The organism is Actinoplanes sp. SE50/110 (assembly GCF_900119315.1).
Lineage (GTDB): Bacteria > Actinomycetota > Actinomycetes > Mycobacteriales > Micromonosporaceae > Actinoplanes.
In genome coordinates this window covers 7,284,193-7,513,675 of the sequence record NZ_LT827010.1, presented here as the reverse complement: position 1 = coordinate 7,513,675, position 229,483 = coordinate 7,284,193, and the positions used below count along the sequence as shown (strand labels likewise).

The 229,483-nt window shown below is 71.3% G+C and carries 199 protein-coding genes, 1 tRNA gene, 3 rRNA genes and 2 pseudogenes (2 of these 205 running past the window's edge); 110 read left to right on the top strand and 95 right to left on the bottom strand.

Annotated elements, in window-relative coordinates; all coding sequences use genetic code 11:
- A protein-coding gene (locus tag ACSP50_RS33600; protein WP_014693773.1) for a methyltransferase domain-containing protein crosses the window boundary here: on the top strand, positions 1–901 show its 3' portion. Its footprint begins 23 nt before the window's first position; the window shows 901 of its 924 coding nt (coding positions 24–924); its start codon lies off the left edge, out of view; it ends in the stop codon at positions 899–901.
- On the opposite strand, the gene ACSP50_RS33595 is transcribed toward ACSP50_RS33600, so the two are convergent.
- From ACSP50_RS33595 to ACSP50_RS33580, 4 genes are all read right to left on the bottom strand, one after another.
- The gene (locus tag ACSP50_RS33595; protein WP_014693772.1) at positions 840–2,327 is read right to left on the bottom strand and encodes a glycoside hydrolase family 130 protein; all 1,488 of its coding nucleotides are present in this window, start codon (positions 2,325–2,327) and stop codon (positions 840–842) included. The two genes, ACSP50_RS33600 and ACSP50_RS33595, sit on opposite strands and share 62 nt — an antisense overlap.
- On the bottom strand, positions 2,324–3,406 hold the full coding sequence (locus tag ACSP50_RS33590) for a hypothetical protein (protein WP_014693771.1): 1,083 nt from the start codon (positions 3,404–3,406) through the stop codon (positions 2,324–2,326). Before ACSP50_RS33590 ends, ACSP50_RS33595 begins: the two co-directional genes overlap by 4 nt.
- On the bottom strand, positions 3,403–4,569 hold the full coding sequence (locus tag ACSP50_RS33585; protein WP_014693770.1) for a glycosyltransferase: 1,167 nt from the start codon (positions 4,567–4,569) through the stop codon (positions 3,403–3,405). Before ACSP50_RS33585 ends, ACSP50_RS33590 begins: the two co-directional genes overlap by 4 nt.
- A 158-nt stretch (positions 4,570–4,727) precedes the next feature.
- Entirely contained in the window at positions 4,728–5,729 is a 1,002-nt protein-coding gene (locus ACSP50_RS33580; protein ID WP_014693769.1) for a glycosyltransferase family 4 protein, read from the bottom strand.
- Positions 5,730–5,819: 90 nt separating this feature from the next.
- Between ACSP50_RS33580 and ACSP50_RS33575 the strand changes: the two genes are divergently transcribed.
- Entirely contained in the window at positions 5,820–7,520 is a 1,701-nt protein-coding gene (locus ACSP50_RS33575) for an alpha-glucosidase (protein WP_014693768.1), read from the top strand.
- Here the strand turns inward: ACSP50_RS33575 and ACSP50_RS44720 are convergent.
- Positions 7,502–7,624 (bottom strand): hypothetical protein, encoded by a 123-nt coding sequence (locus tag ACSP50_RS44720; protein WP_255344714.1) that lies wholly within the window; start codon positions 7,622–7,624, stop codon positions 7,502–7,504. The genes ACSP50_RS33575 and ACSP50_RS44720 overlap by 19 nt on opposite strands.
- Positions 7,625–7,734: 110 nt before the next feature.
- Between ACSP50_RS44720 and ACSP50_RS33570 the strand changes: the two genes are divergently transcribed.
- Positions 7,735–8,193: a TetR/AcrR family transcriptional regulator C-terminal domain-containing protein gene (locus ACSP50_RS33570; RefSeq protein ID WP_052311796.1), complete on the top strand. Its 459-nt coding sequence runs from the start codon at positions 7,735–7,737 to the stop codon at positions 8,191–8,193.
- Between the two features lie 114 nt (positions 8,194–8,307).
- On the top strand, positions 8,308–10,362 hold the full coding sequence (locus ACSP50_RS33565; protein ID WP_014693766.1) for an N-acetylmuramoyl-L-alanine amidase: 2,055 nt from the start codon (positions 8,308–8,310) through the stop codon (positions 10,360–10,362).
- On the opposite strand, the gene ACSP50_RS33560 is transcribed toward ACSP50_RS33565, so the two are convergent.
- Positions 10,350–11,555 (bottom strand): FAD-dependent monooxygenase, encoded by a 1,206-nt coding sequence (locus ACSP50_RS33560; protein ID WP_014693765.1) that lies wholly within the window; start codon positions 11,553–11,555, stop codon positions 10,350–10,352. The genes ACSP50_RS33565 and ACSP50_RS33560 overlap by 13 nt on opposite strands.
- A 129-nt stretch (positions 11,556–11,684) precedes the next feature.
- Here ACSP50_RS33560 and ACSP50_RS33555 point away from each other — a divergent pair, with 129 nt between their 5' ends.
- From ACSP50_RS33555 to ACSP50_RS33535, 5 genes are all read left to right on the top strand, one after another.
- Entirely contained in the window at positions 11,685–12,542 is an 858-nt protein-coding gene (locus ACSP50_RS33555) for a TetR/AcrR family transcriptional regulator C-terminal domain-containing protein (RefSeq protein ID WP_231956772.1), read from the top strand.
- Positions 12,543–12,589: 47 nt separating this feature from the next.
- Positions 12,590–13,174, top strand: coding sequence for a hypothetical protein (locus ACSP50_RS33550; protein WP_231957066.1), 585 nt, complete (start codon positions 12,590–12,592; stop codon positions 13,172–13,174).
- A gap of 131 nt (positions 13,175–13,305) precedes the next feature.
- Positions 13,306–13,947, top strand: a complete 642-nt coding sequence (locus tag ACSP50_RS33545) for a bifunctional 4-hydroxy-2-oxoglutarate aldolase/2-dehydro-3-deoxy-phosphogluconate aldolase (RefSeq protein WP_014693762.1) — start codon at positions 13,306–13,308, stop codon at positions 13,945–13,947.
- Complete coding sequence (locus ACSP50_RS33540) at positions 13,944–15,047, top strand: sugar kinase (protein WP_255407270.1); 1,104 nt, start codon at positions 13,944–13,946, stop codon at positions 15,045–15,047. The genes ACSP50_RS33545 and ACSP50_RS33540 overlap by 4 nt, the downstream gene beginning before the upstream one ends.
- A gap of 424 nt (positions 15,048–15,471) precedes the next feature.
- Positions 15,472–15,888 carry a PRC-barrel domain-containing protein gene (locus ACSP50_RS33535; protein ID WP_014693760.1) on the top strand — a complete coding sequence of 139 codons (417 nt, stop codon included), beginning with the start codon at positions 15,472–15,474 and terminating at the stop codon, positions 15,886–15,888.
- Here ACSP50_RS33535 and ACSP50_RS33530 read toward each other — a convergent pair.
- A complete protein-coding gene (locus ACSP50_RS33530; RefSeq protein ID WP_014693759.1) occupies positions 15,876–16,607 on the bottom strand; it encodes a MerR family transcriptional regulator in 732 nt (243 codons plus the stop codon). The genes ACSP50_RS33535 and ACSP50_RS33530 overlap by 13 nt on opposite strands.
- Before the next feature lie 61 nt (positions 16,608–16,668).
- Here ACSP50_RS33530 and ACSP50_RS33525 point away from each other — a divergent pair, with 61 nt between their 5' ends.
- From ACSP50_RS33525 to ACSP50_RS33515, 3 genes are all read left to right on the top strand, one after another.
- Positions 16,669–17,094: a DUF6194 family protein gene (locus ACSP50_RS33525; RefSeq protein ID WP_014693758.1), complete on the top strand. Its 426-nt coding sequence runs from the start codon at positions 16,669–16,671 to the stop codon at positions 17,092–17,094.
- Between the two features lie 68 nt (positions 17,095–17,162).
- Positions 17,163–17,729, top strand: coding sequence for a cysteine hydrolase family protein (locus ACSP50_RS33520; RefSeq protein WP_014693757.1), 567 nt, complete (start codon positions 17,163–17,165; stop codon positions 17,727–17,729).
- A 7-nt stretch (positions 17,730–17,736) separates the two neighbouring features.
- Positions 17,737–18,618 (top strand): GlxA family transcriptional regulator, encoded by an 882-nt coding sequence (locus ACSP50_RS33515; protein ID WP_014693756.1) that lies wholly within the window; start codon positions 17,737–17,739, stop codon positions 18,616–18,618.
- 266 nt (positions 18,619–18,884) lie between these two features.
- On the opposite strand, the gene ACSP50_RS33510 is transcribed toward ACSP50_RS33515, so the two are convergent.
- Positions 18,885–20,261 carry a hypothetical protein gene (locus tag ACSP50_RS33510; RefSeq protein WP_014693755.1) on the bottom strand — a complete coding sequence of 459 codons (1,377 nt, stop codon included), beginning with the start codon at positions 20,259–20,261 and terminating at the stop codon, positions 18,885–18,887.
- A gap of 111 nt (positions 20,262–20,372) precedes the next feature.
- On the opposite strand from ACSP50_RS33510, the gene ACSP50_RS33505 reads away from it, so the two are divergent.
- The 7 genes from ACSP50_RS33505 (at position 20,373) to rrf (ending at position 29,581) form a co-directional block, all read left to right on the top strand.
- A complete protein-coding gene (locus tag ACSP50_RS33505) occupies positions 20,373–21,284 on the top strand; it encodes a hypothetical protein (RefSeq protein WP_014693754.1) in 912 nt (303 codons plus the stop codon).
- A complete protein-coding gene (locus ACSP50_RS33500) occupies positions 21,281–21,688 on the top strand; it encodes an ABA4-like family protein (RefSeq protein WP_014693753.1) in 408 nt (135 codons plus the stop codon). The genes ACSP50_RS33505 and ACSP50_RS33500 overlap by 4 nt, the downstream gene beginning before the upstream one ends.
- Positions 21,689–21,697: 9 nt before the next feature.
- A complete protein-coding gene (locus ACSP50_RS33495; RefSeq protein WP_014693752.1) occupies positions 21,698–22,840 on the top strand; it encodes a sensor histidine kinase in 1,143 nt (380 codons plus the stop codon).
- Positions 22,841–22,922: 82 nt separating this feature from the next.
- Positions 22,923–23,549, top strand: a complete 627-nt coding sequence (locus tag ACSP50_RS33490) for a response regulator transcription factor (RefSeq protein ID WP_014693751.1) — start codon at positions 22,923–22,925, stop codon at positions 23,547–23,549.
- A gap of 799 nt (positions 23,550–24,348) precedes the next feature.
- Positions 24,349–25,864 (top strand): 16S ribosomal RNA (locus ACSP50_RS33485).
- Positions 25,865–26,216: 352 nt separating this feature from the next.
- Positions 26,217–29,289: ribosomal RNA gene (locus ACSP50_RS33480) — 23S ribosomal RNA — on the top strand.
- Between the two features lie 175 nt (positions 29,290–29,464).
- Positions 29,465–29,581 (top strand): 5S ribosomal RNA (gene rrf / locus ACSP50_RS33475).
- Together the 16S, 23S and 5S rRNA genes form the textbook arrangement of a ribosomal RNA operon.
- Positions 29,582–29,664: 83 nt before the next feature.
- Here rrf and ACSP50_RS33470 read toward each other — a convergent pair.
- Entirely contained in the window at positions 29,665–31,953 is a 2,289-nt protein-coding gene (locus ACSP50_RS33470; protein ID WP_052311795.1) for a DUF4132 domain-containing protein, read from the bottom strand.
- 80 nt (positions 31,954–32,033) lie between these two features.
- Here ACSP50_RS33470 and ACSP50_RS33465 point away from each other — a divergent pair, with 80 nt between their 5' ends.
- Positions 32,034–32,426 carry a hypothetical protein gene (locus ACSP50_RS33465; protein ID WP_014693749.1) on the top strand — a complete coding sequence of 131 codons (393 nt, stop codon included), beginning with the start codon at positions 32,034–32,036 and terminating at the stop codon, positions 32,424–32,426.
- Positions 32,427–32,595: 169 nt separating this feature from the next.
- Complete coding sequence (locus ACSP50_RS33460; protein WP_043512692.1) at positions 32,596–34,263, top strand: S8 family peptidase; 1,668 nt, start codon at positions 32,596–32,598, stop codon at positions 34,261–34,263.
- A gap of 213 nt (positions 34,264–34,476) precedes the next feature.
- Here the strand turns inward: ACSP50_RS33460 and ACSP50_RS33455 are convergent, their stop codons facing one another.
- Complete coding sequence (locus ACSP50_RS33455; protein WP_014693747.1) at positions 34,477–34,956, bottom strand: NADPH-dependent FMN reductase; 480 nt, start codon at positions 34,954–34,956, stop codon at positions 34,477–34,479.
- Positions 34,957–35,199: 243 nt separating this feature from the next.
- Between ACSP50_RS33455 and ACSP50_RS33450 the strand changes: the two genes are divergently transcribed.
- The gene (locus tag ACSP50_RS33450; protein ID WP_014693746.1) at positions 35,200–35,718 is read left to right on the top strand and encodes a winged helix-turn-helix domain-containing protein; all 519 of its coding nucleotides are present in this window, start codon (positions 35,200–35,202) and stop codon (positions 35,716–35,718) included.
- Between the two features lie 161 nt (positions 35,719–35,879).
- Complete coding sequence (locus ACSP50_RS33445) at positions 35,880–36,920, top strand: S1 family peptidase (RefSeq protein ID WP_014693745.1); 1,041 nt, start codon at positions 35,880–35,882, stop codon at positions 36,918–36,920.
- A 531-nt stretch (positions 36,921–37,451) separates the two neighbouring features.
- Here ACSP50_RS33445 and ACSP50_RS33440 read toward each other — a convergent pair.
- Positions 37,452–38,471: a hypothetical protein gene (locus ACSP50_RS33440; protein WP_014693744.1), complete on the bottom strand. Its 1,020-nt coding sequence runs from the start codon at positions 38,469–38,471 to the stop codon at positions 37,452–37,454.
- A 145-nt stretch (positions 38,472–38,616) separates the two neighbouring features.
- On the opposite strand from ACSP50_RS33440, the gene ACSP50_RS33435 reads away from it, so the two are divergent.
- Positions 38,617–39,549, top strand: coding sequence for a serine hydrolase (locus tag ACSP50_RS33435; RefSeq protein ID WP_231956771.1), 933 nt, complete (start codon positions 38,617–38,619; stop codon positions 39,547–39,549).
- Here ACSP50_RS33435 and ACSP50_RS33430 read toward each other — a convergent pair.
- From ACSP50_RS33430 to ACSP50_RS33420, 3 genes are read right to left on the bottom strand one after another with little or no spacing between them, the layout of a single operon-like run.
- A complete protein-coding gene (locus ACSP50_RS33430) occupies positions 39,518–40,102 on the bottom strand; it encodes a DedA family protein (RefSeq protein WP_014693742.1) in 585 nt (194 codons plus the stop codon). The two genes, ACSP50_RS33435 and ACSP50_RS33430, sit on opposite strands and share 32 nt — an antisense overlap.
- The gene (locus tag ACSP50_RS33425) at positions 40,099–40,875 is read right to left on the bottom strand and encodes an MBL fold metallo-hydrolase (RefSeq protein ID WP_043512691.1); all 777 of its coding nucleotides are present in this window, start codon (positions 40,873–40,875) and stop codon (positions 40,099–40,101) included. The genes ACSP50_RS33430 and ACSP50_RS33425 overlap by 4 nt, the downstream gene beginning before the upstream one ends.
- Positions 40,872–41,102 carry a DUF1990 family protein gene (locus ACSP50_RS33420; RefSeq protein ID WP_080128115.1) on the bottom strand — a complete coding sequence of 77 codons (231 nt, stop codon included), beginning with the start codon at positions 41,100–41,102 and terminating at the stop codon, positions 40,872–40,874. The genes ACSP50_RS33425 and ACSP50_RS33420 overlap by 4 nt, the downstream gene beginning before the upstream one ends.
- A 76-nt stretch (positions 41,103–41,178) precedes the next feature.
- Between ACSP50_RS33420 and ACSP50_RS33415 the strand changes: the two genes are divergently transcribed.
- From ACSP50_RS33415 to ACSP50_RS33390, 6 genes are all read left to right on the top strand, one after another.
- Positions 41,179–42,126 carry a diacylglycerol kinase family protein gene (locus tag ACSP50_RS33415; RefSeq protein ID WP_099343924.1) on the top strand — a complete coding sequence of 316 codons (948 nt, stop codon included), beginning with the start codon at positions 41,179–41,181 and terminating at the stop codon, positions 42,124–42,126.
- Positions 42,123–43,124, top strand: a complete 1,002-nt coding sequence (locus ACSP50_RS33410) for a YihY/virulence factor BrkB family protein (RefSeq protein WP_043512689.1) — start codon at positions 42,123–42,125, stop codon at positions 43,122–43,124. Before ACSP50_RS33415 ends, ACSP50_RS33410 begins: the two co-directional genes overlap by 4 nt.
- Before the next feature lie 11 nt (positions 43,125–43,135).
- A complete protein-coding gene (locus ACSP50_RS44915) occupies positions 43,136–44,563 on the top strand; it encodes a phosphatase PAP2 family protein (RefSeq protein ID WP_014693738.1) in 1,428 nt (475 codons plus the stop codon).
- Positions 44,563–45,348 (top strand): endonuclease/exonuclease/phosphatase family protein, encoded by a 786-nt coding sequence (locus ACSP50_RS42745; RefSeq protein ID WP_014693737.1) that lies wholly within the window; start codon positions 44,563–44,565, stop codon positions 45,346–45,348. The genes ACSP50_RS44915 and ACSP50_RS42745 overlap by 1 nt, the downstream gene beginning before the upstream one ends.
- Before the next feature lie 20 nt (positions 45,349–45,368).
- Positions 45,369–45,791 carry a hypothetical protein gene (locus tag ACSP50_RS33395; protein ID WP_014693736.1) on the top strand — a complete coding sequence of 141 codons (423 nt, stop codon included), beginning with the start codon at positions 45,369–45,371 and terminating at the stop codon, positions 45,789–45,791.
- 68 nt (positions 45,792–45,859) lie between these two features.
- Complete coding sequence (locus ACSP50_RS33390) at positions 45,860–46,468, top strand: hypothetical protein (protein ID WP_014693735.1); 609 nt, start codon at positions 45,860–45,862, stop codon at positions 46,466–46,468.
- A 40-nt stretch (positions 46,469–46,508) separates the two neighbouring features.
- Here ACSP50_RS33390 and ACSP50_RS33385 read toward each other — a convergent pair whose 3' ends face one another.
- Positions 46,509–47,243: a transglutaminase domain-containing protein gene (locus ACSP50_RS33385; protein ID WP_043512686.1), complete on the bottom strand. Its 735-nt coding sequence runs from the start codon at positions 47,241–47,243 to the stop codon at positions 46,509–46,511.
- Positions 47,244–47,570: 327 nt separating this feature from the next.
- Positions 47,571–48,869: an ammonium transporter gene (locus ACSP50_RS33380; RefSeq protein ID WP_014693733.1), complete on the bottom strand. Its 1,299-nt coding sequence runs from the start codon at positions 48,867–48,869 to the stop codon at positions 47,571–47,573.
- A 166-nt stretch (positions 48,870–49,035) separates the two neighbouring features.
- Between ACSP50_RS33380 and ACSP50_RS33375 the strand changes: the two genes are divergently transcribed.
- Positions 49,036–49,545, top strand: coding sequence for a DUF664 domain-containing protein (locus ACSP50_RS33375; protein ID WP_014693732.1), 510 nt, complete (start codon positions 49,036–49,038; stop codon positions 49,543–49,545).
- An 8-nt stretch (positions 49,546–49,553) separates the two neighbouring features.
- Here ACSP50_RS33375 and ACSP50_RS33370 read toward each other — a convergent pair whose 3' ends face one another.
- A complete protein-coding gene (locus tag ACSP50_RS33370; protein ID WP_014693731.1) occupies positions 49,554–51,134 on the bottom strand; it encodes a GGDEF domain-containing protein in 1,581 nt (526 codons plus the stop codon).
- A gap of 94 nt (positions 51,135–51,228) precedes the next feature.
- Positions 51,229–52,731 carry a hypothetical protein gene (locus ACSP50_RS33365; RefSeq protein ID WP_014693730.1) on the bottom strand — a complete coding sequence of 501 codons (1,503 nt, stop codon included), beginning with the start codon at positions 52,729–52,731 and terminating at the stop codon, positions 51,229–51,231.
- Positions 52,732–52,808: 77 nt separating this feature from the next.
- On the opposite strand from ACSP50_RS33365, the gene ACSP50_RS33360 reads away from it, so the two are divergent.
- Positions 52,809–53,696: a hypothetical protein gene (locus ACSP50_RS33360; RefSeq protein ID WP_014693729.1), complete on the top strand. Its 888-nt coding sequence runs from the start codon at positions 52,809–52,811 to the stop codon at positions 53,694–53,696.
- A gap of 21 nt (positions 53,697–53,717) precedes the next feature.
- On the opposite strand, the gene ACSP50_RS33355 is transcribed toward ACSP50_RS33360, so the two are convergent.
- The 4 genes from ACSP50_RS33355 to ACSP50_RS33340 form a co-directional block, all read right to left on the bottom strand.
- Positions 53,718–53,891 carry a DUF4236 domain-containing protein gene (locus tag ACSP50_RS33355; protein ID WP_014693728.1) on the bottom strand — a complete coding sequence of 58 codons (174 nt, stop codon included), beginning with the start codon at positions 53,889–53,891 and terminating at the stop codon, positions 53,718–53,720.
- Positions 53,892–53,958: 67 nt separating this feature from the next.
- Positions 53,959–54,414 carry an Rrf2 family transcriptional regulator gene (locus ACSP50_RS33350; RefSeq protein WP_043512683.1) on the bottom strand — a complete coding sequence of 152 codons (456 nt, stop codon included), beginning with the start codon at positions 54,412–54,414 and terminating at the stop codon, positions 53,959–53,961.
- A gap of 87 nt (positions 54,415–54,501) precedes the next feature.
- Entirely contained in the window at positions 54,502–55,287 is a 786-nt protein-coding gene (locus tag ACSP50_RS33345) for a helix-turn-helix transcriptional regulator (RefSeq protein WP_231956770.1), read from the bottom strand.
- A gap of 348 nt (positions 55,288–55,635) precedes the next feature.
- Positions 55,636–56,067 (bottom strand): SsgA family sporulation/cell division regulator, encoded by a 432-nt coding sequence (locus ACSP50_RS33340; protein ID WP_014693725.1) that lies wholly within the window; start codon positions 56,065–56,067, stop codon positions 55,636–55,638.
- A gap of 309 nt (positions 56,068–56,376) precedes the next feature.
- On the opposite strand from ACSP50_RS33340, the gene ACSP50_RS33335 reads away from it, so the two are divergent.
- Positions 56,377–56,751, top strand: coding sequence for a TIGR02611 family protein (locus ACSP50_RS33335; RefSeq protein ID WP_043512680.1), 375 nt, complete (start codon positions 56,377–56,379; stop codon positions 56,749–56,751).
- A 55-nt stretch (positions 56,752–56,806) separates the two neighbouring features.
- Positions 56,807–56,878, top strand: a tRNA-Val gene (locus tag ACSP50_RS33330).
- Positions 56,879–57,045: 167 nt separating this feature from the next.
- On the opposite strand, the gene xerC is transcribed toward ACSP50_RS33330, so the two are convergent.
- On the bottom strand, positions 57,046–58,140 hold the full coding sequence (gene xerC / locus ACSP50_RS33325) for a tyrosine recombinase XerC (protein WP_014693723.1): 1,095 nt from the start codon (positions 58,138–58,140) through the stop codon (positions 57,046–57,048).
- Positions 58,141–58,973: 833 nt separating this feature from the next.
- Here xerC and ACSP50_RS33315 point away from each other — a divergent pair.
- The 4 genes from ACSP50_RS33315 to ACSP50_RS33300 all read left to right on the top strand — a co-directional run bounded on the left by ACSP50_RS33315 (position 58,974) and on the right by ACSP50_RS33300 (position 63,384).
- Positions 58,974–59,630 (top strand): hypothetical protein, encoded by a 657-nt coding sequence (locus ACSP50_RS33315; RefSeq protein ID WP_043512677.1) that lies wholly within the window; start codon positions 58,974–58,976, stop codon positions 59,628–59,630.
- A 345-nt stretch (positions 59,631–59,975) separates the two neighbouring features.
- On the top strand, positions 59,976–60,290 hold the full coding sequence (locus ACSP50_RS33310; RefSeq protein ID WP_231956769.1) for a WXG100 family type VII secretion target: 315 nt from the start codon (positions 59,976–59,978) through the stop codon (positions 60,288–60,290).
- Entirely contained in the window at positions 60,287–62,701 is a 2,415-nt protein-coding gene (locus tag ACSP50_RS33305) for a DUF6571 family protein (protein WP_014693721.1), read from the top strand. Before ACSP50_RS33310 ends, ACSP50_RS33305 begins: the two co-directional genes overlap by 4 nt.
- A gap of 185 nt (positions 62,702–62,886) precedes the next feature.
- Positions 62,887–63,384, top strand: coding sequence for a hypothetical protein (locus ACSP50_RS33300; RefSeq protein WP_014693720.1), 498 nt, complete (start codon positions 62,887–62,889; stop codon positions 63,382–63,384).
- Positions 63,385–63,423: 39 nt separating this feature from the next.
- Here ACSP50_RS33300 and ACSP50_RS33295 read toward each other — a convergent pair.
- A pseudogene (locus ACSP50_RS33295) lies at positions 63,424–63,792 on the bottom strand (transposase); the annotation flags it as partial.
- Between the two features lie 82 nt (positions 63,793–63,874).
- Positions 63,875–64,993: an IS630 family transposase gene (locus ACSP50_RS33290; protein ID WP_014693718.1), complete on the bottom strand. Its 1,119-nt coding sequence runs from the start codon at positions 64,991–64,993 to the stop codon at positions 63,875–63,877.
- 248 nt (positions 64,994–65,241) lie between these two features.
- On the opposite strand from ACSP50_RS33290, the gene ACSP50_RS33285 reads away from it, so the two are divergent.
- Positions 65,242–65,838 carry a hypothetical protein gene (locus tag ACSP50_RS33285; protein WP_014693717.1) on the top strand — a complete coding sequence of 199 codons (597 nt, stop codon included), beginning with the start codon at positions 65,242–65,244 and terminating at the stop codon, positions 65,836–65,838.
- Between the two features lie 180 nt (positions 65,839–66,018).
- Here ACSP50_RS33285 and ACSP50_RS33280 read toward each other — a convergent pair whose 3' ends face one another.
- The gene (locus tag ACSP50_RS33280; protein WP_014693716.1) at positions 66,019–66,321 is read right to left on the bottom strand and encodes a hypothetical protein; all 303 of its coding nucleotides are present in this window, start codon (positions 66,319–66,321) and stop codon (positions 66,019–66,021) included.
- Between the two features lie 348 nt (positions 66,322–66,669).
- On the opposite strand from ACSP50_RS33280, the gene ACSP50_RS42740 reads away from it, so the two are divergent.
- Together ACSP50_RS42740 and ACSP50_RS33275 are read left to right on the top strand one after the other, a co-directional pair.
- Positions 66,670–67,152 carry a hypothetical protein gene (locus tag ACSP50_RS42740; protein WP_155123704.1) on the top strand — a complete coding sequence of 161 codons (483 nt, stop codon included), beginning with the start codon at positions 66,670–66,672 and terminating at the stop codon, positions 67,150–67,152.
- Between the two features lie 35 nt (positions 67,153–67,187).
- Complete coding sequence (locus ACSP50_RS33275; protein ID WP_043512672.1) at positions 67,188–67,499, top strand: barstar family protein; 312 nt, start codon at positions 67,188–67,190, stop codon at positions 67,497–67,499.
- Positions 67,500–67,691: 192 nt separating this feature from the next.
- On the opposite strand, the gene ACSP50_RS33270 is transcribed toward ACSP50_RS33275, so the two are convergent.
- From ACSP50_RS33270 to ACSP50_RS33240, 8 genes are all read right to left on the bottom strand, one after another.
- Positions 67,692–68,993 (bottom strand): alpha/beta hydrolase family protein, encoded by a 1,302-nt coding sequence (locus ACSP50_RS33270; protein ID WP_014693715.1) that lies wholly within the window; start codon positions 68,991–68,993, stop codon positions 67,692–67,694.
- Complete coding sequence (locus ACSP50_RS33265; RefSeq protein WP_052311793.1) at positions 68,986–70,194, bottom strand: bifunctional lysylphosphatidylglycerol flippase/synthetase MprF; 1,209 nt, start codon at positions 70,192–70,194, stop codon at positions 68,986–68,988. Before ACSP50_RS33265 ends, ACSP50_RS33270 begins: the two co-directional genes overlap by 8 nt.
- Before the next feature lie 587 nt (positions 70,195–70,781).
- Positions 70,782–73,271, bottom strand: coding sequence for an FtsX-like permease family protein (locus ACSP50_RS33260; RefSeq protein WP_014693713.1), 2,490 nt, complete (start codon positions 73,269–73,271; stop codon positions 70,782–70,784).
- The gene (locus ACSP50_RS33255) at positions 73,268–74,095 is read right to left on the bottom strand and encodes an ABC transporter ATP-binding protein (protein WP_014693712.1); all 828 of its coding nucleotides are present in this window, start codon (positions 74,093–74,095) and stop codon (positions 73,268–73,270) included. Before ACSP50_RS33255 ends, ACSP50_RS33260 begins: the two co-directional genes overlap by 4 nt.
- 192 nt (positions 74,096–74,287) lie before the next feature.
- Positions 74,288–76,342, bottom strand: a complete 2,055-nt coding sequence (locus tag ACSP50_RS33250) for a hypothetical protein (RefSeq protein ID WP_063714029.1) — start codon at positions 76,340–76,342, stop codon at positions 74,288–74,290.
- A gap of 40 nt (positions 76,343–76,382) precedes the next feature.
- Positions 76,383–77,246: an SGNH/GDSL hydrolase family protein gene (locus tag ACSP50_RS33245; protein ID WP_014693710.1), complete on the bottom strand. Its 864-nt coding sequence runs from the start codon at positions 77,244–77,246 to the stop codon at positions 76,383–76,385.
- A gap of 150 nt (positions 77,247–77,396) precedes the next feature.
- Positions 77,397–77,585, bottom strand: a complete 189-nt coding sequence (locus ACSP50_RS44395) for a hypothetical protein (protein ID WP_157432814.1) — start codon at positions 77,583–77,585, stop codon at positions 77,397–77,399.
- 90 nt (positions 77,586–77,675) lie between these two features.
- A complete protein-coding gene (locus tag ACSP50_RS33240) occupies positions 77,676–78,995 on the bottom strand; it encodes a PHB depolymerase family esterase (protein ID WP_014693709.1) in 1,320 nt (439 codons plus the stop codon).
- 398 nt (positions 78,996–79,393) lie between these two features.
- Between ACSP50_RS33240 and ACSP50_RS33235 the strand changes: the two genes are divergently transcribed.
- Positions 79,394–80,278 carry a DUF4142 domain-containing protein gene (locus ACSP50_RS33235; protein WP_043512670.1) on the top strand — a complete coding sequence of 295 codons (885 nt, stop codon included), beginning with the start codon at positions 79,394–79,396 and terminating at the stop codon, positions 80,276–80,278.
- Between the two features lie 197 nt (positions 80,279–80,475).
- Here the strand turns inward: ACSP50_RS33235 and ACSP50_RS33230 are convergent, their stop codons facing one another.
- Positions 80,476–80,739 (bottom strand): hypothetical protein, encoded by a 264-nt coding sequence (locus ACSP50_RS33230; RefSeq protein ID WP_014693707.1) that lies wholly within the window; start codon positions 80,737–80,739, stop codon positions 80,476–80,478.
- 25 nt (positions 80,740–80,764) lie between these two features.
- Complete coding sequence (locus ACSP50_RS42735; RefSeq protein ID WP_014693706.1) at positions 80,765–80,917, bottom strand: hypothetical protein; 153 nt, start codon at positions 80,915–80,917, stop codon at positions 80,765–80,767.
- Positions 80,918–80,989: 72 nt separating this feature from the next.
- Here ACSP50_RS42735 and ACSP50_RS33225 point away from each other — a divergent pair, with 72 nt between their 5' ends.
- Positions 80,990–81,655 (top strand): TetR family transcriptional regulator, encoded by a 666-nt coding sequence (locus ACSP50_RS33225; protein WP_014693705.1) that lies wholly within the window; start codon positions 80,990–80,992, stop codon positions 81,653–81,655.
- Between the two features lie 100 nt (positions 81,656–81,755).
- A complete protein-coding gene (locus ACSP50_RS33220) occupies positions 81,756–82,928 on the top strand; it encodes a hypothetical protein (protein WP_155123703.1) in 1,173 nt (390 codons plus the stop codon).
- On the opposite strand, the gene ACSP50_RS44390 is transcribed toward ACSP50_RS33220, so the two are convergent.
- Positions 82,925–83,065, bottom strand: coding sequence for a hypothetical protein (locus ACSP50_RS44390; protein WP_155123702.1), 141 nt, complete (start codon positions 83,063–83,065; stop codon positions 82,925–82,927). The two genes, ACSP50_RS33220 and ACSP50_RS44390, sit on opposite strands and share 4 nt — an antisense overlap.
- A gap of 9 nt (positions 83,066–83,074) precedes the next feature.
- Between ACSP50_RS44390 and ACSP50_RS33215 the strand changes: the two genes are divergently transcribed.
- The 5 genes from ACSP50_RS33215 (at position 83,075) to ACSP50_RS33195 (ending at position 88,082) form a co-directional block, all read left to right on the top strand.
- Positions 83,075–83,509, top strand: a complete 435-nt coding sequence (locus ACSP50_RS33215) for an SRPBCC family protein (protein WP_014693703.1) — start codon at positions 83,075–83,077, stop codon at positions 83,507–83,509.
- Positions 83,506–83,916 (top strand): EVE domain-containing protein, encoded by a 411-nt coding sequence (locus tag ACSP50_RS33210; RefSeq protein ID WP_014693702.1) that lies wholly within the window; start codon positions 83,506–83,508, stop codon positions 83,914–83,916. Before ACSP50_RS33215 ends, ACSP50_RS33210 begins: the two co-directional genes overlap by 4 nt.
- Positions 83,913–84,353, top strand: a complete 441-nt coding sequence (locus tag ACSP50_RS33205; protein ID WP_014693701.1) for a MarR family winged helix-turn-helix transcriptional regulator — start codon at positions 83,913–83,915, stop codon at positions 84,351–84,353. Before ACSP50_RS33210 ends, ACSP50_RS33205 begins: the two co-directional genes overlap by 4 nt.
- A 244-nt stretch (positions 84,354–84,597) precedes the next feature.
- Positions 84,598–85,071: a hypothetical protein gene (locus tag ACSP50_RS33200; RefSeq protein WP_052311792.1), complete on the top strand. Its 474-nt coding sequence runs from the start codon at positions 84,598–84,600 to the stop codon at positions 85,069–85,071.
- Positions 85,072–85,283: 212 nt separating this feature from the next.
- Positions 85,284–88,082: a S8 family serine peptidase gene (locus tag ACSP50_RS33195; protein WP_014693699.1), complete on the top strand. Its 2,799-nt coding sequence runs from the start codon at positions 85,284–85,286 to the stop codon at positions 88,080–88,082.
- A 90-nt stretch (positions 88,083–88,172) separates the two neighbouring features.
- Here the strand turns inward: ACSP50_RS33195 and ACSP50_RS33190 are convergent, their stop codons facing one another.
- The 4 genes from ACSP50_RS33190 to ACSP50_RS33175 all read right to left on the bottom strand — a co-directional run bounded on the left by ACSP50_RS33190 (position 88,173) and on the right by ACSP50_RS33175 (position 95,295).
- Positions 88,173–88,526, bottom strand: a complete 354-nt coding sequence (locus tag ACSP50_RS33190) for a hypothetical protein (protein ID WP_014693698.1) — start codon at positions 88,524–88,526, stop codon at positions 88,173–88,175.
- Complete coding sequence (locus ACSP50_RS33185; protein ID WP_014693697.1) at positions 88,523–92,929, bottom strand: polymorphic toxin-type HINT domain-containing protein; 4,407 nt, start codon at positions 92,927–92,929, stop codon at positions 88,523–88,525. The genes ACSP50_RS33190 and ACSP50_RS33185 overlap by 4 nt, the downstream gene beginning before the upstream one ends.
- 167 nt (positions 92,930–93,096) lie before the next feature.
- On the bottom strand, positions 93,097–94,299 hold the full coding sequence (locus ACSP50_RS33180) for a pyridoxal phosphate-dependent aminotransferase (protein WP_014693696.1): 1,203 nt from the start codon (positions 94,297–94,299) through the stop codon (positions 93,097–93,099).
- 45 nt (positions 94,300–94,344) lie between these two features.
- Positions 94,345–95,295, bottom strand: coding sequence for a sigma-70 family RNA polymerase sigma factor (locus ACSP50_RS33175; RefSeq protein WP_052311972.1), 951 nt, complete (start codon positions 95,293–95,295; stop codon positions 94,345–94,347).
- A gap of 46 nt (positions 95,296–95,341) precedes the next feature.
- On the opposite strand from ACSP50_RS33175, the gene ACSP50_RS33170 reads away from it, so the two are divergent.
- Entirely contained in the window at positions 95,342–95,716 is a 375-nt protein-coding gene (locus ACSP50_RS33170; RefSeq protein WP_014693694.1) for an SgcJ/EcaC family oxidoreductase, read from the top strand.
- 10 nt (positions 95,717–95,726) lie between these two features.
- Here the strand turns inward: ACSP50_RS33170 and ACSP50_RS33165 are convergent, their stop codons facing one another.
- A complete protein-coding gene (locus ACSP50_RS33165) occupies positions 95,727–96,392 on the bottom strand; it encodes a TetR family transcriptional regulator (protein ID WP_043512660.1) in 666 nt (221 codons plus the stop codon).
- A 77-nt stretch (positions 96,393–96,469) separates the two neighbouring features.
- Here ACSP50_RS33165 and ACSP50_RS33160 point away from each other — a divergent pair, with 77 nt between their 5' ends.
- Complete coding sequence (locus ACSP50_RS33160) at positions 96,470–97,888, top strand: MFS transporter (RefSeq protein ID WP_014693692.1); 1,419 nt, start codon at positions 96,470–96,472, stop codon at positions 97,886–97,888.
- 44 nt (positions 97,889–97,932) lie between these two features.
- Positions 97,933–98,997: pseudogene (locus ACSP50_RS33155) on the top strand (benzoate/H(+) symporter BenE family transporter); the annotation flags it as partial.
- Between the two features lie 33 nt (positions 98,998–99,030).
- On the opposite strand, the gene ACSP50_RS44385 reads toward ACSP50_RS33155, so the two are convergent.
- Positions 99,031–99,747, bottom strand: a complete 717-nt coding sequence (locus ACSP50_RS44385) for a nicotinamide mononucleotide transporter family protein (RefSeq protein ID WP_014693690.1) — start codon at positions 99,745–99,747, stop codon at positions 99,031–99,033.
- Positions 99,748–99,789: 42 nt separating this feature from the next.
- On the opposite strand from ACSP50_RS44385, the gene ACSP50_RS33145 reads away from it, so the two are divergent.
- From ACSP50_RS33145 to ACSP50_RS33135, 3 genes are all read left to right on the top strand, one after another.
- Positions 99,790–100,788, top strand: coding sequence for a magnesium transporter CorA family protein (locus tag ACSP50_RS33145; protein ID WP_231956768.1), 999 nt, complete (start codon positions 99,790–99,792; stop codon positions 100,786–100,788).
- Between the two features lie 39 nt (positions 100,789–100,827).
- Complete coding sequence (locus ACSP50_RS33140) at positions 100,828–101,481, top strand: ABC transporter ATP-binding protein (protein WP_014693688.1); 654 nt, start codon at positions 100,828–100,830, stop codon at positions 101,479–101,481.
- 602 nt (positions 101,482–102,083) lie between these two features.
- Positions 102,084–102,887, top strand: coding sequence for a DUF4142 domain-containing protein (locus ACSP50_RS33135; protein WP_231956767.1), 804 nt, complete (start codon positions 102,084–102,086; stop codon positions 102,885–102,887).
- A gap of 12 nt (positions 102,888–102,899) precedes the next feature.
- Here ACSP50_RS33135 and ACSP50_RS33130 read toward each other — a convergent pair whose 3' ends face one another.
- Complete coding sequence (locus tag ACSP50_RS33130; RefSeq protein WP_014693686.1) at positions 102,900–103,742, bottom strand: ABC transporter ATP-binding protein; 843 nt, start codon at positions 103,740–103,742, stop codon at positions 102,900–102,902.
- A gap of 66 nt (positions 103,743–103,808) precedes the next feature.
- Between ACSP50_RS33130 and ACSP50_RS33125 the strand changes: the two genes are divergently transcribed.
- From ACSP50_RS33125 to ACSP50_RS33110, 4 genes are all read left to right on the top strand, one after another.
- On the top strand, positions 103,809–104,747 hold the full coding sequence (locus ACSP50_RS33125; protein WP_043516030.1) for a ribose-phosphate pyrophosphokinase: 939 nt from the start codon (positions 103,809–103,811) through the stop codon (positions 104,745–104,747).
- A 92-nt stretch (positions 104,748–104,839) separates the two neighbouring features.
- Positions 104,840–106,861 (top strand): response regulator, encoded by a 2,022-nt coding sequence (locus ACSP50_RS33120; RefSeq protein ID WP_014693684.1) that lies wholly within the window; start codon positions 104,840–104,842, stop codon positions 106,859–106,861.
- Positions 106,862–106,971: 110 nt separating this feature from the next.
- Positions 106,972–108,585, top strand: a complete 1,614-nt coding sequence (locus ACSP50_RS33115; protein ID WP_080128110.1) for a serine/threonine-protein kinase — start codon at positions 106,972–106,974, stop codon at positions 108,583–108,585.
- A gap of 46 nt (positions 108,586–108,631) precedes the next feature.
- Entirely contained in the window at positions 108,632–109,276 is a 645-nt protein-coding gene (locus ACSP50_RS33110; RefSeq protein WP_014693682.1) for a hypothetical protein, read from the top strand.
- Between the two features lie 108 nt (positions 109,277–109,384).
- Here ACSP50_RS33110 and ACSP50_RS33105 read toward each other — a convergent pair whose 3' ends face one another.
- The gene (locus ACSP50_RS33105) at positions 109,385–109,690 is read right to left on the bottom strand and encodes a PLD nuclease N-terminal domain-containing protein (protein ID WP_014693681.1); all 306 of its coding nucleotides are present in this window, start codon (positions 109,688–109,690) and stop codon (positions 109,385–109,387) included.
- Between the two features lie 99 nt (positions 109,691–109,789).
- The gene (locus tag ACSP50_RS33100) at positions 109,790–110,572 is read right to left on the bottom strand and encodes an SGNH/GDSL hydrolase family protein (RefSeq protein WP_014693680.1); all 783 of its coding nucleotides are present in this window, start codon (positions 110,570–110,572) and stop codon (positions 109,790–109,792) included.
- 242 nt (positions 110,573–110,814) lie between these two features.
- Here ACSP50_RS33100 and ACSP50_RS33095 point away from each other — a divergent pair, with 242 nt between their 5' ends.
- The 5 genes from ACSP50_RS33095 (at position 110,815) to ACSP50_RS33075 (ending at position 116,713) form a co-directional block, all read left to right on the top strand.
- Positions 110,815–111,189, top strand: coding sequence for a hypothetical protein (locus ACSP50_RS33095; protein ID WP_014693679.1), 375 nt, complete (start codon positions 110,815–110,817; stop codon positions 111,187–111,189).
- Between the two features lie 70 nt (positions 111,190–111,259).
- Positions 111,260–111,997: an ABC transporter ATP-binding protein gene (locus ACSP50_RS33090; protein ID WP_014693678.1), complete on the top strand. Its 738-nt coding sequence runs from the start codon at positions 111,260–111,262 to the stop codon at positions 111,995–111,997.
- Complete coding sequence (locus ACSP50_RS33085; RefSeq protein WP_014693677.1) at positions 111,994–114,663, top strand: ABC transporter permease; 2,670 nt, start codon at positions 111,994–111,996, stop codon at positions 114,661–114,663. Before ACSP50_RS33090 ends, ACSP50_RS33085 begins: the two co-directional genes overlap by 4 nt.
- A 10-nt stretch (positions 114,664–114,673) precedes the next feature.
- On the top strand, positions 114,674–115,903 hold the full coding sequence (locus ACSP50_RS33080; RefSeq protein WP_014693676.1) for a sensor histidine kinase: 1,230 nt from the start codon (positions 114,674–114,676) through the stop codon (positions 115,901–115,903).
- Between the two features lie 159 nt (positions 115,904–116,062).
- Complete coding sequence (locus tag ACSP50_RS33075) at positions 116,063–116,713, top strand: response regulator transcription factor (RefSeq protein WP_014693675.1); 651 nt, start codon at positions 116,063–116,065, stop codon at positions 116,711–116,713.
- A 247-nt stretch (positions 116,714–116,960) separates the two neighbouring features.
- Here ACSP50_RS33075 and ACSP50_RS33070 read toward each other — a convergent pair whose 3' ends face one another.
- Entirely contained in the window at positions 116,961–117,974 is a 1,014-nt protein-coding gene (locus ACSP50_RS33070; protein ID WP_014693674.1) for a LacI family DNA-binding transcriptional regulator, read from the bottom strand.
- A 497-nt stretch (positions 117,975–118,471) separates the two neighbouring features.
- On the opposite strand from ACSP50_RS33070, the gene ACSP50_RS33065 reads away from it, so the two are divergent.
- From ACSP50_RS33065 to ACSP50_RS33040, 6 genes are all read left to right on the top strand, one after another.
- Complete coding sequence (locus tag ACSP50_RS33065; RefSeq protein ID WP_014693673.1) at positions 118,472–120,418, top strand: beta-galactosidase; 1,947 nt, start codon at positions 118,472–118,474, stop codon at positions 120,416–120,418.
- Positions 120,415–121,275, top strand: a complete 861-nt coding sequence (locus ACSP50_RS33060; protein ID WP_014693672.1) for a carbohydrate ABC transporter permease — start codon at positions 120,415–120,417, stop codon at positions 121,273–121,275. The genes ACSP50_RS33065 and ACSP50_RS33060 overlap by 4 nt, the downstream gene beginning before the upstream one ends.
- Positions 121,272–122,099: a carbohydrate ABC transporter permease gene (locus tag ACSP50_RS33055; protein WP_014693671.1), complete on the top strand. Its 828-nt coding sequence runs from the start codon at positions 121,272–121,274 to the stop codon at positions 122,097–122,099. The genes ACSP50_RS33060 and ACSP50_RS33055 overlap by 4 nt, the downstream gene beginning before the upstream one ends.
- Before the next feature lie 28 nt (positions 122,100–122,127).
- Positions 122,128–123,450 (top strand): extracellular solute-binding protein, encoded by a 1,323-nt coding sequence (locus ACSP50_RS33050; protein ID WP_014693670.1) that lies wholly within the window; start codon positions 122,128–122,130, stop codon positions 123,448–123,450.
- Positions 123,447–125,489, top strand: a complete 2,043-nt coding sequence (locus tag ACSP50_RS33045; RefSeq protein WP_014693669.1) for an alpha-galactosidase — start codon at positions 123,447–123,449, stop codon at positions 125,487–125,489. Before ACSP50_RS33050 ends, ACSP50_RS33045 begins: the two co-directional genes overlap by 4 nt.
- A 92-nt stretch (positions 125,490–125,581) precedes the next feature.
- Positions 125,582–128,221, top strand: coding sequence for a S8 family serine peptidase (locus tag ACSP50_RS33040; protein ID WP_014693668.1), 2,640 nt, complete (start codon positions 125,582–125,584; stop codon positions 128,219–128,221).
- A 503-nt stretch (positions 128,222–128,724) separates the two neighbouring features.
- Here the strand turns inward: ACSP50_RS33040 and ACSP50_RS33035 are convergent.
- The 3 genes from ACSP50_RS33035 to ACSP50_RS33025 are packed head-to-tail and all read right to left on the bottom strand — an operon-like array spanning position 128,725 to position 131,701.
- The gene (locus ACSP50_RS33035; RefSeq protein ID WP_043512654.1) at positions 128,725–129,459 is read right to left on the bottom strand and encodes a ferredoxin reductase; all 735 of its coding nucleotides are present in this window, start codon (positions 129,457–129,459) and stop codon (positions 128,725–128,727) included.
- A complete protein-coding gene (locus ACSP50_RS33030) occupies positions 129,429–130,028 on the bottom strand; it encodes a sulfite oxidase-like oxidoreductase (protein ID WP_014693666.1) in 600 nt (199 codons plus the stop codon). The genes ACSP50_RS33035 and ACSP50_RS33030 overlap by 31 nt, the downstream gene beginning before the upstream one ends.
- A gap of 26 nt (positions 130,029–130,054) precedes the next feature.
- Entirely contained in the window at positions 130,055–131,701 is a 1,647-nt protein-coding gene (locus ACSP50_RS33025) for a S8 family serine peptidase (protein WP_014693665.1), read from the bottom strand.
- A gap of 112 nt (positions 131,702–131,813) precedes the next feature.
- On the opposite strand from ACSP50_RS33025, the gene ACSP50_RS33020 reads away from it, so the two are divergent.
- On the top strand, positions 131,814–132,233 hold the full coding sequence (locus ACSP50_RS33020; RefSeq protein ID WP_014693664.1) for a nitroreductase family deazaflavin-dependent oxidoreductase: 420 nt from the start codon (positions 131,814–131,816) through the stop codon (positions 132,231–132,233).
- Positions 132,234–132,301: 68 nt separating this feature from the next.
- Complete coding sequence (locus ACSP50_RS33015) at positions 132,302–133,453, top strand: DUF5925 domain-containing protein (protein ID WP_014693663.1); 1,152 nt, start codon at positions 132,302–132,304, stop codon at positions 133,451–133,453.
- A 70-nt stretch (positions 133,454–133,523) separates the two neighbouring features.
- On the opposite strand, the gene ACSP50_RS33010 is transcribed toward ACSP50_RS33015, so the two are convergent.
- The 7 genes from ACSP50_RS33010 to ACSP50_RS32980 all read right to left on the bottom strand — a co-directional run bounded on the left by ACSP50_RS33010 (position 133,524) and on the right by ACSP50_RS32980 (position 139,829).
- Positions 133,524–135,071: a multicopper oxidase family protein gene (locus tag ACSP50_RS33010; RefSeq protein ID WP_014693662.1), complete on the bottom strand. Its 1,548-nt coding sequence runs from the start codon at positions 135,069–135,071 to the stop codon at positions 133,524–133,526.
- Positions 135,071–135,493: a DUF6220 domain-containing protein gene (locus ACSP50_RS33005; protein WP_014693661.1), complete on the bottom strand. Its 423-nt coding sequence runs from the start codon at positions 135,491–135,493 to the stop codon at positions 135,071–135,073. Before ACSP50_RS33005 ends, ACSP50_RS33010 begins: the two co-directional genes overlap by 1 nt.
- Positions 135,494–135,548: 55 nt before the next feature.
- The gene (locus tag ACSP50_RS33000; RefSeq protein ID WP_014693660.1) at positions 135,549–136,775 is read right to left on the bottom strand and encodes an adenylosuccinate synthetase; all 1,227 of its coding nucleotides are present in this window, start codon (positions 136,773–136,775) and stop codon (positions 135,549–135,551) included.
- Complete coding sequence (locus ACSP50_RS32995; RefSeq protein WP_014693659.1) at positions 136,775–137,629, bottom strand: hypothetical protein; 855 nt, start codon at positions 137,627–137,629, stop codon at positions 136,775–136,777. Before ACSP50_RS32995 ends, ACSP50_RS33000 begins: the two co-directional genes overlap by 1 nt.
- 12 nt (positions 137,630–137,641) lie before the next feature.
- Positions 137,642–138,667, bottom strand: coding sequence for a hypothetical protein (locus ACSP50_RS32990; RefSeq protein ID WP_014693658.1), 1,026 nt, complete (start codon positions 138,665–138,667; stop codon positions 137,642–137,644).
- Positions 138,664–139,425: an NUDIX domain-containing protein gene (locus tag ACSP50_RS32985; protein WP_014693657.1), complete on the bottom strand. Its 762-nt coding sequence runs from the start codon at positions 139,423–139,425 to the stop codon at positions 138,664–138,666. The genes ACSP50_RS32990 and ACSP50_RS32985 overlap by 4 nt, the downstream gene beginning before the upstream one ends.
- Positions 139,426–139,541: 116 nt before the next feature.
- Positions 139,542–139,829, bottom strand: coding sequence for a DUF1540 domain-containing protein (locus ACSP50_RS32980; protein ID WP_014693656.1), 288 nt, complete (start codon positions 139,827–139,829; stop codon positions 139,542–139,544).
- Positions 139,830–140,131: 302 nt separating this feature from the next.
- Here ACSP50_RS32980 and ACSP50_RS32975 point away from each other — a divergent pair, with 302 nt between their 5' ends.
- Both ACSP50_RS32975 and ACSP50_RS32970 read left to right on the top strand, forming a co-directional pair.
- Positions 140,132–142,411, top strand: a complete 2,280-nt coding sequence (locus ACSP50_RS32975; RefSeq protein ID WP_014693655.1) for an IPT/TIG domain-containing protein — start codon at positions 140,132–140,134, stop codon at positions 142,409–142,411.
- A 251-nt stretch (positions 142,412–142,662) separates the two neighbouring features.
- Entirely contained in the window at positions 142,663–144,945 is a 2,283-nt protein-coding gene (locus ACSP50_RS32970) for an IPT/TIG domain-containing protein (protein WP_014693654.1), read from the top strand.
- A 122-nt stretch (positions 144,946–145,067) separates the two neighbouring features.
- Here ACSP50_RS32970 and ACSP50_RS32965 read toward each other — a convergent pair whose 3' ends face one another.
- Positions 145,068–145,757 carry a hypothetical protein gene (locus tag ACSP50_RS32965; RefSeq protein ID WP_014693653.1) on the bottom strand — a complete coding sequence of 230 codons (690 nt, stop codon included), beginning with the start codon at positions 145,755–145,757 and terminating at the stop codon, positions 145,068–145,070.
- A gap of 275 nt (positions 145,758–146,032) precedes the next feature.
- On the opposite strand from ACSP50_RS32965, the gene ACSP50_RS32960 reads away from it, so the two are divergent.
- The 3 genes from ACSP50_RS32960 to ACSP50_RS32950 all read left to right on the top strand — a co-directional run bounded on the left by ACSP50_RS32960 (position 146,033) and on the right by ACSP50_RS32950 (position 150,623).
- The gene (locus tag ACSP50_RS32960) at positions 146,033–147,301 is read left to right on the top strand and encodes an IPT/TIG domain-containing protein (RefSeq protein ID WP_014693652.1); all 1,269 of its coding nucleotides are present in this window, start codon (positions 146,033–146,035) and stop codon (positions 147,299–147,301) included.
- A 14-nt stretch (positions 147,302–147,315) separates the two neighbouring features.
- Positions 147,316–148,509, top strand: a complete 1,194-nt coding sequence (locus ACSP50_RS32955) for an IPT/TIG domain-containing protein (protein ID WP_014693651.1) — start codon at positions 147,316–147,318, stop codon at positions 148,507–148,509.
- A gap of 89 nt (positions 148,510–148,598) precedes the next feature.
- On the top strand, positions 148,599–150,623 hold the full coding sequence (locus ACSP50_RS32950; RefSeq protein WP_014693650.1) for a S8 family peptidase: 2,025 nt from the start codon (positions 148,599–148,601) through the stop codon (positions 150,621–150,623).
- A gap of 322 nt (positions 150,624–150,945) precedes the next feature.
- Here ACSP50_RS32950 and ACSP50_RS32945 read toward each other — a convergent pair whose 3' ends face one another.
- Positions 150,946–151,674, bottom strand: a complete 729-nt coding sequence (locus tag ACSP50_RS32945) for a hypothetical protein (protein ID WP_014693649.1) — start codon at positions 151,672–151,674, stop codon at positions 150,946–150,948.
- Positions 151,675–152,031: 357 nt separating this feature from the next.
- On the opposite strand from ACSP50_RS32945, the gene ACSP50_RS32940 reads away from it, so the two are divergent.
- Positions 152,032–152,253 (top strand): hypothetical protein, encoded by a 222-nt coding sequence (locus ACSP50_RS32940; RefSeq protein ID WP_014693648.1) that lies wholly within the window; start codon positions 152,032–152,034, stop codon positions 152,251–152,253.
- Between the two features lie 79 nt (positions 152,254–152,332).
- Entirely contained in the window at positions 152,333–152,881 is a 549-nt protein-coding gene (locus ACSP50_RS32935) for a DUF4142 domain-containing protein (RefSeq protein WP_014693647.1), read from the top strand.
- Between the two features lie 95 nt (positions 152,882–152,976).
- On the opposite strand, the gene ACSP50_RS32930 is transcribed toward ACSP50_RS32935, so the two are convergent.
- From ACSP50_RS32930 to ACSP50_RS32905, 6 genes are all read right to left on the bottom strand, one after another.
- Entirely contained in the window at positions 152,977–153,177 is a 201-nt protein-coding gene (locus tag ACSP50_RS32930) for a hypothetical protein (protein WP_014693646.1), read from the bottom strand.
- 314 nt (positions 153,178–153,491) lie between these two features.
- Positions 153,492–154,751, bottom strand: a complete 1,260-nt coding sequence (locus ACSP50_RS32925) for a VWA domain-containing protein (protein WP_014693645.1) — start codon at positions 154,749–154,751, stop codon at positions 153,492–153,494.
- A 684-nt stretch (positions 154,752–155,435) separates the two neighbouring features.
- Positions 155,436–157,730 (bottom strand): DUF5682 family protein, encoded by a 2,295-nt coding sequence (locus ACSP50_RS32920; RefSeq protein ID WP_014693643.1) that lies wholly within the window; start codon positions 157,728–157,730, stop codon positions 155,436–155,438.
- Entirely contained in the window at positions 157,723–158,784 is a 1,062-nt protein-coding gene (locus tag ACSP50_RS32915) for an AAA family ATPase (protein WP_014693642.1), read from the bottom strand. Before ACSP50_RS32915 ends, ACSP50_RS32920 begins: the two co-directional genes overlap by 8 nt.
- A 157-nt stretch (positions 158,785–158,941) precedes the next feature.
- Complete coding sequence (locus ACSP50_RS32910) at positions 158,942–161,755, bottom strand: SWIM zinc finger family protein (RefSeq protein ID WP_014693641.1); 2,814 nt, start codon at positions 161,753–161,755, stop codon at positions 158,942–158,944.
- Between the two features lie 139 nt (positions 161,756–161,894).
- Entirely contained in the window at positions 161,895–162,881 is a 987-nt protein-coding gene (locus tag ACSP50_RS32905) for an EamA family transporter (protein WP_014693640.1), read from the bottom strand.
- Between the two features lie 86 nt (positions 162,882–162,967).
- Between ACSP50_RS32905 and ACSP50_RS32900 the strand changes: the two genes are divergently transcribed.
- Positions 162,968–163,456, top strand: coding sequence for a MarR family winged helix-turn-helix transcriptional regulator (locus tag ACSP50_RS32900; protein WP_014693639.1), 489 nt, complete (start codon positions 162,968–162,970; stop codon positions 163,454–163,456).
- Between the two features lie 48 nt (positions 163,457–163,504).
- Here ACSP50_RS32900 and ACSP50_RS45255 read toward each other — a convergent pair whose 3' ends face one another.
- Positions 163,505–163,693 (bottom strand): hypothetical protein, encoded by a 189-nt coding sequence (locus ACSP50_RS45255; protein WP_080128109.1) that lies wholly within the window; start codon positions 163,691–163,693, stop codon positions 163,505–163,507.
- 65 nt (positions 163,694–163,758) lie between these two features.
- Between ACSP50_RS45255 and ACSP50_RS32890 the strand changes: the two genes are divergently transcribed.
- The 3 genes from ACSP50_RS32890 (at position 163,759) to ACSP50_RS44910 (ending at position 167,750) form a co-directional block, all read left to right on the top strand.
- Positions 163,759–164,964, top strand: coding sequence for an exonuclease domain-containing protein (locus ACSP50_RS32890; protein ID WP_014693638.1), 1,206 nt, complete (start codon positions 163,759–163,761; stop codon positions 164,962–164,964).
- Positions 164,965–165,528: 564 nt separating this feature from the next.
- Positions 165,529–166,221, top strand: a complete 693-nt coding sequence (locus ACSP50_RS32885; protein WP_014693637.1) for a response regulator transcription factor — start codon at positions 165,529–165,531, stop codon at positions 166,219–166,221.
- A 164-nt stretch (positions 166,222–166,385) separates the two neighbouring features.
- Entirely contained in the window at positions 166,386–167,750 is a 1,365-nt protein-coding gene (locus ACSP50_RS44910; protein ID WP_043516010.1) for a sensor histidine kinase KdpD, read from the top strand.
- Positions 167,751–167,961: 211 nt separating this feature from the next.
- Here the strand turns inward: ACSP50_RS44910 and ACSP50_RS32875 are convergent, their stop codons facing one another.
- Complete coding sequence (locus ACSP50_RS32875; RefSeq protein ID WP_014693635.1) at positions 167,962–168,732, bottom strand: DUF5995 family protein; 771 nt, start codon at positions 168,730–168,732, stop codon at positions 167,962–167,964.
- 171 nt (positions 168,733–168,903) lie between these two features.
- Entirely contained in the window at positions 168,904–171,714 is a 2,811-nt protein-coding gene (locus ACSP50_RS32870; protein ID WP_014693634.1) for a LuxR family transcriptional regulator, read from the bottom strand.
- A gap of 174 nt (positions 171,715–171,888) precedes the next feature.
- Here ACSP50_RS32870 and ACSP50_RS32865 point away from each other — a divergent pair, with 174 nt between their 5' ends.
- The 3 genes from ACSP50_RS32865 to ACSP50_RS32855 all read left to right on the top strand — a co-directional run bounded on the left by ACSP50_RS32865 (position 171,889) and on the right by ACSP50_RS32855 (position 177,246).
- Entirely contained in the window at positions 171,889–172,515 is a 627-nt protein-coding gene (locus tag ACSP50_RS32865) for an adenylate/guanylate cyclase domain-containing protein (protein WP_014693633.1), read from the top strand.
- Between the two features lie 134 nt (positions 172,516–172,649).
- On the top strand, positions 172,650–174,707 hold the full coding sequence (locus ACSP50_RS32860) for a type IIA DNA topoisomerase subunit B (RefSeq protein WP_014693632.1): 2,058 nt from the start codon (positions 172,650–172,652) through the stop codon (positions 174,705–174,707).
- 13 nt (positions 174,708–174,720) lie between these two features.
- Complete coding sequence (locus ACSP50_RS32855; protein WP_014693631.1) at positions 174,721–177,246, top strand: DNA topoisomerase (ATP-hydrolyzing) subunit A; 2,526 nt, start codon at positions 174,721–174,723, stop codon at positions 177,244–177,246.
- A gap of 117 nt (positions 177,247–177,363) precedes the next feature.
- Here the strand turns inward: ACSP50_RS32855 and ACSP50_RS42720 are convergent, their stop codons facing one another.
- Both ACSP50_RS42720 and ACSP50_RS44905 read right to left on the bottom strand, forming a co-directional pair.
- Positions 177,364–177,570, bottom strand: a complete 207-nt coding sequence (locus tag ACSP50_RS42720) for a hypothetical protein (RefSeq protein WP_155123701.1) — start codon at positions 177,568–177,570, stop codon at positions 177,364–177,366.
- 51 nt (positions 177,571–177,621) lie between these two features.
- Positions 177,622–178,065 carry a MarR family winged helix-turn-helix transcriptional regulator gene (locus tag ACSP50_RS44905; RefSeq protein WP_043512646.1) on the bottom strand — a complete coding sequence of 148 codons (444 nt, stop codon included), beginning with the start codon at positions 178,063–178,065 and terminating at the stop codon, positions 177,622–177,624.
- Between the two features lie 105 nt (positions 178,066–178,170).
- Between ACSP50_RS44905 and ACSP50_RS32845 the strand changes: the two genes are divergently transcribed.
- Entirely contained in the window at positions 178,171–178,518 is a 348-nt protein-coding gene (locus ACSP50_RS32845) for a cupin domain-containing protein (protein WP_197688103.1), read from the top strand.
- A gap of 162 nt (positions 178,519–178,680) precedes the next feature.
- On the opposite strand, the gene ACSP50_RS32840 is transcribed toward ACSP50_RS32845, so the two are convergent.
- The 11 genes from ACSP50_RS32840 to ACSP50_RS32790 form a co-directional block, all read right to left on the bottom strand.
- Entirely contained in the window at positions 178,681–179,625 is a 945-nt protein-coding gene (locus ACSP50_RS32840) for an aldo/keto reductase (RefSeq protein ID WP_014693628.1), read from the bottom strand.
- Positions 179,626–179,820: 195 nt separating this feature from the next.
- A complete protein-coding gene (locus ACSP50_RS32835; protein WP_014693627.1) occupies positions 179,821–180,021 on the bottom strand; it encodes a hypothetical protein in 201 nt (66 codons plus the stop codon).
- A 56-nt stretch (positions 180,022–180,077) separates the two neighbouring features.
- The gene (locus ACSP50_RS32830) at positions 180,078–180,902 is read right to left on the bottom strand and encodes a bifunctional 2-polyprenyl-6-hydroxyphenol methylase/3-demethylubiquinol 3-O-methyltransferase UbiG (RefSeq protein WP_014693626.1); all 825 of its coding nucleotides are present in this window, start codon (positions 180,900–180,902) and stop codon (positions 180,078–180,080) included.
- Positions 180,899–182,215, bottom strand: a complete 1,317-nt coding sequence (locus ACSP50_RS32825; RefSeq protein WP_014693625.1) for a GH1 family beta-glucosidase — start codon at positions 182,213–182,215, stop codon at positions 180,899–180,901. Before ACSP50_RS32825 ends, ACSP50_RS32830 begins: the two co-directional genes overlap by 4 nt.
- A gap of 69 nt (positions 182,216–182,284) precedes the next feature.
- The gene (locus ACSP50_RS32820) at positions 182,285–183,292 is read right to left on the bottom strand and encodes an ABC transporter ATP-binding protein (RefSeq protein ID WP_014693624.1); all 1,008 of its coding nucleotides are present in this window, start codon (positions 183,290–183,292) and stop codon (positions 182,285–182,287) included.
- Positions 183,289–184,347: an ABC transporter permease gene (locus ACSP50_RS32815; protein ID WP_014693623.1), complete on the bottom strand. Its 1,059-nt coding sequence runs from the start codon at positions 184,345–184,347 to the stop codon at positions 183,289–183,291. The genes ACSP50_RS32820 and ACSP50_RS32815 overlap by 4 nt, the downstream gene beginning before the upstream one ends.
- Positions 184,348–184,350: 3 nt before the next feature.
- Positions 184,351–185,331 (bottom strand): ABC transporter permease, encoded by a 981-nt coding sequence (locus ACSP50_RS32810; protein WP_014693622.1) that lies wholly within the window; start codon positions 185,329–185,331, stop codon positions 184,351–184,353.
- Positions 185,328–186,383, bottom strand: a complete 1,056-nt coding sequence (locus ACSP50_RS32805) for an ABC transporter ATP-binding protein (RefSeq protein WP_014693621.1) — start codon at positions 186,381–186,383, stop codon at positions 185,328–185,330. Before ACSP50_RS32805 ends, ACSP50_RS32810 begins: the two co-directional genes overlap by 4 nt.
- Before the next feature lie 75 nt (positions 186,384–186,458).
- The gene (locus tag ACSP50_RS32800) at positions 186,459–188,144 is read right to left on the bottom strand and encodes an ABC transporter substrate-binding protein (RefSeq protein ID WP_014693620.1); all 1,686 of its coding nucleotides are present in this window, start codon (positions 188,142–188,144) and stop codon (positions 186,459–186,461) included.
- 154 nt (positions 188,145–188,298) lie between these two features.
- Entirely contained in the window at positions 188,299–189,309 is a 1,011-nt protein-coding gene (locus ACSP50_RS32795; protein WP_014693619.1) for a LacI family DNA-binding transcriptional regulator, read from the bottom strand.
- A gap of 155 nt (positions 189,310–189,464) precedes the next feature.
- Positions 189,465–190,328, bottom strand: coding sequence for an NAD-dependent protein deacetylase (locus ACSP50_RS32790; RefSeq protein WP_014693618.1), 864 nt, complete (start codon positions 190,326–190,328; stop codon positions 189,465–189,467).
- A 96-nt stretch (positions 190,329–190,424) separates the two neighbouring features.
- On the opposite strand from ACSP50_RS32790, the gene ACSP50_RS32785 reads away from it, so the two are divergent.
- The 3 genes from ACSP50_RS32785 (at position 190,425) to ACSP50_RS32775 (ending at position 192,747) form a co-directional block, all read left to right on the top strand.
- Positions 190,425–190,802, top strand: a complete 378-nt coding sequence (locus tag ACSP50_RS32785) for a hypothetical protein (RefSeq protein WP_043512643.1) — start codon at positions 190,425–190,427, stop codon at positions 190,800–190,802.
- 51 nt (positions 190,803–190,853) lie between these two features.
- On the top strand, positions 190,854–191,558 hold the full coding sequence (locus ACSP50_RS32780; RefSeq protein WP_014693617.1) for a hypothetical protein: 705 nt from the start codon (positions 190,854–190,856) through the stop codon (positions 191,556–191,558).
- Positions 191,559–191,697: 139 nt separating this feature from the next.
- On the top strand, positions 191,698–192,747 hold the full coding sequence (locus ACSP50_RS32775) for an App1 family protein (RefSeq protein ID WP_014693616.1): 1,050 nt from the start codon (positions 191,698–191,700) through the stop codon (positions 192,745–192,747).
- A gap of 55 nt (positions 192,748–192,802) precedes the next feature.
- On the opposite strand, the gene ACSP50_RS43225 is transcribed toward ACSP50_RS32775, so the two are convergent.
- Positions 192,803–192,973 (bottom strand): hypothetical protein, encoded by a 171-nt coding sequence (locus ACSP50_RS43225; protein WP_014693615.1) that lies wholly within the window; start codon positions 192,971–192,973, stop codon positions 192,803–192,805.
- Between the two features lie 17 nt (positions 192,974–192,990).
- Here ACSP50_RS43225 and ACSP50_RS32770 point away from each other — a divergent pair, with 17 nt between their 5' ends.
- Positions 192,991–193,638 (top strand): hypothetical protein, encoded by a 648-nt coding sequence (locus ACSP50_RS32770; protein WP_014693614.1) that lies wholly within the window; start codon positions 192,991–192,993, stop codon positions 193,636–193,638.
- A 1,028-nt stretch (positions 193,639–194,666) separates the two neighbouring features.
- On the top strand, positions 194,667–194,996 hold the full coding sequence (locus ACSP50_RS32765) for a hypothetical protein (protein ID WP_155123700.1): 330 nt from the start codon (positions 194,667–194,669) through the stop codon (positions 194,994–194,996).
- 423 nt (positions 194,997–195,419) lie between these two features.
- Here ACSP50_RS32765 and ACSP50_RS32760 read toward each other — a convergent pair whose 3' ends face one another.
- Entirely contained in the window at positions 195,420–197,141 is a 1,722-nt protein-coding gene (locus tag ACSP50_RS32760) for a DEAD/DEAH box helicase (RefSeq protein ID WP_080128107.1), read from the bottom strand.
- Positions 197,142–197,301: 160 nt separating this feature from the next.
- On the opposite strand from ACSP50_RS32760, the gene ACSP50_RS32755 reads away from it, so the two are divergent.
- Positions 197,302–198,159: a sigma-70 family RNA polymerase sigma factor gene (locus ACSP50_RS32755; RefSeq protein WP_014693611.1), complete on the top strand. Its 858-nt coding sequence runs from the start codon at positions 197,302–197,304 to the stop codon at positions 198,157–198,159.
- Between the two features lie 53 nt (positions 198,160–198,212).
- Here the strand turns inward: ACSP50_RS32755 and ACSP50_RS32750 are convergent, their stop codons facing one another.
- Entirely contained in the window at positions 198,213–198,731 is a 519-nt protein-coding gene (locus tag ACSP50_RS32750; RefSeq protein WP_014693610.1) for a hypothetical protein, read from the bottom strand.
- A gap of 163 nt (positions 198,732–198,894) precedes the next feature.
- On the opposite strand from ACSP50_RS32750, the gene ACSP50_RS32745 reads away from it, so the two are divergent.
- Positions 198,895–201,195 carry an ATP-binding domain-containing protein gene (locus ACSP50_RS32745; protein WP_014693609.1) on the top strand — a complete coding sequence of 767 codons (2,301 nt, stop codon included), beginning with the start codon at positions 198,895–198,897 and terminating at the stop codon, positions 201,193–201,195.
- 22 nt (positions 201,196–201,217) lie between these two features.
- Here ACSP50_RS32745 and ACSP50_RS32740 read toward each other — a convergent pair whose 3' ends face one another.
- Positions 201,218–201,997, bottom strand: a complete 780-nt coding sequence (locus ACSP50_RS32740; RefSeq protein WP_014693608.1) for a bifunctional 2-polyprenyl-6-hydroxyphenol methylase/3-demethylubiquinol 3-O-methyltransferase UbiG — start codon at positions 201,995–201,997, stop codon at positions 201,218–201,220.
- A 396-nt stretch (positions 201,998–202,393) separates the two neighbouring features.
- Positions 202,394–203,314 carry a sigma-70 family RNA polymerase sigma factor gene (locus ACSP50_RS32735; protein ID WP_014693607.1) on the bottom strand — a complete coding sequence of 307 codons (921 nt, stop codon included), beginning with the start codon at positions 203,312–203,314 and terminating at the stop codon, positions 202,394–202,396.
- A gap of 207 nt (positions 203,315–203,521) precedes the next feature.
- Here ACSP50_RS32735 and ACSP50_RS32730 point away from each other — a divergent pair, with 207 nt between their 5' ends.
- Positions 203,522–204,028 carry a DUF456 family protein gene (locus tag ACSP50_RS32730; protein ID WP_014693606.1) on the top strand — a complete coding sequence of 169 codons (507 nt, stop codon included), beginning with the start codon at positions 203,522–203,524 and terminating at the stop codon, positions 204,026–204,028.
- A gap of 19 nt (positions 204,029–204,047) precedes the next feature.
- Here the strand turns inward: ACSP50_RS32730 and ACSP50_RS32725 are convergent, their stop codons facing one another.
- A complete protein-coding gene (locus tag ACSP50_RS32725) occupies positions 204,048–205,286 on the bottom strand; it encodes a D-alanyl-D-alanine carboxypeptidase family protein (protein WP_014693605.1) in 1,239 nt (412 codons plus the stop codon).
- Complete coding sequence (locus ACSP50_RS32720) at positions 205,283–205,714, bottom strand: hypothetical protein (protein ID WP_014693604.1); 432 nt, start codon at positions 205,712–205,714, stop codon at positions 205,283–205,285. The genes ACSP50_RS32725 and ACSP50_RS32720 overlap by 4 nt, the downstream gene beginning before the upstream one ends.
- A 198-nt stretch (positions 205,715–205,912) precedes the next feature.
- Here ACSP50_RS32720 and ACSP50_RS32715 point away from each other — a divergent pair, with 198 nt between their 5' ends.
- Complete coding sequence (locus ACSP50_RS32715; protein WP_014693603.1) at positions 205,913–206,260, top strand: Lsr2 family protein; 348 nt, start codon at positions 205,913–205,915, stop codon at positions 206,258–206,260.
- 277 nt (positions 206,261–206,537) lie between these two features.
- On the opposite strand, the gene ACSP50_RS32710 is transcribed toward ACSP50_RS32715, so the two are convergent.
- From ACSP50_RS32710 to ACSP50_RS32695, 4 genes are all read right to left on the bottom strand, one after another.
- Positions 206,538–207,419 (bottom strand): LLM class flavin-dependent oxidoreductase, encoded by an 882-nt coding sequence (locus ACSP50_RS32710; protein WP_014693602.1) that lies wholly within the window; start codon positions 207,417–207,419, stop codon positions 206,538–206,540.
- A 25-nt stretch (positions 207,420–207,444) separates the two neighbouring features.
- The gene (locus ACSP50_RS32705; protein ID WP_014693601.1) at positions 207,445–207,909 is read right to left on the bottom strand and encodes a MarR family winged helix-turn-helix transcriptional regulator; all 465 of its coding nucleotides are present in this window, start codon (positions 207,907–207,909) and stop codon (positions 207,445–207,447) included.
- A gap of 67 nt (positions 207,910–207,976) precedes the next feature.
- Entirely contained in the window at positions 207,977–209,119 is a 1,143-nt protein-coding gene (locus tag ACSP50_RS32700) for a PP2C family protein-serine/threonine phosphatase (RefSeq protein WP_014693600.1), read from the bottom strand.
- A gap of 87 nt (positions 209,120–209,206) precedes the next feature.
- Positions 209,207–209,599, bottom strand: coding sequence for an ATP-binding protein (locus ACSP50_RS32695; protein ID WP_014693599.1), 393 nt, complete (start codon positions 209,597–209,599; stop codon positions 209,207–209,209).
- Positions 209,600–209,720: 121 nt separating this feature from the next.
- Here ACSP50_RS32695 and ACSP50_RS32690 point away from each other — a divergent pair, with 121 nt between their 5' ends.
- The gene (locus ACSP50_RS32690; RefSeq protein WP_014693598.1) at positions 209,721–211,487 is read left to right on the top strand and encodes a sigma-70 family RNA polymerase sigma factor; all 1,767 of its coding nucleotides are present in this window, start codon (positions 209,721–209,723) and stop codon (positions 211,485–211,487) included.
- A 10-nt stretch (positions 211,488–211,497) separates the two neighbouring features.
- Positions 211,498–212,496, top strand: a complete 999-nt coding sequence (gene fgd / locus ACSP50_RS32685; protein ID WP_014693597.1) for a glucose-6-phosphate dehydrogenase (coenzyme-F420) — start codon at positions 211,498–211,500, stop codon at positions 212,494–212,496.
- A gap of 3 nt (positions 212,497–212,499) precedes the next feature.
- On the opposite strand, the gene ACSP50_RS32680 is transcribed toward fgd, so the two are convergent.
- A complete protein-coding gene (locus ACSP50_RS32680; protein ID WP_014693596.1) occupies positions 212,500–213,390 on the bottom strand; it encodes a glycosyltransferase in 891 nt (296 codons plus the stop codon).
- 157 nt (positions 213,391–213,547) lie between these two features.
- On the opposite strand from ACSP50_RS32680, the gene ACSP50_RS32675 reads away from it, so the two are divergent.
- Complete coding sequence (locus tag ACSP50_RS32675; RefSeq protein ID WP_014693595.1) at positions 213,548–214,417, top strand: LLM class F420-dependent oxidoreductase; 870 nt, start codon at positions 213,548–213,550, stop codon at positions 214,415–214,417.
- Entirely contained in the window at positions 214,414–215,067 is a 654-nt protein-coding gene (locus ACSP50_RS32670) for an HAD family phosphatase (RefSeq protein ID WP_014693594.1), read from the top strand. The genes ACSP50_RS32675 and ACSP50_RS32670 overlap by 4 nt, the downstream gene beginning before the upstream one ends.
- A gap of 28 nt (positions 215,068–215,095) precedes the next feature.
- Here the strand turns inward: ACSP50_RS32670 and ACSP50_RS32665 are convergent, their stop codons facing one another.
- A complete protein-coding gene (locus ACSP50_RS32665) occupies positions 215,096–216,262 on the bottom strand; it encodes an FAD-dependent monooxygenase (protein ID WP_014693593.1) in 1,167 nt (388 codons plus the stop codon).
- 77 nt (positions 216,263–216,339) lie between these two features.
- On the opposite strand from ACSP50_RS32665, the gene ACSP50_RS32660 reads away from it, so the two are divergent.
- The 8 genes from ACSP50_RS32660 to trmB all read left to right on the top strand — a co-directional run bounded on the left by ACSP50_RS32660 (position 216,340) and on the right by trmB (position 224,607).
- Entirely contained in the window at positions 216,340–216,984 is a 645-nt protein-coding gene (locus ACSP50_RS32660) for a TetR/AcrR family transcriptional regulator (RefSeq protein ID WP_014693592.1), read from the top strand.
- 39 nt (positions 216,985–217,023) lie between these two features.
- Positions 217,024–218,685: a sodium:solute symporter family protein gene (locus tag ACSP50_RS32655; RefSeq protein ID WP_043512632.1), complete on the top strand. Its 1,662-nt coding sequence runs from the start codon at positions 217,024–217,026 to the stop codon at positions 218,683–218,685.
- 9 nt (positions 218,686–218,694) lie between these two features.
- Positions 218,695–218,937 (top strand): hypothetical protein, encoded by a 243-nt coding sequence (locus ACSP50_RS32650; RefSeq protein WP_014693590.1) that lies wholly within the window; start codon positions 218,695–218,697, stop codon positions 218,935–218,937.
- An 89-nt stretch (positions 218,938–219,026) separates the two neighbouring features.
- Positions 219,027–219,278, top strand: a complete 252-nt coding sequence (locus ACSP50_RS32645; RefSeq protein ID WP_014693589.1) for a hypothetical protein — start codon at positions 219,027–219,029, stop codon at positions 219,276–219,278.
- Positions 219,279–219,466: 188 nt separating this feature from the next.
- The gene (locus ACSP50_RS32640) at positions 219,467–220,930 is read left to right on the top strand and encodes an alpha/beta hydrolase (RefSeq protein WP_014693588.1); all 1,464 of its coding nucleotides are present in this window, start codon (positions 219,467–219,469) and stop codon (positions 220,928–220,930) included.
- Positions 220,931–221,008: 78 nt separating this feature from the next.
- Positions 221,009–222,778, top strand: a complete 1,770-nt coding sequence (ggt, locus tag ACSP50_RS32635) for a gamma-glutamyltransferase (protein WP_014693587.1) — start codon at positions 221,009–221,011, stop codon at positions 222,776–222,778.
- Positions 222,779–222,953: 175 nt separating this feature from the next.
- Positions 222,954–223,871 carry a PD40 domain-containing protein gene (locus tag ACSP50_RS32630; RefSeq protein WP_014693586.1) on the top strand — a complete coding sequence of 306 codons (918 nt, stop codon included), beginning with the start codon at positions 222,954–222,956 and terminating at the stop codon, positions 223,869–223,871.
- 115 nt (positions 223,872–223,986) lie between these two features.
- Complete coding sequence (gene trmB / locus ACSP50_RS32625) at positions 223,987–224,607, top strand: tRNA (guanosine(46)-N7)-methyltransferase TrmB (protein ID WP_014693585.1); 621 nt, start codon at positions 223,987–223,989, stop codon at positions 224,605–224,607.
- A gap of 188 nt (positions 224,608–224,795) precedes the next feature.
- On the opposite strand, the gene ACSP50_RS32620 is transcribed toward trmB, so the two are convergent.
- On the bottom strand, positions 224,796–225,674 hold the full coding sequence (locus ACSP50_RS32620) for a hypothetical protein (protein WP_014693584.1): 879 nt from the start codon (positions 225,672–225,674) through the stop codon (positions 224,796–224,798).
- A gap of 756 nt (positions 225,675–226,430) precedes the next feature.
- Between ACSP50_RS32620 and ACSP50_RS32615 the strand changes: the two genes are divergently transcribed.
- Positions 226,431–228,728: an ATP-binding protein gene (locus ACSP50_RS32615; protein ID WP_014693583.1), complete on the top strand. Its 2,298-nt coding sequence runs from the start codon at positions 226,431–226,433 to the stop codon at positions 228,726–228,728.
- 74 nt (positions 228,729–228,802) lie between these two features.
- Positions 228,803–229,483, top strand: the 5' portion of a protein-coding gene (locus tag ACSP50_RS32610) for a selenium-binding protein SBP56-related protein (protein ID WP_014693582.1). It continues 726 nt past the right edge of the window; the window shows 681 of its 1,407 coding nt (coding positions 1–681); its start codon is at positions 228,803–228,805; the stop codon falls past the right edge of the window.

Genomic DNA, 229,483 nt, shown 5'->3' with positions numbered 1-229,483 from the left:
CACACCGTTCGCCGACATCGACGGTCTGACCGCACCGATGACGGACCTGGTGCTGACCGCGCTGACCGAGATGGGCCGGCATCCGGAGATCCGCCGGGTGCGCCGGGCCGGGTTCGACGCGTTGCGCCCGGCACCGGGGATGCGGCTGCTGGACGCGGGTTCCGGCAGTGGCGAGGTGGCCCGGTCGCTGGCCGCCGAGACCGGCCCGCGCGGCGAGGTGATCGCACTGGACTACTCGGCGGCGATCACCGCGGCCGCGATCGCCCGGCACGACGGCGGCAACGTGCGCTATGTCACCGGTGACGTCGGCGCCCTGGAGCTGCCGGACGACTGTGTCGACGGGGTGTGGTGCGAGCGGGTGCTGCAGCACGTGGCCGATCCGGACGCGGCGGTCGCCGAGCTGCGCCGGGTGACCCGGCCGGGCGGGCGGCTCGTGCTGATCGACACGGACTGGGACTCGCTGGCCTTCGACGGGATGCCGGCGCGGCTGTGGGCGGAGCTGTCCGCGTACGCCGCCCGGCATTTCACCCCGCCGCAGCGGGACATGGGGCGTACGTTGCGCCGCCGCCTGGTCGCGGCCGGCCTGTCCGGCCTGACCGCGACCCCGGTGACGTGTCTGTTCGGCAGTCCCGAGTCGGCGGCGGTGGTGCTGCCGATGGTCAATCCGCGGGTGCCGGCCGAGACCTGGCAGACCCCGCCCGGCCTGCGCGAGGAGTGGCTGTCCTGCGTCGAGGCGGCCGGCGCCCGCGGCGACTTCCTCGCCGTCCTGACCATCTGGGTGGTCACCGGCACCGTCCAGCGGTCGACCGCTGCCACCGGGCGGGCAGAGCCGTCGCCGACTATCGTTCCACGGGGACCATCCGGTGCAGGAGGCGGTCCAGCGGCATGCTGGCGAAGCTGATCCGGACGTCGCTGGAGGCGTACGGCAGCCAGAACCGCCCGTCGTGGACCAGCCCGCCGCAGGAGTAGAGCACGTTCGGCACGTACCCTTCCCGCTCGATCTCGTCCGGGTCGATCAGGCCCTGCGGCAGGTCGGCGATCACCTTGGCCGGGTCGTCCAGGTCGAGCAGCATGGCGCCGATCGCGTACCGCCGCATCGGCCCGACCCCGTGGGTGAGCACCAGCCAGCCGGCCTCGGTCTCGATCGGTGATCCGCAGTTGCCGACCTGGATCAGGTCCCAGCCGCGGTGCGGGACGAGCAGCGGCCCGGCCGGCTGCCAGCGGTGCTGGTCGTCGCGGACGGCCAGGCCGAGGGTTTCGCCGTCGGAGCGGCACAGGGCCATCTTCCGGCCCTTGATGTACCGCGGGAACAGCGCCATGCCCTTGTTGCGCGCGGCCGGCCCGTGCAGCGCGGTCACCTCGAAATGCCGCAGGTCACGGCTGTAGATGACGCGTCCGGAAATGTTGAATCCGTCGTACGCCGTATAGGTCGCCTGGTAGGCCGGGCGACCGTCCGGGTCGATCACCTGGACGAACCGCGCGTCCTCCATGCCCCGGCTCTCGCTCGGGGTGGCCGGCCAGAGGACCCGCTGGTGCAGCGGCATGGTGGCCGGGAAGGTCACCGCGTAGTCGTCCAGCACGATCCGCCGGATCAGGTCCATCGTCATCGGCGTGGTGGGCCGGGCCTGCAGTTCGGGCGGCAGGTGGCTGAGGATGTCCTCGAATTCCGCGTCGTCGTAGCGTTCAGGCAGCGAGTTGAGGATGTAGGCCGAGCACTCGTTGTCGATGTCCTCGTCGCCGAGCGCCGCGAACAGCTGGTGCTTCATGTGCTTGGCGCCGACCCGGGTGCCGATCGCGAGCGGACCGTCGCGGTCCTCCAGACGGATCGCCGCGCCCGGCCCGATGATCACGCTGCAGAACCCGATAGAGGAGATGTGCCCCTCGCCGATCTGCCGCAGGCTCAGCGCCCCGCGCAGCTCGCCGGGGGCCAGGTCGCTCTGGTCCGGGTGCGGCACCATCGACGGGTTGCACAGCGCCGCCGCCTCGACCGAGAACTCGTGGCTGAAGTACGCCCCGATCAGCGTCCGGGCCTGCGGCGACAGCTCGATCTCCGGCGGCACCCGGTGCTGGACCACCTCGTAGTGGTGCTGGAAGACCGACAGGATGTCGTGGTGCCGCCCGGAGAAGCGGTTCAGCACGTCCTCGAGCAGCGTGCCGATGTCGTTCTCGTCGAGCTGCAGCATCCGCTCGATCATGCAGGCGGTCCGGTTGTGCGTGGCGTGCGCGTCCTCGCCGGGCACGAACAGCTTGATCACCACGCGGCGCCCGTCGGGCTGCATGGTGATGTTGTGACGGGTGATGTCGGTGGTGTTCACAGTCGCTGTCACGCCAAACCGCCTTGCGGTCGGGTCGCGCTCCGGATCGCCAGCGTGCGGGCATGCTGCAGCGTGGAGACGAGCGCGAGAGTGGATTCGGCTCCTTGGTTCAGATTAGGACCATCAGCCGTCAATCCGTCATAACAACCATGAGTCTCGCTGTCGTACATCACCGTTCCGGTGTCGTTGTCGCCCAGGAACCACGCGATCGCCTGGAAGAGCGGGGCGTCCCAGCGCTCGTCGCCGGTCACCGCGGCGGCCGTGGCGCAGGCGTCCGCGGTGGCGGCCGCCTCGATCGGCTGCTGGTCGTGCCGGTGCCGGGCGGAGCCGGGCCGCCAGCCGCCGACCGGGACGGTGGACAGGTGGCCCCGGTGCTCCTGGGTCCGGCACAGCCAGGCGAGCATCCGCAGCCCGTCGGCGAGCAGCGCCTCGTCGCCGAGCAGGTCGCCGGCCGCGATCACCACCTCGGCCAGGGCCGGGTTGGCGTAGGTGAGCTCGCGTTCCGGCCAGCACCAGTCCGGGTCGGACCCGGGCAGGCCGATCACCGTGGCCGCGTCGCCGAGCAGGTCGGCGGCGAGCCGGTCGCGCGGGTCGGCGCGGAGCACCTCGGCCGCGCCCAGTCCGGCGAAGGCCATCGCCCGCGGCCAGGTGGAGCGGCGGGTGGCTCCGAGGTGGAAGGCGTACCGCGCCTCACGCCGGATCCAGCCGGCGGTGCTGCGCGCGGCCGCGGTGCCCAGCCCCCACAGGGCGCGGCCCCACCAGTCGCCCAGCGACGGCTCGTCCTGCCAGCGCCGGTCATAGCCCATCCGGTTGCGGAACGCGCCGTCGGCGTCCTGGGCGTGGGTCAGGAAGGCCAGGTAGCGTTCACCGGCCCGGAGCACCTCGGGGGCCGGCCGGGGCTCCCGGCTGACCACCAGCAGGCCCCGGGACACGTCGTCGACGCAGTAGCCGTGCTCGCGCCGGACGATCGCGGTGCGCGCGTGTTCCAGCAGCCCGGTGTCGTCGGAGAGCCGGAGCACGTGATCGAAGCGCGGCTCCGGTACGTCGGTGAGCCGGACCGGCGGCGGAATCAGCCGCAGCCCCTGGCTCATGCCGTGAGGGTCGCGGCCGGCAGCGGCACGCGGTCGGCGAGCAGGCGGGCGGCCAGCGACTGGTACCGGGCGGCGACCGCCGGCCAGCGCAGGGTCGGCCCGCCGGCGAGCCCGGCGAGGCGCCCGGGCAGTCCGGGCTCGGCCAGCACGTGCCGGATCGCGCAGGCCATCGCCTCCGGGTCCTGGTGCGGCACGAGCAGCCCGGGGCCGCTGGCCAGCAACTCGACGGCGTGCGGGAACTCGGTGGCGACCACCGGCACCCCGGCGCCCACCGCCTCGATCAGCACCCCGGAGGTGACCTGCTCGGTCGAGTCGTAGGGGAGCACCACCGCGTCCGCCGACCGGATCAGCCGGGACAGTTCACCGGCGTCCAGGTAGGCATCGAGCCAGCGGACCGATGCGGTCACGTCGAGGTCGTCGGCGAGCGACTTGAGCCCGTCCCGGTACACGTCGCCCTGCTGTTCGAGCACCTTCGGGTGGGTGCGGCCGGCGACGGTGTAGATCGGGGCCGGGCTCAGGTCGTCGAGCAGCGCGAGGGCCCGCAGCGCCCATTCGATGCCCTTGCCCGGGCCGAGCAGGCCCCAGGTGAGCAGGTGCGGCCGGTCGTGGTCCTCGCGGGGCACCCCGGCGTGGCTGCCGGCGCCGTGCGGGATCACCGTGATCTTGCGAGGGTTCACCGCGTAGTTCGTGGTCAGTCGCTGCCGGGCGGTGTCGGTCATGGTCACCACGGCATCGGCGACCTCGGCGATCTGCTCCAGCACCGCGCGCTGCAGGGTGTCGGGTTGGGTGAGGACGGTGTGCAGCACCACGATGGAGGGCACCTTGAGCGCGTGCAGCAGCGGCAGCACCTCGGCGCCGGCGTCACCCGGGTAGATGCCGTACTCGTGCTGGATCACCGCGACGTCGAACCGGTTGAGCGCGGCGGCGGCCCCCGCCCAGCCGCCGGGCAGATCGGTGTGCCAGGTGTGCACCACCCGGGGCGCGGCCCGGTCGAGTGCGATGCCGCCGCTGGTGTTGTCCCGGGCGAGCAGCCGCACCACCCCGGATCCGGCGGTTGCGCCGGGCGTTCCGGCGGCCAGATGCATGGCGAGTGCCGCATTGAACGTCGCCAAACCGCATTGTGTGGGCGGATAAGTACTCAAAAACCCGTATGTCGCGGGCATGACTGGCCTTTCTCTCCTCGGCCGGCTGCCTCCGGCGCAGCGCGGACACCGCGCGCGGGCATGACTACGGGCACCGCGCGTGAACGGCGTAGAGGCGTTTCGGGAAATGTCCCGTTTAACGCGCAATTCACATGGGGACCGTAACAAGATCAAGCTTTTCAGCAGACGATTTTTCGGTAAATCGCCAGGTACGCGTCGACCATCCGATCCGCGCCGAAGCGTTCCCGCGCCCGGGCCGAACAAACCCGGCGATCCAGGGCGGCGACCTCGTCGACCGCGGCCACCGCCTCGTCGACCGAGCCGACCAGGCGTCCGGTGACGCCCTCGTCCACCACCTCGGGCATGGAGCCCTTCCGGTACGCGATCACCGGCGTACCGCAGATCATCGATTCCACGACGGAGAGCCCGAACGGCTCGGCGAACCGGATCGGGTGCAGCAGCGCCGCCCCGGAGCCGAGGATCGCACCGCGCTCCTCGGGGCCGACCGAGCCGAGATAGACCACTCGGTCGCCGTCGATCAGCGGCTCGACCTTCTCCCGGAAGAATCGCCGGTCCTGGACGATCCCGCAGATCACCAGCCGCCGGCCGGCCCGTCGGGCGATCTCGACGGCCAGATCGGTGCCCTTGTCCGGGTGGATCCGGCCGAACAGGATCAGATCGTCGCCGCCGGTGGTGTGCAGCGGCAGTCCGTCCAGGTCGACGCCGTGGTGCACGGTGGCCACGTAGTCCAGTTCCGGCGACCGGTCGCTGTCCGAGATCGAGACGAACCGGGACTTCGCTCTCCGGTACGCCGGGAGGATGTTCGCCCCGGAGAACCCGTGCACCGTGGTCAGCATCGGCGCGGCGCAGTGTGCGGAGAACGCCAGTGGTAGCCAGTCCAGGTGGTTGTGGATCAGGTCGAACTCGCCGGAGCGGGCCAGCGCGTGGCTGACGTGGATCGCCTCCCAGACCCGGCCGTCGAGGCTGTCGCTCTCCTCGTACCCGGTCGGCACGACGCCGTCCAGGGTGGCCTTGGTGACCGAGTCCAGGGTGGCGAACAGGGTGACGTCCACGCCGCGCGCGGTCAGCCCCTCGGCGAGCAGGCTGGTGATCAGTTCCCACGGGCCGTAGTGCACCGGGGGAGTGCGCCAGGCGATCGGCCCGAGCAGCGCGATCTTCACGACAAAACACACTTTTCGGTAATAAGCACGTGATCAGTATGCCTCTCCGTCACCGCGCGGAACCGCCCGTTCTCGTGTTAGAGAAGACCAATGACGGATTCGTGGTGGAAGAAGGCGGTCGTCTACCAGATCTATCCGCGGAGCTTCGCGGACTCGGACGGTGACGGCATGGGCGACCTGCGCGGGATCATCGGCCACCTCGACCATCTCGCCGAACTCGGCGTGGACGTGCTCTGGTTGTCGCCGGTCTATCCCTCGCCGCAGGACGACAACGGTTACGACATCAGCGACTATCAGAACATCGAGCCGATGTTCGGCACCCTGGAGATCTTCGACGAGCTGCTCGCCGGTGCGCACGCCCGGGGCATGAAAATCGTGATGGACCTGGTGGTCAACCACAGCTCGGACGAGCACCCGTGGTTCGCCGAGAGCCGGTCGTCGCGGGACACCCCGAAACGGGACTGGTACTGGTGGCGGCCGGCCCGCGAGGGCATGGAGCCGGGCACGCCGGGCGCCGAGCCGACCAACTGGGGTTCGGTGTTCGGCGGCCCGGCCTGGGAGTTCGACGAGAAGACCGGCGAGTACTACCTGCACCTGTTCTCCCGTAAGCAGCCCGACCTCAACTGGGAGAACCCGGAGGTGCGCCAGGCCGTCTACGCGATGATGCGGTGGTGGCTGGACCGGGGCGTGGACGGCTTCCGGATGGACGTGATCAACATGATCTCCAAGGTCACGCCGCTGCCGGACGGGCGGCTGTCGGCCGGCGCCGCATACGCGGACGGCTCGGCCGGCTTCGTCGGTGGCCCGCGCCTGCACGAGTTCCTCAAGGAGATGTACCGCGAGGTCTTCGACGGCCGCGGTGAGCTGCTCACCGTCGGCGAGATGCCCGGCGTCACGGTCGACGAGGCCCGGGTGCACACCGACCCGGCCGAGCACGAGATCGACATGGTGTTCCAGTTCGACCACGTCTGGGCCGACCGCGGTCCTGACCCGTGGCTGCTGCAGAAACTTCAGCTGACCAACCTCAAGGCGATCCTCGGCCGGTGGCAGGCCGGGCTCGCCGAGGTGGGCTGGAACAGCCTGTACTGGAACAACCACGACCAGCCGCGGATCGTCTCCCGCTACGGCGACGACTCACCGGAGCACCGGGTCGCCTCGGCCAAGATGCTCGGCACCGTGCTGCACCTGCACCGCGGCACGCCCTACGTCTACCAGGGCGAGGAGCTCGGGATGACGAACTACCCGTTCCGCGGCATCGAGGACTTCCGCGACATCGAGGCGCTCGGGCAGTACAAGCAGGCCCTGGAGTTGGAGGGGCGCAGCGCCGAGGCGGTGCTGACCGTGCTGCGCGCCCGCGGCCGGGACAACGCGCGCACCCCGATGCAGTGGGACGACTCGCCGCAGGCCGGGTTCACCACCGGCACGCCGTGGCTGGCGGTCAACCCGAACTATCCGCAGATCAACGCGGCGGCGCAGCGGGCCGACCCGGACTCGGTCTTCCACTACTACCGCAGACTGATCGAGCTGCGGCACACCGAGCCGGCCGTCGCCCTGGGCGACTTCACCATGCTGCTGCCGCACGACGAGCGGTTGTACGCCTTCACCCGCCGCCTGGACGCCACCGAGCTCCTGGTGATCGGCAACTTCACCGGCGAGACCGTCCAGGCGGAGATCGCGGACGCCGCGTCCTGGGCGCACGCCGACGTGCTGATCACCAACGTCCCCGGCGCCACCCCGCGGAACCTGACCCTGGCCCCCTGGCAGGCCGTCGTCTACAAACGCACGGTCTGATCCGCGCCGCCGACGGTCAGGTGCAGCGTGGAGCTGTGCCGGACCGTCGTGCGGGTGGGCACCAGCCGGGTGGCGGTGGCGGCCAGTCCGGCAGGTCGCGCCACTCGTCGACGCCGCCGACGTGGACCCGGACCCGCCGCTCCGGCGCGCCGCCCCGCAGCCGCCGCAACGCCTGCCCGAAGACCTCGGTCCATCCCGCGCTGAGCGTGCTGGTGTGGGTCCACGGCCCGATCAGCAGGTCGGTCTCCAGGCCGGCGTCCCGGCGTCGCCGATAGAGCGTGACTGGCGGGCCGACCTACTCGCGCTCTGCGTCATGCAGCGCGCGCTGATGCTGGCCCACCCGTGGCTGCCCGGCGTGCTGGCCGGGCGCCGGCTGATCGGGCGCAATCTGCTCGGCTTCCTGGAGCACGGGCTGCGCGCGCTGCAGCCGGCCGGGCTGCCCGGGGTCGCCGGGATGACCCTGCTCGGCCTGCTCACCGGCTTCGTGGCGTCCTACGTGACCAGCGAACTGGCCGACGCCTCGGACGCGGTGGCGCAGATCGGGGCGGCGGTGGCGACCGGGGACTTCCCGCTGCTGGCCCGGACGCTCGGCGAGGGCGGGACGCCGCTGGACTTCCCGCGCATCGCGGACTGGATGATCACCGGTCTGGTCGAGCGGGCGGAACACCGGTAATCGAGCTTTTTTCACAGAAATGGCCACAAGCCACTCCTGTCCCCGGCAAGGTGACACATGGTCGCCGGTACACACCCGATCTGACCCCTCCCGCCGGCGCCCGGGGAGTAACGCATGCGCCGCAACCGGCTCGCCGCCCGTCTCGTCACCGCCCTGGTCGCCGTCACCCCGGCGATCGCCCTGGCCCTGGTCGGTCTCGGCCCGGCGCCGGCCGGCGGTGACCCGCTGCTGCAGACCTTCGCCCTCACCGGCGGCCTGCGGCTGGCCGCGGACGGCGCCGGCGCGGACGTCGAGCGGTCCCTCCCGGAACGCGACACCAAACCGTTCAGCCTGGTCGGGGTCACCTGGGACGACCCGCGCGCGGTGGCGGCCGGGACCATCCAGGTGCGCACCCGCCCGGCCGGCCGCCGCACCTGGACGCCGTGGCGCGAGCTGGAGACCGACGCGCCCGACGAGTCCGGCGGCCAGGCCGTCCGGGGCGCCAGCGACCCGCTCTGGGTGGGCCCGTCGGACGGTGTGCAGGCCCGGGTGATCGCCGCCGGCGCGGCCCGGGCGCTGCCGGCCGGGATGCGGGTCGACCTGATCAACCCGGACGCCCGGCCGGCGCCGGTGGCGGACGCGATGGCGCCGGCGGCGGCCGAGCGGCTCCGCCGGATCGCCGGGGTGGAGATCCCGGACCGGCCGGTGCCGCGGATGCTGACCCGGGCCGCCTGGGGCGCCGACGAGCGGATGGTGCGGGAGAAGCCCGCGTACACCGGTCCGGTCCAGGTGTTCTTCGTGCACCACACGGCGACCGGCAACGACTACAGCTGCGGGTCGTCGACCAGCGTGGTCCGCGGTATCCAGGCGTACCAGGTGAAGAGCAAGGGCTGGAACGACATCGGCTACAACTTCCTGGTCGACAAGTGCGGCACCATCTTCGAGGGGCGGCGCGGCGGGATCACCCGCAATGTGCTCGGCGCGCACACCCTGGGCTTCAACACCGACGCCAGCGCGGTCGCGGTGATCGGCGACTACCGCGGCACCGCGGCCGGTTCGGCCACCGAGGTCGCGGTGGCCCAGCTCGCCGCGTACAAGCTGGGCGCGGCCGGGAACGCGCCGGACGGCCGGGTGGTGGTCACCTCCGGTGGTGGACCGAAATACCGGCCCGGCACCCGGGTCCGGCTGTACCGGATCTCCGGCCACCGCGACGCCGGACTCACCGAATGCCCGGGGACCAGCCTGTATCGCCGGCTGCCGGCGATCCGGGCGCTCGCCGGTGGTGCTCCGGCCGGGCTGCGCTTCGCCAAACTGACCGGTTCGACCCGCTGGGGCGGCGCCTACTGGACCCGGGGGTCGCTCACCCCGCTGTGGTCGCTGAGCACCCCCGGGCAACTGCTCAACCGATTCGACGTGTACGTCGACGGCGACCTCGTCCTCTCCCGGGCGTCCACCGAACGTCTCGGTCAGCTTCAGCTGAGTCCCGGCCCGCACACCGTCACGGTCAAGGCCCTGCACCTGTCCGGGCGCAGCGCCACCGCCACCGTCAAGGTGATCGCCGACGTCGAGCCGCCCGCCTTCACCACGCTGCCGCAGGCCTCGCTGAGCTCCGGGACGATCGGGACCAGCACCCCGGTCCGACTGGACTGGTCGGCCGACGACCCGGCCGGGATCCGCGCCGCCGCGATCAGCGGGGCCAGCCGGGCCACCCTCGACGGGGCGATCCGCAGCCTCACCGGCACCGCACCGGTGGGCGCCGCGTCCAGCTGGACGGTGGCGGTCACCGACCATGCCGGCAACGAACGGACGGCGTCGATCAGTCGTACCCCGGCAATCGTCGCGGACAGCGACGCGACCCGGACCGGAAGCTGGCGGACGGTATCGGACAGCCATCATCTCGGTGGTGCGGCGTCCGCCGCCGCCAGCGACAGCGCGGCGTTGAGCTGGACCTTCACCGGCCGCTCCGCGGCCGTCGTGGCGGCCCGCAACCCGGCGGCGGGCCGGCTCAAGATCTATCTCGACGGCGATTTCCTGGGGTACGTCGATCTCCGCTCCGCCGCGCCGCAATACCGCCGCCTGGTCTGGACCCAGGCGTGGAGCACCGCGAACGAGCACACCGTGAAGGTCGTCCCGGAAGCCACCGCCGGGCGCCCGACGGTGACCGTGGACGGGCTCGCCTATCTGCGCTGAGCGCCCGCCGGGGTCAGCCCGTAGTCCTTCAGGACGATCGCGTCGGCCTTGGCGAACTGGCTCGCCATCAGGTCCCGGATCGGCCAGCGGGTCATCATGCCCATCGTCTTCGCCCGGGTCTTGATCCACAGGGCGGACTTCGGGGCCATCCCGGCCGCGCCACCCGGCGGCAGCTTCGTGCCGGTCGCCACGTACCCGGCCATCTCGCTCTGGTAGGCGGCGAACGCCCGCTCCGGATCCCCGTGCCGGCTCAGCTCACCGGCCAGCACGTACGCGCCCACCAGGCTCATGCTGGTGCCCAGCCCGACGATCGGCGACCCGCAGTAACCGGCGTCGCCGACCAGCCCGATCCGGCCCCGCCACCAGCGGTCCACGTGCACCTGATTGATCGAGTCGAAGAAGAAGTCGGGCGCGTCCGCCATCTGCGCGAGCAGGCTCGGCACCTTCCACCCGGCGCCGGCCATCCGCTCGGTGACCACCCGCTTCTCCTCGTCCCGGGAGAGCCGCTCGTAGCGCATCCGCGGCTCGCGGAACCCCAGGTGCGCCTTCGCCGTGCCGCCCCGCTCCGGGCGCAGGCCGGCGACCAGGCCGCCCGGCTCGTTGTACATCAGGTACCAGTTGTCCATGTCGCCCGGATCGGCCACCGTGAAATACGCCGAGTAGAGGCCCAGATACCGGACGTACTCCTGGTCCGGGCCGAACGCCAGCGAGCGCACCCCCGAATGCACACCGTCGGCCCCGAGCACCAGGTCGTAGCGTTCCCGCAGGCCGCTGGCGAAGGTGACGTCCACCCCGGCGGCGTCCTGAGCCAGGGCGGTGATCCGGTCGCCGTACCGGTAGTCGGTGAAGCCCGCGGTGACGTCCCGCAGGATCTGCGCCAGATCACCCCGGGCGATCTCGATCTCCGCGACGATCCCCTCGCCGCCGAACGCCTCGGCCGGCATCCGGCCCATCGACCGGTTGTGCCTATCCACCAGCTTCAAGCCGCGCTCGTCGACCTGCCGGGCCCGGATCGCCTCGCGGATGCCCATCCACTCGATCACCTGCCGGGCCACGCCCCGGACGTCCACCGCGTGCCCGCCCGGGCGCGGGCCCCGCGACTTCTCCACCACGGTCACCTCGGCGCCCGCCCGGTGCAGCCAGAATGCGCTGGCCGGCCCCGCCACACTGCTCCCGGAAATCAGAACCCGCATCTCCCCGCTCCTCTGCGTACGATGTACTCGATGTACTAGGAACGCTAGGGTGGGCTGAGGAAAAAGGCGAACCGCACTAGTACGGAAAGGCAGGTGTACTAGGTGGCCGAGGCGGCGTACACACGGATCGTGGCCGAACTCAGACGCCGGATCGACAGCGGTGAGCTGCGCCCCGGCGACCGGGTGCCGTCCGCGCGAGCGATCACCCGCGACTGGGGAGTCGCCATCGCGACCGCCACCCGGGCGCACGCTGTACTGCGCGACGCCGGCCTGACCGTCTCCCGGCCCGGGGTCGGCACCGTGGTGGCCGGGCCGGCCCCGCGCCGCGACCCCGACCTCAGCCGGGACCGGATCGTCGAGGTGGCGATCGCGGTCGCCGACCGGGACGGGATGGCCGAGGCGTCGATGCGCCGGATCGCCACCGAACTGGGCGTGGCCACCATGTCGCTCTACCGCCACGTGCCCGGGCGGGAGGAACTGGAACTCGCCATGATCGACGCGGCGCTGGGCGAGCTGCGGGTGCCGCCGCGATACTCCGGGGACTGGCGGGCCGACCTGGACGGCTGCGCCCGCGCCCTGTGGGAGCTGTTCCAGCGGCACCCGTGGCTCGGCCTGACCATGTCGCTGACCCGGCCGCAGGTCTCCCCGAACGCGATGCGGCTCGGCGAGTGGATCATGGGGACGCTGGGGCGGACCCGGCTCGTCGCCACCGACCGGATGATGGTCCAGGTGCTGCTGTTCAGCTTCATCCGCGGGGTGGCCAGCGCGCTGCAACCGGAAGCCGAGGCGATGCGCGACACCGGGCTCACCGGCGACGAGTGGATGGAGGCCCAGGAGAAGGAGTTCCAGCGCTTCGTCGAGGCGAACCCGATGCCGGCGTACGAGGAGCTGTTCCTGCGTACGCCCGACTTCGTCTTCGACCTCGACGTGTTGTTCGAGTTCGGCCTGGCCCGCTTCCTCGACGGGATCGCCGTCTGGATCGGGTGAGCGTGCCCCCGGCGGCGCCGGGTCGATACGGTAAGCGGGTGTCTCAGATGCCGTGGTGGGGACTGCCCCTCGTCGCCGCCGTGTTCGCGCTGGCCGGCGCCCTGGCCGTCCAGTTCGCCGCCGCCCGGAACAACAATCTGCTGAGCCGACGGCGGCGCACCCGCCGGTGGTACGAGGAACGGAAGACCGCCTATGTGCAGCTGCTGGCCGGCTTCGAACGCTCCTACGTGCGCCTGCGCGCCGGCTTCGACGCCGGTGAGAAACCGCCGGCCCTGCTGCAGTACGTCGACGAGATCGGCCCGGCGCTGATGCCGGTCCGGCTGCTCGCCTCCGGCCCGGTCCGCAGCGCCGCGCTCGCCGTCCACCTGCAGATGGAACGCCTGCACGGGCCGATGAACCCGGCCGGGGTCAGCGGGGTGCGGCCGGAGACCCACTTCCGGGAACTCCTCGCCCAGGTGCCGCTGATCATGCAGCAGTTCGAGGCGGCGGTCCGCGAGGAGCTCGGGATCGAGGCGAGTCCACCGAACCCGCCGGCCCACACCGCCAACGGCAAGGCCCGCCTGCCGAAACGGTGGGCGACCCTGCGGGCTGCGGACTCGGTGGCCACCCGGCCGGAGCGCGACACCCACTGACCCGGCCGGCGCCTCCGCCGGGCCCTTCGCCGGCTGACTCCCGACAGCCGCGGGAATGCGCTTTCCTGCAGCGCGGGAAACCTCCCGCCGGCTATGGCATCCGGCCCCTCGCCTCGGGCAGGATCGAAGGCGTGACCGATCACCGTGCCCCCCTCGACCCCGTCTCCGCGGCCATCGTCGACAGCGGCGTCGTCGCCGTCCTGCGCGCTCCCACCGCCGGCGCTTTCGCACCGGTCGCCGACGTCCTCGTCGCGGCCGGCATCACCGCCCTGGAGGTCACCCTCACCTCCCGGGGCGCCCTCGACGCCATCTCCGGCCTGCGCCGCCGCCTGCCGCAGGGCACGGTCATCGGCGCCGGCACCGTCCTCACCCCGGACGACGCCAAGGCCGCCATCGACGCCGGCGCCACCTTCCTGGTCTCCCCGGTCCTGGACACCCTCACCGACCAGCCGGTCCCGTGCTACCCGGGCGCCTACACCCCCACCGAGGTCTACACCGCCCACCGGGCCGGCGCCCCGATCGTCAAACTCTTCCCGGCCGGCGGCCTCAAACCCGGCTACCTGAAAGACCTCCGCGGCCCCCTGCCCAACGTCCGCATCATGCCGACCGGCGGCATCGACCTCGACGACATCGCCGACTGGCTCACCGCCGGCGCCGCCGCCGTCGGCCTCGGCGGCCCACTGATCGGCGACGCCGCCACCGGCGGCAGCCTCACCGCCCTGGCCGCCCGCGCCAAGCACGCCGTCGACGCCGTCACCTTCGCCCGGTCATGACCGCCGCCCCCACCCCGCTGCCCGCCCCCACCCCGCTGTCCGCCGTCGGCCCGCTGCCCGCCGCCACCCTGCTGTCCGCCGCCACCCTGCCGTCCGCCGCCGGCCCGCCGCCAGCCGCCACCCCGCCGCCAGCCGCCACCCCGCTGCCCGCCGCCGGCCCGCTGCCCGGTTCCAGCGGCGGATTGTTCACCTTCGGTGAGGCGATGGGCATCTTCGTCGCCGACGGGATCGGCGCCTTCGAGCACGCGCGGGCGTTCACCCTGGCGGTCGGCGGCGCGGAAACCAACGTCGCGGTCGGCGTCGCCCGCCTCGGCGGCGCCGCCACCTGGCTCGGCCGTCTCGGCCCGGACTCGACCGGGTCGCTGATCGAGGGCCGGTTGCGCTTCGCCGGCGTACGCGTCCTGGCCGTCCGCGATCCCGCCCCCACCGGCCTGATGGTCCGCTATCGGCGATCCGCCCAGTTCATCCACGCCGACTATCACCGCGCCGGCAGCGCGGGCTCCCGCCTGACCCCGGCCGACCTGCCGCTGACCGAGCTGCAGCAAGCCGGCATCCTGCACATCACCGGCATCACCCCGGCCCTCGGCGACACCGCCCGGGCCACCGTCTTCGCCGCCGTCGAGGCCGCCCGTGCCGCCGGTGTCCCGGTCTGTCTGGACGTCAACTACCGCGGCAAACTCTGGTCCCGGTTCGACGCCGCCCCGGTCCTGCGGGACCTGGTCTCCCGATCCGACATCGTCTTCGCCGGCCCCGACGAGGCGGCCATCTTCCTGAACACGGACGACCCCCTGGACGGTCTGACCAAGCTCGGCCCCACCGAGGTCATCGTCAAGGACGGGCCGCACGGCTGCACCGCACTGATCGACGGCGACCACTTCACCGTCCCCGCCCTCCCGGTCACCGCCGTCGACCCGGTCGGCGCCGGCGACGCGTTCGTGGCCGGCTATCTGGCCGACCGCCTGGCCGGCGCCACTCCGGCGCAGCGCCTCACCACCGCCATCACCGCCGGCGCCTTCGCGGTCACGGTCCCCGGCGACTGCGACAGCGCGCCCACCCGCGCCGACCTCACCGCCCTCTCCGGCGCCGACATCCACCGCTGAGCCGATCCCCCGTACCGCCGCAATCGCCTCTCAAGCCCCGCGGACCGCCCCCGGCGCCGCGACCCCAACCAGCACGGACGCCGCCTGGTGGGCGGTCCGGAGCGGTGCGTGTGGTGCGGGGCGGTTGTCACCGTGCTCAGCGCGGACGCCGCCTGGTGGGTGGTGCGGGTGGTGCGCGGCGGCTGTCACCGTGCCCGGCGCGGACACCGCCTGGCGAGCGGTCCGGAGTGGTGCGGGTAGTGCGGGGCGGTTGTCACCGTGCCCGGCGCGGACGCCGCCTGGCAAGCCGCCCCGGGGAGCCGCAAACCGGCGCGGAAACCGCCCACCCCCTGCTCATGGTGCCGATGTGCCACATGTGATTGACCGTATTCCGACCGGGTAGGCAATAGGCAGCGGCAATTTCATCGATTTCGAGGAGGCCGTCATGCAACCCACCCCGTTCACCCCGTGGTCGTTCCGGGATCCCGAGGCGCTGTCCGGTGGCTACCAGCCGACCGAGGCCGACGTCGTCGACGAGACCGGCCGGATCGGCGTGGACCTGGTCGGTTACCAGGTCGAGGCGACCGATGGGCACATCGGTTCGGTCGACCAGGCCAGTTACGACGTCGGCGGCGCCTTCCTGGTGGTGGACACCGGGCCGTGGATCTTCGGCCGGAAGGTGCTGCTGCCGGCGGGTACGGTGCAGAACGTCGACCAGGCGGACCGCAAGGTCTATGTGGACCGGACGAAGGATCAGATCAAGGCGTCCCCGGAGTACGACAAGGACACCTTCGAGACGTCCGCGTACCGGGACCAGGTCGGTGACTACTACACCGGCAGCTATCGCGATTATCCGCGCTGATCGCGGATGACGACCGCCGCCCGGCTCTCCACGGACAGCAGTTCGGCGAGCCGGGCGGCGGCCGTCAGCATCGCCCGGCCGCGATCGGTGAGCCGAGCCCGCCAGTCGCTGAGCGATGCCGCCAGGGACGCCGCCCCGCCCGCGTCGCGCACCTGGCGCAGGACGGTCGCGATGTGCGGCAGCCCGTATCCGCCGCGCCGCAGCAGGTGGGCCAGGTCGGCGTCGCGCACGTCGTCCGGCGAGTACGCCCGCTGCCCCCGGTCCCGGACCGGCACGAGAATCCCCGCCTCCTCCCATTTCCGCAGCGTCGCCGGGGTCACCCCGAGCCGGTGCGCGAGCGCGCCGACCGGCAGCGCCGCCCCGCGTCGGGTGGGCACCGTCAGCACCTCGGCGGTTGCCTCGACCGCCGTCAGCGTCTCCCGGTCCCGGGCGAGTTCGGCATGCCCGGCGTCGATCGTGGCGTACGCGGTCTCCAGGTCGCCGGCCAGCACCGCCCGCATGATCACCCCGGCGGGGCCGTGCCCGTACGCCTTGGCCAGTGCGAGGAACGCGGTCACCGCGAGCAGGTGCCGTTCCTCGTACGCCCGGTAGCCGCTCGCGGTCCGGCGGGCCGGCGGGATCACCCCGTCCTGCTCGTAGTTGCGGATCGCCTGAGCGGACAGCCCGTGTGGCCGCGCCAGGTCCACCGGTCGCAGTGCCCGCCTTTGAGACTTTGCCATGCAGCTCCTGCCACTCCGCGGAGAAATCCTCACAGGGTGTCTCAACGATACGGTAGAGGTCATGGAGCTTGACGAACTCGCCGCGCGCATCTGCCGGCTTCCCGAGGTGGTCCAGCTGATCGCCGGGCCCGGCACCGGCGCCCCGGAGCTGAGCTGGGGTGACCGGTTCTTCTTCGTAGGGGAGGACCGGATGCGCCCGTTCGCCACGATCGTCGTCCGGGACGTGCCCGGCTTCGACGAGTGTTCCGGCCTGGACCGGCCGGGCGTCTTCCGGCTGAACCTGGAGCTGGGCCGGTCCCGTTTCGGCGACCTGTTCGGTTTCGGCCCGGAGGAGTTCGCGGCGCGCCGGTCCGGGATCGACTTCGCCACCCCGGACCGCTGGTTCCCGCATCCGGTGTACGCGGTGCAGAGCTGGGCCTCGGTGGTCAACCCGGTGACCGTCGACGTGGACTCCCTGATCGGGCACGCCCGCGGCCGGCGGCGCTGACCGGATCGTTCCGCCTCCGGCCCGGATGGTGTCTGCCGCCGCGGCGTCGGTCCGGGTGGGATGGAGGCATGACCGAAGCCTTGATCGTCATCGACGTGCAGGAGTCGTTCCGGGCCCGCCCGCTCTGGGCGGCCGTCGACAACCCGGATCTGATCCCGAACGTGCAGCGCCTGGTCGACCGGGCCCGGGCCGCCGGGCACCTCGTCGTCTGGGTGCTGCACGCCGAGCCGGGCACCGGTGGCGTCTTCGACCCGGCGAGCGGTTTCGTCCGGCTGATGGCCGAGCTGACCCCGGCGGACGGCGAGCCGATCCTGGTCAAGACCGTGCACAACGCGTTCACCACGACGGACCTGCAGTTCCGGCTGACCAGCGCCGGCGTCCGCGCGGTGACGGTCTGCGGGCTGCGCACCGAGCAGTGTGTGGAGACGACCGCCCGGGTCGCCTCGGATCTGGGCTATCAGGTCACGTTCGTCACCGACGCCACCGCCACCTTCCCGATCCCGCACCGGGACGCCCCCGACGACCTGGACGACCCGCGTACGCTGTCCGCCGCGGATGTGGTGGCCCGCACCGAGTACGCGCTCGCCGGCCGGTTCGCCACGATCACGACCGTCGACGAGGTCGAGAAGGGGTGACCGGATTGTGAGCCTGGTGGTCTTCGTGCTCACCCCGCAGGTCCACCTGCTCGACCTGGCCGGCCCGGCCCAGGTGTTCTCCACCGCTCCGGACTACACGCTGCACTACGTCGCCGACGCCGACACCGTCCCCACCTGGCAGGGCGTCACCCTGCAGGCGTCCCGGGACTGGCCCGGCCTCACCCCGGACGATCTGGTCCTCGTTCCCGGCTGGCGCGACGGGTACGGCTACTTCCGACCGGAGACGCTGCGGCGGCTCCGTGAGCATCACGACCGGGGCGGCACGGTCGCCAGTGTCTGCGCCGGGGCGGAAGCGCTGGGCCGGGCCGGCCTGCTCGACGGCCGCCGCTGCACCACCCACCACGATCTGCAGGACACGCTGGCCCGCGGCTATCCTCGGGCCGGCGTGGTCCGTGACGTGCTGTACGTCTCCGACGACCGGGTGGTCACCTCGGCCGGCATCGCCAGCGGCATCGACCTGGCGCTGCACCTGGTGGCGCTCCGGCACGGCCCGGCGGTCGCCGCCCGGGTGGCCCGGGAGATGGTCGTGTACGCCCGGCGCAACGGGGACGAGTCGCAGGCCAGCGCGATGCTCCGGCATCGCGCGCACCTCAGCGACGTGGTGCACCGGGTGCAGGATCGGATCGACGCGGCGTTCGCCGAGCCACTGCGGCTGGCGCAGCTCGCCGCCGCGGCGGGGGTCAGTGAGCGTACGCTCAGCCGGCTCTTCTCGGCGGCGACGGGCCGCACGCCGCTGCGCTACCAGCAGTTGCTGCGGATGGAGCGCGCCGAATATCTGATCGGCCACGGCGCGACCGTGGAGGCCGCCGCCCGGGCGGTGGGTTTCGGCGACGCGCGGATGCTGCGCAGACTACGTGCCCGGAAATGACACCCGCCCGGTCCGGACCTGGCCGAAAGTCGGGGATGACCAGGGCTGAACCGGGCGGGCGGCGGGGGACGGTCAGCGATGGGCGGGCAGTATCGGCGGGGATGCCGACGATCGTGCACCTGTAACCGCTTTCTGTCAATGCCGGAAAACAATTAACAAAGCGTCCCGGAATACCATTCTTTTATTGCTGTCGTACGAGTCGGTGTCCGCCCGTCCCGACGAAGGTCGCCCGCCGCGCCCGGTCTTTTCCGCGGACCACCGAGCGGTCAGAGCAGACCGCGTACCGCCGCGATCGGAAGTGCCGTGCGGGCGTGATACGCCGAACGCCACAGCCCGCCGTGCGCCGCCGCCACCGTCTCGTCGCGCCAGGCCGCCGCGTCGGCGGCGCGCGGCCGGCGGATCTGATGGATCATCAGGATCGCCATCAGCTCGCTCGCCGTGGCCGCGTCGAAGACCTCGACACCGAACAGATGGGCGCCCGCGTACGCCGCCTTGAGCAGCCGGTTGCTCAGCACCGACCGGGTGCGCGCCGGCGGCGCCACCGCGAAGCTGACCACCCCGTCCCGTCGGCCCAGCGTCGCCCGCCACCGGTGGATCCGCTTGGCCAGCGCATAGTTCGGCCCCTGCTGCGGCACCAGACTGTCGTTGATCCCCGGCGTCGACGGCAGCGGATAGTTCGGCCGCAGCAGCCGCCCGCCGGACAGCGGCTCGACCGCCCGGGCCCGCACGCCCCGCCCGGCATACCGCTCCCGGGCCTGCTCGACCGCGCCGGCCGGCACCGCGTAGACATCGGTCGGGGTGGCGAGCACCGCGAACGCGGTGTCCGGCCGGCGCTGCCGCAGATGCACGGCGAGCGCGTCGGTCACGGCCGCCAGCTTCGGGTAGGCGCTGCCCGGCGCGTACCCGTAGTTACCCAGCACCAGCGGCCGGTCGAAACTCAGCAGCCACGCCGCGACCGCCCCCGGATCGGCGGTCAGGTCGGCGCCCGGCGTGCCGGCCCCGCGGACCGGGGCGAACAGCCGGCCCGCCGAACCCGCCGCCAGCCCGGCGATCCGCTCCCACAGATCCGGCCGGGGCAGGTCGACGGCGAGCACGGTGGCGCCCCGGTCCAGCAGCCACCGCAGCGGACCCATCTCGGCGCCCGCCCCGAGCAGCGCGAAAGTGAGATCGCTCAGATCCCGCCAGTCCGGGTCGGCGGCCACCTCGCGCACCGCGTCCGCGCACGACGGCTCGATCACCCCGGCGGCCCGCCAGGCATCGAGGCGGGGCAGCAGGCCGACGGTGCGGTCCGGCGCGGCCGAGCCGGTCACCTCGACCGTCCGGTACGGCTCGCCGCCGCCCGCCAGCAACGCCTGGGCCAGGGTGAACTCGCCGTCCGGTCGTACGTACCGGATCCGGGCGTGCAACGACAACAGGCCGGCCTCGGCGATCTCGTAACCGGCCGCGCCGTCCGCGCTCAACCCGGCCTCCACCAGTGCCCGGAAGTGCCGCGGATAGCCGCGCCGCCAGTCGGCCTCCCGCTCGGCGGCCCCGGCCGCGGCCGGGTCGACGACCCGCAGGGCGTCGGCGACCACCGCGCGGCCCAGCGCCGTGCCACTGCGGCGGCCGGTCTCGTCGGCCGGGAAATCAACATGGGGCTGCACCGCGCCAGTATGTCCTTCTCCTACCAGGGGTGGACGTCACCTCCGACGAATGGCCGCGGATCCGGCCGGCGGAGGGGCGCTTTCCCCCGCGGGCCAGCCGAGTCTGTCGATATGACAACCGTCGCAGTCGCCGCGCCGCCGCGCCGGCACCGTCCGCTGACCGTGCTCACCTGGGCGTCGCTGGCCCTCGCGGTGATCGCCGGGATCGGCCTGATCGCCGACGCCCGCATCCTGACCGGGGTGCCGATCTGGCTCAAGCCGTTCAAGTTCGCCGTCTCGTTCGCCCTGTACGCCTGGACGCTGGCCTGGCTGATCTCGGTGCTGCCCCGGCGCAGCCGCGTCGCCGAAGGGGCCGCCACGATCATCGGCGCCGCCTCGGTGATCGAGCTGGCCGTCATCACGGTGCAGGTGATCCGGGGCACGACCAGCCACTACAACCAGAGCACCCCGCTGAACTCGGCGCTCTGGTCGGCCATGGGGATGTCGATCATGGTGCTGTTCGTGGCGCACCTGACGATCGGGGTGGTGGCACTGCGCCAGCGGGTCGCGGACCGGGCCACCGCGTACGCCATCCGTCTCGGCCTGCTGATCTCCCTGATCGGCATGCTGGCGGCGTTCCCGATGACCACCCGGAAGACCGCGTCCGGGCTGGTCGGCGCGCACAGCGTCGGCGTGCCCGACGGCGGGCCCGGCCTGCCGCTCACCGGCTGGAGCACGGTCGGCGGGGATCTGCGGATCGGTCACTTCGTCGGCCTGCACGCGCTGCAGGTGCTGCCGTTGCTGGCGTACGCGCTGGGCCGCTGGGCGGGGGACCGGTTCGACGCGACGACCCGGGCGCGGCTGGTGCTGGTGGCGGGCACCGGATACGGCGTCCTGGGGCCGCTGCTCACCTGGCAGGCGATGCGCGCGGAACCGCTGCTGCGGCCCTCAGCGGTCACCCTCGCCGCGTTCCTCGTCGTGGCCGTCGCGACCGCGGCCGGCCTGACCGCCGTCGCGTCCTCCTCCGGCAGGATGCGCGCATGACCGGCGCCCTGTTCACCCTCACCTTCCTGCTCGCCGCCCCGTTCTGGGCGCTGATGATCCTGCTGCCCGGCTGGACCGGCACCCGGCGGATCATCGGGTCGCCGCTGATCGTGCTGCCGATCATCGGAATCTACGCCGTCCTGATCGTCCCGAACCTGGGCCACGTGCTGCCCGCGGTCGCCAACCCCACCCTCGGCGGCATCCGCGACCTGCTCGGCAGCGCGGACGGCGCGGCGGCCGGCTGGGCCCACATGATCGCCTTCGACCTGTTCGCCGGCCGGTGGATCTGGCTCGACGCCCGCGACCGCGGCATGCGCCACCTGATCCTGGCCCCGATCCTGCTGCTCACGATCCTGTTCGGACCGCTGGGTCTGGGCACCCATCTCGTCGTCCGCAAGTCCTAGGCTGTGGCCATGGCTCTCGACGCGCGGGACACCCTGACCCGCATGCTGCTGCTCGACTGCAGCGGCCTGGCCTACCTGCTCGTCATCGGCCGCACCGGCCACCCGCCCACCCCCCTGCAGTGGGCGCTGGCCGTGCCCGCCTTCCTGTCCGCCCTCCTGCTGCACCGCCACCCCCCGATCAACCTGCTCCTGCAGACCGCGCTGTTCGCCGCCGGGATGCTGCTGCTCGACGACTCCACCATCAACCAGGTCGGCACGGCCTGGGCGATCGGCGAGTTCGCCCTCTGGGCCGGCAACCGGTGGCTGCTGGCCGGCGGCATCGGCATGGTCGCCGCCACGTACCTGATCTGTGACCCGCCCGACGCCGTCCTGCCCTCGGTGATGGGCCTGGCCACCAGTCTCGGCCTGCCCACCCTGATCGGCCTGGTCGTGCGCACCACCCGCGAGCTCGGCGTGCAGGCCGAGCAACGCGCCGTCTCCGAGCAGCGGGCCGCCCGCGCCGACGAACGCGGCGCCATCGCCCGCGAACTGCACGACGTGGTGGCACACCACGTCGCGTCGATGGTGCTGCGCGTCGGCGTCGCCCAGCACGTGCTGCCCGGCGTCGACCCGAAAGTCGCCGAGGTCTTCGACGACGTCCACCGCACCGGCACGGCCGCGCTCGGTGACCTGCGCCGGCTGGTCGCCGTCCTGCGCGACCCCGACCGCGCGCAGGGCGACGCCGCACTGACCGCGATCGAGCCGTCGGCGCTGCCGGCCGCCCTCGACGGCGCGGTGGAGACAGCGCGGCGGGCCGGGGTCATCGTGGAAGCGGAGATCGACCCGCGGGTGGCCGGGCTCGACGCGGTCCGCGGGCTGGCACTGCTGCGGCTCACCCAGGAGGCGCTGACCAACGTGGCGAAACACGCCGGGCCGGCGGCGCGGGCCGTCCTGCGGGTCACGATGGGCGGCGACGACCTGCACTGGTCGGTCACCGACGACGGGGGAGCAGCGCCCGGGGCGGCGCGGGTTCCCGGGGGTGGGCACGGTCTGACCGGGATGCGGGAACGCGTGGAGATTCTCGGCGGGGCCCTGGCCGCCGGGCCGGAGGGCTCGGGTTGGCGGGTCTCGACCGTCCTTCCCGCGCCGCTCCCGGACGGGATCCCGGCATGATCGGTCGCGGTGTTCGTCCCGCGGGTCGTCGTTCAGCGGGCTTCCGCATGATCGGTCCGGTGCTCGTTCAGGGGGCTTCCACGTGATCCGCGTTCTGCTGGTCGATGATCAGCAACTCATCCGGGCCGGTCTGCGGATGCTCCTCGACGCCGAACCCGGCATGGAGGTGATCGGCGAAGCCGGCGACGGCCGCACCGCGATCGCCCTCGCCGCCCAGCTCGTCCCCGACGTGATCGTCATGGACCTGCGCATGCCCGGCGTCGACGGCATCACCGCCACCAGCCGCATCATGGCCGACCGCCCTGCCATCCGGATCCTCGTCCTCACCACCTTCGGCGACGACGACCACCTCTACCCGGCTTTGCAGGCGGGCGCCTGCGGTTTCCTGCTCAAGGACGCCCCGCCCACCGACCTGCTGAACGGAATCCGCCAGGCCGCCGCCGGTGAAAGCCCGTTCTCCCAGGAGGTCCTCCGCCGCCTGGTGCGCCGAGCCGTCCACGCCCGCCCCGAACCCCCGGCGCGCATCGACGGTCTCACCACGCGCGAGCAGGAGGTACTGGACCTGGTCGCGGAGGGCCTCACCAACACGGAGATCGCCGAACGCCTGCACATCGGGGTGACCACGGTCAAAACCCACATCACCGCGCTGATGACCAAAACCAGCAGCCCGAACCGGGTTCGCCTCGCGCTCGTCGCCCGCCGCCGCTGAATCCGCGGTCTGCCGAGGGCGGCTTGCTGTCGGCGCGGTCGGTCCATCCGGATCCGCTGGCCACTTTCGGTCGTCGCGCTTTCCGGTGAAAACATGGGGGTACGACCTGTGCGGAGCCCCGCCGAGCAGCGCGATGATCCGGCCCGCTCCGGACCGTCCGGCGCGTATCCCGGGTGTACGCGGGTGGTTGCGGTGGTCCGCCCCTTCGCTGTGGTCCAGCGCCGCCGCAACGTTCCGGGTTGCTGTCCTCCCTTGGCGTTCACCGACCGCTGCGATGATCCATCCGCTGGCGCCCGGTGACCGCCGCGTGTCGGTCGCGACGCCCGGGTTTCGCGGGGCTCGTCCTCCGACCGGGTGGTGTGATCGGGGTCGCGCCCACCCCGGTTTGGAGTTGCGGGGCAGGGCCTGTAATGTTTTCCGAGCCGCCAGGGAGACGGGCGAGCGAACGAGACCCGCGAGGGGCTCGGGCCGGCCGTCCTGACGGAAATCCTCCAACGATCTCGCGATCCAGTGTTGCGGGTTGCTGGATGGGTGCTGCTCACCATTTCTGGTGCGTTGAAATCCGGTTGCAAAACACGGATTTGACGAACTGAGAATGGCGGGTAAAGTAGAGCGAGTGCCCCGGAGGGCGGGCCGCGAAAGCGGAACGTGTGATGGTGTGCGGTTGTTCTTTGAGAACTCAACAGGGTGCTTTAAAAGCCAGTGCCAATTATGGCAATACCCCGGCTGATCGTTTCGGCGGTCAGTGGGAGATTCCTTTGGCAACATTTTTGTTGCCGGGACAGTTTTTCAACAGATTTTGTTGGAGAGTTTGATCCTGGCTCAGGACGAACGCTGGCGGCGTGCTTAACACATGCAAGTCGAGCGGAAAGGCCCTTCGGGGTACTCGAGCGGCGAACGGGTGAGTAACACGTGAGTAACCTGCCCCAGACTTTGGGATAACCCTCGGAAACGGGGGCTAATACCGAATATGACTTCTGATCGCATGGTCGGTGGTGGAAAGTTTTTCGGTTTGGGATGGACTCGCGGCCTATCAGCTTGTTGGTGGGGTAATGGCCTACCAAGGCGACGACGGGTAGCCGGCCTGAGAGGGCGACCGGCCACACTGGGACTGAGACACGGCCCAGACTCCTACGGGAGGCAGCAGTGGGGAATATTGCACAATGGGCGGAAGCCTGATGCAGCGACGCCGCGTGAGGGATGACGGCCTTCGGGTTGTAAACCTCTTTCAGCAGGGACGAAGCGCAAGTGACGGTACCTGCAGAAGAAGCGCCGGCCAACTACGTGCCAGCAGCCGCGGTAAGACGTAGGGCGCGAGCGTTGTCCGGATTTATTGGGCGTAAAGAGCTCGTAGGCGGCTTGTCGCGTCGAATGTGAAATCCCGAGGCTCAACTTCGGGCTTGCATTCGATACGGGCAGGCTAGAGTTCGGTAGGGGAGACTGGAATTCCTGGTGTAGCGGTGAAATGCGCAGATATCAGGAGGAACACCGGTGGCGAAGGCGGGTCTCTGGGCCGATACTGACGCTGAGGAGCGAAAGCGTGGGGAGCGAACAGGATTAGATACCCTGGTAGTCCACGCTGTAAACGTTGGGCGCTAGGTGTGGGGGGCCTCTCCGGTTTCCTGCGCCGCAGCTAACGCATTAAGCGCCCCGCCTGGGGAGTACGGCCGCAAGGCTAAAACTCAAAGGAATTGACGGGGGCCCGCACAAGCGGCGGAGCATGCGGATTAATTCGATGCAACGCGAAGAACCTTACCTGGGTTTGACATCGCCGGAAATCTCGCAGAGATGCGGGGTCCTTCGGGGCCGGTGACAGGTGGTGCATGGCTGTCGTCAGCTCGTGTCGTGAGATGTTGGGTTAAGTCCCGCAACGAGCGCAACCCTCGTTCGATGTTGCCAGCGCGTAATGGCGGGGACTCATCGGAGACTGCCGGGGTCAACTCGGAGGAAGGTGGGGATGACGTCAAGTCATCATGCCCCTTATGTCCAGGGCTTCACGCATGCTACAATGGCCGGTACAAAGGGCTGCGATACCGTAAGGTGGAGCGAATCCCAAAAAGCCGGTCTCAGTTCGGATCGGGGTCTGCAACTCGACCCCGTGAAGTCGGAGTCGCTAGTAATCGCAGATCAGCAACGCTGCGGTGAATACGTTCCCGGGCCTTGTACACACCGCCCGTCACGTCACGAAAGTCGGCAACACCCGAAGCCGGTGGCCTAACCCGTAAGGGAGGGAGCCGTCGAAGGTGGGGCTGGCGATTGGGACGAAGTCGTAACAAGGTAGCCGTACCGGAAGGTGCGGCTGGATCACCTCCTTTCTAAGGAGCAACTCTCACCGAAAGGTGAGCAGTAGCCCGCAACCTGCGAATGTCAGGTTGGGGTGCTCATAGGCGGAGACACTGGCTAGTTTTATCCGGCAACGGCCGGCTTCTTAGTACAGCCTTCGGGCGTGGAACAGGGCTGGTGCGGCTGGTGAAGGCGTTAAGCACCCTGTTGGGTATCTGAAAGAACAACCATTCCGGTTTGGCCGGATGCGTTGGTCTTCAATGCCAGGCATGACCTGGTCTTTCATACCGATCGCGGAAGCGGTGCTGGTGAGAGACGGTTCAGGGTTGTGGGTTGGTCGTTGGTTGAGAATTGCACAGTGGACGCGAGCATCTTGTTTTCTGTGGTTAAGTTGTCAAGGGCGAACGGTGGATGCCTTGGCACCAGGAGCCGATGAAGGACGTGGGAGGCCGCGATAGGCCTGGGGGAGCTGTCAACCTAGCTGTGATCCCAGGGTGTCCGAATGGGGAAACCTGGCACGAGTCATGTCGTGTCATCCGCACCTGAATTCATAGGGTGTGTGAGGGGAACGCGGGGAAGTGAAACATCTCAGTACCCGTAGGAAGAGAAAACAACCGTGATTCCGTGAGTAGTGGCGAGCGAAAGCGGATCTAGCCTAAACCGAGTTCGTGTGATACCTGTCAGGGGTTGCGTTCTCGGGGTCGTGGGACCCGCTTAAACGTACTGACATGCGTTTGAAGAGTTACAAAGTTACTCGTTAGTCGAACGACGTGGGAAAGTCGGCCGTAGACGGTGAGAGCCCGGTAGACGAAAGCGTGTGACCTCTTTGCGGTGTTCCCGAGTAGCAGCGGACTCCTAGAATCTGCTGTGAATTTGCCAGGACCACCTGGTAAGGCTGAATACTTCCTGGTGACCGATAGCGGACTAGTACCGTGAGGGAATGGTGAAAAGTACCCCGGGAGGGGAGTGAAATAGTACCTGAAACCGTTCGCCTACAATCCGTCGGAGCCTTTAGGGGTGACGGCGTGCCTTTTGAAGAATGAGCCTGCGAGTTAGTGGCATGTGGCGAGGTTAACCCGTGTGGGGTAGCCGTAGCGAAAGCGAGTCTGAATAGGGCGTTTTTAGTCGCATGTTCTAGACCCGAAGCGGGGTGATCTAGCCATGGGCAGGTTGAAGCGTGGGTAAGACTACGTGGAGGACCGAACCCACCAACGTTGAAAAGTTGGGGGATGACCTGTGGTTAGGGGTGAAAGGCCAATCAAACTCCGTGATAGCTGGTTCTCCCCGAAATGCATTTAGGTGCAGCGTCGCGTGTTTCTTGCCGGAGGTAGAGCACTGGATGGTCTAGGGGGCCCACAAGCTTACTGAAATCAGCCAAACTCCGAATGCCGGTAAGTGAGAGCGCGGCAGTGAGACTGCGGGGGATAAGCTTCGTAGTCGAGAGGGAAACAGCCCAGATCGCCAGCTAAGGCCCCTAAGCGTGTGCTAAGTGGAAAAGGATGTGGGATCGCATGGACAACCAGGAGGTTGGCTTAGAAGCAGCCACCCTTTAAAGAGTGCGTAATAGCTCACTGGTCAAGTGGTTCCGCGCCGACAATGTAGCGGGGCTCAAGCACACCGCCGAAGCTGTGGCATTCACACTTGTGTGGATGGGTAGGGGAGCGTCGTGCAGCGGGTGAAGCGCCGGAGTGATCCAGGTGTGGACGCTGTACGAGTGAGAATGCAGGCATGAGTAGCGAATGAAGGGTGAGAACCCCTTCCGCCGGATGACCAAGGGTTCCAGGGCCAGGCTAATCCGCCCTGGGTGAGTCGGGGCCTAAGGCGAGGCCGAGAGGCGTAGTCGATGGATAACGGGTTGATATTCCCGTACCCGCAAAGAAACGCCCAAGACGAACCCATCTGTACTAACTACTTGATCAATTCAATGGCTTCGGCCGGCGATGCGGGAGACTAGGACCTTGGGTGGTAGTAGTTTAGTGATGGGGTGACGCAGGAAGGTAGATGATCCCGGCCGGTGGTTGTGCCGGGGTAAGCGTGTAGGCCGTACCGTAGGCAAATCCGCGGTGCATGAGGCTGAGACGTGATGCCGAGCCGTTCTGGTGAAGTCATTGATCCTATGCTGCCGAGAAAAGCCTCTAGCGATGTTTCGAGCGGCCCGTACCCTAAACCGACACAGGTGGTCAGGTAGAGAATACCGAGGCGACGGGTGAACTGTGGTTAAGGAACTCGGCAAATTGCCCCCGTAACTTAGGGAGAAGGGGGGCCGGACGCGTGAAGCCACTTGCTGGTGGAGCGTGGTATGGCCGCAGAGAGCAGGGGGAAGCGACTGTTTACTAAAAACACAGGTCCATGCGAAGTCGTAAGACGATGTATATGGACTGACGCCTGCCCGGTGCTGGAACGTTAAGGGGACCTGTTAGCTCTTCGGGGCGAAGCGGAGAACTTAAGCGCCAGTAAACGGCGGTGGTAACTATAACCATCCTAAGGTAGCGAAATTCCTTGTCGGGTAAGTTCCGACCTGCACGAATGGCGTAACGACTTCCCCACTGTCTCAACCACAGGCCCGGCGAAATTGCAGTACGAGTAAAGATGCTCGTTACGCGCGGCAGGACGGAAAGACCCCGGGACCTTTACTATAGCTTGACATTGGTATCTGAATTCGATTGTGTAGGATAGGTGGGAGACTGTGAAGCTCGGACGCCAGTTCGGGTGGAGTCATTGTTGAAATACCACTCTGTTGGGTTTGGGTATCTAACTTGCGGCCCTGATCGGGTCGAGGGACAGTGTCTGGTGGGTAGTTTAACTGGGGCGGTTGCCTCCTAAAGGGTAACGGAGGCGCCCAAAGGTTCCCTCAGCCTGGTTGGCAATCAGGTGTTGAGTGTAAGTGCATAAGGGAGCTTGACTGTGAGACTGACGGGTCGAGCAGGGACGAAAGTCGGGACTAGTGATCCGGCACTTGCGTGTGGAAGCGGTGTCGCTCAACGGATAAAAGGTACCCCGGGGATAACAGGCTGATCTTCCCCAAGAGTCCATATCGACGGGATGGTTTGGCACCTCGATGTCGGCTCGTCGCATCCTGGGGCTGTAGCAGGTCCCAAGGGTTGGGCTGTTCGCCCATTAAAGCGGTACGCGAGCTGGGTTTAGAACGTCGTGAGACAGTTCGGTCCCTATCCGCCGTGCGCGTTGGATACTTGAGAAGGGCTGTCCCTAGTACGAGAGGACCGGGACGGACGAACCTCTGGTGTGCCAGTTGTTCTGCCAAGAGCACGGCTGGTTGGCTACGTTCGGAAGGGATAACCGCTGAAAGCATCTAAGCGGGAAGCTCGCTTCGAGATGAGGTATCCCACCACCTTGAGTGGGTAAGGCTCCCAGCTAGACTACTGGGTTGATAGGCCGGAGATGTAAGCACGGTAACGTGTTGAGTTGACCGGTACTAATAGGCCGAGGGCTTAACCACACCAAACTTTATGCTCGATATGCGTCCACTGTGTGATTCACAGCAAACGAACAACCACCCTGTATTCGGGGATTCCGGTTGGCCTGGGAAGAAGGCCGGCCGGTGTCCGCGGATCGATGCGAATCGGTCCGACCCGGGTGTCAGGTTGCTGGTTTGGTTCCGCGCTGACAAGTGTTTCGGTGGTCATAGCGGAGGGGAAACGCCCGGTTACATTCCGAACCCGGTAGCTAAGCCCTCCAGCGCCGATGGTACTGCACTCGGGAGGGTGTGGGAGAGTAGGACGCCGCCGGACTCAACTTCGAGAAACGCCCACCCGGGAACGGGTGGGCGTTTCTTTTTGTCTCGGTCAGCTCGGCCGGGCCGGCGTGACGGCGGTCAGCGGGGGAGCTGGTGCAGGATGCTGGGGTCGGTGATCCTGTCGTCGGCGGCGAGGAGGAAAGCCTTGGAGAGGATGACCGAGAGGCGTTCGTCGTCGTCGAAGGGCAGGGCGAGCCGGGGGTGGCGGCCGGTGGGAACGATGCAGAGGTAGGCGTCGTTCGGTTCCATCAGGATGTTGGCCGAACCCAGGTGGATTTTGTAGGTGGTCCGGGTGCCGTGGACCCGCAGGAAGCGGTCGTCGATGTCACACCGAGCGGCAATCGTGAGGCGGGGAAGCAGGCGGGCCAGGACGTCCCGGCGGACCTCGGCGCTGCCGCTCAGGGTGCCGAAGCCGATTTCCCGCCAGTAGGCGCGGAACGGGTGCTCGCCCCGGTCGGTCCAGCTGTCGTCGGTGGCGATCGACGTGACGCCGATGAACAGGTCCACGTCGCGCAGCGCCTCGCTCAAGACCCGGGGTGGGACCTCGTCGACGCGGGCGGGCTCCCAACGGTGCCCCTCCCGGCGGGCGAAGCGGACCTGGTCGGTGGAGCAGAACTCGACCTCGTCACGGTGGCCGAGCGGGCCGGCGGACTCGTGGGCGAAGGAGGCCTCCCACTCACCGGCCGCGAACTCCTTGGTCGCCGCACTGTCCGCACCGCTGGACCAGGTGCCCAGATAGGTGGCTGACCAGCCGCGGACCCGCATCAGCGCGTTCGCCTGGCGGTAGCGCAGGATGTGACCGGCGAACCGGTTCGAGTAGGTGCCGGTCTGCGTCTCCGCCGGGGTCAACCGGTACACCTCGCGGAAGGCCTGCTTGAACGGCTGCCGCAACTCGGCGGTGGTGATTCGGTCGCGCCAGGCGGTCACCTCGGCCGGATCGGCGAGGACCGGGTGCCACAGGCGCACCGAACACCCGGCGCCGGAGTGCCCGGCGAGCCGCCAGCCGCCGGCGCCGTCCGGCTCGGGCAGGGCCGCCGTCCAGGAGGTGCCGCCGGCGGTGGACACCTCCCAGATCAGGCGGCGGCCGAGGGTGCCGGTCACCGGGTGGCGGAGGTAGCGCTGCTCCCACGCCGGCCAGTCCCAGGTGCGGTCCTGGGCGAGCAGCGCCTCCACCCGGGCGCGCTCGGCGGCCAGCGTCTTGTTGACCTCCGCGGCCAGCGTTCGCGCCGGACCCGCCTGCAGGCGCAGCGCCGCCGGAACACCGCGCAGCGGCAGGCCGTCCTGCCAGGCGCGGACCGTCGCCTTCTCCCCGATGATCTCGACGCCGAGGGTGAAGTCGTCGCCGGCGGCATATCGGTGGGTGCTGTCCGGGGCCAGGTCGTGGTCGGCGACGGCGAGCTCCATGGCCTCGCCGGGCGCCCAGCCGCGGGCGGCCGCGATGCGCTCCAGAGCCGTCCACACCCGGTCGCGCAGGGGGCGGCTGCGGGTGTTCATCAGCCGGCCCAGCACGCCCGCCGGCGCCTGGCCGGGCCGGTCGGTAAGGATCTCGACCGTGGCGGCGGCGGTCATCGCGGCCGTCAACCGTGCGCCGCCCTGCCGCCAGGGTGTCGCCGCCGTTGCCGCGACGCGTCCCAGGAGCGTGGTCGACTCCTCGCCGGGATCCAGGGACAGCAGCCAGCTCAAGCCCCGCAGCAGGAGGTCATGGTCGTCGTGCACGGGCCGGCCCAGCTCGACGAAGGCGGCGAGCACGGTGCCGATCGACGCGGGAACCTCCGGGCCGGCGGCGCGCACCCGCTCCGCCTGCCGCAGCCAGCTCTTCGCCGGGACCGGCTTGGTGAGCGTGATCGCGAAGGCCAGCGCGTCCCTCGTCGCGGGGTCGGTCACCCGGGCGCCGAGCCGGTGGCGGGCCAGCGGGCCGAATCCGTCCTCTCCGAACAGCAGGTGGGCGGGGAGTCCGCCGGTGAGCCGGCCGATGGCGGTCCCGTACTGCGCGCTGATCGAGCGGCGGGCCTCGGTGGGCATGGTCCAGTCGGACAGCACCTCGTCGAGGACCGCGCCGAGCACCGGACCGTACGCCCGGAGCTGGTCGACCGGCAGCTGGTTGGCGATGACCGCGGGCAGGCGGTAGGCCTGGCCGTCGTAGGGGACCCGGGCCGTGCCGAGGACCCGCAGCGCCCAGGACAGGTCCTCGCGGCGCCAGGGCAGCGGCTCGGCGGTCAGCTCGTAGAGGTCGGCGCCGGTGCCGTAGTCGGGGCTGCCGCGTTCGGCCGCCGCGAGGTGCCACTGCAGGGCGAACGCCCACCGCCGCGAATCCGGCGCGGGCTCCGCGTCCACCGCCGCCGGAATCAACTCAAGCCACTTGTCCATGGCCGGGATCATGCCGGGCCGGTACGACAAGAATTTCTGTCGTACCTCGCGGCCATGATGGCGGGCGGAAGGGAGAAGCCATGGCCGAGGTGCTGATGCGGGACGAGACGATGACCGGGCGGGAGATCGGGTCCTGGATGCTGCCGGATCTGCCGGATCGGATCCCCGCGCGGGAGTTGCTGCGGTTACGGGTCCGTGAGGAGGTGGCCCGGTTCAACGCCGCCGGTGGTGAGCTGTATCGGGGCCTGGTGCGACCGGCCGCGGCGACCGAGACGCCGCACGGCTTCCGGATGCCGGCCGGCGGGCGGATCGACGAGACGGCCCAGGCCGACGCGGCATGTGCGGCGTTCGAGCGGAACGGGTTCGTGATGATCGCCGGGGAGCGGCAGGTGGAGAGTCTCGACCAGATCATCGACCTGCGCCGGGATGCCGAGGTGGCGTTCATCCGCTTGGTCGCGCTGGTGGGTGGCTAGAGCGCGGTGGTCCGGCTGGACGCCGGTTCCCGCGCAGTGCCCCCGAAGTGCGGCGGGGTGGCTCACGACGTACGGCCGAAAGGGTGTTGATGTTGATCGTCTCGGTGGCAGGTTGGTTCAGGGGGTGTGCGGGCTCAAGCGGGGGCGGTGGCGGCCGATCACGCGGGGCATGCGTAAGTGGACCCTCGGCGCCCTTCTCACCTCAGCGGTCGCCGCCTCGGCTGCCCTGCTCGGCCCTGCCCCGGCGCTGGCCGCAGGGACCGTGATCGGCGCGGAGCTGCCCGGTGCGCTGCCGGGGCGGTACATCGTGACCCTGAAGGATCGGGGGACCGGGCCGAGCGTGCACAGCATGGGCGCCGGGAGGCTGGTGCGCAGCTTCCGCTCGATTCCCGGGTTCGCGGCGGAGATGACCGCGGCGCAGGCGCGGCGGCTGGCGGCGGACCCGGCGGTGCGGTCGGTCGAGCAGGACCGCATGATCCACATCGCGACGCAGAACAGGCCGGGGTGGGGTCTGGACCGGATCGACCAGCGGAGCGCGACACTGTCGAAGACGTACACGGCGACCGATGACGGGTCGGCGGTGCACGCGTACGTGATCGACACCGGGATCCGGATCACACACAGCGAGTTCGGCGGCCGGGCGTCGTACGGCTACGACTTCGCCGACGGTGACCGCGTCGCGAGCGACTGCAACGGGCACGGTACGCATGTGGCCGGCACGATCGGCGGCGCCCGCTACGGGGTGGCGAAGAAGGTGCAGCTGGTGGCGGTGCGGGTACTCGGCTGCGACGGCGGCGGCAGCATCTCCGACGTGATCGACGGGGTGGACTGGGTGACCGAGCACGCGATCAAGCCGGCCGTGGCGAACATGAGCATGGGCGGCTCGGTCAGCCGGTCGCTGGACTACGCGGTGCAGGAGTCGATCGCGTCCGGGGTGACCTACGTGGTGGCGGCCGGCAACGAGGACGACGACGCCCGGTGGAGCAGCCCGGCGGACGTGCCGGCGGCGATCACCGTGGGAGCGACCGACAGCCGGGACCGGCGCGCGTCGTTCTCCAACTACGGCAGCGGGGTGGACCTCTTCGCGCCCGGCGTCGACATCAGGTCGTCGGTGGCGGACAGCAACACCGCGACCGACGTCTACAGTGGTACGTCGATGGCCGCCCCGCACGTCGCCGGCGCCGCCGCCCTGCTGCTGGACGCCAACCCGAGCCTGACCCCCGGGCAGGTGCGGGACCGCCTGGTGGCCAATGCCACCACCGGCCGGGTCGCCGACCGGATGGGCTCGCCGAACCGGCTGCTGTTCGTGACCGCGCCCCCGGCGAAACCGGTGATCGCGACGACCCGCACGGCCGCCGCGGTGGTCGGCACCGAGTTGTCCACCCGGCTGGCGCTCACCGCGAACCGGGTCGGATCGTGGACGCTGGCCGGTGGGACGCTGCCGCCGGGGCTGTCGCTGAACCGGTCCGGGGTGCTGTCCGGGACCCCGGCGCAGGCGGGCGACTACGTGGTGACCGTGCGGTTCACCGACTACGTGCCGCAGGTGGTCACCCGGCAGGTGACGATCCCGGTGGAGGCGAGCGTGCCGGTGATCGACCCGACGCTGCCCGACGGGCAGGCCGGTGTCTATTACGAGGGTCAGCTGACCACCGCGGACCAGCGGGACGGCGTCTGGGCGGTGACCGCCGGGGCGCTCCCGGCCGGCCTTACCCTGGACGAGGCGTCCGGCTTGATCAGTGGGGTGCCGTCGGCGACCGGCAGCTTCACCGTGCGGTTCACCGACCCGTGGGGTCAGACGGCGACCGCGGACTTCACGATCACGGTCGGCGCGGCGTGAGCATGCGGCGCTTGCGCTGAGTATGTGGCGCTGGCGCTGGCGCTGAGCGTGTGGCGCTGGCGGTGGAGCGTGTGGCGCTTCGTGGTGACCGTGTGGCGCTGGCGGTGAGCGTGTGGCGCTGGCGGTGGAGCGTGCGGCGCTTCGTGGTGAGCGTGTGGCGCTGGCGGTGAGCGATTGGCGGGCCCCGGTGAGCGGTCCCGGAGCCCGTCCGGCTCACCAGTCCGCGGCCGCCGCGTACTTCTGCGCGATGGCCGCCGTCTCCGGCAGGTCGGCCTCGACCACCGGCAGCCCGGCCCGGACATCCGCGCCCAGCTCGCCGAGCAGCTGGCGCAGCAGCGCCTCGGCCGCCGCGGCCTGCGGCGCGATCCCGGCGGTCACCACCGGCACCGCGTGTTTGCCGGCCAGCGCCTGGTTGGGCAGCTGGTCGAGGAGCACCTTGAGCACTCCGGTGTAGCTTCCCTTGTACGTCGGTGTCGCCACCACCAGCAGGTCAGCCCCGGTCAGGGCGGCGACCGCGGCGGCCGTGCCGGAGTCGCCCGGGGTGAGCAGTCCGGCGCCCAGCGTGCCGACCTCGATCACCGTGGGCGCGGGCGCGCCGTGCCGTGTGGCCAGCGCCTCACCCACCGCGATGGCCAGGGCCGATGTGCGGGAGCCGGCTCGCGGATTGCCGGAAACCACAACGATTGCCGTCATCGCCATTCCTCTTTCGACGCGTCCACTGGTTGAGAACCAGTCGTACGCTCCCACCCTTGTGGCCGGCCCGACATCGGTCAACCGTATCCCAAATCCTAGTAATACCGTGGGTCGGATGGGTTTTAGGACTGGTGTGATGTGGCGCTCGCGACTACCATCCGGTATGCCTATCTAACAGATAGGAATAGTATCCTTGCAGGGTGCCGCCGGATCCGGTGGCAGGAGCCGTTGAAGGAGTCGCACATGTCCGCGCTCGCCATCGCCCATCCGCGCGCCAGCCATATCCGCCCCGATCTGCGTCCGGTCCCGGACCTGCCGGAGCAGGCTCCGGTCACCGTCACCATCAGCATCGCCGGCGGCGTCGGCGGCCGTGACCGGGTGCTGGCCGCGCTCCGCGAACTGGTTGACGCCGCCGGGCCGGACGCCGCGATCGAGCTCGACGAGCCGGTCGAGTCGCCCGCCGACGGTGAGATCGTGCTGGACCCGCGGGCGCGCACCGCGCTGCGCGACGGCCGCCGCCTCGACCTGAGTCGCCTGGAGTACGACCTGTTGCTCTTCCTGGCCCAGCACCCGCGTCAGGTGTTCAGCCGCACCCAGCTGCTGACCCACGTCTGGGGTCATCGGCACACCACCAACCGCACGGTCGACGTGCACGTCAGCCGGCTGCGCACCAAGCTGGACGATCCGGAGCTGATCACCACTGTCTACGGCCTCGGATACCGGCTGGCCGACGACGCGCCGATTGCCGTGCTGGAGCACTGATACATCCCGAAAGGGTCATAACGCGGCAATATGGTGAGCTAATTTTCGCAGGTCAGCAATAACTTGATCACTATTGTGACAGATTGACCCAGCCTTGCAACAACATCGATAAATTTAAATACTGTGGAGCACCTACCTACCCAATCCCCCTGGGAGGAACCGTGCTCAACCCGAAGCTTCGCCGGCCGATCGTCGGCTTGGCGGCCGGCATCCTCATGGGCAGCGCCCTGGTCGCCGCGTCACCCGCCTCGGCAGCCCCGGCCCTGGCCGACCCGTCCTTCGCGCCGTCCGCCCTGGCCGGCCGGATCGACGCCCAGCTGGGCACCCGCGACGCCGGGTCCTACCTGGACGCCTCCGGCAAGCTGGTGGTCAACGTCACCGACGCGGCGACCGCGGCCGACGTCACCAAGGCCGGCGCCACCCCGCGCTACGTCGCCCGCAGCGGCGCCACCCTGGCCGCCGCCGACGCCAGCCTCAAGGTCAACCTCAAGACCCCGGGCACCGCGTTCGCCGTCGACCCGGTCAGCAACCAGGTCGTGGTCAGCGTCGACGAGAGCGTCACCGGCGCCAAACTGGCCGCCGTCAAGGCGACCGTCGCCAAACTGGGCGACGCCGCCCGGCTCGAAACCATCGCCGGCAGGACCAGCACCCGGATTTCCGGCGGCGACGCCATCTACACCAGCAGCGCCCGCTGCTCGCTCGGCTTCAACGTCCGCGACAGCGCCGGCACATACTACTTCCTCACCGCCGGCCACTGCACCAACATCGGCGCAACCTGGACGAACGGCTCCAGCACGCTCGGCACCCGGGCCGGCACCAGCTTCCCCGGCAACGACTTCGGCATCGTCCGCTACACCAACACGTCGGTCACCAAGAGTGGCGCCGTCGGCTCCCAGGACATCACCTCCGCCGGCACCCCCGCGGTCGGCGCCACCGTCTACCGCCGCGGCTCCACCACCGGCATCCACTCCGGCCGGGTCACCGCCCTCAACAGCACCGTCAACTACTCGGAAGGCACCGTCTCCGGCCTGATCCGCACCACCGTCTGCGCCGAACCCGGCGACAGCGGCGGCTCCCTGTACTCCGGCACCACGGCCCTCGGCCTCACCTCCGGCGGCAGCGGAAACTGCACCTCGGGCGGCGTCACCTACTTCCAGCCGGTCGTCGAGCCCCTCAGCGTCTACGGCGTCTCGGTCTACTGACCGACCCGCGGCCCCAGCCTCCGGGCTTCCGGGCCTCCGGGCCTCCGGGCCTCCGGGCCTCCGAGCCTCCGGGCCAAACGGTTTCACCTTCGAGATGCCGGCCTTCGCTCAGGAGGCCGGCCCCTCGCGGCCTTCGCGCGTCGCCCGGCGGGAAGTAAGACTGATCCCAAGTCCGACTCTCCGACGCAGGGCCGGGCGGCACGCAAGGTCCCGGCGGCGGGGTCGCGGTCAGCGATCCCGCCGCTGCCCTTTGCCGGCGTTCACCATCGGCGCTGCCCATCGCGAGCCCAGCCGAGGCGAGCCGGACTGAGGCCGGCCCAGCCGAGCTGGACCGAGCCGAATGAAGCCCGACCGAGCCCAGCCGAGCCCAGCTGGACCGAGTCGGATTGAGTCGGGCTGAACCGAACTGAGCCCCGCCGAGTCCAGTTGGACCGAGTCGGATTGAGTCGGGCTGAACCGAACTGAGCCCCGCCGAGTCCAGCTGGATCGAGCCGGATTGAGTCGGGCTGAACCGGGCTGGGTGCTGGTGGGTCAGGGTTTGACGTGGTGGTCCTCGGTGCGTTCCTCGCCGCGGCGGCGGAGGAGTTTCAGGCCGGGGAGGCCGGCGATGGCCAGGTGCAGGTCCTCGGTGACCTCGAGGAGTTTGTGCAGGTCGGGGCCGACCTGGTCGAGCTTGCTGAGCAGCGGCATGACGTCGTTGACCATGTGGTCGCGCAGGGCGGGGAGTTCGTCGACCATCCGGATGGCGGCGGTGACCTCCTCCGGGGTGAGCTCGTCGATGAAGCGGGCGGCGAGCGGTGCCGCTTTGCGCAGGGTGGGGGCGTAGTCGTCGAGGAGCTCGGTGGCGTCGGTGGCGGCCTGGCCGGCGCGGTCGACGACGGCGGCGGCGCGGGCCGCGACGGCTCCCGCGTCGCCGACGAGGCCCCGGGCGGCGGCGCTGACCGCGCCGGCCTCGGCGACGATCTCGGCGGCTGAGGTCGTCAAAGTGCCGGCTTCGATGATGATGGTGCCGGCGGCGTCGGCGGTGGCACCCGCCCGGTGGACGATGTCGCCGGCCGCCGAGGAGATCGCACCGACCTCGTCGAGGGCGAGGCTCGCCGCGGTGGTGATGGCCCGGACCTCGCCGACCGCGGTCTGCGCCGCCGTGGTGATCGCCTGGATCTCGCCGACCGCGGTGTGCGCCGTGGTGGTGATGGCCTGGATCTCGCCGACCGCGGTCTGCGCCGCCGCGGTGATCGCCTGGACCTCGGCGATGGCGGTGCGGGCGGCCGTGGTGATGTCGCGGACGTCGGCGACCGTGGTCTCGGCCGAGGTGGTCACCGTGGCGACGCGGTGCAGGAGGTCTTCGGTCCGGGCGACGGCCAGGCCGGCCCGGGTGACCAGGAGCTCTGCCTGGCCGAGGAGGCCGGCGGCGCGGACCGGGAGGCTGGCGACGGCGCCCGCGGTGGAGATGACCTGGCCGATCGCGGCCCGGGTGAGGTCGGCGGCGACCGCGGGGGCGCTGAGCGCGACGCGGGACAGGTGGACAGCTCGGGACAGCAGGGACGCCATGGGTCCATTCTGCGCCCGGCCGGCACCGCGCGCCGGTGACGGAACGTGGTGGTGCTGCGGCTCACCGTCGAAATTCGGATATCTGTGGACGATTCATAGTCGGCAGCACACCCATAATCGGTGTGGGCAGTGCATCATGGCTGGCGTGCGACGTACCCCCCATTGGATTCTGATCTTTGCCGCCGTGGTCGCCGTCGGAGGTGTGGCCGTGCTGGCCAAGGGTGTGATGGGCAGCGGGGACACCGGCGCGACGTATCTGACCGGGAGTAGCACCGGCACCGCCGCCGGGACCGGCGCCGGCAGCAGTGCGGGTGCGTCGCCGGCCGGGCCGAGCGCCGCCGAGCTGGCCAGGATCGCACGGGACAAGCAGGTCAAGGCGCTGGACGCGGCGCTGAGGAAGTATGCCGCGACCGTCCCGGAGTTCTCCGTCGCCGTGCTCGACAAGAAGACCGGTCAGCTGTACGCGTTCCGCGGCGACAAGAGCTACGAGACCGCCAGCGTCGTCAAGGTGCAGGTGCTCTCCTGCCTGCTGCTGACCGCGCAGGACGGCGGGCGGCAGCTGACCGCCTGGGAGGACTCCCGGGCGAAGAAGATGATCAGGCTCAGCGACAACAACTCCACCACCGACCTGTTCGGGCATCTCGGAAGGCAGGCCGGGGTGCAGCGGTGCGACAAGCGGATGGGGCTGACCCAGACCACCGTGAACTCCAGCTGGGGCCTGACCCGGACCACGGTGACGGATCAGGTGAAGCTGCTGTCCCAGCTGGTCGCCGACAAGAGTCCGCTGAGCGCGAAGTCCCGGGCGTACGCGCACACCCTGATGAGCACGGTGGACAAGGGCCAGCAGTGGGGAGTGCCGGCGGCAGCGCGCTCCGGTGAGCAGTTCACCGTGAAGAACGGCTGGCTGGACCGTTCCACCGAGCACGGACTGTGGATCGTCAACTCGGTGGGCCGGATCACCGGCGGGGACACCGACGTCTCGATCGCGATCCTGTCGCACGGGCACAGGACGCAGGCGGCCGGCGAGGTGGTGATCGAGAAGGCGATCAAGATGACCCGGACGTATTTGAAGTACTAGACGTCCGCCTGTTCCACCAGGTGATCGCCTGGTTGATGACGAGGATCAGGACGATCGCGGCGAGCACGCCCTGCCACGGCCGGGGGAACACCGAGCCGCCGGCCACGCCGATCGCGGCGTAGACGACCGACCACAGCGCGCAGGCCGGCAGGTTGGCGATCACGAAGGTGCGCCAGGACAGACCCGCGAAAGCGGCCGCGAGCAGCACCGGCACCCGGCCGCCCGGGATCAGCCGGGAGACCAGCAGGACCGGGACCTGGCGGTCCCGCAGCCGGTCCTTGACCGCGGCCAGATGCTCCTCGTCGCGCAGCCAGCGCAGCCGCCGGGCCAGTTGCTCGCCGCCGAACCGGCACATCGCGTACATGGCGAGGTCGCCGACGTAGGCCCCGGCGGCGCCGGCGGCCAGCACGAACACCATGGTGATCGGGTGGTGCTCGTGGAAGGCGAGGGTGGCGGCGCCGCTGACCGCGGCGCCGGTCGGCACGATCGGGATGATCGCACCGAAGCAGACCACAGCGAACAGCCAGCCGAGCGCCCCGAGAGTGGCGATCACGCGGCCGGTCCGACGGTGAGCGTCTCGCCGTGGGCCAGCACCCGCACCCGGGTGTCCGGGCAGGCGCGCGCCGCGAACTCGGCGAACCGGGTGCCGGGCTCGTCGAACATGTGCCGGCGGATCCGGCCCATCCCGATCGGCCACAGCGTGCCGTAGTGCACCGGCACCGCCCACGACGCCTTGACCCGGCGCAGCGCCTCGGCGCCGTCCCGGGCGTCCAGGTGGCCCTCCGCGCCCAGGCTGGGGCCCCAGCCGCCGACCGGGATCAGCGCCAGGTCGAGCGGGCCGAGGTCGTGCATCTGGTCGAACAGGCCGGTGTCGCCCGCGTACCACGACCGCGAAGCGCCCTCGACCACGAAGCCGACGGCCGCGGCCCGCTCCCGGGACCACGGGCCGCGCCCGCCGTCGTGCCGCGCCGCAACGGCGCGGACGCGGACCGCGCCGATCGTGACCTCGTCGCCGGGGGCCAGCTCCACGCAGCGCGCCGCGACGCCCGGGCCCAGCGTCCGTGCGGTGAACGCCGCCGCGCCGGCCGGCACCACCAGCAGCGGCTCACCGCCGACGGCCTTGAGCGAGGGCACGTGGAAGTGGTCGGCGTGCAGGTGGGAGAGCAGGATCGCGTCCGGCACGCCGGCCAGGACGGGCGCCGGGCCGGCCATCCGCCGCAGGTGGGCGAGCCGGCCGGTGAGCACCGGGTCGGTGAGCAGGGTGACCCCGGAGTCGGCGAGCCACACCGTGCTGTGCCCCCACCAGGTGACCGATGTCGTGCTCACCGGCCCACGGTACCCAGCCGCCGGGCCGCCCGTCCGCACCGGCGCGCGTCGGCCCGGACCCGCGCGCCGGTGGCCCGCGGCAGCCGACCGGTCGCCGCCGCCTCGCCGGCCGCGGCGGAGACCGCCGCGCCGGACCCGGGCCCGGCCCGATGGCGCGGCGGGCGGTGGCCGTCCGGCGGCGGGCCGTGGCGGGTCGGGCCGACCGGGGCGTACGTCAGTGGGCTCACCGGTGAAAGTGTGCCCTTCCCGGGACGGGATGAGTCCTGAGTCGCAGCTGTGACGTTGCTCCGGCAATATGGGGCCGTGACAGGACCCCGCTCGGCCGTTGTGGTGAACCCCGCCAAGGTGACCGATCTTGATCAACTGCGGCAGACGCTGCGCACCACCCTCGCCAAGGCCGGCTGGCCGGAGCCCGCGTGGTTCGAGACCACCCCCGAGGACCCCGGCCGCGGCCAGGCGAAGCGGGCCGTCGCCGAGGGCGCCGAGCTGGTCTTCGCGTGCGGCGGCGACGGCACGGTGACCGCCGTGGTGACCGCGCTGACCGGCACCGACGTGGCGCTCGCCGTGCTGCCGGCCGGCACCGGCAACCTGCTCGCCGCCAACCTGGGCCTGGGCACCGACCCGGCGACCGGGCTGCAGGTGGCGCTGGAGGGCGGCCGTCGCCGGATCGACGTCGGGGTGATCGGCGACCAGTGCTTCGTGGTGATGGCCGGGATGGGCTTCGACGCGATGATGCTGCAGGACACCTCGGAGAAGGCGAAGAAGCACATCGGCTGGCCGGCCTACCTGGTCGGGGCGGCCAAGCACCTGCTGGACCGGCCGATGCGGGTGCGGATCCGGCTGGACGGCGGCGCGCCGATGCCGCGCCGGCCGCGCACCGTGATCGTCGGCAACGTCGGTCGGCTCCAGGGCGGGGTGCGGCTGCTCAAGCGCGCGGCGCCGGACGACGGGCAGCTCGACGTCGCGATCATCAGCCCCAACAACCTGTTCCACTGGTTGCAGCTGGCCGCCGGCGTGGCCAGCCGGCGGGAGCGGGTGCCGCTGATGGAGACGTTCACCGCGAGCCGGGTGGAGATCTACAGCAACCGGGCCCAGCCCCGGCAGCTCGACGGGGATCTGATCGCCCCCGGCAAGGCCATGAAGATCTCCGTACGCCATCGGGCTCTGCTGCTCTGTGTGCCGCAACCCGACGCGGACCCGGACCTGGCCTATGACGCGGAGGCGACCGCGAAACGGGCGAAGTCGTTGTGAGCAGCACCGAGCCGGTTCCGGAGACCCGGACCATGGCCGGTGACGAGCTGTCGGCCGAGGACGCGTTCCTGGCCCTGCGCAACTACGGCGGCTGGCCGCTGCTGCGCGACGCGTTCATCCGGTTCCGGTACGGCGACGGCTTCAGTCACTCCCGCGCCTTCGCGCTGCAACTGTGCCTGGCCATCGTCCCGTTCCTGATCGCCCTCTCCGGCCTCGCCACCGACCTCGGCGCGAGGTCCGGCGGCCAGGTGGTCGCCGACACGGTGATCGCGCTGACCCCGGGTGCCAGCGAGCCGCTGGTGCGGGAGCTGCTGGCCGACGACAAGCGCACCGAGCACGCCGGCGAGCTGGCCCTGCTGCTGGGTCTGATCACCGGCCTGGTCGCGCTGACCACCGCGATGGCACAGGTGGAGCGGGGCGCCAACCGGATCTACGGGGTGGAGCGGGACCGGCCGGCCCTGCAGAAGTACACCCGGGCCACGGTGCTCGCGCTGGTCGCCGGCCTGCCCGCGCTCTTCGGCTTCCTGCTGCTGGTGGCCGGGCACGCGGCCGGCGAATCGGCCGAGCGACATTTCCATTTCGGCGGGTGGATCCACTTCGGCTGGGAGGTGGCGCGCTGGCCGGTGAGTCTGGCGCTGATCGTCTGCGCGGTCGGCGCGCTGTTCCGGCACTCGCCACGCCGCCAGCAGCCGGCCCTGTCCTGGCTGCTGTTCGGCGCGGTGGTGGCGACCGTCCTGTGGTGGGCGGCGAGCCTGTCCCTGGCCGGGTACATCCGGATCAGCGGCAGCTTCGGCGCCACCTACGGCCCGCTGACCGCGATGATGGCGCTGCTGCTCTGGGCCAACCTGACCGGCATCGCGTTCTTCGTCGGCCTGGCCTTCGCCGCCCAGCTCGAAGCCCGCCGGGTCGGGGCGAAACCGGCCCAGCCCGACCAGTGGGAGCCTGCCGGAGTTCCCGCCCAGCGCACCGACGGTGTACCGAGCGAGCCGACGGGGTAAGCACGCGTGCCGTGTCCGATGTGAAAGCGCGGCGCTTCGCCGAACGCAGTGTGCTGGGCCTGATCGCGGTGATCGTGGTCGGGCTCGGGTTCGCCTCGTTGCTGCTCCTGGTGCGGTTCCACTGGACCCCGCTGCAGAGCCTCGACCACGCGGTGGCGGACGGGCTCAACCACCAGGTGGCCGGCTCCGACGTCACGGTGAAAATCCTGCAGCAGATCTCCTCGTTCGGCGGCCGGGTCTTCATGATCTCGCTGGTCACCGTCGTGGTGGTGATGCTGCTGATCCGGCGCCAGCGGCGGCTCGCGCTGTACCTGGTGGTCACCGGGGCGGGCGCGCTGATCCTGGACCCGTCGCTGAAGACGCTGGTCGGGCGGGTGCGGCCGGTGGTGGAGTCGCCGGTGGCGCATGCGCCGGGCAACAGCTTCCCCAGTGGACACGCACTCGGCTCGATGGTCGTCTACGGGATGTTGGCGCTGGTGCTCCTGCCGGTCTTCAGGTCGTACGGCCGCTATGTCTTCCTGGGTCTGATGGGCCTGATCGTCGCGCTGATCGGTTTCAGCCGGATCGCCCTCGGGGTGCACTTCCTCTCCGACGTCCTGGCCGGCTGGATGCTCGGCATCGCCTGGATCGGCACCACCGCGTACGCGTTCCGGGTCTGGCGCCGGGAGAGCGGCCAGCGCACCGAGAACGTGCTGCAGGAGGGCCTGGAGCCGGAGGCCTCGCACAACCTGGAGATCGCCCCGGCCGAGGAGGCCGTGCTGCCGCACCCGTGGGCCAAGGGCGCCGAGATCCTCGTCGGCTGGGTGCTCACCTTCGGACTGCTGTACGGCGTGGGTTACACCGTGACGCACTGGAACCCGGGCTGGGACAACGCCTTCGACCGCTGGTTGCAGACCTTCCGCACCCCGGGCCTCGACAAGATCAGCTGGGGGTGGAGCAAGGCCGGCGACACCCACGCCATCCTGGCCGTCTCGCTGATCTTCTGCCCGATCGCGCTGGCCCTGTGGCGGCAGTGGCGGCCGGTGCTGTTCCTGGTCCTGGCCATGTTCGGCGAACTCAGCCTGTTCCTGACCAGCGCCGCCGCGGTCGGCCGGCCCCGGCCGGAGGCCGCCCAGCTGGACGGGCAGATGCCCACCTCGTCGTTCCCGTCCGGGCACATCGCGGCCACGCTCTGCCTGTGGACCGCGATCGCGATCATCGTGCTGGCCCGGGTCCGGCAGCCCTGGCGGTGGATCTTCGTGGTCCTCGCCGTGGTGATGCCGCTCGGCGTCGCCCTGTCCCGGATGTACCGCGGCGAACACCACCCGACCGACGTGTTCGGCGCGCTGCTGCTCGCCTCCGCCTGGATCAACGTGCTGTATTGGACGGTGCGGCCGAACGCCCACGCCGTGACGGCCACCGAGGCCGCCGTCGAGAACAAGCAACTGGTGGTCACCTGATGCGGATGATGACCTGGAACATCAAGACCGGTGGGGTGGACCGGGGGCACCGTTTCCGGCTGCCGGCCATCGCCGAGGTGATCGCCGCCGAGAAACCCGACATCCTCACCCTGCAGGAACTGCGCGACTTCCAGCGGGGCGGCGAACGGCGGATGCACGAACTCGCCTCGGCGGTCGGGATGACCCCGTACCTGGCGCGGTCCGGCTTCGGGATGCCGGTCGGGGTGCTCGTCCGCGACCCGCTGCGGATCACCCGCACCACCGGCGTCACCTGGCGGCTGCACCACGCCGCGGCGGTCGTCGTGGTGGCCACGCCGTCCGGCCCGCTCACCGTGATCAGCGCCCACCTCGACCCGTTCTCGCCGTACCGGCGGATGCGCGAGGCCCGCTGGCTGGCCGCCCGGCACGCCAGGTCGGCGCGGGTGCTGCTGGCCGGCGACCTCAACGGCCTCGACCCGGTCAGCGACCACACCGAGGCGCTGGCCAGCCAGCAGTCGATGTTCCGCAAACGCCACCTGTACCCGGACGGGACGGTCGACAGCCGGGCACTGGCCGCCTTCGGTGACGCCGGCCTGGTCGACCTGTGGAGCCGGGCCGGCAGCGGTGACGGGCGCACCGTGCCGACCACCGAGGGCGGCGGCCGCGAGTTCGGCGGGATGCGCCTCGACTACGTGCTCGCCACCCCCGCCGTGGCCGACGGGGCGCACGACATGCGGGTGGTCCGGGGCGGTGCCGCGGAGCACGCCTCCGACCATTATCCGGTACGCGTTGACCTCGACCTTTAGACGCGTCGATACTGTCGGGCGTGCGCTTGCCGCTGGTGCCGTCCGCCATCCTGACCGTGGTCTACCTGGTCGGGTACCTCACGCTGTCGATCGTCTACCACCGGCGGTGGGATGCCCGGCTGCGGGCCGCCCTCGGCCGGCGGCTCGGCGCCCCGGTCGGCTGGGAGTATCACGACCGGTGGCACGACCCGCTGAGCGACGCCACCTCCGCCGGATATCACGGCTGGGCGGCTCAGGGTGACGCGTCGCTGCGGCAGCGGTTCCTGGTGAACATCGCCCACCTCGCCGTGCTGGTCCTCGTCGGGGTCGGGCCGATCGCGGTGTACCTGTTGATCGCCTTCGCCGGCCTGATCCACCCGCTGGCGCTGTGGGCGGCGCTGTTCCTGTTCATCCCGATCTTCGCCCTGTTCTGGGCCGGCCGCTACCGCTGGAACCGCACCTGAGCGTAGGGGGCGAATGGCCGTGACATCGGATCCGCACGTCGTCCGGCAGTGCTGCTAGCTTGTCGATCATGATCGACCAGCTGACGGTGCCACCGCGCGTCGTCGTGACCAGCACCGTCTCCGGCCTGATGATGATGAGCTTCTTCACCCTGGCCTGGGTGTCCAACCTCTTCGCCGGGTGGGCCGCACCGGCCGCCTGGTCGGCCACGGCGATCGCCCTGGCCTGCGTGCTCTGCTTCGTCGGGCGGGCCGTCCAGCTGATCCGATCCCGCCACGCCTTCCCGGCCGAGTTGTCCGAGGAACAGCAGCGGCAACGGCGTACCAGCGGCCGGACTTTCGGGCTGCTGTTCGGCGCGGAGGCCGCGGCCATCTGGGTGGTGGTGCTCCTGCTCGGGGCCACCGGCAGGAGCGACTACGTCGTCCCGGCCATCGCCCTGATCGTCGGGCTGCACTTCTTCCCGATGGCGCGACTGTTCCGCCGCCGTGTCGATCTCTACATCGCCGCCTGGACCTGCCTGGTCGCCGTCGCCGGCCTGATCCTGACCGGCGTCACCGACCTGCCGGCGGCCCGGGTCGACGCCTGGGTGGCGGTCGGCGCCGCGGCGGCGACCGCGGCCTACGGCTGGTACATGACCGGGACGGCCGGCGACCTGCTGCGGCGGGCGGCGCGCGGATAGTCCGGACGATCCGCCACCGTCGGGGCCGGCGCACCGCCGGTCACCGGCCGGGCGCCCACCGGCTCAGGATCGGCCCGCCGAGGGTCCGGGCGCCCCAGCACATGGTCTGGCCATACCCGGCGAACACCTCATCGCGGGAATCGAAGCGACCGAGATCGGCGAGCACCGTCGCGGACAGGTCACACGACGAGCAGCCGCCCGGCGTGCTGGTCACCCCGTCCCAGTCCACGGCGGTCCGCGCCACCGCGTCGAAGAGGGTCTCCCCGCCACTGTTGGTGAAACCACCGCCGCCGGCACTCAGCTGCTCGACCGAACCGAACAACTCGGTGACCGGCACCCACCGGTCGTCGAGCCGGAACTCCGGCCAGGCCAGCAGCACCTCGGCGGGAACGAGACGGCGCAACCGGGGAAACCGCGGATACCAGAACCGCCCGTCCACCACCAGGGCCCGGCAACGGGTGGCGACACCCGACGCCCGCGCGACCGCCTCCAGCACCGCCAGCCGCTGACTGCACGATCCGCGGCCGCGGGTCAGCGTCACCGAAACCGGCTGCTGGTCGTCGACCGCGTAGACCGGGCGGACCCGGGCGGCGATCAGCGTGTGGGCGGACCGCAGCCGGTCCCACGGGTCGGTGACGGGGCCGAGGGCGGCCAGCAGTTCGGTCAGCGGCGGGCTCGGCCAGTCGAGGATCGGGGTGGCGGCGGTGCTGCCGGTGGACGGGGCGGCGGACGGGGTCCGCGTCCGCCACCAGGGAGTGAGCATCCGAGTGGTCACGCCGCATTGTCGCCGCCGCCGGCCCGGACCTGTCAACCGGAACGCCGGGATCGCCGCGACTCGGGGCCGGGCGGCGCTCAGGTGTCGGCGCCGCGGGCGTGGCGGTGCGGCGACGGTCGGGTGGCGTTCAGGTGTCGGCGCCGCGGGCGTGGCGGTGCGGCGACGGTCGGGTGGCGTTCAGGTGTCGGCGCCGCGGGCGTGGCGGTGCGGCGACGGTCGGGTGGCGTTCAGGTGTCGGCGCCGCGGGCGTGGCGGTGCGGCGACGGTCGGGTGGCGTTCAGGTGTCGGCGCCGCGGGCGTGGCGGTGCGGCGACGGTCGGGTGGCGTTCAGGCGTCGGCCGGGGCGTGGTGGTGCGACGACGGTCGGGCGGCGTGGGTGGTGTGGCCGCCCCCGACCCCCAGGTCGTAGGCGGTCTCACCGTGGATGGCCAGGTCGAGGCCGCCGTGTTCGTGGTCGGGGTCGACGCGGAAGCCGATGGTGCGGTGCAGGACGGTGGCGATCAGCCAGGTGGCGCCGAACGAGAACAGGGCGACGGTGACCGCGGCCGCGGCCTGCCGGCCGAACAGCGACAGGCCGCCGCCGAACAGCAGGCCGCGGGGGCCGCCGGTGGCCGTGGCGGTGGCCAGCAGGCCGATCAGGATGGTGCCGAGGAAGCCGCCGACGCCGTGCACGCCCGCGACGTCGAGCGAGTCGTCCAGTCCGAGGCGGTGCTTGAGGCCCACGACGTACCCGCAGAGCGCCCCGGCCGCGACGCCGATCAGCAGGGCGCAGAGCGGGTTGACCGAGCCGCAGGCCGGGGTGATCGCGACCAGGCCGGCGACCGCGCCCGAGGCCGCGCCCAGGGTGGTGGCATGGCCGTCGCGGAGGCGTTCGACGAGCAGCCAGCCGGCGATGCCGGCGGCGCCGGACGCCTGGGTGTTGAAGAAGGCCAGGCCGGCCGAGCCGTTGGCGGCGAGTGCCGAACCCGCGTTGAAGCCGAACCAGCCGAACCACAGCAGCCCGGCCCCCAGGACGACCAGCGGCATGCTGTGCGGGCGCATCGGATCGGAGCGGAAACCGAGCCGCTGACCGAGGACGATCGCCAGGGCCAGGCCCGACGCGCCGGAGTTGATCTCCACGACGGTGCCGCCGGCCAGGTCGAGGATGCGCAGGTGGGCGGCGATCCAGCCGTCCGGGGTGAAGACCCAGTGGGCGATCGGGGCGTACACCAGGGTCACCCAGACGGCCACGAACACCACCCAGGTGCTGAACTTGGCGCGGTCCGCGATGGCGCCGCTGAGCAGGGCCGCCGTGATGATCGCGAACATCATCTGGAAGGCCGCGAAGACCAGGGTGGGGGAGGAGCCACTGAGCGAGCCGGGACCGATGCCGGTCATGCCGGCCAGCGTCAGGCCACCGATCAGACCGTCGCCGGCGTCCGGCCCGAAGGCCAGCGAGTATCCGTACAGCACCCAGATGATGCTGACCACCGCCAGGCAGGCGAAGCTCATCATCAGCATGTTCAGGGTGCTCTTGATCCGCACCATGCCGCCGTAGAACAGCGCCAGGCCGGGAATCATGAGCAGCACCAGCGCGGCGCTGACCAGCAGCCAGGCGGTGTCCCCGGAGTCCAGGTGAGCGGGCATGCTTTCCTCCAGGGCGCGGCATCCTACGATCAGCGGGATACAGACTCGCCAGCCACGGTTTCGGGCCGGGACCTCATGCGTTTCCGCTGTGTTACGGACGTCATCCGGAGGAAAGTGAAGGCCTGTCGCGCGGCGTTGCGCCGTCCGGGAACGCATACTCGCTCCCATGACGATCGAGTTTCCGTCGCCGACCCGTCCGGCCGGCGGCACCGCCGAGGTCTTCACGGGCTACCTGGCGTACTTCCGCGAGACGCTCCTCGCCAAGGTCGCGGCGCTCCCCGAGGGGGAGCGCCGCGGCAGCCGGCTCCCTTCCGGTTGGTCGCCGGTCGAGCTCGTCAAACATCTGCGGTACGTCGAACTGCGGTGGATCGAGTGGGGATTCGAGGGCGTGGCCTTCGACGATCCGTGGGGTGACCGCAACGTCGACCGCTGGTACGTGTCGCCGGACGAGTCCTTCGCCGACCTGGCCGAGGCGCTGCGCGCGCAGGGCGCCCACACCGACGCGGTGATCGCGAAGACCGGCCTGTCCGCGGTCGGGCAGCCCGGCCCGCGCTGGGACGGCGCCGAGCCGCCGACCCTGGAGCGCATCCTGTTCCACCTGGTTCAGGAGTACGCCCGGCACGTCGGCCACCTGGACATCGTCGTCGAGCTCTCGGTGGGCGCCGTCGGCGAGTGACGGCGCGCTCAGGCGGTCAGATGCGCGACCACCCGGTCGCGGCCGCTGCGCTTGGCGGCGTACAGGTTGCGGTCCGCCTCGGACAGCAGCGTGGACAGCGTCCCGTGCCCGTCCGGCGAGGTGATCACGCCGATGCTGGTGGTGACGGGGAGGCTGCCGGTGATCGGTCCCCAGGCGTGCGCGCGGATCCGCAGGCGCAGGCGCTCGCAGCGGACCGCGGCCTCGTCCGCCCCGATGCCGGGGAAGACCAGCAGGAACTCCTCGCCACCCATCCGGGCGGCCAGGCCGGCGCCCGGGATGGCCTCCTCCAGCAGCTCGGCGACGTGCTGCAGGACGGTGTCGCCGGTGGCGTGCGACAGCGTGTCGTTGACCCGTTTGAAGTGGTCCAGGTCGAGGATCGCCAGCGACAGCGGGGTGTGCCGCTCGGCGGCCTCGGCGAGCAGGGCGGGAACCCGCTCGTTGACGTACCGGCGGTTGTAGAGCCCGGTGAGGGCGTCCCGCAGGGCCATCTCGCGGAAGTGCTCGCTGGCCCGGCGGGCCTCGTTCGCCTCGAAGACGGCCTGCAGGGCGCGGGCCCGGGCGTCCCGCTGCACCGACAGCAGCGCGGTCGTCTCCGCGTGGAACACCCGGTGCGCCTCGTATGCCTCGGCGAACCGGCCGGTGGCGGCGTACAGCGCGGCCTGCTCCTCGCGGATCCGGGCGCGGACCGCGGCCAGCCCGCGCTCCTCGCAGATGCGCAGGTTGTCGTCCAGGGCGGTCTGCGCCTCCGGGTAGCGGCCGGCCAGCCGGCGAGCCAGGGCCAGGGTGAGTCGGCACTCGGCGATCGCGTCACCCTCGTTGGCCGCGACCAGGTCGGCCAGGACCGGGGTGAGCAGCGCCTCCACCTCGTCGTAGTGGCCGCCCATCAGCTCGACCCGGGCCAGGGTGTCCAGCTCGCCGGCGCCGAACCGGTGGCCGGTGCGGGACTGGATGTCGTGCATCTGGGCGACCAGCGCGCGGGCGGTCGGCTCGTCGTCGTTCTCGTAGGCGCTGTAGACCATGTTGTTGAGCGCCATGATGGTCATCTCATGGTCGCCGGCGGCGATGGTCAGGGCCAGCGCCTCCCGGCAGCGGCGTTCGCCGTCGGCCCGGGAACCGGTCTCCTCCAGGGCCACCGACAGCGACATCAGGTGCTGGGCGCGGATCGTGGTGGGGAAGTCGTCGCGCAGGTGCGCGACGCACTGCACGGCGTGTTTGAGACCGTCGGCGGCGTCACCGACGAACCGGTAGAAGACCGACAGCTGCCGGTGGGCCCGGGCCAGCAGATACGGCGAATCGTGCTGTTCCGCCCAGACCCGGACGCGGTGCGCCGTCTGGCCACCCTCGCCGATCCGGCCCTCGCGCAGGTCCACCGAGGCGAGCAGCAGCTCAGCGCGGTGGTACAGCTCCTCGGCGCCGAGCTCCTCAGCCTGCCGGCGGATCACCCGGGCCGGTTCGATCACCGTCCGGAACTGCGAGTGCGGGCGGGTCTCGAGGTCCACCACGGCAGCCTCCAGGGCACCGAGTTGAGCCAACCCGGTGGGGACACAGTTCGCCGTCTCCGTCGTCACTGTCCCTACTTCCTGCTGTGGTCGCCGTGACGGTCAACACTCCGGGGCCCGGGTGGCAGGGTGGGTCCCGGACGGGTGCGATCCGGTTGCGGACTCATCGGGCCGTGCAGACCGGGGCGGAGGCGGCGAGCGCGCCACCGGCCGACTGCACGGCGACCGTGAAGCAGTAGTCGACGGCGCTGTCCAGGCTGTAGACCTCGTAGTCGACCGCGCCGGCCGGCAACCGCTGGAACTCGCCGGGCCGCTGCCCGGCCCGGCCGCCGGAGATCACCACCCGGCCCCGCGCCGAAGCCGGATAGACCCAGGTCAGCGATACGCTGTCGCCCCTGTCCCGCAGGGTCAGGTGCTCCGGCGCGCCGGGGGAGCCGGGACCGGCCGTGGTGACGGTCGGCCGGGCCGCGGCCGCCGGCCGCGCCGGCGCGGTGGTGGCGCCGTCCGCCCCCGGCAGGGTCAGGATCACCACGGCGGCGGCCGCCGCGACCCCGCCGGCCAGCACCGTCGCCAGCAGCGCGGGATGCCCGCCCCGACGGGGCCGGGCGGGGCGGGCGGTGCCGATCGGCACGGGGCGCCCGTCCGGGCCGTACTCCGGAGCCTTCCGCCCGGGCAGCGGGGGTGGCGTGTCGGCGCGGGCGTGCCGGCCGGCGGGATCACCCGGCAGGCTCAGGTCGCTCAGATAGAACGGCTGTTGATAGACCGTGCCGTTCGGGTCGGTCGCCAGGTTGTCCGGCGGCGGCTGACCGGCGTCGTCGAAGGTGTCGTCCGGGGCCGGCGGGAATCGCCGCGACCCGCTGCCGACCGCGTCCGGGTCGGGCACCGTGGGACGGCGCGGAAACGGCCGGAACCCGCCGGGGCGCAGCTCGGTGTCGTCGTCGCGCGACGGCCGGGTCATCCGTCCGCAGGTGTGCCGGCCGGAGCGTTCGCCGTCGGCCAGCGCGGCCGCCTGCAGCGCGAGCGGATGGTCCGCCGGCAGGTACTCGTGGCTGAGCCGCAGCGCGGTGGCCAGGTGGTCGCGGGAGGCGGCGTCCCGGCCGCACTCCCGCTCCATCGCGCCGAGCCGGGCCAGCATCTTGATCCCGGCCGGTGACTCCTCGCCGTACCGGCGCCGGTGGCGCCGCCAGGCGTCGGTGAGCCGGGCGCGGGCGGCGGCACAGTGCCCGGCCGCGTGCTCGGCGGTGGCCAGGTCGGCCTCGGCGGCCAGCACCCGCGGCGCGTCCGGGTCGTCGACGTGCGCCAGCTCGCCGACCAGGTCGTGATAGACCAGGGCGGCCCGGCCGTACTGCCCGATCCGGTGCAGGACGGCGGCGTGCAGGGCGGCCGCGGCGATCGTCCGCTCGTCCCGCGTGCCGTGCAACTGCTCCTCGGCGGCGTGCGCGAAGGCGGCCCAGAGCCGGGCCGACTGCGGGTCGCCGAGCGCGATCAGCACCCGGGCGAACAGCGCGGCGGCGGTGGCCAGCTCGGCGGTGGCACGGCGGGGATCGGCGTCGGCGGAGCGCAGCACCTCGGCCAGCACGGCCCGGGCGCCGGCGAGATCCCCGGCCGACGACAGGGACTGAGCCTGAGCGGTGAGTTCGGCGAGGGGAGGAGCCACGTACCTCATAGTGCTCGGATGAATACCCTAAGTACAAGTGGTGGGTCGCGGCGGCCGGTGCCGAGTGGACGGGGTAGAACAGCGACATGTCAGTCACGACGGTCAAGCGCGAGCTCCTCGTCCGGCACCTCGAAGCGTGGGCCGCGGCCGCGGTGCATCGCGGCCGTAGGGCCATCTACGTGCACGGATACGCCGACGTGGACGGCGGGGCAAGCGCCGAGGCGGCCGTGCGGGTGCTCGCCGACCTGCCGGACCTGGCCCGCGGGCGGGAACTGTCCATGGTGGCGGTGGGTGACGACATGACGACAATCACTCCCCGGCTGGGCGAGGTGCAGCAGCAGGCGGGTGCCGGGGCCGGACTGTCGGTGCTGCCGATCGCCGCCACGGTGGAGGTGGCGGTACGGGCGGCCGGGGCCAAGAACGTACCGACGCTGGGCTATCTGGACGCCGGGGCGGCGAGTGAACCGCCGGCGGTGCCCACCGTGGCGTGCCTTGCCGCCGGGAAACCGGCGGAGGTGCTGCTGGTGCTGCCGCCCGGAGCATCGGCGGATCCCTATCGGACGGCCGGTTTTCCGCTGCTCACCGCGGCCGAGCTGGCGACCGGGGAGGAACCCGGGCAGGTGGTGGTGTTCGCGACCGGGTCGGGGAAGAGCCTGGAACAGTTCAAGGAGGCGCTCTGGGCGGTCGACGAGTTCGCCGGCGTCCGGCTGCGCGACCCGGCCGACCCGGAACGCCACCTCATCGACATCTCGCTGCAGCCGCACCCCGGCCCGCTCCGCCGGGAGATCCTGGCGTACCTGGGCCGGGTGGGCGCGGCGACGGTGAGCGACCTGCGGACGTTCGCGCTGACCGGGACGGTCTACCGGGCGGCGGACGCGAATCGCGTGCTGCACCTGATGATCGACGCCGGGGTGGTCGCGCGCGAGCCGGCGCACGGCCGGCTCGGCGGGGACGTGCTGATCAGCCCGATCTAGCTCTTGTCCTGCTTCCGAGATCTAGCTCTTGTCCTGCTTCCAGGACAGCGGGCCGGGCAGGTCGACGCGGTGCGCGCGGGTGCGCGAGTTCCAGGACCAGCGGCCGATCTTGATACTCCAGGACGAGAAACCGTTCTCGGTGAAGTTCAGGATCAGCGGGCCGAACTTCTTACGGCTGCGGAACATGAGGCCCATCGGAAACGCTCCCATCGTGCTGCTTCGTGATGGGCGGACGGTTCCCGATCGCGTCGATCCACAAACGTCAGCGTGGCTGCCAGGCGTCCGGCCGGGTGGTCAGCTTGCGCACGTGCGCCGGCATCCGCCCGCTGACGAGCTCGGCCAGGCTCACCTCGTCGAGCACCTCACGGACCGCGGCCCGGACCGCGACCCACAGGTTCGGAAGATTTTCGGCGGCCCCCGTGTACTGCGTCTCCTCGGGACGCAGACCGCGCACCCCGGCGAGTGGGCCGTCGACCGCCCGGATGATCTGGCCGATCGTCACCTCCCGCGGTGGGTGGGACAGTGTGTACCCACCCTCGGCGCCGCGCTGAGCCCGCACCACCCCGGCACGGCGCAGGTCAGCGAGCACCGCCTCGAGGAACTTGCGGGGCATTTCCTGGTCCTGGGCGATGGCCTGGGCGGACATGAGTGACGGGTAGGCCTGAGCCAAGCTCAGGGCGGCCCGGACCGCGTAGTCGCCGCGCGCGGAGATCTGCACGCGACTATTCTGCCCCCTCCGCGCCGCCCCGGTGCACATACCCCAGGGCGATGTGGGAATTAACCCTCCGCCAGCGAGTGGTCATCCTCAGTCAGCGGGTGGTCGTTGCCCGGGTATCCCGGTCGGACGCTCGTGGAAGTCGCCGCGGAAATGGCCCGGACTCAGCCCGGTCTCGCGGTGGAAGAACCGCCCGAAGTTGGTCGGTTCCCCGAAGCCGAGGACCCGGCCGATCTCGGCGACCGACAGGTCGGTGGCGGCCAGCAGCCGCCGCGCCTGCAGGGCCACCCGGTCGTCCACCACCTGTTTCGCGGTCCGTCCGGTGATCGCCAGACTGGCCCGGGTCAGCGTGCGCACCGAGCAGCCCAGCTCGTCGGCGTAGTCCTCGACCCGCCGGCTCTGCTGATAACCGTCCTCCAGCCGGCGGCGGAACCGCTCGAAGGTGCGGCTCTCCACATTGCCGGAGTCGTGGCCGCCGCCGTCCAGCAGCCGCAGGCGCAACAGCAGTGCGGCGAGCTGGTGCCGGAGCAGAGCCCGGGCCACCTCGCCCCGGGCGGCGCCGGTCCCCTCGGCGTCGGCCGCCAGTTGCGTCATCGCGGCTTTCCAGGCGCCCGGGTCAGGGAGCACCACCGGAGCCGTGGCCGGACCGTCCGGATCGTCGGGATGCAGGCCGGGCAACTCGCCGGGCTGGAACAGGCCGGGCCGGAAGACGACCGTGGTCGTATCGCCCGTGGTCGTCTCCCCCGGTGGCGTCTTTCCCGGCGTCTTTCCTGGCGTCTTTCCCGGCGTCTGGAAGCGGATGGCCTGGCCGGGGCGCGCCCAGAGCAGCGTTCCCGGTCCGGCCAGATGGGACGTGAAATCTACGTCGGCATGCACTGGTCCCGTGGAGATCAGCACGAGCGCGTGACACTCGAGCAGGCCGATGGCGGATCCCGCCGCCACCGGCAGGGCACAGGCACCGACCCCCGCCCAGGCGGGCGGTATACAGGCTGGTACGCGCTCGGCGCGATGAATGAGTGCTGGCATCGACGCTGACGGTAACCGTCGATCGGCGTCGACGCATCCCTTACTGCACTTACCGGGGTATTTGTCTGTTTCGTGCCTCGGTATTCGCTATACGTCCGATTCCGATCCCTTTTCGGAGATCCCGACTTTTCCCGAAAAAAGGACGACCCGCACGGATCGGCAGTGTCCGTGCGGGCCCGGTGATCTAACGGACGTCTGTCACCGACCGGCGAGCAGGCGATTCACCGCCGCATCCACGTCCAGGTGTTCGGATTCCCGGCCACGCGGAACCACCACATAGGTGCGCCGCAGGAATCGGACCAGGACACTGCGCGGCACCTCGAACAGCGCGTTGCCGTCAGGCGACGACAACGCCAGAGCGACGAAGTCCCCTCGCGGCGTGGCCCACGGCCACACCCGGACATCGCCGATACCCGCGGGCTCGTCGAGCCCGGTAACCAGCAGTTCCCGCGCGAAGGACCAGCTCACGGCTTCCCCACCGGCTGATTCCGCGTGGAACAACACATGGACCGCATACGGATCCGACGGGTCGTAACGCAGACTGGCGCGCACCGGCAGTGCCGTCGCGTCTGGCGCTACGAGCCGCAGCGAGGTCTCGACCTCGACGGTCGTTGGACGAATGGTACTCATGGACGAACTCCCCCCGGCACCGCTGCGAGGCTGGTGAACCCCGCGTTTCCCATACTCAGGTGATCCCTGTCGTTACGCTCCGCCATACGCTGATCTCACCCAGTAGTGGGAAGACGGTTCCGAAAACCCCTCCGCCCAGGACGCAAAAAGATATCTTGTCCTGTTCTGCCCATGTACTCGGTTCCGCCCGGCGTCGGGTGGTCCAGCAGTTGACTTACTCCGGTAACGTCCATTCCTCCCGGGTAGTGACGGGGCGCCCGGACACTGGGGGATGAAATGGGTGTAAAACCGGACGACAGGGCTACGGACGTGCGTCTGCTCGACCGTATCCGTTCCACCCCCGGCGGGCGGCTCGCTCTGAAGATCGGCGTCGGAACCGTCGGCACCCTGGTCGTCGCCATCGGCATCGTTCTCATCCCGTTCCCGGGTCCCGGCTGGGCCATCGTCATCCTCGGCCTGGCGATCCTGTCCCTCGAATTCGCCTGGGCGAAAACAGTCCTCACCCTCACCCGCCGGCACGTCAAAACCTGGACCACCTGGGCCGCCCGCCAAACCCTCGCCGCCCGCGCCGCCCTCGGCGCGCTCGGCCTCGCCTTCGTGGCGGCGGTGGTCTACTACACGGTCCGCCTCAGCCTGCACATCGACCTGATCAGGGTCGGTCGCGACCTGCTGCCGAGCGAATGACAGGGACCCGGTTCGCGGGGGTGGGACGGGGTCCGGTAGAGTTCCATCTCGTTGAGGGCGATTAGCTCAGCGGGAGAGCGCTCCGTTCACACCGGAGAGGTCACTGGTTCGATCCCAGTATCGCCCACATAGTCTTCTAGCTGCAAAAATACCCGCTACAGAGATCATCTGTAGCGGGTGTTTTGTCATGATTTTGGGAGCGAACGGGGAGCAGCGGCACCGGTTGGATGGTGACCTCTCCCAAAACACGATTTGTCCGCTCCCTGCGTGAGCGCCACTATGTCGCCAAGGTGGTCACCGTTTCGCGGTGTCCTCCCAGCGCTTTTGCAGGCCGTCGACGAGTCGTTGTTCGACGGCGGGGCTGACATGGCTGTAGATGCCGCGGACTCCGGGTAGGCGGTGGCCGAGTCGTTTGGCTTGCGCGACCTCGGGGACGCCGTCTTCGATCATCCAGGTCTTGTGCGTGTGTCGTAGGTCGTGGAAATGCATGCCGGGGATGACGGGGACGATCAGCTTCTTCGGGTCACCGTCGGTGGCGGGTCGCCAGAAGCGTCGGGCGAAGTTCGAGCGGCGGTGGAGGCCGCCGTCGGCGCCGGCGAAGACGTGGACGTGGTCGCGGCTGTCCAGATGCTCACGAAGCCGGGTGACCAGGAACGGTGGTAGCGCGATGGTGCGGACGGCGGCGGGGGTCTTGGGTGGTCCGAGTTCAAGGGTGCCGGCGATCTCGTGGAGGGCCCCCACTTTCGGGTCGATGTGGATGCGGGCGTCCCGGAGGTCGCAGTTGTGTCGTTGCAGTCCGACCAGCTCGCCCCAGCGCATGCCGGTGTAGGCGGCGGTGATGACGAGGGTGGCCTCGGGCTGGTTGAGGTGGCTGGCGATGGCGAGAACCTGGGCGGGGGTGGCCCAGGGGCGTTCGGCTTTCGGGACGGCGGCGGGGCGTAGACGGCGGCAGGGGTTGATGGTGATGCGGCGTTCTTCGACGGCTTCGCCCAGGAGCATGGACAGCAGGGCGAGGATGTCGGTGACAGTGGCCGGTGCCCGGCGCTGGCTGAGCTCTTTGATCCAGGTCCGGACCATCATTCGGGTGATGTCGTTGTTCGGGGTGTCGCCGAAGCGGGGTAGGAGGTGGACCTTGAGGTAGGTCTGGTGTTTAGCGGCGGTGCTTTTGCTGACCTGGTGGGCGGCCAGCCACAGGTCGGCCCATTCGCGGAGGGTGATCTTGCCGCCGCTGGGGTCGACATAGGTGTCCTGCTGCTGTTCGGTCTCGACGGCTTTCACCCGGTCCTGGGCGGCTTTCTTGGTGGTGTGGCTGCTGTCGGTGCCGACCGTGCCGTCCGGGCGCCGGTAGCGGACCCGGTAGCCGTCGCCGCGGTTTTCGACCCATGCCATGGGTTCTCCTGATGTCCGTAGGTGTGGGTGGTGACCGTGGTAGTGGTCAGGCGTCCATGGACGTGCCTGACCGTGCCGGGATCAAGCCGGGTCGTCCGAGGTGCTGGAGCGTGCTCCGGCGGCGATGATCTCGGCTAGGTCTTCCGCGGTGAAGCGCAGGTAGCGGCCGATGAAGGTGCAGGGGATTCAGATGGCGGCCACCGGCAACGTGTTATCGAACATGAGCAGGTCTCGTATCGACGTGTTGCGTCCAGTCGGACGGGACGACTATGGGCAGGGAGAACGGACAGCCTTGAGGCATGCGACCACTGCGGACGGTGGGTGTGCACGGCGAGGCGCTCACGTGCGGACGCTCCGCTGAGTGCCATTCTGCGGTTGGTGGGAGCTCGGGAGATTGCAGTCCGACTTGGGGTGTCTCGGCAGAGGATCCAACAGCTGGCCGATCGTGACGACTTCCCAGCGCCGTTCCAGGAGTTGAAGATGGGGCGTGTCTGGTGGGAGCAAGAGGTTGAGGAATGGATCCGAAGGTGGCAGTCGGGGTAGTCACCGAGTGGAGTCGCTGATCACGGAAGCAAGAACGCTGCCCAGCAGTCGGCCGAACGGGTCGCTGACCATCTTGCCGAGCGGAGTCAGATCTTCCTCGAAGAGGATCAGATCGACGTACTCGCAACATTGCTATGCCTGTTCCTCGGCAATAACGGACAGACGGCAGGCTCAGAGAAGCCGTACCGCCCTGCCCAGTTGCACACCGATACTGCGGACGGCATCCGGTGAATGGGCGAGCGCGGACGTGGCGCTGGACACTTCACCGGGCGCCGGCTGCGCCCGAGGCCTTGAGCCTGCTACTTGACCAGGTGCGTGGCATCGGCCTGCGCAATCCCGCCCATGCCGCCGAGCATCTGCTGTCCCTGCTCGCTGCCGGACCGTATTTCGACCGTGGGATAGAGGCCGAGCTATGGATTTTGCTCGCCGAGTTACTTAACCAGCAGGACGACATCACTACCGGGCTTACCGCCGTACACCGAGCCGCCCAGCTTCTCGAAACCGATGCTCGCACGGACTGGTCTCGCCTGATCACCTTGCTCGGCGTCAGCGCGGACCTCAGCGTCCAAGCCGACGACTCCTCCGCGGTGGAAGTCTGCGACCACTACCTCAGTGTCATCACCAACACTCATGCTGCGGATCCCCAGCGTCTGATAACGGGACGCGCTCTGCGAGCAGCCGCCGCCTACCACCGCCGCTGCGACTACGGCCGCTCGCAACTCGACAGCCTCTGCCGTGTCGCTTCCCGCCATAGTCCTATGAAGCAGATGCTGGAAGCCGGCGTCGAGGCGATGCGTGATCGCTGCAGGGGAGTCCTGCCCCCGACCCCAACCCGGATACCCGCACTACCCGGTGGTTTGCTGAATCCGCACCTCTCCAGGGCCGACCCAGACTTCTTCGCATACCGGATCTGGCATGTACGGACACGCGGTCACCATTGTGATTGACAGGCGCATTGACGGATCTGCACCCGCCCAGGGTAGACCCGGACTTGATCAAAGCATGGCTGCCTGGTGTTCGATACTGCTGAACTTTTTGTTGGCGACGGGCGTGTACCAGTGCGATGGGTCAGACCGTCGTCTCGTCGTATCAGCAGTTCACCAGCCTGCAGACAGGTGACGTCCAGCCAGGTCCCGGAGCAGCACGTCTGCGTGCGGGTCTGCTCTCCTCAGCAGGGTTGCACACGTCGCGCTGTATCTCTCCGCGCCTGTCAGGCTACCTGCGATCTGCGGTCGCGTTTCGCGACTCTTGTAAGGTGTCGGGTTCGGTCTAGAACGGGGGAGTGGTTGAACGTGCAGCCTCTGGTTTTGCAGGTCGATGTCGAAGCGTTGCACGGTGCGGGTCAAGATGTGGCAGAGGCGGCCGCGACCCTGCAACAGACGCTGAAGTCGGCCGGCTCCGGTCTCGCGCCTGCACCCCAGACGGGTTCCACGGCGACAGCAGCCGCGCAGAAAGCGGAGACGGCGTGGCTCGCTGATCTGCAACGGCTCGCCAGCCACGTCGACGAATACGGCCGAACTCTGACAACGGCGTCGAAAAAGTATCGGTCCACTGATCAGGCGAGTGCCGATGCGTTGGAAGCCAACGGGCCGGAGGTGGGTCGATGAGTGGCCTGACGCTGCAAGACCTGCTCGAGTTCGACGCCGGGCCTTGGCACAGTGCAGCCGACGTCTGGCAGCAGGTTGCCCGCGGTCTCGATACCGCGACCGACCAGCTGATCGTGGGCACCCGTGATCTGGTTGCGGTGTGGCCGCACGGCGGTGGATCGGAAGCGGCTCGCCAGAAGGCTGCCATGCTGCGGGCCGAGTTGGAAAATACGTATCTGCCAGCGAAACGCCTGGCCGACGCGTTTGACCAGCACGCATACGCGATGAAGAGCCTGCGGAGCCAGGCGGAGGGAATCGTCGAGTCGGCGCGGCACGCTGGCTACACCGTCGACTCGGTGGCCGTCACGATCACCGCGCCCGCGTCGGCGTACATGGGCGGCGACCTCGACCGGACCGGGCGGGAAACCGGCACCCTGCTCAACGACCTGCGCCAAGTCGTGGAGTACGCACGCGCACAGGACGACGCGACGGCCGCCACGATCAACGGCAACGTGCCTTCGCCTCAGAACGGTTTCGGCGCCAGTCCGCCAGGCGCAGCTGCCCGGGCTGAGGAACTAGCGAAGAAGCTCCTGGACTCGAACTACCGGCCTACGCCGGCTGAACTCGACGAACTGCGGAACCTGATCACCCTGTACGGCCGAGACAAGGTCTTCGACTACGACTTTCTGACCGCGCTCGGACCCAAAGGCTTGCTGCAACTCAATGGCGTGCTGGCGACCTACCAGCCCGACGGCCCCGGCAAGGACGCCGACGGGTGGATGTTCAGCAACGAGACTGCTGACACGGTCCGTGACCTGCAGAACGGTCTCGGCTTGATGCTGGCGACCGCGACCGAGCACACCGGCACCCAGACCGGTCCGCGCGGGGATACCTACGTGCCCGGTGATCACGAGCTGTCCGGCCAGTGGGTTGGCGACCTGATGGCCGCCGGACGCAGCAAGATGACCGTCGTAGGCCCCTACGGCCCGCCTCAAGATGTCAACGTCTACGGGTATCAGCTACTAAGCCCGCTGCTCCACAATGGGTCATACGACGCTCGATTCCTGACTGCGGTCGGCGGGGACATGGTGGATTTCGAGATGTCACAGGGCAAGAACAGCGGACTGTGGACCGCTGAACGCGGTGACAACCTGCGCCTGGACTGGACCCATGGCCATGACGACAATACCGTGGCGGCCGGCTACGACCCTATGAACGGCCTGATGGACGCGCTGTCGCGCAATCCGGAGGCTACTCGAGACCTGCTCACCGGTGTCACCAGTTTCTCCGCGGACGGCCCGGTCGGCGGTCGGCTGGACCGGCTCGACTACCTGCTCACCGACCGGAACTGGAACGCGGACGTTCCCGGTGGCTCCGGCTGGTCGAACGAGGTGATGCAGCACGGCGGCGACTACAAGAGCACCGCGCTCGACGACTTCGGTACCGCTCTCGAATCTGCCACCACTGGTGAGCCCAGCCCGCAAGCCCGGCATATCGTCGAGTCGATCATCTACGAGACCGGCGTCGACGAGCAGGCTCAGGGCTACCACAACGGTGTTATCCCCGGTCACGGCAAGAGTGAGGACTTCGCCCACTCCGACCTCATCCAGCCGCAGCTGCGCCAGCACCTCGCAAAGATCACATCCGCCTATATCTTCGACGTGAACCTCAACATCGCGGACGGCCACAATGCGATCCCCGGCCAGACCCTCGATGTCGACCACAACCACCTGGTGCGATTCCTAGCCGACCTGGGCAAGGACCCGGGAGCACACGAGACGATCGCCAAGGCCGAGGCTGCGTACGCGGCAGGCAGCTACGACGAGATCCTGTCTGGCCGGCAGAACCCGCACAACGGCCTTGACCGCAACCTGAGCTCGATGGAGAACGTCTCGCACAACTACGGCAGTGTGATGGGTGCGCTCGACAAGGGAGCGAACGATGTTCACCACATCACCAGCGCCCAACTGGACGAGGCCTACAACAACAAGGTCGAGAGCCACTACAAGATCGCTGGCCGCTTGGTCGACGAGGTCATGGGTAAGGTCACCAGTAAGATCACGGTGCCGGTCGCCGGTGACCTGGCCAAAGAGTACGTCGACGGCCTGATGTCTCAAGCCGAGGAACAGGCCAAGGTCGACAACACCGGCCACGTCACGTACGAGGTCGGCCAGTCGCTTGGGGCCGCCAGAAACACCGCGGTCGGCCTCACCGAACAAGCCCTTTACGACAGCGGCAAACTTGAGGATCTGCCTGAGCGGCTCCTGGTGGACGGCCATCCCAAGCCGGTGAGCGCATGGGACGGCGACGATATCAAGGAATGGCAGCGGTGGAAGGCACACCTCGGCCAGAGTGTGCTGGGTAATGCCGCCAATAGCGCCGGGGACAACTATCAAAAGGGCTACGAGTGGGCGGGAGAGATTCTCAAGTGAGGAGCAGGACGAGCCGGTCCAAGCCGACGACTCTCGGCGTGCTGCTTGCCGCCGTGACGGTCGGTCTGACGACGGCAAGTTGCACGAGCGATGATCCGCCTGCGACCCCAACGGCTTCGCATGCGACACCCGTAAGCTCCGCTAGGCCCGTCCTGACCTACGACGAGGCGTACAGGAAGTTGCCGATGAACGGGACCAAGGATCTGCCGATCACCTGGGACCTGTCCAAGACACCGGACGTCGACGCGGTCCTCGGAGCACGTCGAGGTCTGGTGTACCGGTACTGGGATTTGAGTGCGACCGACTCGACCACGGTCAGCCCGATCGGGCGATTCGTTTACACCGAGCGGTACTACCAGCAGTTCCTGGCACCCTTCGCGACCTCGACGAGTGACAACCCGTCGATCGGCCCGATCTGGGTCAAGGTCATGGGCGTCGAGACGAACAGCGCGGATCGCATGACAGTCACGTTCTGCGCCGATCTCGGCTACTGGCACGAGGCCCAGCAGAAGAACCCCGGAGTCCGCAAGGGGCGAGCGAACCTTGAGTCTTACGTGATGCAGGACGTCCAGAGCAGTGACGGCGAACGTCATTGGCTCGCCGATGACCTCCTCGATAAGGATCCGGACCGTAAGGCGAAATACGGTACGGAGTGCACGGAATGGGCTCAACACCAGCCCTAAGAGGGCGTCTGATTCACGTAGTTTGTGTGTTATGCCGTTTTAGGTGTCTTGCCAGGTTGGGGTGGTTTCGTCGACGGCTCTCTTGGTGAGGTTGTCGATCATGGCGATGCGGATCATTGTGGCCGAGGTGGCCGGGAGAGTTTCGTAGTCACGCGCCAGGCGCCGGTGTTGCATGAGCCATCCGATGGTGCGTTCGACGACCCATCGCCGTTTGATCACTGAGAAGCCTTTGACCTGCGGGTCCGTGGTGACTATCTCGACGTCGACGCCGAGCGTGGCGCCATGTTCGACGACCTTGGTGCGGAAGCCGGCATCGCCCCAGGCCTTCGTGAGAGTGGGGTAGATGCGGGTGGCCCGGTCGAGTAGGTCGATGCCGATCGTGTTGTCGCTGACGGAGGCGGCGGTGACGATCATAAGATCATGCACGCGCGATGCCTGAGAAGATCGTCCGCTAGTGCGTTGACCACGAACGTTCACCGGGTCCGATCCGTCAGGCGGCCTTCGTTCGGGGTCGGCCCCAGCGTTGTTGACGTTCGCTGCGAACCCGGGCTCGTTCGCGGCGTTGCGCGGCCAGGACGTCGGGGTGGCGGGCGTTGGCGTTGCGCCAGCGCAAGTATTTCTGCAGCTTGCGAGCTAAGACGGTGTGGTTCGGGTGGTTCGAGTTCGCCATGGTGAACATGCGCAGCGGCCCGAACTGCGCCTCGATCGGGTTGGCCCAGGACGCGCTGGTCGGCGTCAGGCATAGCTCGACCTTGTTACGAGCGGCCCAGGCCCGGATGGTCGGCGTTTTGTTCGCCGACAGGTTGTCCATGATTACGTAGATCGGTGCGCCGTCCGGCCGCGCTTTCCGGATCGATTTGAGCGCGGACAGGGTGTGGTCTGCGCCTTTGCGTCGCCGGTTCACGCCCCAGAGCTGGTCGTCGCCGAGGCTGTAGCAGCCGTGGAAGTAGCGGATGCCGTGCGTGCGATGGTAGGTCGCCGGCAGCCGGTCCGGATGCGTTCGCGGGGCCCAGCCGCGGCCGTGGTTGGGGCGGATCGACAACGGCCGGAACTGGTCGGACGCAAAGCTGCGGGTCGGGAATTGGGTGGTGACTTCCTCGATCCGGTCGAGTTTGGCGTCGAAGTCCGGGTCCTTCGACTGCTTCCAGGTCCGGGTCCGCTGCCAGCTGACCTGGTTGCGGCGCAGGATCTGTCGCAGCCGTTCCCGGCCGATGATGACTTCGCGAGTGGCGTCGGTGGCCAGAAAATCGGCGAGTTTGCGCAGGCTCCAGCAGGTGAAGGGCCGCCCGAGCGTGCTCGGGCGGGCCGTGGCCGTCGCGACGATGAACGCTTCATCGTCGTCACTGATCCGGCGGGGACGGCCTCCCGCCCACTGAGGGTCCAGCGCACGTAAGCCGATCTCGTTGAACGAGTGGATCACGTCGCGGACGGTGTCCTCATGCCCGGCGATCAGGCTCGCGATTGCTGCGACGGGTGTCCCGGACGCGGACGCCATGATGATCAACGCCCGGCGCACCCGGACCGAATCGTGCTTGCCTCTGCGGACTAGTTGTTGCAGCTTGCGGCCTTCTTCTTGCGTCAACCGCCGTGCCCTGACCGGCTCGGCCAACCCGCTACCTCACTCTCCACGACGAATGTCATCGCCGTTGAGAGTGAGGTGTTCCCAGCAGTTACCGGTGGAAGTGATCCGGCGTGTCATCGACCCGGTGAACGTTCGTGGTCAACGCACTAGCGGCCGGTGACCCGCATGAGGCCGAGCGCTGGTTTCGAACCTCTTCGGACGCGGGACATTCGTTCGGTCGACGTCGCCTGCTCACCTTCCTGCTTGATCATGACCGCGGCGACGAGGCGTGGGAGGTGGCGCGGCTCGCCGCGGATCAGCGGCAGGCGGGATCCGTACGGGACGCGGTCGACCTGCTGGTCCGCCGCGACGGGCATGCCGGCGCCGCTGAGTGGCTGACGCCGCGGGCTCAGGACGACGACTGGGAATCCGTGGTACTGCTCATCGAACAGGTGGAGCTGAGCGGACAGGCGGATGCTGCCGCGGAGTGGCGCCTGCGGGCGGCGGAACGCGGTCACGGCGAGGTCGCCCGGCGTCTGGCGGAGAGCTACACGGCAGCGGGCGATCATGTGCGTGCCGCCGCCGTCCTATGGCCATCCGCCACCACGGACCGCAGATCGGCGGGGAAGCTGCTCGGGGTGCTGGCTGCCGCCGGTGACATTGATGGGCTCGAGAAGCTGCACCGCACGCGAGTTTTGCTTCGCTTGGCGTACGGGGTGGGAGAGCTGGCGGACTTCCTGGCCTCGCACGGCCGGGAGGCTGAGGCCGAGGATGTCGAGCAGTACGGCATCGAGCCGGACGGCTCCACGGCGCTGAAGTGGCAGATACCGGACGACGTACTGGAGACCTTCGCCGCGGCCGCGGTCGGTAAAGCCGTGGCTGAACAACGATGAGCGGCACGGCGGGTTCTTCGTCGGCGCACGCAACGGCCCTTCCTCGAGGAGTTCCGCGCGGTCCGTAATGTAATGAGGCCGCTCCATCTCGTGAAAACGGTAGCCGTCGAGGCGGGTGCGCCCGGTCAGCTGTCCTCGGGCGACGATGACGGATACCCCTTCGGATGGCACCCGGGAGAGCTACTCCGGCAGGGCGAGACAGGCGCTGGCGGCCTGATCCGCGTCAGCGCCCGCGAGCCGGCCGCCACCGGGGGGCGACGTGCCGGCGGGCGACGCACCCGCGGTGTAGTCCGGGGTCGCCGGCACCTGGCCGAGCCGGGACCAGACGCCGATGCCACCGGCGACGAGCACGACTGCGGTGCCCATGGCGATCATCGCCTGCCGCCGCCGTCGCGCGCCCTGCTTGGCGCGTAGCTGGGCCAGGACCGCCTCAGGGTCGGGGTCGTGGCGCGACAGGACGTCGCGCAGGTGGGCCGGATCCATCGGGTATCAGCCTCGTTCCGCAGTTGTCGCTGCCAGCCGCAGGGCCGTACGGGCATGGGACGGAACACCCCTCGTTGTGGAGGGTGTCGCGGGAAGATCCGGGATTGGTTACCACACGGGTCGGCCTCCGGCCGCGACGGTGCTGTCCCCGGAGGGAACGGTCCGTTGCTGCCTTCCATCAGGTGGAGTCGCTGCAATCGGGTGGTCTGTGGCCGGTCGCCACCGCCGACTATCGTGACCACGACCAAGTCGCCGTCGAGCGCATCTTTCAAGCCCTCGCGGCTCGGGGCTACCCGTCAGGTACGACGGGGACGCCGCAACTGTTCAACAGCGAGAAGGTGCGTGACCGTGGGCTACTGGGGATACATCGTGGCTATCCGCCGGCCTCAAGACCAGGAGCGCAGCGTTGCGCTCGACGCTTTCGGCGAACACCAGCAAGCAGTCGCTGACGACCACCATGGCTGGCTGGTCCGCCAGGTCTTCGGTGCCGAACCAGATCTTGCACGCGCGGTCGCAGCCGTTGCCACTCACACTCAGGCGCCGGTTGTCGGGGCTTACATCCTGGACAGCGACTGTGCCGTCGTAGAAGCGGCAGCACCGGGAGGCGCACGATGGTCCGCCGTGCTGAACCCGAACAGGGCAGCTGAATACGGCGCTCCGGCTGTGGCACCGGAAACCGCGGTGACGGCGGCGGCAACATGGGCTCGAGCGGCGCAGCTGCCGTATGACGGTGACCTGATCCGGCAGGTACTCGCCAGCGAGGAGACCTTCGCGGAAGACCAATTCCTGGCTTTGCTTTCCGCCATGCCGGCAACCGTCGTCGCCCGCTGAGACGTACGTCGTGACGGGGAAGGGGAGGAAGCGACGTGGCCATCGATCTGATCGTCGATCTCAGGAGTAGGAAAATCGAGACGCTCGACGACTTCTGGGATGCCGTGGCGAAGCCCTGCGGACTACCGGCATGGTTCGGGCGAAACATCGACGCCTGGCGCGACACGATCCAGGCGAGAGGGATCTCGGACCTCGTCGATCGCCACGATGCGGTCGTCGTCCACGTCGATCGGGCAGGTCTCTTCTCCCGGAAGGACCATGAGGCCAGAGCGTTGCGGCAGGCCTTCGCCGGCCGCCGTTCGCGACTCGTGGTTCATCAGCCACCACCTTCGGTAGGCCAAGATTGATCAACGATGGACGCCGTGGCTCCGGATTGCCCCGACTGTGAGACGCGATGGCATGGCCGAGGCGGTGCGCTCGGCGGCGAGGTGGGCGGACAGCCCACTCCCGGGCCGGGCCGCCCGGGTGGCGCGCCGCCCCGGCGATGGCATCGGCCGCTGAGGCGGTCCGCCCCGGCCGGGCGGACCCGTCGTCGCCACTCAGCTCTCGGCGAGCTGGCCGTTCGTGGAGATCCACGGAAGCGCCTGCCTGAAGGCCTCCCGCCAGAACGTGATGTTGTGTTTGCCCGGTATCTGCAACCATTCGACTTGCATTCCGGCGGCCTGGCAGGCGGCACGCACGTCCTGCTGCTGAGGTAGATATCTGTGGTCATCGTTGCCGGCGGCGAGGAACGCGGCGGTCGTCGGGAAACGGGTCCGTTTCATGATGTCCAAGGGGTTGATGCGGGTGAAGGCCGCGTTGTCGCCGCCGAAGACCCGCTGCACCGTGGTGACGTGGGCGCCGAGGGTGGGCTCACGCTGGCCGGAGATGTCCACGAATTTGCCGTAGAGGGAGGGCGCGCGTACGGCGAGTTGCAGCGCGCACGTGCCGCCGTGTGAGTAGCCACCCACGAACCACTGCTGTCGGTCGGAGGCGACCTGCAGGTGGGCCCGGATCCACGCCGGCACGTCCTGGGTGAGGTAGGTCTCGACATTGCCGAGCGGGGAGTCGACACACAGCGGGTTGGCCGTCGTGGCGCCGAGGTCGTCGACGACGACCACGACCGGTGCGAGGCCGCGGTGGGCCTGGGCGAACGCGTCGAGCGTGTCGGCGAGGCGGAGGTTGGTGAGCCATTGCTTGGGTTCCCCGGGCTGGCCGGCCATCAGCACCATCACGGGGAGGACCGGTCGCGGGAGGACCGCGTACGCCGGCGGGAGGTAGACGTAGCCTGGGCGGGCCGGGAACCGGGAGACGACCCCGGGAATACCGACCGGGTAGACGACGCCGTGCGCCGGGATCTGCTGGGTGGGCTTCCAGGAGTCGATCAGCATCGTTCCCGCGGCGGCCGTGACCAGCTCGCTCGGGGGCACGCCGCCGGGCAGCGGCCGGGCCCGGTCGCTGTGGGCGGCTTCCCGCAGGGCCTCCACGGTCGGGTACATGCCCCAGTAGACGTTGATCTGCACCGCCGAGGTGGTGACGACAGCGAGGGCTGCCACCACGGCAACCGGCCGTAACCGCCAGGAGAGCCGCCGCAGCCGGACGGCGGCCAGCGCGACCGCCGCCAAGCCCACCGCCCCCCAGACGAGGTCGTGGGTGGGGATCTCATCGGGGAACGGCCGCCACACCTTCTCGACGGCGATGTCGAACGCGACGACCGCGGCGACGGCCGACGCCAGGACGATCGGTACGACCCGGGTCCAGAATCTCCTGTCGCGGCGAGCCAACAATCCCACGAACGCGATCGCGCCGGTGATGGTGACCACCCACGGCAACCATCCCGTCAGTAGCGACCAGTCAGCCACCCTGTCTCCTCATCCTCGAGCGGGCACATCGGCACGCAGCCACCTCCGGCTGAGCGCGGTGCGTTACGGCGACGCTCGCTGAGCTGCCGCGCGATCGGGCGCGCCGCGATCCTCGCAGCACGGTCACGGCCAACCGCAGCGCCCGGCGCACCGTCAACCCCGGCAGGTAGGCGCGCATGACGGCTCGACCGATGCGGGGCAGGGACGTGACGTCGGGGTAGGCCAGGTAGAGCGGCAGGTACACCGGCTGGAACTTGGCCTTGAACGCCTGCAGCGCCCGCGACCCGTATACCGGTTCCAGCAGCCGACCGGAGTGCTCCAGCAGGCGCTGCAGTCGCGGCACGCGGCATTCGTGCTGGGCCGAGGTCAGCGGTGTGCCGGACAGGCTGAGGAATTCGGCACCCTCCTGCTTGAACTGCATCGCCGCCGTCGCGATGAGGAACTCCATGACGCCGTTCGTGGCTTCCGGCCGTCGACGCATCATATCCAGCGTCCACCCGACGGTTGCACCGGCGCGATAGACGGGAAGCCAACTGGTGACCGCCTGGACGCGGTGCTCGGCGTCGACCGCGATCAGGCATCGCACGCGGTCGTCCCGCAGCTCGTCGATGCCGCCGAGAGTGAAGGTCATCTCGGGCATCTCCTTCTGCGCCATCCACGCCGCGGAGATCTCCTCGATCTGCTCGGTGATCGCGGCCGCGGAGGCCGGGAAGGAGATCCAGTCGGCCACCAGGCCCTCGCGCCGCGCGCGATTCTGCGCGGTCCGGATGTCCTGCCAGCGGCGACCGGTGAACTGCAGGAGCTCCAGGGGAACCCGGGCGTCGTCGGCCACCCTCAACAACTGCCAGCCGTCGGTGGCCAGCAGCGTGCTGACCTCCTCACTGATGCTGTACAGGCAGGGCGTCCAGCCGTTGCTGCGACAGTGTGCGGTGAATTGCCGCACGGCACCGCGGATCAGGCTCCGCTCGCCGATCGGATCGCTGATCGTCAGCGCGACCGAGCCCACCAGCCGGTACGGCACCACCACCTGGCCGTCCGGAGTGGACCAGTGTCGCACGCCCCGCCACGTCGCCATGTAGGACAGCGAGGAGCCGCCGAAGCGCCGCAGCAGCGACAGCGCGTTGGGGCGACCGGGAGTGGGATCCCGGCGCTGGACCGGCGTACCGCGCATCGAGGGCGGCGCCTCCGCGACCGGAGCCACCGAGCGGTGGCGCTCGGCCCGTTTGAATCGTGTTCCCGAATTTCTCTGCGAGTGGCTCAAGAAGTATCCCCGTAGCTTTCGACATGAACGCGCACCGCGACCGGTGCAGGCGAAGGGTGAGGACCGCTGCGGCCAGCGGTCCAGCATCGAGGTACGTCATGCCTCCAAAGGCTTCTGTATGGACGGTCGCACACGACCGCTCGCCCACCGGACAGTCCGGAAAGGCGCCGGCCCGGATCCTGTCCGGCAGCTTCCCTCCGTGACGCACGGACATGTGCGGCGTTCACTATGGCAAGATCGTGCAACCAGGTTCTGAGCACGACATTTGCGCTTCCCCGCGTACTCACGCGCCCCCGTCGGCCATCGGCCGAAGGTCGTCGTCACCTCGGTGTTGAGCGTCAGGTTCGCGGGCACTGACCCGTCCGTGGTGGACTCATCGCGCATGGTGACGGCCGGTCTGGTGCGGATCGTGCGTCATCTGCGACAGGAGGGCGTGATCCGGACTGCGCACCGACAGCCACCATCGATGCTCGAGAAAGTCAGTCACCGTCCGCCGTCGCGGTGCGCCGACAAGGCAGGGTCGGCCGCTATTCCTTGATGCCGATGCTGTGGATCGGCGCGATCCTGAGCAGGCGCCCGACCGGCAGGATCGTGGTGGCCAGCGCGAGGAAGGTCGTACCGCCGAGCACGGCGATCCAGCCCAGCGCCGGCACGTACGGCATCAGGTTGCCGGTCAGGGTGCCGACGACGGTGGTCAGGGTGCCGGCCGCGATGCCGCCGCCGATGACCAGGGCGATGCCCAGCAGTCCGACCTGCTCGGCGTGGACCATGCGCTTGGCCTGGCGCGCGGTCACGCCGACCAGCCGCAGCAGCGACAGCTCCCGGCGCCGGGCCAGGGCCGCCATCACCATGGTGTTGGCGGCGGCGAGCGCCGCGTAGCCGACCATGACACCGATGAGCAGCTTGTTGAGCCAGGAACCGAGGGACAGATCGGCGGCGAGCCGGTCATTCAGGCCGACCGTGGTGGCGATCGCACTGCCCGGGTAGCGGGTGGCCAGGGTGGCGAGCGCCTCGGCGGTCGCCGCGCCCGGCTCGGTGCGGATCAGGATCCGCTCGTCGAGGGCGTTCCCGGTGTGCCCGGTGACCGTCTGCCGGGGCAGTGTCACGTCGCCGAAGCCGAGGCCGCGCTCGTAGACGGCGACGACCCGCGGCGTGACCGGGGTGCCGTCGCCCAGCCAGAAGGTCGCCCGGCCGCCGAGCGTCCAGCCGGCACTGTCCGCCTGCAGGCGGGAGACCGCGACGGTCTCGGGGCCCAGGTCGGACAGCCGGCCGGCGACGACCCGCAGGTCCAGTGCGGCGTCCGCGCCGTCCGGGTCGATCGCCTGCGCCTCGACCGGTGCCGCGGATTCGCTCGCCGTGAGCACCGAGGTGTGCTGGACGCCGACGGCGGCCCGGACGCCGGGGATGCGCCGCGCCTCGGCGGCCGCGGCGGCGGGCAGGCCTGCGGGCGACACGAGGGTGACGTCGGCCAGGGTGCCTTCGCGGTTCTGGCTGACCGTCGCCCGCTGCACGTTGTCCTGCAGGAACCACACCGAGCCGCCGAACCCGACGGACAGCACCAGCGAGGTCAGCACCGTGGTCATCCCCTTGGCGTTCGCCTTGAGGTTCTTGGCGGCCAGGTAGCCGCTGGGCCCCCAGAATGCCCGGAGCGCGGGGCCGAGCACGTGGGCGGCCACCCGGTTGATCCAGGGCGCGAGCAGCGCGACGGCGGTGACGAACAGGTAGAGCATGCCGATGGCGCTGTTCACCGCGGTCGATCCGGAGGTGGCGCCGGCGAACGTCGCCGCGGCGCCGGCCCCGCCCAGGGTCAGGACGCCGAAGACCAGCCGGACCCGGCCGCCGCCCAGGGGCTCGGCCGCCGCCTCGCCGAGCGCCTCGGCGGGCCGGATCCGGGTGACCCGGCGAGCCGCGATCAGACCGGACACCATGGACAGGACGAGGATGGCGCCCGCGGCGATCAGGACCGAGAAACCGCCGGTGACCATGGGGAAGCTCGCCGGAAGGAAACCCCGGTCGACGAACTGGTGGTGCGCCCAGCCGATGGCGAGCAGGCCCGCCGGGACACCGGCGGCCGCGCTGATCAGGCCGAGCAGCCCGGACTCCGCGACGATGATCCGGCGCACCTGGCCCGGGGTCGCGGCGATCGCCCGCAGCAGCGCCAGGTCGCGTCGGCGGTGCCGGACCGACAGCCCGAGCGTGCCGGCCACCACGAACATGACGAGCAGCGCCACGTATCCGCCGAAGGTGCCGCCGACCGCGATCAGCAACTCCTCGGGAGCCGCCGGGTCGTGCTCGGCCCTGCCGAGGTTCCGGCCGGAGTAGGCGTCGGCGCCGTCGGCGTCGGCCAGCGTGCCGATCCGGGCGGCGAGGTCGTGGACGTCGACGCCCGGCGCGGCCAGCACGCCGATCGCCGCCGCCCTGCCGGGTGCCGCGGAGAGCGCGGTGGCCCGGGCATCGGTGAAGAAGACGCTCGCCGGTCCCGTTCCCTCGGCGATGCCGGTGACCAGGTATTCCTGCGGGACGCCGGCAACGAGCAGGGTGGTGCGTCGCCCCGGTTCGGCGCCGCCCGCGACGCGGGCGTCCAACACCACATCTCCCGGCCCGGCCGGTGGGCTTCCGGCAATGATTTTGTACGGCGTGAGCACCGCACTGCTCCACCCATGACCGGTGGCGGGCCCCGCCACCACCACGGCGACCTGGTGGTCCGCGACGACCGTGGCCACGCCGGGAACGCGGCGGATCCGGTCCGCCAGTGCGTCCGGCACGGTGCCGCCGGCAGGCAGGTCGACGGTGACCGTCTCCTCGCCGCCGGTCTGTTCCGGCGTGAAGGCCATGGTGTGGCGGGCGACGACCACGTCGGCGCCGGCGTACTGGCCGGGTGGAGCCTGGTAGCGCAGTCCCGACTCCAGGAGCGCGCCCATGGCGGTGAGCAGCGCGACGCCCGCGGTGAGGGCGAGCAGCGTGGCGATCGCGCTGCCGATCCGGCGGCGCAGCATCGCGGCGGCGAGCCGGATCATCGCCGCATCCCCGAAACAGCCTGCTGACCGGCCGGGCTCTGCGGAACCGACGACCCCGCCGGGACCGGCCGGCCCAGCGTGCCGAGTTCCTCCGCGATGCGGGCGGCGCCCGGCTGCGGCATGTCCCGCACGATCCGGCCGTCGGCCAGGACCACGACCCGGTCCGCGTACGACGCGGCCACCGGGTCGTGCGTGACCATGATGACCGTCTGCCCCTGCTCGCTGACGACCGCCCGCAGCAGGGTGAGCACCTCCGCGGCGGTCTGCGTGTCCAGTGCGCCGGTCGGTTCGTCGCAGAAGATCACCTTCGGCCGGACGGCCAGGGCCCGGGCGATCGCGACCCGCTGCTGCTGACCACCGGAGAGCTCGGCCGGGCGGTGCCGGAGCCGCTGACCGAGGCCGACCCGCGCGATCACCTCGGTGGTCCACTGCCGGTCGGGCCGCCGCTTGGCGAGCCGCAGCGGCAGCAGGATGTTCTCCTCGACGGTGAGCGCCCCGATCAGGTTGAAGGCCTGAAACACAAAGCCGATTTCGGTACGACGCAGTTTGGTCAACGCCGTCTCGGAGAGCCCGGACAACTCGGTGTCGCCGATCCACACCCGTCCGGACGTCGGCCGGTCGAGCCCGGCCGCGGCCTGCAGCAGCGTGCTCTTGCCGGAGCCGGACGGCCCCATCACCGCGGTGAACGTGCCTCGCTCGAACGCGGCGTCGACCCCGTCGAGGGCGATGACCTGCTGCTCACCCGCGCCGTACACGCGCGAGACCTGTTCGACCCGGACGGCGATCGCACCGGGGTCCCCGGACTGCCGGAAGCGAGCGAGCATGAGTTTTCTCCTGACGAAGTGGACCAGTGGAACGCCCAGAACGCTATGCAGCGCCACGCCCAAGATCGATCCAGTCAGCCCGCCACCCGCCGGTAGTGCCAGCCCTACCTTCCCCCGCCGGGCGCGCCCGGTAGCCGGCCGCGCCCGGTAGCCGGCCGCGCCACTCACCGGCAACCCCTTCCGGCTGTGCCGTCACCCGGCCGCGGAGTCGATCGAGATCAGGACCTCGGTGAGCGTGCGTCGCAGGTCCTCGTCGGTGCCGATCCCCCCGAACTGCCCGCGGCGCTCGGGGCGGGCGAGTTCCGCCCGGATCTGCGGCGCGGCCGGGGCGGCGTGCCGGCCCATCCGGCGCAGGCATGCCGCGACGTGGTCGACGGTCCGGGGATCGTGGTGCCAGGCTTGCCGAAGCGTGTCCAGCACGGTGGTGGCCTCGGGCTCGCCGCCGATGTCCCAGAGGGCTGCGGCGGCGTGGACGCGGATCCCGTCGTGGTCGGCGGTGGACAGGGCCCGCAGGCGGGGTAGCGCCGCCGAGGCCGGTGGACCGATCCGGCCGAGCACGTCGGCCGCTCCGGCGGCGGCGTGGGTGTCGAGCAGTGCGAGAGCCGGCGACAGGATCTCGTCGTGGTCACCGCTGACCGCCTGGAGGGTGGTGATGGCCGCGACCCGGGTCCACGGGTCGTCGGCGCCGACCGCCGCCCTGATCGCCGGGAGTGCGCCGGCCGCTGCCGGACCGAGCGCGCCCAGCGCCGTCAGCGCGGCGCTCACCAGCGTCCGGTCCGGTCGCGCTGCCGCGGCGGTGAGTGTTTCGGTGAGCACCGGCAGCGAGGAGGGGGCGCCGAGGGTTGCCAGGGCGGCCAGCACGCCGCCCACGGGGGACGGCCACTCCCCGGACAGGTCGGCGCCGATCAGGCGGTCACACAGGCGTGGCGCCAGCTGGTGCGCGGCATCTGGCAGGGCGCCCGCCACCTGGACGGCGCGCCAGGTGTCCACGTCGTCGTCGAAGGCCACCAGGAGGCTGGGCAGCGCCCGCGGGTCGCCGAGGCGGGCCGATGCCATGGCCGCCCTCTGGTGGAGGCGGCGCAGATGCCGGCGCGGGGTGACCCAGCCGTCCGGCCCATGGGCGGCGAGGAGGCCGGCCAGGGCTTCCCGGGCGGGCTCGGCGATCGGGTGGTGCCGCTCCAGCAGCGTCGCCGCCTCGGCCGCGACCTCGAGGTTGCGCGCGCCGAGCTGGGCGGCGACGAGCCGGATCAATGCGGTGTGGTCGTGGCGGAAGTGCCACACGAGATCGTCGGCCATCCGGATCGCGTCCAGCCGGACGCCGGGATCGGGACTGCTCAACTGCTCGATCAGCAGGTCGGTGCGCTGCGCGACCCGGGCGCCCAGCAGCCGGTGCAGGGTCTGCAGCAGGTCCGTGGTCAGCGCGTGGCACCGGTTGTGGCGGTCCAGGTCCTCGAACGCGGCGGCGACGAACGGGGGCACGCCGTCGGCGGGCGGCTCGACCGGCGGTGGCTCCGGCCACGGCTGCTCCGGCGGCACGGCGGCGGCGATCTCGCGCAGCAGCGCGAGCACGGCCGGCACCGGGTCGTCGTCGATCGCCTCCGGGGTGCACCCGGTGTGGTGGATCAGGGCGGCGAGCCGGAACTCGGGCTCACCGGCCGGGTCGCTCGCCAGGGCGGCGAGCCATGCCGTCGCGGCGGGCTCGATCACCGGCAGCCGCCGGGCCAGGGTGGCCGTCGTCCGGGCCACCAGGATGCGTTCGATCAGGCAGGACGTCATGCCGCAGCGGTCCTGGAGCGCGGTGAGAGAGCGGTGTGCGTCGTCGACCAGCACGCCGAGGCCGGGGATGGCGGCCTGACGCACCCGGCAGCCGGCGTCCCCGGCGAAGTCGAGGAACGTCGCCGCGTGCGCCCGCAGGAACGCCACGGCCTCGATGTGGTCCTCGCCGGCGTAGCCCGCGTCGGCGACCTCGGCCGCGTTCGTGCCGATGTTGACCAGCAGGGCGACGATCGCGGCCCGGTCCGGGGTGGCCGGATCACGGGCCAGGGCGAGGAGGAAGGGCAGGCTCGCCGTCGTGCTGGAATAGACGGAGCCCTGGTGGAGCACCTTGTTGTAGTAGTCGGCGAGGGCCCGGCCGCGCCGGTCGGCGTCCGGGGAGCCGAGCGCCTGCAGTATCGCCGGCACCTCTTCGGCCGATCCGTAGGCGTGATCCATCGACGCCCAGTCGACATCCGCTGTTCCACTGACCATGCCCGGCACTATGCCGGGACCCACCGACATTTTCGTCGCGTCAGCCGGCCGGTCGGGTCGAGGCGACCGCCGACTCCACCGCGTCGGCGATCCGGCGGTGGCCGGCGGCGTTGGGGTGGTCGCCGTCGGCGGCCAGCAGGGACGTGTCGTCCTCGGCGCCCGAGTTGCCCTTGAACGGGGTGAACAGGTCGACGTACGTGCCGTTCTGGGCCCGCGCGGCCGCGGCGATCTGCGTGTTCTCCGTCCGGGTGAGGGAGATGCTGTTGCGGACGTAGTCGGCGCCGTGGGTGGCGCCCACGGCGCCGTCGAGGAAGACGTTCCAGTATCCGGTGATCAGCACCGTCGCCGAGCGGGTGGCGAGTGCCGTCCTGACCTGTTTCAACACGTCGGCGAGCTGGGACTGCTGTGCCTTGAGGGCGGGCTGGAAGCAGCTGAGCTCGGGTGCGGCGCAGGAGTCGTCGTCGACCGAGCCGGTGTCGAAGTCGTTGGCTCCGATGGTGATCAGGACCAGGTCGGCGGCGGCGATCTGACGGCGCACCGTGGCGTCGCCGAGCTGGGTGAGCAGGCCGGTGGTGGTCAGGCCGCCCTGGGCCAGGTTCGCCACGTCGGCTGTCCTGCTCCGCCGGGCGGCCTCGTCCTGGGCCACCAGCGACACGTACGACGTGCAGCCGCAGACGCTGCCGGCCGGAATTGAGTCGCCCAGCCCGACCACCCGGTACGGCCCGGACGGCGTCGTCGCCGGGGGCTCGGCGGCCGGCCCGGGGGACTGCCAGGAGGCGACGAGCGAGGCCGCGGACGAGACGATCGCCCGGGGTCCCGCGACGAGCACGAGCACGGCGACGGCCAGCGCGGTGGCCGCCAGGTAACCGGCGGCTCGGCCTGAGCGGGCGACATGACGGGGCACGCCGGCAACAGTGCCCAGATCTGCTGTGCGGTCACCAGTGTTTCGCTGTGAGCGCACTGTGCGTGTCGCAGGTTTACGGGCGTGGCGACCCATGGTCATGCGGCCCGGCGCCCCGGCCCTGTCACCGCGCGGCTCGTTCCTCGATATCGATCAATGCAGCTGATCTTCATACGGCAGGCCCTTCCGCGCGTCCCCATGATCTCCGCCATGATGGCAGTTGTGGACGTCGCCGGTGGGCTCGGTGTGTAAAACGTTCGTCAGAATGCGGCCCTTGCGCGGGGTCTCCTCGTATCCGGCGGCGCGATCCGATGGCTGACGCACCTCGGTGCGATCGCACATTCGATGAATCGTTCGGTAGCGGATTCCGGGGGCCGCTCCGGTCCCGACGGATGCCGTGCGAGCGCATCCGCCGGGATCGGGGTCGGCGGGTCAGCGGGCCGAGCAGGTGGCCGAGGTCGGGCCGCTGCCGGTGCCCTGGAAGCCGAACTGGGTCTTCTGGCCGGCGGCGACCGAGCCGTTGTAGCCGACATTGGTGAAGCTCACGGCGCCGGTGGTGCCGCTGCCGGTGGTGCTCCACGAGTTGGTGACGGCGGAGCCGGCCGGGAGGGTGGTGGCGACGGTCCAGCCGTTGATCGCCGACGAGCCCGCGGTGACCGTGACGGTGGCGACGTAGCCGCCGGTCCACGAGTTCAGCGCGATCGAGGCGGTGCAGCCGGACGGCAGCGGCGGCTGCGACGACGGGGGCGGGGAGGACGGCGGTGGCGACACCGGCGGCGAGGACGGCGGGACCGGGTTGTTGTCCAGGCCGAAGAAGGTGATCGCCATCCTGGCCTGACCGGACATCGGCAGGGAGTGGCCGACCCCGGCGATGCTGATCGCCTGGACCGGCGGCTGGGCCGAGGAGTTGCCGTAGTAGGTGCGCGTCCAGCCGGACTGCGGAGTGTCAGTGCGGACCGGGGTCTGGCTGACACCCAGCACGTTGGTCCACTGCTTGATCTCCTCGCCGAAGTTGTTGTAGTTCAGCGTGGTGTCGGCGGTGCCGTGCCACAACTGCATGCGCGGGCGCGTTCCGGTGTAGCCGGGGTACGAGTTGCGGACCGCGTCGCCCCACTGGGCCGGTGTCCTGGCGACCTGGCCGTTCGCGCAGGCGCTGTTCCAGCCGGCCTGCTGCGACGGGTCGGCCGGGTTGCCCGCGGTCGCCTGGAAACAGGTGTCCGGTACGCCCATGAAGGCCGCGCCGGCGGCGAACATGTCCGGGTAGTCGGCGAGCAGCACGTTGGTCATCATGCCGCCGGACGAGGCGCCGGTGACGAAGGTCCGGGCCGGATCCGTGGCGTACCGCTGCTGGACGTATTTGACCATCGAGCTGATGCCGACCGGGTCACTGGTGCCGTTGTGGGTCAGCGCGCCCGCCGAGGAGACGTCCCAGCAGTTGCCGGTGCGGACCGTGGAGGGGTAGATGACGATGAATCCGTACTGATCGGCCAGCGACTTGAACTCGGTGCCGGAATAGAACGCCGGGCCGGAGCCGGTGCAGTAGTGCACGGCGACCAGGACGGCCGGCTTGGCGGCCGGATGATCGGGCACGTACAGGTACATCCGGATGCCGGTGGGGTTCGTGCCGAATCCGGTGACCTCGGTCAATGCCGCCGCAGCCGCCGGCGATGCGGGGACGAGCGTGGTGGTGGCCACCAGGGCGGCGAGGACCGCGGCCACCGCGGTCAGCAGGTGGCGCCAGTGTCTTCTCATGGACGCATTCCTTAGCGGGGCGGGGAGGTGGGGACGGGAAGGGTGGTGATCCCTGATCGGAGCGAAACATTACAAGCGGGTTGCGACAATTACAACGCTCAATATTTGCTCTTCGCGCCACATGATCTCGGCCTATCCGTATTCACCTGCGACAATGTAGTGTCAATGGGAAGATCGAGTTCCGGAAGTTTCGGTGATGGGCTCCGAAAAAGCGGGGGTAGTTTCGGGCGGCGGGGATGCGCCTTTTGTCGTGGTTGCTGCCAAGAAAGTTCAGGGTTGCCTTAGAAATGGCCGGATCCGGCCGCTGATCTTCAGGGCCCGGTTAAGCTCCGAGCCGCTCCGAGCGGGCGGAAGGCGGAATCGGCATGGTCGGCAGCGGTAGGCGGGCACGGTGCGTCGTGGCCACGCTGCTCGGGATGCTCGTCCTGCCGGCCGCACCGGCCCGGGCCGTGACCACCCCGGCGACCGCTACCGATCGGGACTTCGTCCGGCGGGTGCACCTGACCGCCACCGCGGTGGGCGCGGCCAGCGCGCTGGCCCGGGGGATGAGCGGGAACACCTCGGTCAAGAGGTTGACGGCGCAGGTCACCCCGCAGTGCGAGCAGCTCGACGGGTTGAGCCGCAGCGTGGCCGGGACGCTGCGGGTGGCACTCACCGATCCGCTGGCCGCCGAGCAGCAGAGTGCACTCGCGACGCTGCAGCAGAGCGGCGGGGAGGCTTTCGACGCCGGATACGTCGACTATCTGTGGCGGGCCGACAGCGCGCTGCTGCCGATCGCCACGACGGTGAAGGGCACTACCCGCAACGCGGTCGTGCGACGGCTCGCCGAACGGGCCGAGGCGGTCACCGCGGAACAGTTGCCGATGCTGCAGGACAGCGGCCTGCTGAGAATGACGGTGCTGCCGACGCCCGCGACGCCCGCGACGCCCGCGACGGCCGCGTCGGCCAGCGCGGTCGGCCGGCTACCCGGCGGGGTGCCGATGGACCGGCGGCTGATGGCGGAAACGCGCTCGGGCACCGGGTATCTCGCACCGCCGATATGGCTCCGGCTCGCGGTGCTGATCATCGCGACCGCGGTGGCGGGGGTGCTGTCCCGGCGTCTGCTCACCCGGCGTCGAACCGGCCGGCCCCGCCGCCGCTGGGCGGCCCGGCGGAGTCGCGGCACCGGGCGCGGCAGTCCCGGGCGGCATTCCCGGGTGCGGAGGCCTCAGGAGCCGGCAGCGCCGGGCGCGATGGTCCGGTGGGCCGGCGGCGCGGGACATGGGCGGCGCCCGGCGCGGTGACCTCGGCGGGCCGGCGGCGCGGGACGCGGGCCGGCGGCGCGATGGTCCGGTGGGCCCGCGGCGCGGGACATGGGCGGCGCCCGGCGCGGTGACCTCGGCGGGCCGGCGGCGCGGGACGCGGGCCGGCGGCGCGGTGACCCCGGTGGGCGGCATCGTCGGGCGGCGGCCGCGGCCGCAACGGCCGGCGGGTGCGGGCCTCAGTGCCAGGTCACGCTGCCGTGGCGGAGCTGGGTGGCCATCAGGGCGGCCAGCACCACCAGGTCGGCGATGCCCAGCGCGACGCCGATCAGGCCGGCGTTGCGGCTCGGGCTGCCGGAGCCGTGCCGGCGGGCGGTGATCGCGCCGAGGGCGATGGCGGTCGGGCCGAAGACGATGTTGAAGAAGAACAGGCCGGCGACGCCCAGGACCAGCGAGCCGACGGCGCGGTCGTCGAGGCTCGCGACGCGTTTGACGAAGTTCATGTCGATCCCTTCGGGAGGTGGTGGGTCAGCGGCGGGTCAGGGCGGTGGCGCGACGGACGCCGAACAGGACGGCGGCGGCCAGGACCACGCCGACCGCGATCAGCACCGGCTGGCCGGTGAGCAGGGTCGGGCCGACGAGCAGGGCGATGAGTGCGAGGACGGTCATCAGCGCGGCCATCGTCGCCCCCTTTCAGTTGACAGTTGTGTACTGAAACACCATAGCTCGGGGAACAGGTGTTTACTGAGTGACATGAGCCACCACCATCCGCCGCCCGCCGACCGGCTCAGCCGGCCGGAGCAGAAGGCGCGCACCCGGCAGGCGCTTCTCGACGCGGCGCTCGCCCTGATGGAGCACCGCGGGCTGGGCAGCATCGGCCTGCGCGAGGTGACCCGCGCGGCGGGCGTCACCCCGACCGCGTTCTACCGGCATTTCCCGGACGTGGACAACCTCGGCGTGGCCCTCGTCGACGAGTGCCTGGGCAGCCTGCGCGGCACTATCCGGGCGGTCCGGGACGGGGTCAGCCCCAGCGACGAGGTGATCAACCGGTCGATCGGGGTCCTCGCCCGGCGGGTGCGGGAGAATCGGGAGCACTTCCGGTTCGTGGCCCGGGAACGCCACGGCGGGGTGCCGGCGGTCCGGGCCGCGATCGCCGAGCAGCTCGACCTGTTCGCCGCCGAGCTCGCCACCGACCTGGCCGGCGACAAGCTGGTGGGCGGCCCGCGCTTCGACCGGTGGATCGCCACCGACCTGCGCATGATCAGCAGCCTGATGGTGAACCACATGGTGTGGACCGCGGCGGCCCTGCTGGACGCCCCGCCCGATGCCCCCGGCGCCCAGGCCCGGGTGATCGACACGGCCGGCCGCCAGCTGCGGCTGATCCTGTTGGGGGCCCGCTGCTGGACCGACGGGGACTGACAGACCTTCGAGCGCTTCGCGCGATGGGTGGTACGGGTGTTCAGCTCGCGCCCCGCGTCCGCGCCCGGCCCAATTGGAGTGCCGGATCTAGGCTGCGGGCGTGGATGCGGGTGGCGCGACGTCGATGCTGGCACGGCTGGTGGACCGCTCGGTGGAGCGGATCGGGGAGATGTCTGCCGGCGGCCGGTGGTTCGACCGGCACGAGGCCGGGATGATCGCCGAGGCCTGGGCCGACCGGGCCCGGGACGTGTTCGGCATGCTCGGGGTGTGGCCCCGGGTGATGCGGGACCGCAAGGCCAGGACGATCCTGCGGCGGATGGCCGACAGCCGCGCCGGCCTGCGGGACTGGATGGTCGCGGCCGGTGGCCCCGGGATGGACCGGCTGCTCGGGCCGGCTGCCGCGGAGCCGCCGTTCTACCGCGACTTCCGGGGCAGGGTGCAGCCGGGCACGGTGTCGTCCGACCCGGCGGGGATCGCCGAGGACTACGACCTGGCCCGGGCGCGGGTGGCGTCGGTGTGGGCCGAGCGGGCCGGGGACGGCCTGCGGGGGAGTGTCCGGGTGCTGGTGCCGCGACGGTATGCCGACGGCGAGGCCCTGCTGACGTTCGGCGCCGACCGGGTGCGGGACCTGTGGTTCGACAGCGCGGACGGGGCCGGGCTGGTGGTGCGCCGGCACGGCGACGGGTTCGAGGTCCGGCTCGGCGCGGAGGGGGTCATGCGTACCGCCGCATTGTCGTGTTTCCCGGTGGATCAGCAGTGGCATCTGTCGGCGGCCGGCCGGACCGCCGACCGGGTGACCTCGCGGCGCAGGCCGCCGACGGCCGCGGACCTGTTCGAGGACTGGGCGGACGGCGCCCGGGGCGACGCGGGGGCGGCATTCCAAGCGGCGGTGCGCCGGCTCGGGAGACTGCGCGTTCCGGAGGAGATGGCCCGCATTCCGGTGGGCGAGCTGTGCGAGGCGCTGGTCGGCGCCGGAACCCGGGCGCTGGCCGCCGCCGACCTGCCGTCCGAGCAGCGGTTCGCCGCCTGGCGGGACCTCCTGGCCCGGTGGAGCCGGGTCGGCCCGGACGGCCCCGAGGCCGAGGGCGAACTGCCGGCGGGCGTCCGGCTGGCCCTCGTGACGTACGAGGCGGAACCCGCCGTGCTGACCGCGATCTTCACCGGCGCGGACGACGAGCGGCTGGCCGCCGCGAAACTCCCGTGGCCCCACCGTCTGCTGCTCAGCGGCCAGGCCGGCGAGCTGACCCTGCCCGACACCGCCCACGGCGCCTAGGGCAGCCGGCGAATCCGGCGTTCGGGCAGGCCCGGCAGCTGCCCGGCGGTGCGGCGCGCCTGGCCGCGGGCGGGTCGATCAGGTATCGGATCACTCCGGGCCCGCGCCGACTTGACGGCGAGATAGTAAGCGCGCATACTAAATGCATGAAGACGATCGCTACTGCTCAGATCACCTCCGATGTGCCGGCTCAGGCCTTCTTCGAGCGGTGGGCCGACATGGCCACCTGGCCGGAGTGGAACACCGACACCGAGTGGGTGCGGCTCGACGGGCCGTTCCGGACCGGGGCGACCGGGCAGCTGAAGCCGAAGGGTGGCCCGGTGACCCGGTTCGTGGTCAGCTCGCTGGTGCCGGGGCGCGAGTTCACCGACGTGTCGCTGCTGCTCGGGGCGCGGCTGACCTTCCAGCACCTGGTGTCCGTGGACGACGCCGGGGCGACCACGGTGACGGTCCGGGTCACCCTCGGCGGGCCGCTCGCCTTCTTCTGGAATGCGGTGCTCGGCAAGGGCATCGCCCAGGGCATCGACGCGGACCTGGCCCGGCTCGAGGCGGCGGCCCGGGCGGCGGGGGTGGCGGTGTGAAGCACTGGCTCGGGGTGGTCTGCCGGGATCATGTGCGGCGCGGGGTCGAGCGGGGGATCGCCCAGCTCGGGCACGGCAAGCGGGCGGGGCTGGCCCGGCTCGCCGCCGGTGACGGATTCGTCTACTACTCGCCGCGGACCAGTCTGCGCGACGGTGCGCCGCTGCGGGCGTTCACCGCGCTCGGGGTGGTCGCCGACGGCGAGATCTGGCAGGCCGACGAGGGGGACTTCCAGCCGTGGCGCCGCCGGATCGACTATCTTCCGGAGGTGTCCGAGACCCCGATCGCGTCGCTGGCGCTCGCGTTCACCGCGCAGCCGGGCTGGGGCATGCAGCTGCGTCGCGGCCTGGTGCAACTGTCCGAGGCGGACTTCGGGCGGATCCGTGCCGCCATGCTGGCGGTGGGATGAGCCTGAACACCCGGCACGACAGCGCCGACGACAGCCCCGGCCTGCTGCTGTGGCAGGTGACCAACCGGTGGCAGGCCGCGCAGCGGGCGGCGCTGAAACCGTTCGATCTCACGCACGTGCAGTTCGTGCTGCTGGCGACGCTCACCTACCTGCAGGCGGAGGGGCCGGTGACGCAGAAGGCGCTGGCCGGCCAGGCGGCCACCGACCCGATGATGACCTCCCAGGTGCTGCGGGCGCTGGAGGCCCGTGCCCTGGTGCATCGGCCGCCGCATCCGGATGACCGGCGGGCGCGGGCGGTGGCGGTCACCGATGCCGGACGTGAGCTGGTCAACCGGGCGGTGGTCGCGGTGGAGGAGTGCGATGCCGCGTTCTTCGGCGGCCTGGGTGACCGGCTGCCCGCCTTCACTCGCGGCCTGCTGGCGCTACGCGCGAACTGAACCCCACCGATGGCCGGCGCGGCGGAGAGCCGAGCCCCGTTGATGGCCGGCGCGGCGGGGAGCCGAGCCCCGTTGATGGCCGGCGCTGGGGGAGTCGAACCCCCGTCGATCGCCGGCGCCGTGAACAGCTGAACCCCGTTGATCTCCGGCGCTGGAGGAAGCCGGGCCGAACGGATCGCCGGCGGGCGGGCGAATTGACGCATGTGTCACTGCGAGGATTGCGTCCGTCGAGCATGATCGCCGGGTGAACATGCGACCCTCCGTTCTGATCCCGATCGCCGCCGCCCTGGCGCTGGCCGGCTGCTCCTCCTCGAACGAGCCGGATCCGGCCACCGCCCCGGTGTCGAGCGCCCCGGTGTCGAGCGCCCCGGTGTCGAGCGCCCCGGTCAAGAGCGCTCCGGTCCGGAGTGCCCCGACCAAGACGGCGGCCGCGGCGCGGGGGAACGGGTGTCCGGTCACCGCCGCCACGCTGAACGCCGTCCACGTCCCGGACGCCGGCGACGTCAAGGTCAAGGTGGTGTCGAAGAGCATCAAGTGTGCCGACGGTTACGCGCAGGCCGATCCGGGCGTCGAGGGCAGTGACGGCGTTTTCGTCTACCGCTATGACGCCAAGGCGAAGGCCTGGCGGTTCCTGACCGCCGGCAGCTCGATCGACTGCGGTGCGATCGCCATTCCGCGCCCGGCCGGCGACAAGCTCTCCGTCTGCTACTACCAGTGACCGGGCGGGGCCGCGGGCCCCTCACGGACCGCGGCCCCTCCGGACGCGATGACGACGGTACGTCATCGTGCCCACCCGCCCTGACGAAGAGTGATTGCCCGAATACGTTCTGTTGATCTTCAGTTGTGACTAACATCCACGAACATCGAATCGATGTGCATCAGTGGGGGGTCGCATTGAGCCCAGATCGGGTACGTGGACTACGACGCTGGATGACCGTGGGCGCGGTCGCGGCCGTGGTGGTGGGGATCGCGGCGCCCGGGGCGAACGCCCAGGGCCCGGATGACGTGACCAGCCGGGCGTTCGCTCAGATATCGGCGTTGCAGCAGCTCAAGAAGTCGATGACGGCGGCCGAGCGGAAGCTCGACAGCCGGCTCGCCGTGGAACTGCGCCAGCGGTCCGGGCGGGTCGCGACGAGCGAGCTGCCCAGAGTGGACACCCGGATCGCCGTCACCAAGGGCGGCACCACCGAGGTCGAGGTGCACGCCGACCGGGTGGACGCCGCACTGCTCGGCCGGCTCCGCGCGGCCGGGGCCGGGATCCGGTATCCCAGCGCCAAGGATCGGTCGGTGCTGGTCGAGGCGCCGCTCGGGGTGGTGACGACGATCGCCGGGTGGTCCGACGTGACCGCGGTGACCGCCGCGCGCGGACTGACCACCGGGCACGAGACCGACCCGCGCCGAACCGCGCCGGAACCCTCCAAAGAGGCTCGTGCAGCCGGCGTGGAGGCGGCTGTCAAGGCTGCGGAAAGCGTACGCCCGCTGGCCGTCGATCCTCGTGGTTCGGTGGTGTCCGAAGGGGATCGCACGCATGCCGCGGACACTGCGCGGACCCGCTTCAAGATCAGTGGGGTCGGGGTGAAGGTGTGCGCGCTCTCCGACGGCGTGGACTCGCTCGCGGCCTCCCAGGCGACCGGCGACCTGCCCGCCGACGTGGACGTGCTGACCGGCCAGGACGGTTCGGGCGATGAGGGCACCGCGATGCTGGAGATCATCCACGATCTGGTGCCGAACGCGCGGCTCGGCTTCGCGACCGCGTTCACCAGCGAGGTCAGCTTCGCCGACAACATCCGGGCGCTGCGGTTCACCGCCGGCTGCGACATCATCGTGGACGACGTCGTCTACTACCACGAGAGCCCGTTCCAGGACGGCGCGCCGGCCCGGGCGGTCAACGACGTGATCGCTGACGGGGCGTTCTACTTCAGCTCGGCCGGCAACGAGGGCAACAAGCTCGACGGCACCGCCGGAAACTGGGAGGGCGACTTCGCCGACTCCGGGCGCGGGATCGGGAAATTCGCCGGCCGGGCCCACGACTTCGACCCGGGTCCGGGCGTGCAGGTGTTCAACCCGCTCTCGCCGAACAGCACCCGATGCGTGACGACGCTGTGGTGGGCGGACCCGCTCGGCGGCTCGGCCAACGACTACGACCTGTACCTGCTCGACGCGGCCGGCAACGTCACCGACTTCTCCCAGGACGTCCAGGACGGCAACGACGACCCGTTCGAGGCGCTGGCCACCGGCACCGGGACCAACCAGCGGCTCGCCGTCGTCAAATTCTCCGGCGCCGACCGGTATCTGCAGCTCAGCGTGTTCCGCGGCCGGTTCGCCGACACGCCGTACGGCACCCTCAAGGGCTTCTCGACGCCGGGCGCGCTGCGCGGACACGCCGCCTCCGCCGGCGCCTTCGCGGTGGCGGCCGCGCCGGCCCACGACGCGCTGCCGTTCGACCTGGAGGACGGCGACCCGCCGAACCCGGCCGGACCGTACCCGAACGTGTTCACCAGGCAGACCGAACCGGAGCGGTTCACCTCCGACGGGCCGCGGCGGATCTTCTACAACCCGGACGGCACGGCGATCACCCCGGGCGACTTCAGCTCCACCGGCGGGCTGGTCCGGACCAAGCCGGAGATCACCGCGGCGGACGGGGTGCTGACCTCGATGTCCGGCTTCGCGCCGTTCTACGGCACCTCGGCGGCGGCACCGCACGCGGCGGCGATCGCGGCCCTGGCGCTGTCTGGCAACCCGGGGCTGAGCAACGCGGAGATCCGGGCGGCGCTCACCGGGACCGCCCTCGACCTGGCGCCGGCCGGGGTGGACAACCGCACCGGCTTCGGGGTGCTGCGGGCCGACCTGCTGCTGCGCGACACCGGAGCGACACCGCAACCGCTGGTCAAGACCGGGACGCCGACGGTCACGCCGATCACCGGGGACGGCGACGCCTACCTGGAACCCGGGGAACAGGCGACCGTCGCGGTGCCGGCGGTGAACGTGGGCGACGGGACGGCGACCGGGGTCAGCGTGGTCGTCGGCGCCGACGACCCGCGGGCGACGGTGACCCCGCACGCCGCGTCCTACGGAACGATCGCGGCGGGCGCGACGAAGGCGAAGAACTACAAACTGACGCTCGCGGCGGACTATCCGCTGGGGCGGCCGGTGACCCTGACCACGAAGGTCACCTTCGCCGGAACGCTGTCGCCGACCACCGGGAGACTCGTCGTGCCGACCGGGCAGCCGGGGACGAGCGTGCGGGACTTCGCCTACACCGGCGCGCCGGTGCCGATCCCGGACAACGATCCGACCGGGGTCACGGCCACCGTCGACGTCAGCGGCGTCGGCTACGCCTCCGCGCTGACCTTCTCGATCGACGGTACGGCGTGCAGCACCGACGCCGGATCGCCCACCGTCGGCCTCGACCACACCTTCGTGGGTGACCTGATCGGGACGCTGACCGCACCGGACGGGCGGGCCGCGACCCTGTTCTCCCGCAGCGGCGCGGGCGGCAACAACCTGTGCCAGGTCGTCTTCGACGACAGCGCGACGGTGGCGTTCACCGACGCCGAGTCGGCGAACGCCCCGTTCACCGGGACGTGGCGGCCGGACGGGTCGCTGTCGTCCCTGCGGTTGTCGCCGGTCGACGGCACCTGGAGCTTCCACGTGGCCGACCGGGCCGGCTCGGACACCGGGTCGGTGCGGGCCTTCTCGCTGCACCTGACCGGTTTCGCACCGGCCTGACCGGATCGTCGCCCGGGCGCCCATCGGCGTCCGGGCGACGCTCAGCGAGAAGAGCGCCACCCCGCCCGGGAACTCACCGGTCCGGCGGTCCTACAGGAAAAGCATCGACTGGAAGTACGAGGGGTCGCTGTACGACCCCTCGTCCTCGTGCCATGCCGGCGGTGCGGAGGCGACGAAGTTGGCCGCCGCCGGATCCAGGAGATAGAGCTCGCGGTCGCCCCAGTCGCCGCCGACCCGGCGCACGGCGGCGTCGCGTTCCTCGGCGGAGGCCAGCGCGACGGTGATCCCGTCGAAAGTCGGCTGCAGGAGCATCCGGCGCACCCCGCTGAAGATCAGGTCGATCCGGGTCGGCTGGGCGGCGGTCCTGGTGCTGCGCAGCAGCAGGGTCGCGTGGCTCACCGAGTATCGCCAGACCTGGAAGGTGCGCTCGGATTGGAAGATCACGACTTCATCAGCTCCAGCCAGTTCGGCTCCGGCATCTCGGCGGGGGTCAGGGCCCGGCCGTTGAGGTACCACTTGATGCTGCCCCATTCCCGATACCCCATGCGAATGTAGAAGCCGATCTGCCCCATCTCCCAGTCCGTCGCGCCGTAGTCGCCGCTCTTCGCCTTCTTGTAGGCGTTGATGAACGCCTCCAGCGGCGTCGCACCCTCCATGTCGTCGAGCGCGACGTGGATCACGGAGCCCGGGTTCTTCAGCGCGTCGTTGACCTTCTCCTGCCAGCCCGCCAGACCGCTCTCCGGGTTGATCCCCTTCAGGTTGTCGCCGTTGTAGGTGACGGCATCCGCGGTCTCTTCGAGCTTGCGGAGCTCCGCCGCCAGGCCCTCGGAGTGCCGGTTGATGCCCAGCACGACGTTTTTGTCGCAGTTGTGCACCAGGACCGGCGTCCTGCCGGCCAGCACGTAGTAGGTGTGCAGCTCGTCGACGGTCAGGTTGAACATCACCCGGTCGCCGGAGTAGGCGCGAACCGCCGCGACCCGCGGCGCCGTCACCGTGCTGCGCAGCCGGTCACCGGGCCGCAGGTCCGCCGCGGCGGTCCAGGACCGCGTGGTCGCGTCCCAGAACGGGTGTTCCTGAGTGGTCCGCAGCACCGCACCGGAGCCGATCGTGACGTCAGCCAGCGCGGTGTCCCGGTTGCGGAACAACCGGGTGACCGGCTCGCCCTTCGTCACCCCCTGCGCCGGGTCGGTGGCCAGCACCCGGTCGCCGATGGTGATCTCGGCGATCGGCTTGGTGCCGCCACCGGCCAGCAGCACGCGGGTGTCGGCGGTGAAGCTGTTGCGGGACAGGCAGGACTTGATCAGATCCTCGAGACCCTTGACGACCGGGATGTCGCGCAGGTTCCGGAAGGCCTGCTCGACGGCGTCGATCCCCTTGACCACGATGGACCGGGCCATCGCGGCGATCTCCTCCGGGCTCAGCGTCAGCTTGATCGCGAGGGACTCGGCGAGGTCGAGGATCCGGGCCGCGTTGAGCGCACCGAGCTTGGTGACCGCGTTCGACAGCAGCTCACCGCCGTATTTGGCGGCCCCGGAGATCAGATCCTTGAGACCCGCTTTGGCGATGTCCTTGGAGATGCCCTTCTCGATCGCCTTGAAGATCGAGCCGATGCCGTCGGTGCCGACCAGGGTGACCACGTCGACGATCGTCATGCCGAGCGCGCGCTGCCAGTTCTTGCCCCACTCGTCCCAGTGCAGCAGCTGCTTGGGATCGCTGAGCAGCTTGCCGAAGCCGTCCTGCAGCGTCTTGCAGGCCTTGTCCGGCTTGGGCCAGAAGGTGACGTCCGGAACCGTGTACTCGTCGGTCGCCGGGTCCAGGCCGATGAAGGTGCCGACCGTGCAGTCGCTGATGTACCAGAGGCCCTCGACCATCCCCAGCAGGTCGTCCTTGGCACCCTTGACGATGTCCGCGCCCCACGGCATCCAGTGGTCGATCGCCTGGTCGCTCTTCTCCTGCAACCACCGCATCCACGCGGTCTCGGCCGCCGCCTGCTCGACGTCGTACGCCTTCCAGGCGGTGTCCATCAGCGTCTTGGCCAGCCCGCTCATCCCGCGGGCCATGTCCCACACGCTGTTGGAGATGCTGGTGATCGTGCCGCTCATCTTCTCGGTGTCACCGGCCAGCAGGTCGGCGTTGTCCGAGGCCAGCTTCGCCTTGTCGGCGAAGCCGCGGGCGCCGTTGCGCGCCTGCCGGGCCACCCCGGCGTTCTGCCCGGCTGCCTGACCTTCCGCCTTGGCCGCCTGGGCGTACGCGCCGGCCTGCGCCTCGGCCCGGCGCGCGTCCTCGGCTGCGGCGACCGTTGCCGCCGCCTCCTGGCTGGCGTCCCGCGCCGCGGCCACCGCGACCTTGCTCGCCGCGACCGCCCGCTGGGCGGCCTCGGCCGCCTTCTGTGCCGCCAGGTAGGCCGGTTTCAGCTGCTCCTGCGCCTGGGCGGCCATCTGCGCGGCGTGCTCGGCGGCGGCGGCCGCGTCGGCCGCGTGCTGCTCGGCGGCCGCGCTCTGCGTCGCCCCGATCGCCAGGGCGTTGTTGGCCAGGTCGATCGCCATCGCGGCGTCGTTGTCGGTGTCCGCGTACACCGAGGCCACGTCGATCGCCTGGGCCGCCGGGTCGGCGATCGCCTCCGCCGACACCCGGGCGTCCAGCGCCGCGCGTCCGGCGATCCGGGTCTCGAACGCGGCGATCGCCGCCTGCCGCGCCGCGTCCTCGTACATCTGGCGGGTGAGGTCGGCGTCCGCGCCGGCCTGGGCGGCATGCTGCACCGCCGCGCGGGCGGCGTCGACCGCCGCGGTCGCGTCGTTGCCGGCCTTGGTGGCGTCGTCGATCGCCTTCGTCGCCGCCGCCGCGGCGGTCTCGGCGTCCTGACGCGCCTTGCGAGCCTCGTTCGCCGCGGCCCGGCCGGCGGCCGCCGCGGCGGCTGCCGCAGCCGCGGCCTGGCGGTAGTCGTCGGCCGCCGCGTCTGCCGCCGCCGACGAGGCGGTCGCGTCACCCTGCGCGGCCGTGGCCGCCGAGCGTGCCGCGGTGGCGTCCGCCCGCGCCCGGGTGGCATCGGCCGCGAGTTGCTGCATCTCGGCCGTGCCCGGGCACCCGGTGCCGCTCGGGTTGTTCGGGTATTTGCAGGCCATGTCGGCGGCCATCTTGCGGGCCTCGGCCGCCTCCGCCTCCAGCTCCTTGGAGTGCGCGCCGTCGGCCGACTTCTTCGCCCGGTCGATCAGGTCCTTGGTCTGCTTGCCGACCTGCTGGAAGTGCTTACCGGCGGCCACCGACCGGTCGTACGCCTGCTTCGCCTCGTCGTGCTTGCTCACCGCGATGTTCTGCTGGTCGATCGCCCGCGCCGCCGCGTCGTACGCCTGCTTCTCGTGGTTGATCGCGTCCGCGGCCGCCTGCTGGGCGATCTGGCGCTGACGCACCGCCGTCTCGTAGTAGGCCTGCGCCTTACTCACCCGGAGCCGGGCGTCCGCCGCCGCCGCCTCGGCCCGAAGCCGTTGGGCGTGCGCGTCCGCCGCGGCGGCCTTCGCGGCCGCGGCCAGCTTCTCGGCATGCACGGCCAGCTTCTCCGCCGCCGCCTGCTCCCGCTCGGCCGCCTGGCGGTACTTCACCGCGTTCGCCGCGTCGGCCGTCGCGTGGTGGTCGGCGTCGAGGGCCTTGGCCGCCGCCTCGGTGGCCTCGGCCGCGTGACACGCGGTCTCGGCCGCCTGCTTCGCCGCGGTGGCCGCGTCACCCTGCGCCTGCAGCACCTCGTTCCAGTCGACGCCGTGCGTCAGCCCGGTGTCGATCAGCGTCTGCGCCGCGGTGGCCGCCACCCCGGCCTGCGCGGTGACCTGGTCGGCGTTGCGTGCGGTGGTGGCGGATTCGGCGCATGCGTCGGATCGCAGCCTGGTCAGGTCGGCGGTGTGCGTCGCACCCCCGGCGGCCCGGACCGGCAGGTCGCTCGCGTAGGTCGCGTCGGCCTGCTTGGCGTACCGGTTCACCAGTCCCATCGAGTTCGCCGCCACGGTCAGCGATTGCGTCGCGCTGATGCTCGCCGCCACGATCTGCTGCTGCGCGGTGGCCGCCCGGGCCGCCTTCCCGGCCAGCGTGCTGAGGTTGCCGACCGCCGCGGAGCGGGCGGCCAGGGCGTCCTCGATCTCGTGCTGGGCGTCGGTGTCCTGCTGAGCGGCGATCGCGTAGCCGTGGTTGTAGAACTCGGCGATCACCTCCGGGTCCTCACTGTCCAGCGCCAGCTGCCCCTGCGACTGCACCTCGTAGCCGCCGTGCGCGACCATCTGCTCGACCCGGGACTGGATCAGCTGCGCCTGCTGCTGGGCGCTGAGCACGCCCTGCGCGTCGGCGGCGTCCGCGGCGGCCTTGCCGATCGCGATGAAATCGGCGATCTTCGCGGCGTCACCGGTGGCCAGCGCGGCCGCGGCCTTCTGCCGCAGGATCGGCGTCCCGGTGTCCGCCCAGTGCTGCACCAGGGCGCGGTCCTCGGTGGCCTTGATCTTCTGGATCTCGACCGCGGCCTTGCGGTAGACCGGCAGACCCTTGTCCAGGAAGTCCCGGATCCGCACCGGATCGTTCGTGTCCAGCGCCGCCTGCGCGGCCGCCCGGACCGCCGGGTCCGCGTCGTAGTCGGCCAGGTCCTGGCACAGCATCCGGTCCAGGTCGGCGTCGTCGACCGGCCCGTCGGCCAGCGGTGGCACCGCGGTGGCCGGCCCGGCCAGCCGCTCCAGCATCTGCGTCAGGGTCAACGGAGCCGCGGCGGCCGGCGGGACGCTCTTCGGCGGCGCCGCGAACGCGGCCTGCGGGACGGCGATCGCCACCGCCAGCGCTCCGGCGATCATCGGCAGTGCAGCAAGTCTCGAAGCCATGACACTCCCCCGTGAAGTGACTCCACAGGGCGTGCGGCCGGCTCCGGCCGATCACGTGACGGACCACTGTGGCCGATCAGTCATACCAGAGGTCGGGTGATCGACGCAGCCCGGTGAGACGGAACGTGTGTCGATGGTCCCGTCGGCATGTGCCGGCGCGGTGCCGCCTACTGGCGGTAGGCGGCGAGGAAGGTGGCGATCCGGGCGACGGCGTCGTCCAGCACCTCGGTGGGGGCCAGGAACACCAGGCGCAGGTGATCCGGAGTGTCCAGGTTGAAGCCGGTGCCCTGCGAGATGAGCAGGTGCTGCTGCTCCAGGAGATCGATGACCAGGCGCTCGTCGTCATGGATCTTGTGGACGGCGGGGTCCAGGCGGGCGAACAGGTAGAGGGCGCCGGCCGGCTTGACGCAGTCGACGCCGGGGATGGCGGTCAACGCCTCCCAGGCGTGGTTGCGTTGCTCGATCAGGCGGCCACCGGGCTGGATGAGCTCGTTGATGCTCTGGTAGCCACCCAGCGCGGTCTGGATGGCGTGCTGGGCCGGGACGTTGGGGCAGACCCGCATGTTGGCGAGCAGCTGCAGGCCGTCCAGATAGTCGGCGTCGGGGCCGAAGCCGCTGGTGGCCAGCCAGCCGGAGCGGAAACCGGCGGCGCGGTAGACCTTGGACAGGCCGCCCATGCTGACCACCGGGACGTCCGGCGCGAGCGCGGCGAGGGTGTGGTGCACGGCGCCGTCGTAGACGATCTTGTCGTAGATCTCGTCCGCGAAGATCATCAGGCCGTGGCGGCGGGCCAGCTCGATCATGGCGAGCAGGGTCTCCGGGGAGTAGACCGCACCCGTGGGGTTGTTCGGGTTGATCACGACCAGGGCCCGGGTGCGGTCGGTGATCCGGGCGGCCAGATGCTCCAGGTCGGGCTCCCAGCCCGCGGACTCGTCGCAGCGGTAGTGCACGGCCCGGCCGCCGCACAGGTTCACCGCGCCGGTCCAGAGCGGATAGTCGGGGCTGGGGACCAGCACCTCGTCACCCGAGTCCAGCAGCGCCTGCAGCACCATCACGATCAGTTCCGAGACGCCGTTGCCGAGCAGCACGTCGTCCGGCTGGACGCTGGGCACGCCCAGGGTCTGGTAGTGCTGGGCGACCGCGACCCGGGCCGAGTAGACGCCCCGGGCGTCGCTGTAACCCTGGGCGGCGGCCAGGTTCTGCACCACGTCGGCGACGATCGGCTCCGGGGTGGCCAGGCCCCACGGCGCCGGGTTGCCCAGGTTCAGCTTGAGGATCCGGTGCCCGGCCGCCTCCAGCTCCTGTGCCCGGCGCAGCACCGGGCCCCGGATGTCGTACCGGACACTCGCCAACCGCTGGGCCTGCCGCATCGCGCCTCCTCGGAAACTCGGCGTACCCGGGGAACGATGCCAGTCCTACGCCAGTTCCTCCACCAAACCACTCTGAGAGAAGAGCGTGACCTCGGAGAACACCGTGTTCCGGAGCACCTTTCCGTCCCGGATGGTGAGCACCTGCAGGGTGTGCGCCACGTAGCGGTCGCCCCGGCGGACGTACGCCGCGAGGGTCGGCTGCCCGTTCAGCGAGGTGGTCAGCGCCCGCCAGTCGGTGCCGCGCATCGCGAACACCCGCGCGCAGAACGCGGCATAGTCGGCCACCCCTCGATACCAGTTCTCGTAGGGCGGCATCTCCAGGATCGGGGTCTCGCCGAGCAGCCGGACCAGAGCCGGGATGTCCGCCGACTCGAACGCCGCGACGTACCGGTCGAGGACGGCGCGGTCGCCGGCCGACGGCTCCTCGGTCACGCGTACCGTCGCCATCCGGGCCCGGGCCCGCTGCAGTCCGGAGTTGACAGCGGCGACCGTCATGTCCAGGATCTCCGCCGTTTCGGCGGCGCTGAAGTCGAAGACCTCACGCAGGATCAGCACCGCCCGCTGGCGGGGCGCCAGGTGCTGCAGCGCGGCCAGGAACGCGATCCGCAACCGCCCGCGCCCGAGCAGTACGGCGGCCGGATCGCCGGCCAGCAACGCGTCCGGGAACGGCTCCAGCCAGGGCACCTCGCGGTGGGTGAGTGGCTGCTGCGGGTCGTCGCTGGGCGCCCCGAGCCCGGCGGGGAGCGCGCGCCGCCCCCGGCTCTCCAGCGCGGTCAGGCAGGTGTTGGTGGCGATCCGGTACAGCCAGGTGCGCATCGACGCACGGGACTCGTCGAACCGGTCGTAGGCGCGCCAGGCCCGCAGATACGTCTCCTGCACCTGATCCTCGGCGTCGTGCAGCGAGCCGAGCATCTGGTAGCAGTGCGCCAGCAGCTCGCCCCGGTAGCCGAGAGCGACTTGCTGAAATGCGTCGGTGGAGCGATGAGTCTGCGGCACCTCACCGGTATATACCGCGAACACACCCTGACGAAAGAGGCACACAATGTCACAAACCGTGCAGGAATTCTTCGACCTGTCGGAAGCCGCCTGGATCGCCGGCGACGCCGACGCCGTGGCCGAGCTCTATACCGCGGACGCCACCGTGGTGACCTCCGGCGCGGCGCTGCGCAGCCGGGCGGAGATCCGGCAGTTCTTCAAGACCGGCTTCGCCGGACCGCTGAAGGGCTCGGCGCCGCTGGACCGCCAGGAATCGATCCGGTACGCCGGCGCCGACGTCGCGATCGTGAGCAGCACCAGCGGGATCCGGATGGCGGGCGAGCCGGAGGTGCCGGCCGACCGGATCCGCCGGGCCACCTGGGTGCTGACCCGCGAAGGCGACCACTGGCTGGCCGCCGCGTACCACAACAGCCCGGCGTAGCCGCCCGAGGTCAGCGGCGCCCGGCGGCCATCGTCTCGACCGCCGCCATCAGCAGGTCGAGGCCGAACGCGTAATAGCGTTCGACGTCGGGCGCCCGCCGGTACGTCCGGGCGAACTCGATCATCATCGGGTACTCGTCGGCCGGCAGGCACTCCATCTGCACCCGTTTCTGCCGCCGCCACTCCTCCGCCCGCCCGGCCGGCACGTCGGCCGGGCGGTCCGGCTGCGCCCCGACCAGTCCGATAGCGCCGTTGAGCAGGTACATCGCGATCCAGTACCCCTCCTCGACGTCGAATCCGGCGTCGGCCAGCAGGGCCAGGGTGTCGTTGGTCGCCCGGGTGAAGCTCGCCGCCTGCGTCTTGTCCGCCGCGTGCAGCAGGTCGGGCAGGCACGGGTGGTCCCGCATGACGCCCACCACAGTCTCGACGATCGCGCGGAGCTGTCTCTGCCACGGGTCGCCGGCGCTGCGGTCGGCCCGCACGCCGCTGAGCACGTGGTCGACGACGCCGAGCAGCAGCTCGTCCTTGTTCTTGAAATGCCAGTACAGCGCCATCGGGGTGACGCCCAGCTCCTTGGCCAGGCGCCGGATGGTGACGGCGTCGAGGCCTTCCTCGTCGGCGAGGCGCAGGGCGCGCTCGGCGACGGCCGCCCGACTGAGTCGTTCTGCTGGGGTCACTTGACAACCATACAACGTACAGGTCTCATGTACGAGGTACATGTACATCGTACAAGTACTCCGTATAGGGGGAGACTGTGGAACAGAACCGTCGGTGGTGGGCGCTGGTCGCGGTGGCGCTCGGCACCTTCATGACGTACCTCGACAACAACGTGGTCAACGTCGCGCTGCCGTCCATCCAGCGGGAGCTCGGCCTGAGCATCTCCGGCCTGGAGTGGATCACCAGCGCGTACATCCTGGTCTTCGCCGGCCTGCTGCTCGCCGGTGGCCGCCTCGGCGATGTCCTCGGGCACCGGGTGGTGTTCCTGTCCGGCCTCGGCGTCTTCACCGTCGCCTCGGTCGCGGCCGGCCTCTCCGGCAGCCAGGAGCTGCTCATCGGGGCCCGGGCGGTGCAGGGCATCGGCGCGGCGCTGCTCTCCCCGGCCGCCCTCGCGCTGATCGGCGAGTTCTTCCCGGACCCGAAGGAGCGCGGCACCGCGATCGGCATCTGGGGCGCGGTCGGCGCGCTCGCCCTGGCCGTCGGCCCGCTCACCGGCGGCGTGCTCAGCCAGCACGTCTCCTGGGGCTGGATCTTCCTGATCAACCTGCCGATCGGCGTCGCGACCCTCGTGCTGTCCCTGGTCGCCATGCCGCGCGACGGCGCCCGGACCCGCTCCGGCGGCCTCGATCCGATCGCTCTGGGCACCTCGTCCGTCGCGCTCTTCGCCCTGACCTACGCGCTGATCGAGGGCGACGCCAAGGGCTGGACCTCGGCCGTGATCCTCGGATCGTTCGCGGTCGCCGCGCTCACCGGCATCGGCTTCGTGGTGCAGCAGGCCCGGGCCGCCGACCCGATGGTGAACCTGGCCTTCTTCCGCCAGCGGATGTTCACCGGTGGTCTGCTCGCGATGGGGCTGTGGGCTTTCGGGGTCTTCGGCATCTACTTCTACATGGCCATCTACCTGCAGAACGTGCTGGGCTTCTCGCCGACCGAGGCGGGCGCCGGCTTCGTGCCGCTGGCCCTGATCACCGCGGTCGGCGCGGTGCTGGCACCCCGCCTCGAGGCCCGGTTCGGCGTCGCCCGGGTGACCGCGTTCGGCCTCGCGGTGATGGGTGCGTCGATCGCCGGGATCGCCCGGTACGGCGAGGGCACCCACTACCTCGACCTGCTGCCCTGGTTCGCCCTGTACGGCGTCGGCGGCGGCCTGCTCATCCCGCTGAGCAACGTGGTGATCGGCGCGCTGCCGTCCGGGCGGGCCGGCATCGCCTCCGGCATGCTGAACGTCTCGCGTGAGGTGTTCGGCCTGCTCGGAGTCACCGTGCTGGGCGCGATCCTGAGCAACCGGGCCGGCGCCGCGACCGGCACCGAGCTGCACCGCTATCTGGTCGGCTACCAGTTCGCCCTGGTGGTGGCCGCGGCCCTGATCGTGGCCGGGGTGCCGCTGAGCCTGTGGATGCTGCGCACGGCGCGGCCGGCGCCGCAGATCACGCCGGTCCCTGTCCTCGAGACGGTCTGAGAATCGATTTGGCGACGGCCGGTCACTGATGGTCGACTCCCCGCATGAGAGTCAGCGCCGTGGTGGCCGGTCTTGTCGCCGTCCTGGTCTCCTTCTCCGGCCCGTTCGTGGTGGTGCTCACCGCCGCCTCGGCCGCCCACCTGACGGCCGCCCAGACCACCTCGTGGGTCTGGGCGATCGCCATCGGCAGCGGCCTGTCCGGCCTGGTGCTCAGCCTGCTCAGCCGGATGCCGGTGATCACCGCCTGGTCGACGCCGGGCGCGGCGCTGCTGGTCGGCTCGCTCAGCGCGTACCGGTACACCGACGCGATCGGCGCCTTCCTGTTCGCCGCCGTGGGCATGACGATCCTCGGCTTCTCCGGGCTGTTCGGCCGGATCCTGACCCGGGTGCCGCGGGGGATCATCTCGGCGATGCTGGCCGGCATCCTGCTGCCGTTCGCCCTGGAGGCGTTCCGCCAGCTCCCCGGCGCGCCCGCAGTCGTGCTCGCGGTGCTACTGGCCTACTTCCTGGGCCGGCGCTTCCTGCCGAACTACGCCGTGCTGCTGGCCCTGGGCGCCGGCACCGCGGTCGCCGCGCTCCGCCACGACCTGCACCTGGGCGGCGTCCACCTGGACATCGCCAAGCCGCTGTTGACCCTCCCGACGGTCAACCCCTCGGCACTGGTCAGCATCGGCCTGCCGCTGCTCATCGTGACCATGGCCTCGCAGAACGCGCCCGGCCTGGCGGTGCTCAAGACCAGCGGCTACGACCCGGACGACCGGCTGCTGCTGACCGGCACCGGCGTGGTCTCGGTGCTGCTCGCGCCGTTCGGCAGCCACGGGATCAACCTGGCCGCGATCACCGCGGCGATCTGCACCGGCGAGCAGGCTCACCCCAACCCGCGGCAGCGGTACCTCGCCGGGGTGGCCTGCGGCGCCTTCTACCTGATCTGCGGCTTCCTCGGGACCGGACTGGTCGGCTTCTTCACCGCGCTGCCCAAGCCGCTGGTCGCCGCGGTCAGCGGGGTGGCCCTGCTCGGCGCGCTGTTGGGCAGTCTGGCCGGGGCCCTGGACGACAAGTCGGCCCGGGAGGGGTCGCTGGTCACGCTGACCGCGACCGCGTCCGGGATGACCGTGGCCCATGTCGGCTCGGCTTTCTGGGGGCTAGTCGCCGGCGTTGGCGTACACCTGCTGCTGAATCATCGGCCGCGACGTGCGGGAGATCCGCAACCAGACGACGAATCCCCAGATCACGAAGCCCGCGTAGACCGCGTACAGCACCGCTGAGGGGTAGTAGCCGAAGTGCAGCAGCTCGGGGACGCCGACCAGGTCGACGGCGATCCAGCAGAGCCAGAACTCGACCCAGCCGCGGGCCATCGCGAAGGTGGCCAGGATCGACCCCACGAAGATCCACGAGTCGGCCAGGTAGTACCACCACGGGACCGGGAAGCCGGCGCCGACCGCGCGGAAGACGAAGAAGCAGGCCACCACGCTGAGCAGGGCCACCGGGAGCAGGATCAGGCGTTGCCGGCGGCCGGCCCAGTGCGGGACGACCGCGCTGCCCAGGCCGCTGCGGCGGTTGCGGCGCCAGCGCCACCACCCGTACAGGCTGGTGATCAGGAAGAAGACCTGGCGGGCGGCCTGGCCGTAGAGCGGGGTGCCCTGATCGTTGCCCACCGCCTGACCGAGGAAGACGGTGAACAGCAGGATGTTGCCGACGATCCCGACCGGCCAGGCCCACGCGCTGCGGCGTAACCCGAACAGCGCCGAGCCGAGCCCGAAGGCGTTGCCGACGATCTCCCGCCAATAGATCGCCTGATCCGCGGTCACCTGCCATTTGGCGGTGTAGAACGCGGTCAGCAGGTCATCGAGCCAAGTCACGGCTCATGGTAGGACGAGCTTCCGGATGGGCATAGTGAGACGGTGACCGCAGCGATCTCCTGTCCCGTGCAGACCCGTCTCTATGCCGACGGGAAGGTGGCCGCGAAGGATTTCGGGTACGCCGAGCTCACCGCCCGACTCCGCGCCCATCCGGGCGCGGTGGCCTGGCTCGACCTGCTGGAACCCTCGGCGGAAGACCTCGCCGCGGTGGCCGACGAGTACGGTCTGCACCCGCTTGCCGTCGAGGACGCGCTCGCCGAGCACGAGCGGCCCAAGCTCGACCGTTATCCGGATCACCTCTTCCTCAACGTCTACGCCGTCGCGGTGCCGGACGCCGAGGGCCGGCCCAGCAAGGTGGAGATCAGCGCGTTCGTCACCGAGCGGGTGCTGATCACCGTGCACAAGGGGAAGGGCGACGTCGACCGGCTGACCGAGCGCTGGGACGAGGACCCGTCCGGTCTCGCCGCCGGCGGCGGCGTCAATTATCTGCTGTACGGGCTGCTCGACGTGATCGTCGACGGTCAGTACGCGGCCGCCCGGCAGGTCGACGAGGCGATGGACTCCATCGAGGACCAGATGCTCGGCGAGGGCGGTGCGCCCCGCCCGGTCCGGATGCGGGGTTTCGCGCTGCGCCGCTCGCTGGCCCTGCTGCGTCGCGCGGTGGCCCCGATGTCGGACGTGGTCGCCGAGCTCACCCGGACCGACAACGGCGTGGTCGACGAGGATCTGCGACCGTACTACCGGGACGTCGAGGACCACGCGAAGCGCTCCCTGGAGTCGATCGAGCACTCCCTCATCCGGATCAACGAGCTGATCGAGGCCGACCTCAACGAGCAGAGCAACGTCCTCAACGACATCACCCGCAAGCTCGCCGCGTGGGCCGCGATCATCGCGGTGCCCACCGCGCTGACCGGCTATTTCGGACAGAACCTGCCCTACCCCGGCTATCAGAAGCCGTGGGGTTTCGTGGAGAGCATGGTGCTGATCGTGGTCTCGGCCGGTGCCCTCTACTACTACCTCAAGAAACGCGGCTGGTTGTAGTACCGTCCGGGGCTGTCGGATCCGCGAACGGGGGAACGGATGACCACGGTCGACCTTGCATCGGTGGACCTCGGATACCACGGCGGCGACCCGGTCCTGCGCGGCGTGACCGTGCACGCGCGGCCCGGCGAGATGCTCGCGATCACCGGGACTTCCGGATCCGGGAAGACCACGTTGCTCACCGCGATGGCCGGGCTGCTGGCCCCGACGTCCGGCGTGGTCACCGTGGACGGCGCGCCGCTGGGCGACCGGGACGCCGCGGTCGGCCGCGGCGTGGTCCTGATCCCCCAGGAGAACGGGCTCGCCGCGATCCTCACCGCGGCCGAGAACGTCTCGGTCGCGGTGATCGCCACCGGCGGCTCGCCGGCCGACGCCCGCCGCCGGACCGCCGACGCGCTCACCGCGGTCGGCCTGGCCGGGCAGGCGAATCAGCTGATCGAGGAGCTCTCCGGCGGTCAGCAGCAGCGCGCCGCGATCGCCCGCGGGCTGGCCCTGCGCGGCACGGTGCTGCTCGCCGACGAGGTGACCAGCGAGCTCGACGCGGCGAACCGGCAGAAGGTGCTGGAGTTGCTGCGCGCCGAGGCGCAACGGGGCGCCGCGGTGGTGCTCGCCACCCACGACCCGGAGGCGGCCGCGGCCTGCGACCGGGAGTTGCACCTGGCCGACGGGGCGGCCACCTGGGCGCGCGCCTGAGATCGTCCACGAGCCCGTAAGTTGCGGTCCCCACGGCGGGCCCGGACCCCGCCGACCGGCACCTGGGCACCGACGAGATCCAGCTCAGCGTCAACATCCGCCGCCTGCTGGGCACCATCGCGCGCCGCCCTGCTCAAGCTGCGCGGGGTGAGCCGCTCCGGCATGCTGCGGCTGGCCCGGGGGCAGCATCTGGTGCCGCTCGGCGCCGGCGTGCTGCTCGGCGCCCGATCGGGTTCCTGGTCGCCCGGCTGCTGATCGGCGGCGCCCCGCCCCCGACCCGGGCGACCGGCCGGCCGCGCTGGTCTGGTCCGCGGTCGCGGTCGGCGGCCTCGCGGTGCTCGCCCTCGTCGAGTCGACCATGCTCGGCCGGCCGGTGGCGGTGCTGCTGCGCCCGGCGGCAACCCGTGGTGGTCCGTGCTGACCGACGTGGTGCTGCCGGCGATCGCCGCGGCCGCGGTCTTCCAGGCCGGGTGCCGGTGCGGTCCAGGGACGGCGCAATGCGAGAAAGGGCCGAAAGACTCTGGTGCGTTGATCCGTTGGGGGCCCGCGTCCGTTCTGGTGCATGAGGTAGCTGTGCGGAAGCTGTGGAGGAGGTTCCTGTGGTGGCCATCGGACGGAGATTGACCGGGCTCGCTGTCGCCGCGGTGGCGGTGGTGCTGCTGCAACCGATGGCGGCGCACGCGACCGAGCCGGGTGTGCCCGACCCGCCGAACCAGTTGATCACCGACACCGGCGAGGGCGCCGTCACGGCCGCCGACCGGGACTTCGTGGTCCGGGTGCGGCTCGCCGGGCTGTGGGAGATCCCGGCCGGGCAGATGGCCCAGCAGAAGTCGAAGGACCCGCGGATCCAGCAGATCGGCAAGGCGATCGCCGCGCAGCACGTGGTGCTCGACAAGATGGACCGCGATGTCGCCAAGAAGCTGGGCGTCACGTTGCCCAACGTGCCCAACTCCGACCAGCAGGGCTGGCTCGGCGAGATGCGGAGCGCCGCCGAAGGCACCGACTTCGACCAGATCTACATCGACCGGCTGCGCGCGGCACACGGCAAGATCTTCCCGGCGATCGCCACGATCCGGGCCAGTACCCGTAACGACAGCGTGCGCAAGCTGGCGCAGCGGGCGAACCAGTTCGTGATGACCCACATGACGCTGCTGGAGAGCAGTGGCATCGTCGACTTCGCGGGGCTGCCGACCGCGCCGCCGCCGGCCGCGGCGACGACCGCCCCGGCGGCCGGGGCCGGGGCCGGGACGGGAACAGCGACGAACCTGACCGCGGCTGAGCAGAAGGGCTCGCCGCTCAGCTCGCCGGTGGTCGCCGGGGTGGTGATCGCCAGTCTCGCCGCGGCGTTCTTCATCACCCGCCGCTTCTGGCCGAGCAACCAGCGTCGCCGTCGCCGCTACTACTGATCGCGGCCCGGGTCAGGCGGCGGTCTCGGTGCCCCCGGGGACCAGGGTGACCTCGCCGTCGACGTGCTGGACGGTGAAGAGGGTGCCGGGCGGATAGGAGCCCAGCACCTCCGGGGGCAGCTGGACCGTGCCGTCGCCGGCGACCACGGCGAAGTCCTGGCCGTCGCGGCCCTCGGCGCCGACCCGGCCGTCGCGGATGGTGACGGCGCGGCCGAGGCGGGCGCCGACCTCGTTGTCGTGGGTGACCACCACGATGGTGGTCTCGCGTTCCCGGTTCACCGTTTCGAGTGCAGCGAGCACCTCGTCCCGGCCGGCGGTGTCCAGCCGGGAGGTGGGCTCATCGACGAGCAGCAGCCCGGGGCCGGTGGCGATGCCGACCGCGAGGGCGGCCCGCTGCCGGCCGCCGGGGGTGAGGTCGGCGAGTTTGCGGCGGCCCTGGCCGGGCAGGCCGACCAGGTCGAGGATGCGGTCCGGGTCGTCGAGTGTGATGCCACGGGTGTGCGCGGCGCGGCGCTGGGCGAGCCAGATGTTGCGGTGCAGCGTCGCGTACGGCAGCAGGTTGCGGGCGGCGCCCTGCAGGACCACGCCGATCTCGGTGCCGCGCAGGCGGGAGATCTCCGAGTCGGAGAGCTTGCCCATGTCGTACGTCCCGATGTTGATCCGTCCCGCCGACGGCCGCATCAGGCCGGCGAGCAGTGCGATGAGCGTCGATTTGCCGGACCCGGAGGGTCCGACCAGGGCGAGGGTCTCGCCCGGCGCTATGGAGAGATCGACCCCGGCCAGGGCCACCACGTCCCCCGCCTCGGCACGGTAGATGTGCACCACCCGCCGGCAGGCGACCGCGAGTCCGTTCATGAGAGCACGCTAACGGTGCCGGACGGTCCCTGACGACCCCGTAACCGGGGCACTTAGCATGTGGCCGTGCGCGACATCGCCGTCTTCACCGGATCCGCCCATCCCGAACTCGCCGCGGAGATCTGCGAGCACCTCGCGGTGCCGCTGCTGCCGACCAAGATCTCCCGGTTCGCCAACGACTGCATCGAGGTGCAGCTGCAGGGTAACTGCCGGGAACGGGACGTGTTCCTGATCCAGCCGCTGGTTCCCCCGACCCAGGAGCATCTCGCCGAGTTGCTCTTCATGCTCGACGCCGCCCGGGGCGCGTCGGCCGGCCGGATCACCGTGGTCCTGCCGCATTACGCCTACGCCCGGTCCGACAAGAAGGACGCCCCTCGCATCTCGATCGGCGGCCGCCTGGTCGCCGACCTGCTGACCACCGCCGGCGCCGACCGGGTGCTGGCGATGACCCTGCACTCGCCGCAGGTGCACGGCTTCTTCAGCATCCCGGTCGACCACCTGCACGCGCTGCGCGAGCTGGCCCACCACTTCCGGGGCTACGACCTGAGCAACACCGTGGTCGTCTCCCCGGACCTGGGCAACGCCAAGGAGGCGGCCGCGTTCGCCCGGCTGCTCGGGATCGAGGTCGCGGCCGGCGCCAAGCAGCGGTTCGCCGACGACAAGGTGGTGATCAACTCGATCATCGGTGAGGTCGGTGACCGGGACGTGATCGTGCTGGACGACGAGATCGCCAAGGGCAGCACGGTGTTCGAGCTGCTCGCCCGGCTGCGCGAGCGCAACGTGCGCAGTGTGCGGGTGGCCTGCACGCACGGGCTGCTCACCGACGACGCGGTGCAGCGGCTGGCCGCGGAGAAGGAGATCGAGGAGATCGTCTGCACCAACACGGTGCCGATCCCGGCGAGCAAGCGGCACGAGAAGCTGACCGTGATCTCGGTGGCCGCGCCGCTGGCCGAGGCGATGCGGCGCATACACAACGGCGAGTCGGTCAGCGCCCTGTTCGTCTGAATCCGGCCCGGAATCCGGCCCGGGTCTGAACAACTGGGCCGGATTCCGGCGAACACCCCTCACGCACGTCCCGTAACACGAAAAATGTGCACATGGGTGTCATGGCTTACCCCCTCCGGTACGCGCTCGCCGACCTCGCCCTCGCGCTCAGCCGCGCCGCCACGGATCCGGCCGAGGTGCGATCCACGGCCGCCCGCGCCGCCGCTGACATGATCGGCGACGGCGCCGGGGTGCAACTGCTGCGCGACGACGGGGAGTACGAGGCGATCGCGTACCACCACGTGGCGGACGACCGTTCCACGGCGCTGGCCAAGGCGCTGGACCGGGCCGGCCGGGCGCCCGACGACGAGTACTCCACCACGCTGGCCGCCAGCCGGCGTCCGATCGTGCTGGCCGGCGACTCGGCGGCGGCGCTGGCCGGGCCGGGCGACGGGATCACGGCGGCGGTGCTCAGCCCGGTGATCGTCGACAACACGTACGCCGGCTATCTGATCCTGACCCGGCACACCCCGGACGCGTTCTATTCGACGCCCGAGGTGGAGCTGGCCCGCGACATCGCCGGTGAGCTGTCGCTGGCGGTGGCCGGCGCCCGCGCCCAGGAGCGGCTGCGGGCCGCCGAGGAGCGCTACCGCCGGGTCCTGGAGACCATCCCGGAAGGGGTGCTGCAGCTCGACCCGGAGGGCGTCGCCACCTACGCCAACGAGCCGATCGGTGTGGTCCTCGGGATGCCCCGCAGCGAGCTGATCGGGGTGTCGCTGCGCGGCTTCCTGGACAATCAGGGGCAGAAGGAGCTGGACCGCCGGATCGCCGAGTGCAAGCAGGGCCGGTCGACGGTGGGCGCCACCCGCCTGATGCGCGCCGACGGGTCGCGGCGCAGCGTGCGGATGAGCATGATGCCGATCCGCGACGACCACGGCGAGTTCGCCGGCGTGCTCTGCATGATCACCGACACCACCGACCACATCGACGCCCGCGGCCTCAAACGCCAGCTCGACCACCTGCGCCGGCTGGACAGTCTGGGCCAGCTGATCGGCGGCCTGTCGCACGACTTCAACAACCTGATGACGGTGGTGGCCGGCTCGGCCGACATGATCCTGAGCCAGTCCGCGGACGGCACGCCGCAGCAGCAGCTCGCCAAGGACATCCTGGACGCGGTGGCGACCGGGCGGACCCTCACGCACCAGCTGCTCGCGTTCGGGCGCAGCGAGGGCAACCGGCCGGAGGTGATTCCCATCCCGGATCTGCTCACCGACGTACAGTCCCTGTTCAGTCGGACCCTCGGTGAGCACATCGGTCTGGACCTGGCCTTCGGACCGGATGTCTGGCCGGTGCGCGCGGAGCGCGGGCCGTTGGAGCAGGCGCTGGTCAACCTGGCGGCGAACGCCCGCGACGCGATGCTGCACGGCGGCATGCTGCGGGTGGCGGCCACCAACGAGGTGGTCGAGCCGGGCCAGCTGGCCGAGGGCGCGCCGACCGGCAAGCTGGTGCACCTGGTGGTCACCGACACCGGCACCGGCATGGACGAGGAGATCCGCAAGCGGGCCCTGGAGCCGTTCTTCACCACCCGGCCGACCGCGGCCGGGCTGGGCCTGGCCACCACCGCGGGGATCGTGCAGAACCTGGGCGGGCACATCGAGCTGGAGTCGAAGCCGCGGATGGGCACCACGGTGCACATCTATCTGCCGGCCGCCGAGGAGCGGGCGCAGCCGGCCGGTGAGCGCCGGGAGAAGTCCGCGGTGATCGGCCGGGTGCTGATCGTCGAGGATCAGCCGGACGTGGCGCAGCTGGTGCAGCGGCTGATCGCGCCGGCCGGCTACGAGATCGCGGTGGCCACCGACGCGCTGACCGCGGTCACCCAGGTGGCCTCCGGCGCCCGGCCGGACCTGCTGATCACCGATGTGGTGATGCCGACGATGACCGGGCCGGAGCTGGCCGGGGCATTGCGCACCCACCAACCGGATCTTCCGGTGCTCTACATGTCCGGGTACACCGCGGCGTCGCTGGGGCCGCAGTTGCACCTGGACGACAACAGCATGTTGCTGGAGAAGCCGTTCACCCGTTCGACCCTGTTGGGGGCGATCCGGTCGCTGTGCGGCCCGCAGCCGACGCCCTGAACGACTTCTGCGGGTATTCGTGACGGTCCGGTGGACAAGCCTGCCGGACCGTGCGAACTTGCCGCCGCGGGCTTGCCAGGCCATCCGGACAAAAAGCAATATTCTCCATCATGCAGGATTCGACCGACAGCGAGCCACTGGCCGGACGGAGTGTCGGCAATTCGTACCGGCTCGTCAAGCCGATCGGGCAGGGCGCCACCGGAACGGTGTGGGAGGGCGAGGACAGCACCACCGGGGAACCGGTCGCCGTCAAACTCCTGCACGAGAGCCTGCTCCGGCAGCCCCGGCTGGTCACCCGCTTCGTCCAGGAACGCACCATCCTGCTCATGCTCCGACACCGCAACGTGGTCCGGGTCCGCGACCTGTTCAGCGTCGGCGAGACCCTCGGCCTGGTGATGGACCTGGTGGCCGGCGGCAGCCTGCGCGACCACCTGCACCGCGAACGCACCCTGGCGCCGGCCGAGGCGGTGCGGCTCGCCGCGCAGGTCGCCGACGCCCTCGCCGAGGCGCACGACCTCGGGATCATCCACCGCGACCTCAAACCGGACAACATCCTGGTGCTCGAACGCAACGGCCGGCTGGAGACCCGGCTGACCGACTTCGGCATCGCCCGGATCCTCAACGTGCCGAGCATGACCACCCCGAACGCGGTCGTCGGGACCCCGCACTACATGGCGCCGGAGGCGTTCCACGGGGTCACCCCCAGCCCGGCCACCGACGTCTACGCGCTCGGCGTGCTCCTCTACGAGCTGGTCTCCGGGCAGCCGCCGTACCTCAGCGACTCCGTCCCGGAACTGATGCGCATGCATGCCGAGGGTCGTCCGAAACGTCGCCCCGGCATCCCCGACGACCTGTGGAGACTCATCCGCGGATGCCTCTCGGCGAAGCCCCGGCAGCGTCCGGCGGCCGCCGCTCTCGTGCGTGAGCTGCGCGAACTCAACCGCAAACTGGCCGGAATCGCGCCGCTGCCGCCGCCCGCGCCGCCCAGCCTGCCGCCCGCCGACCCGGACGACCGGGCGGTCGACCCGCCGGAACTGCGCGACGGCATCCGGCTGCCGCGCGCCGTCGCGCAGGCCCGCCGCCCGCGCAACGCCGCACCGGGCCATCGATGGGTGCGGTCCAGCGCGGCGGTCGCGGTCCTCGCCGGGGTGCTGCTCGCCGCCGGCGTCGCCGGCTCGATCTGGCGGCACGGCGGCACCCCGGCCTCGCCGTCGGCGCTGCCCAGCCACCCCGCGCCGGCCGCCTCGGTCCAGGTCGTCCCGCGCCGAAAGGTCGTTTCCTCCACGAAACCTGCGAAACCTTCCCGCGTACGTACGAAACGGGCCGTCCAGCCGCGCCCACCCCAGCCGGAGGACGAGGTGCGGGGCCCGTGGGAGTGCGCGCCCGGCCTCATGATCGACCTGGCCACCCGCAGTCCGCTCGCCCCGAAGCCGTGCCAGTCGATCGGCCGGACCGTGCAGTTCCAGGCGTCCCTCACCGCGCCGGCCGGCGGCCGCGCGCACATCGAGGTGACGTTGCGCGACGCGGACACCGGTCGTACCGTGGCCGGCCCCACCACCTGTGACGGGCTCACCTTCACCGGCGGTCAGATGACCCGGGCCTGCGGACCGGCCGGCGCCACACCGCGCCGCGGCCGCAACTACACCGTGGTGATGGCCTTCCGGTACGAGCGGGACGGCCACACCGCGACCAGCACCGCCCGGGGCCGGGTCTTCACCTGGTGACAGGGGTTACTAAGATCCTTCGATACCCGCGGAGGTGGTGTCCGTCATGAGCTTCGATCTGTACGTCTGGCACGAGCCGGAACCGATCACGCCCGCGATCGCCGAGAGCCGGCTGCGGCAGGGCGCCTTCCGCCCGCATCCCGCGGTCCGCGCCATGCGCGCCGCCCTGCTCGACCGCTTCCCACCCGGCTCCGGCACGTGGAGCATCGTCCCGCCGGCCTCCGACGAACTCCTGGCCCTGTCGGTCGCCTGGCCCCGGGCCGGCGAGGTGGGCGCCGCCGTCGTCGCACTGGCCCGCGAGCACGGCCTGGTCTGCTACGAGCCGCAGAGCGGCCTGCTCAACCCCAACGCCGCCGGGCACCTCGCCGCCTTCACCCTCACCTCGGCGGCCGGGCCGGAGATCCCCGACCCCAGTTCCGACCGGATCGACACCCTGGTCGGCGAGCTCGGTCCGGACAACCACTTCGTCATCCTGGAACGCTCCGACGGGTGGTTCGTGCAGGTGGGTTACGGGCCGGCGGCCGGGACCGAGCCGGGACGGTATGCGCTGGAATATCGGGAGGGCGGGCCGGAGCATCACTTCCGGACCGAGACGACCGATCCGCTGGAGGCGTCGCGGTTGCTGACCGGATTCCTGACCGGCGACGATTCGTGGAAGCGCCGGTATGTCTGGCGGCCGCTCTTCTCCTAGCCTTCGCGGATTGCGCCGGTTCCTCTGACCTTCCCGGATTGCGGCGGCGTTTTCAGCCTTCCCGGACCGTGGCGGCGGTCTCGGCCTTCCCGGATTGCGGCGGCGTTTTCAGCCTTCCCGGATTGCGGCGGCCAGTAGCCGGATGAATTCCGGGTCGTCCTCCGGGCCGATCGGCTTTTCGCCGCGGCCGGCGCTTTCGTGGCCGGCGAGGCCTTCGCCCTGGCCGGCGTTCTGACGGCGGCCGGCGCGGAACCAGGCGATGGCGCCGGCGACCGGGCAGCAGAGGATCAGCACGAGCCAGGCGGCGCGCGGGAAGTGCCGGAGCCGGGCGGGGGCGGTGAGCAGGCAGTCGATCAGCGCCACCACGACGAGCGCGACGGCGAGCAGGAAGAGCAGCGTGTTCACTCGGGCCATGCCCAGGGATCCTGCCGTCCCCGGGCGGTCATCGGAGGTCCCCGCCCGGTGCCACCGGGTTGCGGCGGGGCACGCAGGCCCCACCGCGCACCGCGGCGGTCAGGCGGCGTTCGTCAGAGCCGGGAGATAGCCGTACGTGTAGCCGTTGGTGTTGGGGTGGTAGGAGTTCTGCGGCGGGATGATGGTCAGGCCGTTGAGGTACGGCCTAGACGCGCACACCCCGTGGCCGGTGAAGTTGCCGCGGACGTCGGCGAAGGTGAAGCCCGCGGCGGTCGCCCGCGCCTTGATCATGTCGTCCAGGGCCTGCGCCCCGCTGTTCAGCGCCTTGCGCTTGGTGGCGTCCATCTCGCAGAGCGCCGACGAGGTGTCGAAGATGTTCGGGTAGGACAGCACGACCACCTTCGCGCCCGGGGCCTTCGCACGGATCGCCTGATAGGTCGCGTCGAGCTTGCCGGGCAGCGTGTTCGCGACGTACGTCTTGCCGGCCGCGACCTTCGCGGCGCAGGTGGCGTCGCTGCTGGTCAGGCAGGTCAGCACGGTCGGCGCGAAGCCGGCGTCGTTGCCGCCGATGGTGATGCTGACCAGGTCGGCGCCGCTGGTCATGGCCGGGACCTGGGTGTTCAGCACGTCGTCGGTGACCGCACCGCTGCAGGCCAGGAACTGGAACGAGGCCGGGCTGTGCTTCGCCGCCCACTGTGCGGCGTAGCTGTAGTTGCTGCGCAGGCAGCTGCCGGATTGTCCGGGCGCGCCGACCCCGGACGAGTAGGAGTCGCCGAGGGCGACGTAGTCGACGCCGGCCGCTTGGGCGGGGGAGGCGGCGGCGATCGTGAGCGCGAGGACGGACGAGGAGACGAGACAGGCGAGGACGGTAGCCCTACTCATCGTTGGCCTCCGATATCCACGAGGGGATCTCTGGGGCCGAAGCGCTTCGGTTACCGCACAGTAAGTCAAGAGCCCGAGAAATAGAAAGCAGTGATTTTCCTGTTACAGAGGAGTAACATACATCGATGTGACCTGGGGGTATGTCCCTGGGTGATGTTACATGACCGGATGGTGACGGGCTTTCGGCGGCTGCCCAGCCGGCCTTCAGCGTGCCTCCAGAAAGTCGGGCTACGGTCGGGCGCATGGACGAGAACCGGGCCCGCCGAGTGGTCGCTCGGCTGCGCGAGCGCAATGTCTTCGCTCATCTGAAACTTCCGCACGCCGGTCTCACGCAGTACGGCATCCGGATCGTGCTGCCGGACGGCCGCGAGGCGATCTGGGACAACGACGGCACCGCGGGCCTGGAGGCCCAGGTGATGCGCGACGGCGTGCTGGTCGGCTTCGTCGCGTCGATCCCGGGCTCCGAGCGGTTCACCGACGAGCAGATCATCGACGCCGTCGCGACCGCGGACTACGACCGCCCGATCGGCCGGTCCGCGCCGGTCGCCGGACGCCGGCCGACCCCGGCGCCGGCCCCGCCGTCCCTGGCGCAACGCTTCCGCTCCACGTTCGGGTAGGGATAGCCCTACCCCGAAGTCCAGGGTCTGCCGTGTTATGCCGGAGAGCCGTTTCGACCAGGCTCGAGGCATGCGGAACACACCCGTCGTCGAGCTGATCGACGTCACCAGGAGCTACCTCGGCGTGCGCGCCCTGGCCGGCGTCTCGGCCACCTTCACCAGCGGCACCTTCACCGCGGTGATGGGCCCGTCCGGCTCCGGCAAGTCGACCCTCCTGCACTGCGCCGCCGGGCTCGACCGGCCCGGCACCGGGCGGGTGCTGCTCGGTGGACAGGACATCGGCGACCTGCGCGAGCCGAAACTCACCGAGGCGCGCCGCCGGGTCGCCGGGTTCGTCTTCCAGTCCTACAACCTGCTCGACTCGCTGACGGTCTGGCACAACGTGCTGCTGCCGCAGCGTCTGGCCGGCGTCCGCGCCGACCACGGCTGGGCCCGCGAGGTGCTGCGCCGGGTCGGGCTCGGCGGTCGCGAGCAGGCTCGGCCGGCCCAGCTCTCCGGGGGGCAGCGGCAGCGGGTGGCGCTGGCCCGGGCCCTCGCCGCCCGGCCGCAGGTGATCTTCGCCGACGAGCCGACCGGCGCACTCGACCTGGCCGCCGGGCGCGACGTGCTGGGTCTGCTGCGCGAGGCGGTCGACGACCTCGGCACGACGATCGTGATGGTCACCCACGACCCGGCCGCGGCCGCACACGCCGACCGGGTGGTCTTCCTGGCCGACGGCGTGATCGTGGGCGCGATGGACGCGCCCTCCGCGGACCGGGTCGCGGCCCGGATGACCGAGGTCAGCGCCGCCGAGGGGGTGGCCCGATGATCCGGCTGGTGCTGGGGTCGCTGCGGCAGCACCGCGGGGCCTACGCGGGCACGCTCCTCGCCGCGCTGCTGGCCGTCGCGCTGCTCGGCGGCGGCGGGCTGCTGCTCTTCTCGGTGCTGACCGCGAAGCCGCCGGCCGACCGGTTCGCCGCGGTGCCGGTGGTGGTCGCCGGCGCCCGGGAGGTGAGCCTGGAGACGGTCACCACCAAGGCGAAGAAGGAGGGCAAGACCAAGGTCAAGCACAAGGTCAAGACCGAGCGGCTGACCGGCGCCGCGCCACTGCCGGCCGACCTGGCCGGGCGGGTCGCGGCGGTGCCCGGGGTGGCGGCGGTCGTCGCCGACGCGGCCTTCCCGCTGCGCGCCGCCGACCTGCCCGGCACGCCGATCGGGCACGGCTGGTCGTCGGCCGGGCTGACCCCCTACGCGCTGCGGGCCGGGCGGGCTCCGGCGGCCGGGCAGGTGGTGCTCGACGCCGGGCTGGCCGCCGCGGGCCGGGTGCCGGTCGGCGCCGAGCTGCGGATCACCACCCGCACCGGGACCCGGACGCTGCTGGTCAGCGGCATCGCGGCGCCGCCGGGGCGGGACGCGCTGCCCGCACAGGGCGCGGTGTTCGTGGCCGACAGCGAGGTCGCGGCGATCTCCGGGCTGACCGGGCCCACCGCGATCGGCGTCCGCCCGGCGGCCGGTCTGGACCCGTCGGTGCTCCGCGACCGGATCACCGCGGCGGTCGGTGTTCCCGCGACCTCCGGCACCTCCCCGGCGCCCGCCTCCTCCACCGCCGCTGTCCCGGCGTGGGCCTTGCCGGCCGCGGCTTCCTCCACCGCGGCTGTCCCGGTCGGGGCCTTGCCGGCCGCGGCGTCCTCCACCGCGGCTGTTCCGTCCGGAGTCCTGCCGGCCTCGGCTCCGGCCTCGGGGGCGTCCGGTGGGGCCGGTGCGATCGTGGTGTTGACCGGTGACGACCGGGTCCGGGCTGATCTGCCCGGGGCGTTGCCCGACTACATCGCGCCGATCTCGATCTTCGGGTTCGTCATCGGCATCACCGCTTTCGCCGCGATCTTCGTGCTCACCGGCACGGTCACGCTGAGCGTCCGGCAGCGGCTGCGCGAGCTCGCCCTGCTGCGCACCGCCGGCGCCACGCCCGGTCAGCTCCGCCGGATGCTCGGCCGGGAGGCGATCGTGCTCGCCCTGATCGCCGGGCTGCCCGGCGCGCCGCTCGGCGTGGTCCTCGCCCACCTGGTGGCGGCCCGGTTCCGGGCTCTCGGCGCGGTGCCCGCCCCGTTCGTCGTCCGGGTCAGTGTCCCGGTCCTGCTGCTCGCAATCCTCGCCGGGACGCTGGTCACCTACGTCGCGGCCCGCCTCGCCGGGCGCCGCGCGGTGCGGATCGCACCGACCCAGGCGCTGACCGAGACCGCGACCGCACCCACCGGCGGCCGGGCCGTGCGGGTCCTCGCCGCTGTCGTCACCACGGCCGGCGCCGTCGCGGTGCTGAGCTTCGTCCCCCTCGACGGCCCGTTCGGGATGGGCATGAGCTTCATCTCCAGCGCGCTGCTGCTCTGCGCCGTCGCCGCCCTCGGCCCGATCCTCGTCCGGCCGCTGACCGCCCTGCTCGGCCGGGTGTCCGGGTTGGCCGGCCGGGTGTCCGGCTTGGCCGGCCTGATCAGCCGCGCCGAGTACCGGCGCGTCGCCGCGGTCGCCGTCCCGCTCGTGCTGATGTTCGCGCTCAACGCGACCATGCTGCTCAACGGCAGACTGCAGGACCGGCTCGCCGGCGTGCAGCAACGGGAACGCCTGGCCGGCGCGACCGCCCAGGTCGCGGTGCCGGGCGGGTTGGCCCTGCCCGACGCCGAGCGGATCGCCGCCCGGCCCGGCGTGACCGGTGCGGCGCTGCTACTGCCCACCCGGGTGATCCTCGCCCAGGGTGGGAAGCCGGAGGACTACGCGGCGCAGGGACTGATGACCACCGGCGCCGACCCGGCGATCGACCTGGGCATCCGGGCGGGGGCGCCGGGGGACGGTCTGGGGGCGAGTGCGGCGGTGGCCCGACAGTACGGCTGGCGGATCGGGGAACCGGTCGACCTGTGGCTCGCCGACGGGTATCGGGTGACACTGCCGCTGGCTATGACGTACGCCCGCAATCGTGGTTTTGGAGATCTTGTCCTGCCCGCCGCGCTGATCGCGGCCCACGACCCGAAGGGCCTGGTCAGCGTGATCAGTCTGCGCGGAGCGCCGGGTGTCGCGCGGGGCCTGCCGACGATCTCCGCGGCGACCGCCGGCGGTGACCACGCCGATCAGCAGGGCGCGTGGGAGTTGATGGTGGTGATTTCGGTGGGCTTCACCGCGATCGCCGTGGTCAACACGTTCGCGATCGCCACCGCCGGGCGGCGCGGTGAATTCGCCGCGCTGCGGCTGACCGGGGCCACCGCGGGCCAGTTGCATCGGCTGGCGGCCGGCGAAGCGGTCGTCACCGTGCTGACCGGGCTGCTGCTCGGAGCTACCGTGAGCGGCATCGTGGTGGGCGCGTTCAGCCTCGCCCAGGACGGTGCGCTCCGGGTGATCGTGGACCCGGTGACGTACGCCGGGATGGCCGCCGGGGTCGCCGCGCTCGGCCTCGCCGCCGGCGTCCTCCCGGCCCGTCTGCTGCTGCGCCGGCGTGCACCGGCCATTTAGGATGCCGGCGATGATCAAGCGAACCGGGCGGGCGCTGGGCTACCTGATCACCGGACCGGTCGCGGGACTCGCCGGATTCGTCTGGAGCACGGTCGCCGGACTGCTGGTGACCGTGCTGGCGGTCACCCAGCTGCGGGACCCGGCATTCCTGGGCGCCGCCTGGGTGACCCGGCACCTCGCCCGGGCCGAACGACGGCGGGCCGGCTGGGTGCTGGGGGCCCGGATCCCCGACCCGTACCTGGCGGGCACGCCCGTGGTCGCCCAGCCGGCCACCTGGCGTGACCTCGCCTGGCTGGTGCTGCTCCTGCCGATCGGCGTGGCCACCGGGGTGGCCGGGGTGGTCACGGCGGCCGTCGACGCCGCCGCGATCCTGGCACCGGCGGTGTTCTGGGCGGTGCCGAATCCGCACGCGCCGTTCCCGATGCGGCCACTGCTCACCACGGTGCCGGGGCGGATCGGGCTGACCGTGCTCGGGCTGGCGCTGCTGCCCGTCGCGGCCCGGCTCGTCCGGGCCCTCGCGGCCGGGCCGGCCCGGCTGGCGGCGGTGCTGCTCGGACCGGGCGAACACGGGCGGCTGGTGGCCCGCGCCGAACGGCTCGCCGAAACCCGGCGCCGGGTGGTGGACGCGCAAGCCGCCGAACTTCGGCGGATCGAACGGGACCTGCACGACGGGGCCCAGGCGCGGATCGTGGCCGCCGGGATGACACTCGCCCTGGCCGCCCGCAAACTCCGCGCCGCCGCGCCCCCGGCGTCGGGCCGGCCCGACGGTGGCGGCGACCCCCGGACCGACGTCGAGCTGGCGCGGCGGCAGCTCGACGATGCCCTGGCCGAGCTGCGACGGCTGGTCCGGGGCATCCACCCACCGATCCTCACCGACCGGGGATTGCACGCCGCGCTGGCCGCACTGGCCGGGGACAGCCCGTTCCCGGTCGCACTGCACGGGGACGCGGCCGCGCGCTATCCGGCCGCGGTGGAATCGGCGGCCTACTTCGTGGTGGCCGAAGGGCTCACCAACGCGGCCAAACACGCCGGGGCGGCCAGCGGGGAGATCGACCTGGGCAGAGTGGGTGGGGTGCTCCGGGTGACGGTGACCGACGACGGTCGCGGTGGGGCCGACCCGGCCGGAGCGGGGTTGGTGGGGCTGCGCCGCCGGGTCGAGGCGCTCGATGGCACGCTGACGGTTACCAGTCCGCCTGGTGGCCCGACCAGGTTGGTCGCGGAGTTGCCGTGGTCCTCGTGAAAGCGGATGGGCACCGATGGCATCGACCGCAGCGAGCACCGACCGCACCGAAAGCACCTAGCGCATCGACGGCATCGACGGCATCGATGGCATCGCCTGCACCGAGCGCATCGACCGCATCGACGGGATCGCCGGTGTCGCGGGGGGAGGGGAAGCGCTGTGCGCATCGTGATCGCTGAGGATCTGCTGCTTCTGCGCGAAGGCATGGTTCGGCTGCTGACCGAGACCGGGCATGAGGTGGTCGCGGCGGTCGGGGATGCGATCGGGCTGCTGGCGGCCGTCGACGAGCATCGGCCGGACCTGTCCGTGATCGACGTGCGGCTGCCACCCGGATTCCGGGACGAAGGGCTACGGGCGGCATTGCGGATCCGGGCCGCGGATCCGGGCGCACGGGTGTTGATCGTTTCGCAGTATGTCGAGCGGGCCTACGCCGCTGAGCTGCTCGCCGACGGACGTGGCGGGGTGGGATACCTGCTGAAGGACCGGGTGACGGCGCTCGACGACTTCCTCGACGCGGTCGAACGGGTGGCCGGGGGTGGCACGGCGATGGACCCGGAGGTGGTGCGGCAGCTGTTCGCACGCGGCGGCGGCAACCATGGCATCGACGGGCTGACCGCCCGGGAACGCGAGGTGCTCGCCCTGATGGCTCAGGGCCTGTCGAACGCGGCGATCTGCGAGACGCTGGTGCTGGCCCCGGTCTCGGTGGAGAAACACATCACCAACATCTTCGGCAAACTCGACCTGCCGCCGGCGGCTGACGCTCATCGCCGGGTCCGCGCGGTGCTCACCTACTTCAATGCCGCCACCTGACCCGGCGGGCAGGGCCGTCCCGGAGGCCGTGCGCCCGGCATGATCTCGGCGAGCGGCGAGCGGCGAGCGGCGAGCGGCGAGCGGCGAGCGGCGGGCGGCGAGCGGCGAGCGGCGAGTGACGGGTGGCGAGCGGCGGGCGGCGAGCGGCGAGCGGCGAGTGACGGGTGGCGAGCGGCGGGCGGCGATTGGTGGCGCAGGGACCGCGGGCCGGGGCGCTGCGGACGGTGGTGTGACGGCTGGGGTGGGGTCAGGCGGAGTCGCGCCAGATGATGGGGGTGGGGAGTAGCTGGGCGGGGACGTTGATCTCCTCGCCTCGCAGCTGGCGGAGGATGAGGTGGGCGGCAGCGGCGCCGAGCTCCTTGGCGGGCTGGTGGACCGTGGAGAGCTGGGGCTGGGTGCGGACCGCCCATGTGCTGTCGTCGAAGCCGACGATGCCGACATCCGTGGGGACGGTGCGGCCGGCCTCGCGCAGGGTTTCCAGGGCGCCGGCGGCGATCGCGTCCGAGGCGGCGAAGACGCCGTCGATGGTGGGGTCGCGCTCCAGCAGCAGACGCATTCCCTTGACGCCGGAACCGTAATCGTAGTGCGGGACCTCGGCGACCAGGTCCGGGTTGAACGCGGGGCCGAGCGCGGTGCGGAAACCGGTCAGGCGGTCCATGCCGGAGTCGCGGTCGACGGCGGCGGCGATCATGCCGATCCGGCGGCGGCCGGTGGCCAGCAGCCGGGTGGTGATCTCGCGGGCCGAGCCTTGATTGTCTATTCCGACGTAGGGCGTGCTGTGGTCGAGATCGGGCGGGTGGCCGACGAACGCGGCGGGCAGGCGCAGGTCGCCCAGGACCTGGATGATCGGGTCGTGGGCGCGGGCCGAGACGACGATCGCGCCGTCGACGAAGCCGCCGCTCAGGTATTTCGCGACCCGCTCCATGTCGCGGGTGGACTCGACGACCAGGCTGACCATCTGGTGGTCGGCCAGGGACAGGGCGGCGTTCGCGCCCAGCATCAGCGCGCCGATGTTCGGGTCGTCGAGGAACAGTGAGTGCGGCTCCAGCGCGACGAACGCGACCGCTTCGGAACGGCGCATCTTCAGCGCGCGGGCCGCGGTGTTCGGCACATAACCGACCTCGGTGATCGCCGCCTCGATCGCCGCGCGGGCCTCGGCGGAGACATAACCGCCGTTCAGAACGCGGCTGACAGTGCCCCGGGACACGCCCGCGGCGGCCGCGATGTCGTGCACCGTGGCGCGTTTCAAGGGCGGCGGCATGCGCTCAAAGATACGCGACGTGAGATTCCCGGAACCGGGACGTGCGGTCAGCGGCGGCGTGACCTGGGGTGGCGGGCCGGCGGCGGGAAGTCGGCGGCGTTGTGACTTGCGGGGCCGGCGATGGTGGTGGGCTGGTGGCCGTGGCCGTGGCCGTGGCCGTGGCCTGGGGTGGCGGGCCGGGCGGCGGGAAGTCGGCGGCGCTGTGACTCGCGGGGCGGGCCGTGGTGGTGGGCCGGTGGCCGTGGCCCGGATGGCGGGCCAGGGGACGAATGCTCGGCGGGGGCGGGGCCGCGGGTGGCACGTTGGCGGGGCGCGAGGTCGTGAACAGGGAAGCGGCCGGGAAGGCAGGGCGAGAGAGACCGGCGATCAAAGATGCCGCTGTGGCCATTGACCTGGCGTCGGACGTCGTCTTAGTGTGTGCACGTTCACACATCCGTAACGCCGATGTCGGCGCAGGGAAATGTGTGCACGTGCACACATCGGTGACCAGGAGTTTCATGAAAAGCATCGTGCTGGGTTGTGACTACAATCCGGAGCAGTGGACCCCCGAGGTCTGGCGGGAGGACGTCGCGCTGATGCGCGAGGCCGGCGTCAAGCTGGTGGCGGTCAACATCTTCGGCTGGTCGCACCTCGAGCCGTCCCCGGGCCGCTACGAGTTCGACGCCCTGGACGAGGTCATCGGCCTGCTGCACGCCGGCGGGATCAGGCTGAACCTGGGCACCGGCACCGCCTCCCCGCCGCCGTGGCTGACCACCCTGCACCCGGAGGCGCTGCCGGTCGCGGCCGACGGCACCACCCGCTTCCCGGGTGGCCGACAGGCGTGGTGCCCCAGCTCCCCGGCCTTCCGGGAGCGGGCGTTCGCCCTGGTCGAGCAGGTCGCCGACCGCTACGGCGACCACCCGGCGCTGGACCTCTGGCACGTCTCGAACGAGCTGGGCTGCCACAACGCGCTCTGCTACTGCGAGGCCAGCGCTGCGGCGTTCCGGTCCTGGCTGCGGCGCCGGTACGGCAGGATCGAAACCCTGAACGACGCATGGGGCACCGCCTTCTGGAGTCAGCGGTACGGCGACTGGGCCGAGATCCAGCCGCCCCGCCTGGCCCTGTCGGTCCGCAACCCGGCGCAGATCGTCGACTTCCACCGGTTCAGCTCCGACGAGCTGCTCGACTACTACCGGAGTGAGGCGGCCATCCTGCGGGCCCGCTCGGCCGCCCCGGTCACGACGAACTTCATGGTCACCGCGCACATCCGCAACCTGGACTACTGGTCCTGGGCGCCGGAGATGGACGTGGTGGCCAACGACCACTACCTGGATCACCGGCTGGGTGATCCGACGGCCGAGTTGTCCTTCGCCGCCGATCTGACCCGTGGGCTGGCCGGCGGGAAGCCGTGGATGCTGATGGAGCAGGCGGCCGGCGCGGTCAACTGGCAGCCACACAACCTGACCAAGGCGCCGGGCGAGATGCTGCGGAACACGCTGACCCATGTGGCGCGGGGCGCCGACTCGGTCTGCTTCTTCCAGTGGCGGGCTTCCGCGCAGGGTGCCGAGAAGTTCCATTCGGCGCTGCTGCCGCACGCCGGCACGGACACCGTGGCGTGGCGCGAGGTGCTGCGGCTCTCCGACACGCTGGGCCGGCTGGGTGAGGTGGCCGGCACGACCGTGCGAGCGGACGTCGCGCTGCTGTTCAGCTGGGATTCGTGGTGGGCGGCGGAGGGGGAGGCCCGGCCGTCGCAGGCGGTGGAGTATCTGGACCAGGTGCACGCGGCGCACCGGGCGCTGCGCGACCTCGGGGTCACCTGTGACGTGGTGGCGCCCGGGGCGGAGCTCACGTCGTACAAAGTCGTCGTTGTTCCCTGCCTCTACATGGTCGACGATCTGGCGGCGGTGCGGATCGCCGATTTCGTCGCGGCCGGCGGGAAGCTGCTGGTGACGTTCTTCAGCGGCATCGTCGATGAGCGTGACCGGATTCGGCTGGGCGGCTACCCGGGTGCGTTCCGCGATGTGCTGGGTGTGCGGGTGGAGGAGTTCGCGCCGCTCAAGCCCGGTGACGAGGTGCGGCTCAGCAACGGCGCGACGGCGACGCTCTGGACCGAGCGGCTGCGGGTCACGACCGCGGAGCCGGTCGCCAGTTACCTGGACGGGCCGCTGCTGGGGGTTCCGGCGGTCACCCGCAACGCCTTCGGCGCGGGGACGGCCTGGTATGCCGCGACAGCGCTCGACGCCGGCGCGCTGCGGGACCTGCTGCGCGAGATCACCGGGGTGACGGCGGAGAAGCCGAAGAACACCGAGGTGGTACGCCGCGGCCACTACCTCTTCGTGATCAACCACGGCGCCGAGCCGATCGAGTACCCGGTGACCGGATTCGATCTCGTCACCGAGAAGGCGACCGACGGGCTGCTGCGGGTCGAGGGCGGCGGCGTCGCGGTGGTCCGGGAGGAATCATGATCAAGAAGAGAGCGATCGCCTTCTTCGTGCTGCCGTTCGGCGTGCTGTTCGTCGCGTTCTACCTCGCGCCGATCGGTTTCGCCGTCAAGCAGTCGCTCTATCGCGTCACCCGCACCGGCACGTTCGGCCCGGCGCACGAGGTGTTCGGCGGCCTGACCCAGTATCAGCGCGTCTTCGAGAACGCGCCGTTCTGGCAGTCGGTCGGCCGGGTCCTGCTCTTCGGCGTGGTGCAGGTGCCGGTGATGCTCGGCCTCGCGCTGCTGCTCGCCCTGCTGCTCGACTCCGGTCTGGTCCGGGGGCGCCGCTTCTTCCGGCTGGCCTTCTTCGTCCCGTACGCGGTGCCCGGCGTGGTCGCCGCGATCATGTGGGGCTTCCTCTACTCGCCGAACCTGTCGCCGTTCACCGCGGTGACCCGGGCCTGGGATCTGCTCTCCGCCGACCTGGTGCTGTGGGCCATGGCGAACGTGGTGACCTGGGTCTACGTCGGCTACAACATGCTGATCATCTACTCCGCCCTGCTGGCCATCCCGCAGGAGGTGTACGAGGCGGCCACCATCGACGGCGCCGGTCCCTGGCGCACCGCGTGGTCGATCAAGATTCCACTGGTGATGCCGGCGATCGTGCTGACCACGGTGTTCTCGATCATCGGCACGCTGCAGTTGCTGGCCGAGCCGCAGGTGTTCCGCACCTTCAGTTCCGCGGTGTCCAGCACGTACACCCCGAACCTGACCGTCTATTCGACGTCGTCGATCCCGAACTTCAACCTGGCCGCCGCCTTCAGCGTGGTGCTGGCGCTGGCCACCTTCGTCCTCTCCTTCACGTTCCTGAAATTCACGCAGCGAGGGGGCGAGAAGTGAAGTCGAAGACCGCGGCCATGGCCGTGATGGGCATCTGCACCTTCTATTTCCTGGTGCCGATCTGGTGGCTGTTCGTCGGCGCCACCAAGTCCCGTGGCGATTTCTCGAACACGGCGCCCCTCTGGTTCGCCGACTTCCACCTCGGGCAGAACCTGCGGGAACTGTTCGCGTACCGCGACGGGGTCTTCCTGCGCTGGATGGCGAACAGCCTCGCGTACACCGGCGGGGCCGCCCTGCTCGGCACGCTGCTCGCCGCGATGTGCGGATACGCCCTGGCCAAGTACCGGTTCCGCGGCCGGGAGCTGATCTTCAACATCGTCCTCGGCGGTGTCCTGGTGCCGGCCACCGCGCTGGCCCTGCCGCTCTTCCTGATCTTCAGCAAGCTGGAGGCGACCAACACCTTCTGGTCGGTCTTCCTGCCCAGCCTGGTCAACCCGTTCGGGGTCTACCTGGCCCGGATCTACGCCACCGCGAGTGTTCCGGAAGAACTGCTGGAGGCCGCCCGGCTGGACGGCTCGGGCGAGGTGCGCACCTTCTTCACCGTCTCCAGCAAATTGATGTTTCCCGCTCTGGTCACCATCTTCCTGTTCCATTTCGTGGCGGTCTGGAACAACTTCCTGCTGCCGCTGATCATGCTCGGCAACGAGCGGCTGTTCCCGGTGACTCTCGGCCTCTACTCCTGGAACACCCAGGTCAATCAGCTTCCTGAGCTGCGGATGCTGGTGCTCACCGGCGCCCTGGTCTCGATCGTCCCCCTGGTCGTCGCATTCCTGCTGCTCCAGCGCTTCTGGCGGAGCGGTCTCGGCAGCGGCGCGGTCAAGTAATCCCTCCCGGTAAAAGGTGGATAGAAAAATGAAGAAACTGCTTTCCGGTCTGTTGATCTCCTCGTTGGCCCTCACGGCCTGTTCCTCGAAGTCCGGCGACGATGCCGCCGCGACCACCGGGGCGGCCGGTTGCGCCCCGTCCAGCGGCCCGGTCAGCCTGACCTTCACCTCGTGGATCCCGAAGATCGAGGAGGTCGTCAAGGTCTGGAACGACAAGCACCCGGACATCCAGGTCAAGGTGCAGACCGGCCCGAACGGCAACGGCGGCACGTACCAGAACTTCTTCAACCAGCTCAAGGCCGGCAACGCACCCGACCTGGGGCAGATCGAGTACGACGCGCTGCCCAGCTTCCGGGTCCAGGACGGCCTCACCAACGTGGCCGCCTGCAAGCCGGTCAGTGACGCCAAGGACCGGTTCATCGACTGGACCTGGAACCAGGTGAGCTTCGGCGAGAAGGACGCGGCGTACGGCGTGCCGCAGGACGCCGGCCCGATGGCGCTGTTCTACCGCAAGGACCTGTTCGCGAAGGCCGGCATCCCGGTGCCGACCACCTGGGAGGAGTACGCCGCGGCGGCCGCCAAGGTGAAGGCGGCCGGCGGCTACATCACCAACTTCTCGCAGAGCGACATCAACCAGTTCGCCGGGCTGGCCTGGCAGGCCGGCGGCCACTGGTTCGCCAACGACGGCAGCAAGTGGACCGTGAACCTGCAGGACGAAGCGACCACCAAGGTCGCGAATTACTGGCAGGATCTGATCAGCAAGAAGCTGGTCTCCACGGTGCCGCCGTGGACCACGGAGTGGGACAACGCCTACAACAAGGGTCAGGCGTGGACCTGGGTCTCCGCGGTCTGGGGCGCCAACTCGATCTCCTCGGGCGCGCCGGACACCAGCGGCAAGTGGGCGGTCGCGCCGATGCCGCAGTGGACCGCGGGCGGCAAGGTCGCCGGCAACTGGGGCGGCTCGTCGACGGCGGTCTTCAAGGGCTCGAAGCACCCGTACGAGGCGGCCGAGTTCGCGATCTGGCTGAACACCTCGGAGGAGGCGTTGACCCTGCTCAACGAGAAGGCGAACCTCTACCCGGCGACCAAGGCCGGCGCGGCGCTCCCGGCGCTGGCCAAGGGCGTCGACTTCTACGGCGGCCAGAAGATCTACGACGTGTTCGCGCAGGCCTCCACCCAGGTCACCCCGGACTTCACCTGGGGGCCGACGATGACCTCGACCTACGCCACCGCCTCGGACGGCTTCAAGGCGGCGGTCTCCGGCAGCGGCACCCTGCTGGACGCGCTGAAGAAGGCGCAGACGTCGACGGTCGACAATCTCAAGTCGCAGAGCATCCCGGTCGCCGAGTGACCTTCACGCATCTGCGGGCCGCGGGCGTCAGCTTCGTGCTGAACGCCCGCGGTGCGGTGCTGTACTGGGGCGCCGATCTCGGCGAACTGCCGGACGGATTCGCCGCCAGTCGCATTCCGGCGATCCCGCCCAGCTCCATCGACGTACCGCTGCAATTGTCATTGCTGCCGTCGATCGAGGACGGCTGGACCGGCCGCCCCGCTTTCCCCGGCCATCGGACCCGGATCACTGCCGTTCAGCACGGTCAGAACACGATTACGGTACGCGCAGAGCAAGCCGGCAAAGGCCTGGAGCTGACGACCGAGTGCGAGTTGACTCCCGAGGGCGTGCTCCGCCTGCGCCACCGGGTCGACAATCACGGCCTCGCCGTTGTCGACCTGGCCGCCCTGAACGTGCTGCTGCCGATTCCCCCGGAGGCCACCGAGCTGATCGATTTCAGCGGCCTGTGGGCGCACGAACGCCGCCCGCAGCGCGCCCCGCTGCGCGACGGCGTCTGGAGCCGGGAGAGCCGCCACGGCCGCCCCGGCCACGACGACGCGTTCCTGCTGATGGCAGCCACTCCGGGTGCCGGCTTCCGGACCGGCCGGGTGTGGGCGGTGCACCTGGCGTGGAGCGGCGACAAGCAGATCTGGGCGGAACGTTCGCCCCTCGGCCAGTCCGTGCTGGGCGCCGGTGAATTGCTGTCACCCGGCGAGATCCGGCTGGCCCCGGGCGATTCGTACACCACCCCGTGGCTGATCGCGGTCTATTCCGAGAACGGCTTCGACGGCCTTTCCGACCGGCTGCACCCGTGGATCCGCGCCTCCCGGAGAACCGCGAAGCCCCGCCCGGTCGTGCTGAACACCTGGGAGGCGGTCTACTTCGACCAGTCGCTCGACCGGCTGACCGCTCTGGTCGACGCCGCGGCGGAATCCGGCGTCGAACGATTCGTGCTCGACGACGGCTGGTTCACCGGCCGTCGCGACGACCGCCGGGCCCTCGGCGACTGGCACGTCGACCCGGTGATCTGGCCGGACGGGCTGCACCCGCTGATCGCCCGGGTCGAGGCCGCCGGAATGGATTTCGGCCTCTGGGTGGAACCGGAGATGGTCAGCCCGGATTCGGTACTGGCCCGCGCCCACCCGGAATGGATTCTCGGCCCGCCGGACGCGCTCACCTGGCGATTCCAGCGGGTGCTCGATCTGGCCGTCCCGGCCGCCTACGCCCACGTGCTGGGCCGCCTGACCGACCTGCTCACCGAGTACCCGATCGCCTTCCTCAAGTGGGATCACAACCGTGACCTGCTCGAACCCGGTGCCGCGCACCGGCAGACCACCGCGTTGTACCGGCTGCTTGCCGAGCTGCGGGCGGCCTTCCCGGAGCTGGAGATCGAGAGCTGCGCCTCCGGCGGGGCCCGGATCGACCTCGGCATCCTGCCGCACGTCGACCGGTTCTGGACATCGGACACCAACGATCCGCTGGACCGGCAACTGATCCAGCGCTGGACGAGCGTGCTGATCCCGCCCGAGATGCTCGGCGGGCATCTCGGTGACGGCGTCGCGCACGTCACCGGTCGTACCTCCGCGCTGGGCCTGCGGATGGCGACCGCCCTGTTCGGGCACGCCGGCATCGAGTGGGACCTCTCCCGGGCGGCCCCGGCGGACCGGGCACTGATCGCCGCCTGGACCGCCGAGTACAAACGGCTGCGCGGCCTGCTGCACACCGGCGTGGTGGTCCGCGCCGACCATCCCGACCCGGCGGTCCTGCTGCACGGGGTGGTCGCCCCGGACCGCTCGGCCGCGGTTTTCGCCCTGGTCACGCTGGGCAACCCGGTCGCCGCGCTGCCGCCGCCGATCCGGTTCCCCGGGCTCGACCCGGACCGCTCCTACACGGTGCGGCCGCTGGGCCACCCGCCGCGGATGGTGCAGGACGCCCCGCCGCCGTGGCTGGCCGAAGGCGCCGTCACCCTGACCGGCCGGGTGCTCGCCGAGGCCGGCCTGCCCGCCCCGCTGCTGGTTCCGGAACAGGCGGCCCTGTTCACGCTGACGGCCGTCGCCTGACCCGCTTCTGTCGTGCATACGACAGACGCGGGCGGTGACCGGTCACCGCCCGCGACGATGTCACTCCATCGTGGACTTCGGAGGGCATCGGGATGGTTCGGCGCTGGATTCCGTTCGCCGTGGCGGGGCTGCTCGTCACCACCGTGCCGGGCACTCCGGCCGCGGCCGCGACTCCGGCGACGCGGTACGTCGTGCGGCTCACCGGTTCCGCCACAGCCGACCGGGTCGCCCGGTCCGCCGGCGGCAAGGTCCACCACCGCTTCAGCGCGGCGCTGCACGGCTTCTCCGCCGACCTCACCCCGGCGGCGGTGGCCAGGCTGCGCCGCGACCCGTCGGTCGCCGCGGTCGACCCGGTGCGCCCGGTGCACCTCGCCGACACCCAGACCGGGCCGGACTGGGGTCTCGACCGGGTCGACCAGCGCGCGCTGCCGCTCGACGGCAAGTACACCTGGACCGGCGGCGGGGCCGGTGTCACCGTGTACGTGGTCGACACCGGCGTGATGACCACGCACACCGAGTTCGGCGGCCGCGCCACCGCGCCGATCAGCACGGTCGGCGACCCGTTCGGCACCACCGACTGCCACGGCCACGGCACGCACGTGGCCGGCACGGTCGGTGGCGCCACGTACGGCGTCGCCAAGAAGGTGAAGATCGTCGGTGTCCGGGTCCTCGACTGCCAGGGCAACGGCACCGACGAGGGGGTGGCGGCCGGCCTCGACTGGGTCATCCAGAACCACGTCAGCGGTCCGGCCGTGGTCAACCTGAGCCTCGGCGGCGACCCGTCCGCGGTGATGGAGACCGCGGTGAACAACACCATCGCCGACGGCATCACCGTGGTCGCCGCGGCCGGCAACGACAGCACCGACGCGTGCCAGCACAGCCCGGCCCGGGTGCCCGCGGTGATCACCGTCGGCGCCACCGCCAAGGACGACTCGCTGGCCGGCTACTCCAACCGCGGCCCGTGCGTCGACCTGCTCGCCCCCGGTGACGACATCACCTCCGCCGCCACCTGGTCCACCACCGGCAGCACCGAGATGTCCGGCACCTCGATGGCCAGCCCGCACGTGGCCGGCGCCGCCGCTCTGCTGCTCGGCCGCGAGCCCACCCTCAGCCCGGCCGTGGTCGCCGCCCGGCTCGGCTCCGCGGCCACCCCCAACGTGGTCACCGGGCTCACCGCCGCCACGCCGAACCTGCTGCTCAGCACGCTGACCACGGTGTTGCCGCTGGCCACCCCGGCGACCCGCCGGCTGGCCGACCCGCTGACCGGCCGGGCCTACTCGGCCGGGCTGCAGGCCACCGGCGGTGTCGCGCCGTACACGTGGAGCACGGTCAGTGGCACGCTGCCCGCCGGGCTGACGCTGAGCGCGGCCGGACAGGTCACCGGCACCCCGAGCGCCGCGGCGGCGGCCACCACGGTCACCGTCCGGGTCAAGGACACCGGCGGCCGCACCGCCGACTCGAAGATCACCCTCGCGGTGAAGGCGCCCGGCCTCCCGGCGATCGGCGAGTTCGTGCCCGCGGTGCGCACCGCCGGCGGCGGCCAGTCCTTCAGCGACGCCGGCGGGGTGTCGCTGAGCGCCGACGGTCGCTACGCCGCGTTCGTCTCCACCGCGGGCGACCTGGTCACCGGCGACACCAACGGGGTCGCCGACGTGTTCGTCACCGACCTGACCACCGCCACCACCACCCTGGTCAGCCGGACCACCACCGGGGCGATCGCGGACGCCGAGAGCTGGGAGCCGGACATCTCCGCCGACGGCCGGTGGATCGCCTTCACCTCCACGGCGCAGCTCTCGCCGGACGACACCAACGAGGCCCAGGACGTCTACCTCGCCGACCGGACCACCGGCGCCGTCAGGCTGGTCAGCCGCCCGCCCGGCAAGCCCGCGGCCGGCGGCTCCCACGCGCCGTCGGTCAACCAGGACGGCACCAGGGTGGCGTACCTGTCGAGCGAACCGGTCCTGTGGGGCGGCACCGACCCGGCGGTCATCGACCAGGCGCTGGTCGCGACGATCGCCACCGGGGCGCAGACGGTGGTCAGCGTGACCACGGCCGGCAAGCCGCCCACCGACGGCAACAGCTATCACCCGGTGATCTCCGCGGACGGCCGCTACGTCGCGTTCGGCTCGGCGGCCGCCGCGATCAGCAGCGCCACGCCGGCCGGCAACTTCGCCGACCACGCGTACCGCCGCGACCTGACCGCCAAGACCACGAAGATGGTGTCCGCGCACGCCGACGGCACCGCCGACAGCTGGGGCGAGCTGCTCGACATGTCCGCCGACGGACGGTACGTGCTGGTCACCTCGATGGATGAGCTGGCCGGGGACGTGGGCGCGGTCTACACCCAGGCCTACTGGCGCGACCTGACGGCCGGCACGATCAAGGTCGCCAGCCGGGACCCGGGCGCCGCCTACACCGCCGACCAGGTGCAGGGCGGCCGGCTCTCGGACGACGGCAGCCAGGCGACGGTGACGGTCGAGCACACCGACTCGGCCGACCCGGCGGCGGCCAGGTCCAGCGTCCTCGCGGTCACGCCGTCGACCGGCGCGTCCCGCCGGATCGGTCCGTGGTACCTGCCGATGCCGCCGGATTACGCCGGGACACGGCGGGTGAGTGACGATGCGGTGCTCTCCAGGGACGGCACCTATCTGCTCGCGGCCACCACCAACGCCTCCTCGGTGCCGGGCTACTTCGCCGGCCCGCTGACCCCGGCCGTCACCCGACTCCGCTGAGCCCACGCCGCAGCCCGGGTCCTGCCCGGGGCCGAGCCGGAAGCGGTCGATCGGAAAGTCCACCGAGTACAACCAGCCCGCGTTCGGGGACGCGGCGAACACCCAGACGTACGGCAGTTGCAACGAGGAGCTGCCCCAGTACCGCAGGTGCAGGCTGAAGGTGACCCGGTAGTGGCCTTTCGCCAGGGGTGGCGGCGTCCACGGCGGGCCCGTGGATGTCGCCAGGACGGGGGTCACTCCCACCAAGGCGGGCGGCGCTTGCTCGTGGGAGTCGGGCGAACCACCATGGATCGGGATGATCGCGGTTGTACCCGGGCCGGTGACCAGGATGAGCCCCACGTCGTGGCGGAGAACGGTGCGCCGGCGGGGTGAGCCGGATGGGCGGCCGGGGCCGGGTCGGCTGAGTGTCGATGCACGAGCTGGCGAAGGGCCGGTCGCTCGGAGGTGACGTAGCAAGCCGGCTGTCGCGACGGCGGGGTGGAGCGGGAGGTTGAACGGCAGGCTCAGCCGCCGAAGCGTTCGGTGCGGACCTTCTTCGGGTCGTGTCCGAGCGCCACCAGGATGTCGGCGACCGTCTCCACGAACGCGGTCGGCCCGCAGACGAACACGTCCGGCGCGAAGTCGGGCGGCCAACCGTACGTGTTGACCGTCGCCACGTCGATCCGCCTGTTCGGCCCCGGCCCGGAGCGGGTGTGCACGAAGTGGACGTCCAGCCCGGGGTCGTCGCGCACGCGCCGCCGCAACTCATCGGCGTAGTACCCGTCCGCCGGCGTGCGCACCGAGTAGATCAGCCGGAACGGCTGCCGGCCGCGCCGCCGCCCCCGGTCCCGGATCATCGCCATCAGCGGCACGATCCCCGACCCGCCGGCCACCAGCAGCACCGGGGCGGGCTGCGCGGACCGCCAGACGAACCAGCCGCCGATCGGCCCGCGCACCTCGATCTGGTCGCCGGCCTCGACGACGTCGGTCAGATAGGGCGAGACCTCGCCGTCCTCCAGCCGCTGCACGGTCACCTCGACCGGGCCCTCGCCGGGCCAGTCCGAGGCGATCGAATAGCTTCGCTGCGCGGAGTAGCCGTCCTCGGCGGTCAGCTTGACGTCGAGGTGCTGGCCGGGCAGGTGGCCGGGCCAGCCGGGGATGTCCAGGACCAGGGTGCGGGCCGTCGCGGTCTCCGCGCGGACCGCGGAGACCGTGGCCACCTGCCAGGTCAGTCGCCCTGGTAGCGCTGTTCGTGCCACGGGTCTCCGTACATGTGGTAACCGGCGAGTTCCCAGAATCCGGGCTCGTCCTCGTGCATCATCTCCAGGCCGTTGACCCACTTGGCCGACTTCCAGAAGTACAGGTGCGGGATGAGCAGCCGGGCCGGGCCGCCGTGCTCCTCCTCCAGCGGCTCGCCGTCGAACTCGTACGCGATCCAGGCCTGCCCGTCGAGCAGATCCGCCAGCGGCACGTTGGTGGTGTACCCGCCGAAGCTGTGCGCCATCACGTAGTCCGCGGCGGTCTCCACGTCCTCGAAGAGCGTGTCCAGCGAGACGCCCTTCCACGTGGTGCCGAGCTTGGACCACTTGGTGACACAGTGGATGTCCCGGGTGATCTCCTCGGCCGGCAGGGCGGTGAACTCCGCCCAGTTCCACCGGTGCTTCTCACCGGTCTCGGTGCTGATGGTGAAACTCCACCGGTCCGTGTCGACGCGCGGCGTCGGACCGGTGGAGAGCACCGGGAAGTCGTGTGTCAGATATTGACCGGGCGGCAGGTCCGGCGCGGAGTCACGCCGCCGCCCGCCGAAGCCCCGGGAGATGATGCCCATGGGATATGAGTAAACCCCATCGGCGATCAGGCCTTCACTGTCTTGCTGGTGACACCGGACACCTTGCTGGTCGAGGCCAGCACCGCCCGGTAGCTGCCGCCGCTGACCAGGCCGGTCACTCTGCGGCTGCCGGTCGCACCGAAGGTCTTGACGGTCGTCCAGCGCTTCCCGGCGGATCGCTGCAGGCTCAGTTTCTGACCGCCGGCGCCGGAGACGCGGATCGTCAGGGTCCGCTTGGCGGTGCGGGTCAAGGACACCACCCCGATTGCGGTGTACGTCGTGACCGCCGACGCCGAGCCCGCCGTCAGCCGCGCACGGAACGAGGCGGTCGCCGTGCGGGTCAGCGTGAAGGTGCCGGCCGCACTGGTGCGCACCGAGTCACACGCCCACGAGCCGCCGGCGACCGAGATGCAGATCGAGGCGGGCTGGTCCGCCCAGTCGGACACCCGGAACGTGGTGCTGGTCCGGCTGCCGTAGGTGACCGACCTACGGCTGACACTCGCGGACACCACCGGCGGCGTGCTCTGCGGCGTGCTCACCGGGGTACTCCCCGGGGTGGCATCGACAGCGGTCAGCGCCGCGGCGGCGTCCACCCGCCCGTACCCGTAATCGTCGTCCCTGCCGGCGGTGCCGAGGTCGGCGGCGGATGTCTCCAGCGCGGTCTGCACCTGATCCGGGGTCAGCCCCGGCTTCGCGGCGAGCAGCAGCGCCGCGACCGCCGCGACGTGCGGCGTCGCCATCGACGTGCCGCTCATCGAGGCGTATCCGCTGGCGCCCAGCGCGGTCGGATAGGTGCTCAGGATCGCGCTGCCGGGCGCGGCCACGTCGACGTAGCCGCCGGCGTTGGAGTAGGCGGCGACCGTGTCCCCGGAGTCGGTGGCGGCCACCGCGATCACCCCGTCGTCGGCACCCGGATAGTTGGCCGGGCTGCCCGCGGCCCGGTCGTTGCCGGCCGCCGCGACCACCACCACACCCTTGCCTCGGGCGTAGGTCACCGCGTCGCTGATCGCCGACGACCGGTCGGTCCCGCCCAGCGACATGTTGATCACGTTGGCGCCGTGGTCGGCGGCCCAGACGATGCCCTTCGCGGTGTCCGAGTCGTACCCGTTGCCGTTCGCGTCGAGCACCCGCACCGGCAGGATCTTGACACCCGGCGCGACCGACGACACGCCGATCCCGTTGCCGGTCAGTGCCGCGACGGTGCCGGCCACGTGGGTGCCGTGCCCCTGCGGGTCGGTGTTGCCGCCGGCCTGCCCGGCGATCGCGTCGTACCCGGTCAGCACCTGCCCGGCCAGGTCCGGATGGCTCCCGTCCACCCCGGTGTCGATCACCGCGACGGTCACCCCGGCGCCGGTCGACATGCTGCGGGCCGCGGGCACGTGCATGGTGTCCAGATCCCACTGCCTTGCGCGGTACGGGTCGGTCCCGTCCGTGGTCGCATCGAGGGCGTGCACCCGGCCGTCCACTTCGGCCCCGGCCTCTTCGAGGTGCCGGCTCCCGGCCGACGCCTCGCGCACGGTGATCACCGGCCGGCCCAGCGGGTCCAGCGTCGTGGTGACCAGCCGCACCGGCGCCCGGTCGGCGGCGCTCGCGGCGGACACCGGCAGGGCCACCGTGCCCAGCGTGACGACCGCCGTCGCCGTCAACAGACCCGTGAACAGCTTGCCCCGCATTCCGTCCTACCTTTCGTCGACCCTCTTCACGAAAGGTGCGTCCGACGGAGTGCGATCCGGTCGGCCGCGAGGTGCGGTTGAGGTGCCGTTGATCCGCCGTAGAATCGGGCGTATGCCTCTGACCGGTGAATACCAGCCCGGCACCCTCGATTGGGCGCGCGAGCAGGCCGAGCAGTACGAAGCGACCGGCGGCGCCGGCACCCCGGAGATCATCGTGGTGACCAGCGTCGGCGCCAAGAGCGGGAAACTCCGCAAGACCGCCCTGATGCGGGTCGAGCACGACGGTGACTATCTGGCGGTCGGCTCCCTCGGCGGGGCTCCGAAGAATCCGGTGTGGGTCTACAACCTGCGGAAGAATCCGCACGTCGAGGTGCAGGACGGTGCGGAGCGGCACGACTACGACGCCCGTGAGCTGACCGGCGCCGAGCGGGAGGTCTGGTGGCAGCGAGCGGTCGAGGTGTTCCCGAACTACGCGGAGTATCAGACGAAGACCGAGCGGATCATCCCGCTGTTCGTGTTGACCCGCCGCTGACCGAACCGCCCGCCGATGGCGCGGAAAAAGGGGATGCCACCAGGCCTTCCGCCCGCGATCATGGGAGTATGCGGACCCCCCACCAGCCCCTCGACCGTGCCAACGGCGCGGCGGTCCCGGCCGCCCGCACCCCGCAGCAGCTGCCGTCGGCGGCCATGCCGCTGTCCGGCTCCGTCGACGACGGCGACCGGCTGGTGGATCTGGTCGACCTGATCGCCCTCGACCCGTTCGTCACCGGCCGCGAGCCGTACGGCCGCACCACCTGGCTGGAGAATCTGCGCGCCGACTCCGCGCTGACCGTCCCGGACGCGCGGGTGATCCGCGAGGCGGTCGAGGACGACGGTCACGGCCGGCTCAGCGTCGGCGACGGCTGGACCCTGCACGTGATGCGCTGGAAGCAGAGCCGTCGCGCCCGGGTCACGGTCACCGCGGTCAGCGGCGAGCTGGCCGAGGCGATCCTCACGAAGGTGACCGCGGGTGCGGTCGAGGAACCGGCCCCGGCCGACGACAGCGTGCCGGTCGGCTTCTGGCACTACGGCCCGCACGGCCCGCGCCGCACCCAGCGGGAGATCGGCGCCGCGCCCTGGGAGACGATCAAGCGGAACTACGCCAAGCCGGTCGGCGACACCCTGGAACGCCTGATGGCGATCGATGCGTCCACCGTGACCGGCCGCCTCCTGCTGCTGCACGGCGAGCCGGGCACCGGCAAGACCACCGCCCTGCGCGCCCTGGCCCAGCAGTGGCGCTCGTGGTGTCAGGTCGACTGCGTGCTCGACCCGGAACGCCTGTTCGGTGACCCGGCGTACCTGATGAGTGTCGCCCTCGGCAGCGGCGAGGACGACGAGCCCAGGTGGCGCCTGCTGATGCTGGAGGACTGCGACGAGCTGATCAGCGGCGACGCCAAGGCGAGCGCCGGGCAGTCGCTGTCCCGCCTGCTCAACCTGACCGACGGACTGCTCGGCCAGGGCCGCAACGCGTTGATCGCGATCACCACGAACGAGGACCTGTCGTCGCTGCACCCGGCCGTGGTCCGGCCGGGCCGTTGCCTGGCCAGCATCGAGGTCGGCCGGCTGCCGTACCGGGAGGCCGCCGACTGGCTCGGCACCACCACCGGGATCGGGCCGGACGGCGCGACACTGGCCGAGCTCTACGCCCTGAAGACCGGGGCCGAGCCGGTCACCGTTCCCCGCCAGGCCCCGCCCACCGGAATGTATCTGTAGAAGCGTGCAACCTTTCGGCCGGTGACCGGAGCGGCGGCGAGGACCGGGTGGTGCGCTACGCCGGCGGCACCTACTCGGGGGTGTTGTGGTGCGGGCCGCCGACCTGGAACGCGCTGTGGACGCCGGCGTAGGCGAGGTGGACGACCAGGCCCTCCGGGACATGGTCCAGGTTGTGGCAGTGGTCGGCCCAGATGCCCGGGTTGTCGGCGACGAAGGCGATCTCGTAGGTGTCGCCGTCGGCCACGTCCAGCGAGTCGGTCCACCACGGGCTGCCGGTGGCGACGACGCCGTTGCGGCTGAGCACGACCACGTGATGGCCGTGCAGGTGCATCGGGTGCACCTCGCCGCTGCCGTTGTGCAGGGTCATCCGGACGATGTCGCCGGTGCCGACCATGAACATCGGGAGGTCCGGGAAGAGGTGGCCGTTCACCGTCCACCACATGCCGGGCCGGCCGTCGAGGAAGCCGAAGCGGCGGCCGATGTCGTACCGGAAACGGCGGCCGGCTTCGGCCGGGTCGAAGCCGAGCGGGGCCGGCGTGCCGTAGGCCAGGAGATCGACCGTTTCGCGGGGGAGCGGGGCGGCCTGCAGGACCGCGGCCGGGCTTCTGCCGGCGGTCGGGCCGGGGTCTGCGGCCGGGCCTGTGCTAGCGGTCGGGCCGGGGTCTGCTGCCGGGCCGGGGTCTGCGGCCGGGCCTGGGCTCGCGGCCGGGCTTTCGGTTGCGGGCCGGCCTTCGGGAGAGACCAGGGCCGCGTCGCCGCCGACGTCGATCCGGCCGGGGGTGTCCAGGTGCAGGTCGACCCGGCCGCCGGCGGTGAGCAGGACGTTTCGGTCCCGGATCGGGCCCGGCTCGTGGACGTCCCGGCCGTCGACGGCGATGATCCGGAAGGTCGTGCCGGTCACCCACACCCGGATCGGGCCGGCGTCCGTGTTGATCAGCCGAACCGTGGCGGTGGTCAGCGGGGACGACCCGGGCGTGCCGTTGATCGTCCGTTTGCCCTGATAGGTATGGACCATCGCGACCTGCGACGGCTCGGCCTGCCCGGTGGTGGTCGCGGCCGGCTCGGCGCGCGGAGTGATCACCAGGGCGCCGAAGAGGCCGTTCTTCACCTGCTCGTGGGAGACCTGGTGGGAGTGGTACCAGTAGGTGCCGGCATCCTTGGCGACGAAGCGGTAGACGAAGCTCTGCCCCTCCCGGACCGCGTCCTGGGTCACCCCGGCCACACCGTCCTCACCGTTCGGCACGTCGACGCCGTGCCAGTGCAGGGTCACCCCGTCCGGGACCGATGCGTTCACCAGCGTCACCTGGATGAGCTGGCCCTGGACGGCGCGGATCGCCGGGCCGGGCGTGCTGCCGTTCAGCGTGTACCTCGCGCCCTCCTTGCGGGCGACCAGGGTGACCGCGACATCCGGGGTTCCGCTCGGGCCCCTCAGGTCGGCGACCGACATCCCGACGCCGTGGTCGTGCGCCACCGCCGGTCCGCCGCCGCTGTCCGGATAGCCCATCGCGGCCATGTCGTAGGTGCCGGGAACCAGGCTGTCGTACCAGAAATACCCGACCGGTCCGAGCACGGCGAGGGCCGCCACCCCGGCGATGGCGGCCCGGAACGAGGTGCGCATCAGGCGACGGCGACCGGCGGGGCGATCGATTCCCGCGCCTGACGCATGGCGATCGAGGCGACGCCGGCGACCGCGAACGCGTTGATGCCGTGCAGGGCGCCGATCACCGGCACCCCGAAGCTGACCATGGCCAGCACGATCTGCAGGGCGACCACGCCGACGGTGATCAGCGCCCACTTGACGCCGCCCGGGATCCGGGCGAAGAACGAGATGATCAGCAGGAGCAGGGCGAGCAGCGGGACGACCATCATCCCGATGATGCCGTGCGCGGCGTGCCCCCAGTTTCCCTCATTGTTCTTGTCGAAGACGACACCGTTGTCGGTGTCCTTGATGACGATGAACCACGCGGCGGCGAGGACCGCGGCCTGGACGACCACACTGAGTGCGATCAGCCCGGCGAGTGCCCGATACAGAGCCCGCATGGGGCCTCTCCCTTCCCGGATGCGACCACCTCAGCATCCGGCCGGGCCGTCACGCTCAGCAATACGCTGCACGGCGTATCCGCACCGGACGGGCTACTCCCTCCGGGACCATCCGCTTGTCACCGGCGCGCGGCCCGTACGACTCCAGGGTTACCGGCGCGCCGAGAAGAGCGCCGATCTCCCGTGCCCAGTCGGGGGGCCGGTGCAGGTCAGCGGGCCGGGCCCGGCCCAGCCACGCGGTCAGCCCCGCCTGGTGTGCCAGGTCGCGGTGCGGGCCCGGCACGATCCGGTCGACCCGCTCGCCGTCCACCACGTACGACGTGCAGATCTTCAATGCGGGCTCGCGGGCCGGCACGTCCAGATGGGTGACGGCCAGCTCGTCGATGCCGCCGGCCACCTCGACCGCGTACCGGTGGGCGACCGCGTCGAAGTGCCCGGCCCGGAACGCACCCTGCCACTCGTCCGTCCCGTTGTGCGCCTCCGGCAGGTCCAGCAGCGGATCCTCGGTGACGAACGGGCCGGCCCCGTGCCGGGTCGTGTAGGTGCGCACCACCCCGAGCCGGCGGAACGACGGGCACAACTCCGCCACGTTCGCGAACGTGGTCGTCGACCAGGTGGTGTGCGGGTGCCAGCCGCGCCACTCGTCGAGCAGCACACCCTGCGCGCCCTCGAAGACGCACGGGCCCTCGGCGAGCAGCCGCATCGTGTGGCTCTCGTGGGTGATCCGGACGGCCCGGCCGAACGCGGTGAACGCGTCGGCGACGTCGTCGAGTGGCGCGTCGCCGAACCCGTACGCCTCCCGGACCTTGGCCAGGCGGCGCCGCAGCCGCGCCGGGTGCAGCACGTCGGCGACCCGCGGCGCATCCGGCTCGGCCAGCGCGTACGCCATCGTCTCGCCGACACCCATCCCGCACGAACCGTGCCGCTCGGCGCGTTCCCGCCGCCGGTTCGCGGCCCGGTGCCACGGGGTGGTCAGCAGCGCGTCGCCGTCGACGGTGAGCAGCTCGAACGGGTTGCCCAGGGCGCCCGCCTCGGCGGCCAGCGCCAGCGGGTCGACCAGCATGAACCGGGTCAGGTGGGTCGGCACCCCGCGCAGCGTGCCGGCGCCGAACTGGCTGAACGTGTGGTGCCGCCCGTCGTCGGTCACCACGTTGTGCGCGGCCTGCGCACCCCCGTTGAAGCGCAGCACCGCCCGCACCCGGCCGGACCGGCACAGCGCGTCGACCACCGTGCCCTTGCCGGCGTCCCCGTAGCCCAGATCGACGACGGCCACGTGCTCCATCACCACCTCCGCAGGCTGCCGGCCAGCGATCGCGGGGCCGCCGGGCCGGTGTTCTCCTCGCACATCCCGACCGCGCCGGCGATGGTCTCGCAGACCTCGTCGACGTTGTCGAGCTCCAGCACGTGCTGCCCGAGCAGGTCCCGCCAGGCGGCCAGGATCGCCCGGTCGCCGCCGTGCCCGGCGGCGGTCGGCAGGATGAAGAACACCTCGAACTTGCGCCGCAGTTCGGCGAGCACCTCCCGGGTCGGCAGGGCCTGCGGCAGCTCGTCGCCGATCACGGCACGCACCTCGTCCGGCTTGACCGTGTCGTACGGCATCTCGTCGCCGATCAGGAACAGGTAGCCCTTCCTCCCGCGGGTGATCATCGAGTCCATCACCACGTGCCGGGCCAGGAAGTACATGGCCAGCTCGTACGACTCGCGCCGGCCGCCGCCCCCGCCGCCCTCCAGCACGATCCGGGACAGGTCCTCGTCCATCCGGTTGTCCGACTCGAACTGGCCGACCTGCAGCGGTACCCGGTCGCAGGTGGCGTCCCCGATCGCGCCGAACATGATCTGCGGATCGGTCGCGTAGCCCCGGCGGGTGAGCAGGCCGAGCAGCTGCGGCAGCTTCGTCTGCAGCACCCGCGGCACGTGCCGCATCGACCCGGTCACATCGAACATCACCACGATCGGGGTGCTCGCCGGGTGCTCCCGGCTGTCCCGGCTCTCCCGCATGAAGACGCCCCGCGGGTCGAGCGCCGGGTGCGCCTGCCGGGCGCCGCTGTCGCTGTACGCGAAGGCGCTCTGCCCGGTCGCCGCGCGGTAGTTCTCGGCGGCGGTCCAGACGTCGGTGGACCAGCGTCCGCTTCCCATGATGTGCTCCTTCTAGATCCGGTACCGCGGGGGGACCAACTCATCGAATTCGGCCAGGAGCCGCCACGCGTTCTGCGGGCGCATCCGTGGCGCGTCGTACAGGCAGCCGTCGGCGAACCGGCGTAGAGGCAGTGGCATGTCCGTCCCGAACAGCCGTTTCATCAGGCTGGTCGCGAGGTGGAGATCGGTGGCGGCGGTGACCGGCTGCCCGGCCGGCACCTCGAAGGGATACCGATGCTCGTGGCGTGCGATGAGCGCTCTCGGTCGCGCGCCGACGGGGGTGGCGTAACACCAGTCGATCAGGACCAGGCCGCGCACCCGGGGGTCGATCAGCACGTGTTCCTCGAACACGGCGCCGTGCACCACGCCGGCGCGGTGCGCCCAGCCCAGGCCGGCCAGCAGCCGGCGCCAGATCCACACCAGGTCGGGCAGTCCCCGATCGGTCGCCGTCGCCAGGTCGCGGAAGCCGCGTTGCCGGGTCAGGACATTGACGGTACGTCCGTGGTAGCTGAACGATCGGGTCAGCCTGGGCGCATAGGCCCGGAAGCCGGGTCGTCCGTGCGTGTTCAGCCGGCGCAGGGCGTTCGCCTCGGCCGCCATCAGGTCGTTGTCGGCCGGGTCGCGGGCGATCTTGAGGAGCAGGTCGCCGTCCTCGAACAGCTCGGCGATGTCCCCCTCGGCGAACAGCGGCCGGGCTGTCCACCGCGTCCTCTCCGGCTTGACGTGTCCGTCCACGCCGCGCTCGTGGTAGAGCGCGCTGAGCCGGGCGAACGCCGCGGTCGCCGGCTCGCGGCGGGCCGCCCCGGCCGCGTCCGGATGCACGATCCTGGCCAGCGTCCGGTACGCGTGCCGGGCGTTCACGAACGCCGTCCCGCTCGCGGTGCGCCGCTCGATCCCCAGTGCTCTGCTGTCGATCAGCCCGGAGTCGATCAGCTCGGCGAAGGTGCGGGCCGCCGCGATCCGGGCGGCCGCGTCCTCGAAGGAGATCCGGTGACTGGTCCGTGTCCGCTGCTCGGCGGTGGCGTACCCCGGGTTCATCGCACCCCGTCCTCCCGTGTCGGCCGCAACAGGGCGGGGTGCAGCGACCGCGCGTCGCCGGCCCGGTAGAGCCGTGCCTTGGGCCCGCCCCGCTCGCCGCCGCGCGCCGCCGTCTCGCCGGTGCTCTCCACGAAGCCGGGCACCGAGAGCACCTTGCGGTGGAAGTTGCCGGCGTGCAGCTCCTCGCCCCAGACCGCGGCGTAGACCGACCGCAGCTCGGAGATGGTGAACTCGGTGCCGACGAAGGCGGTGGCCAGCGGCGTGTACTCCAGCTTGGCGCGGGCCCGCTCCAGGCCGTCGGCGAGCACCTGGTCGTGGTCGAAGGCCAGATCCTTGGCCTCGTCGACCGGCACCCAGTAGGCCCCGGCCGCGTCGCTGCCCGCGGTCGGCTCCGGCAGGTGCGGCGCGAATGCCAGGTAGGCCACGGTGATCACCCGCATGCGCGGGTCGCGCCCCGGATCGCCGTAGGTCCGCAACTGCTCCAGCCAGACCCGCTCCAGGTCGGCGTCGGCCTCCGGCCCGGGGGCCAGCCCGGTCTCCTCGGCCAGCTCCCGCAGCGCGGCCCGGTCGAGGGTCTCCTCGCGGACGAAGCCGCCGGGCAGCGCGCGGTGGCCGGCGAACGGCTGCTCGCCGCGCTCGACCAGCAGCACGCAGAGCTGCCCGTCCCGGATGGTCAGCGCGACGACGTCGACGGTCACGGCGACGGAGGGGTAGTCCCGGGGGTTGTAGCCGGCCAGGAAGCTCGCCTCGTCCACCATGATCAGGTCCTTCTCAACTTGAGTAATACTCGATGTGAGATGAACTTAGCGCGCTCGATACCCGGTGTCAACACTGCCGCCGCCCGGCCGGGCGGCGGCAGGGGAGTGCGGCCTGTCTACTTCTCGTAGGTCAGGCAGTCGGCCCGGTCGGCCGACGCGCCCACGGTGATCGCCGGGGCCTGACACTCCAGGTCGTGGTTGTACTTGCAGTCGGCCCGTTTGCAGGCGCCCACCTGGGCGGTGGCGACGCCCATCCCGCCGGTGAGCCCGGAGCCGACGAACGTGTCGCACTCGGCGTTCAGGTCCCCGATGGTGATCGCGAACGCGGTGCACCCGTCGTGGTTGTAGCCGCAGTCGGTGACCGTGCAGGTCTGGACCCGCGGCATATTCATCATCTGTGTCATGGCTGGCCTTCCCAGGAATGTGGTCTCGCGATGGACCTGCCAATTCGAGCACGTTTTCGGAAGGCGGGAATGGGCTCCGGGAAATGGGCGGGTGTGTTAGGCGAGCCTTCCTGGCAGCGTTTATCGCGATTCCCGTCGATGCCGGTCCTTTGGTCTGACATATCAGGATCTTTCTTACTCTACGCTACTGAACCCCCACGAATAGTTACGCTTCCGGCGAGACGGCCCGCGACGGTTCATCCGGACGCCTGGGCCCAGCAATCCAGCGACGTGGTCCGTTGGGACCCGTAGGAGGACCTCGCATGCGTAAGTCCAGAAATGCCGCGCGTCCCCGGTGGGCGCGTGTTGGTCTGACGACCGGGGTGGTCGGTGCCGCTCTGCTCGTCTACCCCCAGGCGGCGTTCGCCGCCTCCTCGGTAACACCCCCGGTCGCGCCGGTGGGTGGCAGTGTCACCATCAACGACACCGCCCCGTCCCCGAACTTCACCACGGCCACCGGCAGCACCCGCGTCCAGATCATCACGACGGGCACCTGCGCGGCCACCTACACCACGCCCACCACGTCGATCGTGTCGGCGAACGTGACAGCGGCTGCGGCGCAGTCGGGCGGCACGCCCGGAACAGTGACCTTCACGGTCCCCACCGGCGTCTCGCCGGGCACCAACGGACAGGCCAAGCGGTACATCGCCTGCGTGTACGCCGGCGTCACGGGCGGCACCAGCACGCGGGAAGGTGCGGCGGCCGGCTACCCCTTCTACGTCGGGACGCCCGCGACGCCGTCGCCGGCGGCCGGTGTGACCGGTGGCGGTAACACGGTCACCCTCACCGCCGGCACCGGCGGGCCGATCTTCACCGGTGTCACGACGATCGGTGCGGCGTTCACCCTCAACACTTCGGACTGCTCGCAGACCTACGGCACGCCGACGGCGAACCTGGCCACCACGGTGACCCGGACCTCCGACACGGTAGCCAGTCTCACCGTGCCGGCCGGTGTCGTCTCCACCACCGCCAACCCCACCGCCTACAACATTTGCCTGTACAACGGCAACACCTCGTCCGCGGCGCTGTTCTCGGTGGTGCCCTACACCGCCGGGCAGCTGCAACTGAGCCAGACCACCGGCCCGTGGCAGGGCGGCAACGGCCTGAACATCACCTCGCCGAACCAGTTCCTGGCCGGCATCGACAACCCGGGCGTCATCTTCACCAGCGGAGCATGCCCGGCGGCCTACGACTCCGGCGTGACAGCCACCAACATTCCGGTCGACCCGGTGAACAGTGTCCGGAAGCTGTCGAACACCCGCCTGGCCACGACCGCCCCGGCGTTCTACGGGACCGCGAACGACGCCAGCACGGCGTTCGGCTCAGCCGGGTCGATCACCTGGAACCTGTGCATCTACGACGGCTCCGGGAACGGGACGTCCAACCTGGTCGTCGCCAACCCGTACAAGGTGACCACGATCCAGACCTCGACCGGGGTCTCGCCGAAGGCCGGCCCGGCGCTGGGTGGCAGCCTGATCACCGTCACCGGCACCGCGTTCCCGACCGACCCGACCCTGATCTCGGCGACGCTGGGCGGCGTGCCGCTGACCGACATCAACCCGCTGAGCACCACCGCGTTCACGGCCAGGACGCCGCGGCACGCGCCCGCCAGCAACGTCGCGCTGGTGGTCACCACGGCCAGCGGTTCACACACGCTGAACAACGCGTACTCCTACACCAGCGCGCTGGTGATCGCGCCGAACACGGCACCCAACAACCGGGTCGTCCAGTTGGTCGTGGACGGCGTGGGCTTCCAGAGCGCCAGCTGGGGCAACACCCTGGTCACCGGGGCGCACGTCTTCCTGGTCAAGGGCAGTTACAGCTCCACTGACAACGGCAACGTCGTGCGAAGCAACGCGCCGGTCGCGGACTGCAGCAACGTGCTGGTGCTCAGTGACACCGAGCTGATCTGCAAGCTCGACCTGACCACCCGGCTGGACGCTACCGGTGCGGCCACGCTGTCCGCGGTGCCGACGGCGGGCAACGCCGTCGTCACCACCGCCGGCAGCCGGCTGATCACCGGTACCGCTTTCGCCCCCACGGATGTCGGCAAGGCCGTCATCGAAGCCGTCGACGCTCCCGTGATCCCGGCCGGCACGGTCATCACCGACGTGCTCAACGCCACCACGGCGGTCATGTCGAACGCGGCCACCGGTACCGCGAGCGCGGCAGACGTGACCCTGGCTTCGCCGCTGACGTCGGCTGCCACGGTGACGACGACCAACTCGTCGACCGGCCTCACCGCCGTCTCGCCGACCCTCGGCACCGGCGACGTCGGGAAGTACATCATCGGCGCCAGCATCCCGACAGGTCGGACGATCAGCGCGCAGGGTGGAGCAACCGGAACCCTCAGCGCGGCTGCCGCCTCCTCGGGTGGCGGCGTGCACCCCGTCGTTCTGGCCGGCACCACTATTCCGGTTCCGGAGGGTGCCTACAACATCCAGTACGTCAGCAACGCCGCTGTCAACGCGGTGGCGACCGATCCCAGCTACGTGCAGAGCCAGATCTCCAGCACGTCCACCTTTACCGTCGCCGCCTTCTGACGGAAGACGCCACTGAGCGGTGGCCCGGAGCGTACAGCTCCGGGTCACCGCTTTCGCATAAAAGATTTAGGATGTTAGATAATCCAATGTCTTCGTAAGTTGTCTGACATATGAGTATGTTTCCTGCTTTGGAGAATCGAAACGCCGCGAATAGTTACGCTTCCGGCGAGACGGCCCGCGACGGTTCATCCGGACGCCTGGGCCCAGCAATCCAGCGACGTGGTCCGTTGGGACCCGTAGGAGGACCTCGCATGCGTAAGTCCAGAAATGCCGCGCGTCCCCGGTGGGCGCGTGTTGGTCTGACGACCGGGGTGGTCGGTGCCGCTCTGCTCGTCTACCCCCAGGCGGCGTTCGCCGCCTCCTCGGTAACACCGCCGGTCGCGCCGGTCAGCGGCACCGTCACCGTCAACGACGACTCGGCCCCGTTCATCGGCTCCAACACCGACCGGGTGGAGCTGCTCACGACCACCGGCACCGCCTGCCCCGCGACCTACACCACGCCGACCGCGTCCATCCTGGCCGCGGCGTCGACCACCTCCAGTACCACGAGCCAGGTGGTGTTCGTGCTGCCGACCACGGCGACCGCGGGCAGCAACGGACAGGTCAAGAAGTACATGGCCTGTGTGTACGCCAGCAACACCGCCGGCTCCAGCGCCCGCAAGGGCGCCACGAACGGTTACCCGGTCTACGTCGGCACCGCCCCGACCGTTTCCCCGACGTCGGGCACCACCGGTGGCGGCGCCACGCTGACCATCACGGGGGGCACCGGCGGGCCGATCTTCACGGGTGTCACCACCGTGGGCGCCCAGTTCGCCACCCAGGCCAACGACTGCCCGACGACCTACGGGACCCCGACGGCGAACGTGGCTACCACGGTCACCCGCACCTCGGACTCCGTCGCCAGCCTCACCGTGCCGTCCGGCGTCACCTCCACCACCGCGACGCCGACGCCGTACTTCGCCTGCCTGTACAACGGCAACGCGTCCGCCTCGGCGCTGATCGCGGTGGTGCCGTACAACGTCGGCCAGCTCTCGCTGAGCCAGGCCATCGGCCCGTACGGCGGTGGGAACAACATCGACATCACCTCGCCGAACCCGTTCCTGGCCGGCATCGACACTCCGGGTGTCGAGTTCACCCAGGGCGACACCTGTGCGTCGACCTATACCGTGGGTCAGACGGGGGGTACGAACGAACCGCTCCTGACCGCCAACATTCGTAAGGTGACGAACAACCGGCTGGCGGTGACGGCACCGGCGTTCTACACCTCGGGTGCCTACACCACGGCCCTGGGCAACCAGCCGGCCGGGGCGACCAGCGTTCCGTGGCAGCTCTGCATCTATGACGCCGCCACCGCCCAGGGCAATCTGATCGCGTCCAATCCCTACAAGACGACCACCGTTCAGACGCTGAGCCGGATCTCGCCGAATGCCGGCCCGGCGCTTGGTGGCAGCGTGGTCACCGTGGTCGGCACCGCGTTCCCGACCGACCCGACGCAGATCTCGGCGACGCTCGGTGGCGTGCCGCTGACCGACATCACGTCGCTGAGCAGCACCGCGTTCACCGCCAAGACGCCGATGCACGCGCCGGCCAACAGCAACGCGCTGGTGGTCACCACGCCCGCCGGCTCGGCCACGCTGACCGGCGCCTTCTCGTACACCAGCGCACTGGTGGTGAACCCGAAGACGGCGCCGAACACTCGGAGCCTCGACGTGGTCGTCAACGGTGTCGGCTTCCAGGGCGCGCCGTGGAGCAGCAGCCTGACCGCCGGGGCGCACATCTTCCTGTCCCGGGGCAACTACAGCAACGCCTCGGTCGGCGGTGCCCGGGCGAACGCCCCGGTCGCCGACTGCAGGAACGTGCTCGTGCTCAGCGACACCGAACTGGTCTGCCGGCTGGACCTGACGAAGCGTCTGGACCTCACCGGCACGGCGCTCCTGTCCGCGGCACCCAAGTACGGTGTGACGGCGAGCGTCACGGCAGGTAGCCGCGTCCTCACGGCTACCGGTGGCACGTTCGACGCCTCCGATGTGGGTAAGGCCGTCGTCGACCCCGCCGGTGTCGCTCTCGCTACCGGCACAGTGATCACCAACGTCGTCAGTGGCACGACGGCGATCATGAACAACCCGGCGTCCGCCACATTGGCCAACAACGCGACGATCACGATCGCGTCGCCGACCTACCGGGCCGCCACGATCACCACCACCGGCACCAACACCGTCGCCGCCATCACCGGGCCGGCGAGCACCTTCGTCGCCTCGACCGACGTCGGCGCCTACCCGGTCAACGCGAACATCACGGCGGGAACGACGATCCAGGCCGTGGGCAGCGACACGGGCGCCACCCTTTCGGCCAACGCGGCCACCGCCGGTGCCAGCGTCGCCTCCATCATCTACAGCCAGTACGTCCCGGTTCCCGAGGGTGCGTACAACCTGCAGTACGTGAGCAACGCCGCGCTCAACGCGGTGCAGACCGACGCCACGTACGTGCAGAGCCAGGTTTCCAGCAGCTCCACCTTCACCGTCTCGGCCTACTGACGGCGAGGCAGGAACACGCATCAAGGGTGGCCCGGAGCGTCCGCTCCGGGCCACCGCCTTTGCCCTGACCGGACAGCGCCGGCCGCGGAAGTCCGCGGCCGGCGCTGTCCGGTGGGGAAGGGTCAGCCGAGTTTGTGCCACTCGCGGTTGATGACGGCGAGGCTCTGGGCCACCGGTGGGTGGCCGCCGATCTTCGCATCGACCGTGATGACGCTGCGGTGCGCGCTGGTGCGCCAGCAGACCAACAGGTTGTCCCGGGTCTTCGGGGCTGCCTCGTTGTAGAACTTGAACTGCTGCGAGCACTGGATGTCGCCGTGCCTGGTGATGCCGCCGGCGACCCAGGCGAGTTCGTGCGTGCCGGTCAGGTCGCCGTGGGCGGTGATGATCCGCATCGTCTGGCCCTTCTTGGCGGAGCCGACGGTGACCTCCTTCGCGCCGTCCGCCTCCGGGTCGGGCTTGGCGGGCAGCGGGTGGGTGATCTTCACGCCGTCCTTGGCGGCGGCGCGGCGGGCGGCGTCGACGCGGTCCTTCGCGGACGGCGGCAGGGACGGGTCGGTGCCCGCCTTCGACTTCGTGAGTTCGTCGCCGGCCGCGGCGATCCGGCCGACCTGGTCGGCGGAGGCGCCGGCGTCGGGGGCCGCGACCGTCGCGGATCGGGCGGTCGGGCTGTCGTCCTGTTGCGTGGCGGCGAAGAAGGCAGCTCCGGAGATCGCCACCGCCGCTCCGGCGACCGCAACCATGGCCTGCTTCCGGCGCTTTCCGGGGCGCGGAGTGAGGTCCTGGGTGGGTTGATTCTGTTCTTCGTTGGCCATGTCACGTCCTTCGAGGGTCTCGACTTGGCACCCGGCCCGGCGCTGATCGCCGGGCGGTATCCGAAACCCCATGGTTCCAAATATCCGGACATACGGTGCCGAATCCAGCAACCTCTCAGGAAGGCCGGGTGGGAACTGCCGTATGGCTGTTTCGCGGTTGCCGCCGATCCGGCGGGGGCCGCTGGATACGCTGCCAGCGAGCGATCGGCCATTTCGGGGCCGTGCTGTCGACGTACAAAACAATTGTTGTGATAAATGCTCCAGAAGGAGCCTCGATGATCTCCTCGCGACAATTCCGCCGCGCCCTGCTCGCCGGGACGGTGACGACCGGGCTCGCGGTGGCCGGCGGACCCGCCCCGGCGTATGCCGGGAGCACCGCACTCCCGATGACGCTCAGCAGTGCCACCGGGCCCAGCGGCGGCGGGAACACGATCATCGGCACGGTCACCCCGACCGCCGCGAACCCGAATCCGTTCGTGGCCGGGAGTATGCCCACCGTGCAGTTCCAGTACAACACCTGCACCGCGAACGCCCGGGCGGTGGCCGCGATCACCGGGACCGGCACCGCGGCCACCGGTGGGGTGCTCACCGTGAACCCCGACAACGTCAAGCGCAACGGCACCACCCGGATCGCCTTCGAGGTGCCCTCCGCGTCGTACCCGGCGAAGGTCGACGACAAGGACAGCACGATCAACACGGGCGGGCTGGTGCTGACCGGAACGCAGACCAGCGCCAAGTGGAACATCTGCGTGTACGACAGTGACTCCCTCTCGACCAGCACGCTGCTCGCCCAGGCGGCCTACACCATCGGGGTACGGCCGAAGATCACCGCGATCATCCCGCCCAGCGGGGCGGCGCTCGGCGGGCAGTCGATCACGGTGACCGGGGCCGGGTTCTCCGCGACCAGCAACGCGACCACGGCCAGCATCGGCGGGGTGCCGCTGACCAACATCAAGGTGGCGGCGAACGGCAACAGTTTCACCGCGACCACCGGGCAGCGGGCGGCCGCCACCGGGCTGACCCTGATCGTGAACACCCCGGGCGGGCAGGTGCTCAGCAGCGACCCGGACAACAACGGGCTGCCGCAGGACGCCGACGACAAGACGCCGGACGCGCCGATCACCTTCACCTACAGCAACGGGATCCAGATCTCGCCGAACACCGCGCCGGCCGGCACGAAGGTCGACCTGCTGATCAAGGGGGTCGGGTTCCAACAGATGACCTTCGACAAGAGCGCGGACGCGACGCCGACCTCGGTGACGGCACATGTGTTCCTGGTCAAGGACGCGTACGTGGCGGCCAGCAACCGCGGCGTCCAGGAGTGCAAGAAGGTGCTGGTGGCGTCCAACACCGACCTGGTCTGCACGCTCGACCTGGGCGCCGACAGGCTGAGCCCGACCGACAGTTCGGCGGTGAGCGGCAAGACGGTGGACGAGGGCAGCTACACGGTGACGGTGGTCGCCAACGGCGCCACCGACGCCGGGGACGCGGCCGCGCCGACCGTGGTGAGCAGCGGCGCGACGTTCACCGTCGCACCCTACTGACGGGGAGACTCCCGATGAGACGCGCACTGGGCCTGGCCGCCGTGATCACCACCGGGTTGGTGCTGGGCGCCGCCACCCCGGCCTCGGCCGCCGCGGTGGGCCTGACACTGAGCAGCAACTACGGGCCGGGCGGGATCATCAAGACGCTGATCGGCACGGTCCCGTCGACGGTGACCGGCGTGACGTTCGCGGCCGGGGTCAAACCGGTGGTCCAGTTCCAGTACTCGACCTGCAGCATCCACGCGAGCGCCATCACCCAGATCACCTCGACCAACGGCACCGCGACCACCGCGGGAGTGCAGACGGTCGACCCGGCGAAGGTCACCCGGATCTCCGGGTCGAAGATCGCCTTCCAGATACCGACCGGGTCGTACCCCGCCGGCAACAACCTCAACACCAGCGGGGTCGTGCTGGTCAACGGGCAGACCGCGGCCCGGTGGAACATCTGTGTCTACGACACCGACTCGGCCCTGACCAGCACGCTGCTGGCCACCGCGCAGTACACGCTGTCGCTCAAGCCGACCATCGCCACCATCCTGCCCGCCACCAGCCCGTCCGCCGGCGGCCAGACGATCACGGTGAACGGGACCGGGTTCACCGGCGTCGCCCCGATCACCGGATCGATCGGCGGGGTACCGCTGAGCAACATCCGGGCGGCGACGACCGGAACCAGCCTCACCGCGGTCACCGGCGCGCACGCCGCGGGCCCCGGCATGGTGGTCACCATCAACGCGCCCGGAGGCACGGTGACCAGCGCGGACCCGAACGGTGACGGCAGCACCGGCGACGCGATCGACTTCACCTACAGCAACGGGATCACCGTGTCACCGCACACCGCGAGCCGGGGCTCGGTGGTGACCGTGGACATCACCGGCGCCGGCTTCTCGGTGCCCACCTTCGAACCCTCGATCGGCACGCCGGGCAGTGGCAACGCGCACATCTTCCTGGTCAACGGGGCGTACGACTCGTCCAGCAACCGGGGCGTCGCCGAATGCACCGGGGTGACCGTGGTCAGCGACAACGAACTGGTCTGCACCCTCGACCTGTCGATCAACGCCCTGGACCCGCAGAACAGCAACCTGACCGGCGCACCGGTGCCCGACGGGGCGTACATCATGACCTGGGTCGCGGACGGGACGCAGGGCTCGACCGGCGCCAACCCGTCGATCATCAGCAGCGGATCGGACTTCGTGGTCGCGCCCTACTAGCTGCACCCGGGCGGCAACCGGCCGTCTCCCCGAACCACAACCCGGCTCGAAGAACGTAGTGCAGGTCTTCGAGCTGGAGGTTGTGGTCCATGAAGGTTGTTCTGCGCCGGTACGCCGTCGGAGCTGTCGCCGCCGCCGCGGTCGCTGGAGTCGCCGCGTTCGCGCTGCCGACCGGAACCGTCGGATGGACGCCGGTCACGTACGGCCTGCACCAGACCGCCGACCAGCTGCTGCCCGCCACCGTCACCGCGGAGCAGCCGGCCCGGGTGGTCGGCACCACCATCGACCGCAACGGCAAGCCGGTCGTCACGGTCCGGGAGGCGACCACCCGCGACGGCGCCGCGAAGCTCGTCGAACAGGCGCAGAAGGCGGAGAACGCGGTCGGCGTCGAGATCGACGCCAAGGCCGTCGCGCTGGACGCGGTCACCGGCGGCGACCTCTACCGCCCGCAGCAGTGGGACCTGGCCAGGATGCGCGCCACCGACGCCTGGCCCACGTCGACCGGCGCCGGGGTGACCGTCGCGGTGATCGACACCGGGGTGGACGCGAGCAACGTCGACCTGACCGGCAAGGTGCTGACCGGATGGGACGCGGTCGCCGACAAGCCGGGCGGCAACACCGACCAGAACGGGCACGGCACCCACGTGGCCGGCACCATCGGCGCGGTCACCGGGAACACCGTCGGCGTCTCCTCGGTCGCGCCGGACACCAGGATCCTGCCGGTGAAGGTGCTCGGTGCGGACGGCAGCGGCTACATGTCGGACACCGCCGAGGGCATCATCTGGGCCGCGGACAACGGCGCCCAGGTGATCAACATGTCGCTCGGGTCGACGTCGCAGGTGGGCGCGGTCAGCAATGCGATCGCGTACGCCCGCAGCAAGGGCGTCACGGTGGTGGCCGCGGCCGGCAACGAGCGGGCCAACGGCAGCCCGGTCAGCTACCCGGGTGCGGACGCCGGGGTGATCGCGGTCGCCGCCACCGACTCGGCGGACAACGTGGCGAGCTACTCCAACGCCGGCGGCTATGTGGACGTGGCGGCGCCCGGGTCGGCGATTCTGAGCACCTACCCGTCGGCGCTGGGCCGCAGCTACGCGACGATGAGCGGGACGTCGATGGCGTCGCCGCACGTGGCGGGGCTGGTGGCGCTGCTCAAGTCGGTGAACGGCGGGTTGACGCCGGACCAGCTCGAGCAGGCGCTGGAGACGTCCGCCGTCGACCTCGGGACGCCGGGCCGGGACGACGATTACGGGTACGGCCGGGTGGACGCCGTGGCGGCGCTGGCGGCGGTGACGGCGGCCCCGTCGTCCGCTCCGACGTCCGCGCCCACGTCCGCTCCGACCTCGGCGCCCACCTCGGCTCCGACTTCTGCGCCCACCTCGGCTCCGACCTCGGCTCCGACGTCCGCGCCCACGTCGGCTCCGACCTCGGCTCCGACTTCTGTGCCCACCTCGGCTCCTGTCTCCAAGGCGCCGACGGCTGCTCCGACCACCGCGCCGACCTCCAAGGCGCCCACGGCTTCCCCGACGACCGCGCCCACCTCCAAGGCGCCGACGGCCGCGCCGTCGCCCACCGTGGCCAAGGCCAAGCCGGTGATCGTGGCGAACCCGGCCCGGGCCGACGTCAACTACGGCACCACCAACGTCACCACGTTCACGGTGACCGCGGCGGGGCAGCCGTGGGTGAAGAAGAACGCCCAGCTCTGCGTCGCCGAAAGCGGCAAGGCGTTCCAGTGTGTCGACGTGGTCACCTCGGCCACCGGCACGGTCACCGCCAACCGGGTCGCGACCGCCGGCTACCAGCTCGAACTGCGGATCGCGGCGACGACCGCGAACGAGGCCGCCACCGGCGCCGCCGCCTACACCGTGCACAGCTCGGCGTACGCGGTCCGCACCGGCACCCGGACCATGAGCGTCAGTCTCGCCTCGCCGGCCGGCCTGAACGTCGAGGTGCAGCAGCTGATCGGCGGCAGCTGGAAGAAGGTCCTCCAGTTCGCCAGCAACGCCACCACCACCAAGGCCACGGTCAGCGGCCTCACCACCGGCCAGCAGTACCGCGTCGTCGTTCCGACCACCGGCTCGATCACCGGCAGCACCAGCAGCATCGTCGTCGCCTGACCGGCGGCGGTGGCACCAGCGGCGTCGTCGCCTGACCGGCGGCGGTAGCACCAGCGGGATGCGGCGGCATGCCGGCAACGCGGCCATCTGCGCCGCCAGCCGGTAGCGATGGACAGCAAGAGCGTGGCCACGGCGGATGCCGCGGCCACGCTTTTTCCGTGACCACCCGCGGACGGTAGGGCGCGGCGATTTGTCCTGGACGCGCCAGCGGCCAAAATCGCCGTGCCCGGGAGCGGCGGGAGCGGCGGTCAGTTATCGGCCGCAGCGTGCGACATCTGCTTGAAGAATGTGATCTGGCGATCTGTTCCGAAGCGGCCCGCACTCATCCCAGCGAATCCCATTCGCGGATAATGATCTTGGCGCTGTCGGCGGGGGTCGGGGCGCCGTGGGCGGCGACCGCCATCGTGATCACGCTGCGGCGGTCCGAGGTACGCCAGCAGAGCAGCAGGTACTCGCGGGTGGTGGCGGGTTCGTCCGGGCTGAAGCGGACGCGGTTGGTGCAGCGGATGCCGTCGCCGGCGGCGAAGCCGGTGTCGGCCGCGAGTTGCAGATCGCCGCGGCCGGTGAGATCCGCGCGGGCGGTGGAGATGCGAACGGTGCCGTTATGCACCGTTTCGACCCGGCGGATGACCGGCGCCTGCTGCCCCTGCTGGGCGACCGCCATCGACGACGGCGCATAGGGCGCCGACGCGCCCGGCTCCTCGGGGAGGCTCATCGGGGTGGGTGACGGGGCGCGCTTGGCGGCCTCCGCCGGGTGCGTCGTGCGCGGGGCCCGCAGATTTCCCGGTACGGCGGAGACGCCGGTGCCCTCCATGCCCGGCGTCGCCGCCGTGGTCAGCGGTGCCAGCGCCGCCGGTTCGGGCAGCGTGTCCTGCCGGGCGTCCATCAGCTGGGTCACGATGAAACCGGAGCCGACGAGCACCGCGATCGCGCCGGCGATGCCGATCGCCGTCTGCCGACGCTGGAGGCCGCGACGGTGTGGCGCGGTGGCCGCCTCCGAGGCGTAGACGCTGCCCCCACGCGTGCGGTCGGGGCGGTCGTCGTCGCTCATGTCGCCCTCCTCCGTCGCTCGGTGGTCCGTCGTGGACGGCTCGGTGTTGCCTGCGGGCCTGGTGTGCGGCCGTTTCGGTGTTCATCGTTCCAAAGATCAGGACATACCGGGCTTTCTTCGGCTTTCTGGTTCGTCGCTCCTGCGCCCTCGCGCGCCGCTGCCCCCTCTGCCCGGCGGATCGTGCGCCACCGCCTGCTGCGGATGCGTGCTGTCGGCTTTCGGTCCGAGCTGTCACCCGCAGAGGGAACGGACGTTGACCGGCCTGATCGACGCGCGCATCGTGTGGTGCACGGGTGAGGTTGGCGGGCGGATCCCGGGGGCCGTCCCGCCGTTTGTCGCCGGCGAGGGGAGTCGCACGTGACCGAGGGCACGGAGCACCTTCCCGCCCGTCCGTCCTGGGACTGCCGGGTCTGCGCGCAGCCGTGGCCGTGCCCGCCGGCGCGGGAGACGCTCGGACGGGGGCACAATCGGATGGATCTCGCCGTCAAGATGTGGGACTACCTGGAAGAGGCCGCGCGGGACATGCCGCAGGTGCCGGCGCCGGAGCTCTTCGACCGCTTCCTGCGCTGGACGCAGTGATTCCGAGGTTTACCGGCGAAAGCGAATAATTCGCACATCTCCTTGGCTAGGGTGGCAATGACCTATTTGAGGAGTTGAGATGCTTTTCCGCCGTATCCCCGCGATGCTCGGCCTGGCCGGGCTGCTGGTTCTCCCGGCCACCGCCGCGCAGGCCGCCGCCTCCGAGTCGGACGCCGCCTTCCTAAAGGCCGCTCACCAGGTCAACCTCGCCGAGATCGCGGCCGGCCGGATCGCCTGGACCAAGACCACCGACCCGACGGTGAAGGAACTGGCCGCCACCTTCCTACGCGACCACATCCGGATGGACGCCGACCTCTACCTGACGGCCCGTGAGCTGCGCGTGTTCCTGCCCGCCGACCCCACCGAAGAGCAGCAGGCCCTGGCTCACCGGTACGAGGTGGCCGGCACCGACACGTTCGACGAGTACTACATCACCACCCAGCTGGCCGGGCACCGCGCGGCCCTGCGACTGGCCTCCGACGAGGCCGCCAACGGCTCCGACGAGTCGGTGAAGGCGCTTGCCGCGAAAGCCGTCCCGGTGATCAGGCATCACGCGGAGCAGCTCCGGGACGCGGCGGTTGCGGCGGGGCTGGCCGGCTACCTCGGTGGTGGCGGCCGCCCCAGCTGATCACCGCCGGTCCGCGAGTCCGGTGCCGATCCCGGTGAGCTCCGCGGAGCGCGCCCACAACCGTCGTGCGAGAACCGGATCCGTCGCCGGTCCGGTCAGCCTCTCGAAGGTCGGCCGCGGGGGCGGAACGGCCGGCCGGGGCCGATGTGGCAGCCGGTGGGCGCCGCGGTGTCGGTCGCGGCATAGAGGATCGGGGTCACCGCCTCGTCGACCGGTCGGCTCAGAACGAGTCCCAGCAGGGCGCCGACGGCGCGGTCGGCCGGTGACGCGTCCCGGTCCAGGCCGGTCTTCGCCATCCCGGGTGGGATCGTCTTCGCGCTGCGATCGGCGGTCCGCCGGAGGAGCGGATCGATCGCTACCTGCGGGTACTACTCACCGGGATACGGTGACCGGGGAGATCGGCGCCGATCAGCGGCTGGTTGGCAGCCGATCTCCCGCGGGTGCAGGTGCAGGTGCCAGTCTGCGGCCGGTTCGGGCCGGTCTGCGGCGAGTGGGCGGCCGGTCTGCGGCGGGTGCAGCGGCGAGTCGGCGGCCGGTGTGCGGCGGGTGCAGCGGCGAGTCGGCGGCCGGTGTGCGGCGGGTCGGCGGCCGGTCAGCAGTTAGCGGCCGGTCACAGGGCGGCTCCGGTGGCTTTGCGGTCGGCGAAGCGTTCGGCGAACGCGGTCAGGTCGCGGCGTTCGATGGCCGCCGCCATCAGCTCGGGGAATGCGTCGGGCGTGCACGCGAACGCCGGCACACCCAGCGCCGCCAGGGCCGCCGCGTTCTCGTGATCGTAGGCCGGCGCGCCCTCGTCGGAGAGCGCCAGCAGCGCCACCACCTGCACCCCGGCGGCGGTCATCTCCGCCACCCGGCGCAGCATCTCGTCCCGGACACCACCCTCGTACAGGTCGCTGATCAGCACGAAGATGCTGTCCCGCGGCCGGGAGATCAATTGCTGGCTGTACGCCACAGCCCGGTTGATGTCCGTCCCGCCGCCCAGCTGAGTCCCGAACAGCACCTCGACCGGGTCGCTGAGCTGATCGGTGAGGTCCACCACGGCCGTGTCGAAGACGACGAGTGACGTCCGCAGTGACCGCATCGACGCCAGCACCGCCGCGAACACCCCGGCGAACACCACCGAGGACGCCATCGACCCGGACTGGTCCACGCAGAGCACCACGTCACGGTGCACCGCGCTGCTCCGCCGCCCGTAACCGATCAACCGTTCCGGGATGACCGTCCGATGCTCGGCCTGGTAGTGCTTGAGGTTCGCCCGGATGGTCCGGTCCCAGTCGATGTCGGCCTGCCGCGGCCGGTTGATCCGGGCGGCCCGGTTCAGCGCCCCGGAGACCGCGGCCCGGGTCTGCTGGGCGATCCGTTTCTCCAGTTGCTCGACCACCGACCGGACCACCTGCCGGGCGGCGTCCTTGGTGGCGTCGGGCATCACCTTGTTCAGCGAGAGCAGCGTGCCGACCAGGTGCACGTCCGGCTCGACCGCCGCCAGCATCTCCGGCTCCAGCAGCAGTCGGGTCAGGTCGAGCCGCTCGATCGCGTCCGCCTGCATCACCTGCACGACGGTGCCCGGAAAGTACTCCCGGATGTCGCCGAGCCACCGCGCGACCCGCGGCGCCGACCCGCCCAGCCCCGCGGACCGCTTGCTGCCGGTCCCGTCCCCGTCCCCGCCGGAGTCGTAGAGCGCCGCCAGCGCCCCGTCGACCGCCCCGTCCCGCCCCTCCGCCTTGCCGAGCGACTCCTCCGCCGCCCCACCCAGCACCAGCCGCCACCGCCGCATCCGCTCCCGCGCCGCCCCGGCGGTGCTCTCCGTGGTCGACGTGGTCTCGTCAGCCATCGGCGCGCCCGGTTCGACGTGCTCGCCCGCCTGTGCCCTCACGGCGACTCTCCGCGCCCGTAGGACCGTCAACCGCCCGGCCAGCCCGATCGCCCCCTTCCCTGCGCCCGCTTCGTCCCGTCGTCTGTCGTCCGTCGTCCCCGCGGCCGCCGGTGCCGCCGGGCCGGTCGGCCGCCCGCCCGCCCGCCGCTTGCCGATCGCCACCGCGTTCGCCGGCCGGATGTCCCTCGGCCGCACGCGGGCCGGCCGCGCGTCCTTCCGCGCCGCGTCCACTCGCCGCGCGCCCGTCGGCGCCGCGTCCACTCGCCGCGCGTCCGCCGCCGCGTCCCTCCGCGTTGCGCCCGTCGGCGCCGCGACCGTCAGCTCCGCGTCCGCCCGCCGCGCGCCCGTCGGCGCCGCGCCCGTCGGTCCCACGTCCGCCGGCGCCGCGTCCTCCGGTGCCCCGTCCACCCGGGCCGCGGTCCCGGTTTCCGCTCCGGTTGCCGCCACGCCCGCCGCCGGCCTGGCCCGCCCAACCGGACATCTCATCGAACTCCGTCGCGCCCCGCGCCGGACCCGGGTGGGAGAACAGCCGCCCCGCCGGCTCGGCCGCGTGCGAGGCGGAGCCGATCACCGCCTCCTGCGTCGGATGCGAGAACTGCAGCATCGTCGGCAGCGCAGGCGTCTCCCCGCCCGCCGGCTGCTCGGCCGAGTGGGAAAACAGCTCGGCGTCCTCAGAACTCTGGCTCATGCGTCCTCCCGGACCCGGATCTCGCGCCCCAGCAGGGCACCCAGCACGGGCAGCACGGACACTGCCCGTTTCTCGTCGATCGTCACGGCTGCGGCCTGCGCCGCTCCGGCCCGCGGACCGGCCACCCGCTCACCGATCGCCCGCCGCTCGCCCGCGTCGAATGTCCCGAAGGTACGCCTCAGCAGCGGCAACACATCATCGAACCCCTCCGCCGGCACGTCGGCGAGCCACTCGTCGACCAGCGTGAGCAGCGCATCGTCGTGCACCAGCAGCAGCCCGCCGCCGGCCAGGAACCCCTCCACCCAGGCGGCCCCGTGCGCCGGTGGTGTCCCGGCGGTCAGCGGCAGCCGCAGACGGCGGCGGACCTCGCCGGCATCCAGCCGGTCAGCGTCCAGCAGCAGCCGGGTCAGTCGCCCGGCCGGCAACCCGTGCAGGTCCGGCCGGCGGGCCAGCGACTCCAGGGTCACCAGCCACAATTCTCGCAGATCGTCGTCGGCGAGCAGGCCGACCGCCTGATGAACGCCGTCCACGCCGTCCCGCAGCTGCCTGGCCGCCTCGTCGGAGAGCGAACCGGCCGCCGACGGCAGTCCGGCGCAGATCCGTTTCAGCAGACTGGCGGTGACCGTCGCGAGACCGCCGACGTCGGTGCGCCGCACATCGCCGTACCGCAGCGTCCGGGCCAGGGCGGGGAGCGCCGCCATCAGGTGGTGAATGTCGGCGTCCAGCGCGGCGCGGGTGTCCAGCGCGGTGAGAACCCGCGGATACGCATCCCGGAGATCGGCCAGCAGGCACGTTTCCAGCAGCGCGGTCACCTCGGCCAGCGTCTGCGCCGTGCTCGCCCGCCGGGTCACCCGGGCGGTCGCCGCGGCGGCCACCGTGGTGCCCCACATGCTGCCCTCGACGAGCCGCACCGCGAACTCCGGCTGCCACCGCAGCACCCATTCCTCGCGGAAGGTGCCCGTCCCGCGGCGCCCGGGAGCCGGCTCGCCCCACGGCACGGCCAGGGTCCGCAACCGGTGCAGGAGCCGGCTGCGCCGCAGGTCGATCTCCTTGCGCAGGTCGAGTCTCAGCTCCCGTTCGGTGGCTTCGGGTTTGAGCCGCAGGCTCCGCTGCTGGGCGGCCAAGTCCCGAGCCAGCGGAACGGCCGGCATCTCGTCCGGCACCGAGCCGAGCCGCTCGCCGACCACCAGCCGCCGATTGATCAGAGCCGTGCGCAGCGGCTCCCCGTCGCACATCACCGCCTCGGCGGCCTCGGTCACCTCGGCCAGCCCGGCCAGCGGCCGCCCCCGCAGCGCGGCGAGCGCCTCGGCCAGCCGGGTCGCCTCGATCACGTGCGCCGAGGAGGTGGGGACACCCTCGGCGCGCAGCACGCCGGCGGCGTCCACCAGCCACCGCGGCACGACCGAGTCCGCGCTGGTGAACAGGTGGTGATACCACCCCGGGGAACCGACCCCGGCGCCGTACCCGGACCAGGAGGCCAGCCGACCATACGTCCAGGGCACCCAGGTGAACGCGACCTTGCCCTTGCGCCGGCCCTTGAGCAGCGCGTTGTCATCCTTGGCCGGCACCTTCCGGGTCAGCGCCGGGACGTGCCACGCCCCGCAGACGACCGCGATGTTGTCGTGCTTGCGCCGGACCTCCCGCAGGACCGTGCGCATGTAGGCCTCCCGCGGAAGGTCCTCGGGATCCTCCGCGGCGCCTTCCCGGATCGCCGTCATTGCTTCCGCGATCGCCTCGAAAGCCGGCATCCCGCGATGCTCGACCACGTCCTCCCACCAGCGCTCCGGATCGTCATACCCCGCCGCGGCGGCCAGCTCACCGATCGGATCCACCGGCCGTCCGGGCGCGGCCGTCCGGTCCATGTCGCCGCCGGCCTCAGCGTCGCCGTCCCCACGGGACGGCTGGTCACCCTCGACCGGGGGAGAATCGCCGACCCGCGGGGAAGCCTCGGCCGGGGCGGGACCACCGTCTTCGTCGCCGACCCGATACGCGTAGGGCAGGTCGAAGAAGCGGACCGGCACCTCGTTGTCCACCGCCCACCGGATCGCCTGCCACTCCGGCGAGAAGACCGCGAACGGCCAGAACGCGGCCCGCCCCGGATCGTCCACCGCATAGCCCAGCAGCGCGACCGGCGGCTCCAGGTCGCTGCCGGCCACCCAGCGCACCAGCTCGTCAGCCTCCGGCGGGCCCTCCACGAGCAGCACCGTCGGCTGTTGCGCCGTCAGCTCCCGCACCACCGCCCGGGCCGAGCCGGGCCCGTGGTGCCGGATGCCGTAGAACCTCTCAGGCATCGCGCGCGGCCCGGTAGAAATCGAGCCAGTCGGACCGCTCCCGGACCACGGTCTCCAGGTATTCCCGCCAGACGACGGTGTCGGAGACGGGGTCCTTGATCACCGCGCCGACGATGCCGGCCGCGACGTCGCCCGGGTGCAGGGTGCCGTCGCCGAAGTGGGCGGCCAGCGCCATCCCGTTGGTGATCACCGAGATCGCCTCGGCGGTGGAGAGCGTACCGGTCGGCGACTTGAGCTTGGTGCGGCCGTCCTCGGTCAGCCCGCTCCGCAGCTCGCGGAACACGGTGACCACCCGCCGGATCTCGTCGAGCGCGGCCGGCACCTCGGGCAGCTCCAGCGACCGGCCGAGCTGCGCCACCCGGCGCGCCACGATCTCGACTTCGTCGTCGGCGTTGGCCGGAACCGGCAGCACCACCGTGTTGAACCGCCGCCGCAGGGCGCTGGACAACTCGTTCACCCCGCGGTCCCTGTCGTTGGCGGTGGCGATCAGGTTGAAGCCGCGCTGCGCCTGCACCTCGTCGCCCAGCTCCGGGATCGGCAGCGTCTTCTCCGAGAGGATGGTGATCAGAGCGTCCTGCACGTCGGACGGGACGCGGGTGAGCTCCTCCAGCCGGGCGATGGAGCCACCCCGCATGGCCCGCATGATCGGGCTCGGCACCAGCGCCGCGGCGGTCGGGCCCTCGGCGAGCAGACGGGCATAGTTCCACCCGTACCGGATGGCCTCCTCGGCGGTGCCGGCGGTGCCCTGCACCAGCAGCGTGGAGTCGCCGGAGATGGCGGCGGCCAGATGCTCGGAGACCCAGGTCTTGGCGGTGCCGGGAACGCCCAGCAGGAGCAGCGCCCGATCGGTGGCGAGGGTGGAGACGGCGACCTCGATCAGGCGGCGCGGCCCCACATACTTCGGGGTGATCTTGGCGCCGTCGCCGAGCAGATAGGTCACCACGGCCTGGGGCGACAACCGCCACCCGGGCGGGCGGGGTCGGTCGTCGGCGGCGGCCAGCCGGGTCAGCTCGTCGGCATACTGATCCTCGGCGTGCGGTCGAAGAGCGGTCACTCGAACTCCTGAGTCTCCGGGCCCACCGGCCCGCCCGATAGCTGGCTCGAACTGCAAACTACCGCCGGGGTACGACATTTCCCGGCGCTGCCCCGGCGCCCCGGCCGACCGATCGCACGGCACGCCCGGCCCGCACGATCGACCCCCGGCACACCCCTCACGGCTCGCTCAACTCGCGCAGCATCTCCTCACGGAACGCCAGCGTCCGCGCCAGGTCGGCGATCGGCCGCACCCGGCTCGGGTCCACCTCCGGCTCCAGCTGAGCGGCCAGCCGGCCGGCGAGATCCGCATACGCCGGGGGCATGGCGAGCGCGGCGGTCCGGCACAGCTCGCCGAGCTGCCAGGTGTGCCGGTCGTGACGCGCCCGGCGCAGAATCGTCTCCAGCACCGTCACGCTCAGTGGTTCCGGCCACGGCCCGGGATGCAGTGCCAGCAGTCGGTGCGCCGCGGCGTCCTCGGCACGCAGCGCCTCGGCGGCCAGCCGGGCCAATGTGTCGGACGGGAGCACCAGGTGCAGTTCCCAGCGAACCCCCTCGCGCAGCATGCCGGAGTCGCCGGCCAGCAGCGCCGCAGCCCAGCGGGCGTCGCCCTGGGTGATGGCGGCCTTGGCCCAGCCGTGCAGCAGCGGCGTCACCCAGTCGTTTCCCCGGGCCAGCGCGAGGTAACCGGTCGGCTCCAGGGCGGCCCACGAGGTGAGCGGAGTCCCGGCGACCACCTCCTCCAGCAGCCAGGCGCCGACCCCGGTGCCGTGGGCCGGGGTCGCGCTCACCCCGTCACGTCGCAGCCCGGCGTCCAGCTCGGCCGGCGGCGTCACCAGGAGCCGCGCAGAGTCGGCGGCCAGGCGCACCGCGGCGTGCGCCCGGTCGCGCATCCGCTCGCCGAGTGCCGCCCCGGGCAGGCGGCGGAGCAGGTCGACGGCGGTCTGCCGGACCTCCTTGCGCCGGTCGTCGAGGGCCCGCTCCAGCAGCTCCTCGTCGTCGAGGGACAGCCCGTCGGTGAAGGCGCCGAGGAACCGGGCGCGGTTCTCCGAGGAGTCGGCGCCCCAGGTGCTCTCCACCAGCCGCCGCGCGTGCGCCGGCTCGGACCGGCGCAGGGTGATCAGGTGTCCCAGCCGCTCGGTGCCGGTCGCGGTCGTCCAGTCGACCACGGTGACCGGCGTGGCCTCGTCGAACAGCCAGCCCCAGTCGGCACGCCGCTCGGCCAGCCAGGCACCCCGGCGCCCGGCGACCCGGGCCGCGTCGGCGCGGATCGTCGTGGTGCGCCGGCCGGCGTCGAGCAGCGCGGGCAGCAGCACCGGCGGCACCACGCCACCCCGGCGCGCCGCCGCGGCGAGCCACTGGGCCAGCAGCTCCTGCTCCAGGTGGGCGCCGCCCGGGGCACCGCCGCGCAGGATGCGGCTCAGGCGCACCCCGGCCGCGACCGGCAGCGGGGGATCGGTCTCGGCCGGAGCCGGCTCGATGGGGGACCGGGTCGTGTCCGGCTGCACCCCGGCCCGCCGCGCGGTCAGCGCGACGGCCGCGGCATCCAGCAGGGCCGCGGCCGGACCCGCCTGCAGCGACGCCTGACCGACCTCGACCGCGACCGGTCCGACCCGCACCGAGGCCGCGTGCCACGGCCGGCGTGCCGTGCCGACCAGCGCCGCGGCCAGCAGCTCGGGTGGCAGCTCGGCCGCCCGCGGCGCGCCGGCGTCGGGCATCGGCGGCGCGGCCGCCACGAAGTGGCCGTCGGCCCAGGCCGCCAGCGGGCGCAAGCCGGCCGGCGACCACTCGGCGGCGACCGCGGCCGGCCGGGCGCCCGCGGCCGCCAGCAGCCACCACGGCTCACGATGCCCGGCGGCCAGGGGCAACGCGTCACCCGACCCGTCCACCAGGAAGCCCCCCTCGGCGGGGCTGACGCCCGCCAGCAGCACCGGTGCGTCGTACCGGAAAGGCTCGGCGGCCAGCAGCGACGCCCACCGGGAGAGAGCGGCGCGCACCGACCCGGCGCCGTCCGGCGAGCCGAACGGCTCGGCGGCGCTGGCGCGCTCGGCGACCAGCGCCCGCAGCGGCGCGGAGCCGGGATAGAAGCAGAGGTCGCCGCGGAACTCGGTGCCCGGCACCAGGTCGGCGGCGAGCGTCTGGCCCGGCGCCGCGAACGACAGCACCAGCGCGAACCGGGACGTCGACGAGCCGTGCAACCAGGTGCGCCGGGTGGTCAGCGGGCCGTCGTCGGTGTCGATCTGGCCGAGCACCTGCCAGCGGTCGGTGACCCGGGGCCCGGCCAGCACCTCCTCGGTCGCCGTGGGGAAACCGATCCGGGAGCGGACGGTGGCGGCCGTCGCCGGGTCCAGCGCGTCGAACCGGTCGTGCCCGGCGACCAGCAGATGCAGTGTGGCCAGCTCGGCGAGGAGCCGGTCGGCCCACTGCGGGCCGATCCCGGCGATGTCACCGAGGCGCCGGACCGCACCGGCCGCCCCCGGCGCCTGCGCGTCGACCAGCCGGGCCGCCATCGGCTCGAACGCCTGGCGCCCGCGCCGCCCCAGCCCGGCGAGGCCCTGCTCGACCTGGTCGTCGAGCCAGCGGCGCAGCTCGGTCATGCCGCCGGCGACCCGCTCGGCGCGCGCCCGGGCGCGCTTGGCGGCGGCCACCGGGTCGGGCGGGGCCGCCGGACCCGGTTTCGCCCGGGCGGCGCGCGCGGCCTGCCACCGGGTCACCCAGTCGGGCGCGGGATCCTGCCCGGCGCCGGCCTCGGCCCAGCGCAGCACCAGGCCGACGGCATGCTTGCAGGGCGTCTGGAAACTCGGGCAGGAGCACTTGAACGCGGGGCCGGACAGGTCGGCGGCGACCTGATAGCCCCGGCACAGTCCCCAGAGGACGTCGTCGAGCAGCCCGACGGGGCCGAACTGCCCGGCCACGGAGCGGGCACGCTTGAGCGCCGAGGCGTCGGGAGCGATCGACTCGGCCTGGGCGATGGACCATCGTTCGGCGGGCACGGGACGACCCTAGGCCGGGGGTACGACGTTTTCGGGATGGACCACCCGGCCTGTGGACAACCGGGCGCCGAACCACCCGCCTGTGGAAAACCCCGGAGCGCCGGGGTGGTACAACGCCGCTTACCCGCTGACCGCTCCGCTAAGGCCGGCGCTCCGCCGCCTCGCGCCCGGCCGGGTGACCACCACCGAGGCGCCCGGCCGCGGGATGCTCCGGGCCGCCCGCACCGGCTTGCCGCGTCGCGTGGTGACCGACACGGACCTGCGATGAGGCCCCCTGACGACGACCGCGATCCGGCGATGACTGACCCCACAGCACCGCGGCGAAGGCCAGGGCCATGCCGGTGACCTGCACCGGCGTCAGCGCCTGGCCCAGCGCCGCCCACCCCAGCACGGTCGCGGTCACCGGGGAGAGCAGGCTGAGCAGCGAGACCCGGGTGGCCGGCAGCCGGTCCAGCCCGCGGAACCACAGGGTGTAGGCGAGGGCGGTGCCGATCAGCGCCAGGTATCCGTAGCCCATCAGGTTCCGGCCGGTCAGTGACGCCGGCAGCCCCTCGCCGAGCAGCATGATCGGCAGCAGGACCAGTCCGCCCGCGGTGAGCTGCCACCCGGTCGCGGTCAGCAGCGAGACGCCGGGCCGTCCCCAACGTTTGGTCAGCACCAGACCGATGGCCATCGACGCGGCACCGGCCAGCCCGGCCAGGATGCCGATCGGGTCGAGGCGGGCGGCGGCGGTCAGGACGGCGAGGGCGACGCCGGCGGCGCCGAGCAGGCCCGCGATCACGGTACGGGCCGTGGTGCGGTCGCCGAGCACGACCGTGGACAGCCCGGCGACCAGTAGTGGCTGCACCGCCCCGAGCACGGCCGCCATGCCGCCGGGCAGGCGGTAGGCGCTGACGAACAGCAGCGCGAAGAAGAACCCGATGTTCAGCGCGCCGAGGACCGCGGACCGCCACCACCAGGCGCCGCGCGGCAGTTGCCGGGTGATCGCCAGCAGCAGGAGTCCGGCGGGCAGGGCCCGCAGGACGCCGGCGAGCAGCGGCCGGTCGGGTGGCAGGAATTCCGTGGTGATCGCGTAGGTGGTGCCCCAGACCGCGGGTGTGAGGGCGGTGATCAGCAGGACGCGCACGGCGACTCCCTCGATGTAAAGTATCTCGACATCAAGATAACCTGTGTCGAGAAGCTTGTCATCGAGAGGTCGTGCAGAATGGCGGCATGAGGGAACCCGACGGTGTCGATCGGATCCTGGCCCAGTGGGCCGTCGAGCGCCCCGACCTGGAAACCACTGCGATGGGCGTCTTCGGCCGCATCCAGCGCATCGCCCGCATCGCCTCGGACGCCGGCGAGCGCGCCTACGCGGCGTACGGCATCGGCCGCCCCGAATTCGACGTGCTCGCCACCCTGCGTCGCTCCGGAGCGCCCTTCCGGCTGTCCCCGGGCGCCCTGGCCGCCTCGATGATGCTCAGCACCGGTGGCACCACCGCCCGCCTCGACCGTCTGGAGAAGGCCGGCCTGGTCGCCCGGTCACCCGACCCGGACGACCGCCGCGGCGTCCTGGTCTCCCTCACCGAGCAGGGTTTCCAGGTTGCCGACCAGGCCGTCACCGCCGGCCTCGCCGAGCAGCAGCGGCTCCTGGCCCACCTCACCCCGGCCCAGCGGTCCCAGCTCGCCGACCTGCTGCGAGCGGTACTCAGCGGAGACTGACCGGGCCCGGGGGAGTGCCGTCGCCGAACGGGCGGCCGCCGAGGGGACTCACGGCCGTGCGGGGTGTGCCGGGCGCTCGGATCCGGGCCGGCCGGGACGACACAGCCGGCGGACGATGATCGCGCGGCTCACCACCAGCCGACATCGCCCGGCTTCGCCGGGATGGCCGTCGCGCCCGTCGGCGGTGATCCGGGTGGTGAGGTAGCGCTGATCACGCTGGTCCTCGCCGGCTGTCATGGGACCACGGTGCCCCGGCGGGCCCGCTGGCGCCGGACCCCGGGCTTCGCCTAATTTTCTTTCTCATGTACGCCGTCGTCGACCTGCAGACCACCGGCACCAAGACCACCTGGCACGACCGGATCGTGGAGATCGCGATCGTGCGGCTGGACGAGACCGGCAAGGTTCTCGACGAATGGTGCACCCTCGTCAATCCGGACCGGGATCTCGGCCCGCAGGAGCTGCACGGGATCAGCGGCGCCGAGGCCCGCCGCGCGCCGGTCTTCGCCGAGCTGGCCGGTCAGATCGCCGAGCGGCTGGCCGGACGTCTGATCGTCGCGCACAATCTGCTCTTCGACGCCGGCTTCCTCACCGCCGAGTTCGGCAAGCTGGGTGTCGCCGTGCCGGTCGACGACGAGCGCGGTCTGTGCACCATGCGCCTGGCCGGACATTTCCTGCCGACCGCGTCGCGGAGCCTGGCGGCGTGCCGGGCCGCCGCCGGACTAGGTCCGCACCGCGAACAGTCCGCGTTGCACGGCGCCCGGGCCGCCGGCGAGCTGCTCGGTTACTACCTGGAGCGGGCGGGTGATCCGCCACCCTGGGCCGAGCTGCTGGACAGTGCCCGGCAGGCCGACTGGCCGCGGCTGAGAGTGACCACGGTCGCCGCCGTCCCGCGTCGCCGTCCCGAGGAGCGCGAGCCGCACTTCCTCACCCGGCTCGTCGACCGCCTGCCCCGCCAGCTCGACCCGAAGGCCGACGCTTACCTGGCGCTGCTCGACGGTGTGCTGCTGGATCGGCACATCTCGGCGAGCGAGGCCGATCAGCTGGTCGCGATCGCCGCCAGGATCGGGCTGTCCCGGGCCGACGCCGAGCTGCTGCACCACCGCTACCTGTGTGGGCTGGCCACGGTAGCGCTCGCCGATCAGATCCTCACCCCGGCCGAACGCCTCGACCTGGACGGCGTCGCCGAGCTTCTCGGTCTCACCTCGGCCGACGTCGACCGGGCGCTCGCCGAACCGGCCGCTCAGGTCACCCGGTGGCAGCTCACCCCGGGTGACCAGGTCGTCTTCACCGGTGACCTGCACCCGCCGCGCGAGCATCTCGAGGTGGACGCGCTGACCCACGGTCTGCGGACCGCGCGGAAAGTCACCAAACAGACGCGACTGCTGGTGGCGGCCGATCCGGATTCGCTCTCCGGGGTGGCCAAGCTCGCCCGGCAGTACGGCATTCCGATCGTCACCCCGGCGGCCTACAAGACGATGCTCGAGGCGTTGCTCTCCGCGCAGCGTTGACAACCCGATTGGTGGTACGTCGTGAGGCGCGCCGCCGCGCACCGACCCGGTCCGGCGGGACACCGCGGCCCGCGGCGATGGCCGCCCGGGGTGGACGGCCATCGCCGGATGCTGTGGGGCGAGGCATCCCCCCGTGTGCGACGCCTCGCCCGGCTCAGGGCGCCGGGCGTGGACGCACGTGTCAGAACACGGCCGGAGCCCGCTGCTGGACCGCGGCCCACGCGGCAGGGCCTTTATAGCACGGAGGGAGAGCGCTTTCCTTGGCCCTGACAGAGATTTGGGAGCGTGCCCAAGCTGCTGAGCGTCGGCGGGGTGACGCTGTGGTGATCAAGTCGCCTGATCGGGGGTTCCCCCGTCCCGGGTAGGCGGGTGCCGACCGCTATGGCCGGGTTTCCATGATCTGGATCTTCGGACTTCTCTCCGAACTCCGCCCCGTTCCGGCCTAACCCTCACGACGCTGGCGAGCCGGCACCGGGTTGTCCCGGGGGCGAAGAGTGGGGTCTGCCGGGCTGTGCCGGGCTTTACCTTGCTCGAACATGGAAGCGGATCGGAGGGCGGCATGATGTGGCGGTGAGCGATGCGTCGAAGGGGCTCGTCCTGGTCGTCGAGGATGAGCGGCCGATCGCCGACCTGGTCCGGCTCTATCTGAGCCGGGAGGGATTCGGGGTGCAGGTCGAGCACGACGGCGCCGCGGGGCTGGCGGCGGCGCGGCGGCTGCGGCCGGTGGCGTGCATCCTGGACATCGCGCTGCCCGGGATGGACGGGACGGAGATCTGCCGCCGACTGCGCGCCGACGGCGACTGGACGCCGGTGATCTTCCTGACCGCGCGGGACGACGAGGTCGACCGGATCCTCGGCCTTGAGCTGGGTGGGGACGACTACGTCACCAAGCCGTTCAGCCCGCGTGAGCTGGTCACCCGGGTCAAGGCGCTGCTGCGGCGGGCCGCCGGGCCGCCGGAGGAGGACGGCGTGCGCCGACTGGGCCCGGTCGCGCTCGACCGGAGCCGCCGCGCGGCCACCGTGGACGGGCAGGCGGTGACGCTGACCGCGACCGAGTTTGATCTGCTCGCGCACCTGCTCGGCCGGCCCGGGCGGGTGTTCACCCGGGAGGAGCTGCTGGCCGCGGTCTGGGGCTACGCCTCGCACGCCGGCACCCGCACGGTGGACGTGCACGTGGCCCAGGTCCGGGCCAAGCTCGGCGGCGCGGCCGGCCTGATCCGCACGGTCCGCGGCGTGGGCTACACCGCCGATGCGTGACATTCGGTGGCGGGCCGGGGTGGTCCGGGCAGGTGGCATCCGGTGGTGGCGGGCCAGGGTGGTTCGGACAGGTGGCATCCGGTGGTGGCGGGCCAGGGTGGTTCGGACAGGTGGCGTCCGGTGGCGGCGGGCAGGTGCCGGTGGGTCGGATCGGGGCGGCGGGGATGCGTGAGTTCCTCCGGACGCTGACCGGGCGGGCGGTCCTGGTCACCGTGGCCACGGCGGTGGTTTCGGTGATCGTGACCGCGCTGGTCGCCGTGCCGGTGGCGATGCGGTCCACGAACACGCAGGTGCGCGCCGAGCTGGTGGAGAAGTCGGCGATCGCCGTCGAGCTGCTCACCGACGAGAAACCGGCCGCCCGGGAACGGATCGCGAATCGTCTGCGAGCCGACGACATCGAGATCTACCTGATCAGGCGTGGTGTGCCGGATCGCGCCGGGCTGCCGCCCCGGGTGATCGCCCAGATCAGCGGCGGCGCCCTGGTCGACGCGGCCGGCCGGGTCGGCGGGCGGCCCTCGTTCATCGCCGGGCGGCCGCTGACCGGGGTGGACGCCGGGGTGGTGCTGACCCGACCGGCCGCGTCGGGGCTGGCGCTGCGGGTGCTGGGCAGCGTCTGGTGGGCGCTGCTGGCCGGCCTGGTCGGTGGGGCGCTCTCCGGTGCGCTGCTGGCCCGGTTCGTGACCCGGCCGATCGAGCTGGCCGCGGCGGCGGCCGGGCGGCTCGCCGCGGGGGACCGGTCGGTGCGGATCGCGCGGCACGGTCCGGCCGAGGCGGTGCGGCTCGCCGAGGCGGTCAATCAGCTGGCCGCGGCCCTGCAGACCAGCGAGGGCCGGGAACGCGACTTCCTGCTGTCGGTCTCCCACGAGCTGCGAACGCCGTTGTCCACCATCCGCGGCTATGCCGAGGCGATCGCCGACGGGGTGGTCGCCGCGGACGGCGCGCCACAGGCCGGGGCGACCATGCTGGCCGAGGCGGACCGGCTCGACCGGCTCATCTCCGACCTGCTGGTGCTGTCCCGCCTGGAGGCGGCCGACCTGCCCCTGGACGTGGTCCGGGTTGATGTGGTCGAGCTGATCCGGGAGGCCGGCCGGGCGTGGTCCGCGCGCTGCGCGGCCGACGGGCCGGCGCTGTCGGTGGAGCTGCCGGACGCCCCGGTTATCGTCGCGACGGACCCGGGGCGGATCCGGCAGGTCCTGGACGGCCTCTGCGAGAACGCGCTCCGGGTGGTCCCGGCCGGTGCGCCGCTCGTCCTGGCGGTCCACGCGGGCGGGTCCGGTGCAGTGGTCGAGGTGCGTGACGGCGGCCCCGGGTTCACCGACGACGACCTCGCGGTGGCGTTCGAGCGGGGGGCGCTGAACCGGCGCTACCGGGGGATCCGCAAGGTCGGCAGCGGGTTGGGGCTGGCGCTGGCGGCGCGGCTGGTCGCCCGGCTCGGCGGGCGGATCACGGCTGGGCACGCCCCGGAGGGAGGTGCGATGTTCACGGTCGAGCTGCCCGACGAGCCGGCCGACCCCGGCACGCTGCGATGAGCGACCGTCGAAGCCCGTCGACTGATCCGGAGGCGCTGAGGTGAGCGGCCCCGGCATGCCCGGCGGCTGGTCCGGAGGCGCTGCGGTGAGGGGCTCGAGGATGCCTGAAAGCTCGTCCGGAGGCGCTGCGGTGAATGGCCGCCGTGGCCTGCCGGGTGCTGCGGAAGCGCTTCGATGAGGCGGGTCGGTGGCTCGTGCGGGGCCGCGGCCGCTACTGCAGGAAGTCGGCGAACGGGGACAGGAGCAATTTGCCCAGCCCGGTGGCCGTGCGGTCCAGGTGGCGGCGCTCCTTGTCCAGGGCGGTCTGGTCGTGCCGGAGCGCCCAGATCTTCTGGGCGTTGCGCCAGGCGACGTTGCGGGTGTATTCCACCATTTCGCCCTGCCACCAGTCGTCGAGGTCGCCGTTCATCGTGTCGATGAGCAGCTGCCAGCGGTCGAGATAGCCGCGGCGCAGGCCCGGGATCTCCTCGGCGAAGATGTCGTTGACCTGCAGGTAGTCGTGGTGCTGGTCGCTGTCGTCGACCGGGCCGGAGCCCAGGTGGTCGAACGTCGTGACCAGCGCGAACGGCAGGTCGAAGTTGACATGCGCGTTGACGCCGGCGACCGCGGACGGCAGCAGGCGGGGGCCCGGCCCGGGGACCCGGGAGAACAGGCCGGCCCACGCCCCGGGGCAGGCCGGGCTGCCGTGGGTCCAGTAGCGCAGGGCGTCGAAGTACCGGGCGGCGAACTCCACGTCCAGCCGGGACAGGAACGCCGGATCCTTGAACCTGCCCGCATACAGCCGGTCCAGCACGTTCTCGGTGATCGCCAGGTAGAGCCTGTTGAAATCGGCCAGCGGGTTACCACCGAGCAGCGGCGGCACCTGGCAGAGAACGTCCTGCAACTTGGTGAGCTGGTCGACGACGGCGGGCACGTCGTCCGGGTGCTCCTGCAGGATCGCGGACATCTCGGCGTGCACGGGCCCCCAGATGGGCTGGGTCATCGGATCCTCCACGGACTTGCTGATGTGCGGAGGGCCCCCAGCACCGCCCGGCGGCTGTCACCACCGGGCGGTGCTCCCCCGTGCCACAGCCTTTCACCGGCGCCGTACGAGGGGATCGGTAAAACGACGTATTCCGCGTACGTATGTCACGGCGTGATAACGAATACCTGGTCAGGCTGCGGTAAGAAAAACCCGGCTGGCCTGTACGCGGGTACGCACCTGGAGCTTGTCGAAGATGTGGCCCAGGTGGACGCCGACGGTGCGTTCGCTGATGAACAGCAACTCACCGATCTCCCGGTTCGTCAATCCCTCCGCCACGGCGGCCAGCACCTCACGCTCACGTCCGGTGAGAATGGCCAGCTCATCGCCGGGATCCGACTCGGGCGGCGCGATCGGCACGGTGTCCGCGTCGTCCGAGAGGGCGACCCGGAACCGCTGCGCCACCGCCTTGATCTCGTTCGCCAGCGGGCGGGCGCCCATCGCGATCGCCGTCGTGTACGCCTGGCGCAGCCCGTTGATCGCCGCCGTCCGCCGCGACCGGCGGGCCAGCGCCACCTCGGCGTGCCGCAGCCGCGAGTACGCCGCCGGATAGGGCTGCTGGCGGCGGTCCCACAGGGCGGCCGACCGCGCCCAGGGCTCGGGATCCTGCCGGTCCTCGACCCGGCTCAGCTCGGCCGCGGACAGGTAGAGGTAGCCGTCGAGCACCGCACGGACCTCGGGAGCGGCCGCGTTCGCCCCCGCCTCCAGGCGCGTCACCACGGTCTTCAGCCGGCGCAGCGCGCCCGGGTCGACCGGCGAGCCGGCGGCGTGCGCCTCCGCCTCGGCCCGCAGGCCGTGCCAGGCCAGCACGCCGAGCAGCACCAGGTCATCCGAGCGGGTCTCGGTGAGGCCGCGCTGCACCGCGGCCCGGGCGTCGGCGTGCTCCTTCTGCCACATCGCCAGGCCGGCCCGCAGGGTGAGCATCGGCAGCACATGCCGGGCGCCGCCGCCGGCCAGCAGGGTGGCGGCCGCGTCCAGGTCCCGCCGGGCGTTGTCGACCTCGCCGAAACCGACCCACAGGCGGCTGCGGGCGAGCAGCAGCTCGACCGCGTCGGCCCCGGACGGGCGGTGCCGCATGGCCTGCTCGAGGACCGCGTCGGCCTCCGTCCACTGACCGATTCTGAACAGTCCGTTGCCGGCGATCGCGAGCAGCCGCGTCTGATACGTGCGGCCGGCGCCGCGGTCGGCCAGCCGCTCGGCGCCCCGGCGGGCCACCAGCACGCCCTCCTCGATGCTGTTCAACGGGCCGGTGAGCAGCTCGGCCAGGTGCAGGTAGGCCACGCCCAGGTCGTCCGGGTGACCGGATCGCTCGGCGATCTCCACGGCGTGCCGGATCACCGCCAGGCCGGCGTCCGGGTCCTCCCGGAACGCGGCGCTGAAGCCCAGCGCGGCGCTGGCCCGGACCAGATCGGCGGTGGCGCCGTTGATCGCGGCCAGCTCCAGCGCCTCCCGGGCGTGCCGGTTGGCGTCGGCGTACCGCCCCAGGTGCAGCAGCAGCTCGGCGAGGAAGGCGGCGGCGGTGGCGCGCAGCCGGGGGGAGCAGTCCGGGGACTCCAGGGCCAGCTCGTACTCCCGCTCGGCGGGCTCCGAGCGGCCGGCGGCGGCGAGATACCGCGCGCGACGCAGGTGCAGCTCGCCCTCGACGGGGGCGTCCTTGCGGCCGGCCAGCTCCGCCAGCCGGGTCAGCGCCAGCTGGTGCTCGCCGCACTGGTGGGCCGACTCGGCGGCGTGCCCGAGCAGCTCGGTGCGGTCCGCGGCGTCGTCGTCGATCAGCCGCAGGGCCAGGGTCCAGTGCCGGTGCGCCTCGGCGAACCCGTACAGACTCTCCGCGGAGCGGGCCGCGGCGACCACCGACGGCAGTGCCCGGGACGGCAACCCCGCACGCTGCCAGTGGTGGGCCAGACGGGCGTGATCCGGGCCGTTCGGGCAGGCCTGGAGGGACTCGGCGTACCGCCGGTGCAGGGCGGCCGCCTCGGCCGGCAGCACCTCCTGCTCCAGCACCTCGGCGACCAGCCGGTGCCGCAGCCGGTAACCGTCGCCGTCGCCGACCACGAACCGGTACGCCACCGCGGCGCGGATCGCCTCCAGCAGCTCGTCCTCGGGCAGGCGGACCACCCGGGACAGCACCGCGTGCTCGACCGGCTCGACCCCGGCGGCCAGCGCGTGCACCACCGCGTGCGCGTTCGGCGGCAGTTCGTCGACCCGGGCCAGGAAGATCTCCCGCAGTGTGTCGGACAGCTCGACCCGGCCGTCACGCAGATCCCGGGCCAGCTCCTCGACCACGAACGGGTTGCCGCCGCTGCGCTTGTGCACCCGATCGGCGTCCTCGCCGGTCACCCCGTCGCCGGCGATCGCGGTGACCAGTTCGCGGGTCTGCTCGTGGTCGAGCGGGGCCAGGTCGACCACCCGGACCGAGCGCAACCGGCGCAGCTCGGCCAGCACCCGGCGCAGCGGGTGGGTGCCGTGCAGGGCCTCGGCGCGGATCGCGGCGAGCACCGAGACGCGCACGTCACCCAGGCCGGCCAGCAGGTAGAGCAGCAGCTGGCGGGTGCTCCGGTCGGCCCACTGCAGGTCGTCGAGGACCAGCAGCAGCCGCTGGTCCCCGGCAATCGCGCGCAGGTCTTGCGAGACCCGGTCGAGCAGCGCACCCGGGCCGCCGGCGCCGGTGGCCGGCGCGCTGTCGTGCCGGCGCAGCGCCTGCAGCACCGGGTGCAGCGGTGACGCGTCGCCGATGTCCAGGCAGGTGCCGAAGAGCACCGCGAATCCCCCACCGCGCAGCGCGTCGGCGGTCTCCCGCAGCAGCCGGCTCTTGCCGACGCCGCTCTCCCCGGTCACGAAGACCGCGGCTGTCCCGCCGGGACCCGCGTTGCGCAGGTAGGACTGTATGTCGGCCAGCGTGCCGGTGCGCCCGACAAGCGGCCCGTCGTCCCCCTGGCTGGCCATGACCGGCAGCCTAATGCGAAATCCCTTACCGCCATGTCGTCGGTTCGGACTGTTCTGCGTCACAAAAATGACGAGCGTTGATGCTGTCAGAGATACGTCGTTCTGCGGATCCGCAGGGGGAGCGCGGCTGGCACCGTACTCCCGGTCAACGCAGTGATCTGGGGAGCGTGAGACATGACCACCATCACCGTCGCCGGTCAGGAGCGGCGCCAGACCGTGACCGTGCTGTTCGTCGACATCGTCGGGTTCACCTCGCTGGTGGACCGGCTGGACTGTGCGGAGGTGCGGGCGTTGCAACGGGACTACTTCTCGGTCGTCGCCCACGCGGTCCGCGACTGCGGGGGCATCGTCGAGAAGTACGTGGGAGACGCGGTGATGGCGGTGTTCGGCACCGGCGTGGACGGCTTCGAGCCGGCGGCGGCCGCCGCGGCCGTGCGCGCGGGCCTGTCGGTCCAGCAGGCGTTGAGGGGGCGCCTCCTGGCCGGCCGGCACCGGGTCCGGACCCGGGTGGGTCTGGCCACCGGCGAGGTGATCGTGGATCCGTTGATGACCTTCGACGGGGGGTACGCGATGGTCAGCGGGAGTGTCGTGAGCACCGCGGCCCGGTTGCAGGCGTACGCCCCGCACGACACCGTGGTGGTCTGCGCGGCCACCCGGGACGTCACCGGCGACCTGATCGCGTATCAGGAGATGCCGCCGGTGTCGGTGCCGGGCAAGTCGTACCCGCTGGACCTGTGGCGTGCGCTACAGCCGCAGACCGCCCCGCTGATCCGGTCCGCCCCGCTGGTGGGCGCTCGCTAGCCGGTTTTTGTAACCTTTTTCCCGAATTTTCGGGCTGAGCGGGCACGACCTGGCTCGCCTGGGGCAGAAGTGTCGGAGGGGCCGGGTAGGCTCGCGCCGTCCTTGACCACCAGGCTTATCGGGAGTGCCGCCTCGTGACCGCACAGCCAGAGACCTTGTACGGGGCTGCTGACCTCACGCACCTGGAGGGGCTGGACGCTGTCCGGAAACGCCCAGGGATGTACATCGGGTCCACCGACAGCCGGGGGATCAACCACCTGGCCAACGAGATCATCGACAACTGCACCGACGAGGGCGTCGGCGGGCACGCCACCCGGATCGCCATCACGTTGCACACCGACGGGTCGGTCCAGGTCGACGACGACGGTCGGGGCATCCCGACCGACGTGCACGCCAAGAGCGGGCTGAGCGGCGTCGAGCTGGTGCTCACCCGGCTGCACGCCGGCGGCAAGTTCGGCGGCTCCGGCTACAAGGCGTCCGGCGGTCTGCACGGCGTCGGCGCCTCCGCGGTCAACGCGCTGTCACTGCGCTTCGACGTCACCGTCAAGCGGGACGGCAAGGTCCACGAGATCTCCTTCCAGCGCGGCGTGCCCGGCGTCTTCGACGGCCCGGGGCCGCAGGCGTCGTTCACCCCGCAGGCCGGTCTGCGGATCGCCCGCCGGATGAAACGCGGCGAGCCCACCGGCACCTCGATCCGGTACTGGTACGACGCGCGGTATTTCGAGACCGGCGCCCGACTCGACGTCGAAGCGGTCCGCACCAAGCTGCGCAACACCGCGTTCCTGGTCCCCGGCGTGCAGTATTCGCTGTTCGACGCGACCGCCGAGGAGCCGCACACCGAGACCTTCCACTACCCCAACGGCCTGGTCGACATGGTGGAGTTCATGACTCCGGCCGCCGACAAGCCGGTCTCCGGGATCCTGGTCGTCACCGGCGAGGGGACGTACAAGGAGAATGCCGCCGACGCCAACGGCGTCATGCAGTCGAACGTCGTGCGGCACGCTCAGGTCGAGATCGCCTTCCGCTGGGGTACGGGGTATGAGCGGTCCGTGGAGTGCTTCACCAACACGATCCGCAACGTGCACGGCGGCACCCACCGCAAAGGCTTCGAGCGGGCTCTGGTCCGTGCGCTGACCGAGGCCATCCGCAACGCACGTGGCCTGCTCAAGCCCAAGGAGGAGCCGCCCGTCCTGGACGACTTCCTGGAGGGCATGACCGCGGTCATCCACGTCCGGGTGCCGGAGCCGCAGTTCACCTCGCAGACCAAGGACGAGCTGTCCACGGCCGGCGTCACCCGGGTGATGCAGACCCTCGTCGAGTCGTACCTGAAGGAGTGGGTCGACGGCCGGCGCACCAAGACCGAGGCGCGCACCGTCCTGCAGAAGGTGGTCGACGCCGCCCGGGTCCGCCTCACCCAGAAACAGCAGAAGGACGCGGCCCGCCGCAAGACCGCCCTGGAGGGCGCGTCGATGCCGCCCAAGCTGGTCGACTGCCGGTCCACCGGGATCTCCCGCAGCGAGCTCTACATCGTCGAGGGGGACAGCGCGCTCGGCACCGCGCGGATGGCCCGTTCGTCGGAGTACCAGGCGCTCCTGCCGATCCGCGGCAAGATCCTCAACGTGCAGAAGGCGAGCCTGCAGCAGGTGCTGGACAACGCCGAGTGCTCGGCCATCGTCCAGGTGCTCGGCGCCGGCTCCGGGCGCACCTTCGACATCGGCGCGATGCGGTACGGCCGGGTCATGATCATGGCCGACGCCGACGTCGACGGCTCGCACATCCGGACGCTGCTGATCACCCTGTTCGCGAAGTACATGCGCCCGGTGATCGAGGAGGGCCGGCTGTTCGCCGCGATGCCGCCGCTGCACAAGGTGGTCACCAAGGGGCGCAACGGCGACACCGTCTACACGTACACCCAGCAGGAGATGGAGACGACCGTCGCGCGCATCGAGCGCTCCGGCAAGTCCGTGCAGAAACCGGTGCCCCGGTTCAAGGGCCTCGGCGAGATGGACGCGGACGAGCTGTGGGACACCACGATGAACCCGGCTTCCCGCACCGTCCGGCGGATCACGCTGGACGACGCCGAGCGGGCCGAGGCCACCCTCGAACTGCTCATGGGTGAGCGGGTCGAGCCCCGCAAGAACTGGCTGATCGACGCGGCGGGCCGCATCGATCAGGAGACGATCGACGCCTGAGAGGTCCTTGTCCATGGCACGCCGCAAGACCCCCGACAACCGCGTCGACCTGTCCGCTTTCGACCAGGCCGGCGCCCGGGTCATCGACAACCCGCTGACCACCGAGGTCGAGGACTCCTACCTGGAGTACGCGTATTCGGTGATCCACTCCAGGGCCCTCCCGGACGCCCGGGACGGCCTCAAGCCGGTGCACCGCCGCATCCTGTGGTCGATGTCCGAGCAGGGCCACCGCCCCGACCGCGGCTACGTGAAATCGGCCCGCGTCGTCGGCGACGTGATGGGTAAATACCATCCGCACGGCGACGTCGCGATCTACGACGCGCTGGTCCGCCTCGCCCAGGATTTCTCGCTCAACGTCCCGCTGATCGACGGGCACGGCAACTTCGGCTCGCCCGACGACGGCCCGGCCGCCGCCCGGTACACCGAGGCCCGCATGTCCCGTGAGGCGATGCTGCTGGTCGGCGAGCTGGGCGAGGGCACCGTCGACTTCAAGCCCACCTACGACGGCGACGACGTCGAACCCAAGGTGCTGCCCGCCGCCTTCCCCAACCTGCTGGTCAACGGCACGTCCGGGATCGCGGTCGGGATGGCGACCAACATGATCCCGCACAACCTGGGCGAGGTGGTCGCGGCCGCCCGGCACCTGATCACCCACCCGGACGCCGACCTCGACGAGCTGATGCGCTTCGTCCCCGGGCCCGACCTGCCCACCGGCGGCCAGCTGCTCGGCCTCGACGAGGTGCGCCGGGCGTACGAGACGGGCCGCGGCGTGGTCCGGATGCGCGCCCGGGCACAGACCGGCCCGCTGGAGGGCGGCCGGGGGCGTCAGGCCATCACGGTCACCGAACTGCCGTACGGCGTCGGTGCCGAAAAGATCATCGAGGCGATCACCGACGAGGTGAAGGGCAAACTGCTCACCTCCGGGCCGCGGCGCGGGCAGCGGCAGGCGGCCCGGTTGCAGGGCATCGCCGACGTCAAGGACCTCACCGACCGCGAGCACGGCACCCGCCTGGTGATCGAGTGCAAGGTCGGCGTCAACCCGCAGGCGCTGCTCGCCGACCTCTACCGGCTCACCCCGCTGGAGACCTCGTTCGGCATCAACAACCTGGTGCTCGTCGACGGGCAGCCGCGCACCCTGGGGCTCAAGGCCCTGCTGGAGGTGTTCGTCCAGCACCGGTACGACGTGGTCACCCGCCGCACCGAGTTCCGCCGCACCAAGCGGCTCGACCGGCTGCACCTGGTCGACGGCCTGCTCGTCGCGCTGATCGACATCGACCGGGTGGTCGCGATCATCCGGGGCAGCGACGACGCGGCCGCGGCCAAGGCGGCCCTGATGAGCGAGTTCAGCCTCAGCGACATCCAGGCGACCTACATCCTGGACACCCCGCTGCGGCGGCTCACCCGCTTCGACCGGATCGAGCTGGAGACCGAGCAGGAACGGCTGCGCGCCGAGATCGCCGAGCTCAGCCGGATCCTGGACAACGAGGACGTGCTCAAGCAGGTCGTCTCCGACGAACTGGCCGAGGTGACCGCCGAGTTCGGTCGCCCGCGCAACACCACGCTGATCGACGGCGACCTCAAGGAGGTGCTCGCCGCGTCCGCGCCGGCCGGCCCGCTCGAGGTCGCCGACGACCCGTGCCAGGTGATCCTCTCCGCCACCGGGCTGATCGCCCGCACCGCGGCGGAGAGCGAGGAGTCCGCCGAGGCCCGCAAACGCAGCGGCCGGGTCAAACACGACGCGGTCCGGGCGATCATCCACTCCACCGCCCGCGGCCGGATCCTGCTGATCACCAACCGGGGCCGCGCCTTCAAGACCGACGTGCTGCCGCTGCCGGTGCTCCCCGAACAGTCCGGCACGGTGTCGCTGCGCGGCGGCATGTCCGCGTCCGAGCTGGTCCCGCTGGAAAAGGGGGAGACGGTCGTCGGCCTGGCGCCGCTGACCACCGGCGGCGACTCCCCGGGCCTGGCGATGGGCACCCGGCACGGCGTCGTCAAGGTGTGCGCGCCGGAGTGGCCGGTCCGCTCCGATGAATTCGAGGTGATCACCCTCAAGGAGGGTGACGAGGTGCTCCAGGCGACCTGGCTGACCGACGGCTCCGAGTCCCTGGTGTTCATCACCTCCGATGCGAACCTGCTGCGGTTCCCGGCCAAACTGGTTCGCCCGCAGGGTGTGAAGGGCGGCGGCATGGCCGGCGTCAACCTGTCCGGCGAGGCCGCCGTGATCTCGTTCAACGCGGTCGCCACCGCCGACACGTCGCACGGCGAGCCGATGGTCGTCACTTCCACCGGCACCCAGGTCAAGGTCTCCCCGTTCGCCTCCTACCCGGCCAAGGGCCGGGCCACCGGCGGCGTCCGCGTCCAGCGCTTCCTCAAGGGCGAAACCGCCCTGACGGTCGCCTGGGTCGGTCCCCGCCCCGCCGGCTGCAGCACCACCGGCGACCCGGTCGAACTCCCCGAACCGGACGCCCGCCGCGACGGCTCCGGCGCCGCGGTTCTGATGGGCCCCCAGCTCATCGGCCACCACATCGAACGCGACTGACCGCAAGCGCTCACCGAACCGCCCGCCGGCCTCCCCCGGCGGGCGGTTCGCGTTCCGCCCCCCGGTGGCGGCCGTTGCTCCACCGCGCCGGTGCCTTCGGCGCGACGCTGCGGCGCATCAGGGTGTGGTGATGAAGGCAGGCGCGGTGCCCGTCCTGGTCCGCCGATGCCGCGCGACCCGGGCATCGGCTTCGATGGTGTCGAGGTCGTCGGGCTGGAGGTCGCTGGTGGGGGCCGGGGTGACCAGCAGGGCACAGCCCAGCCGGGGGATTTCCTCGTGGGCTGCGGCCGGGGGTGGTGATCGGCGGTGGCATGCGTCGGTCACCAGGTGGGGCGGATGCGCCCGGGGGTGGTGATCGGCGGTGGCATGCGTCGGTCACCAGGTGGGGCGGATGCGGCCGGGGGTGGTGAGCTGGGCGAGGGCCGAGCGGACGGTGGCGAGGTGGGCCGGGCCCAGCGTGTCGGCCCAGGGTTGGAGGGCCTCGGTGGCGGCCTCGTCGGCCGCTCGGGTGCAGGCCCAGCCGCGGGGGGTGAGGGTAAGGAGGCGGGCGCGGGCGTCCCGAGGGTGGGGGTGGCGCTCGACGTAGCCCTTGCGGACCAGTTCGTCGGCCATCTGGCTGGCGGCCTGCTTGGTGACGCCCAGGTGCTCGGCCAGCTCGATGACGGTGGCGCCGTCCGGAGCCAGGCGGACGAAGGCGAAGCCGTGCGCCGGGCGCAGGTCCGTGAAGCCGCGGGCGCGGACTCCCTCGTTGATGCTGTCGACCAGGGTGGTGGCCGCGCCGAGCAGCAGCACCGGCAGGTCCAGGAGATCACGTCGCACGGAACGAGTTTGACATGGCGGTCAAGTTGCTTGACTATTTGGTCAAGCAGGTTGACTAATTTTCAGGGGAGGAACGTCATGGGAATCCATCGCCGGGATGAAGGCGTGGAACATCGTCTGCACGGCTCGGTCTTCCGGTCCTACGTGTCGCCGGGCAGTGGGAGCGCGGAGCTCTGCGCCTGGCGGCTGCAGATCGCCGGGGGCACGGCCGGGGCGCGGCACCGGGTGGATCGCGAGGAGGTGTTCCTGGTGCTGGCCGGGCGGCTTCAGGTCTTTCTGGACGGCGTGGTCGAGGAGATCGGGGCCGGAGACGTGCTGCGGGTGCCGGTGGGCGTGGAGTTCGGCGTCGACAACGTGGGTGCCGAGACCGCCGAGGCCTGGGTCACCACGAGCGTGGGGCTGAAGGCCACGATGGCGGACGGCTCGGTGATCAGCCCGCCCTGGGTCCGCTGAGGGCGGTGGCCGCCCGGCTCGGACGGTGGCCGCCCGGCACGGGCGACCACCGTTAGGAGCCGAGCCGGCCGGGAAGCGGGCCGCGGCTGGAGTGCGGCCCGTGGGAGCCGGCCGGGAAGCGGGCGCGGCTGGCGTGCCGTCCGCGGAAGCCGGCCGGGGGAGTCAGGGGCGCAGGGCCTGGATGGTGGTGAGCTCGGCGGGGGTGAGCGGGCCCGCGGCCTCGGCGGCCAGGCATTCGGCCAGTTCGGTGCGGTTCTTGACGCCGAGGATCACCGTGGACACGCCCGGGACGGTCAGGGCGTAGCGGTGGGCCAGGGCGGCCGGGGTCGCGCCCCATTCCGCGGCCAGCTTGCGGAACGGTTCGGCGGCGGCGAAGTCTGACGCGACCGGGGAGGCGGACGGCACCGTACGGTCAAGGGAGGAGGTCAATGCGCCGGCCGCGACCGCGCGGATGGCCATGACCTCGACCCCGTTGTCGTTCGCGGAGCGGACGATGGCGTCGCTGCGGGGTGCGACGCCGGGAAAGTACCAGTCGGCGTTGAGGTCGAGGGCGTTGACGACGACCTGGGCGACGTCCGGGCGCGGGGTGTCGCCGAGTACGGTGATCACCTGGTCGGGGTGGCCCACCGCGGTGATGCCCCAGGCCCGGATCAGACCTTCGTCACGGAGCCGGAGGAACTCGCCGGCGGCCTCGAGATAGCCGTCCCGGCCGATCGTGCCCGGCGCGGGAACGGCGGTCCGCAGCTGGGTGTGCAGGAAGAAGACGTCCAGGTGGTCGCGGCCGATCCGCCGCAGGCTGTCGGTCAGGCTGCGGCGGATCCGGGCGGCGAAGTCCCGTTCGGTGTCGTCCGGCAGACCCACCTTGGAGGTGACCAGGACGTCCGGGTGGGAGCTGGAGCGGATGGCCTCGCCGGCCACCCGCTCGGCTTCGAAGTCGGCGCCGTAGGACGGTGCCACGTCCAGCATGGTGATGCCGGCGTCGAGGGCGGCGTGCACGGTGGCCACCGCCTCGCGCCGATCGGTCGGCCCCCAGACGGCGCCGATACCGCCGCCGCCGAGGGTGAGCGCGCTGATCTGGCCGAGACGCCCGAAGTCGCGTAGTTCCATGAAACCGACGCTAAGACCTGGAGCGCACTCCAGATCAAGCGCGCAACGAAGGAATCAAGCGCCGCAACGGAGGAACCAGGCGCCGCAACGGAGGAACGAGGCGCCGCAACGGAGGTACCAGGCGCGTGGCGAAGGGATCAGGCGCCCGGCGAAGGAAGCGCGCGCCGGAAAGGAATCAGGCGCGCGGCGACCGGATCACTTGCTCGGCGGCGGCACCTCGCACTTGATCTTCGGGTTGACGCCCAGCCAGTTGAGCGGGCCGGCGATGACGGTGACGATGACGGTGCCGGCTTTCGCGCAGCTCGCGTCGCCGGTGTCCTTGAAATAGTTCCGCTCGAACGCCGCGACCAGGCCGAGCAGTAGCCAGATGACGATGATGACCGCGCCTGCACGCATGTGAGAGCCTCCTAGACCGCAGGGATGCGCGCCAGATACCCGGAACCGTTCGATCTCTAAACGGGACGGCGGGCCTGCAGGGTGTACGTGTGCGGCAGCCGCTCGGGTCGTTCGGTCAGCTGCCACTCGCCGCCGTCGAGCCGACGCATCCGGCGGGGCAGCGCATTCCACGGCACGCTGCGGTGTTCGACCAGTCCGGTCAGGGTGAGCCCGGCGTCGAGGACCGCGCTGACGATCTCGCCGAGCCCGTGGTTCCACTCGTGCGTCACGGTGTGCACGAACCGGTGGTCGGTGGCGACGTAGGTGCCCGGTTCGTCGTACACCAGGGGCTCGGTCTGTTCGAAGTACGGTTCGACGATGGCGAGCACGTCGTCCTCGCGGTCGTAGTCGAGGGTCCACAGCATCGGGTGGCCCTCGCGCAGGAACAGCCGCCCGCCGGGCACCAGCAAGGAGGCCACAGTGGACGCCCAGCGTCGGATGTCGGGCAGCCAGCCGAGCGCGCCGATCCCGGTGTAGACGAGGTCGAACCCGCCGCCGAGCGCGTCCCGCGCCGAGTACACGTCGCTCTGCACGTAGTCGATGTCCGCGTGCGCCGCGGTGGCCAGGGCGCGGGCGTGCCGCAGCGATTCGCCGGAGAAGTCGAGACCGGTCATCCGGGCGCCGCGACGGGACAGCGAGAGCGTGTCGGTGCCGATGTGGCACTGCAGGTGCACGCCCCGCTGCCCGGTGATGTCGCCGAGCAGCGGGAGGTCGAAGCGCACCACGTCACTCAGGTGCGCCGGGTCGCGGACGAGGTCGGCGACCCGGTAGTCGGGCGACTCGGCGTGCGGGGTGGCCCGCTCGTCCCAGTTCGCCCGGTTGATCGTCAGATAGTCGGTCACGCGCCGGAGCGTATGCGGTCCCGGAACCACAGCGCACTCTGTTTCGGCGTCCGCCGCTGGGTCGCGTAGTCGACCGCGACCAGGCCGAAGCGCCGCTGATAGCCTTCCGCCCACTCGAAGTTGTCCAGCAGGGACCAGGCGAAATAGCCGCGTACGTCGGCACCGCGCGCCCGCGCCGCGAGGGTGGCCGCGATGTGCGACTCCAGATACGCCGTCCGTTCCTGATCAGCGACGAATCCGTCCGGGCCGGGCACGTCGTCGTAGACCGCGCCGTTCTCGGTGACCGCCAGCGCCAGCCCGTATTCGTGGTGCAGGCGCAGCAGCAGCGTGGTGAACCGGTCCGGGGTGACCGCCCAGCCCATCGCGGTCTTCGGCACGTCCGGGGTGATCTCCCGGACGATCGGGTGGCCGTCCGCGTCGTGCGTGTTGCCGTCCTCGTCGCGGCCGGCGAAGTCCTGTCCGAAGTAGTAGTTGACGCCGAGCACGTCCGGTTTCCGGCCGATGATCCGCAGGTCGCCGTCGCGGATCGGCAGGGTGTGCCCGCGCGCCGCGAGGTCGGCCAGCAGATCGTCCGGGTAGCGGCCGAAGACCAGCGGGTCCAGGAAGATCCGATTGGCGCCGGCGTCGGCGCGCCGGGCCGCCGCGACGTCGAGCGGGTCGTCCGAGGCGGGGGTGGCGGTGCCCAGGTTCAGCGCGATCCCGACCGTGTTGTCGGGTCTTTTCAGGACTTCGTACGCCAGGCCGTGCGCGAGCAACAGGTGGTGGGTGGCGTCCAGGGCGGCGCCGTAGTCGCGTCGCCCCGGGGCGTGCACGCCGTGCTGGTAGCCGAGGTAGGCCACGCACCACGGCTCGTTGATCGTCTGCCAGTCGCGGACCCGGTCGCCGAGGCGGTCGAGGACCAGACCGGCGAAATCGGCGAGGCGGTACGCCGTGTCCCGGTGCGGCCATCCACCGGCGTCCTCGAGCTCCTGCGGCAGGTCCCAGTGGTAGAGCGTGACCCACGGGTCGATGCCGTTCGCCAGCAGCTCGTCCACCAGCCGGTCGTAGAAGGACAGGCCGGCCTGGTTGGCCGGGCCGCGCCCGCCCGGCTGCACCCGCGGCCAGGAGATCGAGAAGCGGTAGGCGTCGACGCCGAGGCTTTTGATCAGCTGTACGTCGTCGGGCATCCGATGGTAGTGGTCGCAGGCGACGTCACCGTGCTCGCCGACGACCCGGTGGCTGAAGGTGTCCCAGATGGACGGTGTGCGGCCGTCCTCGGCGGCGGCGCCCTCGATCTGGTAGGCCGAGGTGGCCACGCCCCAGATGAATGTCACGAAATATCCCCCATAGTGAGAAGAAAAAGTGGCGGCCGGCCCCGACGGCAGGGGGCCGGCCGCCTGTCCCTAACCGACCGGCTGCTCGGTGGGGTGCAGCCAGCACGCCACCGATCGGGTCGATCCGTCGGCGGTGTCCGGCCGGCCGAGCACCGGGATGTTCCCGGCGCACGGGTCGAACGCCCGGGGGCAGCGGGGGTGGAACGAGCACCCGGTCGGCATCCCCTTCAGGTCCGGCGGCGAACCGGGAATCCCGGTCAGCTCCCGGCGCGGGCCGCGCAGCGCCGGGAACGAGCCGAGCAGGCCCTTCGAGTACGGGTGCAGCGAGTCTCGGTAGATCGCCGCCGCCGGCGCCTCCTCGACGATCCGGCCGCCGTACATGATCGCGATCCGGTTCGAGAACTCGACCAGCAGCGACAGGTCGTGGGTGATGAAGATGACCGAGAAGCCCAGCCGTTCCCGCAGCTCGATCAGCTGGCCGAGGATCTGCCGCTGCATCACCACGTCGAGCGCGGTGGTCGGCTCATCCATGATCACGACCTGTGGCTGCAGGATCAGCGCCATGCCGATCATGACGCGCTGCCGCATGCCGCCGGAGAGCTGATGCGGGTACGCATCCATCCGGTCCGCCGCGATCCCGACCAGCTTGAGCATCTCCCGGGCGCGGGCGTTGCGCTGCGTCTCGGTCATCTCCGGCCGGTGCGCCCGCAGCACGTCGGTGAGCTGGGTGGAGATCTTGTGCACCGGGTTCAGCGAGTTCATCGCGCCCTGGAACACGATCGCCGTCTCCGACCAGCGGAAGCCGCGCAGGTCCCGGTCGGAGAGGCCGAGCACGTCGAACGCCTCGCCCTGCTCGGGGTGGTAGATCACCTGACCGCCGGTGATCACGCCGGGCGGCGGCAGCAGCCGGGTCATCCCGTACGCCAGGGTGGACTTGCCCGAGCCGCTCTCGCCGGCCAGCCCGAGCACCTCACCGCGGTGCAGGGTCAGGTTGACGTCGCGCACCGCGCGGACGGCCTGGTCGCCCAGCCCGTACCCGACATTCAGGTTCTTGATCTCAAGCACCGGCTCGTTCACGGGGTGACCTCCGTCCGCACGACAGGCGTGGGGCTGGCGTGGGTGATCGGCTCCGGCGTGTGGCTGAGCACGGGGGTGAAACCGATGCGCATCCGAACCGTACGGCCGTCGATTGTCTTGATCTTGGTTTTGCCGGCGCTGCGCAGGCGGGGACTGACGAACTCGTCGATCCCGAAGTTGATCAGCGACAGCGAGGTGCCGAGCAGCGCGATCGCCAGACCGGCCGGGATGAACCACCACCAGGCCTGCTGGGCGAGCGCCTGCTGACCCTGCGCCCAGAACAGGATGGTGCCCCAGTTCCAGGTGCTGCTGGAGGTGACGCCGATGAAGGCCAGGGTGATCTCGGAGAGCACCGCGAAGATGACCGTGCCGACGAAGCCGGAGGCGATCACCGCGGTCAGGTTCGGCATCAGCTCGAAGACGATCACCCGCCAGGTCTTCTCACCGGTGGCCCGGGCCGCGTCGACGAAGTCCCGGCGGCGCAGCGACAGCGTCTGCGCGCGCAGCACCCGGGCGTTCCAGGACCACGAGGTCAGGCCGATGACCAGCGCGATCAGCCAGTCCTCGGCGTTGTTCAGGGTGGACGTGATGATGATGATCAGCGGCAGCGCCGGGATCACCAGGAACACGTTGGACAGCGCCGAGAGGCCCTCGTCGGTCTTGCCGCCCAGGTAACCGGCGGTCACCCCGATCAGCACCGACAGCACGGTGGCGATGATGCCGGCCAGGAAGCCGACGAACATCACGCTGCGGGTGCCCACCAGGAGCTGGCTGAAGACGTCCTGGCCGAGGTGCGTGGTGCCCAGCCAGTGCGCGCCGGACGGCGGCTTGACCAGGTCGTTGCTGCGGGCGTCCGGTGAGTACGGCGCGACCCACGGTCCGATGACCGCGAACAGCGCGTAGATCGCGATCACGACCAGGCCGGTGGCGGCCTTCTTGTTGCTGACGAAGCGGAACCGCTGACGCCTGGCCTTGGCCGGCCTGTCGGTCTCCGGCTGCGCCATCGAGCCCTGACCGGGAATGACCTGCTCGATGCTGGAGGTGGGGATCGTCACGGGTCAGCCCTCCTTGCGGGTGCGCGGGTCGAGGAGCAGGTACGCGACGTCCGCGAGCAGGTTCGCCACCAGCACCGAGATCGTGATGATCAGGAAGATGCCCTGCATCAGCGGGTAGTCCGAGGCGCCCAGCGCCTGGAAGAGCTCGAAGCCGACACCCGGGTAGGAGAAGACGATCTCCACGAGCAGCGTGCCGCCGACGATGAAGCCGAGCGACAGCGCGAACCCGGAGACGTTCGGCAGCAGCGCGTTGCGGGCCGCGTAGCTCAACGCCACCCGGCGGTCGGAGAGCCCCTTGGCGTGCGCCACGGTGATGTAGTCCTCACTGGACACCGTCACCATCATGTTGCGCATGCTCAGGATCCAGCCGCTGACCGAGGAGATCAGGATGGTCAGCGCCGGCAGCAGGCTGTGCCGCAGCGCACTCGGGATGAAGTACTGGTCGAACGCCGGCACCAGGCCGTTGTCGAAGCCGCCGGACGACGGGAAGAAGCTGTCCGGCCCGGTGAGCAGGTAGATCGCGATGATGCCGAGCCAGAAGTACGGCACCGAGGAGAGGAACGTGGTCACCGGCAGCAGGCCGTCCGCCCACGAGCCGCGCCGCCAGCCGGCCAGCACGCCCAGCCCGGTGCCGAGGAAGAAGCTGATCACCGTGGTGATGCCGACCAGCATCAGGGTCCACGGCAGGCTGGTCTTGATGATCTCGGAGACCGGGGTCGGGAAGAAGGCGAACGACAGGCCCAGGTCGCCGTGGAACAGCTGCACCCAGTAGTCGACGTACTGCGACCAGAGGCTCTTGGTCTTGTCCAGCCCGAAAAGGACGTACAGCGACTGGGTGGCCTGCGAGCTGATCTGGCCCTGATACCGGGCGATCAGCGCCTGCACCGGGTCGCCCGGGATCAGCCGCGGGATGAAGAAGTTCAGGGTGATCGCGGCCCACGCCGTGAAGAGGTAGAACGCGATGCGCTGGAGCAGGTATTTCACTTCGACACCTCGTCGCGGTCGTACAGCCAGCAGGCCGCCCAGTGGCCGGGCGCGTCGCCGATCTCCAGGGGCACCGGCAGGTCGGTGCGGCACCGCGGCATCGCGGCCGGGCAGCGCGGGTGGAACCGGCAGCCGGTCGGCGGGTGGATCAGGCTCGGCGGCTCACCGTTGCCGGCATCCTCGCCTTCGGCTTCGGAGATGCCGGTCAGCCGGTCCGGGTCCGGCGCGGAGTGGATCAGCAATTTGGTGTACGGGTGTGCCGGCGACTGGGTGACGGTCTCGCTGTCACCACCCTCGACCATCCGCCCGGCGTACATCACCATCGTCTCGTCGGCGAAGTAGCGGGCCGAGGCGATGTCGTGGGTGATGTACAGGATCGCCAGGTTGAGCCGGTCACGCAGGTCGCGCAGCAGGTTGAGGACACCGAGCCGGATCGACACGTCCAACATGGACACCGGCTCGTCGGCGAGCAGCGCCTCGGGCTGCGCGCCCAGCGCCCGGGCGATCGCCACGCGCTGCCGCTGACCGCCGGAGAGCTCGTGCGGGAACTTGTCCAGATACCGTTCCGGCGGGGTCAGCTGCACCCGCTCCAGCAGGTCGTGCAGCGCCTGGTCCAGATCCGTCGCGGTCCGGCCGGCGTTGCCGTGGATCTTCAGCGACCGGGTCAGGTGGTACCGGATGGTGTGCGTCGGGTTCAGCGACGCGAACGGGTCCTGGAAGATCATCTGGACCCGGGAGCAGTACCGGCGGAACGCCGACCCGCCCCTGACCTTCGTCGTCTCGCCGTGTAGCCGGATGTCGCCACCGGTGCGCGGGTAGAGCTGGGCGAGCAGCCGGGCGATGGTGGACTTGCCCGAGCCGGACTCGCCGACCAGGGCCACCACCTTCCCCCGGCGCAGCGTGAGGTTCACGTCATCGACGGCGTGCACCGCGTCCTTGCGGTTCGAGAACAGGTCGCGCAGCTTCCGGCGGACGGGGAAGTGCTTGGTCAGGCTGATCGCCTCAAGCACCACCTCGCCGGCCGGCGCTTTCGCGTCGGGGATCGACGTCATGCCGGTGTCCTTTTGAAGCAGCGAGCAGGGAAGACGGGCGCCCCGGGGATGAGCCGGGGCGCCCGTGTCAGACGATCAGGAGTTGGCGGGCTTGAGGTGCATGATCACGTCGAGCGCGCCGGACTGGGTGGGCTGCAGCGGGGCGTACTGGTCCGCCTCCGAGGGCCAGCCGACCCAGTTCTTGGTGCTGATCGCGCCGCCGACGTTGTCCGAGCCGATCGGCAGCATCGGGGCCTGCTCCACGAAGATCTTCTGGAGCGTCGCGAGCGCGGTGGTGCGGTCCGCGTCACTGGTCGCGTTGGCGTACGCCTTGAGCGCGGCGGTCGCCTCCGGGCTCTTGAACCGGCCGAAGTTGCCCTGCTGGGCCAGCTCGCCGATCGGCTTGAGCAGGTCGCCGTCCATCACCGTCTGGTAGATGTCGAACGGCGTCGAGCCACCGTTGGTCCAGCGCATGACGCCGCCGAAGTCACCCTTCTGCACGTTCTGGTCCCAGACGTTCTGGTTCGGCTTCTCGACCGTGGCGGCGATGCCGATCTCGGCCAGGTTGCCCTTGATGATCTCCAGCGTGGTCTGGTAGTCCGACCACGGCGCCGGGTCGCTGAGCTTGATGGTGACCGGCTTGCCGCTCTTGTCCTTCAGCGTGGTGCCGTCCAGCTTGTAGCCGGCCCCGGCGAGCAGCGTCTTGGCGCCTTCGACGTCGACCTTCAGGTCCTGGCCCTTGTACGCGTCGGTGATGAAAGCGTCACCGGCGCCGGACGGCAGGCCCGTGATGCTCTTCAGCTCCGGGTGGAAGTAGCCGGCCTCGGCCTGGTTGAAGATGTCGGCCCGGTTGATCACCATGTTCATCGCCTGGCGCAGCTTCGGGTCGTCGAACGGCGCCCTGGTGGTGTTGATGTAGAGGCCGTGGATGCCCAGCACGCCCGGCGCCCACACCTTGAAGTGCTGCGGGTCCTTGGCGACGAAGGTCTGCTGGTAGTTCGGGATGAACACGAAGCTCCACTCGGACTGGCCGGTGGCCAGCGCGGTGGTCTGCGCGTTGTTGTCGGTGTAGGACGTGTAGCGCAGCTCCTTGACGGCCGGCGGGCTCTGCCAGTAACCGCTCTCCCGACGCTCAAGAACGATGCCCTGCTGGCTGAACGTCTTGAGGGTGTACGGACCGGAGCCGACCGGTTCCTTGATCGGGTCCTTGGCCGGGTCCGCGATCTTCTCCCAGACGTGCTTCGGGACGATCGGGATCTGACTGATGATCTTGTGCCAGGTGGTGAACTGCGAGGTCTTGAAGGCGATCGTGACCTTGTTGCCGTTCGGGGTGATCTGGTCCAGCGGCAGCGCGAAGATGTTCAGCGCCTCGTTCGACTTGATCAGATTGAACGTGTACGCCACGTCCTCGGCGGTCAGCTTCTGCCCGTCCGACCAGGTGGCGTTGTCCCGGATGGTGACATCCAGCTGCTTGTAGTCCGGCGCCCACTTGATGTCGCTGGCCAGCCACGGCTTGGCGGGCTCGGCCGGCTTGACGTTGTTCCACATGCCGAGGGGCTCGTAGATGGTCCAGCGGTAGCCCAGCGAGGCGGCGGCCGAGGTGCCGAGGAACGGGTTGTTGCTCTCGGTCACGGTGCCGTTCGGCATGCCGATCGACAGGAAGTCGGCGCCCTTGCTGTTGCTGGCGTTCTTGTTGTTGTTCGGCGAGTCACCACAGGCGGCCACGCCGCCGGTGGCGAGCACGCCCGCCAGGGCGACCGCGAACAGCTTCCTTCTCTGCATCGGAGAATCTCCTCGGATTGGCGGAATTCGGGGTGAGAGGGGTGCCCGGAGGGCGTGCGCCATCGCGTGACCGGCGGATGCCGGCCCCGAGGTGCGCGGGGTCGCCCGGCCGGCCGGGGCCGGTCGAACGGGAGTGCTTCGTTATCGGTGGGCGCTAGGGCTTGGCTCTTGTCGAGGACCGGGCCACGAACGTCGCCGGGATCACCGTCGGCCGGTTCGGCAGCGCGGTGCCCTCGAAGTGGGCGAGCAGCGTGCGGGCCGCCGCCTCGCCCATCTCGCGCATCGGCTGATGCACGGTCGACAGTGGAGGCTGATGGTGGGCCGCCATCGGGATGTCGTCGAAGCCGACCACCGCGACGTCCTCCGGCACCCGCCGGCCGGCGTCCTGGATGGCCTGCACGGCGCCGAAGGCGGACAGGTCGTTGTGGCAGAAGACGGCGTCGAAGTCGAGTCCGGCGTCGAACGCCCGCTTGACCGCGTCGGCGCCGCAGGCCACCGTGAAGTCGCCGGTGACCACGCAGTGTTCCGGAATCGGGTGGCCGGCCTCGGCGTAGACCGTGGCGAAGCCGTCGGTGCGCTGCACGGTGCACCCGAACCGGGACGGGCCGGTGATCAGCAGCGGCTTGTGGCGCCCGATCTCCAGCAGGTGCCGGGCCGCGTCGGCCGCCCCGCTGTGGTTGGTGGTGCCGACGGTCGGGATCTGGCCGCCGGAGATCTGGTCACGGTCGTCGATCAGCACCATCGGCAGGCCGCGGCTGTGCAGGGTGGCGAGATAGCTCAGGGTGCCCTCCGGCTCGATCGCCAGCAGGCCGTCGAACGACTTGGCGGCGACCTGGGCGGCGAACTGCCGCATCGACTCGTCGCCGCGGTTGAAGGTGAACAGCAGCAGGCCGTACTCCTCGGACTCCAGCACGTCGACCGCGCCCTGCAGCACCTCACCCATCCAGGGCCAGGTCAGCGAGGGCACCAGCATGCCGATCACCCGGGTGCGTCCGCGAGCCAGGTTGACCGCGCGGGCGCTGGGGACGTAGCCGAGCTCCTCGATCACCGCACGGACCCGCGCGGCGGTCGACTCGTCCAGCTCACCCTTGCCGTTGAGAACCCGGGACACGGTCGTCTTGCTGACCTTCGCCCGGGCCGCCACGTCGGCGATGGTGATCGGCACAAGTTCCTCCGAGGTTGGTAACCAGCGTGTTGCACCGGGGTTCGGAACCGGTTTCGGTACCGGTTTCGGAGTCAACCGCAGTGAGGGCTGTCACGTCAATGTGCCGGGGGATCAAATTAGGTTTCGTTCCGGTAACCAGGGCGCTTCGGGTTCGTTCAGCGAGGCAACAATCGGTACGTTTCGGTCTCCGCGGCCAGGTTCGGCAGCACCACGCCGAGCGGCGCGTCGATCACCAGATCCGCGTACGGCTCGCCGCGGGTCACCCCCCGGTTCACGATCGCCACCCGCACCCCCTGCTTCACCGCGCGCAGCACGAACCGGCGCCCCGACATCACGGTCAGCGAAGAACCCAGCACCAGCAGCGTGCGGGCGCCGGCGACCAGCTCGAACGCCCGGGACACCCGTTCCGGCGGCACCGTCTCGCCGAAATAGACCACGTCCGGCTTCAGCAGGCCACCACACGCCAGGCAGTCGACCGGGGTGAACCCGTCCAGCGCGGCGTCGTCCAGCTCGGCGTCGCCGTCCGCGTTCACCGCCGAGGCGACCACGGCGAAATTCGGGTTCGCCGCCGACAACCGGGCCGCCAGCTCGGTCCGCGGGGTCAGCGCGCCGCAGGCCAGGCAGGTGATCCGGGCCAGATTGCCGTGCAACTCCACCACGTCCCGGGCGCCGGCCGCCTGATGCAGGCCGTCCACGTTCTGCGTGATCACCCCGTGCAGCAGGCCGCGCTCCTGCCAGCGGGCCACCGCCCGATGACCGTCGTTCGGCCGAGCCAGACCGATCGTGTGCCAGCCCAGATGACTGCGCGCCCAGTACCGCCGGCGGGCCAGCGGATCGCCGGTGAACGTCTGATAGGTCATCGGGGTGTTGCGCCGGGCCGAGCCGGACGGGCCCCGGTAATCCGGGATGCCGGAGTCGGTGGACAGGCCCGCCCCGCTCAGCACCACCACGCCACCGTCGCCGAGCCAGCCGTCGAGCCGGGCCACCTGCTCCACCAAACCGAGGTCCATGACACCCATCGTCCCTCGTCGGGATGACCGGATGTGACCTCCATCCGGTGGCCGTGACCGAAACGACCGGTGCGCGTTGCCGGTCACCCCGGTAGGTTGATCAGTGTGACCGCTGTGGCGCGTGGGGCCGACCGTTCGTGGGACGGTCGCCGCCTGCTGCGGTTCCTCACCAGCCTGGCGGTTCTCGCCCTGGCGGTGACGCTGCGCCTGCCGTTCGGCGGCCCGGTCGCCGGGCCTGTCGGCGGGTTTTCGGCCGCGCCTTCCGTCGGGTCTTCCGTCGGGTCTTCGGCCGCGCCTACCGCGGGGTCCTCCGCCGCACCGGCGGCGTCAGCCGCCACCTCGGACGCGGCTCCGGCGGCGGTGCCGCCGGCGGCACCGGTTGCCGCCGCGGGGGCGGCCCCGGCCGTCGTCCCGCCCACCGGCACCCTCCCGGCCGGGGTCGTCCCGGCCACCGGCGACTCCCGGGCACCCCCGACCCGCTGACCGATTCTCATCGTTCGGCCCGTCGATCCCTTTTGCCCGTGGGGGTGTTCCGTGGATTCCGCCTTCCTGAATTCCGTCCCGCAAGCCGTCGCGATCTGGCTGATCATCGTGTTGCTGCTCGCCGTCGCCGCGGCCACCGTCTCGGTGCCCCGCGTGCTCACCGAGCCCGCTCCGGACGTCACCGACCGCGAGCGGTACGCCGGCGAGGTGGCCATCGCGGCCGGCCGCGCCCGGGCGACCGCCGACCGGCGCCGTGCCGACTGGCAGGCCGCCCAGCAGGCCGTCGACGACGCCTGGGCGGCGTACGAGAAAGCCGACCGGGTCGCCCGGCGGATCGCCGCGGCCGGGGTGTACCCGCTGCTCGACCGCCGCCGCAAACCCGGCGAGAACGTCGACCGGGAACGCTTCCTGCACCGCGCGGCCAGCGAGCTCTGCCGCAGCCAGGACCTCTCCATCGACCAGCTCAACGACGTCTTCGCGCACCGCGGCTGGAACCCGCGGCTGCATCCGGTCCAGCAGGAATGGGTGCTGGCCCAGGCGGTCCGGGCCAACCGGCTGACCGGCTACCGGGAGGCGGTCGAGCGGGAACGCGCCGCCTGGCGGTCCGCCGACGCCGCCGCCGAGGCGCTGCGCGGGCTGCGCGCCGAGGCGATGGCCGCTCCGCTGCTGGTCGACGTGCCGGAACCGGCCGACCAGCAGTGGTGGACCGAGCAGTGGACGACCGCCGATCTGCCGGCGAGCGCCGCACCGGCCTAACTGGACCGGGCCGCAGCCGCCCGGCCCGGCCCGGGTCCGGCCGACCCCGGCCGGACCCGGCTCACATTGGCGAGCGGCTTGTCGTACCCGCCCGGTAACGTTTGGCGCGGCGGGTGGCAGGCGGGACGGCGAGGAGGAGATGGTGGCGGCGACACCGGCGGAGACGTCCGCGGCCGTGGCGCGGATGCACCGGGCGGCCCTGGTCGAGGACGCCGTGCACGAGATCATCGAGCGCGGCCTGCGCAACCGTGGGTGGAAGCCGTACATCACGGCCTACACCGGTTACGGCGCGCCCGGCTGGGCCCGGGTGATGGCCCGGGTGCTGCTCTCCCGGCCCCGCCTGGTCCGGCGGAAACGGGAGAAGGTGCGCGGCTGGCGCAGCTTCACCACCACCCCGGTCAGCGGCGCCACGGTGCGCATCGAGGTGGGCGGCAGCGTCACCGAGACCCGCACCGACCGCAGCGGCTACATCGACTGCCGGGTCAAGGGCGACCTCGCGCCCGGCTGGGCCAGCGTCCGCATCCACTGCGAGGGCGGGGCCCCGGTCGACGCGCCGATCCGGGTGATCGACCCGGCCGTGAAGTTCGGCCTGGTCTCCGACATCGACGACACGGTGATGGTCACCGCCCTGCCCCGGCCGCTGCTCGCCGCATGGAACACGTTCGTCCTCGACGAGCACGCGCGGATGGCGGTGCCCGGCATGGCGGTGCTCTACGAGCGGCTGATCAACGCCAACCCGGGCGCCCCGGTGATCTACCTCTCCACCGGGGCGTGGAACGTCGCGCCCACGCTGACCCGGTTCCTGAGCCGGCACCTCTACCCCGCGGGTCCGATTCTGCTCACCGACTGGGGGCCCACGGCCGACCGCTGGTTCCGCAGCGGTCAGGAGCACAAGCGCACCACGCTGCGCCGCCTCGCCGACGAGTTCCCCGGCGTCAGATGGCTGCTGGTCGGCGACGACGGTCAGCACGACCAGGAGATCTACTCCGAGTTCGCCCGCGAGCACCCGGACAACGTGGCGGCCGTCGCCATCCGGCGGCTGTCACCGACCCAGGCGGTGCTGGCCGGCGCGGTGCCCGGGCCGACCGAGACCCCGGAGGCGGTGCCGTCCGGGGGCAAGACGTGGTTCGCCGCCCCGGACGGCGCCGGCCTCTGGTCCCTGCTCCGCGACACGGACCTGACCAAGTGACCGGCGCCGCGCCGTCCGCGCCCCGCCGGACCCCGTCGTCCCGGCCGCTGGGTGGCTATTCCGCCTCGGCGGGCGGGGTGGACACCTCGGCCACCCGGCTGTGCAGCCGGCTCCGAATCTCGTCCGGGGTGTACGCGCGTCGTTGGCGCTCCGCCCGGGCGATCACCACCCCGGTCGCCGCGACTCCCGCCAGCCCCGCCAGTCCCGCTACCTTCCACCAACGCATCTGCTGAGAATAGACACGTGGTTGCCGACATCAGCCTCGACGAGGCCATTGAACTGACCCGCACGGGCGACATCTGGATCTTCCGGGGCCGGTCCGGGCCCGACCGTGCCATTCAGACCCTCACCAACAGCCCGGTGAACCATGTCGGGATGTCCCTGGTGATCGAGGACATGCCGCCACTGATGTGGCACGCCGAGCTCGGCAGGAGCCTGCCCGACATGTGGTCCGGCACCTTCCAACGCGGCGTCCAGCTGCACGACCTGCGCGACGCGGTCACCGTCTGGGCCCGCCGCTACGGCCAGCGGGGCTGGCTGCGCCAGCTGGAGCCGGGCGTCACCCGCGCCATGGAGGACAAAGCCCTCAAAACGGTCGCGCGCCTGGACGGCACCCCGTTTCCGTCCACCTCCCAGCTCGCCTGGCGCTGGGTCCGCGGCCGGGTCCCGCAGATCCAGCCGCCGTGGAAACCGGCGAAGACCGACGCCACCCTGGAGCGCGCCTACTGCGCCGAGGTGGTCGCGGTCACCTACGAGGACATGGGTCTGCTGCCCCGCAACCACAAGGCCAACTGGTACGACCCGGGCCGCTTCTGGTCCGGGGACGAGCTCGAACTCACCGCGGGCTACCTGCTGGGCGACGAGATCTCCGTTCGGGTCCCCGACGCCTGACCGCCTCGCGCCGTTCGGCTCGCGCTGGCCGCCTCGCACCCTTCGGCTCCGCGCTGACCGCCTCATGCGGCCAGGCTCCGCGCTGACCCGGCTCCGCGCCGACCTGCCCCGCGCCGCACGACTCTGCGCCGCCCGGCCTTGCGCCGTACGCCGCACCGCGCCGTTCGGCCTCACGCCGTGCGGCGCGGGCGACGACGACGCTCGGCCTGGCGGGTTCTGCCTGCGCCGCGCGGCCCGGTGTCGTCGTGCATGCTGTCGGGCCGCGCGGGGCCGGGTGGCGGCTCGCCGGTTTCGCGTCGGCGACGGCAGCGTGCGGATTTCGCTGTTCCGTCGGGGCCTGCCGCGGTAGGCCGGCGGAGCGCTCCATCCACACGCTTCGGTGTGCTTCGATCCGTCAACTGTGCTGGTGAAATGGCCGGTCACTATTTTTTCGTGTGATTCGCGCCACGTATTTGAGATGATCTCATGCAATTGCCGGTCGGCTCCGGAGTGGCCCGAATGGCGCGACGAACTGGCGCGGTTGCGGCCGGAGCTGTGGCCGTTCGACTCATCCATGGCGGTTCCGGAACGGTTCCGGAACGCTGTCGAAGCATTGACTCGACGTTTACGGGTCTGAAAGACTCGGAGTGCAACGGGGTCAGGGCGGCCTATCGTGTTCCGCCGGTGACGATCGCGCCGATGGTGATCCGCTTATCGCGAAAACGAATTCCTGGACATTGTCTGTGTGGACCGAGTCCTCGATCGGGCTGTCCGCAATCTATCGTCGCCGACTTGGCAGCAAATGCAATACCGTTGCCTCGCGGGCGGCGGGCGTGCGGTCATTTCAGGCAAGCCCATGAGGCGCGTATTGCCCGTTGTTCCTGGTAGGCGGGTTATTCCTAACGCAGGGCGCTAGACGAGTTCCGGAACCACATTGATGTTGAACCATGGGATTTGTGGCTGAAATGCTCGGTCCGGGCCGCAGTCAAAGGCTCATGGCAAGGAATGGTCGATCGCTTGACGCGGTCCAACCGGAAGGGTTCAGGAAAATGATGAAGACCGTACGGGGACGGGCGACCCGCGTGGCCGCTGCCGCTGTTGTGGCTACCGCGGCGCTGGCCGCGCCGCAGCTCAGCAGCCCGGCATCGGCGGCGGGTTGCAGCGGCACCTTCATTCTCTACACGGGGTTCAACTACACGGGCAATTCGCAGTACTACAGCACTCCGGTCAACAACCTGACGCTGAACCGGAATGTCGCGTCGATCCGCAACTACTCGCCGTGCACCCTCACGCTGAAGACGGACAACGGCACCTACCGGGTCGTCGGCAACGGCGGAATCTCGGCCCTCGGCCGCTACGTTTACACCATCACCAACTGACCGATTAAGGAAATGTGGCCCACCGAACGAGATGGGCCACATTCCTGTGCGCCGTGGCTTGTCGGCGTGGCCGGGGTCCGACGCCGGTCGCTGCCGCCCGGCGTTTCGCCGGGCCGCGGCTCGGCCGCATGGTGAGTCACCGAGAGCCGCGGCGTCCCGCTGCACCCGGTGAGCTGGGTGCGCCGCGCTACCAATGCACACCGCCCGCCGGGAAGCCCGGCGGGCGGTCAGGTGGGCGCGGGCGGGGTGGTCGGCGGCCGTCGATGGGGCGGCCGGCCGGCGGAGATTCGGTGGGCGCGGGCGGGGTGGTCGGCGGCCGTCGATGGGGCGGCCGGCCGGCGCAGACTCGGTGAGCGCCGGTGGGGTGGTCAGCGCCCGCCGGGAAATATCCGGCGGGCGCTCGATGAGCCCCTTGTTGCGTGCTCAGCGGCCGCCGCGGCGGCCTGTGCTGCGGGCCGAGAAGGCCGCGGCGCCGCCGCCCGAGGCGGGGCGGGGCTGCGGCGTACCGGCGCGGTTGGTCCTGGACTGGCTGGACCGCGGTGTGCCGGAGGTGGAGGCGTTGCGGGGGGCCGGCGAAGCCGCCCGCGCGGTCCCTGATGCGGAGCGCTGCGCGCCACCGGCCGCGTCCGCGCCGCCGCGCCGGCGCCGGCCGCCCGTGTCACCGGATGCCTGACCGCTTCCGGCCGCACGTCCGGACGCCGGAGCAGCGGTGCGGTCGGCACCGGAACCCGCGGCGGTGTTCGCGCGGCCACGTCCGTTGGCAGCCCCGCGGGCCGAACCGGCGGATTCGCCGCGGCCCGCGCCGGCCGTGCCGGACCGGGCGGCGGATGCGGTGCCCGACCCGGCGGCGGAAGCGTTACCGGTGGCGGCGGGTCGGCGACCCCCGCGGCGGCGGCCGGAACGGCCGGTGCCGGCCGGTGCCGCACCGTCGAGATCCACGTCCGGGACGGCGGCGCCGGGCTGGTGCTGGCCCGGGGTGACGAAGGTGCGTTCTCCCGGGGCCAGCTCGGACAGCAGTGCGTCGCCGGGGCGGGCACGGCGGGTCAGCGGACGGATGCCGGCCTTGCGGGTCAGGTCGCGGACGTCGGCCTGCTGGTCGTCGGTCATCAGGGTGATGACCGTGCCGCGGGCGCCGGCCCGGGCGGTGCGGCCGGACCGGTGCAGGTACGCCTTGTGCTCGACCGGCGGGTCGGCGTGGATGACCAGGGCGACGTCGTCGACGTGGATGCCACGGGCGGCGATGTCGGTGGCGACCAGGGTGGGCGCGGAGCCCTCGGAGAACGCCGACAGGTTGCGGTTGCGGGCGTTCTGCGCCAGGTTGCCGTGCAGCTCGACGGCCGGGACGCCGGCCGAGATCAGCTGGCGGGTGAGCACCTTGGCCCGGCGCTTCGTCCGGGTGAAGACGACCGAGCGGCCGGGCGCGGCCAGCAGGTCGACCAGCACGCCGAACCGGTCGTCGGGCTGGACGTGCAGGACGTGGTGGTCCATCTCGACCGGGGCCTGCGCGGCCGCGTCGACGTGGTGCGTGACCGGTTTTCGCATGAACTGCTTGACCAGCACGTCGATGCCGTTGTCCAGGGTCGCCGAGAACAGCAGCCGCTGGCCGCCGGCCGGGGTCTGGCCGAGCAGCCGCCGAACGACCGGCAGGAAGCCCAGGTCGGCCATGTGGTCGGCCTCGTCCAGCACGGTGATCTCGACGGCGTCGAGCGAGGCGTGCCCGTTACGGATGTGGTCGTCGAGGCGGCCCGGGCAGGCGACCAGCACGTCGACACCCTTGCGCAGGGCGGCGATCTGCGGGTTCGCCCCGACCCCGCCGAAGACGGTCAGGGTGCGCAGACCCATCGCGTCGGCCAGCGGGCGCAGGGTGGCCTCGATCTGGGTGGCCAGCTCCCGGGTGGGCGCCAGGATCAGCGCGCGGGGGCGGCCCGGCCTCGGGCGTGTCGGGGCGGCCGCCAGGCGGGCGACGACCGGCAGCACGAAGGCATACGTCTTGCCCGATCCGGTGCGGCCGCGGCCGAGCAGGTCGCGCCCGGCGAGTGAGTCGGGCAGCGTGGCCGCCTGGATCGGGAACGGTGTGGTGATGCCGAGCTCGGCGAGGGCGCCGGTCAGAACGGCGGGGACGCCTAGCTCGATGAACGATGTCATTAAGTGGGTAACTCTCCGTAGGTCAGCTGGAGATCAATCCTACTGGTCACCGACGGCAACCTTCCTGCACCCGGTATCGAACCAGGCCGCACTCAGCCTCGCAGATCTTTTTCCTCAGCGCCGGACGCCCCCACTCCGGCCGGTACTGAGGAGACCCCTGATGAACGGTGAGGCACCTGCCGTCGATCGGCGTCGCGAGGACATCGTGCGGGCGAACATGCCCCTCGTCGGCCACCTGGTCCGCGAGATGCTGGCCCGGGTCCCCGCCCACGTCAACCGTGATGACCTGCTGTCCGCGGGCTACGCCGCCCTGGTCGCCGCCGCCCGCGGGTTCGACCCGGAGCGGGGTGTGCCGTTCCCGCGGTTCGCCGCGGCCCGGGTGCGCGGCGCCCTGCTGGACGAGTTGCGCGGGCTGGACTGGGCGAGCCGTTCGGTGCGCCAGCGGGCCCGGCGGGCCGATGCGGCCCGGGAGGAGCTGACCGCCGAACTCGGCCGCATCCCCACCCCGCAGGAGCTGGCCGAACGGCTGGGCTGCACGGTCGAGGACATCGAGCACGGCAACGACGACGTGCACCGGGCGACGGTGTTCAGCCTGCAGGGCTTCGCCACCGCGACCGCCGACGACCTGGTGACCGAACGCACTCCCGGGCCGGAGGAGATGCTGATCCTGCGCGAGCGGCTCGGCTACCTGCGGCACGCGGTGGACGCCCTGCCGGACCGCCTGCGGGTGGTGGTCCAGGGCTACTTCTTCGACGAGCGGCCGATGTCCGACATCGCCGCCGATCTGGGAGTCAGCGAGTCCCGGGTGTCGCAGTTGCGGGCCGAGGCCCTGGTGCTGCTCCGGGACGGGCTGAACACCCACCTCGATCCGGCGATCGCCGCGCAGACCCCGCCGAAGGAGGGCTGTGTGGCCCGGCGGCGGGCGGCGTACTACGACCGGATCGCCAGCCGCGGCACGCTGCGCAGCCGCCTCGCGATGACCGGCCCGGACGGCCTGCCGGTCCCGGCAGCCGCCTGACAGACCCGAACGGTGGGATGGGCCCGTCGCGGTTCGCGGCGGGCCCAAAAACCTTACTGGTTGTTGGCGCAGGTGCCGGCCTTCTTCTGGGCGGCGATCGCCTTGGCCGCGCCCATCTTGTACAGCGCCAGCCCCTCCGCGGCCGGCTCCAGCCGCCACCCGTTGCCCTCGTAGACCATGGTGTACGACTGCGCCGCCACCAGCTGCTTCGCGATCACGATCGCCTTGTCCACGCCCTCCATCCGCGCGCTGGTCAGGGTGATCGCCAGCCCCTTGCGGGAACAGGCCTGGTTGAGCTTGACGTAGTCGTCCTTGCTGATCGCCTGCTTGCCGGCGCTGGTGTACATCTCCCAGGCGCCGGCGAAGTCGCCACCGCTGAACCGGTCGAACACGGTCTGCGCGGCGGCCTTCGCCCCGTCGAGGGTTTTCGGCTCGGGGCCACCGGCGGCGGCCGCGGCGGCGTTGCCGGCCGGGGCGTCATCGCCGCCGGAGCAGGCGGAGGTGACGCCGAGGGTGGCGACGGCGGCCAGGGCGAGGACAGTGATGCGACGGTACGGGGTGTTGAAGTCCATGCCCCGGTTAAAGGCGCCACGCGGTCCCGCGTAACGGCTCCCGGCGTGTCCTGACACCTTCCGGACACTTGCCGCCCGGACCGTAACCTCAGCCCGCTCGGCTATTCTGGTCGTTTGCCGTAAACAGAAAAGGCAACCACGAAAATGGTTGCCAGCGGCCGGAATGATAGCACGAAAAGGGGCGATTTTGTCAAGCTCTAGCGCCGATTTCGATGCTGAGCAGGCTTACCTGACCGAGCTGTACCAGCGCCTCGATCAGCTGCGTGAGCAGGCCGACAGCCGGCTCAAGGGCATTCTGCTGGAGGCCGGTGGCACCCCGCAGGGGCGGACCCAGCGCGAGGCCACCCGGGCCCACTACACGGAGCAGCTCGCCCAGATGAATTCCGTCGAGAACGGTCTCTGTTTCGGCCGACTCGACTTCGCCGCCGGCGACCCCCGGTACATCGGCCGGATCGGGCTGTTCGCCGAGGACCGCGACCAGGATCCGCTGCTGGTCGACTGGCGCGCCGCGGCCGCCCGCCCGTTCTACCTGGCCACCGCGGTCCAGCCGGACGGGGTCACCCGGCGCCGGCATCTGCGCACCCGCGGCCGCACCCTGACCGGCGTCGACGACGAGGTGCTCGATCTCGCGGCCGGTGACGGGACCGGCCGGGAGGACGTCACCGGTGAGGCCGCGCTGCTCTCCGCGCTGACCGCGAACCGCACCGGCCGGATGCGCGACATCGTCGAGACCATCCAGGCCGAGCAGGACGAGGTGATCCGCTCCGGGCTGCCCGGCGTGCTGGTGGTCCAGGGCGGCCCCGGCACCGGCAAGACCGCGGTGGCGCTGCACCGCGCGGCGTACCTGCTGTACACGTACCGCCAGCAATTGACTCGCAGCGGCGTGCTGATCCTCGGACCGAACACCACCTTCCTGCGCTACATCTCCCAGGTGCTGCCCTCGCTGGCCGAGACCGGGGTGCTGCTGGCCACACTCGGCGACATGTTCCCCGGGGTGCGGGCCCGGGCCACCGAACCGGACGAGGTGGCCGCACTCAAGGGCGACCTCGGCCTGATGCTGCCCGCCCTGGAGAACGCGGTCGCCGACCGGCAGACGGTGCCGGACGACTTCGTCGAGGTCGACCACGACGGGTATCCGCTGCGGATCGAGCGCGCGGTGCTGGAGGACGCGCGCTCGGCGGCCCGCCGGTCGGGACGCCCGCACAACGTGGCCCGGGCGGTCTTCGTGACCGAGGCGATCCACCAGCTGTCCCTGCAGATCGCCGAGCGGATCGGCGCCGACCCGCTGGGCGGCGACAATCTGCTCTCCGAGGCCGACCTGGCGGAGACCCGACGGGAGCTGCGCGAGGACATCGACGTGCAGCAGCTGCTGTTCGACTTCTGGCCGGTGCTGACCCCGCGGCAGGTGCTGCGCGACCTGCTGACCGATGCTGATCGGCTGGAGTCGGCCGGGCTGCCGACCGTGCTGCTGCGCGACCCCTCGGCCGGGTGGACGCCGGCCGACGTGCCGCTGCTCGATGAGCTGGCCGAGCTGCTCGGGGTCGACGACACGCTGAAGAAGCGGGAGCAGGAGCGACAGCGCGAGGCGGCGATCGAGTACGCCGAGGGCGTGCTGGAGATCGTCGAGGGCTCCCGGTCGCTGGACTTCGAGGACGTCGAGGAGGAGATCCTCTCCGCGGTCGACGTGGTGGACGCCAGCGCGTTCGTCGAACGGCACGAGGTGATCGACACCCGGACCGCGGCCGAGCGGGCCGCCGCCGACCGCACCTGGGTGTTCGGGCACGTCATCGTCGACGAGGCGCAGGAGCTGTCGCCGATGGCCTGGCGGCTGCTGATGCGCCGCTGCCCGAGCCGGTCGATGACCGTGGTCGGCGACGTGGCACAGACCTCCGAGCCGGCCGGCAGCACCTCCTGGGAGCAGGTCTTGGAGCCCTACGTCGGCCAGCGCTGGCGCCTGGTCGAGCTGAGCGTCAACTACCGCACCCCGGCCGAGGTGATGGCGGTGGCCGCGGACGTGCTGGCCGCGGTCGGCGCCGGGGTGCGCCCGCCACGCTCGGTCCGCTCGTCCGGGGTGACCCCGTGGGCCCGCCGGGTGCCGGTCGGCGGCCTGGTGGAGGAACTGCTGGCGGACGTCCGCAAGGAGGCCGCCGCGGTCGACTCCGGCCGGGTCGGCGTGCTCGTCCCGGCCCGGCTGACCGGCCCGCTGGGCACCGCGCTGGTGGAGGCGATCCCGGGCGCGGCTGTGGGGGAGCAGCCGGATCTGCTCAACCACGTGGTGCTGATGACCGTACGGCAAGCCAAGGGTCTGGAATTCGACTCGGTCCTCGTGGTCTGTCCGGACGAGATCGTCACCGAGAGCCCGCGCGGACTCTCCGACCTCTACGTGGCGGTGACCAGGGCGACGCAGCGCCTGGGGGTGCTGCACACCGAACCGCTGCCCGAGGTGCTCTCCGCGCTCGCCTGAGCGGTGCGCGGGCGGGCCGGGATCACGCTGTCCCGGCCCGCCGGCAGAGGAAGACGTTCTCCCTACCGGGACGGTCCGGCGCCGCACGGACCTCCAGGACCTCGAAACCGGTCGCCCGCAACGACTCCTCGATCTCGGACCGGTCGCGGAAGCACAGCGTCGAAGTCGAGGTCAGCACCGTCTCATCGGACAGGAAACGATATTCATACCGGAAGGAGACAAGGGGCAGTCGTACGTCGGTGAGCATGAACCGTCGCTCCACCCCGCCCGCGGTGGCGGGCGGATGATCCCACTGCTCCCAGGCGCGGAACTCCGGACGCCGCGCCTCGAAAACCAGATGACCGCCGGGCCGCAGGACGGCGTGGATGCCGCGCAGCGCGGCCGTCCAGTCATCGTCGGTCACGAAGACCTGGGCGACGTTGCCGGTCATCAGCGCCAGATCGGCGGGCTCCGGTAGCGGCCAGGCCTGCGGCAGCCCGGCCGCACCGGTGTGCAGCCAGGTGACCCGGTCGGCGGCCGGCTTGGTGCGGGCGACGTCCAGCGAGGCCGCGGCGGGATCCGCGCCGATCACCGTGTGCCCGGTGCCGGCGAGCAGGGTGGCCAGGGCGCCGGTACCGCAACCGACGTCGAGGATCCGGGCGGGCCGCAGGGACTCGATGATCGTCAGGTAGGCGGGGAGGTCGTCCCGGTCGCCGTCGAACAGGTCGTAGAGCGGGGCGAGCCGGGGATCGGTGAACAGGGCGTCAGGGACGGAGCCGGGTCCGTCGAGGGAGGCCTTGTCCGACGGGGGATTGTTGGTCACTGCCGGACCGTAGAGCGGCGGTTCGTGTCGGCGCGACCGGTTTGTTCACGGTACGGGACTGTTCGGGCTGCGGGATTGTTCGCGCTGCGGGACTGTTCACGCCGCGGCTTTGTTCGCTGCGGGTTTGTTAGTGCTGCGGGTTTGTTCGCGACCCTCGCCGGATCCGTCACGGGATCCTGCGGGTTTGTTCGCGCTGCGGGGTTGTCCGGACTTCGGGTTGTCCACACTGCGGGTTCGTCCACAGGGCGCGGGCATGATCTTGGGTTTTCCGGCCATGCTGTCGTGGGATGGTCCCCCTGGGTGGGCGGGATTTCGTCGGGTGCCGGGCGGCGGCCGGGTCCGGGACCACGCACACCCGGCCCGGCGTCCGTCGGACGCCGGGCCGGGTTCGATACCTCAGGCGGCGGTCGGGCGCAGCCCGCGGCCGTGCGCCGTGTGACCGTGCGCGTTGGTCATCGCGAGACGGCTGCGCAGGTCGGTGTTGCTGGCGATGGTGGCGTAGTACGACGCACGGCGGCGGGCGGTGATGCTCTCCGGGTTGTCCGGGGTCGGCGCCAGCTCCGGGTCGAGGTGCGTGTTGAGGCCGTCGCGCAGCAGCGACAGGGCTTCGGCGCGCAGCTGCGAGACGCGGGACTCGGTGACGCCCAGGTCCTTGGCGATGTCCGCCATCGGGCGCTCCTGCAGGAAGTACTCGGTGACCACGGTCTGCAGGCGGTCCGGCAGCGAGCCGATCGCGTGGTGCAGGTAGCCGATCTGCTCGCGGCGCAGCAGCATCTCCTCCGGGCCCGGCGTGCGCTCGGTGACCAGGTCGTCGGCGGAGCTGGTGGTGAAGCCCTGCAGCGACAGGACGGTGGCGCGCTGCACGTCGGTGTCGGTCTGGTGCAGCTCGGAGGTGGTGGTGCCGAGCGCCTGCGCCAGCTCCTCCGGCGTGGGGGTGCGGCCCAGGCTGGTGGTCAGGTTCTGCCGGGTGCTGTCGGTGTTGCGGGCCTTCGACCGCACCGAACGGGTCGCCCAGTCCAGCGAGCGCAGCTCGTCGAGCAGGGCGCCGCGGATCCGGGTGCCGGCGAAGCGGTGGAACGGCACGCCGCGCTCCGGGTCCCAGCCGCGGGCCGCGGTGACCAGGGCGTGCAGGCCGGCGCTGGTCAGGTCGTCGCGGTGGATGTGGTTGGGGATCCGGCTCAGCATGTCCCGCACCAGGTGGCCGACCAGCGGCATGTGCGTGCGGATCAGCTCCTCCTGCTGGGCGGCGGAGAGCACCGGCGTGGCGGGAGCGGTGTCGGCGGCGAAGTCGGCAGCGGTCGTCACGGTGCTGGTCATGTGATATCCCCCGGTTGTTGTCGGCGCCCCTTGGCTGGGTGGGCACCGGCTGACAGGGAGAAACTTTGAAGCCGGGAGGGTGCGGGACAAGGTCACGCACAGGTGCGTGCCGGTTGCGGGTGAACCGCCCTGCCGCGTTGCCGGTGTCGATCGGCGGGGACCGCGGCCGGTTGAGAATTTTTGCGACGGTAGGGCACTGTGCTGCGCATGGACCTGAGTGACAGCGCCGCGGGCATCAACCTGATCACCGGCCTGCTGGTCGCCGGCGGGGTGCTCGGCGTGTTCCTGCCGGTCATCCCCGGGCTGCTGCTGAGCTGGGCGGGCGTGCTGCTGTGGGTGCTGCTGACCCCCACCGACTCCGACCTGAAGTGGGCGATGCTGGCGATCGCCACCGGGATCACGGCGCTCGCCATGGTGATCAAGTTTCTGTGGCCAGCCCGGAAACTTCGCGATTCGGGCGTACGGTCGTCGAGCCTGCTGGCCGGCGGTGTGCTCGGTGTCGTCGGGTTCTTCGTGGTGCCGGTGGTCGGGCTGGTGCTCGGCTTCCTGCTCGGCGTCTACCTGGTGGAGGCGAGCCGGCTGGGCGGTACGGCGGCGTGGCGCACCACCCGACGGGCGCTGGCCGCGGTCGGGCTCTCCCTGCTGGTCGAACTGGCCGCGGCGCTGTGCCTCGCGGTGATCTGGTTCGTCGGGGTGGTCGCGACCGCTTCCTGAGTGGTCTCCCGGGCCCCCGTCACGGCTTCCGGAAGCGTCTGCGCCGGCCTCGATGGATCGCCAGCAGGGTCAGCGGCAGGGCGGCCAGCACCACGGCGCCGGTGCCGGCCACGATCAGCGACCGGCTGTGCGACTTCACCACCGGTTTCGCCGCCGTGCCGGAGACGCCGGCGCTCGCCTTCTCCGGCGTGGCGGTCAGCGCCGCCGCCTCCGCCGGTGTGACCAGGTGGCCCACCGAGGCGCCGGCCGGCTGGGCGAAACCCCAGTCGAGCAGCGCCGCGCCCTGCTGCCAGCCGCGCAGCGGATGCGCCTCGGCGCCCAGCAGGGTGACCACCAGGCGGCGCCCGTTGCGCTGGGCGGCGCCCACGTAGCTGTGCCGGGCCACCGTGGTGAAACCGGTCTTGCCGCCCATCGCACCCGGGTAGTTGTAGATCAGCTTGTTCTCGTTCTGAAACTGGAAGCCGCCGACCCTGGGGCTGCGCTGGGCCGGCATCTGCGCGCTTCTGGTCAGCACATACTTACGGAAGTCGGCCTTCGCGAAGTCGGAGCGGGCGATCAGGGCCAGGTCGTACGCGCTGGTGAACTGGCCCTTGCCGTCCAGACCGGACGGTGTCACCGCGTGCGTCTGGAAGGCGCCCAGCTCGCGCGCTTTCGCATTCATCGCCGCCACCGTGGTGGCCACCCCGTCGGCGCCGCCGCCCCCGGCCATCCGGGCCAGCGCGTTCGCCGCGTCGTTGCCGGAATTGAGCAGCAGGCCCAGCCAGAGGGTGGCGACCGGGTAGGTGCCGCCGACCACGATCCCGACCGCCGAGCTGTTCGCCTCGATGTCCAGGTCGCTCTGCACGATCTTGACGTTCTGCTTCGGGTCGAGCCGATCCATCGCGGTGGCCGCCAGCAGCGTCTTCTGCACGCTGGCCGGGGTCTGGTAGACGTGCGGGCCGCAGGCGCCGAGCACCTCGCCGGTGTCCAGGTCGGCGACGATCCAGGTGGTGGCGGTGACCGCCGGGGGAGTCGTGGCGCCGGGCGGCACGACCAGGCCGTGAGTGGCCAGGTCGGGGCCGCCGACCGCCATGTCCCGGGGGTTGTCCGCCGGCGGAACCGGGCGCGGGGGAGCGCTCGGCTTGGCGATCCTCGGGTGCGGGCAGGGCACCTCCGCCCCCGTTTTCGCCTGCTGTGCCGGTTTCGGTGCGGCGGCCGCGGGGACGGCCGGGATCGCGAGCAGGGCGGTCAGGGGGATGGTCAGCAGGGGGCGGATCACGGCCAGCGGGCTCCGGCTTCCAGACGATGCTCCAGCAGATGCTCCAGCGGCACGGTCTCGCCGTCACCGCCGCCGGCCCCGACGATCAGCCGCGGCATGCTCGGCGACAGGTCGGCGCCGACGAACCGGGCGCGCAGCGAGGCCGGGACGGTGAGCACGAGATACTCCCCGTCCTCGCCGACGGCGACCGAGCGGTTGCGCTTCAGATACCAGCCGCGGGCCCGGGTCCGATACGACCAGCGGCCGTCGTAGGTGGTGGCGACCAGCGGATGCGGGGCCAGCCCACGCTCGGCGGCCCGGCGGACGAAATCCTCGAGCAGTGCGGCGGCCTGCTGCGCCTCGGCGGTGCGCCCGGCCTCCAGCGCGGCGGCCCGGCCGGCCACGGCCCGCCGGTGATGCGCCAGCCAGTCGGCCTGCTCGTCGTGCATGGCGCCGACCCTAACGTGAGACCCCGGCCGGGGCCAACCGGGGTTTTCTTGAGGATTCGGCGCGATTGTTCGGCACGCATTCTGATAAGAGAGCTGCCCAACGGCCGAAAGAATTGCCGGATCGTGCCGGGGAGTTGCGCGACTACCCGTTCGGGGGCCAGACTGTGCGCGGGCGATTTATTCTTCTCGGGAGTCGTTATGGCGCGGCAGGTAATCACCACCCTGATCGACGATCTGGACGGCAAGAAGGCGGATCGCACCGTCGAGTTCAGTCTCGACGGGGTCAGCTACACGATCGACCTTTCCGAAGCCAATGCCGGAAAGCTGCGCAAGGCTCTGGATCCGTACATCAACGCGGGAACGCGGCTCGGCCGGACAGCCGGTCGGGTGGCGGCGCGCGGGGCGGCTCCGGCCCGCACCGCCGGCTCCCGCGACGAGAACCGGTTGATCCGTGAGTGGGCGATCAGCAACGGGCACAAAATCTCCGAGCGGGGGCGCATTCCGCAGGAGGTCAGCAACGCGTATCGGGCGGCGCACGGCCGCTGACCGCGGCGGGGCCCCATTCCACCGGCTCCGGCCGCGGGCCGGGCCGAGCCGCATTCCACCGGCTCCGGCCGCGGGCCGGGCCGAGCCGCATTCCACCGGCTCCGGCCGGCTCACCGGCCGCGGCCGGTGAGCCGCATTTCCCCGGGCGCGGACCCGCATTCCGCGGGACCCGCGCCTCGGGGTGCCGTCCGCATTCCGCGGGAGGCCGCCGCCGCCGTCGATTGGCATCGCCGATGATGATCGGGCGGAAATGGGCGTCTGTCCGACTTGGATGGTTTCAAATAGTCGCGCGCAGCCGCGGCAGCCCGGCGGCCACCGCTTCCAGGGTCTTCTCCTCGCCCGCATACCAACTGGACTGCCTGGGCCAATGCGTGATCACATCGGTGAATCCCAGCGCCGCCGCCCGCCCGGCCGCGTCCTGGAACGCGTCCACACTGCTCATCGAGAACACCGGTGACGAGTCGAGATTGAGGTAACGGTCGACCGATTCCGGGCGTCGCCCGGAGCCGGCCAGGGTGTCCTCGAAACGGTTCTTGATCTCGGTCACCGCACGCCACCAATCCGCCGCCGTCTCCGCCTGCGGACCGGTGGTGACCCACCCGTCGCCGTACCGGGCGGCGAGCCGCAGCGCTCGCGGCCCGTTCGCGGCCACCACGAACGGCGGGCGCGGCTGCTGCACCGGGCCGGGCGTGCTGCGCGCGTCGACCGCCGCGAAGTACTCCCCGCGCCAGGTGGTGCTCGGCGAGCGCAGGATCGTGTCGAACAGCTCCAGGAATTCAGCGAACCGGTCCACCCGGGCCCGCGGGCTCAGCTCCGCGCCGCCGAGTACGGCGGAGTCGAAACCGATCCCGCCGGCGCCGAGACCGAGCAGCAGCCGGCCGCCGGAGATGTCGTCCAGCGCGGTCGCCTCCCGGGCGAAGTGCACCGGATGCCGGAAGTTCGGCGACGCGACGTAGGTGCCGAGCCGGATCCGCTCGGTCACCGTGGCAGCCGCGGTCAGCGTGGGTACCGCGTCGAACCACGGGCCGTCGACGAGGTCGCGCCAGCCGAGATGGTCGTACGTCCACGCGTGGTCGAAGCCGAACTCCTCGGCGAGTCGCCAGCGGCGGCTCGATTCGGACCAGCGCTGGTCGGGGAGGATGACGATGCCGAAACGCATCGGCTCAGCCTAAGGGGCCGCTCGGTCAGGCGGAGCGCAGGTCGTCGCCGGCGGTGCGGGAGTCGTCGGTGGCGGCCGCCTCGAAGGCGCGCAGTGCCCGCACCAGGTCCTGCCGGGCCGCGACCGGCATCCTCTCCAGCACCTCGGCGAGCACCGCCCGCCGGCGCTCCCGCAAATCGGCCAGCAGCCGTCGGGCGGCCGGGGTGAGCAGCAACCGAACCTCTCGCCGGTCCCGCGGGTCGACGACCCGGCGCAGCAGCCCGGTCGCCTCCAGGCGGTCGCAGAGGCGGCTGGCCGAGGACGGCACCACGTCGAGGGCCTCGGCGAGGCGGCTCATGTTGGTGTGCCGGTTCTCCGCGACGATGGTGAGCACGCGCAGCTGGGCGGGCGGGACCGCCGGGGTCCGGGCGACCCGGGCGCGTTCGAGCACGGCCGCCAACGACTCCACCGACGACTCGATCGCGGCGGCGACATCGTTGGCGTGCTCCATGGAGTTCCCCGTCGCGAAGCCCAACAAAGACTCAGGTGGATACCCGCCGGTGGCGGCCTGAAACCGGTCAGCGGCGCCAATCCAGGCACACGGTCACCGCGTCGTCCTCCGGCTCGGCGCCGGCGTGAAACTCACGCAAGCCCCGCATCACCGTACCGACCGCCTCGGCCGGAGGCTGCAGCCTAGTCCCCCGCAACGCGCTGAGCAGGGCGGATTCGCCGAAAGTCGGTCCACCGCCGGGTGCGGCGGCGTGCACTCCGTCGCTGATCACGAGGAGCCGGTCGCCGGGTTCGATGCGGAAGCGTTCGATCTCGTAGTGCGCCTCCCCGAACATGCCGAGCGGCAGCTGCTGTTCCAGGCGGACCTGGCTGATGTCGTTGCCCCGACCGATCATGCAGTGCGGCGAGCCGGCGTCGACCGCTTCCACCCAGCCGCTGACCAGGTCGACCTCCAGCAGCACGGTGGCGGCGTGCAGGCCGCCACCGTACCGGGCGTGCAGCGCGTCAGAGGCCAGCTCGGCCTGTTCGATCAGGTCGGCCCCGCAGCGGCGGGCGTTGCGCATCGCGTTCACCGCGGTGGCCGTGAGGATCGCCGCCTCCAGGCCCTGGCCGGCGCCGTTGAGCACGGTGAGGGCGAGCCGGTCGCCGGAGAGCGCCCAGTCGAAGTGGTCGCCGCACACGTCGTAGGCCGGTTCGAGCTGCCCGGCGAGCCGGAACCGCTCGTCGTCCAGGGAGCGGCCGGGCAGCAGGTCCCACTGCAGTTCGGCGGCCATGGTGAGCCGTTCCAGGCACTGCGCCCGGCGGTAGCGGTCGGTGGCCCGGTCGGCGGCGCGGATCGTCACGGCGAGTTCGTCGGCGACCGCCTGCAGCTGGTCGGTCTGGTCCGGGGTGGGCCGGTCGGGCAGCACGACGCGCAGCACGCCGAGCCGCTCGCCCCAGCAGGAGATCGGCAGGTGTACCCGGGCCCGGCCACCGGGGCCGGTGTCCGTGTTCACCCGCTGGCTGGCCAGGGTGCGCAGGGCGGACGGGTCGTTGTCGGGCGCGGCCGGGCTCAGCAGCGGGGCGAGGCGACGCTGGGGCAGGTCGGTGACCATCACCTCGACCTGCTCGGCGGCGAAGTGCCGGCGCAGGTGCTCGGCGGCCACCTCGGGCAGGCGGTCGGGGGCGGTGGAACGCAGCAGGGAACCGATGGGTACCGGTTGGTCGGACACACGAACTCCTCTCCTGGGCTCACCGGACCGATATTTGTTATACGACAAATATCGCCGGGCGGGGAGTACGCCGCGACGTGGCGCGGGTCAGGCGAAGGATTTCTCGAAGTGGATCAGGGAGCCGGTGCGCGGGCTCGACTGCATCCGCACGTTCTCGGCGAGCGCGCGGATCAGGAACAGGCCACGTCCGCTCTCCCCGGCCGTGGTCGGCTCGGGCCGGTCGTCCGGGTCGAACCCGGCGCCGTTGTCGACGACGTCGATCGAACAGTGCTGCTCGCCGACGTCCAGGCGGACCTCGAAGTCCTCGGCCCCGGTCGCGTGCTTCACCACGTTGGCGCAAGCCTCGGTCAGCGCGATCTCCAGATCCGCGCCCGCCTGACGGTCGATCTGCAGCGTGGTCAGTGAACAACGCAGCAACCGGCGCACGGCGGGCACACTGTCCACCTCACGGGGAAGGCTGAGCCGAACCGACATGCGCATGCCGTTTCTGTGCCCGATCGGTCATCCGGTTAACCGTGTGCTGGGACACCGGGTCGCTGATTCGTGTTATCCATACTGCCCGCGCCCGTCTCCCTGGCAGCACGGAAGGAAGGGCAGGAACATGGCGAACCAACCCGACACCGCCACGGTGGTGGCCGCGCGGGCCGGCGACCCGGCCGCGATCGACCGGCTCGTCGCCGGATACCTCCCACTGGTCTACACGATCGTGGGCCGGGCGCTGGAGGGGCACGCGGACGTCGACGACGTGGTGCAGGAGACCATGATCCGGGTCTTGCGCAGCCTCGGTGAGCTGCGCGAGCCGGAGGCTTTCCGGTCCTGGCTGGTGGCGATCACGGTGCGCCAGGTGCGGGACCGGTTCCGCAACCGGCAGAGTGCCCCGGACGCGCTGCTCGACCCGGACCTGCGCGACCCCGGCGCCGACTTCACCGACCTGGCGATCACCCGGCTGGAGCTCTCCGGCCAGCGCCGGGAGACCGCCGAGGCGACCCGGTGGATGGACGAGGACAACCGGGAGCTGCTCTCGCTGTGGTGGCTGGAGGCCTCCGGCGAGCTGACCCGCGACGAGATCGTCGACGGCACCGGGCTGGGCCGGCAGCACGCCGCGGTCCGGATCCAGCGGATGAAGGGCCAGCTGGAGACGGCGCGGGCGGTGGTCCGGGCACTGCACCGGCAGCCCATCTGCCCGGAGCTGGCGGTGGTGATCGAGCCGTGGGACGGCCGGCCGAACGCGCTGTGGCGCAAGCGGATCGCCCGGCACACCCGGGAGTGCCGGATGTGCGCCGGCGCCTGGCAGGACCTGGTCGCGGCCGAGCGGCTGCTGGCCGGCATGGCCCTGATCGCGCCGGCGCCGCACTTCGCGAAGCCGTTGATCGCCACCAAGCTCGCCGCCAAGGTGGGTCTGGGCGCCGCGCAGAAGGCGCTGGTCACCGCCCTCGCGGTCAGCGTGATCGGCGGGGGTGGAGCGGCGGTCTACGCGTTGAGCTCGCAGAAGGACCCGGCGGCACCCCCGGTCGCGGCCGTCGTGCCGGCACCGGTGGTCCCGGCCGCGGCGGCGCCGCGGGTCAGCCCGTCGGCCACGCCGCGGCGTACCGCCGCTTCCCCCTCGGCGAAGGCCGCCGTGCCGGCCGCCGCGATCTCGGCGAAGAAGGGCGTCGGCGTCTGGAAGTTCACCGGCTCGGCGGCGGCCCTCAAGGACGTCCGGGCCGGCTGGTACTACGACTGGGCCGCGCAGAACGACGACGTCCCCGGCCCCACCGGTGTCGAGTTCGTGCCGATGATCTGGGGCCGGCAGAACGTCACCGGTGCCACGCTGCGGCAGGCGAAGTCCGAGGGCCGGGTGCTGCTCGGCTTCAACGAGCCGGACATGGGCGGGCAGGCCAACATGAGCGTCGAGGACGCCCTGGCCGCCTGGCCGCAGCTCCAGGCGACCGGGATGCGCCTGGTCAGCCCGGCGGTGGCGTACGGCGGGGACACCGCCGGCGGCTGGCTCGACCGGTTCATGGCCGGCGCCGAGGCGAAGAAGCTGCGGGTCGACGCGATCGCCCTGCACTGGTACGGCTCGGACTTCAGCGCCGCGGCGGTCAGCCAGTTCCTCGGTTACGTCGACGCGGTGCACCAGCGGTACGGCAAGCCGATCTGGATCACCGAGTTCGGCCTGATGAACTTCTCCGGATCGCCGAAATACCCCAGCGACGCCCAGAAGGTGGCCTTCATCGAGGGCGCCACGGCGGGGTTGCAGAAACGGTCGTACGTCGAGCGTTACGCCTGGTTCGGGCTGCCGGCCGTCGGTGACAGCGTCGACTTCGGCCTCTACCGGGACGGGCACAGCCCCACCGAGGCGGGCAAGGCCTACCGCGCCGCGGGATAGTGTGAGTTTCATGATTCGGTTCGGGTACAAGGCGTCGGCGGAGCAGTTCGCTCCGGCTGACCTGCTCCGGTACGGCATTCTCGCCGAGGAGCTCGGTTTCGACTCGGTCTTCGTCAGCGATCACCTGCAACCGTGGCGGCACGACGGCGGGCACGCTCCGGCCGCGCTGCCGTGGCTCGGGGCACTCGCCGCGCGCACCGAAAGGGTCCTGGTCGGCACCAGCGTGCTGACCCCGACCTTCCGCTACCACCCGGCCGTCGTCGCGCAGGCCTTCGCCACCCTGGGCTGCCTCGCGCCCGGCCGCGCCATCCTCGGCGTCGGCTCCGGCGAGTCGCTCAACGAGGTGGCGCTCGGCACGCAGTGGCCGGACGGCAAGGAGCGGTTCGCCCGGCTCAAGGAAGCGGTCCTGCTGATCCAGAAGCTCTGGGCCGAGGACCGGGTGACGTACGAGGGGCAGTTCTACAAGACCGAGAACGTCACCATCTACGACAAGCCGTCGACGCCGGTCCCGATCTACATCGGCGCGTCCGGCCCGGCCGCGACCCGGCTGGCCGGCCGGATCGGGGACGGGTTCATCACGACCAGCGGCAAGGGGCACGCGCTCTACACCGACACGCTGCTGCCGGCCGTAACGGAGGGCGCGGAGAAGGGCGGCAAGAAGATCGACGACCTGGATCTGATGATCGAGGTCAAGGTGTCCTTCGACGACGACATCGACCGCGCCCGCAACGACACCCACTACTGGGGTGCGCTGGCGCTCTCCCCGGAGGAGAAGACCGGCGTCGAGGACCCGGTCGAGATGCAGCGGCTCGCCGACGCACTGCCGGTCGAGCGGACCGCCACCCGGTGGATCGTCTCCTCCGACCCGGCCGAGCACGCCGCCAAGGTGACCGAATACCTGGACATGGGCTTCAAGCACCTGGTGTTCCACGCGCCCGGGCCGGACCAGGAGCGCTTCCTGCGCCTCTACGCGGCCGAGATCCTGCCGCGGCTGCGCGACCGCTCCTGAGGCTCAGATCGCCGGTGGTACCGACCGCAAGGTGCCGGTACGCGGTCCGGTGCCGCCGCCCTCGCCGTTGATCACGCGCAGGCGGGGGCGGGTGGCCTGCTCCTTCTCCAGGGCCCGGAGCCGGCGTGGGCCCTGACGGCGGTCCACCCCGGCGTACGCGGCCGGACGCGAGGTCCGCGGCAGCACCGCGTCGGTCCCGATGCGGGGGAGCACCCGGGTCTGCTCCGGGTCCGCCTTCCCGGTCAGCACCACGATGCTCTCCGCCGGTGCGGGTGGGGCCACCCGGCGCCGGGTGTGCCATTCGCCGAGCAGCGCGCCGACGGCCTCGACGAGCGGCACCGGCCGGGCGGCGGCCGCGGACGGCACCTCGGTCACCGAGAGTCCGTTCAGCCCGGCCCGCACGGTGAGCAGCGCGTCGATCTCCGCCCCGTCGCCGCGGACCGCGTCAACCCCGCTCACTCTGGGTAGTTCGAGCATCCCGGCCGCGTCTCGCCAGAACGCACGGTAACCGAATCCGGGATCGGTGCGCCGGGCCCCGAAGAGCGCCGCCATCATCCACAACACGATCCGCGCCCCGAGCGTCGGACGCTGCCGGGCGCCCTGGGCCACGTCCGATCCGTCGCACAGCGCCTGCACGTAGCGGGGCAGTTCGGCCGGGTCGCAGGAGCCGTCGGCGGCGAGGGTGACCACGATGTCCCCGGTGGCCGCGGCGACCCCGCAGGCCAGCGCGTTGCCGGCGCCGGCGCGGGTCTGCCGGACCACCCGGGCGCCCGGCGGCACCACGGTGCCGGTGCCGTCCCGGCGTCCGACCACCACGACGATCTCGTCGACCGGGGGCATCCCGGCCAGCAGGACGGGCAGGGCGACCGTGCCGGCCCGGATGACGACGCTCACGGTGGGTGATGACGGTCGGTGTGACGCAAGGGGCATGGGTGGCAAGCTACCGGCTCGCAACCCGCCGGCAACTCGGCGAAACGGGGGATGACGACCGGCCGTGCGGCTCGGACGGTCCGGTCACCGTGCGTACGAAAGCGGTAGGGTTTGTCCCGTGATGAGACTCGGGCTCCATATCTCGAACTTCACCTGGCCGGAGGGCCCGTCGCGGCTCGCCCCGACCCTCGCCGAGATCGCCTCGGCCGCCGACGAGGCCGGTTTCGAGCGGATCAGCGTGATGGACCACGTCTGGCAGATCGGCGTCAACGGGCCGCCCGAGATGGACATGCTCGAGGCGTACACGACGCTCGGCTTCCTGGCCGCGCACACCCGCCGGGCCAAGCTGCTCACCCTGGTCACCGGCGTGGTCTACCGCGAGCCGGGCCTGCTCGCCAAGGCGGTCACCACGCTCGACGTGCTCTCCGGCGGCCGGGCCATGCTCGGCATCGGCGCCGCGTGGAACGAGGAGGAGTCGCTCGGCCTGGGCCTGTCGTTCCCGCCGACGCGGGAGCGGTTCGAGCGGCTGGAGGAGGCGCTGCAGATCTGCCGGCAGATGTTCGCCGGCGACGAGGCCGCCTACGAGGGCACGCACTACCGGCTGGCCCGGCTGCTCAACCACCCGCTGCCGCTGGCCCGGCGGGTGCCGATCCTGATCGGCGGCGCCGGGGAGAAGAAGACGCTGCTGCTGGTCGCGAAGTACGCCGACGCCTGCAACCTGTTCCCCGGCCCGGAGCTGCAGCACAAGCTGGACGTGCTGAAACGGCACTGTGACACGGTCGGCCGGGACTACGACGAGATCGAGAAGACGGTGGTCTTCCGCTTCGACCCGGGCGAGCGCGGGGAGAAGGTCGGCGAGATCATCGACGCGATGCGGCACTTCGCGGCGATGGGCATCACGGTGACCCACGGCGGGCTGCGCGACGCCTGGGACACCAAGCGCTTCGAGCTGTTCCGGGACGAGATCGTGCCCGCGGCGGAGGCGCTGTGATCGAGGCGGTCGTCTTCGACCTGGACGGCGTGATCATCGACACCGAGGAGGTCTGGGAGGAGGTCCGCCGGGGCTACGTGGCCGAGCACGGCCGCGCGTTCCTGCCGGACAGCCAGGACCGGATGATGGGGATGAGCACCGCCGAGTGGTCGGCGCACCTGGCCGACGAGGTCGGGGTGCCGCTGCCGGCGTCGCGGGTGGCCGACGACGTGCTGGGCCGGATGGCCGAGCGCTACCGCGCCGAGCTGCCGCTGATTCCCGGCGCGGTGGAGACGGTCCGCGCGCTGGGCGCCCGGTTCCGGCTGGCGCTGGCCAGCTCGTCGGCCCGGATCCTGATCGACCAGGTGCTGGCGACGGCCGGGTTGACCGGCGAGTTCGAGGTCACCCTGTCGACCGAGGAGGTGCCGCGCGGCAAACCGGCGCCGGACGTCTACCTGGCCGCGGTCGCCCGGCTGGGGCTGACCCCCGAGGTGTGCGCGGCGGTCGAGGACTCCAGCAACGGGCTGCGGGCGGCCGGCGCCGCAGGCCTCGCGGTGGTCGCGGTCCCGCACGGCGTCTATCCGGCCGCTCCCGACGCGCTCGCCCAGGCCGCCCTGGTGGTGACCAAGGTGACCGAGGTGACGCCGGAGGCGGTCGCGGCGTTGCGCTGAGGGCGACGAGCCCCGCCCCCGGCGTCGCTCAGATCGGGTATTCCGGTAGCTGGAGGTCGGTGCTGCGGCCGGCCGCGACCTTGAACGTGGCGTCCAGGAACCACTGCCGGTTGTTCAGGTAGTTGCGCAGGCGGATGCCCCGTGCGGTGCGCGGGGCCAGAAAGCGGCCGGTGGTGTCGCCGCCCTTCTGGGTGCCCCGGGCGAACTTCGCGAGGCGCTGCCGGTAGCGGGGGAAGGCGACCCGGTGGTCACCGCCGGCCGCGGCCAGCTCGCCGGCCAGGACGTGGGCGGCGACGATCGCGGTGCCGGTGCCCTGCCCGCCGATGGTGGCACCGCACGCCGCGTCGCCGAGCAGGGCGATCCGCCCGCGGGTCCACTCCGGCGCGTCGACCCGGCAGATCTGGTCGAAGTAGACGTCGTCGGCCGCGTCCAGCGCGTCCAGCAGCCGCGGGGTCAGCCAGCCCAGGCCGGCGAAGGTGGCGCGCAGGATCGCCTTCTGCTCGCCCGCGTCGTGCCGGTCGTAACGCAGCACCGGCGCGGCGAACGCGGCGAACACCCCGGCCCGGCTCGGATCCCGGTGGTCCTGACCGATGCTGATCATCCGGCCGGGGGAGTTGTGCAACAGCGCGGTGCGGCCCAGATCGCCCCACTCGTTGGCGACCGGCCAGGTGGCGACGTAGTAGCCGAGATGCTTGACGAAACGCTCCTCCGGGCCGAAGGCCAGCCGGCGCACTCCGGAGTGCACCCCGTCGGCGCCGATCACCAGGTCGAAGGTGCGCTGAGTGCCGGAGGCGAAGGTGACGTCCACCCCGGCCGGGTGCTCGACGAGCGCGGTGATCCGGTCGCCGAACAGGTATGCGGTCGCCTTGCTCGCCGCGCACAGGACCCGGGACAGATCGCCGCGGCGCACCTCCAGGTCGCCGCCGGCCAGGTGGGCCGGCCACTCCATCAGCCGATCACCGTGCTCGTCGACGAAGCGGAACGCGGTGCCGTGCGTCTCGACCGCGCGCAGCGCCTCGACCACCCCCATCCGCTCCAGCAGGCCCATGTGCAGCGGGCCGCGGAAGTCGACCGCCTGCCCGCCGGTGCGCGGCCGCGGCGCCACCTCGACGATCGTCGGCCGATGGCCGGCCCGGGCCAGCCAGTGCGCCACCGCGGGACCGGCGATGCCCGCACCCGAGATCAGGACGTCCATCTCATGCCTCCAGAAACTGTTTCCGTTGGACACCATTATTTCTGTGTACGGTAGACGCAGTTCCGTGGGAGGGCAACATGGATTTCCTGTGGCAGGAGCGGACCGGCGGCCGCCGTGGGCCGAAACCGGCGCTGACCCTGTCGTCGATCGCCGACGCCGCGATCGCGATCGCCGACGCCGAGGGCCTGGCCGCGGTCACCATGCAGCGGGTGGCCACCGACGTCGGCTACACCAAGATGGCGCTGTATCGGTACCTGCCGGGAAAGTCCGAGCTGGTCGCGCTGATGCTGGAGCGTGCCATGGGTGAGCCGCCCGAGCTGCCGGCCGGTGACTGGCGCGCCGCCCTCAGCCGGTGGTGTGAGTCGCTCATGGCGGTGTTCGTCGGTCACGCCTGGGCTCTGCAGGCGCTGACCGGCAACCGGCCGGTGGGGCCGAACGAGATCGGCTGGATGGAGGCCGCCCTGGCCTGTCTCCCCACCGGGCTGACCGGCGCCGAGCGGATGGACACCGTCGCCGTCCTGGCCGGACACGCCCGCGCCCTGGCCCTACAGCCGGCCGAGTCCGGGCTGGTCACCGCCCTGACCCGGCACGCCGCCCGGTTCCCCGCGGTCGGCGCCGCACTCGCCGACATGGCCGTGCACGGTGGCGCCGACCAGGCATTCCGATTTGGACTGGAGCGCATCCTGGACGGGCTGGAGACCTTGATCACGAAACGCGTGTGAAACATCGTCGATCCGGGTAGGCAGCGGCCAACCTGGGAGGTGGCCGTGAGCGGACTCCGGCTCGACGTGGGCTTCGTCGACTATCTGATCCTTGCGATCTACTTCATCACCGTTCTCGGAGTGGGCTTCATGGCCCGGCGGGCGATCCGCGACAGCTCCGATTTCTTCCTCTCCGGCCGGTCCATGCCGGCGTGGGTGACCGGTCTGGCCTTCGTCTCGGCCAACCTGGGCGCCCTGGAGATCATCGGGATGGCCGCCAACGGCGCCCAGTACGGCATGATGACCCTGCACTACTACTGGGTCGGCGCGGTCCCGGCGATGGTCTTCCTCGGCATCGTGATGATGCCCTTCTACTACGGCTCGAAGGTGCGCAGCGTCCCGGAGTTCCTGCGGCGGCGCTTCAACCAGCCGACCCACCTGTTCAACGCGATCAGCTTCGCGGTGGCGCAGGTGCTGATCGCCGGCGTCAACCTGTACGCGCTGGCCCTGATCCTGCAGGCGTTGCTGGGCTGGCCGCTCTGGCTGTCGATCGTGATCGGCGCGGCGATCGTGCTCTCCTACATCACCCTGGGCGGGCTCTCCTCGGCGATCTACAACGAGGTGCTGCAATTCTTCGTGATCCTGGCCGGCCTCATCCCGATCACCGTCATCGGCCTGGTCAAGGTCGGCGGCTGGCACGGCCTGGTGGAGAAGGTGCAGGCCAGCAAGATCGGCGACGCGGCGCTGCACACGTTCGCGAACACCGCCGACTCCGACAACCCGCTCGGTGCGAACTGGATCGGGATCATCTTCGGTCTCGGATTCGTCCTCTCCTTCGGCTACTGGACCACCAACTTCGCCGAGGTGCAGCGGGCGCTGAGCGCCAAGGACATGAGCGCGGCCCGGCGGACCCCGATCATCGGCGCCTTCCCGAAGCTGCTGATCCCCGCGGTCACCGTGATTCCCGGGCTGATCGCCCTGGTCACCGTCCAGGGGCTGGGCGCCAAGGAGGGTGACCTCACCTACAACAACGCGATCCCGCTGCTGATGCGCGACCTGCTGCCCAACGGTGTGCTGGGCGTCGCGGTGACCGGCCTGGTGGCGTCGTTCATGGCCGGCATGGCGGCCAACGTGAGCGGATTCAACACCGTCTTCACCTACGACATCTGGCAGTCGTACGTCCGTAAGGACCGGCCCGACGGCTACTACCTGCGGGTCGGCCGGATCGCCACGGTGATCGGCGTGCTGATCGGGATCGGCACCGCGTTCATCGCGGCCGGCTTCGACAACATCATGAACTACATCCAGGCGCTGTTCTCGCTGTTCAACGCGCCGCTGTTCGCGACCTTCATCGTCGGCATGTTCTGGAAGCGGATGTCGGCCTGGGCCGGTTTCTGGTCCCTGCTGCTGGGCTTCCTCGCCTCGCTCACCCTCTACCTGGGGTACCTGGGTGACGTCTTCAGTTTCAACTCCGACCTGGAGGAGAGCTTCTGGGGAGCCGGCGCGGCGTTCGTCACCGCGGTGGTGGTGGCCGTGCTGGTCACCTTCTTCACCCCGAGCAAGCCGGAGGACGAGCTGCGCGGCCTGGTCTACGGCCTGGCCGGGTCGAGCACGTCCGGCGAGACGATCGTGGCCGGCGACCGAGTCTGGTGGCGCAACCCGGTGGTGCTCGGCGCCGTCGCCGTGGCGCTGGCCATCGTTCTCTACATCCCGTTCTGGTGAGGTGAGGTCATGAATCGGCTCTTCGATCTGCGCGCGGTCATCGGCGGCATGTTCACCCTGTACGGCGTGATCGTCACCCTGATCGGCATCTTCGACAGCCCCGCCGACATCGCCAAGGCGCAGGGCGTCCGGATCAACCTGTGGATGGGCCTGGCCATGCTGGCGCTCGGCCTGCTGATGCTGCTCTGGCTGCGGCTCAATCCGCCCAAGCCGGTCGAGGCCGGCGATGACCGGGACACCCCTGAGGTCTGAGGTGCGAGGGGGTGTGCCCGAGTTGCCTTCTCGTTGCACAGCCCCCGGATATCTTCAAGACCGGTGGCGGTGCGTCCGATAACGGTGGCATGGATCCCCTCGCCTCAATCAGCAGCCTCGCCTCCGGCGGCCAGCGCTCCGCTGGCTGGCAGGCGCAGCTTCGGGTCGACTACGTCGTGAACAAGGTGACTCAGACCCATCGTGGTCAGTCCGAGGATCAGGTCAAACAGGCTCTGTCTGACCAGCTCCGAGTCTTCGGCGTGGTGCCCAACGCCAAGCAGATGGCCATCTACGCGCGGGCCATCGCCGCCCTGCCCGAATTACCGCCCAACAACAAGTGAATCCAGCGGCCAGGACCGTCCGGCGAAGGAGCCGGGCGGTCCTGGGTGTTGCGTCGTTGAAGTAGGTGGCCGCGCCGGCCAATGCCCCAAACGATGCAAAATCGGGCATTCTCCGGAATCGTTGCACACCCGCGGCCCACGATGGTGCGGCGCGGCCGAGTCCCGCCGCGCAGGGCGGAGATACGGGTTTGCGTGCGTTGCGACGGCCGGTCACGGCCGCGATCCTCACCCTGGCCACCCTGCTCGGGTTCGGCCGTCCGGCGCTCGCCGCACCGGCGGTCACCTGGTCGGTCTGCCCCGAGGACGCGCATGTCGAATGCGGCACCATGCGGGTGCCGGCGGACTGGTCGAACGCGTACGGACCGACGATCGAGCTGCAGATGGCGCGGCGGAAGGCGACCGACCCGGCACACCGGATCGGGGTGCTGATCGTGAACCCGGGCGGCCCCGGCGGCTCGGCGGTCAACATGGCCCTCGACACCGACTTCTTCAGCCCCGAGCTGCGCAAACGGTTCGACATCATCGGCCTCGACCCGCGCGGGGTGGGCCGCAGCTCCCCGGTGCTCTGCTCCCAGGCGCTGGTCGACGCGAAACCGTCCCCGCTGATCACCGATCCGGCCGGGTTCGCCGCGCTGGCCGGCTACAACCGGCGGCTGGCCGCCGACTGCACGTCCCGCAGCGGCCCGGTGGTCGAGCACGCCGACACCGGCAGCGTGGTCCGCGACGTCGAAGCGCTGCGGGTGGCTCTCGGCGAGCCGCGGATCAGCATCTTCGGGGCGTCCTACGGATCGCTGATCGGTGAGCTCTACAGCGACCGGTACCCGGCCACGCTGCGGGCAGCGGTGCTGGACAGCGTGATGGACCACAGCGTCGACGTGGACACCTTCCTCGCCCAGGAGACCGCCGCGGTGCAGGACTCGTTCAACGAGTTCGTCAAGTGGTGCGCCCGGGACACCCGGTGCGTGCTGCGCGGCCAGGACATCCCAAAACTCTGGGCCGCCCTCATGCAGCGCGCCGCGGCCGGCACGCTGAAGGACCCGTACGACCCGCCGGCCAAGCTCGGGGTCTGGGAGCTGATCTCGGCGGCGTTCGCCGCGTTCTACGACCCCCAGTGGTTCTCGTTCGCGCACTACCTGCAGGACGCGGCGGTGCCGGCCCGGGCGGTCGCGCGGCGGGCCCGCACCGTGGCCCCGCCGGCCGACCTCACGCCGGACAGCTTCCCGGCGGTGTTCTGCGGCGACTGGGCGCTGCCGGTCGGCGACTTCCCCGCGTACCGCCGCCGCCTGGACAACCTCGCGAAGATCGCGCCGCAGGTGCGGGCGTCGCCGCTGGCGCTCTCCGCGGCCGCCGGCTGCGTCGGCTGGCCGGTCGCCCCGGCCGCCCCGCAGCACCGGTTGAACCCGGCCAGGATCCCGATGCTGCTCGTCAACGCGCTGCACGACCCGGCCACCGGGCACGCCTGGGCGCAGCAGGCCGCGGTCCAGCTCGGCCCGTCCGCCCGGCTGCTCACCTATCAGGGCTGGGGGCACGTCGCGTATTCGCACAGCCCCTGCGTCCAGGCGGCGGCCGAGAAATACCTGCTCACGCTGGCATTGCCGGCGGTCGGGGCGACGTGTCCCGCGGTCGAGCCCGAGCCGTTCGGCATCGGGTAACCGGTGCAGCGGTTGTGCGCCGTCGGCGGGCACGGTAGGCAGATATCGACAAGCGACACTGTCCTGTCTGGAGGGCCGATGCGGTTCCTTTCCGCGCTAGCAGCGCTTTCACTCACCAGCCTGTCGTTGACCGCGGTATCGGCGCCCGCCCTGGCCGCCACCGGGTCGACGGCGCAGGGCTACGGCGGCGCGATCGCCACCGTCGACGCCACCGCCACCGCCGCCGGGCTGGAGGTGCTGCGCCGCGGCGGCAACGCGGTCGACGCCGCGGTCGCCGCGGCCGCCACCCTCGGCGTGACCGAGCCGTTCGCCTCCGGGATCGGCGGCGGCGGCTTCTTCGTCTACTACGACGCCCACCGGCACCGGGTCTTCACCATCGACGGGCGGGAGAAGGGCCCCGCGTCGATGACCCCCACCTACTTCGTGAACCCGGTGACCGGGCAGCCGTACGCCTTCGACGAGGCCCGGGTCAGCGGCCTCTCGGTCGGCGTGCCCGGCACCCTGGCCACCTGGGAGGCGGCCGCCCGCCAGTGGGGGACCCGGCCGCTGTCCCGGGCGCTCGACGACGCCGCCGAGGTGGCCGACCGCGGCTACACCGTCGACGGCGAGTTCCGCCGCCAGGTGACCGAGAACGCCGCCGCGTTCGGACAGTTCGACGCGACCAGGGCGCTCTACCTGCCGGGTGGCGCGCCGCCCGCGATCGGGACGGTGATCCGCAACCCGGATCTGGCCGACACGTACCGGCTGATCGCCCGTAAGGGCACCGCAGTCTTCTACCGCGGACCGGTCGGCGCCGACATCCTGCAGACCGTCACCCGGCCCCCGGTGTCGTCCAGCCCCTCCTCGCCCTGGGCCTACCCGATCCGCCCCGGCGTGCTGACCGCCGAGGACCTCGCTTCGTACCAGGTCCGCCGTCCGGCGCCGACAAGATCCGACTACCAGGGCTTGTCGGTGTACGGCATGTCCACCCCGTCGAGCGGCGGTACCGCCGTGGGCGAGGCGCTCAACATCCTGGACGCGTCCCCGCTCGACTCCGCGTCGACCGTCGAGAAGCTGCACTACTACCTGGAGGCCTCGGCGCTCGCGTTCGCCGACCGGGGCCGCTACGTCGGCGCGGACACCCCGCGCCCGGTCCTGGACACCCTGCTCTCCGACCGGTGGGCGCGGCAGCGGGCCTGTCAGATCGACCCTCACCACGCACTGGTCAAGCCGGTCGCGGCCGGGCCGTCCGGGTGCACCGCGGCGGCCGGCGCGGACACCCCGGACACCGGGATGAGCACCACCAACCTGACCGTGGCCGACCGGTGGGGCAACGTCGTCGAATACACGCTCACCCTGGAACAGTTCGGCGGCAACGGCATGGTCGTGCCCGGCCGCGGCTTCATGCTCAACAACGAACTGACCGACTTCAACTTCACCGGCACCCAGGGCGACAATCCGGACCCGAACCTGCCCGGCCCCGGCAAGCGCCCGCGCAGCTCGATGTCGCCGACCATCGTGCTCAAGGACGGCCGGCCGTACCTCGCGGCCGGGGCGCCGGGTGGGTCGACGATCATCACGACCGTGCTGCAGATCCTGTACGGGCGGCTCGAACTCGGGCTGACCCTGCCGCAGGCGGTCGCCGCGCCGCGGGCCGCGCAGCGCAACACCGCGGGTATCCAGGCCGAGCCCGCGTTCCACACCACGTACGGGCCGGAGCTGACCGCGCTCGGCCATGTCTTCGGGCCGGACGCGGCGGAGATCGGCGCCGCCACTGCGATCGAATTCGGTCCGTGCGGGTCGCAGCTCGCGGTCGCCGAGCCGGTCCGCCGGGGCGGTGGGTCGGCCGGGGTCGTGCATCCGCGTTAGCCCGCGCCGCAGTGGAACGTGCCGGCCCCCGCCCCGGAGGTCCGTCAGCCGTGTTCCCTCATCCGCGTGCCCTCAGCCGCGATTCGTCATCCGCGATTCGTCATCCGCGTTAAGGAGTAGGCCGGTTGCGACGATGGTGCAGGGGCGTGGAGACGTCCGGGGGAAGGAAGAAGCCATGATCAATGTGGTGGCGGTCGCGATGCTGGCCGGAATCGTTCCGGTTCCGGCACTTCCCACCCCGATGGCCTACGTCCGCGGCGGGGACGTCTACGTCAGCGCCGGACCGGCCGAGAAGCGGATCACCACCGGGGCCGGGTACGCCCGACCCCGGTGGTCACCGGACGGCAGGCAGCTGGCCGTGCTCAGGGACGGCCGGCTGTGGACCATGAAGCCGGACGGGACCGGGCAGCGGCGGGTCAGCGACCGGCCGGCCGGCGGGGCGTCCTGGTCACCGGACGGGAAGTGGCTGGCGTTCGCGTCCACCTCCTGCACCGGGGGGCCGGGCGTCTACCGGATCGCGGCCGCCGGGTCGGGCAACCCGGAAGTCCTTTTCCCCGCCGGGTGCCGCGGTGAGGACCTGCCCGAGGTCGAAGCGCCGCAGAAGGTGACCGGGTCGCTGGCCGACCGGCTGCGGGTGGACGACGCGGTGGCCTGGTCGCCGGACGGCAAACAGATCGCCTTCCGGGGCGGGGAGTGTGACGCGGTCTACGACGCCTGCCTGAGCATCGGGACGGTCAGCTCGGGGGAGGAGCGGACGGTGGCCGCGTACGGCGGCGGCAGCCTGCAGAACAAGGGGTTCGCGGCGGTGCCGGCCTGGAGCCCGGACGGGAAACGGCTCGCGTTCACCGCCTACCAGGAGGGGGAGACGGCGGCTGAGAACGAGCCGGTGCACGTCGTCGAATGGGATCCGGGAACCGGCGCCAAGAGGACGGTCGGGGTGCCCCAGGACCGGGAGGCGGCGTATCTCGACGCCGGGCACGCACTGGTCACCTCACAGACCCGGGGCCACTCCTGGGTGACGCTGGTCGACCTGAAGACCGGCGCCCGCACCCTGCTCCACCAGGGCTCCCAGCCGTCGGCCCGGCCTCGCTGACCGCGGGCCCGGCGGTATCGTGGGGCCCGCCATGACTGAGACCCCCCGCGACACGCCCGGCCCCGGAATCGACGAACCTCGGCCGATCCGGACTTTTCACCCGAGGCGGGGGCGGATGAGCAGCCGGCACGCGGACGCCCACGCCGCGCTCTGGCCGCTGTTCGGCCTGACCGTCCTGGACGGCGACCGCACCCCGCTCGACCTGCCGCGGCTCTTCGGCCGTGCGGCGCCCGTCGTCCTCGAGATCGGATTCGGCATGGGCGACGCCACCGCCGCGATGGCCGCCGCCGACCCGGCCCGCGACTACCTGGCCGTCGAGGTGCACACCCCGGGCATCGGCAACCTGCTGGCCCTGGTCGGCGACCTCGGGCTGACCAACGTCCGGGTCGCCCTCGGCGACGCCATGCAGCTGGTCCACCGGATCGCCCCGGAGGCGCTCGACGCCGTCCACGTCTTCTTCCCGGACCCGTGGCCCAAGGCCCGTCACCACAAGCGGCGGCTGATCCAACCGGCGAACGTGGCCCTGCTCCGCGACCGCCTGCACCCCGGCGGTGTCCTGCACTGCGCCACCGACTGGCCGCACTACGCCGAAGCCATGGCCGAAACCCTCGACGCCGACCCCGGCCTGCGCCGCCTCCCCGCCGGCTCGCCGCACACCCGCCCGCGCACCAAATTCGAAAGACGCGGCACCGAGGCCGGCCGGCCCATCACCGACCTGCGCTACACCAGAATCTGAACCCCGCTCAGCCGGTACGGGGTGCCCCACCCGTCCGCGCCCTGCCTCGTCCGGCCCTGCCCATCCGCGCTCTGCCTCGTCCGGCCCTGCCCATCCGCGCCCTGCCTCGTCCGGCCCTGCCCGTCCACGCCTGCCTCATCCGGGCCGAATCGGGCCGCCGCACCCTGGCGATGCGGCGGCCTGCTCCGTCACTTCTTCTTCTTGCCCTTCTTGCCCTTCTTGGGCGCCTCCGCGGCCTCGTCCTCGACCGCGGCCTCTGCAGCCGGAGCCTCTTCCGCGGCGGCTTCCTCGACCGGAGCCGTTTCGTCGGCGGCCTCGGTCTCCTCGGTGGTCTCCTCCGCGGGGCCTACCTCGGTCGCGGCTTCCTCGCCGGGAGCTTCCTCGCCCGGAGCTTCCTCGGCAGCCGTCTCCGCCACGGCGACTTCCTCGTCGGCCGGCGCCTCGACCTCGTCGGCCGGCGCCGCGTCGACGGTGGCCTCCGCAGTCTTCTTGGCCTTCTTGCCCTTCTTCTTGCCCTTCTTGGGCTTCTCCTCGGCGGTGGCCTCGACGGCGGTCTCTTCCGCGGTGGCCTCTTCCGCGGCCGGTGCTTCCGAGGCGGGCTCCTCGGCTGCCGCTTCCTCGGTGGCGTCGTCGGCCGGAGCGTCCGCGGTGTCCTCGGCCTCGGTGGCGTCCGCGGTGTCGGCGGCGGCCTCGGCTGGCGCTTCCTCGGTGGCGGGCTCGTCGGCGCCGTCGGCTTCGTCGGCCACGCTGTCCTCAGCGGCGGCCTCGTCGGTGATGGGCTCGGCCGACTTCTTGGCCTTCTTGCCCTTCTTCTTCTTGTCCTTCTTGGGCTCGGCCTCGGTCGGAGCGTCTTCGGCCTGAGCGGTCTCGGTCGAAGCGGTGTCGGTCGGAGCGTCTTCGGCCTGAGCGGTCTCGGTCGAAGCGGCGTCGGTCGGAGCGTCTTCGGCCTCAGCGGTCGCGGCCGGAGCGGCCTCGACCGAAGTGGATTCGGTGGTCTCCTCGGCCGCGACGGTCTCCTCGACCGGCGCAAGGTCCTCGAGCAGAGCAGCAGCCTTCTTCTTGCCCACGGGAATTCCCTTTCCCTTCCTCGCGCACGACCCGGCGGCGCGCGTGCCGGAACTGTAGAGACGTCGAACCGATAGACGGAATTCACGTTATCGAAACGATACGTTCATCGTTTCCTATTCGGGTGGCGGTGACGGCGCGCAACAGTCGTCATGAATTCGACATCCGGGCATTCCGGTGACGTTGAGCTCATTTGAGCAGGACGAGGCGGCCCCGTCCTGTTGTTACGCCACCCGATCGGCTGGCCAGCGATGACTCTGTTCCGTTCGGTGTCGATCGCGTGGTGTCACGGATTGCCGGCGCTCAACGATCAAGACACTGGTGCGTGGAGAGCCCAGGAGGGCAGCCAGTCCTCGATCCGGTCCTTTACGTCGAATTTCCGAGAATGACGGCGATTCTCGGTCGGAGACCGATGAAAGGCACAAAAGTCGGCTGAGAAAATGCTGTGAACGGACGTTGGGGGCCTGGCCCCGCACGGGCCAGGCGGCGGTACTGAGGCGCCACTCCGGGGCGCGAGCGCGCAGGGCGGGGTGCTCACGACGTACCGGCAAATCGGCGGTGAAGACCACCGCCTGCCCGGCGCCGAGGCCGCGGTCCCGGGGCGGCGACCATCGAGAGGCTTCGTCTTGCGGGCGGTGCCTTGTGGTGCTGGAGCGCGGATCCGGCGGCGGGGTCGGGCCGGGAAGCGGCTCGCCTGGCCGCGCGATTTGACGGTTTTAGGGTTTTCGTGCATCTAGGCTGGGTTGTGGAGGTCGGCCATGCGGCGAGAAGACCCCGGCAGTGGCGCCGGGCTGCCCGGAAGGGCGTCGGCGGCGGAAGCCGCGGCACTCGCGCGTGCGGCCGAGCTTCACGGGGGGACGGCCGTCGACGAGCATCCCGGCTTGCCGGCGGCCGCCAGCAAAGCTTTCGGCAACCGTGAGGCGCGCGTGGGCGGTGACTTCCGGCGGATGGCCGGCACCGGCCCGGTCGCGGGCAGTGAGCAGACCGACGGCGGGTTCGGACCGGCGGACGGGTCGGTGCGGCGGCGGGTCGGCGGTGAGGTGGCCGGCGGGGCGCACCTGCTGCGCGATGTGCTCGGCGGGGCCATGCTGCCGGTGCTCCACCGCGGTGTGCTGACCAGCGGCACCGCCGATCAGCTGGCCGCGCTGACCGCCCGCGGGGCGCAGACGCCGAGCGCGTGCATCCAGTTCGTCGAGGGGGAGAAGCTCCGACTGTACGGCAGCTGGGGTGTCGCCGAGGACTGGGCGGCGATCGCCGACACCCCGCTGCACGGCTCGCTCGGCGGGCTCGTCGTGCACGGGGGCGGCGCGGTGATCGTCGACGACGCGACCGTCGACGACCGGGTGCCGGACGGGGTGGTGCGCCGGCACGGCGGCGCGTACCTGGGACATCCGGTGCACGATCGGGACGGACAGGTACTCGGCGTGTGCTGTGCCTACGACCTGCGGCCGCGCGAGTGGTCGCCGGAGCAGATCACCGCGGTGGCCGAGGCGGCCGAGGTCGCCACCCTGCTGATCGGCGAGCAGCTGGCGCGGTACGAGCTGGAGCAGCAGCACCGGTTCCTGGACGCGGTGCTGGAGAGCCTGCACGACGGCGTGATCGCCTGCGACGCCGACGGACATGTCGTGTTCGCGAACGAGCGGATGCGCCGCACCTGGGCCGACGACCCGCGGGACACCGACGAGCTCGGCCTGTTCCGGGCACTCGCCGGGGAACCGGTGCGCGACGAGCCGCTGGCCCGGCCCAGCCGGACCAAACGGACCCGGCACTTTCTGATCGACGCCCAGCCGATCCTCGGACCGGACGGTCGGGTGGTCGGCGCGGTCCAGGCGATGCAGGATGTGACCCGGCAGCGCCGGGCGGAACGCTTCCGCTCCTGCGAGCTCGCGGTGACCACGGCGCTGGCCGAGGCGGCGAGCATCGAGGCGGCCGGGCCGCGGGTGCTGGAGGCGGTGGTCGCCACCCTCGACTGGGTGCACGCCGAGCTGTGGATGGCCGACGCGGGTGCGGCGGTGATCCGGGCGGCGGCCCGGTTCAGCACGCCGGGCTGGGCGACCGGGATCGCCGTGCCGGACGAGCTGACCTACGGTCAGGGGCTGGCCGGACAGGCCTGGCAGGTCGACAAACCGCTGTGGATCCGCGACGTGGGCCACTCGGACAGCGTGATCTCCCCGGACAGCGCCCAACGGCTGCACGCCGCGCTGGCCATTCCGGTGCACGACGGGACCGGGACGATCGGGGTGCTGACCGTCTTCACCGACGCGGTCGAGGACCCGGAGGACGAGCTGGTCGCGCTGATGTCCGGGATCGCCGCGCACCTCGGGCAGTTCGTCGAACGCCGCCGGGTCGAGGACCTGCAACGGCAACTGGTGCGCAGCAAGAACGAATACCTGGCGCTGATCGGGCACGAGCTGCGCACCCCGCTCACCTCGATCAGCGCGTACACCGAGCTGCTGCGCGAGGCGGACGAGGCCACCCTGGTCCGCGACGGGCCGCGCCTGATCGCCGTGGTGGAACGCAACGCGCTGCAACTCCGGGAGATCATCAACGAGTTGCTCGAACTGTCCGCCCTGGACGCCGGGCACGCCGACGTCCGGCGCACCCCGATGGACCTGGCCGAGGTGGTCCGTGACGTGGTGGACCGCACCCGGGTGGCGATCGGCGCCGCCCCCGTGGCGATCGACACCGACCTGCCGGCCGAGCTGATCGTGCCCGGCGACCGGGACCGGCTGCGGCACATCGTGGAGAACCTGATCGGCAGCGCGATCCGGTACAGCCCGGACGGCGGGCACGTCGAGGTCCGCCTGCGCCGGGCCGGGCGGGCCGCCGAACTGGCCGTCTCGGACGCGGCGGTGGACGTGCCGCAGGACGAGCGGGAAAAGCTGTTCACTGGTCGCTATCGGACCAGCCGCGGACATGAGCGGACGCTGCCGGGCAGCGGGCTGGGACTCACGCTGAGCCGGGCGGTGGTGGAACGCCACCACGGCAGCATCGAGCTGACCGGCGACGGGGACGGCACGACCGTTCTGGTGCGGCTGCCGCTGGACGCCCGGTGATCCCGCTGCCGTTGACAAGTCATTGACACATGTAACCCTGGCCCGCGGACCAGGGCGGGGCGAGGATGAGCGGCATGACGCGATGGACTCCGGATCCGACGTTCTACCCCTCACCCGGCGACGCGGCCGGCGCCCCCGCGGAGAAGCTGGCGTACATCGCCGCCTTCGACCGTTCCGCCACCCGCCCGGACGCGCTCGCGGTGGTCGACACCGACCCCGGCTCCGGCAGCTACGGCAGGGTGGTCGGCTGGACCGACCTGCCGCACACCGGTGACGAGCTGCACCACTTCGGCTGGAACGCCTGCTCCAGCGCGCTCTGCCCGACCGCCCCGCACCCGCACGTCGAGCGCCGCTACCTGATCGTCCCCGGTCTGCGGTCGTCGCGGATCTACGTCTACGACACCCAGCCCGACCCGCAGAACCCGCGGCTGGTCAAGGAGATCAGCGCCGCGGAGCTGGCGGCCAAGGCGGACTACTCGCGGCCGCACACGATCCACTGCGGGCCGGACGGCATCTACGTCTCCGCGCTCGGCGCCGGCCAGGGCGGCGGGCCGGGCGGCATCGCGGTCCTCGACCACCAGAGCTTCGACGTTCGCGGGCAGTGGGAGGCCGACCGCGGCGATCAGAAACTGGCGTACGACTTCTGGTGGCACCTCACCCAGGACGTGCTGGTCACCTCCGAGTGGGGCACCCCCGACATGATCGAGGACGGGCTGGTGCCGGAGTTGCTGCTCGGCCGGCAGTACGGGCACCGG

What these genes read in the sequence shown, in the direction of transcription:
- ACSP50_RS33590 (WP_014693771.1), bottom strand. Translation starts at nt 3,406, where the DNA reads ATGAGCCAGGGGCTGCGGCTGATTCCGCCGCCGGTCCGGCTCACCGAC.
- ACSP50_RS33585 (WP_014693770.1), bottom strand. Translation starts at nt 4,569, where the DNA reads ATGCCCGCGACATACGGGTTTTTGAGTACTTATCCGCCCACACAATGC.
- ACSP50_RS33575 (WP_014693768.1), top strand. Translation starts at nt 5,820, where the DNA reads ATGACGGATTCGTGGTGGAAGAAGGCGGTCGTCTACCAGATCTATCCG.
- ACSP50_RS33565 (WP_014693766.1), top strand. Translation starts at nt 8,308, where the DNA reads ATGCGCCGCAACCGGCTCGCCGCCCGTCTCGTCACCGCCCTGGTCGCC.
- ACSP50_RS33560 (WP_014693765.1), bottom strand. Translation starts at nt 11,555, where the DNA reads ATGCGGGTTCTGATTTCCGGGAGCAGTGTGGCGGGGCCGGCCAGCGCA.
- ACSP50_RS33550 (WP_231957066.1), top strand. Translation starts at nt 12,590, where the DNA reads ATGCCGTGGTGGGGACTGCCCCTCGTCGCCGCCGTGTTCGCGCTGGCC.
- ACSP50_RS33540 (WP_255407270.1), top strand. Translation starts at nt 13,944, where the DNA reads ATGACCGCCGCCCCCACCCCGCTGCCCGCCCCCACCCCGCTGTCCGCC.
- ACSP50_RS33535 (WP_014693760.1), top strand. Translation starts at nt 15,472, where the DNA reads ATGCAACCCACCCCGTTCACCCCGTGGTCGTTCCGGGATCCCGAGGCG.
- ACSP50_RS33530 (WP_014693759.1), bottom strand. Translation starts at nt 16,607, where the DNA reads ATGGCAAAGTCTCAAAGGCGGGCACTGCGACCGGTGGACCTGGCGCGG.
- ACSP50_RS33525 (WP_014693758.1), top strand. Translation starts at nt 16,669, where the DNA reads ATGGAGCTTGACGAACTCGCCGCGCGCATCTGCCGGCTTCCCGAGGTG.
- ACSP50_RS33520 (WP_014693757.1), top strand. Translation starts at nt 17,163, where the DNA reads ATGACCGAAGCCTTGATCGTCATCGACGTGCAGGAGTCGTTCCGGGCC.
- ACSP50_RS33505 (WP_014693754.1), top strand. Translation starts at nt 20,373, where the DNA reads ATGACAACCGTCGCAGTCGCCGCGCCGCCGCGCCGGCACCGTCCGCTG.
- ACSP50_RS33500 (WP_014693753.1), top strand. Translation starts at nt 21,281, where the DNA reads ATGACCGGCGCCCTGTTCACCCTCACCTTCCTGCTCGCCGCCCCGTTC.
- ACSP50_RS33495 (WP_014693752.1), top strand. Translation starts at nt 21,698, where the DNA reads ATGGCTCTCGACGCGCGGGACACCCTGACCCGCATGCTGCTGCTCGAC.
- ACSP50_RS33470 (WP_052311795.1), bottom strand. Translation starts at nt 31,953, where the DNA reads ATGGACAAGTGGCTTGAGTTGATTCCGGCGGCGGTGGACGCGGAGCCC.
- ACSP50_RS33465 (WP_014693749.1), top strand. Translation starts at nt 32,034, where the DNA reads ATGGCCGAGGTGCTGATGCGGGACGAGACGATGACCGGGCGGGAGATC.
- ACSP50_RS33460 (WP_043512692.1), top strand. Translation starts at nt 32,596, where the DNA reads ATGCGTAAGTGGACCCTCGGCGCCCTTCTCACCTCAGCGGTCGCCGCC.
- ACSP50_RS33455 (WP_014693747.1), bottom strand. Translation starts at nt 34,956, where the DNA reads ATGACGGCAATCGTTGTGGTTTCCGGCAATCCGCGAGCCGGCTCCCGC.
- ACSP50_RS33450 (WP_014693746.1), top strand. Translation starts at nt 35,200, where the DNA reads ATGTCCGCGCTCGCCATCGCCCATCCGCGCGCCAGCCATATCCGCCCC.
- ACSP50_RS33440 (WP_014693744.1), bottom strand. Translation starts at nt 38,471, where the DNA reads ATGGCGTCCCTGCTGTCCCGAGCTGTCCACCTGTCCCGCGTCGCGCTC.
- ACSP50_RS42745 (WP_014693737.1), top strand. Translation starts at nt 44,563, where the DNA reads ATGCGGATGATGACCTGGAACATCAAGACCGGTGGGGTGGACCGGGGG.
- ACSP50_RS33390 (WP_014693735.1), top strand. Translation starts at nt 45,860, where the DNA reads ATGATCGACCAGCTGACGGTGCCACCGCGCGTCGTCGTGACCAGCACC.
- ACSP50_RS33380 (WP_014693733.1), bottom strand. Translation starts at nt 48,869, where the DNA reads ATGCCCGCTCACCTGGACTCCGGGGACACCGCCTGGCTGCTGGTCAGC.
- ACSP50_RS33375 (WP_014693732.1), top strand. Translation starts at nt 49,036, where the DNA reads ATGACGATCGAGTTTCCGTCGCCGACCCGTCCGGCCGGCGGCACCGCC.
- ACSP50_RS33365 (WP_014693730.1), bottom strand. Translation starts at nt 52,731, where the DNA reads ATGAGGTACGTGGCTCCTCCCCTCGCCGAACTCACCGCTCAGGCTCAG.
- ACSP50_RS33360 (WP_014693729.1), top strand. Translation starts at nt 52,809, where the DNA reads ATGTCAGTCACGACGGTCAAGCGCGAGCTCCTCGTCCGGCACCTCGAA.
- ACSP50_RS33355 (WP_014693728.1), bottom strand. Translation starts at nt 53,891, where the DNA reads ATGGGCCTCATGTTCCGCAGCCGTAAGAAGTTCGGCCCGCTGATCCTG.
- ACSP50_RS33340 (WP_014693725.1), bottom strand. Translation starts at nt 56,067, where the DNA reads ATGAGTACCATTCGTCCAACGACCGTCGAGGTCGAGACCTCGCTGCGG.
- xerC (WP_014693723.1), bottom strand. Translation starts at nt 58,140, where the DNA reads ATGGCATGGGTCGAAAACCGCGGCGACGGCTACCGGGTCCGCTACCGG.
- ACSP50_RS33305 (WP_014693721.1), top strand. Translation starts at nt 60,287, where the DNA reads ATGAGTGGCCTGACGCTGCAAGACCTGCTCGAGTTCGACGCCGGGCCT.
- ACSP50_RS33300 (WP_014693720.1), top strand. Translation starts at nt 62,887, where the DNA reads ATGAACGGGACCAAGGATCTGCCGATCACCTGGGACCTGTCCAAGACA.
- ACSP50_RS33280 (WP_014693716.1), bottom strand. Translation starts at nt 66,321, where the DNA reads ATGGATCCGGCCCACCTGCGCGACGTCCTGTCGCGCCACGACCCCGAC.
- ACSP50_RS33260 (WP_014693713.1), bottom strand. Translation starts at nt 73,271, where the DNA reads ATGATCCGGCTCGCCGCCGCGATGCTGCGCCGCCGGATCGGCAGCGCG.
- ACSP50_RS33255 (WP_014693712.1), bottom strand. Translation starts at nt 74,095, where the DNA reads ATGCTCGCTCGCTTCCGGCAGTCCGGGGACCCCGGTGCGATCGCCGTC.
- ACSP50_RS33250 (WP_063714029.1), bottom strand. Translation starts at nt 76,342, where the DNA reads ATGGTCAGTGGAACAGCGGATGTCGACTGGGCGTCGATGGATCACGCC.
- ACSP50_RS44395 (WP_157432814.1), bottom strand. Translation starts at nt 77,585, where the DNA reads ATGTGCGATCGCACCGAGGTGCGTCAGCCATCGGATCGCGCCGCCGGA.
- ACSP50_RS33240 (WP_014693709.1), bottom strand. Translation starts at nt 78,995, where the DNA reads ATGAGAAGACACTGGCGCCACCTGCTGACCGCGGTGGCCGCGGTCCTC.
- ACSP50_RS33230 (WP_014693707.1), bottom strand. Translation starts at nt 80,739, where the DNA reads ATGAACTTCGTCAAACGCGTCGCGAGCCTCGACGACCGCGCCGTCGGC.
- ACSP50_RS42735 (WP_014693706.1), bottom strand. Translation starts at nt 80,917, where the DNA reads ATGGCCGCGCTGATGACCGTCCTCGCACTCATCGCCCTGCTCGTCGGC.
- ACSP50_RS33225 (WP_014693705.1), top strand. Translation starts at nt 80,990, where the DNA reads ATGAGCCACCACCATCCGCCGCCCGCCGACCGGCTCAGCCGGCCGGAG.
- ACSP50_RS44390 (WP_155123702.1), bottom strand. Translation starts at nt 83,065, where the DNA reads ATGCGCGCTTACTATCTCGCCGTCAAGTCGGCGCGGGCCCGGAGTGAT.
- ACSP50_RS33215 (WP_014693703.1), top strand. Translation starts at nt 83,075, where the DNA reads ATGAAGACGATCGCTACTGCTCAGATCACCTCCGATGTGCCGGCTCAG.
- ACSP50_RS33205 (WP_014693701.1), top strand. Translation starts at nt 83,913, where the DNA reads ATGAGCCTGAACACCCGGCACGACAGCGCCGACGACAGCCCCGGCCTG.
- ACSP50_RS33195 (WP_014693699.1), top strand. Translation starts at nt 85,284, where the DNA reads ATGACCGTGGGCGCGGTCGCGGCCGTGGTGGTGGGGATCGCGGCGCCC.
- ACSP50_RS33185 (WP_014693697.1), bottom strand. Translation starts at nt 92,929, where the DNA reads ATGGCTTCGAGACTTGCTGCACTGCCGATGATCGCCGGAGCGCTGGCG.
- ACSP50_RS33180 (WP_014693696.1), bottom strand. Translation starts at nt 94,299, where the DNA reads ATGCGGCAGGCCCAGCGGTTGGCGAGTGTCCGGTACGACATCCGGGGC.
- ACSP50_RS33170 (WP_014693694.1), top strand. Translation starts at nt 95,342, where the DNA reads ATGTCACAAACCGTGCAGGAATTCTTCGACCTGTCGGAAGCCGCCTGG.
- ACSP50_RS33140 (WP_014693688.1), top strand. Translation starts at nt 100,828, where the DNA reads ATGACCACGGTCGACCTTGCATCGGTGGACCTCGGATACCACGGCGGC.
- ACSP50_RS33130 (WP_014693686.1), bottom strand. Translation starts at nt 103,742, where the DNA reads ATGAACGGACTCGCGGTCGCCTGCCGGCGGGTGGTGCACATCTACCGT.
- ACSP50_RS33120 (WP_014693684.1), top strand. Translation starts at nt 104,840, where the DNA reads ATGGGTGTCATGGCTTACCCCCTCCGGTACGCGCTCGCCGACCTCGCC.
- ACSP50_RS33115 (WP_080128110.1), top strand. Translation starts at nt 106,972, where the DNA reads ATGCAGGATTCGACCGACAGCGAGCCACTGGCCGGACGGAGTGTCGGC.
- ACSP50_RS33110 (WP_014693682.1), top strand. Translation starts at nt 108,632, where the DNA reads ATGAGCTTCGATCTGTACGTCTGGCACGAGCCGGAACCGATCACGCCC.
- ACSP50_RS33105 (WP_014693681.1), bottom strand. Translation starts at nt 109,690, where the DNA reads ATGGCCCGAGTGAACACGCTGCTCTTCCTGCTCGCCGTCGCGCTCGTC.
- ACSP50_RS33100 (WP_014693680.1), bottom strand. Translation starts at nt 110,572, where the DNA reads ATGAGTAGGGCTACCGTCCTCGCCTGTCTCGTCTCCTCGTCCGTCCTC.
- ACSP50_RS33095 (WP_014693679.1), top strand. Translation starts at nt 110,815, where the DNA reads ATGGACGAGAACCGGGCCCGCCGAGTGGTCGCTCGGCTGCGCGAGCGC.
- ACSP50_RS33090 (WP_014693678.1), top strand. Translation starts at nt 111,260, where the DNA reads ATGCGGAACACACCCGTCGTCGAGCTGATCGACGTCACCAGGAGCTAC.
- ACSP50_RS33085 (WP_014693677.1), top strand. Translation starts at nt 111,994, where the DNA reads ATGATCCGGCTGGTGCTGGGGTCGCTGCGGCAGCACCGCGGGGCCTAC.
- ACSP50_RS33080 (WP_014693676.1), top strand. Translation starts at nt 114,674, where the DNA reads ATGATCAAGCGAACCGGGCGGGCGCTGGGCTACCTGATCACCGGACCG.
- ACSP50_RS33070 (WP_014693674.1), bottom strand. Translation starts at nt 117,974, where the DNA reads ATGCCGCCGCCCTTGAAACGCGCCACGGTGCACGACATCGCGGCCGCC.
- ACSP50_RS33065 (WP_014693673.1), top strand. Translation starts at nt 118,472, where the DNA reads ATGAAAAGCATCGTGCTGGGTTGTGACTACAATCCGGAGCAGTGGACC.
- ACSP50_RS33060 (WP_014693672.1), top strand. Translation starts at nt 120,415, where the DNA reads ATGATCAAGAAGAGAGCGATCGCCTTCTTCGTGCTGCCGTTCGGCGTG.
- ACSP50_RS33050 (WP_014693670.1), top strand. Translation starts at nt 122,128, where the DNA reads ATGAAGAAACTGCTTTCCGGTCTGTTGATCTCCTCGTTGGCCCTCACG.
- ACSP50_RS33040 (WP_014693668.1), top strand. Translation starts at nt 125,582, where the DNA reads ATGGTTCGGCGCTGGATTCCGTTCGCCGTGGCGGGGCTGCTCGTCACC.
- ACSP50_RS33030 (WP_014693666.1), bottom strand. Translation starts at nt 130,028, where the DNA reads ATGGGCATCATCTCCCGGGGCTTCGGCGGGCGGCGGCGTGACTCCGCG.
- ACSP50_RS33025 (WP_014693665.1), bottom strand. Translation starts at nt 131,701, where the DNA reads ATGCGGGGCAAGCTGTTCACGGGTCTGTTGACGGCGACGGCGGTCGTC.
- ACSP50_RS33020 (WP_014693664.1), top strand. Translation starts at nt 131,814, where the DNA reads ATGCCTCTGACCGGTGAATACCAGCCCGGCACCCTCGATTGGGCGCGC.
- ACSP50_RS33015 (WP_014693663.1), top strand. Translation starts at nt 132,302, where the DNA reads ATGCGGACCCCCCACCAGCCCCTCGACCGTGCCAACGGCGCGGCGGTC.
- ACSP50_RS33010 (WP_014693662.1), bottom strand. Translation starts at nt 135,071, where the DNA reads ATGCGCACCTCGTTCCGGGCCGCCATCGCCGGGGTGGCGGCCCTCGCC.
- ACSP50_RS33005 (WP_014693661.1), bottom strand. Translation starts at nt 135,493, where the DNA reads ATGCGGGCTCTGTATCGGGCACTCGCCGGGCTGATCGCACTCAGTGTG.
- ACSP50_RS33000 (WP_014693660.1), bottom strand. Translation starts at nt 136,775, where the DNA reads ATGGAGCACGTGGCCGTCGTCGATCTGGGCTACGGGGACGCCGGCAAG.
- ACSP50_RS32995 (WP_014693659.1), bottom strand. Translation starts at nt 137,629, where the DNA reads ATGGGAAGCGGACGCTGGTCCACCGACGTCTGGACCGCCGCCGAGAAC.
- ACSP50_RS32990 (WP_014693658.1), bottom strand. Translation starts at nt 138,667, where the DNA reads ATGAACCCGGGGTACGCCACCGCCGAGCAGCGGACACGGACCAGTCAC.
- ACSP50_RS32985 (WP_014693657.1), bottom strand. Translation starts at nt 139,425, where the DNA reads ATGGTGGACGAGGCGAGCTTCCTGGCCGGCTACAACCCCCGGGACTAC.
- ACSP50_RS32980 (WP_014693656.1), bottom strand. Translation starts at nt 139,829, where the DNA reads ATGACACAGATGATGAATATGCCGCGGGTCCAGACCTGCACGGTCACC.
- ACSP50_RS32975 (WP_014693655.1), top strand. Translation starts at nt 140,132, where the DNA reads ATGCGTAAGTCCAGAAATGCCGCGCGTCCCCGGTGGGCGCGTGTTGGT.
- ACSP50_RS32970 (WP_014693654.1), top strand. Translation starts at nt 142,663, where the DNA reads ATGCGTAAGTCCAGAAATGCCGCGCGTCCCCGGTGGGCGCGTGTTGGT.
- ACSP50_RS32965 (WP_014693653.1), bottom strand. Translation starts at nt 145,757, where the DNA reads ATGGCCAACGAAGAACAGAATCAACCCACCCAGGACCTCACTCCGCGC.
- ACSP50_RS32960 (WP_014693652.1), top strand. Translation starts at nt 146,033, where the DNA reads ATGATCTCCTCGCGACAATTCCGCCGCGCCCTGCTCGCCGGGACGGTG.
- ACSP50_RS32955 (WP_014693651.1), top strand. Translation starts at nt 147,316, where the DNA reads ATGAGACGCGCACTGGGCCTGGCCGCCGTGATCACCACCGGGTTGGTG.
- ACSP50_RS32950 (WP_014693650.1), top strand. Translation starts at nt 148,599, where the DNA reads ATGAAGGTTGTTCTGCGCCGGTACGCCGTCGGAGCTGTCGCCGCCGCC.
- ACSP50_RS32945 (WP_014693649.1), bottom strand. Translation starts at nt 151,674, where the DNA reads ATGAGCGACGACGACCGCCCCGACCGCACGCGTGGGGGCAGCGTCTAC.
- ACSP50_RS32935 (WP_014693647.1), top strand. Translation starts at nt 152,333, where the DNA reads ATGCTTTTCCGCCGTATCCCCGCGATGCTCGGCCTGGCCGGGCTGCTG.
- ACSP50_RS32930 (WP_014693646.1), bottom strand. Translation starts at nt 153,177, where the DNA reads ATGGCGAAGACCGGCCTGGACCGGGACGCGTCACCGGCCGACCGCGCC.
- ACSP50_RS32920 (WP_014693643.1), bottom strand. Translation starts at nt 157,730, where the DNA reads ATGCCTGAGAGGTTCTACGGCATCCGGCACCACGGGCCCGGCTCGGCC.
- ACSP50_RS32900 (WP_014693639.1), top strand. Translation starts at nt 162,968, where the DNA reads ATGAGGGAACCCGACGGTGTCGATCGGATCCTGGCCCAGTGGGCCGTC.
- ACSP50_RS45255 (WP_080128109.1), bottom strand. Translation starts at nt 163,693, where the DNA reads ATGACAGCCGGCGAGGACCAGCGTGATCAGCGCTACCTCACCACCCGG.
- ACSP50_RS32890 (WP_014693638.1), top strand. Translation starts at nt 163,759, where the DNA reads ATGTACGCCGTCGTCGACCTGCAGACCACCGGCACCAAGACCACCTGG.
- ACSP50_RS44910 (WP_043516010.1), top strand. Translation starts at nt 166,386, where the DNA reads ATGCGTGAGTTCCTCCGGACGCTGACCGGGCGGGCGGTCCTGGTCACC.
- ACSP50_RS32875 (WP_014693635.1), bottom strand. Translation starts at nt 168,732, where the DNA reads ATGACCCAGCCCATCTGGGGGCCCGTGCACGCCGAGATGTCCGCGATC.
- ACSP50_RS32870 (WP_014693634.1), bottom strand. Translation starts at nt 171,714, where the DNA reads ATGGCCAGCCAGGGGGACGACGGGCCGCTTGTCGGGCGCACCGGCACG.
- ACSP50_RS32865 (WP_014693633.1), top strand. Translation starts at nt 171,889, where the DNA reads ATGACCACCATCACCGTCGCCGGTCAGGAGCGGCGCCAGACCGTGACC.
- ACSP50_RS32855 (WP_014693631.1), top strand. Translation starts at nt 174,721, where the DNA reads ATGGCACGCCGCAAGACCCCCGACAACCGCGTCGACCTGTCCGCTTTC.
- ACSP50_RS32840 (WP_014693628.1), bottom strand. Translation starts at nt 179,625, where the DNA reads ATGGAACTACGCGACTTCGGGCGTCTCGGCCAGATCAGCGCGCTCACC.
- ACSP50_RS32835 (WP_014693627.1), bottom strand. Translation starts at nt 180,021, where the DNA reads ATGCGTGCAGGCGCGGTCATCATCGTCATCTGGCTACTGCTCGGCCTG.
- ACSP50_RS32805 (WP_014693621.1), bottom strand. Translation starts at nt 186,383, where the DNA reads ATGACGTCGATCCCCGACGCGAAAGCGCCGGCCGGCGAGGTGGTGCTT.
- ACSP50_RS32800 (WP_014693620.1), bottom strand. Translation starts at nt 188,144, where the DNA reads ATGCAGAGAAGGAAGCTGTTCGCGGTCGCCCTGGCGGGCGTGCTCGCC.
- ACSP50_RS32790 (WP_014693618.1), bottom strand. Translation starts at nt 190,328, where the DNA reads ATGGGTGTCATGGACCTCGGTTTGGTGGAGCAGGTGGCCCGGCTCGAC.
- ACSP50_RS32775 (WP_014693616.1), top strand. Translation starts at nt 191,698, where the DNA reads ATGGTGGCGGCGACACCGGCGGAGACGTCCGCGGCCGTGGCGCGGATG.
- ACSP50_RS43225 (WP_014693615.1), bottom strand. Translation starts at nt 192,973, where the DNA reads ATGCGTTGGTGGAAGGTAGCGGGACTGGCGGGGCTGGCGGGAGTCGCG.
- ACSP50_RS32765 (WP_155123700.1), top strand. Translation starts at nt 194,667, where the DNA reads ATGATGAAGACCGTACGGGGACGGGCGACCCGCGTGGCCGCTGCCGCT.
- ACSP50_RS32760 (WP_080128107.1), bottom strand. Translation starts at nt 197,141, where the DNA reads ATGACATCGTTCATCGAGCTAGGCGTCCCCGCCGTTCTGACCGGCGCC.
- ACSP50_RS32755 (WP_014693611.1), top strand. Translation starts at nt 197,302, where the DNA reads ATGAACGGTGAGGCACCTGCCGTCGATCGGCGTCGCGAGGACATCGTG.
- ACSP50_RS32750 (WP_014693610.1), bottom strand. Translation starts at nt 198,731, where the DNA reads ATGGACTTCAACACCCCGTACCGTCGCATCACTGTCCTCGCCCTGGCC.
- ACSP50_RS32745 (WP_014693609.1), top strand. Translation starts at nt 198,895, where the DNA reads ATGATAGCACGAAAAGGGGCGATTTTGTCAAGCTCTAGCGCCGATTTC.
- ACSP50_RS32735 (WP_014693607.1), bottom strand. Translation starts at nt 203,314, where the DNA reads ATGACCAGCACCGTGACGACCGCTGCCGACTTCGCCGCCGACACCGCT.
- ACSP50_RS32730 (WP_014693606.1), top strand. Translation starts at nt 203,522, where the DNA reads ATGGACCTGAGTGACAGCGCCGCGGGCATCAACCTGATCACCGGCCTG.
- ACSP50_RS32720 (WP_014693604.1), bottom strand. Translation starts at nt 205,714, where the DNA reads ATGCACGACGAGCAGGCCGACTGGCTGGCGCATCACCGGCGGGCCGTG.
- ACSP50_RS32715 (WP_014693603.1), top strand. Translation starts at nt 205,913, where the DNA reads ATGGCGCGGCAGGTAATCACCACCCTGATCGACGATCTGGACGGCAAG.
- ACSP50_RS32710 (WP_014693602.1), bottom strand. Translation starts at nt 207,419, where the DNA reads ATGCGTTTCGGCATCGTCATCCTCCCCGACCAGCGCTGGTCCGAATCG.
- ACSP50_RS32705 (WP_014693601.1), bottom strand. Translation starts at nt 207,909, where the DNA reads ATGGAGCACGCCAACGATGTCGCCGCCGCGATCGAGTCGTCGGTGGAG.
- ACSP50_RS32695 (WP_014693599.1), bottom strand. Translation starts at nt 209,599, where the DNA reads ATGCGCATGTCGGTTCGGCTCAGCCTTCCCCGTGAGGTGGACAGTGTG.
- ACSP50_RS32690 (WP_014693598.1), top strand. Translation starts at nt 209,721, where the DNA reads ATGGCGAACCAACCCGACACCGCCACGGTGGTGGCCGCGCGGGCCGGC.
- fgd (WP_014693597.1), top strand. Translation starts at nt 211,498, where the DNA reads ATGATTCGGTTCGGGTACAAGGCGTCGGCGGAGCAGTTCGCTCCGGCT.
- ACSP50_RS32675 (WP_014693595.1), top strand. Translation starts at nt 213,548, where the DNA reads ATGAGACTCGGGCTCCATATCTCGAACTTCACCTGGCCGGAGGGCCCG.
- ACSP50_RS32665 (WP_014693593.1), bottom strand. Translation starts at nt 216,262, where the DNA reads ATGGACGTCCTGATCTCGGGTGCGGGCATCGCCGGTCCCGCGGTGGCG.
- ACSP50_RS32660 (WP_014693592.1), top strand. Translation starts at nt 216,340, where the DNA reads ATGGATTTCCTGTGGCAGGAGCGGACCGGCGGCCGCCGTGGGCCGAAA.
- ACSP50_RS32650 (WP_014693590.1), top strand. Translation starts at nt 218,695, where the DNA reads ATGAATCGGCTCTTCGATCTGCGCGCGGTCATCGGCGGCATGTTCACC.
- ACSP50_RS32645 (WP_014693589.1), top strand. Translation starts at nt 219,027, where the DNA reads ATGGATCCCCTCGCCTCAATCAGCAGCCTCGCCTCCGGCGGCCAGCGC.
- ggt (WP_014693587.1), top strand. Translation starts at nt 221,009, where the DNA reads ATGCGGTTCCTTTCCGCGCTAGCAGCGCTTTCACTCACCAGCCTGTCG.
- ACSP50_RS32630 (WP_014693586.1), top strand. Translation starts at nt 222,954, where the DNA reads ATGATCAATGTGGTGGCGGTCGCGATGCTGGCCGGAATCGTTCCGGTT.
- trmB (WP_014693585.1), top strand. Translation starts at nt 223,987, where the DNA reads ATGAGCAGCCGGCACGCGGACGCCCACGCCGCGCTCTGGCCGCTGTTC.
- ACSP50_RS32615 (WP_014693583.1), top strand. Translation starts at nt 226,431, where the DNA reads ATGCGGCGAGAAGACCCCGGCAGTGGCGCCGGGCTGCCCGGAAGGGCG.